We start from the raw sequence: 170,884 nt of genomic DNA on the forward strand, positions 1-170,884 counted from the left end.
CTTTGCTGCCTTCGGTCTTGTAGCGCTCGACCCACCGCGCCACGATCTTGGGCGACACGCCATAAATCCGCGCTGCATGGGCTTTGGAAAAGACGCCTTCTATCACCGACAACGCCATCTCCTCTCGACGCAGCGGCGTGAGACGGGCATTCTTGTGGATGTTCATTCGGACCCTCCGGTGAGTGCTGAAGCGTGGTAACTCCAGTCTCCTCGGTTCGGTCCGAATGGACAACCTCCTGAAAGCCCACAGCTAGTTGAGCCCCGCCTATCGATATGGCCCGTTGAACCTGTCACATCAGCTTAACAATTCGCGGGTAATTGTTAGGAGCCTACTAACTCCTCGAGCCCCGCCAGCTTCGTCCCAAGAAGGCGGGGCAGTTTTTTGTTCAAGACGCCGCGTCCGAATCCAGCTTTGACCGTATGGTATTGATGGCTTTCACGATGGCGACCAGATGAATTATCGGACACGTACAATCGAGGCTCAGGCGGCGCGGCCGAACTCGTTCTGGACGATGTCGAGAAGCAGGCCGTCATTGTCCCAGCCGACAGGCTCTTTCAGTCGCCAATCGCACCCCGAGCGGTCGAAGACGATGGGCGCCGAATAGAGCTGGGCGAAGCCAAGCACCAGCCGTTCGGCGTCAGCGTACGACAGGTCGCCGTGGCGGTCGGCCAGTTGAGCGGCCAGGACCGGAACGTTGACGATTCCAAACTCGTAGATTGTCTTGACAAGCGTGTGATTCAGGTCGTCGCGCAGTTCGATGGGGTAGTTCTGCATGGCAAACTCCTGTCCAGGGGACTGGGTTTTCCCTCACTTTCACCATGCGCCAGGCGATTCGTTAAAGCAAGACAAAATCTCAACAAAACATTAATAAAATCAATTAGTTAGTATGTTTAGCCGGTGACGCAACAGAGGCACTTTGAGTAGCTGATGCAACAAATGTATTTGGCTACCTCGGAACCAAATAGGCCATTGGCAGATTGTGAGGCACATAAGTCACTTACTCATTCGGCTCACCGGCTGGATTGCCTTGAGAAGGAGGCCATGATGACCGACAACCTTGAACGCCCCGAACGGCTGCAGGTGATGCTGAACGCAGAGGAATTCGCGGCGCTCGACACATGGCGCTTCGACAAGCGCATGCCGAGCCGTGCGGCTGCCGTGCGTGAGTTGCTTCGCCGCGGCCTGGCCGCCGAGGGCTTTCTGCATGCCAACAGCGGCACCCGTTCGGCCGACTTCGGCCTTCTGAGCGGCCAACCGGGCGCCGGCAAGACCAAGCGCGCGGATGGGTGAGGATAACAGCCTACCGCGCCGACGGCGGCGCGATGGCGTCCGCCGGGGCTTCGAAGTTTAAAACCTCAACCAGCATTTCGACAGGCGCGGCCAGCCCCTCGAGGCTAGCGCGTGTGCCCAGTGTCACCTCAACAAGGTGATCCTCAGCCTTGCCGTTGTCGTTCGCCGACCTGGCGGCTGGCGGCTTCACTTGGACGATCCAGTCGATGAAGCCGCTATCGACGTGAAGACTGCCGGTGAGGTCGTGCATCATCGCCCTGGAGTGCTCGATCCATTTTGCTTCCGGCAGTTGCAACTCGGCGATCGATGCCTTGAAGGCGTTCCGCAAGATATGGGAATCGTGAGCGGAAATCAGGCGGTCCGGGTTGTGATCGTCTTCCATCTCATGTCTCCCGGCAGGGCGGGAGTACACGACACTCTCAAGCACCAGCGCCCGTTTCGTGGCCGGTGACACCTGGATTCCTACGACGATCGTGGGCGCGCGCAACAACAAATGATGTCGTTTTCGTACTGAACAACTCAGCCATGCGGCTGAATGGTTTTGCATGAGGATGTCAGTCAATCTGGTATCTTGGCATGTTGCCGCGTCACCAGGTGACAAGGTTTTCGAACTCGATCGCTGCAAATGGGATTAAAACACATGTGCAATGATTACGAACAGCATGTAGCCTGGGCTGAATATTGCCGGATGATGGAGTCCCTGGCGCTTCGAATACCCAGCCATCAGACCGAACTCGACCTGCCTCAGGCCGATGATATCAGGATCAACGATCCGGCGCCCATAATGCGCGCCGCCGCCGGCAGCGACACTATCGAGCTGGCGTCGATGACGTTCGGGTTTCCGCCGGCCGGTCCCAAAGGCGGGCCTGTCTTCAACTTCCGCTCCGAAGGCCGGCAATTCGCAAACAGCAAACGTTGTCTTGTGCCGGCATCTGGATTCTTCGAATTCACCGGCGCGAAATATCCGAAGGCGAAACATCGCTTCACGCTCAACGGCTCGCCGTTCCTGGCCATCGCCGGGCTTTGGCGTGAAGCGGTCGGCAACAAGCCACCGACTTTCACCATGCTGACGACGGATCCCGGACCTGACATCGCGCCCTATCACAACCGTCAGGTCGTGGTCCTTATGCCTGAGAACTGGGCTGCCTGGATTGGTCTGACCAAGCCCGAGACCGAACTGTTGCGTCCGCTTCCGGCGGGGTCGCTCCTGGTGGAAACCGTGCGCCCCGAAAGCGGATGACTGCACAGACTATTAGCCGGGCGACTGCCGGGCCAGTGTGGCTATGTTGCCCGTTGCGAACGAAATAACGCTCTTCGTCCTGATAGGCACTTGACGGGAGAGGAATATTTTCCTCATTTCAGCCATGCCTGAGCAACCAGACAAGTGGCCGAAGGGGATGCCGTGGACCCTTATGCATGCCCATGACGCCGGGCAGGTCGCGCGCATCCGCTGTGGCCATTGCAACATCAAGCGTTTCTACAAGCCGAAGGAACTGCGCGAGGTCATCGGCAATGTGAGCATCGAAGAGGTCAGGGCCAAGGTCCGCTGCGAAAAATGCGGACGCAAGGAATCAATGAACGCGGAACTGTTCCACCCCGTGGGGCAAGAGGCGGTCACCATCCGGTTCAGGCGTCTGGTCGAAATCAGATGGGAAAAGCGCGTCATCTGGAGAGACGAATGAGCCGTTAGCCGGCGCGCAAACAACAAGGGTGATGTCGCTTTCGTACGCCGGCCCAGCTGGTGGAACATTTTCTTTCGGTCCGCATTTTCAGTGCCACCGAAGCAAAGGAGGATACCGTGGCCCGACTGCCCCAGGACAAGGACCGGATTGAACGCGCCACCCGCGAGTCCCAAACGATCATTGATCTGGAACGTCAGGCGCGTGAAGCCAAAACCGCTCGGCTGCGCGAGCAGCGGCTTTCGGCGAAAGCGCCTGCCTCAGCCAAGACCGCGAAACACAAGCCCATCGGCCGCAAAACGACGGGCAAAACTAGCGACGTGCGGTGAGCTCGTGCTCGACGCTGTATTCGAACACGCTGCCCTCGCCTTCGTCGACCACCCGGAACCAGTGGTTCTGCAAGGCACGGGTCGAAATAGCCTTGCCCGTGATCTTGCGCAGCGCATCGAGAGCGTTTGTACCGCTGGCGACATGCGAAGCCGAAAGCTCATCTCCATCCATCTCGTCGATCTGGTATATCGGCATGGCTGGCCTCCTTCTCCTTGTGCACAACTTCGGGAGGTCGCCTAAGTTCCTGGAACAAAACCCCCTTCGCGAACTTGCAGGCATCACGGACGCTGGTGAACATCAGGAGCGCTGGTGAGTAGCATGAACAAAATCCTTTTCGTCGCCGCTGACTTCCTGTCCCGCCCGCCGGGTTTCTACGTCATGATCGTCGCCATGGTGGTGTGTACCGCTTTGGTCCCTTTCGGCCTGACGAACGCCGTCACCTATGCCCTTTCGGTCGCGGCCATCGTCATCACCGGCGTCGTCCTTATCCAGGGTTACCGCGACACCGCCGCCATCCACGCCAAGCTCGATGAGATCATCGTTGCGCTGAAAGACACCAGAAACGATGTGGTCGGTCTGGAACATGCCGACCCGAAGGAGATCAAGGCCAAGCTTGGAAAGCTCGAGGAAGAGGCGGCGCAAAGCGGCATGGGGCAGGCATAGCCAGGCAAAGCCAACATGCTCACGACCCCGTCGAGAATGTGTCCGGATCGATCTCGTCAAGTTTGGTCGATCCCCGCGCCAGCACCCGGACGTGCACCCGTCACTCTCGTTCGGCCATGCAAGTCAATAAGCGGTCATCGATTCGCGCCATCTCAAGGCGATGATCGAGATCGATACGCTCATGCAGGTCGCACAGGCGGAAGCGGACAAAAGGATTGCGAGCCTGGAGCGGGCCGCTGGTTTGTCCAGGCCATAGACCGCAAGCCGTGGCGCGGCTTTTCAGGCATGCTTTCGGAGAATCCCCGGGGCCTAAACCGATCGAACACACACAGCCTTCAGATCATTTAGCCGGCGGATTTTCACCGCCATCCTGCAAGGCTGGCCTTGGCGCGAAATGTCGGTTTCGTACCAATGGTGAATTGGTACGCTTCCGACACTAACCTTCAGGTCGATCTTTTCGTATGCGAACGGCAGTGGGGGACGCCGTGCATCGAATTTCAGACCGTATTCCTAGGTTTCTTCGTTCAAAGCCCCTATATCCAGGCGATCGTCGGCACGTTGATACGGGCGCGGACGGCTGGGAGATCGGATGGCTCTTGCCCTGCATTGGGCCGCGCCATGACTGAATCCGATCTCGACAAAAACCATCAATACCGAAACCAGCTGCTGCTGCACATGAGCGCGGATGATCTGGCATTGCTGGAGCCGCACATGCAGCGTTGCGAATTGCCGCTGCGCATGATGCTCGTCACGCCCCATGTCCCGATCGAGGCTGTCTATTTTCTCGAACAGGGCATTGGCTCGGTTGTCGCCAGGACGGCGAGCGGCCACGAGGCGGAGGTCGGCTTCATCGGCTTCGAAGGCATGACCGGAACCGCCCTGGTGATGGGCGACGACCGTTCGGCGCATGCATGCTTCGTACAGCTCGAAGGCGAAGCCATCCGCATCGATGCCAGGCCTTTCAATGCAGCCCTGGCGGCAAGCCCGACCTTGCGCCTGTTCCTGCTGCGCTTCGTCAACGCGCTGCACACCCAGGCCGGCTGTACGGCGCTGGTCAACGCAAGGCTGAAGCTCGAGGAACGGCTGGCGCGCTGGCTGCTGATGTGTGACGACCGGGTGCCCGGTGAACGCCTTGCCATCACCCACGAATTCCTGTCCATCATGCTTGGCGTGCGGCGGCCCGGCGTCACCGTCGCCCTGCAATTGCTGGAAGGCCGCGCGCTGATCCGCTCGCGCCGCGGCGAGATCGTCATTCGCGACCGCGCCGGGCTACTGGAACTCGCCAATGGCGGTTACGGCGAACCCGAAGCCGAATATATCAGGCTGATCGGAACGATCATGCCAGGCTGATCGCTGAGATCATGCCAGGCTGATCGGCGAGCCCGTCTCCAGCTGACATATCAGGCGTCGGCGTTCCCGCCGGACGTCCCCGCATCCGACGCCACGGCACTCGCGCCGCGCCCGATCTCGTCGCTTGCCTCCATCACCACCAGCCGCGCTGGTGGCGAATACGGAGGCATGCTGATCTGGTGCCACAATCCGTCGAACTCTTCCGCCGTGCCCGGATGCTCGAAGAATGGCACGCGCGGATCGAGCGGCGTCACGTCGAAGCGCTGACCGGTCCGGGGGTTCTCGACGATGACATGCTTGTCGAGAATGTCGCCTGGAGACATCAGCCAGCCGCGCACCACCCGCCAGTCCGGATGTTCAGCGACAAAATCATGGCTGTTCTCATGCGCGTCGTAGCCGTGCATGGGAGACGAACCCAACCTGACATATCTGTAAGGAACCAGGACCGCCGCGCGGCTGCCGGCGCGAAGTCTGGCGAAAAGGCTCAAGGCAGGCGCCGCACGCGCATCGCTGCCTTGCCCACGTCCGGCTTTGCCGCCCTTGCCTGGAAGCGGGCAGCAGCGCCGCTTGCGCCGGCGGGCGCATCCCTGCCGGCCGGCCCATCGCCGCCAACTGGCCCATCCCTGCCAACCGGCCCATCCCTGCCAACAGGCATGCCTGCATGCTCCAGGCCGGCGAGCTTGCACTTCGTCTGCTCGGCCGCCGCCCCGATCAGGCAATCGATGGTGAACATGGCGCCGGCGTGATTGCTTGCCGCGACCGCCTCGCGGATCTTGCTCAATTGAGCGTGAGTATAGTCGAGAAGATCGATCAGCTCTGCATGGTCCAAAGCACTCTCCATCATTCGATGTCGAGAGGCCGATCCAGGTCGCTCTTCGTGCTAAATTACGCCCATTCACATGACTTGCATAGGCAATATGTAAGAAACGTACAGTTCCCCGCCTCGGAACCGGCCGGCGGCGCTGACGACAGTATCCGATCGGGCCAATATCGGGATTGACCAAGAATCCCATGCGCATTGGCCAAAGGTCCCATTCGCGGCGGCGCGATGTTGTGCGAGATTGCCTCAATATAAGCAATTGCTGAACAACGGTCCGAACGGCTGTCGAGGGGCGTATCGTGCCAATCCGCAAGAATCTCGCCGCGAATCTGCGACGGCTGGTCTCCGGCCATGCGTCGGTGGCCGCCGTATGCCGCGGGCTCGACATGAACCGCACGCAGTTCGAGCGCTATCTGCAAGGCAAGAGCGTGCCCAACCGGGCGACGGCGCAGCTGATCTGCGCCTATTTCCGCATCGACGAGGATGAATTGTACCGCGCGCCGGAACCCGCCGCGCCCGAGCACCCGTTGCCGTCACCGCTCCACCAGACGCTCTACGAGAACATGGTGCGCGGCCCGGCTCCCGCCATCGCCGGCGGGACCTACTTCACCTATTTCGCGGTTCCCGATCGTCCCGACCTTCTGATGCGGTCGGTCACCTTCGTGCGGCGCGAGGCCGAGCTGGTGACCTTCCGGCGCGTGACCCGCTGGGCCGAAGGCCTCCGCCGGGGCGGCGCGCGGGCGCCGGGCTGGCATTATGGCGTGGCGATCTCGCAGCTGAACTGGATCTATTTCGCCGGCATCAACCGCCGGCAGACCGGCGAGCCATCGATCGTTGCCGTCCAGTGGGCGCCGTTCTCGGAGCCGGTCCTGGTCGGCAGCGCCTTCGTCCTGACCGGAACGAGGCCGGTCTGCGTAAAGGTCATCATGCGCCAGCAGGTCGGCAGGATCAGCCTGAGGCAGGCGCTGCAGATGTCCGGCATCGTCAGCCTCGACGACCCGCGCCTGGACCAGCTCGTGGCCAGCCTTGTGCGCGAAGGCCAGGCAATTCCAGAGACAGTGTGAACCGGTTAGAGTGGCATCCCAGGTCAACAAAGATTAGCCTTGGCCAACAAGAGGTTGGCCAGGACCGATAAGGCCAGCCAGGGAATACAAGGGTTCGCGATGCTCAACAGCTTCGACTATGGTGGCAAGGAAGCCGACACGGTGCACGCACTCGAGGAGGACATCATCTTCGGCCGGCTGGCGCCCGGCACGCGCCTGGTCGAGGATGTGCTGCTCGCCCGCTTCCCGGTTTCACGCCACATCATCCGCCAGGCTCTCTACCAGCTGGAAAAACTCGGCATCGTCACGCGCGAGCGCAACAAGGGCGCCATGGTGCGCCGGCTCTCGCCCGACGAGGTGCGGCAGATTTACGAGGTGCGCGAAATGCTGCAGCGCCAGGCGGCGCTGATGATCCCCCTGCCGGTCAGCGACGAACTGATCGCGCAATTGACCGACATCCACCGCACCTACAGCAGCCACGTCGACAACGGCTATCTCAGGGGCATCCACGAGGCCAATGACCGTTTCCATCTCACAATGTTCTCGGCCTGCGGCAACGCCTATCTCGTCTCCTCGATCGAGCATTACATGCGGCTCAGCCTGCCGGTGCGGGCCAATTCACTGGCCGACAGGGAAAAGCTCGACGTCTCGCGCCAGCACCACGCGATGATGATCGAGGCGCTGAAACGCCGGGATAATTGGGTTCTGGCGCAGCTCTGCGTCGACCATTTGCAGCCGAGCAAAGTGTTTTATCTCCAGGAGATCGAGACGGTGGCGGCGGGCTGAAGCAACGGTCTTCCGCCGAACACTCTCCCTATCTGACCTTGATGACGACCTTGCCCTTGGCACGCCCCGCTTCGACATAGGCCAATGCCTCGTTCGTCTTCTCGAACGGAAAAGTCCGATCGATGACGGGGCGTATGATACCGGATTCGATGAGCGAGGTGATCTTGCCCAGCTGCTCGCCCTGCGCCCACATGAACAGGAAAGAATATCCGACACCGGCGCGTCTGGCCTTGCTGCGTATGCCGCGGCTCAGCAGGCGCAGGATCAGCTTCAGCACCACGTTCAGCCCCTGCTTGCTGGCAAATGCGGGATCCGGCGGACCGGAGATGGAGATGAGTTTCCCGCCCGGCTTCAGCACATGCAGCGATTTTTCGAGCGTTTTGGCGTCCTGGCTGTTCAGGACGACGTCGTAGCCATGCAGGATTTTCTCGAAATCGTCTTTCTTGTAGTCGATGACGATACCGGCTCCGAGACCTTTCACCAGATCGGCATTCGCCGCGCCGGCTGTCGTCGCGACGGTCGCGCCGAGATGCTTCGCCAGCTGGATAGCGAAGGTCCCCACTCCGCCCGAGCCGGCCTGGATAAACACCTTCTGACCTTTCTTCAGCCCGGCTGTTTCGACCAGCACCTGCCAGGCGGTCAGGCCCACCAGCGGAATCGAGGCGGCTTCTTCCATGCTGAGGTTTTTGGGCTTCAGCGCCACATCGGCTTCATCCATGGCGATAGATTGGGCGAACGTGCCGATCCGGCCGTCGCGCGGCCGCGCATAGACCTCGTCACCGGGCTTGAATTTGCGGACTTTCGAACCGGTCCGAACGACGATCCCCGCCACGTCATGGCCCAGGATAAAGGGCGGGCGATAGGGCACTATCAGCTTGAACTCCCCGTCCCGAAGCTTGGAATCGATAAGGTTCACCCCGGCGGCGTGAATTTCGACCAGGACATCATTGTCCCGCAACTCGGGCTCCGGCATTTCGGCGAGCCGCAGGGCGCCCTTCTTTTGATACTTGTCGACAACAAAGGCTTTCATCATGGTCGCTTTCTAAAAATGATCTCGGTGGCCGGCATGAACGGCGAAGGCGCAAGGCGTCGTCGGTCCCACTCGGGGATGTGCCGGACAAGACCGGCGATGTTGCTGTTATATCCGCGGCTTCGTTCAGACGGGCAGGCGAAATTGCTTGCGCAAGATTTTGTCGAACATGGCTGCCGGCGCGAACCGGCGCAGCATGCTTACCTGCCGCGCTGCCTTGCCGGCGGTGTAGCGCCGCCGCGGATGCCCGTCGGTCGCGGCCCGCAGAACCACCTTCGCCACCACTTCCGGCAAGTCGGCCTTGGGCATCACCTCGCGAAGCAGTGCCTCGACTGCGGCTCGCGCCTGATCATATTCCTTTATGCGGGAATCGGGCTCGAATCCGTTCTGGTCGAATACCGTGCGCACATATGCCGGTTCGATGACCGAAACGCGGATGTTGAAGGCGCGAACCTCGTGGTCGAGCGATTCCGAATAGCCCTCAAGCGCGTGCTTGACGGCCGAATAGTGGGCTGAGTACGGCGCCGGGACCACCCCCAGGATCGAGCCGATATTGACGATACGCCCCTCGCCCAGCCGCCGCATCGACGGCAACACCGCGTGGGTCATCCGCATGACGCCGAACAGGTTGACGTCGAACAGGGCCTGCGACTGCGAGACGGATGACTCTTCCGCGCCGCCCAGCAGCCCGATACCGGCATTGTTGACCAACAGGTCTATCCGGCCGGTCTTGCCGAGGACAGTCGAGACAAGGGACGCGACAGACGTGTCGTCGGTCACGTCGCAAGCCAGCATCGATACACCGTTCGAGCTCTGGTTGGATGCCTTGCGGCTGGTGCCGAAGACAGTGAAGCCGGCGCGCGCCAGAATCTCGGCGGTGGCCCGGCCAATGCCAGAGGAGGCGCCGGTCACAACAGCGGTCTTTCCCGAATTCCGGTTCATTCTGAAGGCTCCAGATGTAAGAGGTCTTGCCTGCGATCGGCGATTGAATTATGATCGTAATATCACATTATGCTCATAATGCAATAGGGAAACGAGAAGGAGCCATCATGCGCTATGACAAGGGCCGGAAGGACGCATCCCGCAGCCGGATCATGGAGGTCGCTTCGCACCGCTTCCGAGGTGACGGCATCGCCGCGTCCGGACTGGCCAGCATCATGAGCGACGCCGGGATGACGAATGGCGCCTTCTATCCGCACTTCCAGTCCAAAGCCGACCTCGTGCGCGAAAGCATGGCATCGGCACTGGAGACCCAGTCGCAGCAATTGCAGCAGGCACTGGCCTCAGGCGGCCTGGAACTGGCGATGGCGATGTATCTATCGCCCGAGCACCGGGATCATCCGGAGATCGGCTGTGCTTCCGCCGCGCTGTTGCCGGAAATCGCGCGTCAACCGCCCGAGACGCGCGCGCTCTACACCGAAAAGCTGCTGACCCTGGTGCGCCAGTTGGCCAAGGACCTGCCGCCGCACACCCACGATCCCGAAGGCGTGGCGTTGGGCGTCTTCGCCGCGCTTATCGGCGCCCTTCAAATGGCCCGCGCGGTGGAAGGAACGGAATTGTCGGACCGCATCCTGGCGGCGGGCGCGGATGCGGCGCGCGCGCTGACCCGGAAGCCGCACAAGGACGAAGCCTTCTAAAGCGCGTCGCGTTTGCGCGGATTCAAGCAACGCGCTTTAGATCTTTGTTTTCATGCGTGTCGTTCTCCCAAAGCCGGGGCCACCTTTGGGCGACATGCATTAGAATTGCTGGCGAACAGCCATCGCCCTGAAGCCTCGGCGATGGATATCAAGGTCAAAACCGGCCGGCGGCAAAAGGCGCAAGTCTTTCGCTGTTGGGCCGCCGGTCGGCGATGAGATCGCCAACCAGTCGCGCGGTGACGGCCGAGAGCGTCAAGCCGAGATGGCCATGGCCGAAGGCGTAGATAATGTTCGAATTGCCGGGCGACGGGCCGATGACCGGCCTCGAATCCGGCAGCGACGGCCGAAAGCCCAGCCATTTTGACGAGGGCTGGCCGAGTGCGGGGAAGAACTGGCGCACGCCGCGATCGAGCAGCGCCAGCCGGCGCGGATTGGGCGGCGCGGCCTGGCGGCCGAGTTCCACCGTGCCGGCAACGCGCAGCCGGCCGGCCATCGGCGTCATGTAGAAGCCGAGATCGACCGGACACACCGGCCGCGTCAGCACCGGCGCCGGCGTGGCGAATTCGAGGTGATAGCCACGCTCGGTTTCGAGCGGGATGCGGTCGCCGGCCTGTGCCGCCAGCGGCCGCGAGAAGGCGCCGGCGGCGATCACCACCTTGCCGGCGCGCAGGCTGAGGCCGGGACCGCTGAGGTCGACGCCACCGGCATCGGCACGCAGCCCTGTCACCTCGCCCCGCAGCAAGACAGCACCCCGCTCCGTCGCCGCCTTGAACAGCCGCGCCATCATGGCCTGGGGATCGGTCAGGTTCATCGACTGCGGAAAAAACAACCCGCCGCCCTGCACCGCCGGCAGGTTCGGTTCCAGCGCTGCCACCTCCTGAGGGTTCAGCACCGCCTGGTCGACGCCGAATTCGGCGCGCAACGCCCGGCTCGACGCGCCGCCGGCAAGATCATTCGGGCGACGATAGAGATAGAGGCAGCCATTGCGGCGCAGCAGATCTCCGGCATCGGCCTGCGCCGCCATCTCCTCCCAGGCCGGCAGGGAATCGGCAAGCAGGCCGGCCATCGCCACGGCGTTGGCATGGGTGGCGGCCGGCAGCGACTGGCGCACGAACCGCAGCAGCCACGGCGCCAGGTGCAGCAGCGCTGTCCAGCGCAGCGAAAACGGACTGTCGGCGTCGAGAAGCAGCTTTGGCAGCGCGCGCAGCACCGCGGGATTGCCGACCGGCATGCAGGCATATTCGGCCAGCGTGCCGGCATTGCCAAACGAGGCGCCCGAGCCCGGCTCGTTGGGATCGATGAGCACGACTTCGCGGCCGTCGCTGGCCAGGCGCAGCGCCGTCGCCAGCCCGACCACGCCCGCGCCGATGACGGCGATCTCGACAGTTCTGGCAGCGGTCACGCGAAATCCCTCAGGCAAATCGTTGGGGCATCAGACAAAACCCGGCAATTGCAGATGCCCGGCCGACAGCAACTCCGCCATGGTGGTCAGCGCGGTGCGCAGATCGTCCTGCGAACGCGCCGCACCAACATTGATGCGCACGCCGTGCTGGACCGGCTCGCGGCCGACGGCGAAGGCATCGCCCGGTAACAACGCGACGCCGCGCTCCAGGCAGGTGCGGGCAAAGCCGGCGCCGCGCCATGGCTCGGGCAGGCGCAGCCAGGCATGGGTGGCGCTCGGCTGGCTCTGGACATCGTAGCGGCCGAGGATTTCGCTCAGGATCGCCTGGCGCTGGCGCAGTTCGTGTTTCTGCACCTCGATGATGCGCGCCGCCGACCCGTCCTCGATCATGCGTGCGCCAATCAGCGCCGTCAGCGGGCTGATGCTCCAGCAATTGATGCGCAGCGCCGCCGCGACCTGGCCGGCAATGGCGCGCGGCGCGATGACGAAGCCGAGCCTGAGGCCCGGCGCCAAGCATTTCGACAGCGCGCCGATATGCACCGTCAGCTCCGGCTCCAGGCTGGCGAAGGATGGCAAGGCCTCGTCCGCCAGCGGCCGGTAGACGTCATCCTCGATGATCAGCACGTTGTGGCGGCGCGCGACGGCCGCAAGCTCATGGCGGCGCGCTTCGCTGAGCGTAATCGTCGTCGGGTTGTGCAGCGTCGGCACCAAAAATACCGCGCGGGGGCGCAGCTGCGCGCAGGCGGCGTCGAAGGCGTCCGGCCGCATGCCGCCGCGATCCATGGCGACGCCCCTGAGATCGAGCCCATGCACGCGGCAGAGCGCGTTGATGCCCTGATAGGTCACCTCGTCGGCAAGCACCACCTCGCCCTGCCGTGTCACCGCGCCAAGCAGGCAGTCGAGCCCGTGCTGGGCGCCAGCCGCCAGCACCACGCGGCCGGGGTCGCCATCGCCGGCAACGGCCTTCAGCCAGTCGGCGACGGCCGCGCGCGCCCACAGCGGCCCTTCCGGCGGATGGTAGTCCTGCAGCGAGGCATAGTGCGGATCCCTGGGCAGGCGCGGCAACAGCGCCGCCAGCGCGTCGAGATAGGCCGAGGTGGCCGGCCGGTTGACCGAGAGGTCGATGATGCCGCTCTCGTCGCTCGGCGCCGAGACGAACCCCGGCCGCTCGGCCGCCTGCCTGGCCGCCACTGTCGTGCCCCTCCCCGGCCGTGCCTCCAGCAAGCCGCGCTGCTGCAGCGTCGCCAGCGCCCGCGTCACCGTGGTGACGTTGATGCCGAGCGCGCGCGCAATGTCACGCTGCGGCGGCAGCCGGTCGCCGACCGCGAGCGTGCCCGCGGCAATGCGCTCGGCGATCGCGTCGGCAAGACGGCGATAGACCGGACTTTCATCCTCGGTAAGGCGGAGATCATTGAGCATGCTGGATGGATTCGGGGCTTCGGTGTTGTCGTGGGCTTAGCATAAGACAATTCCCCGGACAATAGCGCTTGTGTGACATCAATTCGGCCTTTCCACTCGAAAATATCACACAATCGCGGCAAATAACGGCTTGACGGCAAAAGTTGTATGCATCTATGCTCGATTTCAGATAGATTGTGTGAGCATACAAGTTTGGACGACCCGCCGAGATGCGGGCTTCCAATGGGACGGAACCATGCATCACAGGCCGTATAGTGTTTCAGACTGCCAAATGAACGGCATGCTTCGGGGCGACGTCCGATGAGCGCCGCTCACGCCACCCTGGCAGCGGCGCCTGCCGCCGGCCCGGCTTTCGTCGATTTCGTCGATGTCGAGAAATCCTATGACGGCCGTGCCTTCGCGGTGACGCGGCTGAACCTCGGCGTGGCGCGTGGCGAATTCCTGACGCTGCTCGGCCCGTCCGGTTCGGGCAAGACGACGACGCTCAACATGCTGGCCGGTTTCGAACGGCCGACCAGCGGCACCATCACGCTGGAAGGCAAGCCGGTCGACCGACTGCCGCCCTACCAGCGCAACATCGGCATGGTGTTCCAGAACTACGCGCTGTTTCCGCATATGAGCGTCGAGGAGAACGTCGCCTTCCCGCTCTCCGTGCGCCAGGTCAGCAAGGCCGACATTGCCGGCCGCGTCGGCCGCGCGTTGGACATGGTGCGGCTGAAGCAGTTCGGCGACCGCAAGCCGGCGCAGCTCTCCGGCGGCCAGCAGCAGCGCGTGGCGCTGGCCCGCGCGTTGGTGTTCGAACCGAGTCTGGTGCTGATGGACGAGCCGCTCGGCGCGCTCGACAAGAAATTGCGCGAGCACATGCAGCTCGAGATCAAGCAGATCCATACCATGCTCGGCGTCACCATCGTCTACGTCACCCACGACCAGAGCGAGGCGCTGACCATGTCGGACCGCGTCGCCGTGTTCAACAATGGCGCCATCGCCCAGCTCGGCTCGCCCGACGACCTCTACAACGCCCCGCAAAGCTCCTTCGTGGCGAGCTTCATCGGCGAGAACAACACGCTGGAAGGCGTCGTCGACCGCGTCTCCGGCCAGGAATGCCGCGTGCGGTTGAATGGCGGCGGCGAACTCACCGCGCTCGCCATCGGCGTGGCGCAAGGTGCTGCCTGCCACGTCGCCATCCGCCCCGAGCGGCTGAGCCTGACGCCGGCCGGCGGCAACGCCCTGCCCGCGACGGTCGACGGCCGCATCTATCTCGGCGATCATCTGCGCCTGCTGGCCAGGCTCGGCAACGACCAGGTGCTAACCGTCAAGGTCGGCCCCGAGGCAACCATGGCCAATGGCGAGACCGTCACGGTCTCCTGCGCACCGGGTGACTGCCGCGCCTTTCCCGCCGATGCCGCGGCGGGCGTCGCCAAGACAGGTCCATCCTGAACCAAGCAAAACAGATCCATCTCAAAAACAGGGGAAGAAAAATGAAAATCGCAAAGACCCGGATGCTCGTATTCACGGCAGCCACCGCACTCTTCAGCATCGGCCACGCCGCCTTCGCCGACGAACTGTCGATCATGGCCAGCGGCGGCGCCTGGCAGGACGCCCAGCGCAAGGCTTGGTTCGAGCCGTTCAGCAAGGAGACCGGCGCAAAAATCCTCGAGCAGGAATATCTCGGCGATCTCGGCAAGGTAAAAGCCATGGTCGACACCGGCAACGTGCCGATCGACCTGGTGACGGTCGAAACCGCGACCGTGTTGCAGGGCTGCGACGCCGGCATTCTGGAACGCCTCGACTATGCCAAGATCGGCCCGCGCGACAAATTCATCGAAGGCTCCGCGCTCGATTGCGGTGTCGGTCTCGATGCTTACGGCGACATCCTCGCCTATGACCCGACCCTGCTGAAGGAAGCGCCGACCTCCGTGCTCGACCTCTTCGATACCAAGAAATTCCCCGGAAAACGCGCCATGCGCAAATTCCCGGCGCAGAACCTCGAATGGGCGCTGATGGCCGATGGCGTCGCCCCCGCCGACGTCTACAAGGTGCTGGCGACGCCGGAAGGCGTCGACCGCGCCTTCAAGAAGCTCGACACCATCAAGAAGGACATCGTCTGGTGGGATGCCGGCGCGCAGCCGGCGCAATTGCTCGCCTCGCAGGAAGTGGTGATGACCACCGCCTGGAATGGCCGCATCCAGAACGCCATCGACACCGACAAGAAGCCGTTCAAGATCGTCTGGAACAACCAGATCCTCGAATATGACATGATCGCCATCCCGAAGGGCGCCAAGAACCCGGAGCTCGCCTACAAATACCTGGCCTATATCAGCAAGCCGGAAAACAACGCCAAGCTCGCCAGCTACATCACCTACGGGCCGGTGCGCACGGATGCCGCGTCCTTCGTCGCGGCCGATGCCTTGCCGAAACTGCCCAATGCGCCCGACCACCTCGCCGGCGCCTATCTCGTCGCGGACACCGAGTTCTGGGGCGACTATGGGGAGGACCTGGTCAAGCGCTTCAACGCCTGGCTGGCGCAGTAGGCATGTCGGCGCTGCAGCCCAGCGAACTCGACCGGCCCGCGCTGGCCCGCGGCCGGTCAGCCGCCGACGCCGACCAGAAGTCGGTGTCGGCGGCGCTGCGGCGCGCCGAATTCGGCGACCGGCTGCGCACGCTGGCGCTGGCAGCACCCCTGCTGCTGCTTCTGGCGCTGAGCTTCGGCATCCCGATCGTGCTTTTGCTGTCGCGCGCCGTCTACGACCCGACTATCGCCGACGCACTACCGCGCACCAGTGTTGCCCTGTCCGACTGGAACGGCCAGGGCCTGCCCGGCGATGCCGCCTTCACCGCGCTCGCCGCCGACCTCAGCGAAAACCAGGCCAAGGGCACCGCCTACGAACTGGCCAAGGCGCTCAACGCCCGCCTGCCCGGCGCCCGCAGCCAGGTGCTGAAGACCGTGCGCCAGCTGGAAGGCGCCGGCGGCAAGCCGCCGCTCGACATCATGAAATCCGTGCCCTTCTGGTCGGCGCCCGGCACCTGGCCGGTGATCGCCAACGGCACCCACGCCATCACCTCGTTCTATCTCTTGAGCGCGCTCGACCTGCGCTGGAACGCTGATGGCGGCATCGAGCGCGTGCCGCCCGAACAGGCGATCTTCCTGCAAGTGTTCGCGCGCACCTTCTTCGTCGCCGCCGCGGTGACGCTTGCCACCTTGCTGCTCGGTTTTCCCCTCGCCTATCTGATCGCAAGCGTGCCGAAGGGGCTGGCGGCGATCCTGATCGTGGCGGTGCTGTTGCCGTTCTGGACCTCGATCCTGGTGCGCACCGCCGCCTGGACGGTGCTGTTGCAGAAATTCGGGCTGGTCAACGATACGCTGCTTTGGCTCGGCTTCGCCTCCGAGCGGCTCGACCTGATGTACAGCCGCATCGGCCTGATCATCGCCATGACGCACATCCAGCTGCCCTTCACGCTGCTGCCGATCTACTCCGTCATGCGCACCATCGCGCCCTCGCAGATGAAGGCCGCCTATTCGCTCGGCGCAAAACCCTTCACCGCCTTCCGGCGTGTCTACCTGCCGCAGGTCTTCCCCGGCGTCATGGCCGGCTGCCTGCTCACCTTCATCCTGTGCCTCGGCTACTACATCACGCCGGCGCTGATCGGCGGTGCCAGCGACCAACTGATCAGCAATTTCATCGCCAATTACGTCAATGTCGAACTGAACTGGGAGATGGCGGCGGCGCTCAGCTTCATCCTGCTCGTCTTCACCCTGGCCCTGTTCGGCATCTTCGCCCGGATCCTCGGCCTCGACCGCCTGAAGATGGTGTAGCCATGCTGTTGTCGCCCTATCCGACCCCAGGTGAACGCATCCGCGTCGCGCTGCTCTGGCTGTGGTGCGGACTGGTCATCCTGTTCCTGGTCGTGCCGATCCTCATCCCGGTGCCGCTCTCCTTCAACAGCGGCGCTTTCTTCATCTTCCCGCTCGAAGGCCTGTCGACGCGCTGGTACGAGGTGGTGCTAGGCACGCAGCGCTGGCAGTCGGCGATCGGCAACAGCCTGATCGTCGCTTTCGGCACGACGCTGATCGCCACCACGCTCGGCACGCTGACGGCCATCGCGCTGTCCAACGAAAAGTTTCCCGGCCGCCGCATCGTCATGCCGCTGCTGCTGTCGCCGCTGATCGTGCCGGTGGTGATCACCGCCGTTGGCTCGTATCTGTTCTACGCCCGCATTGGCCTCGCCAGCACCTATGCCGGCATCATCCTGGCGCATACAGCACTGGCCAGCCCCTTCGTCGTCGTCACCGTCGGCGCCAGCCTGACCGGCTTCGACCGCAATCTGATGCGCGCCGCCGCCATCTCCGGGGCGAAACCGCTGACCGCCTTCTTCCGCGTCATGCTGCCGCTGATCCTGCCCGGCGTGCTCTCGGGTGCTGCCTTCGCCTTCGTCACCTCCTTCGACGAGGTTGTGGTGGTGCAGTTCCTGGCCAGCGCCGGCCAGCGCACCATGCCGCTCGAAATGTTCATCGGCCTGCGCGAAAAACTCTCGCCCGCCATCACCGCCGCGGCGACGCTGATGATGGCGCTGTCGATCGTGCTGCTGGTGGTGGCGAACCTGCTTGCCCGGCGCGGCCAGGGCCGTCGAGCAGCAGCCGGCTGAGGCCGGCATTGGCGACTGCCGGCGTACGGAACGGTGAAACTTTTCGCACGCCGTTCTCGTTGCTTTTGGGATCGCCTTCCAGGCGATCGCAGACCTCCGATCAATGCCCCGCCGGCCCTGCCGGTGGGGCCTTTTTTTTGACGCGGCCGGCGCGAAACAATCAGGGAGCCGGGAGTTTTCAAATCGGCCGGACCCTGGCACCTCTGGTCAACTCCCGGTAGTGTCTCGGTTGAATTTGGCGTGGTCGCTACCCTTGCTTCATCCACCAGATCGAAGCCCAAAATCCTAAGCCGAGCACAATCAACGTAACAGGCCAATAGGCGATCGCCCAGGTGATGCCGATGATCGCCGACAGGAAGCCCTCGCCATGGCCTCCTTCCAGGAAAATTCCGAGGATAAACAACCCCGCTAACAACAGGCCGAGCCATCCAAAAATGAGAACTGTAATCTTAAACGCCGCCAATTGAGCATCCGATCACGCGGGGCGCTTCTGGCCTTTGGGTCCGGTCGGCATTAGCGCGGGTACTCCAAAACGATGACGTAGCCAGACGGCGACGTTATCGGACCAATTTCCGTCGGAATATCCCGCGTCGGCTGCCAGATCACGTTGATGATCCGGCTACCCTCTTCGCCTAGGCTGTGGAGAAGCGTCTGTTGTGGCCCATCCAACAATTGCGCGTCGAGGCATCCTCGTCGCTTCCGGCCGCTTCCTTTTTCTGGCCATGTTGCACTGCGAAAAGCTTGTTGCACTGCGGTAGCGGCCTGCCAGGCCGACTGTGGCAAGAGTCGGGCTTGAGGGGGCTTGCACCAAGGAGGCCTCATGGCGGCATCGTTCCGGCCTGACATACAGGGATTGCGCGCGCTGGCGGTCGGCGGCGTCGTTGCCTATCATTTCGGCCTCACGGCGCTGCCCGGCGGCTTTGCCGGCGTCGACATCTTCTTCGTCATTTCCGGCTGGTTGATCACCACGCATTTGATGCGCGAGATCACCGAGACCGGCCGGCTCGACCTCTGGCGCTTCTATATCAGGCGCGCCCGGCGGCTTTTGCCGGCAGCTTTGTTCGTCATCCTGGCGACGCTTGCATCAGGCTACTTCATCCTGTCGCCGCAGGAGCAGGCGCTTTATTCGCGCGGCGCCATGTTCGCCTCGGCCTATGCCATCAATCTGTGGCTGCTGCGCTGGTCGTTCGACTATTTTGCCTCGGATGCCGCCAGCAATCCCTTCATCCACTTCTGGTCGCTGTCGGTGGAGGAGCAGTTTTACCTCGCCTGGCCGGCGCTGCTGCTGTTCGCCGCGTGGCTGCAGCCGGGCAAGCGCATGGCGGTGATCGTGATCGGCGTCGCCGGCCTCGCCTCCTTCGCTGCCTGCCTGTGGCTGACCAGCCTCTCGCCGGCCTGGGCCTTCTACTTCTCGCCGCTGCGCGCCTGGGAGTTCGCCGCCGGCGGCCTGGCGACGCTGGCGCCCGCGACTTTGCCGCGCCGCGCATGGCTGCGGGCGGCACAAGGCTGGCTCGGCCTGGTGCTGATCGCCGTCGCCTATCTCTGCTTGAGCGAAGACCTGCCCTTCCCCGGCTGGTATGCGCTGTTGCCGGTCGCCGGCACGGTGCTGGTGCTGCTGGCGGGCGAAGAGCACGACGCAGAGAGCCCGACCGGCTGGCAGGCTCTCACGCCCGCCGCCGCACTGTCGCTGCCGCCGCTGCAATGGATCGGCGCGCTCTCCTATTCGCTCTATCTCTGGCACTGGCCGGTCATCGTCTATGCGCAAATGCTGGTGCCGGATCTCGGCGTGGCGCAACGCTTAGGCTGCGGCGCGCTGGCGCTGGCGTTGGCATTCCTCACCTATCATCTGATCGAGAACCCGGCGCGGCGCGGCAGCTGGCTGACGGTCGGCGCTCGAGCGCTGGTTCCGGCGCTTGCGCTGACTGGTGTGGGCGTGGCGGTGGCCTACGCCAATGCGCATCTCGCCACGCGCAATATCGACCCGGCCCAGCGCGGCATCGAACAGGCGGCCGAGCAGCCCTCCACCGCCCGCGCCACCGACGAAAACTGCCTGCTCGACTTCCACACGGTAACGCCGAAACCCTGCACATTCGGCGCCGCCGACGCCGCCCACACCATCGTGCTGTTTGGCGATTCGCACGCCGACCACTGGTCGACGCCGCTGGTCGAGGCGGCCAAGCGCAACGACACCAAGGTGGTCACCTATCTCAAATCCTCGTGCCGCGCCTCGCGGCTGCCGACCTTCAACGCGGTGCTGAAGCGCGACTACACCGAATGCGACGCCTGGCGCGAACAGGCGATCGCCGACATCATCCGCCGCAAGCCGCGCCTGGTGGTGATTTCGGAATTCTCGATCGGCAATCTGACGCGCGACATGCCCGCCGCCGGCCGCAAGGCCGAGACCGCGCGCTGGCAGGCCGGCCTGCGCTCCACACTGCAAGCCTTCAGCCAGGCCGGCGTCGAGACCGCCGTCATCCGCGACACGCCGATCGGCGACAGCTTTGCCGATTCCTGCGTGGCACGAGCGCTCTGGTGGCGCGAAGCCCCCTCGCGCTGCGACACGCCGAGAGCGCAGGCCGCCAATGACAGCGCCGCAGCGCAAGAGCGCGCCGTGGTCAAAAGCGTGCCCGACACGCGCTATGTCGACCTCACCGACCGCTTCTGCGGCCCGACCGAGTGCCACGTCTTCATCGGCGGAAAACTGGCGTTTCGTGACAGGCACCATCTGGCGACGGCGTTTGCCGAGACGCTGGAGGGGCCGATTGAGAAGGCGCTGTTTTGAGAGACTTAGCTCCCCTTCTCCCCGTTCACGGGGAGAAGGTGCCGGCAGGCGGATGAGGGGCAGCGCCTACCCTGCAAGTCAATGCACTCCAGCGAACTGCTCTCGATGATAAGCGAGAAACCCCGGATGTGGCATCAATCGCAAATCCTTCGGCCAGTGCAAACCTTGTGAATCAGGGCGGAAGAGATTCCTCAACTCGCTCGGCACCCGGTTGTGCGCGACCAGAAGCCGATGGTTCTCATCTATCGAAATCAGGTGCCGGTCGAACAGCCAATGGACGGTCGCCGACAATGCGATGCCGTTCTGCACAACATCGGGACCACCAGCCGCGACCGGCTTGATATGAGCGGCCTGAACTTCGGCTCGACCCCCGCCATTGATGATGCGCAGACCAGTGACCGCGCACGTATCCTCATAGGCACGGCAAACCTCCAGCCTGAAGGTTGCATCACGGACCTTGCTGTTCAGCAAGATTTGCTCGACCCGACGATCGACCATCTCAGCGAAACCGGGTTGTCCGGCAAAACCAGGCTGCGTGGGGAAAGGGACATCGAGCGGCAGCATGTCTGGGCTAAGCCGTCTGGCATTGGCTGGATCAAGCGGCTCGCGCAAGCCAGCCAGAACGATCTCGTCGAAATCCTCGCTCAGGATTGGACGCATCGATTTGCCCTGCACCGCCTGACCAACCCGGCTGGGATCCAGAACCTCGCGCAACAGCGCCTCCGCGTAGCGGCCGTCCCTGATGAAAGGCACCGGCGTCGGAAATTCGAGATAGTCGGCCACGTTTGCATAGTAATGATCGGAACGGTCAGGGTCCGGCACGACATCAGTTACACACGCGGTGGCGATATAAGCACGTCGGCCACCATTGCGCTGGGGCTCGCGAAACAGCACCCAGTCGCCGATGGCGTTTCGGGCTGCCGCCAAATAGTTACTGCGGGCGGGAAAATGATAGCGGCGGGTGATGTCGTCGTCATAGCCTGACCCCGGCTTCACATCGAAAACGGCTTTCACAATTCCCCCAAGCGCTCCATGGAGTCAGGTCCGCCCCATGACCGGCGCATCTTCAGGCTGTTTTGGCGAGACCGCAAGGATATGGCGGTGGTATCCGCCCGGTTCGTCACATCTTGCGAATGCATGGAACGAGACCGCGTCCCGCGAATTATATTAGACTAACCTTGAAAAGGAGGTAGCCATGAAGAAGCTCCTGCTTGCCTCGGTTATCGCCATTGCTTCGGCGGCGGCGATGATCGCGCCGGCCAACGCCCGCAGTCACGTCTTTATCGGCATCGGCGGCGGCTATAACGACTATTACGGCAACGACTATTACGACGGTTACGGGGATGGCGGCCGCTACGTCTATAGCCCCTACGACGCCTATGACGATGGCTACAGGCCGCGCTATTTCCACCGGCACCACCACCGTTGCCACATCGAAGTGATCAATCACTGGCGTCATCACCACAGGATCGTCGAGGAAGTCCGCGTCTGCGGATGACCTGATCGGGTGAAAATGATCCGGCCGGCATGCGCCGGTCGGATCCTGCGGCCGCTCTCTCAGCCCGCCTGTCTGACCATCATCATCCCATAGTGCACCGCCAGCAGGTCCAGCCCGACCTTCAGCAGCTTCGTCACCACATCCCGCCCCTCGCCGGCCTGCTCAGCCACAGCTTTGATTGACTCTCCCGCGCAGCAGACTTTTTGCGCCACCGCCGCCACCTCCCAGTGGCCCAGCGCCCTTGTGGCGGCGGCATGCGCGCGGCCGGCATCGAGGACGCTGTCGGCGATGCCGCCGCCGTGGCGGCCGCCGTCGACGCGTTCGCTCCAGCGCATCGGTTTGACGCTGGCCTGGTGGCTGCACTGGAAATCCTCGCGGTAGCGCTGGCCGGCCTCGCGCTGCTGGCGTGACAGCGAGGTGATGCCGACAAGCGGATCGACAGTGCGCACCCGCACGATGCCGCCGGTGGAGGTGTAGCCGTCATTCGACACCTCGTAGACGCGCCGGGACTCTGCCGTGCCGGCGGCCAGCCGCTTGCGGCCGAAGGCGTCGTCGCTGAGCGCGAAATCATGGCCGACCTCGCGGCGGATGCGCACCTGCTCGGCCTCGCCCTTCGGCAGTTTGGGGGCCTGGGGTTTGGCGGGTTTGGCTTTTTTGGGCATGGGTGGCTCCTTGGGTTCTTGGGGATTGGGGTGTGGCGTTTTTGATTGGAGAGGGGGCGCTGGCCCGCCGACCTGTCGATCACCCCGCCACCTGCTTGACGGGCGCTGGCGCCACCCGCCGCGCCATCAGCTCGCGCATCACCCGCCGCTCCCGCACCTCGATGCAGAGCTGCGCGCTCGACGGGCAGAACTGGGCGTTGCCGCTTTTCACCTCGCCGCGCACGAAGCGCTGGATGGCGGCCTGCAGATCGGCAAGTTCGGCGTCGCGCACCGCGCCGAGATAACCGCGCATCTGCATCTCGACGTCAGTCAGGGCGGATTGCGGGAAGCATGAGAACATCGCCGCCAGCGCCTTCGTCGCCTGCTGCAGTTCGGCTGCGGTCATGGCTGCGGATCTCCTCGATAATGGCGTTGGCGGCGTCGGCATGGGTTTTCGGCCGCTGCCAGCCGGGTTTTTTCCCCGAAAAGACGCGAGCCGTTTTGTTTTTACCCGCGGTGAACAAAGGCTCCGCCTTTTCCCGGGAAAAGGCGTCGGCCTTTTCACTCTGGTTTCTGGAGTCTGGAGAATGCCGCGGCAAAGTGCTGGCATTTGCCGCCCCATGCCCCTTTGTTTTCAAGGCCGTAGCCAGGCCGCCGCGCGCCCCAGCGGCGGCCCTCGCCTCGCTTTTGACCTGCGCCTTGTGCAGCTCTTTGGTCAGCCTCTTGTGGCCGATCTCGCCCGCCTCGCGCTCGAAGAAGGTCAACAGATCGGCGCTGATGGCGCGCCACTTCTTGAGTGACAGCCGCGCCACCCTTGCGAGCTTGGCATCGTCGTCGGGCAGGCTGCCGCCGGCGTTCCACATCGCCATCAGGATGAGCATGTAGGCGCCGATCTGCTCGGTGGAGAGCTGCAACGTGTCGCCGACGAAATCGGAGACGTAGAGCTGCATGAAAGGCCGCTCGCTCATGCTGCGCTCCACGCCATGCTTGCACGCAAGCTAATGGAACCAGCCGCCGGCCCGCACGTTATGCAGCGACCAATCCATGGGGAGGTTTGCCGATGACGGCTTTCATGCCGATTACGCTGCGCTTTTGCGACAACAAGACCATGCTGGTCGGCTCGGTCGCCGATGCCGAGACGGCGCTGCGCCAGCAATGGCCCGACAAGACCGCGCCCAGCTATATCGATGCCGCAAGGCTGGTCAGGCTCGCCATCGAGGGCACTTGCTGCCCGCGCACCGCCTTTGAGGCCTTCAGCAAGGCCGCCAGGCAGCAGAGCATATTGGTGGCCAGGCCGAGAAGCCGTGCGCATGACTGGCTCGATGCCGCCGCCAACCCGTGATACCATCGCGACGGCGATGCAACCGCGTGGCGGCCTCGCGCGTTTATGAGCGCGGGCTTTAAAGCCGCGCCGAGATTGAAGGTGAACGCCGTGGGTACGATGAAAACCGGAGTGCCACTCAAAGTCAGCATGGACGGGCATGTCGAGGAGATCGACAGCGTCTGCGATGCCGCCGATTTCCTGCAGCGCTGGCCGGTCGAGCGGCGCGGCCATGTCTACCGCAGCGCGCTCAACGCCTGCAGTGCGGCGATCGCAGCGCAGATTTCGGAATCCGACGCCATAAAAGTGTTCACCGGCTTTGCCCGCGTCGCCGGGGTTCTGGTTGCCGAGGGCGGCCCGGCCATGAAGCTGGAGGCACGCAGCGTGCAGAGCCGCATGCCCAAGCAGGGTCGGCAGATACCGAAATAGGGTGAAGGGGACGCTGCCCGCTATGCACACATCTTCTCTTACTGGCATGACTGATCGGCCCGAGGCTTGATTGCCACGTGGTTCCCCCAATCCGTCGCTGCTTCGCAGCGCCACCATGCCGGGGCGAGCCACGGGTCTCGCCCGTCCTTCGGACCCCCTCTCCGGAGGGAAAGGAAGGGAGCGTTGCTGGACGAGCGTTGATGGCAAAAAGCCTGGCGCCTTTCCTCTACCCCGTCGATCGGGGGGTCCGAAGGACGGGCGAGACCCGTGGCTCGCCCCGGCAGGTGGCTCGGCGAAGCCGAGACGGAGTGGGGGTCGACCGGCGCAGCATAAGACAATGCATGCACCAAGCTCCTATGCACGCTATCGCCAAAGACCAGCTGCTTGGAAATGTGTGCATGCCGTAGCCGTAAACGGGGAGAAGGAAAATTCACGCGCAGACCCGCCTCTGAAACCGCGCCTGGTGGTAGCTGCAGTAGCTTTTCAGCGCCCTTGTGCGCATGCCGCAGCACAGCATGTCGGCGCCGGGCCGGCCGCCCGGGGCATCGTTTTCGGCATCCTCTTCCAGCGTCAAATCCATCGGCGCGCGGCAGCGGGAAAACAGGCAGTCGACGAAGCGCATCGCCACGCCTTGCGGCTGGCGGCCGATCGGTCCGCGCGGCGGCGCCGGCACCTTGAAACGATAGGCCTCGCCATCGGCGATCAGCACCCCCACTTCGCGCACGAACAGGCGCGGCGGCAGCCAGGCCGGCGAGGAGTCGTGCCTGGGTCGGACTTTGTTCTTGCGTACGGCGGTGCCCTCGGCGGCAGTCACGCCAGCGCGCTTTTCCACAGCCGCTTTGCCAATAACCTTGCCCTTTGCCCGCCTTGCGGCCGCCGGCTTGCGTACTGCCGGCTCCCCGGCGGCTTGCCTGGCGACCGGCGGCATCCCCCGGCCATTGGCAAAGCCGATCGCACCCAGCATGGCGTTGCGGTGGACAATGCCGATGATGGCGTTGCGCGAGACCGGGCTGCCGCGCAGCGCGCTGAACGCCGCCGCAATCCTCGAGGCCGAAAGCCCCTCCCTCAGCCAGCGGGCGATCTCTTGCAATTCGGCGTAGCTGTAGCTTGCCATGTCCAGGTTCCATCCAAGGGTGCGCCTTCGGCAGCGCTTGCAAGCGCGCCGTCGGCCAGGCGTCAGGGTTCGGGCCCGGTTGGGGCCACGGTCAGGGTGTTCGGTTCGAAAGCAGGCTCGCGGGCCGGATCAGCCGGAGCGGATCGAATGCCCGGCGCAAAGGCGCGCCAGCCGCGCCTCGGCGGTCTTCCTGTCGGGGGCGGAAACCGCCCTGCCCGTCATCGCCTCGAACAGGATGACGGTGCCGTCCTGCGTGCGGATGCAGGAGCGGGCAAACGGACCGGCAAATAAAGCGGCCCGTTCTAATTGGGGGCCGGAGCCGCGGGGAGCGGCGGCTCCGGCCGTTCCGGCCGCCGGTGACGGGCGTGCCGGACCCGAGGCATCAAAGCGCTCGGGCTTCGCCCCGGCCGGGGAGGAGGACGGCCGGGACGGAAGGGAATGCGTGGCAACTTCGGTCGCCGGATGGGCCTCGCGCGAGGCCGGCGCTTCGGCGCCATGAAAGCTGGACAGGTTCTGCATGGCCAGATATAAGCATAACTCAAAAATAGATGCAAGCCATTCTTTCATAGACGAGAGCCGCTTTCATCGCTCACATGGGCGCCATGGCCAAAACGGAACTGTCGATCAAGGTCGGGGCGGCGATCCGCCAGGCGCGCAAGCAGCGCGGTCTGGTCATGCGCCACATTGCCGAGCACAACGACACCGATGTCGCCGCCGTCGGCAACTGGGAAACCGGCCGCAACCTCCCCAAGACCGAGAACCTGTTGAAGACCGCCGCCTTCCTGCGCGTCGACCCGGTCGCACTGGGCCAAGGGCAGGTCGTCTTCCTCGACGATGCCGGCCCGGTGGCCGACGCCGAGATCGTCACTGATGCCGGCCCGTTGCCCGGCGGATCAATGGATATCGAGGTGCTGGGCGCCGCGGTCGGCGGCGACGACGGCGACTTCACCTTCAACGGCGAGCCCGCCGGTTACGTCCAGCGCCCGCCGGGCGTGCGCAACCTGCCAAAGGTGTTCGCGCTGCATGTGCTCTCGGATTCCATGGTGCCGCGCTACGAGCCCGGCGACCTCATCTATTGCGGCGGCCGCGACGCCGTGCCCGGCGACCATGTGGTGATCGAGACCTTTCCGGAAGAAAACGAAAAGAACGGCAAGGCCTTCGTCAAGAAGCTGGTCAAGCGCACCGCGGGCGAGCTGGTGGTCGAGCAGTACAATCCGCCGAAGACCCTGACCTTCAACCGCTATGCGATCAAGCATGTCTGGCGGGTTATACCGCTGAAGGAATTGCTGGGGTATTGAGGGTTCATCACCCCCAGAGGCCATCACTCGACCGGCGGCAGCTTGTGTAAAAGTGTATGATTAAATCATACGCTTCACATTTGCCTAAGGAATGACAATGCGCAGCACCCAGCCACTGACCATCACCTTGCCGCTTGAGATGGCGCAGATGGTAAAGGACAAGGTTTCATCCGGCGAGTACGCGACCGAGAGCGAAGTCATCCGCGATGGCTTGAGAACTCTTGCCGCACGCGACGCAGCGGTCGATCGCTGGCTGCGGGAAGAGGTGGCGCCAACAATGGATGCGCTGCAGAAGGATCCTTCGCTCGTCTCGCCACTCGAGGAAGTGCGCAAGCGACTTCACAACCGCATTGACGCACTGGCGGGCAAGCGTTCACGCCAAGCATGACGCACAGGGTCGTCTTCAGTAAGGCCGCAGAGCAAGACCTGCTGGATTTGCTGACCTATCTGGTTCCACAGGCTGGCGAACGGAAGCCTATGTCGATCGCCTGATCGATTACTGTTCGGACTTTAATACGTTTCCCGAGCGCGGGACTCGCCATGATGATGTTAAGCAAGGCCTCCGCACCGTGGGCTATCGCAGGCGGGCGACGATCGCATTCACCATCAAAGACAAGACAGTGACGATCATCCGAATCTTTCACGGCGGACGAGACGTCATCCTCTCCGTTGAAGATGACTTCTGACACCCCATCAAGCCTTTCTCGACCCCTCCACCAACACCTCCCGCTCGCTCAGCATCTGCGCTTCGCTGCGCACACGCTGGCGCTCGTCTATGAACGCCGCCTGGATCGATACCGCCGTGCCCGGCAGCCCGTCGGCGCGGCAGGCCGAGCAGACGATGCGCCCCGACAATGCCGCCAGCGGCGTGCTGCCATTCACCCCGAACCGCTTCAGCTGGTCGGGCCGCCACCACCTGTTGCGGCCGCAATCGGCGCATTCGACGGAAATCGAGGCGACCTGCGCGATTACTGCTTCCCTGCCCGGCAATACCATCGCCCCTCTTCGCCTTTTGTTCGTGATTTGTTCTTATATTCCTGCGTTTCGAGCCAGGAGTCGAGTCGCCGTTTTAACACTTTCCCAAAAGTTTCTCTTCTACACATATTTGAGTTATGCTTATATAAACTCGCAAATATGAGTCGGCAGGGAATTCGCCGCATCAGACCCGGGAGCAGTGATGGATGCCGCCGATTTCGCCCGCGCCTGCGGTTACACCGGCGACAGCCCTGCTTTGCTCGAAGCCTTCGAGGCGATCCGCCGCAACGGCATCGCGCACGCCCGCCACGACCATTTCCGGCGCAAGGCCGTCATCGACGCGTTGAAGCAGTCGGAGCTGCTGTTCCTGGCCGCGATCGGCCCGGCGCTGTCGGCGCAAGAAGCCATCGAGGACACCGCCCGCTTCATTGCCTGCTGGCGCAACATGCCGCGCTGGCGCCAAGAGAGGCGCCTGCCCGACCTCGTCAGGGCCAGGCAGCAGCGTCTCGTCGCGCGCTTCTTCCGCCGCTACGGCCACCGCCTGTGGGCGCGCGAAGCGGCCTGAGGCGAGCAGGCCTGGACCAGCCTTTTGCGGGTTCCAATGACCAAATTTTCTTTCTAGATTGCTGGGGGGCTGTTCGTTCGACGTGCATGATTTGGAATGTTTAGCACTGCCCGCTCAAGAATTCAGACCTGGATAACGGCCGGCGCGGGGACCATCGCCGCGCTGTTCGTCGCCGGCCTGATGGGTGCCTTCGGCGCCCTGCCCGCTCATGCTCCGCCACAGCTGCCGCTCGACACCGCCATAGACGCCGGGCGCTGGCGCGTGCAGCCGGTGCGCGCCTATGTCAGCCACGGCAAGACCTACGGCGTGCTGTTGAAGCCAGGCCAGAAGGCGCTGGTGCTGGAAGCCGACATGACCAACCGCACCGCGCAATCCGGCAAGGCCTATTTCGATGTCTTCAAGCCGGACGGCATCGCCCTGCCCGACCCCATGCCGATGATCGCGCTCACCCGTGACGCGACGCTGACGCCGGAACTGCATCCGGGGATGACCGAGCGCATGGCCTATGTCTGGCCGCTCGCCGCCGACACCGCCTTGCCGGCCAGCGTGAGCTTCGGCGTCACCGCCGAGATCTTCAAGCCGCGCGACAATCTCTACGGCATGCCCGGCTGGTTCAATCCCTACAGGCTCGGCACCGTCACCTTGCCGGTCGCCGATGTACCGGCCCCGGGAACCGGCTCATGAGAATCCGCGTCCTCGGCAATCTCGCAATTCTTTGCGCCACCGTGGCGCTGAGCTACGGCATGCAGGTGTCGAAGCCGCATTATGCCGACCTCACCGCGCCGATCCCGGTCGATGGTGGCATGCGCGACACGGTGCACGCGCGCAGCTTCGATGTCAGGCTGGACAAGGTGGTCTTTGCCCGCCAGCTCAAGACCAAGCAGTTCGGCCAGGAAAAGCTGGTGACCACCAGCGGCATGTGGGCGGTGGTAACCACCAATCTCACCGCCACCGCCGTCTCCACCACGGTCGCCGACGGCACCTGGCAAGGCCCGACCGGGCTGCGCTACCACCAGACGGAGCGGCTCGGCTACCGCTCGGACATGCCGCCGCATGGTGTCGATCCAGGCTTGGAGAGAAGCGGCTTGTTCGTGTTCGAGATACCGCCCGACCAGATCAGCGGCGCCAGGCTGCTGATATCAGCACGCCAGTTCGGCCCACTCGACGCCCAGGCCCGCATCAGCCTCGACGGACTCCCGATTGGCGCTGATGGCCAGCCGACGGATGTGCTGCCCGAGTATGATTTGGACGCTTCGCAGGGCAAATCATGACCGCCGTTTCGACCGACCTTGGACCGGCAGCCGGCAACGACCCACAGGCCGAGAAAAAATGGCGCCGGCGCAGCCTTATCGCACTCGCCATCTTGCTGCCGCTGACGCTCGCCGAGACCAGCTATGACAGCGCCAGCGAATGGCTGCATGGCGAGGACCTTATCGCCCGGGATGTCGACTTCGGCCAGTCCGTGCCGTTCGGCGGCAGCGACTGGAAACTGGCCGATTTGCGCGGTGGCAAAGCAGGCCGCCTGCCCGACCACGCCCTCGCCGTCATCGCCACCTTCTCCGTAACCGTCGGCGAGCCCGACCTGCAAAAGCAGTGGCTGGGCTGCAAGCTGATGCTGACCGATGCCACAGGCCGCCGCTGGCTGCCCGATTTCATCTCCGGCGTCAGCCTGCCGGATGGGGTGATGAACTGCAGCTCGGCGATCTTCTCCGGCGCCAAGAAGGGCGACATCATCACCATCGGCGATACTTTCATCGTGCCCGAGGATGCGGTGAAAGCCATTCGCCCGGCCGTGGGGCTGGGCAGCGAACGGCCGTGGTTCTTGCGGTTCCAAAGGCCGCCGAAGTGAGCGTCCTTCTCCCCGTTCACGGGGAGAAGATGGCGGCAGCCAGATGAGGGGCAGCGCCAACGCTTCGGTAAGTGGCTACTGAGCACGACGACAGCTGACACAAATCCAAGCGCATCATTCCGGCATGTCAGCGCCGCCCCTCATCCGCCTGCCGGCACCTTCTCCCCGTGAACGGGGCGAAGCTCAGCGAAAACGCCGTCTCCAACACCGCGGCCAGAAAACATATCCTGATCGGCTCGATCAAAATGCCGGTAGAGGAATCCTGGAACGGGCTGCCGAACAGCAACGTCACGCCATGCGAGAAAATCTGCCAGACATCGAGTTCGTGCGGACCGATGAGCCGCGTCGTGCCGAGCCACAGCCAGGCGGCACCCCAGTCGAGCAGGCGGTAACCGACAACAAGCGTGCACAGAAGCAGCAGGCTGGAACTCACCGTCAGCCGCACGCCGTTTGCGATCGGCAGATAGCGCGAGCGGTAGCCGGCGATGAAATGCTCGACGAAATCGCGCAGGAATTTCGGCAGCCCGGCATAGCGCTGGCCAAACCGCTCCACCTGGCTGTGCACGCGCCTCAAGGCAGCATCGTCGCGCACGTCATAGCCATAGATCAGCGCCGCCATCACCAGCCAGATCAGCGGCAAGAGCATGTAGAAGAACAGGTTGATGGCGATCGTCGAGGGCGCGATCGAGGTGATTTCGACGGGCACCATGGGGGCGGCCGTCGCCACCGGCACCGGGGTCGCCAACCCGTCGGCGGTGGCCTGCAGCACCGACCAGAAGGTGCGGCTCATCAGCCATTGCAGCACGCTGTCCTTCCAGCGGCTGATCACATAGAGGCCGACGAAGATCCAGTTGGTCTCGCAGATCACCACGACGATCTGCCAGAACGAGGCGGTTTTCGTCGTCTGCATGAACTTGGCCAGGCGGCGGATCAGCCAGGACACCACCACCGAGATCAGCAGCCAGCGTGAATCCAGGACGTCGAGCACATTGGCGCTCTGGCCGAAATCGGCCTGGTCGAGCGTTTCGCGCGAATATTGCCGCACGATGTCGCCGAGAAAGCCCCAGGCAGCGTAATAGGCGAAGAAGGGCAAGAGCGCGATGGTGATCATCCGCACCAGCCGTGAGCCGCGCCGGTCGGCTGCCGGCTCGTCTGCGATTGAGGCCTTGTCCGCGCCACGCTGGGCAGCGAGCAAATGCGGCAGGCCGGGGCGCAGCACATGGAACATCGCTACCGTCACCACCAGTTGCGCCAATGCCACCAGCGTCAGCATGGCGAGCCCGGCGAAGTGATTGGCGAGCGCCACTCTGGCCGCCAGCTGCATCAGCAGATCACCCGCCAGCACCCCGGCTAGCACCAATGCAACAAGCTGCGGCCAGAACCGCCGCAGCAGCGAAAAACTCAAGCTGATCGGCCTGATGATATCGGCAAACATGAGGTCTCTCACGATGCCACCCGCCCCAGGCCTTTCTAGCAAAGGGCGGCCGTTTTGCAACCGGGACGGGAATGGCCATCCATCCCCGCGCGGATGCCAAGGCATGCGCCGGCCCTGATTCCGTCGGATTGCTGCGCTGATTGGTGCCTCGAAACCGCCGGAAGGACCCGCCATGAAACGCCTTGTTCTCGTAGCCCTGTGGGTGATGGCGCTCGCTTTGTCCGCCCATGCCGCCGGCGACAGCACGACCGGGCTTGCCGACACCACGGTGCTGATCGTGCGCCATGGCGAAAAGCCCGACAGCGGTCCCGGCCTGTCGCCCGAGGGCGAAGCCCGCGCGCAGGCCTATGTCGCCTATTTCCAGCCCTTCATGCTCGACGGCTCGCCCATCCGGCCCGATATGCTGGTGGCCAGCGCCGATTCCAAGAACAGCGCGCGCGAACGGCTGACGCTGACGCCGCTAAGCCAGGCGCTGAAATTGCCCATCGACCAGCGCTTCGCCGACCACGAAGTCCAGAACCTCGTCGCCGCGCTGTCGACCGAAAGCCACGGCAAATCGATCCTGATCGCCTGGCATCACGGCCAGTTGGGAAAACTCATCAAGGCCTTCGGCGCCGACCCCAAGACGCTACTGCCGAACGGCAAATGGCCTGACGATGTGTTCAACTGGGTGGTGGTGCTGCGCTTCGACCATACCGGGCAGCTGGAGCCGGATTCGGTGCGGGTGATTGAGGAGAAGTTGGCGGGTTGAAATGATGTCCGTTGGGCGCAGACCTCTCCTCACCGTCTCACCCTTGACTTCAGCCACCGATCAAACGCCACCGCCAGGATCAGGATCAGCCCAATGACGATGCTCTGGGTGTAGGACGAGACATTGTTGAACTGCAGCCCGTTCTGCAGCACGCCGATCAGCGCCGCGCCCACCACAGTGCCGCCGACCGAGCCGATGCCGCCGAACAGCGAGGTGCCGCCGATGACGACAGCGGAGATGACCGTCAGCTCGTAGCCGATGCCGGCGACCGCTTCGGAAGAATTCAGCCGGGCCGACAGCACGAAGGCGGCCAGCCCGGCGAAGAAGCCGACGATGACATAGACCGAGACCAGGATGCGGTCGACGCGCAGGCCCGACAGCCGTGCCGCCTCGGCATTGCCGCCGACGGCATAGACGGCGCGGCCATAGCGCGTGTAGCGCAGCACGATGTGGCACAGGATCGCGGCAATGGCGAAGATGATCGCCGGCACCGGCACCGGGCCGATCAGGCCGGTGCCGAACCAGCGCATCGAAGCGTCGAAGCCGGAGATCGGGCCGCCATTGGAGATGGTCAGCGTTAGCCCGCGAAACACCGTCAGCCCGCCCAGCGTGACGACGAAGGGCGGCACTTTCAGGCGGGTGATGGCAAGCCCCTGTACGCCACCGGCGGCGGCGCCGACAATGACGGCGGCAAGCAGTGCGGCGAACCAGCCATAACCCTGCGTTCCGCTCGTCGACAGCGACAGCGTGTTGGCGGTGCCGCCCTTGGCAACCACGGCGGCGACCATGCCGCAGAAGGCCAGCAGCGAGCCGACCGACAGATCGATGCCGGCGGTGAGGATGACGAAGGTCATGCCGAGCGCGATCAGCCCGGTGATCGAGATCTGCCGTGTGATGTTGAACAGATTGATCGGGTCCATGAAGCTCGGCTTCAGCACGGTGAAGACGACGATCAGCGCCGCCAGGAACAGCAGCGGCCCGAAACTCACCAACAGCCGCGCGAAATTGATGCCACCGCGCTCACTCTGTTCCGTCACGCTCATCGTGCCCGCCCTTCGTCCTGAGACTGCCCCTCGTCCTGTGGCTTCCTGTCGAGCGCCATCAGTTCCATCAATCGTTCCTCGTTCGCCTCGACGCCCGGCATTTCGCCGGTGATGCGGCCCCGGCGCATGGTGACGATACGGTCCGACACCGCCAGCACTTCGGGCAGCTCGGACGAGATCATCATCACCGCGATGCCGCGCGCCGCAAGCTGCACCAGAATCTGATGCACCTCAGCCTTGGCACCGACATCGACGCCGCGCGTCGGCTCGTCGACGATCAGCACTTTTGGATCGCGTGCGAGCCAGCGCGCCAGGATCACCTTTTGCTGGTTGCCGCCCGACAGGCCCTCGATTGCCTGCTCGGCCGAGGCCATGCGGATCGACAGCATCTTGCGGAAATCGGACAGCGCGTCGCGCTCGCGTCGCTCGGCCATGAAGCCGAAACCGTTGCTGAAACGGCCAAGCGAGGCGACCGAGAAATTTGGCAGGATGCCAAGTGCTGCAAAGATCGCCTGGTGCTTGCGGTCCTCCGGCACCAGGCCGATGCCGAGCGCGATCGCATCCGCCGGCGAGGCCGGCGCGATCTGCTTGCCATCGAGCGTGATGGTGCCCGCCGCGGTCCGGTCGGCGCCGAAAATGGCGCGCGCCAGCTCGGTGCGGCCCGAGCCGACGAGGCCGGCGACGCCGAGGATTTCGCCGGCCTTGAGGTCGATGTCGACACCGTCGAGCACGATGGCATGCGGCGCCTCGGGATCACGCACGGTGCGCAAGCCGCGCACGGACAGCACGACAGCGCCGGCGACCGCGCGCTGCGCCGGCCTCGCGTAGAGTTCGGAGGCCGCGCGGCCGACCATCTTCTCGATGATCCGCGGCAACTGGATCGGCCCGCCCTGGCAGTCGAGATGGCCGGCCAGCCGGCCGTCGCGCAGCACGGTCATGCGGTCGCAGATGGCGGACGCCTCCTCCAGCCGGTGGGTGACGAACATGATAGCGACCTTGTCCTGGCGCAGCCGGCCCATGATCGACAAAAGCCGCTGCACCTCGGTCTCGGTCAGCGCCGAAGTCGGCTCGTCCATGATGATCAGCCGGCTCTTCAGCGATAGCGCGCGGGCGATCTCGACCAGCTGCTGCTCGGCCACCGACAGCGCAGACACCGGCGTCATCGGATCGATGGAGAGGCCGACGCGGGCGATGATGTCGCGGGAGTCCCGCTCCATGCGTTTCCAGCTCACCAGCCCGAGCGGCCCGACCGGCGCGCGGCCGATGAAAATATTCTCCGCCACCGTCAGCGTCGGGATCAGGCTGAGCTCCTGGTAGATGGTGACGATGCCGAGCCGCTTGGCATCTTGCGGGCTGGATGGCGCGTAGTCGGCGCCGTCGAATAGGATGCGCCCGCTGGAGGGTGGCATGACGCCGGACAGGATCTTGAGCAGCGTCGATTTGCCGGCACCGTTTTCGCCGAGCAGGCCGAGGATTTCGCCGGAGCGGATGTCGAGCGAGACATCGCTCAGCGCGGTGACGCCGGAAAAATGCTTGGTGACGCCCTCGACGGCGAGCAGGACGGGCGCGGCTTCAGCTGGCAAGGGTTGCTCCCGGATTGTGGCAAGTCGCGGGACAGCGCCCCCCTCTGTCCTGCCGGACATCTCCCCCACGAGGGGGGAGATTGGACGTCACGCCGGCTTTCGCCAATCTCAAACGTTGCAAGAAAGGCGCGGTCGAAGAAGCAGCCGATCTCCCCCCTTGTGGGGGGTGAGACGTGGTCCGCGAAGCGGACGGAAAGCCAATTGCTTGGCTTTCCGAACGACGAACGCCCGGAGTGACAGCGAAGGGCTGCGTCCGGCAGGGCAGAGGGGGGCGCTGTCCCGCCGGCCTCACCCAATCAGCCCCTACTTCGTCTCGCTCAACCTCTCGGCCTTATCCAGATTGTCCTTGCCGATGACGATGGGCGTCAACAGCACCAGCTTCTCCTTCGGCTCGGTCTTGTTCTTGGCATAGGCGACCGCGATCTGCACGGCGGTGCGCGACTGCTGGCCGGGGAACTGTTCGACCGTGCCGGCGAGCTTGCCGTCGCGCACGGCAACCAGCGCTTCCGGCAGCGCGTCGAAACCGTAGATCTTGACGTCGGTGAAGTTGCGCGCGGCACACGCTTCGAGCGCGCCGAGCGCCATGTCGTCATTGGCGCAGATGATGGCGTCCGGCTTGCCGTTGGCGGCGAGCCCCGCCTCGGTCACCGACAGCGCTTCGGCCCGCGCAAAATTGGCAGTCTGCTCGAAGATGATCTGGTACTTGTCCTTCAGGGGATCGAGCACATTGTGCACGCCCTTGTTGCGGTCGATCGCAGGTCCCGCGCCCGGCTGGCCCTGCAGATGGAACAGCTTGGCGCCATTGGGGAACGCCGCCACCATGGCGCTGGCCTCCGCTTCGCCACCCTTGACATTGTCGGCACCGACATGGGCCAGGATGCCCTCGACACCGTCGACGCGACGGTCGATCGTCACCACCGGAACGCCGGCCTTGACGGCCTCCTCGATGGCGGGCGCCAGCGCGTTGACGTCGAGCGGCGAGATGACGATGGCGTTGACCTTCTGCACCAGCGCCGCCTCGATGTCGGCGGTCTGCTTGGTGGCCGAGTTCTGGCCGTCGCTTTCGGTCAAATTGACGCCTTGCGCGGCGGCTTCCGCCTTGATCTCGTTCAGCATGTGCACGAAGAACGGAAAGCCGAGATTGGGCACCGAGCCCAGTATGGTGAGCTTGTCCTCGGCGAACGCCGAAGGCGCGGCCAGCATCATCGCGCCCGCCGCCACGGACGTCATCAGGAATTCGCGTCTGTTCATGGTTGATCCTCCTCCACAGAGACGCATAATCCCCAAGACCGGGATCGGTCTTGGGAAGGGATCATGCGTCGGTTCAAAGTGTTGGAGCATCCTCCTTGCGCGGGATAGCGCATGCCGCTCCAGCTGATTGCCGTTGCAAAAAACTGCCTCCCATCGGCATCAGCAAATGGATGCTAACCCAGGGTCAACCATTTGTGCAACATCGATATAACAGTGTTTGGCGGCCAATTATCGGAATTATCGGAATTTTGGATGTTGGGCGCTCTGCCCCGGCATAATAGACGCGGCGCTCCCCGGAACTGGCCGGCTTATTGGCTTTGGCTGACTTTCACATTTTGGTTGAAAGGCTGCTTGTCAGTGTGTATAAATACACATGAATAGCACAGACATTATCCGCCTGTTGCAAGCTGACGGTTGGTTCGAGGTTGCCCGCAAGGGCAGCCATGCACAGTTCAAGCACCGCGATAAGCCAGGGCGGGTCACGGTTCCTCATCCCAAGCGCGATATCCCAATAGGCACTCTACGCAGCATCGAAAAGCAATCTGGACTGAAACTGAGGTGACGGACGTGAAGCAGTATATCGGACTTATCCATAAGGATGCCGGCAGCGACTTCGGTGTGTCTTTCCCTGATTTCCCGGGCGTTATCACCGCTGGACAGGATCTGGATGACGCCCGGTCCATGGCTGAAGAGGCCCTCGCCCTCCACATCGAAGGGCTGGTCGAGGATGGCGAGGCTATTCCGGAGCCTTCCAGTTTAGAGGCTGTGATGGCAGACGCCGATAATCGTGACGGTGTTGCAATCCTGGTCGCGGCCAAGACCGAGGCCAGGAAGGCGGTGCGTATCAACGTGACACTGCCGGACGACGTTCTTCGGCGGATCGATGCCTTTGCCGAAGCTCATGGCTATACGCGATCGGGGTTTCTCGCGAAGGCGGCTGAGAAAGCGATGGAACTTGAATCGGCCTGATGCGTGTCGCCCCTAAAGTAACCTCCGGAGAATTGCATGAAGCCGCGCATCATCTGCCATATGCTCGCCTCGCTCGACGGCAGCCTTCACCCGAGCCGCTACACCACGAGCCCGGACGGGACCCGGGCTGAGTGGTCAGGCCTCTATGAACAGATCCACGGCGATCTCGAAGGTGACGCCTGGATCGTCGGCCGCGTCACCATGGCCGAGATGAGCAAGGCTGGTGCGCACCCGCCGGCGCAAATCGGCAAGGTCGATCGGCCGCACCATTTCGCCCAACGCGATGCCGGCAGCTTTGCCGTGGCGCTCGATGCCTCTGGCAAGCTGCACTTTGCCAAGCCCGATGTCGGCGGCGATCATGTCGTGGTGCTGCTCGGGCGTGATGTCGAAGACAGCCATCTGGCCGAGCTCGCCGCCGACGGCGTGTCCTATATCGTCTCGGAAGCGGCCGAAATCGATCTCGCCGCGGTGCTCGACGTGCTTGGGCACGAACTCGGCATAAGCCGGCTGCTGCTCGAGGGCGGCGCCGGCATCAACGGCTCCTTCTTCGCGGCCGGGCTTGTCGACGAGCTCAGCCTGCTCGTCGCGCCCGCGCTCGATGCGCGGGCGGCAAATCAGGGTTTTGTCGAATTCGGCGAAAGCGGCCTCGCCGGCAAGATGCAGTTGTCGCTGACAAGCTGCGAAACCCTCGCGCATGGGCTCATCCACTTGCGCTACGCTGTTACGTCCGGCTGACGCGGCTCCCTCGTGATGTGGACAAAAGACCCTTTCTTCGGGTGTCACGCCTGCCAATTCGCGACGGAGAACACGGTCCGGCTTCCATAGACGCAGTACGTTCTTCAGACGGTGTTCAACGCGGTTGCACCCGCGCGAGCAGCGCCTCTACCATAGGGAGCATGTTTCTGGCGATGATCGCGTCACCCGCTGCATTTGGGTGGTCGTTGTCGGCTTGCAGCAAGTCCGGATGCCCAGTCACACCCTCCTTGAAGTCGGCGTAGAGCAAGTCTCCATGCTTGGTCGCCAGTTCGGAGAACATCTTTGAAAACAACCCGGCATAGTCAGCCGTGTGCCCAGCAGAGAGGTTAGACGAACAATAGCCATAGGCCGCGGTTCCTACCACAAGCACTGGGACGTGCTTCTGGGCGAGGATACTCAGAATCTGGTCGAGGTTCGCTCGCGTGTGATCCAGGTCAATACGAGCGCAATCGTTCTGACCCAGTTCAACGATGACAACGTGGTTTGCAGGGTTCGCCTGCAGGTCCAGGCCGTCCTTGGATTCCGCTAGCCAGGCGAGACCCCGTTTGCTGGTCCCCGTGTACCCCACCTCGACAATTGTCACTGGGTGCCCGGCAGCGTTCAGCCCGGACTTTAGCCTGGTCGCAAAGGTCTCAGTGGCAGCTACTCCATGGCTGTTGATGTAGCTGTCGCCGAGGGTGACGATTGTCGGAGGCGCATCCTCGGCATCCAAATTGCCGGCTAACCCCAACATTGCGGAAAGTGCGGCAAGGGACACAAACGAAACGTCACGCAGCGTTGTCATGGTCTACCTCCCAGCGGGACCATTCGGGGCTATCCTGATCTAAGCCTCAGAGCCCGCGATGGATCGCTACAGCACATTCTCACGACCGCATCGGCGAAGGAAGGTGGCCGCGCCGTGCTGAACGGACGGCCACCACCCCGGCTATCCCGGATTGGTGGCCTGGCTTAGCACCGACGGCGTTTCAGCCGGCGTATCGCATAGCGTCGAGATCGGCGATCAGCGTCGGGCCGGTCGGATGCCAGCCGAGCCTTGCCTGGGTCAGCGCGCTCGAAGCCGGCAGGTCCATCGGCGCGAACATCGCCATCCAGCCGAAATGCTCCGCCGCATTTTCCGGCGCGATGGAAACGACCGGCAATTTCAGCCCCCGGCCGAGCGCCTCGGCGATGGCACGCGTTTCGACACCTTCCTCGCCGACGGCGTTATAGCGCGCGCCCGGCTGCCCCTTCTCCACGGCAAGCCGGTAAAGCCGCGCCGCGTCGAGAAGATGCCCCGCCGAAAAACGGTTGCGGCCTTCGCCGACATAGGCCGAGACGCCTTTCTGGCGCGCGATCTCGATGAGCGGCGTGATGAGCCCCTGCTTGACCGGATTGTGCACCTGCGGCAGGCGCATCACCGACACATTGACGCCGGCCTCCAGCAAGGCATTGCCGGCGAGTTCCGAGGCAATGCGCGGATTGGGATGGCTGGCGTTGAAGACGTCCTCGACCGCCGGCTGGCCATGTCCGGGGCTGCCCATGCCGACGCCCGATGTGATCACCAGCGGGCGGTCGGATCCGGCCAACGCCTGACCGAGCGCGGCGATGACGCGCCTGTCCTTTTCGCAGTTCTCGGCAAAGCGCGAGAAATCATGGTCGAAGCCGGTATGGATCACGGCGTCCGCCTTGGCCGCGCCGGCGCGCAGACCCTCGGGCTCTTCAAGCGTCCCGCGGTGCACCTCGGCGCCCGCGGCGGTGAGCGCCCCGGCGCCGGCGTCGGAGCGGGTGACGCCCACAACCTGGTGGCCGGCCTGGATGAGTTCGGGAACGATGGCCGAACCGATGAAACCGGTCGCGCCGGTGAGAAAGATACGCATGCAAAATCTCCTGACAGTTGCCTGCGTAATATCGACGGTCTATTATTCCATTAAAGTAGTGATCTTATCATGGTATAATCTTTAACAGGATGGCTAACAGGATGCCCACCAGTTCCCCCGGCACGCTCGCTGCCTTCCTGAAGGACCGGCGCACCCGGCTCGATCCCGCCTCGTTCGGCTTTTCCGGCCGCCGGCGCACGCCGGGGCTGCGCCGCGAAGAGGTCGCCCAGCGCGCCAACATCAGCCCGACCTGGTACACATGGCTGGAACAGGGCCGTGGCGGCGCGCCTTCGGCCGACGTGCTGAACCGCATCGCGAAGGGGCTGATGCTGACCGAGGCGGAACGCGAACATCTCTTCATGCTCGGGCTCGGGCGCCCGCCCGAGGTCCGTTACCGGGGCGACGAGGGCGTCAGCCCGCGGTTGCAGCGCCTCATCGACACGCTCGATGCCAGTCCCGCTTTGATCAAGACCGCGACCTGGGACGTCGTTGCCTGGAACCGCGCCGCCGAGATCGTGCTGACCGACTATGGCAGCATCCCCGCCGGCCGGCGCAATGTCCTGCGCTTCATGTTCCTCACGCCTCACATCCGCGCCAAACAGCACGATTGGGAAAACCTTGCCCGTTTCGTGGTCGGCGCTTTCCGGGCCGATGCGGCGCGTGCCGGCGCGGTCTCCGAGGTCACCCAGCTGGTCGATGAACTGTGCAGCGGCAGCGCCGAATTCGCAGAGTTGTGGCAGGAGAACGATGTGCTCGCCCATGGCGACGGCACAAAGCGCCTGAAGCACCCGGAACTGGGTGACATCGAACTGGAATACTCGTCCTTCGCGGTCGACGGCAGGCCGGATCTGAACCTGACCGTCTACAACCCGATCGACAGCAAGGTCGCCGACCGTATTCGCGCCCTGGCCAAGCGCCCCAGGGGGTAAAGGCTGGGGGCGGCTGCTACAGCGCCCGCCCCCCTCAACTTCGCTCGCACACCGCCTTCAGGATCTGCAAGGTCGGCCCCCAGTAGAGATCGGCATGCGGGCGGATCGCCGGTTCGGCGAAATCGCTGAGCGTCAGCGTCAGCAGCGTCCCTCCATCCGCCGGCGCCAGGGCGAAGCTGACCAGCGTGTGGTTTTCCGGCGCGTCCGCCAGGCGCGAGGCCGATAGCGTGCTCCAGTAGCTGTAGGTAAAACTCTTGTCCGGCTCGAACGCCCGGACAATGCCGTGGTTCTCGAACGGCATGCCATGCAGCAGCCCGCGTATCACGATAGCGCCGCCGGCATGGCCCTCAAGGCTGACGGTCAGCTCCTCGTCGGACATCCATTGCGGGATCATCGCGGGTATCGTCAGCACGCGCCAGACCTTGGCCGGTTCGGCGCCAATGGCAACGGTCTTGACGATCGGCACGGAGGGATCGGTCATGGCGCGCTTTGGCCTGATGGCTCGGGCGCCAGCACCAACCCGATCTCCTGCGCCGCCTGTGCGGCGTGGCGGCGCACGGTGGCAAGGTCGAGCATGCTGTAGCTGGTCGCCACATAGGGCACGGTGAGCGCCGCGACCGAGTGGCCGAACGGCCCGATAACCGGGAAGGCAAGATCGATGACGCCCGGCTGCAACCCGTCCGCCACCTCCTCGTGACCGGCGGCGCGGATGCGGGCAAGCGCATCGCGTACGTCAGCCTTTTCATCAGGGATACCAGCGGCTTGCAGCCATTGATTGACTCTGTCCTGTGGCTGGAACGCCATCAGCGCTCGGCCCGTCGCAGTGGCAAACAGCGGAAACTCGGCGCCGACACGGACGCGAAAGCCGAACGCCGCCGGACTTTCCACCTGCGCCAGGATCAGCACTCGTCCGGCATTGTGGACGCCGAGATTACAGGATTGCTGGATCGCGTCCGACAGCCGCCGCATCGACGGCAGCGCAGCCTGGACGAGGCCGCGCAACGGCTCGTGCCGGTGCGCCAGTTCGAACAGGCGCGGCGACAGGAAATAGAGGCCGGCCGGGCGATCGCGAAAGATATAGCCGCGCCGCTCCAGCGCCTGCAGCACGCGGTAGATCTGGTGGATCGAGCGGCCGACCGCCTCGGAAATCTGGCCCTGGTTCAGCCCGTCCTTCTGCTCGGCCAAGAGCTCGATGATGTCGAACGCCTTTTCCAGGGCCGGTACCGAATAGTCCGGCGCGTCAGCAATTTTGCCAGCCATGCAAAGTTTCCAGGACCAGAATCAGGAATTGCAGGGAAGTATAGTCAGCGTGCCGCCCCCATCGTAGCCATCATCAGCCGGGCGATGCGCCGGTTGATGTCGTCGGGCACCGGCTGCGCGCCTGCTGACAGGTTTTCGCCCTTCACCACCCGCTCCAGCGACAACGCCTGCAGCATGAAGCCGATATCCATGGATTCGATCGAATTGCCCTTTGGCTCGACGCCGGCAAGGTTGAACATCCGCCCCTCGGCGACGAGGATGACATGCCTTCCATTGGTAAGGTCGAGACGCCGCAAGGTACCGTCGAGATCGGTGGTGGCGGTGGTCATGGCGGCGAGGCCTTCGGTGTCGATCTCCCACGGAAAATGCCCGGAATTGGCCAGCACCGCGCCATCCTGCATGGCGGCGATCGTCTCGGCCGGCAGCACCCCGGCCCGGCCGGTGGCGGTGATGAACATTTGCGCCCACGGTGCCAGTTCCACCAGCGGCGCCACCCGGTAGCCGTCGAGTGCAGCCTCCAGCGCCTTGATCTCGTCGACCTCGACGATCGCCACGCGGCCGCCCAGCGCCCGCAGATACTGCGCGATGCCGCGCCCGCACCAGCCATAGCCGACAACGCAGAAGCGGCGGCCGGGGATCATCAGATTGGTGATGCGCATGAAGCTTTCCACCACCGACTGGCCGACCGCGTGCTTGTTCTCGCCGATCGCCTTCAGCGGGCTGTCATTGATGACGATGGAGGGAAACGGCACCTTGCCGGCCAACTCACCGCGCAGCCGGTCGCCGCCCGAGGTCGTCTCCTCGGTGCCGCCCAGGATGGACGCCGCCCTGCCGCGTTCGACAATGCCGGCGGCAAGGTCGGCGCCATTGTCGAGCAGCATGTCGGGCTGCGCGTCCAGCACGCGTGCCAGGTTGGCGTGATGGTCGGCGAGCGTATCGGCGCGGCGGCCGAACACGCCGATGCCCTGGCTCTGCAGGAAGGCGACGACATCGTCCTGCGTCGAACCGTGGTTGCCGGTGCCGACGATCTCGGCGCCGCCTTCGGCCAGCACCTCGAGCAGCACCGCCGTCTTCGGCTCGATATGCAGCGACATGCCGATGCGCTTGCCGGCGAAGCGGCGGCTGGCGCGGAACTCCTCACGCAGCGTGGCCAGCATCGCCATGCGCGACCGGATCCAGGCGACACGGCCGCGGCCGCGTTCGACCAGCTCGGGGGTCGCTGGATTGGCCTGGGCTTGGGTCATTCGACAGCTCCATTCGCTATTAAACACATACAAAAAAGTTTTTTGCATATGATGGGGCACATGAAAGCGCGTCAAGTCCCTGGCCAGCACACAAAGGGCTTCAATCGTGCAAATCGCGCGTGCCCGGCCGAATTACCGCGACCGCCGGAGCGAGGCCGTCATCCTTGGCCAGTGACTTCTTTTCACGGGAAACAGCCATGGCAAAATTCTTTCCGCCCGGTGGGGCAGTTGCTTTTCGGAATTCGCTGAGTGCGGAATTTGACTGTTCTCTGACTCGATCGTATAGAAAAATCTTCTCTGACAAATGCTGGTAAATTTTCCATCTGAAGCGGGTGCCGCAAAGTAGAGACGATTTTATTGGGGGGGGGGGACGATAGTGAAGTGCTTGGTGATTAATCTTGATCGCTCAGTCGATCGGCTTACCGCCGTAACAGCGGAATTTTCTCACATTGGTGTTGCTTTTGAACGCGTTGCCGGTGTCGATGCGATCACCGGCGTTCCGTTTGTCGCGCCTCCGCTCACCGATGCGGAAATCTGTTGCTTTCTCAGTCATCGTCGTTGCTGGCAAATCATCGCAGATGGCCCCGACCGGTATGGCGTCGTGTTCGAGGACGACGTTGTTTTCAGCCACGACGCAGGGTCCGTGCTGGCCGATGACAGTTGGGTCCCGAGAGACGCCGACGTTGTCAAACTGGAAACATTCTTTGGCGGGGTGCGGATCGGTAACCGGCACATCCGCGTAAAGAATGGATACGCGGCAACGCGGCTTTTCGGACAGCATTTGGGTTCGTGTGGGTACGTGCTTGCCAAAGCGGCCGCCGGAAAACTACTCACGAACACGAGGCATCTTAAGGTGCCGGTCGATCTCGCGCTCTTCAGCCCCAATCAGATGACCGCCGCGCGCAATACGACCTACCAGTTGACGCCGGCTCTTTGCGCTCAGGCGCATTTCGTTTCTGGGGATAGACCAGCGAGCTTGATCCAACTCGTTCCAAGGGTCCACATGACGAAGCGGCTAATCAACAGGATAAGTGTCGAGGCGACACGCACGTTCGGGCTTCTTCGAAACAGAGCGTTTTTCGCAACCGAGAAGGTCGACGCCGTGCCGCTACGCCTTCCACTGGCCCGATCATAATTGGTCACCGGCTCGTCACTGCAACTGATATATGAGTGGGGTCACCTGAAGTGAGGGCCGGCCCGATGGAAAGAGAGACCTCGCAGTTGCACTGGAACGCAACATATGAATCGAAACGGGAGGACGGCGTCAGTTGGTTCCAAGACAGTCCAGAGCCGTCTCTTTCGTTGATCAAAGAGATTGCCCATCCTGGGTCGGCCATCATTGATGTAGGCGGCGGCGCCTCGCGACTGGTGGATAATCTCCAAGAACAACTCTTTGAGGATGTCACCGTCCTCGATCTGTCCTCGGCTGCGATCACGGCTGCCCGCAGTCGACTGGCCGAGACTGGCGGGCGAGTGGATTGGATCGTGGCTGACATTCGCACCTGGTCGCCGACACGGCTTTACGATGTTTGGCATGACCGGGCTGCCTTTCATTTCATGGTCGAAAAGGCGGATCGCGACGCTTACCTCGCCAAACTTGGGCAGGCACTCGCACCAAATGGCTACGCGATTATCGCTACTTTCGCGCTCGACGGCCCGGAAAAGTGCAGCGGCTTGCCCGTCCAACGCTACGATGCAAGCAAGCTCGCTCAAGTCCTTGGATCCGGCTTTGCTCTCGTTCGCACACTCGACCATCTGCATCTGACGCCGTGGGGCTCCTCTCAGTCCTTTCAGTTCAGCGTTTTCAGACGAGCCCCTGACACGTAATCTGGAGATGCGGCAAAATTCGCGTTGCGACGGACCGCATCGGCCGTGCCGCTCTCCTCACCCTTGCGCGATTGCCGGCTGATCAGCGCGACGGCGGCGAAGGCCGCGATACCGAACAGGCCGACCACGACATTGAGCCACAAGGCAGGGAAGACGCCGAGGCCTGATATCATCAAGGTGAGGCCGAACGGGGCGAAGGCGGAACTGAACTGGCGCGCCGCCGTGATCCAGCCGACATAGGAACCGTAGCGCTCCTGGCCGAACAATTCGAGCGGCAGCGTGCCGCCGACGATGCTCATCAGGCCCGAGCCGAAGCCGAAAAGCACGGCAAACAGCATGGCGCCGGGAACGGAAGGGGCGACCAGCAGCAGCACCGCAAGGCCGCCGGCCAGTGCGGCGGTCGCGCCAAGCGCCAGCGATGTCTGTGTCAGGCCCCGGCCAAACAGCATGTTGACGAGCCGGCTCGCCACTTGCGACGGGCCAAACAGGCTTGCGACCAGCACCGAGGCTCCGCCGAGACCGACCAAGGTGAGCAGCGGCACCATCTGCACGAGAACCGCCGAAAGCATGAAGCCTTCTATGGCAAATCCGGTCAGCACCAGGACGAACAGCGGCGACCATCGCCGGTTGGGCGCCGGGCCTGACAGGCCTGATGTTGCCGGGATGATCCTCTCCCTCGCCTTGCCGGTGCGGCTGGAAAGCCCGGCCAGCCACCAATGGATCGGCAGGCAGACAAAGGCGTTGAGCGCGGCAAAGAGGATGAGCACCTCGCGCCAGCCGAGATGCTGGTGCAGCAGCGTCGTCAAGGGCCAGAACAGCGTCGAGGCGAAGCCGGCGATCAAGGTGAGATGGGTGATGCCGCGACGCGCGCCGCCGAGTTGAACGATGGCGACGAAGGCCGTGCTGTAGAGCACGAAGCAGGAGGCGAGTTCCATCGCCAGCACGCCGACGGCAAAGCCGGCACGCCCGGGCGCCAGCGCACACAGCAGCAACGCGCCCGCCGCCGCCAGCGATCCCGGCACCATCAACCGCCCTGCCCCGACCCGGTCCGCGAGGCTGCCCGCGAACGGCGCCAGGATGGCACTTGCAAGCAGCGACACCGACAGCACGGCGAACACCCATTGCTGCGACCAGGCGAGTTCCACTGCTACCGCCGGCGCCAGGATGCTGTAGCTGTAATAGAGCGTGCCATAGCCGGTGATCTGGGTGGCACCCAGCGCCCAGATGGCGGAAGCGGGGATCCTGGCGTCGCTCACTCGGCCGCTTCCATCTTGCTTGCACAGCCGCAACCGCCTTTGCCGGTCGCCTTGGCGTCGGCGTCCGCCACGCAGCAGGCATCGACCTCAACCGGCGCCGGTCCTCCGCAACAGCCTTGCGAGACGCGGCCTGCCGGCACCGTGCAGACGCCGGTTTCGGGCAGCACCAATTGCACCGCGTCGGCCGCCGCCATGTCGCCGGCGATCGCCGCCGCGACCGAGCGGACCTGCTCGTAGCCGGTCAACAGCAGGAAGGTTGGCGCACGGCCATAGCTCTTGATGCCGACCGTGTAGAAACCGGGCTCCGGATGGCCGAGCTCGCGGTGGCCGTGCGGCGGCACGTCGCCGCAGGAATGCTCGTTGGGATCGATGAGCGGACCGAGCGCCTTGACGCTTTCCAGCCACGGATCGAGATCGAGCCTGAGCTCCCGGGTCAGCGACAAGTCCGGACGCTGCCCCGTGGCGGCGATGATGCGGTCGACGGGGCCGAGTTGAGCCAAGCCCTCCTCGCTTTGCCCCTCGACGATCAGCCGGCCGTCGCGCTCGTGTATGGCAAGCGTCGCAAAGCCGGTGACCAGCCTGACGCGGCCGCTTTCGGCGAGCTCGCGCACATCGGCGCCGAGTTCGCCGCGCGCCGGCAACTGGTCGGCGTCGCCGCCGCCATAGATGCGCACGAGGTCGGTTCCGCGCACTGCCCAGATGAAAGTCGTGCCGGGCGCGGCATCCGCCAGCCTGGCAAGGTCGAGCAAGGCGTTGGCCGCCGAGTGGCCCGAACCAGCAACCAGCGTCGTGCGGCCGGCATAGAGCGCGCGGTCTCGGCCGAGAACATCCGGGATGCCGTAGGCGATGCGGTCGGCCAATTCCGCCTCGCCCTCCGCCGCGATGCCGCCGGCACCAAGCGGATTGGGCGTGCGCCATGTCCCCGAGGCGTCGATGACCGCGCGGGCGCTGTCACGCCTGGTGCCATCGGCGGTCTCGACCACGAGCATGAACGGCCGCGTCCCGCGCTCACTGCCGCGCACCTTGTCGGCGCCCCAGCGCGATATGGCGACGACACGCGCATTGGTTTCGATTGCCGATGAAAGTTCCGGCAGGCTGGCGAGCGGCTCGAGATAGTGCGCGACGAGTTCATCGGCGGTCGGAAACGCTTCCGCGTCCGGCATCCGCCATCCCTGGCTTTCGAGCAGCCTGCCGGCCGCCTGGTCGACGCAATAGCGCCAGGGCGTGAACACCCGGACATGGCCCCAATCACGCAAATTGGCCGCGACACCGCTGCCGGCTTCATAGAGCTTCACCGGCAGGCCCCGGGCCATGAGATGAACGGCGGCCGCGAGGCCAACCGGGCCGGCGCCGATGACGGCAATGGGCAGATCGTTTTGCATGGCCATAGCTTCTATCCTTCCGGTATTATCGAAATAACAGGCAAAAATTTATGCGGCCGCGTCACCCGCTGCCGGATTGCAAGCCGCATCGGCGCAGCATTCGTCGGCCAGGAAGCCGATGAGATCGTTCATCACGGGATAGTTGGCGCGGCAGATCAGCGTCGTTGCCTGCCGCTCCTGGCTGACCAGCCCAGTCAGGATCAGCCGGTGCAGATGGTGCGACAGCGTCGAGGCGGCGATGCCGAGGCACTCCTGCAGGAAGCCGACCGGCCGGCCCGCCTCGCCGGCCCTCACCAGGATACGATAGAGGTTCAGTCGCGTCGGATTGCCGAGCGCTTCCAACTGCTTCGCTGCTTGTTCGAGTTTCATGGAAATAGCATGCAGCCAGCGACGGAAACCGTCAAGTCCTATTTCGATATTTTTCGAAATAGCTTCAGACGACCCGCTTGCCACTCGCATCGACGACGACCTCACCATCCTCCTTGGTGAACGGGCCGATATCCGGGTTGGGAAGGATATCGAGCACCGCTTCGGACGGCCGGGCCAGCACGACGCCGAGCGGGCTCACCACGATCGGCCGGTTGATCAGGATCGGATGCGCCAGCATGAAATCGATAATCTCGTCGTCGCTCCATTTGGGATCGCCAAGGCCGAGCTCGGCATAGGGCGTGCCCTTCTCGCGCAGCAGCGCGCGCGGCGTCATCGCCATCGCCTCGAGCAATTCGACGAGCCTGTCGCGTGACGGCGGCGTTTTCAGATATTCGATCACCTCCGGCTCCTCGCCGGACTGGCGGATGATCGCCAGCGTGTTGCGCGACGTGCCACAGGCAGGGTTGTGATAGATGATGATGGTCATGGCGCGGCTTTCATTTCAGTGAGGGTCTTGTCAGTGAGGGTCTTGGGTTCAGCCAGCAGCCAGCCGGCGAGCGCCAGCGCCAGCAGCGCGCCCGCCAGTTCCGCGGCTATAAAGGCCGGCACATCGGAGGGCCGGATCCCGGCGAACGTGTTCGAGAAGGCGCGGGCAATGGCCACCGCCGGATTGGCAAACGAGGTCGAGGCGGTGAACCAGTAGGCTGATGTGATGTAGAGCCCGACCAGCCAGGGGATGGCATCGCTCCGGAAGCGCAGGCCGGCAAGAATGGTGAAGACCAGGCCGAAACTCGCGACCAGTTCGGCCAGCCACTGGCCCTGCCCGCTCCGCACCGTTGCCGTCACCTCCAGCAAGGGCAGCTCGAACATGGCATGCGCCACCAGCGTGCCCGCGAGGCCGCCAAGAATCTGGACAGTGATGTAGCCCAGCGCGGCCAGCCAGCCGATGTCGCGCCGTAGCCCGAAAACCAGTGTGACGGCCGGATTTAAATGGGCGCCGGAGACCGGCCCCAGCGTGGCGATCAGCACCACCAGCATGGCGCCGGTTGGAATGGTGTTGCCAAGCAGCGAAAGTGCGGCATCCCCGGTCAGCCGGCTGGCCATGATGCCCGAGCCGACCACCGTTGCGACCAGCATGGCGGTGCCCAAAGCTTCGGCCGCGAGACGGCGCCGAATGTCGGTCATAGCGCCGACCTCAACATTTGCAGGTCACCGCCTGGAGGATCGGCTGGCAAAGCTCCGGCGCGCCGTTGCAGCAATCCTCCATCAGATAGGCCAGCAGATCGCGAAATCCGGTCATGTCGGCCGTGTAGCGGATGCTGCGCCCGTCGCGTTCGGCATGCACCAGCCCGGCCTGGCCGAGGATCTTCAAATGCGCCGACATGGTATTCTGCACGGCGTCCAGCCGCGTGGCGATCTCGCCGGCCGGCACACCTTCGGCCCCGGCCCGAACCAGCAGCCGGAACACCTCCAGCCTGGTTTCCTGACCGAGTGCGGCGAGCGCCAGCAATGCTGTTGTCTTGTCCATCAATCCATCTATCCAGATTTATGGATTAATGGCAGCCGACCATGACAGTGCTGTGACGGCCAGGGCTCACGCTTTGCGCCGGGAACCTGTCGAGCGCGGCTCGCTGAGATGCGGGCGCCAGCCATGCACGCGGTCTCGTCCCGCGGCCTTGGCGCCGTAGAGCGCTTCATCGGCGCGCCGCAGCAGATCGGCGATCTCGATCGTCGCGCTGCCGTCGAAGGTGCCGACCCCGATGCTGACGGTGACGATGCCCTTTTCGCTGCCGGCATGCGCAAGCCTGAGGTCGCGCACCTTGCCCCGCAGCGTTTCGGCGATGACGAAGGCGCCCCGCGCATCGGTTTCCGGCAGGACGACGGCGAATTCCTCGCCGCCATAGCGGGCCGCCGCGTCGGCCGGCCGCCTCGCCGTCGCCTCGATGCAGCGGCTGACGGCGCGCAGGCATTCGTCGCCCGCCGGATGGCCGTACTGGTCGTTGAAGCGCTTGAACCAGTCGACATCGATGATGAGCAGGCTGAGCGGCGTCGCGCTGCGCCGGCCGCGGGCGAATTCGCGCGCCAACGCGTCGTCGAAGGCGCGGCGCGTCAACAGTTCGGTCAGCCCGTCGCGATGCGCCAGCAGGTTCAGCTTCTCGTTGGCGGCCAGCAGTTCGGCCTCGATCTGCTTGGCCTCGGTGATGTCGGAAAACACGCTGAGGCTGCCGCCATCGCCGGTCGGCCGGGTCCGCACATCGAGCCAGCGCCCATCGGCGAGGCGGATCTGACGGTGGCTGGCAAGCCTCTGCAGGTCCATGATTTCGGCGATCCAGGCCTCGACCGCATCGGGCGGCGTGACGCTTTCGCCGCGCGCGACCGACGCGCGCAGGATGTCGCGGTGGTCGGCACCCGGCACCCTGATATCGGCCGTCTTCGGAAACATGGCGCGATACTGAGCGTTGCAGAGCACCAGCCTGTCCTGGGGGTCGAACATCACCAGGCCGTCGGCCATATGCGTCAGCGCGTCTCCGAGCCTCGCCTGGCTTTCCGCCAATTCGGTCTCCAGCTGCTTGCGCTGGGTGATGTCGCGATTGTGCGTGATCAGGCCGATGACGGCCCCGGTCCTGTCGCGAAACGGCGCCTTCAGCGTCGCCAGCCAGGCATCGGTGCCGTCCTCATGGTGCAGGCGCTGCTCGATGGTGGAGGAGACGCCGGACGCCAGGGCGGCCAACTCGTCCTCGCGAAAAGCCTGCGCCGTTTCGCTGGGATAAAAGTCGAAATCCGTCTTGCCGATCAGCGCCTTGGCGTTTGCCGCCTGCATCAGCGCGGCCGTTGCCGGATTGGCGGCGATGAACCGCCCGTCGAGGTCCTTGACGTTGAGGCAATCGGGCAGCGTCTCGAACACGGCCTTGAAGATGCGCCTCGACTGCAACGCTTCCAGGCGACGCCGCTCCTGGTAGATCGCCAGCCCCGACATCGCCACGGAGACGAAGATAAGCAGGCTGGAGGGGAACACCACCTTCGGCAGCACCGTCTCGATAATGGACCGCGGCAGGACACTAAGGCCAAGCAGCGATCCGCATGCGGCGGCCGCACCCAGGATCATGATATCGCGCATGCCGGGCGAGCGGCCCCTCAGCGCAAGATTGCCGGCAATGCCGATCAGCATGGTGGCCGCGATCCCGACCGCGCCGGCGAAGGCGCCGATGCCGCCCTCGAAGACCCGGAAGGCACCGGCCATCACGCCTGCGACGAGACCGGCGACGGGACCGCCGAAGAAGCCGGCAACGGCAATCATCGTTGCCCTCAGATCGACAAAGACGCCTGGCTGGAGTTGCATCGGCGTCAGCATCAGGATGATGGCGCCGGCGCCCATCAGCAGTCCGAAGGCCGCGGCCTTAACAGCGGCCGGCCTGCGGTCCAGCCACACATGCGTGTGGATCCAGACCGAAACGAACATCGCAACGACCGCGAGATTGGCCAGCAATTCAGACCAGGGCGAACCCATTTTCTTGCGCGTCCCCCTTCCTTCATGCGTCGAGGGTGCGTCGGCCATTCACGACGCCTGCCCTCGTGAGTACGCCGGGCAGGAAAACAAACCGTTACGGACCGGGTTTGGATTGTTCGGATGTACAGACGGAAGGGGCGTCTCGAAGGCGCATGGTTTCAGCACCGACACGGCTTCTGCATTCTGCAACGACATGCATTCATGCATGAAAACAGACACTTAAGAACGCCTGATGAATCTGTTTCGACCCGGCGCGCTTGACCCTCGCAGCCGGGATTACCCGTCGATCGCCAGCGAGCTTGAAAGCGCGCGATAGGCTTCGATCTGTTGCCGCAATGTCGCAATCTTCTGCTCAGCCGTGGCGATGGCATCGGCGCCGGCCAGGAAGCGCCGGGGAAGCGCGGCCTCCTTGTCCAGTGTGATCAAGGCCTGCGCCAGTTTTGCGGGGTCGCCGCCCTGTGTGCCGTTCGCACTGGTCCAGAAGGCCTCCTGCTGCGCACGGCGCGCGCTGTAATCCGCGATGGCGAGGTCGGCATATCTGGTCGATTCCTCGGTGAGAAGTTCGGTGCGGAAGAAGCCCGGATTGACGATCATGGTCTCGATACCGAAGGGCGAGACCTCGACCTGCAGCGCTTCCATCCAACCGTCGAGACCGAATTTGGACGCCGAATAGGCGGTGCAGAATTCGTAGCCAACGAGGCCTGCCGTCGACGAGATCGAGATGATCCTGCCCGATCCCTGCCTGCGCATCGCCGGCAGAAAAGCGCGGGTGACATTCATCGGGCCGACAAGGCTGGTGGCCAGTTGCAGGTCCATCTGCCGGGGCGACAGTTCCTCGAAATAGCCTGCGTAGAAGCTGGCCGCATTGTTGACCAGGACGTCGATGCGGCCAAAGCGCTCGATGGTGGCCTTGGCGGCCGTTTCGGCGTCGGCGCTGCTGGTGACGTCCAGCTTGACGACCAGAAGCCTGTCGGATTTGCCGACAGCTTTCGCCACCTTGTCCGTATTGCGCCCGGTGGCGACCACTTGATGGCCGGCGGCGAGAGCAGCCTTGGCGATATGCAGGCCCATGCCTCGCCCGGCGCCGGTAATGAACCAAACCTTGCTCATGTTCCAAAATCCCTTCGTTGATGGGGCATAGGTAGCCCCTGCCGAGAAACGGGATTAGATGGTATTATCGGCATGAACTTAGAAATGGGATTGATGAATGCGAAGGCAGAATGTGAACGACCTTCTGGCCTTTATCGCGGTCGCCCGTGAGCAGAGCTTCACCAGGGCAGCCGCCAGGCTCGGCGTATCGCAGTCTGCCTTGAGCTATACCATCCGCACCCTGGAGGAGCGGCTTGGCCTTCGGGTCCTGACCCGAACGACCCGCAGCGTCGCCCTGACGCAGGCTGGGGAGAGGCTTCTGGGCAGCATCGGGCCAAGGTTCGATGAGATCGAACGCGACATCCAGGCATTGGGGGAGATGCGCGACAAGCCGGCCGGCACGGTCAGGATCAATTCCGTCGAGCACGCCGCTGAAACCATCCTCTGGCCGGCCATGGCGCGGTTGCTGCCGCAATACCCTGACGTGAACGTCGAGATCATTTCGGACTATGGTCTGATCGACATCGTGGCGCAGCGCTACGACGCCGGCGTGCGACTTGGTGAGCAGGTAGACAAGGACATGATCGCGATGCGCATCGGTCCTGATTTCCAACAGGCGGTGGTCGGGGCGCCGGCTTACTTCGAAGGCCGGACGTTCCCGGACACACCGCAGGAACTCACCGAGCACCAGTGCATCAATCTCCGCCTGCCGACGCATGGCGGTTTCTATGTCTGGGAGTTTCGCAACAATGGCCGCGAGCTGAATGCCCGTGTCCAAGGTCGTGCCGTATTCAATTCCATAAGCTTGATGCGGCAAGCAGCACTCGACGGATTGGGACTTGCCTACCTGCCATTGGACGTCGTCGAGGCGGACATCAGCACCGGTCGGCTGCTGCGCGTACTGGACGACTGGTGCATACCACGCCCAGGCTATCATCTTTACTATCCCAGCCGACGCCAGCCTTCACCGGCCTTCGCTCTCGTTCTCGAGGCGCTCCGCTACCGTTCACCCACCCTTCACCCCCAGCGCATCCCACCGACAAAATCGATAAAGGCACGCAGCGGCGCCGGCGTCAGGCGGCGGCCGGGATAGTAGAGGAACGGGCCGGAAAATTCCTGCCACCAGGGCTCCAGCACCGGCTCCAGCCGGCCATCGTCGAAATAGGGGCGCAGCCAGTCCTCGAACAGCGAGACGATGCCGCCGCCGGCGATCGACACCTCGAGCGCCAGCGCCATTGCCGTGCCGGTGCTGACCAAAAGCGGGCCGGTCGGCTCGACGCTCACCACCTCGCCGTCGCGTTCGAACTCCCAGGCCGGCGTCAGGCCGCTGGCGAAGCGGCCGCGCAGGCACGCGTGATGCAAGAGGTCGCGCGGATGGTCGGGCCGGCCATGCCGGTCGAGATAGGCCGGTGACGCCGCTGTTGCGAAGCGCTGCCGGCGCGGGCCGATCGGCACCGCGATCATGTCCTGCTCCAGCCGCTCGTCATAGCGGATGCCGGCGTCGCAGCCGCTCGCCAATATGTCGACGAAACTGTCCTCCGCTGTCACTTCCATGCGGATATCTGGATAGGCGGCGAGGAAGGGCGGCAACAAGCGCGGCAGCACCAGCTTGGCCGCGACGACCGGCACGTTGAGCCGCAGCGTACCGGCCGGGCGGCCGCGAAAGCCGTTGACCACGTCGAGCGCCGCCTCGACCTCGCCGAGCGCCGGGCCGAGCCGCTCCAGCAGCCGCGCGCCGGCCTCGGTGGGCGCCACACTGCGCGTCGTGCGGTTGAAGAGCCGCACGCCGAGGCCGGTCTCGAGCCGCCGCACCGTCTCCGAGAGGCTGGAAGCGCTGACGCTGCCCGTCCTGGCCGCTTCGCGAAAGCCGCCGGCGCGGGCCACCGCCATGAATGCCTGGAGGTCGCCGAGATCCGTTGCCATTGTTCGCCTTTCCGCACAGGTTGTGCCGATTGCACCATATTATCGTGCAGGCGCGCTTTGTCTACATTGGGCTGATCCAAAGGAGATGAGACCATGACCGACATCAGCAAAGCCGGAACTTTCAAACTCGGTGACCGCACCGTGAAGCGCCTCGGCTACGGCGCCATGCAACTGGCCGGACCCGGCGTATTCGGGCCGCCGAAGGACCGCGACGCAGCCCTTGCGGTGCTGCGCGAGGCGATCGCCAGCGGCGTCGACCACATCGACACCAGCGATTTCTATGGCCCGCACGTTACCAACCTGATCATCCGCGAGGCGCTGCACCCCTACCCCGCCGATCTCACCATCGTCACCAAGATCGGTGCCCGGCGCGACGACAAGGGCGGATGGCTTCCGGCCATGGCGCCCGACGAGCTCAAGCAGGCCGTGCACGACAATTTGCGCAATCTCGGCCTCGATGCGCTCGACGTGGTGAACTTCCGCCGCACCGACGGCCTGCATGGACCGTCCGAAGGCTCGATCGCGAAAGAAGTCTCGGTTCTGGCCGAGCTTCGGCAGCAGGGCCTGGTCAAGCATATCGGGCTGAGCAACGTCACGCTCACCCAGGTCGAGGAGGCGCGCCGCATCGTCCCCATCGTGTGCGTGCAGAACCTCTACAACATCGCCCACCGCAACGACGATGCGCTCATCGACACGCTGGGTGCTGCCGGCACCGCCTATGTGCCGTTCTTCCCGCTTGGCGGCTTCACGCCGCTGCAGTCGGACACGCTGGCCAGCGTCGCCAGGAAACTTGGCGCGACGCCGATGCAGGTGGCGCTCGCCTGGCTGCTGCGCCGCGCGCCCAACATCCTGCTCATCCCCGGCACCTCCTCGGTCGGTCATCTCCGTGAGAACCTGGCGGCGGCCGAACTCGACCTGCCGCGCGAGGCGATCGATGTGCTGAACGGGATTGCCGGCGAGAAGGCAGCCGCCTGAGACATTGAACACCGCCTGCCGGGCGAATCCGCCCCGGCAGGCGCCCTCGCCTTCTCACCGCCTCACGCTCCAAAGCCGGTTGACCTATTCAGCCAATCCCGTTATAGAACCATTTAGTTCCAGAACTAAATGGTTCCACAATGGCTCCTCAGATCTCCCTCGACGACACATTCGCCGCTCTCGCCGACCCCACACGCCGGGCGATCCTCGCCCGGCTGCTTGACGGCGAAGCTTCCGTTGCCGAACTGGCGCAGCCTTTCGCGCTCACTGTGCGTGCTGTCTCCAAGCATGTCGGCGTGCTGGAACAGGCTGGCCTCGTTACCCGCAGCCGGGCGGCGCAAAAGCACCTCAGCCGCATCGAACTCAAGCCTCTGCGCGACATCGACCGCTGGCTGGATGACTACCGAAAACTCTGGGAAGACCGTTTCGATCGCATGGAAGACCTCTTGCGGCGCGGCGCGGACAGGCCGAAATGAGCGCGCCCGCAACCGCCGATCGCAGCTTTGCCATCGAGCGGATTTTCAACGCTCCGGTCGAGCGCGTCTTCAAGCTGTGGACCGATCCGCTTCTGGTGGCGCAATGGTGGGGCATCAAGGACTGCACCATTCCCCATTGCGTGCTCGATGTGCGCGTCGGCGGCCGCTGGCGCATCGACATGCTGACCGCCAGTGGCGCGCTTTACCGCAACCAGGGCAGCTATCTCGAGATCGTCGAAAACCTCAGGCTGAGCTACCGCGACGAACCGGACCCTGAAATCCGAGAATGGGCCGGCAAGCCGCCCGGCCAGAGCCGCCATACGATCACCTTCACCCCTGACGGCGCCCGCACCCATGTCCATTTTGAAGTCACCTTGGCCAGCACCGCCGACCGCGAACGCCTGCTTGCGCTCGGCATGCGCGGCGGCTGGATCCAGAGCTTCGACCGGCTGCAACAGCTGATCAACAGGGGAGCCGACCATGCTGGCTGAAAGCGCGAAGCCGACCACGCAAGCCGATTTGTCGGGGGCCGTGTTGTCGCGGGATGGAACGCCGATCGCCTGCGAGCGCCGGGGCAAGGGCCATCCGCTCATCCTCGTCGACGGCGCGCTCTGCTCCCGCACCATGGGTCCGAGCCTTCAGCTCGCCAAGGCGCTGCAAGGCGATTTCACCGTATTTCGCTATGACCGCCGTGGCCGCGGCGACAGCGGCGACACCTTGCCTTACGCGGTCGAGCACGAGGTCGACGACATCGCGGCCGTGCTGCGGGCGGCCGGCGGTGAAGCCTATGTCTGGGGCATGTCATCAGGCGCCATGCTGGCGCTGATGGCGGCAGCCCGCCTGCCCGGCATCCGGAAACTCGCACTCTACGAGGCGCCACTGATCGTCGACGACAGCCGCGCGACCACGCAAGGCGACTGGGCAACGATCCGGCAAGCCATAGTGGACGGCCGGCGTGGCGACGCCGTGAGCGCCTTCCTCAAATCGGTCGGCATGCCCGGCCTGCTGATCGCGGTCATGAAGCTGACGCCGATCTGGCGCAAGCTCAAGGCGGTGGCGCATACGCTGCCTTATGACGGCGCCATCGTCGCCGGCGATCAGCTCGGCAAGCCGCTGGACCCCGCCCGCTGGACCGCGCTCAGCTTGCCGACGCTGGTGACCGATGGCGGCAAGAGCCCGCCATGGATGCGCCATGGCAACAAGGCGTTGGCGCAGGCTCTGCCCAATGCTCGCTACCGAACGTTAGCCGGCCAGAACCACATGCTGAAGGCAGCCGCGCACGCGCCTGTGCTGACGCAGTTCTTCAATGCGCGGGATTAGGCGCGGGCGATAACCTCATGCAGCCACAAGGAAATTCTCCCATGCAACTTCGCCATATCCTCATCAAGGTCGATGACCAGGACAAGGCGCTGGCCTTCTACACCTCGGTCCTCGGTTTCGTGAAAAAGCATGATTACGACGGCGGCCGGCCCCGCTGGCTGACGGTGGTGTCTCCGGATCAAGCCGACGGCGCTGAACTGGTGCTCGAGCCCAACCACGATGCGCCAGCGCGTGCCGCGCAGAAGGCGCTCCATGACGCCCACTTCCCGGCGGCCTTGATCACGACGTCCAGGCCGACTACGACCGCCTCGCCGGACGCGGCGTGAAATTTCTCGGACCGCCCCAGCGCATGGGTCCGGTCAGCGCCGCCTTCTTCGACGATACCTGCGGCAACTTCATCGTGATGGCTCAGCAGGCCGGTTGACGCGCCATCGCTGTTATGGTGGCGCCCGTACCGCAACCAGCAGGGTGCTGTGCGTGAACGGGAACAGCGCGACCTGATTCTGACCTGGATCAACTTCAGCTTCCTGAAAAGCGGCTAGAAACGCCAGAACGGCGCCTGCCAGGCGGGCGGCGAAGCAGGTGGCACCATGTTCGAATACAGCGTTGAAGCCAGACGGACCGATGCACGAGGCAGCGTGGCCACGACCAAAAACGCCGCGCTTGTTCTCGACACCTGTCTCGATGGCCGGGCCGATGCCTTCAATCCAGCCGAACTGCTTCTGGCGGCGATCGCCGCCTGCATGATCAAGGGCATCGAGCGCGTCACGCCGATGCTCGGTTTCAAGCTGCGCGGCGTCAAGGTCGCGTTGCATGCCGTTCGGCGCGACACCCCGCCGGGCATTGCCTCGATCGACTACGATCTTGTCGTCGACACCGATGAAACCGACCAGCGGCTGGAGCTGCTGCACAAGAACGTCCGCAAGTATGGCACGATTTCCAATACAGTCGCCGCCGCCACGAAACTCGAAGGCACGATCCGGAGAAAAGCATGAGCCGCCTGCATATCGAAAACCACCTGGTGTCGCGCATCGGCTGGCTGCGCGCCGCCGTGCTGGGGGCCAATGACGGGATCGTCTCGACCGCGAGCCTGATCGTCGGCGTGGCGTCGGCCGCGGCGCCGACTTCGCAGGTTCTGGTCGCCGGCATAGCCGGGCTGGTCGCCGGCGCCATGTCGATGGCGGCCGGCGAGTATGTCTCGGTCAGCTCCCAATCGGACACCGAGAATGCCGACCTCGCCCGCGAGCGCGAGGAACTCAGGACGCAGCCCGAATTCGAGCGCGAGGAACTGGCGCAGATCTACGTCAAGCGCGGGTTGGATACGGGCCTGGCGCGCCAGGTCGCCGATCAGCTGATGGCCAAGGATGCTTTGGCCGCGCATGCCCATGACGAACTCGGCATTTCGGAAATGACCACGGCGCGACCGATCCAGGCGGCGCTGACCTCGGCGGCGACCTTCAGCGTGGGCGCGGCCATGCCACTGCTCATGGTGCTGGTGTCGCCTGCCTCCATGCTGGTGCTGGCGGTCTCGGTGGCGTCCCTGCTTTTCCTTGGCTTTCTGGGCGCGATCGGCGCCAGGGCGGGCGGCGCCAACATCCTTCGCGCGACGCTGCGCGTCACCTTCTGGGGTGCCTTCGCCATGGCGCTCACCGCCGGCATCGGCGCTCTGGTCGGCACTGCGGTGTAAGCGGCCGGCCAACGGCCCGGCCGCTTGTGACCATTACCCGCCGACCGCGACCTTGGCGACATTGACGCCGAGATCGTAGACCAAGATGCCGCCATAATAGGCGGTGACCGTGACCAACACGGAGCCGGCGATTTCGATCACCGGGACGGCAACGGCCATCGAGCCGATGCCGCGATTGCGCAGCCAGAGGACCAGCCTGACGGCGCCCCAGATGAAGAACGCCAGCACGGTGGCGCCGCCCAGTCCCTCATGCGTTTCCGCCACCGGACTGCTGAAGCCGCCCGATTCGGCAAAATCGAGCGCCAGCCCGCCAAGATACCAGGTTGCGACGGCGACGCCCGGCAGCAACGGCCAGGCCGGTCGAGCGTGTGCCGGCACCGCTGCGCACCGTCATGTCATGAACCGACCCCAGACAGAATGCCAGCACGACCGACCCACACCCAAGCCACTCGGTGTCGGCCTTAACCGCGTCCTATCGAAGCTCCCGGCCGGCCAATTATCGGCGTCCTTCACCCTCTGCCGAACAGCCGCGCCAGCCGCTTCTTCAGCGGCCGCAGCGACAGGCGCCGCCGCCGGGAAAATCCCGCGATGCGCTGCCGCACCGCGTGCATGGCATCGGCGTGGATGGCATCGACGCTCATCGAGCCGTCGCCGAGCAAGAGGTCGGGGCCGGACGGCCGCCGCATGATGCCGCGCAAGGCGCGCTCATGCATCTCGGCGTAGCGGCTGTAATCCACACCCGGATCCCAGCCAGGCGGCCGCGCCAGAACCGTTGGATTGTTGTTGATCTCGAAGGTCTGCACCCGGCCATCGACGATGCCGTAGTCGATGCGGCCGTAATCGATGCCTGCCAGCGCAAAGACACGCTCGATCTGCGTGGCATGCGGATTGTCGGCGACATAGGCGCGGCTTTCGGCTCTGTCGGCTTCGGTGAAACGGGTGCTGGGAAACTTGATGTACCAGTTCTCATTGATGAAGCAGTGCTGCGGATAAATCGTCGACCCGACCTTGTAGGCCGAGTATTTGCGAAACCTGCCGTCGGCCGAAGGGGCCGCGCCATATTCCACAATCATCAGGTCAGGGTCCTGGCGAACATGGCCCGGCAGGCTGGCAATCGCCGCCTCCAGCGCTTCGGCGCAGTCGATCAGCCAGGTCAGCGGCGGCTCGTGCTGGCTCTCCCAGCGCACGAAAACCGGAAACCGGCGAACAGACTTGCGCTCCCCCAGACGATACACATCGAAATGATTCAGGCCGGCGCCCTTGAGCCGCCTCAGCAAGTCGAAGCGCCGCGGTACGATTGCCGGGTCGTTGAGGCGCAACAGACCTGGATTGAACAAGGCGATGCGCGCATGCAATGCAATCGCGGCCTCCAACTGCGCCGGCGCCAGCCGTTCGAAATCGGTGAAGATGAAGGTGCCGGGAGCCACTGGGCCGAGCCTTCCCGCCAACTCATAGGGAATGATCCGGACCAGATCGCCAAGCCCGTGGCGGAAATAGCCAAGCAGCACGCCCATCGTGTAAGCGTGTTGGCGCGTGCAGAAATAATAGATTGGTCCCTGATCGCTGGTCATGGCCGGGCGTCAATATTCAGGCGTGCGTGGCGCACACCTGTACGCGGTGACAAGGTAGGGTTTTTCGAAAGTCGATGCATAGCGAGCCTTCTTCCAGTCCTGCATTCGAAGCCACGCGGCACCCATGGCAAGGCATTCGTGCCGGCGCCTTCGAAGGTGCCGCGGACACCTACGCGATCCATGATGAAATGCGACGGCGCGCTCCTGTCTGGCGAGCGCCGTGGGGCGATGTCTACCTCACCGGCTACGATCTCGTTTCGAGCAGTCTCGCCAATCGCAAGCTGTCGCATGTGCCGCCGGGCGGCGGAACGGCCGAGCCGTCTTCCGCGATCCGTGACTGGCTGATCTATCAGGAGGGCAGCGCCCACGCCGCCTTGCGCCAGGCCCTGCAGCAACCCTTTGTCGGTAAGGGCATGGCAGCATTGCGTCCCGTCGTGGACGAAGCGGTCGAGGACCTTATCGGCGATGCCGGCCAGTCCGGCACGATCGATGTCGTGGCCGCCTTCACGCGCGCCGTACCCGAACGGGTCATCTGCCGCCTGCTTGGCGTGCCGGACGAGGATATGCCATTGATCCGGGCATGGTCGGGCTCGATCCGTACCATTCTCGATACCGGCTTCGACGAAGCGTTTGGCGGCCATGGCAATCCGGCCGATGAAATGTCCGACTATTTCGTCGAGCATCTGCGTCGTCTGCTTGCCGCCGGGCAGGTACCGTCGCTGCTGACTGGGCTTGCCACTCTTGTCGAGGCGCTGGGGCTGACGGCCGCCGGTCGCAACATCGCCTTCCTGGCCTTTGCCGGCCACGAGACCACGGTGCACCTTATCGGCAACATGCTGTTCCATCTTGCTCACCAGCCTCTCCAGTGGTCCGCCTTGCGCAGAGACCGCCGGCTTGCCGCCAATGCCGTTGCCGAAACGCTGCGGCTGGAAAGCCCTGTGCAGAAGATCTGCCGCTGGCCGCTCGAACCCGTCGTGCTTGACGGCCAGGAAATCGAGAAGGACGAGCTGTTGGTGCTCCTGGTCGGGGCCGCCAACCGCGATCCGGCCCAGTTTGCTGATGCGTCGCGTTTCGACCTTGGCCGGACCGGCAAGCAGAATTTGGCCTTCGGCCGGGGGGCGCATGTGTGCATCGGCAGGGCGCTAGCGGAAATGGAAGGTACCGCGGTGCTGGAAGCCGCACTCGCCCGTTGGAACACCATCGAACCGGTTGGCGCTTGTTGGATGGACAATTCCTCCATCCGCGGCCTGGACGCGTTGACCTTGCGCCTGACGGCCTGACCCGTCCGCCTCCGGTCTTCGCGACCTTGCCCGGCATCCCGAATTTTCGATTCCATGCCAAGCAGATGCGGCATCGTCCTAAATCTCCCCCTGATCCGCTTCGAGCGCTGCGAGAAGCGCCGCGTCCGATCGCCCGAGCAGAATCGGCGCCTTCATCCCGGCAATACTGGTGCCGCCCGCCATGCGGTGGCGCTTCAGCCTGCCATAGAGGTCATCGACGTGTTTGGCCCGCAACGGCTCGAGCTGGCCGATGCGGCGGGCATATTCATATTGCGGATTGGCCTTGAGCGCGTGGTCGAGACTTTCATCAAACCCGTCGACGGTGCGCCCTGGACCAGCCTCGACGAAAAGCCGGTAGTGCGGGTGTGGCGCCGCGACCGCCACCAGCAGCGCATAGGTTCGATGATCGAGCCCGATCTCGGCCAGACAGCGCGCGACGAAAGCTTCCGTGAGCTTCTCGCCACAGAGATCGGACACCATGCCGGCACGGCCACGGAAGCGCAGGCGCGGCGTATCCCCGGTATATCCAGTGACCTCGATCATGTCCTGCGTGTCGTAGCGGTAGAGGCCGGAGCCCGTGGTAACGATCAGCCTGTAGATCCGACCGGCCTCCAACTGCCAGGCGAAAAGGCAGGCACCGCTTTCATCGACAAACTCGAAGAACCCGCTTTGCGATGCCAGGATACAGCCGGGGCCATCGCCGTAGGGGAATGAAACGGCGGCTTCGGTGGACATCAGCCCCTTGGACTGGATGGACACGTGCGGGAATTGCGCCTGCAACGCGGCGGCAAAGCCGCTGCTCGAGGCGTCGGTCCAGCAGCTGATCGTGTCGAGGCGAGGCCAGATCTCCGACAGTTGCGAATTCCCAAGCGCGCGTTCCAGCACGGCAATGCGACTGCGCACCGCATCCGCCGGCTGCGTGGCGCTCAGCTTCTCAGCCAGTTCCGCCAACAGGCTCTCGGCATCGCGTTGCATCGCGCGCAGGATTTCGGTCAGATAGGTCGGGCTCCAGACCCAGATCAGGGCGAGATCCTCAGCGGCCAAAAGATGCAGGCAGGTCTGCCTCTGCCAGTTGGCGAAATCGGCGAGCAACCGCAGGTCCATCGGCACGGCGGAAAGTTCGATCAGGCTGTCGCGCAAGGCGCCGAAATAGGCGAAAGGCACTGGACTGCCCAACCTGAGCGCGCCGACGCGCTCGTTCGCGCCGCGGCCCACTGGGCTCAGCGCAAAATAGCTGCGTCCACGCCTGATGCCCGGGCGGCGCCGGATCAGGTTCGCCAGCCAGGGATAGAGGCAATCGGTGAAGGCCTGCAGGCCCGTATCCGTATAAGGAATAAATTTCGAGCCGCCGGAACTGCCGCCGGTCTGTTCCAGGAACCGGACCGGTTCGGCGGTCAGCACGTTCTCAGCCCCGCTGACCACCCGCTCGATATAGGGCGACAACCGTTCGTAATCGCCGATCGGCACCAGATCGCGAAAGGTTTCCGCCGAAGTGACGCCGGCGAAGCCGTGCTCAGTTCCGAACGCTGTCGCGGCATTGGCGTTGACAAGCCGCTGCAAGACAGCGCGCTGCGTGGCCTCGACACCATCGAGCCGCGACCGGAAACTCGCGTCGCAAGCCGCGGTCGCGTCGGCGATCCGTGCCCAGGCCTCAGCCGCCATCGTTCAGCCCCTCGGCAAAGCTCGCGGCTCCATAGCGCTTCAGATTGCCAAGCTCGAACTCCGCCAGGCAGGCGAGTTCGACACCCCGAAGATAGGACGGGTTGGCCCTCAGGAAGAACGCGGCGAACCGGTTGCGGACAGCTGTTTCCTCGACATCTGCCCATTCCCGCCGCAAATGGCCCTGCGACGGCCCGAAATCGATCAGGCCGGTCGAGGGATCGAAGTAGCTGCCGTAGCGGGCAGCCGCGATCTTGTCGCGGATTGCCTGAAGGCCGGCCGGGTTCGCGCCGTCGATGGCGGGAACGAACTCGTGAAAGAAATTGGGCAGGATACGGAATGTCCTATGCCCGCCGATGATCGAGAACCAGAACAGCCGGCCTCCGACACTTGCCTTGGCGGTGCCCGCCGCGTGGAAGAAACCACGCAGCAGCACAGGGTCGCCCCAGCGCGCGGAGTGGAGAATCGTGTCGCCCGAGAAGAGATAGTGGATTGTTTCCCCGCCGATCGTCTGTGGCCGGACGAGATAGGTCGAGAAGCCGATGATCTTCCGCTTATGGCGGATAGTCACGACAGCATCCTTTTCGGCGAGATCGCGCTCGAAACCCTTGCGGTCGACGGCCTCGTAGTAGGTCTCGTACAAGGCAAACATCTGGTCGCGGTCGGCGGGCGCCAAATCCGGGACCGGTGTGTTTACCGAGTGGATGGAATCGATTTCATCTGCAGTACATCGCACGCAATCTTGCCGCCCCTGTCAAACCCAATGGATCGAATATGAGACAGAGCTTGAGAAGTTCAACCCGCTCTTTTCGGAATCCTTGTCAAACCGGTTATGCCAGTGCGCCCGCCGCCGGAGCTTGCGAACTCGCCCCCGCCCGTGCCATCAGTCGGCCCAACCGACACCAGAGCTACGGCCATGACACCACGGCGGACACACGATGCCGACAGGCCGGCGATCACCAGGCCACACATGGCCAAGTCGCCCGGCGTCAGCCTGAACCGCGCGCTGTCAAAACTCGGCCTTTGCTCGCGCACGCAGGCTGAGGTGCTGATCGCGGAAGGTCGCGTGCGCGTCGGCGGCAAGGTGGTGCGCGATGCCGCATTGCGCGTCGACCTGAACCGCGACCGCATCGTCGTCGATGGCGAGCAAGTCGTTGCCGAGTACAAGGTCTATGTCATGCTCAACAAGCCGCGCGGGCTGGTCACCACCCGCGACGACCCGCAACAGCGCGACACCGTCTATGCCTGCCTGGAAGGGCTCGATTTGCCCTTCGTCTCGCCGGTCGGCCGCCTCGACAAGGCGAGCGAGGGCCTGCTGCTAATGACCAACGACACACGCTTCGCCAACCGGTTGATGGACCCGGCCTCGCATCTGCCCAAGACCTATCACGTCCAGATCGGCGCGGTGCCGGACGAAGCGATGCTCAAGACGCTGCGGGCGGGCGTCACCGTCGACGGCGAGACCCTGACCGCCAATTCGATCGCGCTTTTGCGCAGCGGCGGCCGCACCGCCTGGCTGGAGATCGTGCTCGACGAGGGCCGCAGCCGCCACATCCGCCGCCTGCTCGCCGCGCACGGCATCGAGGTCAAGCGCCTCATCCGCATCGCCATCGGCGAGCTGCCTCTAGGCGACCTCGCCAAGGGCACGGCGCGGTATTTGACGGCGGAGGAGCTGGCGCTAGTAAGTGGGTGAGCGCTACGTTGTCATTTAACGGTAATATTTATGACAACCGTGTAAGCTTCTCCCGTAATTGTATGGATCGAAAACGTTATCTGATCCTGCCCTTTAAATCCAGGATTTGACCTGTAAAGACCACTTACTCCGTCAACTTTTCGATAGTCACATTTATAGCGGTCACTCCCCTTAGAATAGACAGGATAAATCTTTCCAAATACGATCTTGATCGTTCCGTGACTCGGCCCAGCGATTGCCCTTACATCTTGTCTACCCTCAGTTGAACAGTCTGGGTTCAGACTCGAGCCCTTGATGACAGAAACCTCTTTTCCAGAGGGTGCTGTCTTCTCTTGGCTTGACCAACGCGCCATCGCTGCCGCGGGACAGACAGCGAGCCCTAGGAGGGCAAGCATCGCTATGATACCAGTCGCGCGGCAGATCATCTTGGCTTTCCCATACTTGCTGATTCTATCAGAATAGACTTTTGATAATGTGCCGATGAATTTTGACCTCTACAATAAATCCTCTCCGGGTTGCTGGCCGGCTGAGCTGTGAGGATTAGCCCGCAAAGCTCTATTCGACGTCAATGCTCACGACCGCCTTATAGGCATTTCCCGTATAGGTATGGGTCGAAAAAGTCACCTCGTCGTGTCCCTTGAATCCAGGATTCGACCGGTAAAGCCCCTTGATACCATTGACCTTGTGCGTATTGCATTTCGAGCGCTCATTCGCTTTGGCGAAACCGGTGTAGAGCTTTGCGTGCACAAGCCTGACCTTGCCATGGCTCGGGCCCGCGATGATCCTGACATCGTCCGCGCCCGCGCTCGAACAGTCCACATTCAGGCTCACATCCCTGAAGATATAAATCTCCTGTCCGGATAGCGCTGTCTTTCGATAGCTTGTTGACCCTGCGGCCGCGGGCCAGGCCGCCAATCCCAAAGCCATCAATGCCGCTACGAAACCTGCGGTTCTATACACCATTTTTCAGCGATCCCCTGGCTGCATGACGTCTCCCTTCGGCCGAGATGCGGGCGGGCAATTGCTTTACCGCCCACCGTATTCCGGCTGAGATCCGCTACTCGACCTTGATGTTGGTGACATATTTGAAGGCATTGCCCTCATAGGTGTGAACCGAAAATGTCACCTGGTCCCAACCCTTGAAACCGTCTTTCGACCGGTAAAGTGCCCTGATGCCATTCACCATGCGGGAATTGCATTTTGAACGCTCGTTCGATTTGGGATAAGTCGCATGCACCTTGCCCCGAACGGGTCTTACATTTCCGTGGCTTGGGCCGGAGATCACTCTCACGTCATCCCTGCCTGCGCTGGAACAGTCCACGTTCAGGCTCGCACCGCCGAAAACATAGATCTCGTGGCCGGAAAGCGCTGTCTTCTGGTGGGTGTCCGCAGCAGCCGGACAGGCCGAAAACACCAGAAGCGCAAGCCCCGTTATCACACTTGTTGTGCGGAAAATCATGTCACCCCCCTCTGCCCGGTGAATTCTCCCCGGTCAATTCTCCAAGTGACGACGCTATGACGACACCAAGCAAACGGCCAATCACGGAAGGAGTACGTCCAATCAATTCTTGGTTATCAGAATAGAGTTCGGATACGCCGCTGATGCATCTTGGTTTTTACAATAAATCCGCCCCAGTGCCGCTGGCCAGTTGAGCCAAACGTCCCGCCCGCCGGGCAGGAAGCGGCCCTGGCCATTCATTGCAGCACGGTCAGCCAGAATTAGAGCCGTCGATCAGGCCTTATTGGTGATCCACATGCTTGGCGCGCCGACGACGCCGGCGTTCCCCATCGCCTCTTTCAATTTTGGGTTTTTGATGAAGGCCTGAGCTTCGGCGACACTGGCGAAATCATGCGTCACGGTAACGTCGTTGGGGTTGTCCGCCGCCTGATAGACGGTCTCAGCCTTCACGCCGCCGGCCTTTTGGACCGGGGCGAACCCGTCATAGACTTTGCGCCAGGCCTTGTAGTCGGACACGGTATGTCGCACGAACAGCGCCGTCATCGTCCATTCCTCCCAGGGTGCGCCCAAGAGGTCGGCGATGGGCCGTCTAGTTTATCGCCTCGATCAGGTCTTTGGCAAAGCGGGGCGAAGGGGTATTGGGTCGGCTTGATCGGCGTCAACCGAGTGTCGCACAACGCGCCGAACTTCTTTATGCTTAGCGGAGAGCATTGGAGATAGGCGATGGCGCCCAAGCGCGCGAGGTTAATGATGACTGATGCAGATCAAAAAAGTGTCGGCGAGTGGAACCGTTGCGACGAGTGCAAAAGTAGTTATGTGGCCTCATCATCCAAAATGGCCTCTCTTTGCCCGGAATGCTCGCACCACATCTACGGCTACGAAAACTGCCCTCACGACTTCGAAGCCACTCGCTGCAAGCTATGCGGCTGGAATGGCCGACGATCCCGATACATTCGGTCTCTAGTCGCTGGCGACTGATCGCACCGAAGTTCGAAATTTCAAACTAAGACACGACCGACGAACGGGCACAGCCCCGACAGACCGCCCGACAAAGTTTTTTGATCTCCACCGATGATTTCCGCTCACCCGCGCTGTCTTCACCTACAGGCGCCGGAATCCTCCGGGCCGGAAGAAGCGAGGTGATCCATGCAATCGTTGAAAGGTCAAAATGTCGTCGTGGTCGGGGGCAGCCGGGGTGTCGGCCGCTCGATCGTGGAAGCTGCATTCAGCGAGGGGGCGACGGTGCTTGCCGTCGCCCGCGGCGCGGAAGCTTTGAAAGAACTCGCCTGGGAAGCGTCAGGTGTGAAGACGCTTGCCGCCGACGCCACGCAGGACACCGCGCCCGACGCGGTGTTTGCCGCCATGCGGCCGGATGTGCTGGTGATCTGCGCCGGCGCCTTCGCTCCGTCGGCCTCCATCCAGGACCAGAGCTGGGATGATTTCTCGGCGAATTGGGAGACGGACGTCAAGGCATCGTTCCTGTTCTGCAAGGCCGCCCTGCGAGGCGGGCTGAAACCTGGCAGCCGCGTGGTGCTGATCTCCAGCGGCGCGGCATTCAGCGGCGGTCCGCCGAACTCCGGCGGCTATTCCGGCGCCAAGCGCATGCAGATGTTCCTGGCCGCCCACAGCCAGAAGGAAGCCGACCGGCTGGGTCTTGGCCTGCGCTTCATGGCGCTGGCGCCGATGCGCATCATGACCGGCACCGGCGTCGGCCAGCGCGGCATTTCGAGCATATCAGCCTATCTCGGCATCAGCCCGGCGGATTTCCTGGCCAGCTTGAGCGATGTGCAGACACCCGCCGATGTCGGACGCGCCGTGGTCGCGCTTGCCGGCGGCAAGGCGCAGGGAACCGCCTTCACGGTGAGCGGCAGCGGCCTTGCAGCGGCAGCATGAGGCGCGCAGGATGAGAGATAAACTTCGCTTGGCAGGCTCGACATGACAGACGCTCCCGGCCCGTTTGAGCCGCTGAGCCCGACAGGCAGGCCGATCCTCGATCGGCCTGCCTTCGAGCGCCTGACGACGACCCACCGCCGCGCGCTGAAGCTGCATTGCTACCGGATGATGGGCTCGCTGCATGAGGCCGACGATCTCGTCCAGGAGACGTTGCTGAAGGCCTGGCGCGGTCGCTCGCAATTCGACGGCCGCGGCTCGCCGCGCGGCTGGCTCTACACCATCGCCACCAACGCCTGCCTCAACGCCATCAAGGCGCGGGGCACAGCGCATCGCATTCTCGGAGAGAACGCGCGGCCGCCGAGCGAAGGGCGTGCTGCCGCCGGACCCGCCGCCGAGCTTGCCTGGCTGGAGCCCTATCCCGACGCCGAGCTGCCGGACCTTGTCGACGGCGAGCCCGGCCCGGACGCACGCTACGAGACAAGCGAAGCCGTGCGGCTGGCCTTCGTCGCCGCCATCCAGTTGCTGCCGCCCCGGCAGCGCGCAGCCCTTTTGCTGTGCGACGTGCTTGGCTGGTCGGCGCTGGAGACCGCGCAGTTGCTGGGCGGCTCGACCGCCTCGGTCAACAGCGCCCTGCAGCGGGCGCGCGCGACGCTTGGTGAGCGCTATCCGCAGGGACGCCCCTTGCAGCGATCGCAGCCCAACCCGGAGGAAAATGTGCTCCTGGAGCGCTATATCAGGGCCTGGCAGGCCGCCAATCTCGACGGCTTCATCGCTCTGCTGCGCGAGGACGCCACCTACCACATGCCGCCATGGCTGGACTGGTACCAGGGACGCCCCGCGATCCACGATTTCTTCAAAACCGTGTGGAGCAATTTCGCCGGCTACCGCGCGGTGGCGACACGGGCCAACGGCCAGCCGGCGGTTGCGATCTACGCACAGCGCCATCAGGAGCCGGAATGGCGCGCGCAGTCGCTGCATGTCATCGAGCCGGCCGCCGGCGACATCGCCTCGCTGACGGTCTATGTCGGCCCGCTCGCGGCAGGGCTGATCGCGGCGTTCGGCCTGCCGCCAATGGTGCAGGAGAGTTGGTCCGAACCGAAAGCTTAGCCCTCTCTCCTGACAGAAAGCTGGCAGGAGGCCTGGCCTATAGATCGCTTGGGAGCCGGGTCGCGGCTTCAGCGATCAAGGAGCTCTGCGATGAATTTCGTTTCTGTCCGCATCATCACCTCGGATGTTCAGCGCCTCGTGCGCTTCTACGGCGAGATCACCGGCATGCCGGTGACGGTCTACACGGAAGACTTCGCGGAACTCGCGACGCCTGCCTGCACGCTGGCGATCGGCAGCACGCGCACCTTGATGCTGTTCGGCGGCGACATCGCCCGCCCCGCCGACAACCACACCGCCATCCTCGAATTCCGCGTCGGTGATGTCGATGCCGAATTCGCCAGGCTGTCGGACACGATCAGGAACGTGACCGTGCAGCAGCCGACCACCATGCCCTGGGGCAACCGCTCGCTTTTGTTTCGCGACCCCGACGGCAATCTGGTGAATTTCTTCACGCCGGTGAGCGCTGAAGCGATCCGGAAGTTCGATAAATAGAGACAAGGCGCACGGTTTCAAATTCGTGCAGCGCCAGACGTCCGGACTCAGCCGAAGCCTCCCTCGCATTCGTCATCCACGGGCGGAGCAAGGAGCGCAGCGACGCAGCGCAGACCCGAGGATGACGAAAGAGAGGGGGCTTCCGCGCCGAGTGCCGTTGCCTGCCGCTACTTCTGGTTCCACTTGCGCACGACCGGTTCGGTCAGGTCATGCTCATAGCCGAGCACGCTGATGCTGGCCGTATCGAGCACGAACAGCGCGCCGCCCTCGGGCGGCAGGCCGAGCCAGCGGGCGGTCAGCACGCGCAGGAAATGCGCGCTGGAAAAGATCAGGATCGAGCCGCCAGCGTCGCGAAGCTGTCTGATGATCCTGTCGGCGCGGGCGCCGACATCGGCCGCCGTCTCGCCTTGCGGGCAGCCGTCGCGAAACACGTTCCAGCCCGGCCGCTCGGCCAGGATTTCCTTGGTGGTGCGCCCCTCATAGGCGCCGTAGTCCCACTCCTGCAGATCGTCGTTTCTGACGCTTGTCGCGCCAAAGCCGGCCAGCACGCTGGTGTTGTAGGCGCGCTGCGAGGGGCTCGACCACACCGCCGAAAACGACAGGCCCTTGAGCCGATCCGCCACGCCCCGCGCGGCCGCTTCGCCTGCCGGCGTCAGCGGCATGTCGGTGCGGCCGGTATGCTGCCCCGAAAGGCTCCACGCCGTCTCGCCATGCCGGACCAGATGGATTTGCGGATATGCGTTGCTCATGGGATGCCTTTCGATGATGTCAGGCCAAGCTGTAGCGGTCGGCACAACACAGCGAAAGACCCCGGCTGCCATCGCAGCACTTCAGCGCCATCATCGCTGGCTTACCAATCCGTAAGGTCCCTGCCACCGCGTTTTCATGAACCTGTCATGTCCGCTCGCCTACCTTGATCCATCGCGAGGTTGCGAGACGAGGGACACTTCAATGAAAACACTATCTCTGGCGCTGGCGGCGGGTACGCTGACGGCGGCGTTGGCTGGCGCGCTGTCTGCTTCCAGCGCTGTCGCCGCACCCTACAAGCACGTGCTGCTCATCAGCGTCGACGGGCTTCATGCCCTCGATCTGGCAAACTATGTCGCTACAAATCCGGCAAGCTCGTTCGCCGCGCTCGCCCATACGGGGATTTTCTATCCCAACGCGCTGACCAGCGCCCCGTCCGACTCGTTCCCTGGCCTTGTGGCACAAGTAACCGGCGGCACGCCCAAATCGACGGGCGTGTTCTACGACGACAGCTACGACCGCACCTATTTCGCGCCGGCTTCGGATTGCAAGGGCGAGCCGGGCGCCGAGGTCGCCTTCGCCGAGAACATCGACGTCGATTCGACGCGCCTTGATGGTGGCGGCAAGCCAGGCGATTACCGCAGCCAGATCGACCCGGCAAAGCTGCCGATGACGCAGATCAACGACAAATGCTCGGTGGTCTATCCGCATGATTTCGTGCGGGTCAACAACGTCTTCGAAATCGTGAAAGCGCATGGCGGCCGCACGGCCTGGTCCGACAAGCACCCGGCCTACGAATGGCTGAATGGACCTTCAGGCAAAGGCGTCGACGACCTCTACGCCCTTGAACAGGACAGCTTGATTCCGGGCACGAAGATCAAGACGACCGGCAGCTTCAAGGCCGAGCGCGACTTTGATGAAGCGCGGGTCCAGGCGGTGATCAACGAAATCAAGGGCCTCGACAGTACCGGCGCGCATCATGCAGCGGTTCCCACGCTTTTCGGCATGAATTTCCAGGCGGTGAGCGTTGGGCAGAAGCTTCCCAAGGCCGGCCCTGGCGACGAAGCCGGTCTGGTCGGGGGCTATCTGGATGCCAGCGGCGCGCCGAGCAATGGTCTTGCCGGGCAACTCGCCTATGTCGACGGCGCCCTCGGCAAGCTGATGGCCGCACTCAAGGACAATCATCTCGCCGATTCGACGCTGATCATCCTTGCCTCGAAGCATGGCCAGTCGCCCATCGACCCCGCGACGTTCCAGCCACTGGACGATGATCCGTACACCAAGACACCGGGCTATGCCTTCCACATCGCCGACGACGCCGCGCTGATCTGGCTCAAGCCGCAAGACAGGGTCAAGAACCTCGCGGCGGCGCAGGATTATCTCGAGAAATCGAGCAAGGCTGAAGGCATCGCCCAGATCCAGCCGCCGAATGCCCTTGCTCTCGCCTATCAGGATCCGGCCACCGACAGCCGTACGCCGGACTTCATAGCCACGGTCAATCCGGGTGTGGTCTACACATCTGGTTCGAAGATTGCCGAGCACGGTGGCGCCAATGCGAACGATCGCAATGTCGCGCTTCTCATCAGCAGTCCTTCGCTCAAGCCGAGGTCGGTGCCAACCCTGGTGCAGACGACACAGGTAGCTCCCACCATCCTGCGGGCTCTTGGCTACAACGCGAACGAACTCCAGGCCGTGAAACTCGAAGGCACCCAGGAACTGCCGGCGACACCGTTCTAACTCTTTGTTTTGACGCAATTCCCAAGGGAAAACCGTTTCACACTTTTCCTGGAATTGCCTGGGATCATACCGTTTCACAATTGGCCGCCGGGCATGCTCGGCGGCCAATTGTTTGTGATCGGCAATGTTTGCGGACGGGTGATCGCATCGCTGATGGCAGGCGGCGACGGGCCTGGCGTTGATTTGAGTGCCCAACCCCTCGTCTGGCCTTGATCCGCATCAAGGTGGCCCTGTGACGAAGCCGATAGCGAACTTATATCAGGATAAGCCGCTCCAAGGCTCCCGCCACTCCAAGGGCACCGGCCCTTGCACAACAGGTCAGATCATCATGTACAAACATCTGCTCATCGCCACCGACGGATCGGAACTGGCCGACAAGGGCGTTGCCCATGGCCTCACATTGGCAAAAGGCATCGGCGCCACCGTCACCTTCGTCACCGTCTCGGAACCGTACCCCATCTTCGCCTGGGGCGGCGCCATGGCCGGCTATGCGGCGGGCGATGAACTGGCCGTCTACCAGGAAGAATCGCGCAAATATGGCAAGGAGGTTCTGGCCAAGTGCAAGGCTTCTGCCGACGCGGCCGGCGTGTCCGCCGAGGTGATCCATGTCGAGGACAAACGGCCCGCCGAAGCCATCCTGGAACTATCGCAGGCGCAAGGCTGCGACCTGATCGTGATGGCCTCGCATGGCCGCCGCGGCCTGGGCAAACTGCTTCTGGGCAGCCAGACGGCAGAAGTGCTGTCCTACACCGAAATCCCGGTGCTGGTGGTTCGGTAACACGGTGACCGGCGCGCTCTTCATGCCCTTGAGGTTAATGCGGCAGGATTTATATTGTACGGATTCAATCCGTACTGTATTATCGTGAGCAAAGGAGACTCCTATGCCCCGCAACGTCAGCGACAATGGTCGAATTGATTTCCGGATTTCGCCCGAAGCGAAGGCCGTGATCGCTCGTGCGGCGGCCTTGTCGAATGTCGGCCTGACCGAGTTCGTTACGCGCTCCGCACTGCGTGACGCCCAGGCTGCGATCGAGCGCGCAGAACATCTTGCCCTGTCGGAACGGGACAGCCTGCGCATCCTCGACCTGCTTGAAAACCCGCCCTCTCCGACCGACCGCCTTATCCGCGCCGCCAAGGCTGGTCAGACCCTCGCGTGAACTCCATCACGTGGCAAGAAGTCCCGATCGGTAAACAGCATGACCGTGCCGCCTTCGACTGCGGCGACGCGGACCTCAACACCTATTTGCAGCGCTTCGCCCGTCAAAACCATGAGAGCGGTGGCGCGAAAACTTTCGTTGCCGTGACGGCGCAAGATCCTTCGCACATCCTCGGGTTCTATTCCCTCAGCCCGGCTTCGATCGACTTTGCCCGGACACCGGCAATCGCCAGACGCGGCCTTGGCCGCTATGACGTGCCGGTCTACCGTCTGGGTCGGCTCGCAGTGGATCTTACGATACAAAGCCGCTGCCTCGGCGGCGGCTTGCTGCTCGCCGCCGGCAAGCGCTGTATGGCAGTCGCGGCGGAAGTCGGCGGCGTTGCCTTGCTTATCGATGCCAAAGGGGATCAGGCGGCACGCTGGTATGAGGGTTACGGTGCGGTCCGTCTCGATGACGCGCCATTGTCCCTGGTCCTGCCTTTCGCCGTGATCGCCAAGGCGATAGCTGCGTTCTGAACTGCGGCGGTGCTGGCGATTCGCTAAGCCCTGGCCCTCAGAGGCTGAATCCGGCATGTGTCTGACATTCGTTCGACCGCGCCCGGAGGAAAACAACGAATGGCGCATGAGGATCGCACCCGGATAATCCCTAGCAGAACGCCGGAATCGGCGGCCATGCTGGCGGACGTCAAACAGGCGATGGCGATTACCGCCCGTCTCAACCGTTTGACGATCAACGACGCGGACGAGGTCCGCGCCCTGTTCAGCGAACTCATCGGCAGGACAGTGGATGACAGCTTCCTGCTGATCCCGCCCTTCTACACGACCGGCGGCGCCGAGATCCGCGTCGGCCGCAATGTCTTCATCAATCAGAGCTGCACGTTTTATGATCTTGGTGGGCTCGACATTGCCGATGATGTGCTGATCGGGCCGAATGTCAGCCTCATCACCTCAGGCCATCCGCTCGAGCCGTCACGGCGGCGCGCCTTCACCACCGCAAAGCCGATCGTCATCGAACGCAACGTCTGGATCGCCGCCGGCGCGACGGTCATCGGCGGCGTGACAGTAGGCGAAAACGCAGTCGTCGCGGCGGGCTCGGTGGTGACCAGGGACGTTCCCGCGAACACGCTTGTCGGCGGCAACCCGGCGAGGGTTTCCGGTCGATTGCCGAGTGAGGAAACTCACCACAGCGCCTCCAACACCAGATACGCCCCCAGCGCCAGCAACCCCACGAAGAACACCTTGCGAAACGTCTCGACGCTCATCGTCTGGCGCAGCGCCTGGCCGATGAACATGCCGGCCAGCGCCGGCACCAGCGCCAGGATCGACCCCGAAAGCTGCGCCGCCGGCGACGCCAAAGCACCAGTTCGGAACAGGCCGATGGCAAGGGCCGCCGTCGAGACGGTGAAGGACAGGCCGAGCGCCTGGATGAGGTCTTCCCTGCCCAGCCGTAGCGATTGCAGATAGGGCACCGCCGGAATGACGAAGACACCGGTGGCGCCGGTGACCAGTCCGGTCGCCAAGCCGACCATTGGGGACATCAAGACCTCGTGGCGCGCCGGCGTGGTCAAGCCAAGCTTGAGCAGGCCGAGAACGGCATAAAGCACGAGCGCCGCGCCAAGCCCCGCCGAGGCCGCGCCCGCATGTGCGCCGGTGAGCACCCCAGCGCCGGTGACGGTGCCCAGCATGATGCCGGCCATCATCGTCCAAAGCCGCTTGCACAGGCCGGCGAAGGAGGGGCCGGTGAACAATTGGCAGAGATTGGTGACCAGCGACGGGATCAGCAACAGGGCGGCCGCCTGCGCCGGCGGCATCGTCACTGCCAGCAATCCCATCGCGACCGTCGGCAGCCCCATGCCGACGACGCCCTTGACGAAACCGGCAGCAAGGAAGACGGCGCCGATCCAGGCGATGATGCCGGCACTCAGCATGGCCGCACCTTCACCGTGGGATCAGTCATGCAGCAGCATGTCCGTCGCGTCGGCATCCCTGGATTTCGCTGGCGCGGCATCGGGACTGATTGAAGCCGCCCTTGTCGTACATCCCCGCAACCCGGGCTGCGCCTGCGCCATGGCAAGCGAAGCCACGGCAACCGCCAGCACGATGGCCAAGGTTTCAAGAAGGCCGGGCCGGCCTGTCGCTTTTTCGCTCATCGAAAATCTCCATCGCAAAAGATTTGACTGACATGTGGCCCGCGCACAATGTGGAAGTTGCGCCGTCAGCCTTCGTCCTGGGCGAAGGCTGACGCTGGCGCGGCACGGCTGTGCAGGAGCAAAAAATGCGCTTCGATCTCACCGATCTCCGGCTGTTCCTGCTGGTCGCCGAGCGCGGCAGCATCACCCATGGCGCCGAGCTTGCCGGGTTGGCTCTGGCCTCGGCAAGCGCCCGCATCAAGGGCATGGAGGAGCGGCTCGGCGCGCCGCTGCTGGAACGCCTCCGCCGTGGCGTGGTGCCGACGGCCGCCGGCCAGGCGCTGCTGCACCATGCACGCGCCGTGCAGAACCAGATCGAGGCGATGGCCGGCGACCTCGGCGCCTATGCCGGCGGCCTGCGGGCGCGTGTACGACTGATGGCCAACACCGCCGCCACGGCCGAGCTGCTGCGCGACATCCTGCCCGCCTTTCTGGTGGCGCATCCCGGCATCGACATCGATCTGGACGAACGCCCCAGCCACGAGATCGCCGAGGCGGTGGCCAGCGGTGCGGCCGATCTCGGCATTGCCGCCACCTGGGCCGGTCTTTCGCATCTCGAACAGAAACCGTTCTTCGTCGATCGGCTGGTGGTGATCACCGCGCGGAACAGGCCTGGCCTCGACGGCCATGCCGTCAGCCTCGCCGACATCTTGAGCGAATCCTTTGTCGGCCTCAGCCTCGGCCACGCGCTGCAGGAACACATCACCCGCCAGGCCGCCCGGCTCGGCGGCCATCTGCACATCCGCATCCGCGTGCCCGGCCTCGACAATGTCTGCCGGCTGGTCGCGCAAGGTGCCGGCATCGCCATCGTGCCGGAAAGTGCCGCGCGCCGCTCCGCGCGGACATTGCGCAGCCTACGACTGACCGACGACTGGGCAACGCGCCAGCTCAACCTCTGCGCCCGCAGCTTCGACGGGCTGACGCCGCAGGCAAAACTGCTGGCCGCGGTCCTGGTGTGAACCGAGGCGGTGGCCTGCCGGGTCTCACCAGGGCAACGGACCCTCATCGTAGAAATAGCCGCCGGTCGGACCGTTCTCGTCCAGGGTCGCCAGGCGAACGATGATCTCAGCCGCCTGCTCCACGGTACGGTAGCCACTGTGTCCGTTGAAGTCCGTCGCGGTATAGCCGGGGTCGGCCGAATTCACCTTGATGCCGGCCGCGGCAAGCTCCTTCGAGAAGGCAACGGTGGCGGCGTTGAGCGCCGTCTTGGAGCTGTTGTAGCCAAGGATATTGATCGCATAAAATTCATTGGCCGGATCGGTCAAGCCGCCGAGTGACCCCAGCCCGCTGGAAACCATCACCACATTGGCGCGCGGGGCTGCCTTGAGCAGCGGCAGGAAGGCCTGAGTGGTGCGGATCGGGCCGAACACATTGACCTCGTAGACATCCTTGATGATGGTTATGGGCTCTTCGCTGGGAGCGAGCATTGAGCCGAGGACGCCGGCATTGTTGACCAGCACATCGAGACGTCCGTCCTCCTGCAAAACGCGCGTGGCGGCCGCCTCGACGCTGGCGTCGCTGGCGACGTCGATCTCCAGCACGCGCACGTCATGGCCCTTCTGCCTGAGCTCGGCTGCCGCCGCTTCGCCGCGTTCAATGTCGCGGCTGCCCATCCAAACCCTGTAGCCAGCTTCGCCCAGCCGGCGCGCGGTTTCGTAGCCGATGCTCTTGTTGGCACCTGTCACCAATGCGGTCTTGTCGGTCATTTCCATCTCCAGTTTGATCCATGGTTGGTCTACGGCAGAGATGGGGCGGACCGCTGGCCGCCGCGTGCCGAAAACTGGTGAGTTCTTGCCTATTCCTGCCGGGAGCTTGATTGCCGGCCGCGCCGATGCGATCTACAGGCTGTGATGAAATCGCTCGACGACCTCAAAGCGCTGGTGATGCGCCATGCGCGCGGCCGGCTGACCGAAACCGGCATTCCCCGTGTCGCCATCATGAAGGGCGAGGCGACGACCGGGCCGTTGCTGGGGCTCTACGACCCAAGGTTTTGCCTGGTCCTGCAGGGCGCCAAATCCGTCATGATCGGCGATCAGCTGCTGCATTACGACGCCGGCCGTTACTTCATCGCCGCGGTCGAGGTGCCGGCCGTCGGCAAGGTTGTGCAGGCCAGCCTGCAGCATCCCTACCTCTCCGTCAGCATGGCCTTCGACACCACGCTCATCGCCTCGCTGCTGCTTGACATGCCGCCCGTTGCCGAGGCGCCGATCGGCCATGGCTTTGCCGTCAGCCGAGCCGACGAGGCGCTGGTCGACGCATGGCTGCGCATGATTGGGCTCATCGATCATCCGGCCGAAATCCCTGTGCTGGCGCCGTTGCTCGAACGCGAAATCCTGTTTCGGCTGCTGCAGGGACCGCAAGGTACCATGCTGCGCCAGATCGCCGGCGCCGACAGCCGCCTGTCACAGATTCGCCGCGCGCTGGCTTGGATCCGCGACCACTATGCCGAGCCGTTCCGCGTCGAGGATCTCGCCCGTATGGCCGGCATGAGCGCCTCGGTGTTCCACCGCCACTTCAGGGCGGTCACGGCGATGACGCCGATCCAGTACCAGAAGCGCATCCGCCTCAATGAAGCGCGCCGGCGCCTGCTCGCCACGTCAGGCGATGCGGCCGGCGTCGCCTTCTCCGTCGGCTATGAAAGCGCTTCCCAGTTCAGCCGCGAATATGCCCGCCTGTTCGGTGCGCCGCCCCTGCGCGATATCGGCCGCCTGCGCGCCGCGCCAGAGCCCACCGAGCTCGCCTGACCCCTTGAAGATGCAAGAGTAAAGCGGGAAGACCACGCCTTCCTAGCCCGCGCGCCGCGCGCCCTCTAGAGCAGTTCACCGTTTCACGGAAACGGCAAACCGCTCTAACTCTTTGTTTCAACGCAATTCCGGACGGAAAACCGTTTCACACTTTTCCTGGAATTGCTCTTGGCCGGCCCGTGCGGCGGCTTCGATACCAAGCGCTTTATCCTGCCTGCATGCAGGATAAGGAGATGGTCGCGGCCTGGAAGCGATACAGGCCTTGCTGTTATTAAAAATTTCTCATAATGTATTTTCACATATGAAAGAAAAAACCTCCAATTTCTCTCATTTATGAAAGACAGGGCTTTTGCGGGAACATCTCGATCTGACCGATCGGCGGCTGGTCAAACAGCTGTCGCAGGACGCCCAGCCGGGTATCAACCGCCTCGCCGAGATGTTGGCGATTTCGGTGCCGACGGTGCGCTCGCGGCTGCGCAATCTGCTCGACCGCAATCTGCTCAAGATCGTCGGCCTGTTGAACCTGACCGAGCGGCCCGAACTGATCTCGGCCATTGTCGGTATCAATGCCCAGGGGCGCGGCCGGGCTCGCGAACTGGCGCAGCGCATTTCCGAACTGCCCTTCGTCAACTCGGCTTCGGTGGTCACCGGGCGTTTCGACATCATCGTCGACGTGACGGTGGCCGGCGACGTCGCCGATCTCTACCGCGTCACCAGCGAGCTGATCCCGGGCGCCGGCGAGCCGGGCGAAGTCGTGCGCAGCGAGACCTTCGTCGTCATGGCGTCCTGCAACAAATGGGTCAGCCTGCCCGAAGGCTGCTGGTCTGACGACCGCAAGGAGACGGCATGAAGATCGCGGTTCTCGGCGGCCTCGGCCTGCAAGGCCGGGCGGCGATCGCCGATCTCGTTGCCAGCGGTGTCAACGAGGTGATCTGCGTCGATACCGCACCCGACGGTGCGGCCCGGCTGGCTGATCTGACCGACCTTTCCCGCGTGCGTTTCGTCGTGCCTGAGGGCGCGATTGGTCCGGCTCTCGCCAGCGTGCTGGCCGATGCCGACGCCGTCATCGATCTGTTGCCGCAGCCGCTGATGCGCGAGGCGGTGCAAGCTGCGATCGCAACCCGCACGCCGCTGGTCACCACCAATTACGGCAAGGCCATTGCCGACCTGGCGCCGGCCGCCGAACAGGCCGGTGTGTCTGTTATGACCGAATGCGGGCTCGACCCCGGCATCGACCTCGTGCTCTACGCCCGCGCCGCAAAGCAGTTCGACACCATCACATCAATCGAATCCTATTGCGGCGGCATTCCCGAACCGAAGGCGATGGCCAAGCCGCTCTGCTACAAGGTGAGCTGGAACTTCGACATGGTTCTGGTCAGCCAGAACCGCGACAGCGTGATGATCGAGGACGGCGAGCGCGTCGCCGTGCCGGCCGCCCGCCAGCACGACAGCCCTTTCATCCATGAGATCGAGGTCGCCGGCTTGGGTAAGCTGGAAGCCTTCCCCAATGGCGACGCGCTGCACTATGTCGAGATGCTGCCCGCGGCAAAAGCGCTGCGTCGCTCCGGCCGCTACACGCTGCGCTGGCCGGGATGGTCGGCATTCTGGGCGCCGTTGAAGGAGCTTGGTTTTCTGTCCGAGGACAAGGTGCCCGGCACCTCCAACAGCCCGCGCGAATTCCTCGGCCGGCTGCTCGGCCCGCAACTGCAATATGGCCCCGGCGAAAAGGACCTTTGCGTCATGCGCAATGTCTTTTCCGGCCTCGAAGGCGGACGCGCCAAGACGGTGACATCGGATTTGATCATCGAGCGCGACCTAGCCTCCGGCCTGTTCGGCATGAGCCTCGGCGTCGGCTATCCCGCCAGCATCGTGGCGCAAATGCTGGCGCGGCGCGAGATCACCACACCAGGTCTTTTGAACCCGCTGCTGCATGTGCCCGACGGACCCTTCTTCGAGGAACTGGCCAAACGCGGCATCAAGGTTGCCGAGACGGTGGCCTGGGACTGAGGATTTTCGAATGGTGGTTGCCGCCGGCAAACGGCGCCGCCGTTCAAAAAAGAGCCCAAGGGAATCCGCGGGCAAACAACAACAGGGAGGAATACCAAAATGACGATTGCCAGACTTTTCATCGCCGGACTTGCCCTTGCCGGGCTCGCCACGGCAGCCAGCGCCGGAACGCTCGACGAGATCACCAAGCGCGGCGAACTGCGTGTCGCGGTGCAGACCCAAGGACCGCCCTTCTCGCTGGTCGGCGCCAATGGCGAACGCACCGGCAGTTCGGTCGAACTCGCCGAACTGATGGCCAAGGAAATGGGTGTGAAAATCACCTTCCTTGATTTCGACTGGGACGGCCTGATCCCGGCGCTTCTGTCGGGCAAGGCTGACCTGCTGGTCGCCGACATGACGCCGACGCTGGCGCGCGGCATGAAGGTCGCCTTCACCACGCCCTACATGTACACGGGCAGCACTGTCTTCACCAAGGCCGACAGCAAGTTCAAGACCACCGAGGACTGCAAGGCCAAGGGCACCAAGATCGCCGTGCTGCTCGGCGCCACCGGCGAGAAGGAAGCCAAGACCGCCTTCCCCGATGCCGACATCAAGAGCTACAAGGGCGGCGGTCCGCTGCTGCTCGACGCCGTCAACAACGGCCAGGCTGATTGCGGCGTCAACGACATCTCGGCGGTCAAGGGCCAGCAGACGGCCTATCCCGCCGGCAGCTTCACCATCATGCCGGACCTCTTGTCGAAGGAGCCGCTTGCCTTCGCCACCCGCTATGACGAGCCCGACCTGCTGGTCTGGATGAACCTGTTCCTCAACCAGGTCACCATCGACGGCCGCCTGCAGAAGAACCTCGACTACTGGGTGAATTCCGACGCCTGGAAGAAGGATCACTGAGGAAATAGGAACTAGTGAGTAGGCAGTAGGGAATGGTGAATGGTGAATGGCCATTCGATACACTTCCTTACTGCTTACTGCCTACTGCCTACTGCCTACTGCCTACTCACACCACCGTGCCCCCATGCTCGAAAATTTCAGCTTCCGCACCATCGTCGAATACCTGCCTTTGTTCGGGCAGGGCCTGGTCACGACCGTCTGGCTGTCGGCGCTGTCCTTTGTCGGCGCGCTGATCGTCGGCATCGTGCTGTGCGCCATGAATTTGCAGCGCGGCTGGCTGTTTCGTGCGCCGGCCAAGGCCTATATCGACGCCGTGCGCGCCACGCCCTTGCTGGCGCAGCTCTATTTCCTCTATTTCGGCCTGCCCCGGCTCGGCTTCGTCCTGCCCGAACTCGTCGTCGGCATCCTGGCGCTGTCGCTCAACAGCGGCGCCTACATCGCCGAGATCATTCGCGCCGGCATCCTGTCGATCCCGCGCGGCCAGGTCGAAGCCAGCGTCGCCTCGGGCATGACCTATGTCCAGCGCATGCGCCTGGTCGTGCTGCCGCAAGCCTTCAAGGTGACGATCCCGCCGCTGCTCGGCCAGGCGATCGTGCTGGTCAAGGATTCCGCCCTGCTGTCGCTGATCTCTGTTGCCGAACTGACGCGCGCCGGCCAGCTGCTCGCCTCCGATCGCTTCATGCCAGCCGAAGGCTTTCTCACCATCGCCGCCTTCTATCTGCTGCTCTACTACTGCTTGAAGGGACTGGCTGTTCTGTCCAGTCGCTGGCTCGGCACGGCGGGGGCGCGCGCATGATCTGGCAGCAGTTCCTCAGCCTCGCTGGCTCGTATCCCCTCGCCTTGCGCGGCCTCGGCATGACGGTGGTGCTGTCGCTGATCAGCCTGGTGCTCGGCACGCTGCTCGGCTTTGGCCTCGGCATCTTGCGCACCGGCGGCAACCGGCTGATCTCGAGCGTCATCGGCGCCTGGGTCGACCTGATCCGGGGCACGCCGTTCCTGGTGCAGATCTTCCTGATCTTCTTCATCCTGCCGGAGTTCGGCATCGAGCTCGATGCCTTCACCGCCGGCATCATCGCGCTGACCAATCTCGCCGCCTGCTTCATCTGCGAGATCGTCGCCGCAGGCATCCGCTCGGTGCCGACCGGCCAGGTGGAGGCGGCGCTAGCATCCGGCCTGTCGCGCTGGCAGCGCATGCGCCAGGTGGTGCTGCCGCAGGCGATGCGCATCGTGCTGCCGCCGCTGGTCGGGCAATATGTGCTGCTGATCAAGGATTCCTCGGTCGTCTCGGCCATCGGGCTGACCGACCTCACCCGGGTCGGCTGGCTGGTGGTGCAGCGTGTGCCCAACGGCCTGCTGGTCTTCTTCCTGGTCGGCGTCGGCTACTTCATCGTCTGCTATCCCTTGATCATGCTGGCCCGCCGGCTCGAACGCCGCATGGGCGCGGCCCATGGCGAGGTGCAGCTGTGACATCGAACCCTGGAGGTGCGGCCAACATGACCAAACCAAACCTGACCAAACCAAGCCTCGCCAAAACCGGCATGATCGACTTTCGCGGCGTCAACAAATGGTTCGGCACGCTCAACGTGCTGAAGGACATCACGCTCAGCGTCGAGCCGCGCGAAGTCGTCGTCGTCTGCGGCCCGAGCGGCTCCGGCAAGAGCACTCTGATCCGTTGCATCAACGGCCTGGAGACGATCAAGGATGGCGATCTCATCGTCGACGGCCAGCGCATCAGTGACCCCGCCACCAACATGACGCAGCTGCGCACCGAGATCGGCTTCGTCTTCCAGTCGTTCAACCTCTACCCGCACAAGACGGCACTCGAAAACGTCACGCTCGCCCCCATCCATGTCCGCAAGATCTCGCGCGCTGAAGCTGAAAAGGCCGGCCGCGAACTGCTGGCCAAGGTTGGCCTGGCCGACAAGGTCAACGCCTATCCGGCACAGCTTTCCGGCGGCCAGCAGCAGCGCGTGGCGATCGCTCGCTGCCTCGGCATGCGGCCGAAAATCATGCTGTTCGACGAGCCGACCTCCGCCCTCGACCCCGAGATGATTTCCGAAGTGCTCGACGTCATGGTGGCGGTCGCCGAGGAAGGCATGACCATGATGGTGGTGACGCATGAGATGGGCTTTGCCCGCAAGGTCGCCCAGCGCGTCGTGTTCATGGACGCCGGCGCCATCGTCGAAAGCGGCACGCCCGACGAGTTCTTCTCGCACCCCAGAACCGACCGCAGTCGGGCGTTTCTGAGCAAGATTCTCAGACATTGAAGCCAGCAAAAATGCCTTGATTATAGCGATACGCCCAGTTCGTGCAGTGCAGCCTTGGCCGCTTGGTATTCGTTGAAGTCTTTGGGGCAGCCGCTGATGGCGGCCCGGTAGAGCTGCAACGCTTCATCGTTTTGGCCCTGTAAGCGGCTGAGTTCGGCCGTATAGAAATTGGCCTCGCAGACCTGCCCGGTTTTCGTGGTCGCATCCGGATCGTCAGCGGCCTTGAGTGTATCGGCCGGTGTCTGCTGGCCAAGCAACATCCGAACCACCGGCGCCGGCCATTTCGTCATGTCGACCTTGCCGATCCAGCCCTGCAAGTGGCTCCCCATGCCACTGCGCCGGTTGGCCAAATCCAGCCAGATCGCGGAATAGGCAAAGTCGGGCTTGAGCGTGGCCGCCTGTTCGAAATCGGCCCGCGCCTTGGCCAGCGCGCCGGAGTAGAACGAGACAATCCCCCGGTCAAAATAGGCGTCGGCGTTTTTCGGATCGAGGGAAATCCCTTTGTCGAAGTCGGCTAGTGCTCGCGCATTGTCGCCCTTGTCAGCCCATGCCGTCCCTCGACCGGCGTATGCCGCGGCAAATTTGGCGTTTTCTGGATCGAGGCTGATTGCTTCGTTGTAATCTGCGACCGCACGATCATTGTCGCCTTTCCTGCCCCATGCGAGGCCTCGGTTGTAATAAGAGAGGGCATGTTTCGGGTCGAGGCTGAGCGCCTGATTGTAGTCTGATATGCCGCGGTCATAGTCGCCCTTGGCGACAAACAGCAGGCCTCGATTGTTGTAGGCATCGGTTATTTTCGGATCGAGGCTGATCGCCTGGCTGTAGTCGGCGACCGCACGGTCATTGTCGCCCTTCTTTCCCCATGCAACGCCTCGGTTGAAATAAGAGGGCGGATCTTTCGGATTGAGGCTGATCGCCTTGTCGAAGTCGGCAATGGCACAGTCATTGTCGCCCTTCCTCACCCATGCGATGCCTCGATTGGAATAAGGAAGAGCACGTTTCGGGTCGAGGCTGAGCGCCTGGCTGTAGTCTGATATGCCGCGGTCATAGTCACCCTTGGTAACCCACAGCAGGCCTCGATTGTTGTAGGCATCGGCCTCTTTCGGATCGAGGCTGATTGCTTCGTTATAGTCGGCGATGGCACGGTCATTATTGCCTTCGTTCGCCCATGCAACGCCACGGTTGGAATAAAACACGGCGCGTTTGGGATTGAGGTCGATCGCCCGATCGTAGTCTGATATAGCGCGGTCGTTGTCACCTTTGGCAACCCACAGCAGGCCTCGATTGTTGTTGGCATCGGCGCTTTTCGGATCGAGGCTGAGTGCCTGGCTGTAGTCCGCGATCGCGCGGTCATTGTCGCCCTTGTGGGCCCATGCCATGCCTCGGTTGAAATAGGAGAGCGTATTTTTCGGATCGAGGCTGATCGCATGGTCGAAGTCGGCAATGGCACGGTCATTGTCGCCCTTCCTCACCCATGCGATGCCTCGATTGGAATAAGCGACGGCATGTTTGGTATCAAGGCGGATGGCTTGCTCATAGTCGGCGATGGCGCGGTCGTAATCGCCCTTGGCAGCCCACAGCAGACCGCGATTGTTATAGGCATTGATGATCTTGGGATCGAGGTTGATCGCCTTGTCGTAGTCGGCAATGGCGGCGTCATCGTCGCCCTTGCGGGCCCATGCCATGCCTCGGTTGGTATAAAAGTCGGCATGCTTGGGATCGAGGCTGATCGACTGGGTATAGTCGGGGATGGCGCGATCGTCGTTGCCCCTGGTGGCCCAGATCAGACCTCGATTGTTATAGGCCGCGGCGAATTTCGGGGCGAGACTGATCGCCTGATCGTAGTCGGCAATGGCATGGTCATAGTCGTTCTTGTTCGCCCATGCGATACCCCGGTTGAAATAGGAAATCGCATGCTTCGGGTCGAGGCCGAGCGCCTGGTCGTACTCGGCGATGGCGCGATCATTGTCTCCTCTGGCAACCCACACCAGACCTCGATTGTTGTAGGCATCGACATTTTTGGGATCGAGGCCGACCGCCTGGTCGTAGTCGGCCATGGCGCGATCATTGTCGCCCTTGTGCTGCCATGCCATGCCTCGGTCGTAGAACGCCCTGCCGTTTTCTGGATCGAGCTTGATCGCCTGGTCATAGTCGGCAATGGCCTGGCCGTAGTTTCTCTTTGATTCCCAGACATTGCCGCGCATGACGTAAGCGACGCTGCGCCTGCTGGCGCCGGCGTATTCGATGACTTGCGTACAGGCCGCGATTTGTCGGGCTGTGTCGACGCTTTGGCCGATGCAATCGGTATAGTTCGGGTCAGTCTGCAAAAAACGCGCGAATACCATCCCGACAACAACGATCACCAGTGTGATAAGCCAGTACCACTTGCGGACCAGCGCGATCAACTCGCCCTTGATCATCGAGACCCCTCATTCGATTTCGGCCAGGTGCTTCGACCTGTCGCTGCCGCCTTGAGCTTTTTAGCCAAGGCCGAGCATTGCTTCCAACCACTTCCAGGTGATCTCAGGATTTTCACGATCCGCGGCTCTTACAGGCGGCAAAACCACCCAAGGCTCGCATAATTCTTGCGCGGGCCCTTGACCCGCCACGCCTCGGCCCATTCGTCCGGCCCGCGAAAGAAGAAACGCCCGACATAGAGATCGGCGCCGCAGAGATGGCGGACGGTCTGCACCGCCTTCGGAGCAAGCTCGATGAACTCGCTTCCATCGGCATGAAGGATCCGCATCGAACGCTCGCCTGGCTCAAGCCGGTAGCGCCTGCTTGCCGGCATTTCGCGGGAATCGATCCGCATGATGCCATGCTCGGTGAAGCCATCAGCCGTGACCACGGCGTCGCCGGCGAAGCGGTAGGTCTCGCTGGCCAGGAAATCGATCATGGTGCGGCGGACTTTCCAGTCGCCGACAAGGCTGCCTGTCATTGTCACACTGGCCTGGCCATCGGGACTAGGCGTGTTTCCTCGGCCAGATTCCACAGCGCGGCGCGTGTCCATGATGCGATGAACCGCCCTCACGGCGCCTTGCCCATGATACGCAGCGCGTTGGTGGCGGCGGTGTACTCGATGAAATCATGGGGACAGCCGCCAAGCGCAAGCCGGTAGAGCCGCAAGGCTTCCTCGTCGCGATGCTGCAGCCGCAGGAACTCCGCCGTGTAGAAATTCGCCGCGCAGATCTGCTCGTCTGTCGTCGTTGCATCGGGATCGTTGGCTGCCGCCAAAGCCGCTTCGGGCGGCTGGTCGCCCAGCATCATGCGCACCAGCGGCGCTGGCCATTTCGTCATGTCGAGCTTTGCGTCGCGCAACACACTCGGTTGCCCATTGTGGCGGCGGCGTCGAGGCTGATCGCCCGGCTGTAGTCCGCTATGGCGCGTTCCGGATTGCCCTTGGAGGTCCAGGCCAGCCCGAGGTTGAAATACTGATCGGGATTCTCGGAATCGAGAAAGACCGCCTGGCTGTAGCTGGTGATGGCGCTGTCATAGTCGCCCTTGCGCAGATACGCATTGCCGAGAAGATTATAGACATCGCTGGTTTGCGGTTCGAGACTGATCGCCTTGCTGAAATCGGCGATCGCGCGGTCTTCGTCGCGCTTCTGGGCGTGCCAGATCAGGCCCCGGTTGGCATAGGCAAGGGAAAATTGCGGATTGAGCTCTATCGCCCTGCTGTAGTCGGCGAGCGCCCGGTCATAGTCCTTTTCGTGGGTCCAGGTCAGGCCACGATTGTTGAAGGCATCGGCGTCCTTGGGATCGAGCTCGATCGCCTTGTCGTAATCCGACAGAGCGCGATCATATTCGCCGGCCGCGTCCAACGCGTTGCCGCGATCGAAATAGGCAATTTCCCGATCGCTTGCCGAGGTCGCCTTGTCCTCAATCACATTGGTGCAGGCAACGATCCGGTTGGGCGAGGTAAGCTTGTCGTTGGCGCAGACATCCATACGGCTGTCGGCGGCCATGGCGGGAGCGCCGAGCGCCAGCAGAATGGCGAGGCAGATTGGAGGGCGTCTCACGGCGTAACCCCTGTGGCACGAAGCGCCGCTTTGGCCGCGCTGTACTCGACGAAGTTCTTGGGGCAGTCGCTAATGGCAAGGCGATAAAGGCGTAAGGCCTCATCACCATGCTTCTGCAGCCGGTCGAACTCCGCCGCGAAGAAATTTGCCTCGCAGATCTGTCCGGCCTTCTTGACCGCATCCGGATCGTCGGCGGCTGCAAGCGCCACCGTGGGTGTCAGTTCGCCAAGCAGCATCCGCACCACCGGCGCCGGCCATCTGTTCATGTCGAGCTTGCCTTCCGCCGCGCGCAAACTGCCCGCCGAGCCATCATGCCGCTCAGCGAGATCGGCCCAGATGGCGAAATAGGCGCTGTCCGGCACCAGCCTGGCAGCCTGTTCCAGGTCGGCCCGCGCATCGGCTATCGGGCCCGCATAGAAGCGCAAGATGCCCCGGTCCTGAAACAGTCGAACGTTTGTCGAGTCGAGCAAGATCGCCTGACTGAAGTCGGCGATCGCCTTGCCGTCGGCCCCCTTGTTACGCCAAGCCCGCCCTCGGCCTTCAAATGCTTCCGCATCCTTAGGGTCCAACAAAATAGCCTGGTCTAAGTCGGCGATGGCGCGGTCGTCATCGCCCTTGTGCTGCCAGGCGTATCCCCGGCTGCTGTAGGCGAAAGAAAGCTTTGGATCCAGGCTGATGGCTTGATCGAAGTCGGAGATGGCGCGGTCATAGTCTTTTTTGAAAAGCCAGGCCGTACCCCGGCTGGCGTAGCTTATGCCGTTCCTGGGATCCAGGGAGATGGCTTTGTCGCTGTCGGCGATGGCGTGGCTATAGTCGCCTTTTGCCGCCCAGGCCAACCCTCGGCTGCAATACACCAATGCCCGCTTCGGATCGGCCTTGATCACCTCGTCATAGTCGGCAATGGCGCTGTCATAGTTCCTCTTCTTGAGCCACGCATTGCCTCTGCGGAGGTAAGCATCCTCCCGATTGGAGGAAGCATCGGCAAAACTGGGATCGATTTCTATCGCCTGGTCGTAGTCGGCGATGGCCTGATCGAAGTCGCCCTTGCGTGCCCAGGCCACACCGCGATTGGTATAGGTAGCGGCCTTCGGATCGAGGCTTATCGATCTGCTATAGTCGGCGATGGCACGGTCATAATCCTTCTTGTGGCTCCACGCCAATCCCCGGTCGTTGTACGCAGTAGCGTCTTCAGGACTGAGGACTATGAGCTGATCGTAGTCGGCGATCGCACGATCATAGTCGCCACTGTCGGCCAGTGCGCTTGCGCGCATGGCGTAGGCAATGACATGGTCACGATATGCCTCGCTCTCGTCCGCGATGACGCGCGAACAGGCAGCGATCCGCAAGGACGCATCGGCCTTTTCATTGTTGCAATCATGAAAATCGCTGTCCGTCGCCATGGCCGGAGCGCCGAGCACCAGCAGGATGGCGAGACCGGCGAGAGGCCGCCGCGCCTTTACAATCGATCGCAAAAATCCATGAAGCATCATGTCAGCAGAATCTGGAACACAATTATGGGTTGCTGGCCTTGTACCGACTTGATCAGCCAAATTCATGATCTTCGCAAGTCACCACCGCAAAGAAATCAAGACGGCTTCGCTTCCAGCTCCGCCACGCAGGCGACGTGTTTGGCCGAACGGATCAACCGGATCGGTACGCCGTAGGCGCGCGACAGCACCGCTTCGGTCAGGATTTCGCCGGTCGACGCAGGCGACATGGCTGCTGGTCCGGTCGCGGATCGGCGTGATGGCCAGCCGGCTCCCCATGGGAGCCGACTGCCTTGTGGGCAGGCTGACTGGGAGAGCGGCTCAAGCCGCCGTCGGATAATCCGTATAACCCTTGGCGTCGCCGCCATAGAACGTCGCCTTGTCCGGATCGTTCAGTCCGGCGTTGCGCTTCAGCCGGCTGACGAGGTCGGGATTGGCGATGAACAGCTTGCCGAACGCGACAAGGTCGGCATAGCCGTCCCCGACGGCCTTTTCGGCCAGTTCCTTGTCGTAGCCATTGTTCACCAGCCAGGCGCCAGTGCCGCCGGCCTTGCGATAGGTGGCCTTGAGTTCTTCGTAGTCGAACGGCTTGTCGCCCTGGCTGAAGTCACGCGCGCCGCCGGTCGCGCCTTCGACGATATGGATATAGGCGAGGCCACGGCTGCCGAGGCCCGCCACCACATGGTTGAAAAGCGGCTGCGGATCGGCATCCGAAGTGTCGTTGGCGGGCGTCACCGGCGACAGCCTGATCCCGGTCCTGCCGGCACCGACGGCGCCCGTGACCGCGTCGACCACCTCGAACAGGAAGCGCGTCCGGTTCTCGATGGAGCCGCCATAGTCATCGGTGCGATGATTGGTGCCCGAGCGCAGGAACTGGTCGATGAGATAGCCATTGGCGCCATGGATCTCGACACCGTCGAAACCCGCAACCTCGATCGCCGCCTTGGCGGCGCGGCGGAAATCATCGACGATACCGGGAAGTTCGGAGGCGTCGAGCGCGCGCGGTTCGGAGGTCTCGGCGAACTCGCCGCTGCCATCCGGCTTGACCAGGAAAGTCTTGGAGTTTGCCCTGATCGCCGACGGCGCCACCGGCTTGCCGCCGCCGGGCTGCAACGAATTGTGCGAGATGCGTCCAACATGCCAGAGCTGGACCACGATCTTGCCGCCGGCCTTGTGAACGGCGTCGGTAACGCGCTTCCAGCCGGCAAGCTGATCCGAGCCATAGAGGCCGGGCACGTTGGCATAGCCCTGGCCCTGATGGCTGATGGCTGTGGCTTCGGTCACGATCAGACCAGCCGTGGCGCGCTGGCCGTAGTAGGTCACAGAGAGGTCACCGGGCACCGCATTGGGCGAGCGGTTGCGCGTCAGCGGCGCCATGACGATGCGGTTGGCCAGCGTCAGGTCGCCGGCCCGCAGGGGATCAAAGAGGGTAGTCATGAGAAATGCCTTTCATGCATTTTGGGGAACGGGGGGAGGATCGTCAGAGATCGGACAAGGCAGCCTGGAAGGCGGCGATGGTTTCTTCGTTGCGCTTGTAGAACACCCATTGGCCGACCCGACGCGTGGTCACGAGGTCGGCCGACGCCAGTGTCGCCAGATGTGCCGAGACGCTGGACTGCGCCAGGCCGCGATGGTCGAACTGGCTGGCGCAAACACCCATCTCGAGCGGATGCGCCTGCGCGGCGAAGTGCCGTTCAGGCTCCTTCAGCCACGCCAGCACATCGCGTCGGAACGGATGCGCCAGTGCCTTCAATATGATGTCGTTGTCCATCTTCATCCCGCATCGATCTCGACCGATATATAGATCGGGTAGAGCCGATATGGCAGGAAATCCATTCCATTCTTAGGGGCGATGGGAGAAAGCGTTTCCCGCACGGCACGCACGCCGTTCACCGGGACAGGCAAGCCGGAACCGTTGCGCAGGCCACTTTCGGGATGGTGGTCACGGCGCATCACGCGGGAGCTTCGTCTGGTTTACCGCGCAGGCGAAGACAGGCTGTTCATCGCGCAATGTCGCTATCACTACTGAGAGAGCTGACCAGCCTTCCGGAGCGCCGGTTGTGGTCTATCCCCGCCCGACAACCAGCTGTGGAGAGCCCAAAGCCAGTCATCAGCTGACCGCCAGCACCTTGCCCGTATCATGCTGGCGCACGAAATCCACGCGCTTGCCGTCCCAGTGGTAGGAGTAGTGCCGGCCCTGGACCGGGACGGGGATGACGTCGGGCCAGAAGATGCCAATGCATTGGCCCTCAGGCATGCGCACGCTGTTCCACACCAGCCCGTCGCTGCCGGCGGCACGTAGTGCCCGCCCTTCCGCCTGCGAGGCGGTGTAGTCGTCGGGGTCGAGCACGCCGGGCACCGCGTTGACGTCATCGAGGTCGCGGTCGACGCTGCCGATCAGCACGCGAAAATCAGCCGTCCAGCCCGGATCCTCATTGGTGGCGCGCATGAAATTCTGGTGGTGGTGGATGGTTTCGGCCAGAGCCACATCCTCGCTGTCGCCGGCATAATAGAGGCCGTAGCTGCCATCGGAGAAGCGGCCGGGCCGCAGCGTCGAACAATGCACGAAGGGCGCCATGACGAAGCTGGCGCCAGGCCCGGACACCCGCCTTGCCGCCGTAACTTTGCCGAGGTCGCCGATCTCGAGCCGGATGCGCGGATTGGTCTTCTCCTCGACCGAGGCCAGCGCCTCCCAGTCGCGCGGATCGGCAATGTCCTCGAACAGGTCGATCGGCGGATGGATGGAGCGGATGATGCGAAACGTCTGGTGCCAGTGGACGCGGCGCCGCACGCCAAGCCCACTCACCATGCACCACGCTCCGCATCGAGCCATTCGCGCATGGCGGCGAGGTCGGAGATTTCGCCGCGCAGCATCAGGTCGAGCGCCGACTGGCCGCCGAAAGTGGCGTTCGGCTTGCGGATCCAGGCATAGCCGCGCGCCGGTTCGGTGAAGAGATAGCGCAGGCCTTTATGGATGCCCATCAAATGCGCCATGCGGGTGCGCAGGTCACGGTCGATGCGGCCGATGCCGCCTTCCTTCCAGCGCGCCCACGTCCGTGCCGACACGCCGCCGAGCAGGATGCAGGCCTCGAGATCGGTGAGGCCCCAGGCCTTGAACAGATTGACCGTTGTGCGCGCAAGCGCCCCGGCCTCTTCCTCTGAAATGGCTGACCCGACCGTGGCCGGCGTGGAGATGATGGACTGAAGCTGCATGTTTGCTGACCTCTGCTATTGGCAGAGATATAGCATGTATTTGCCAATTGGCAAGGAGAAGCCAAAATCAGGCTCCTGGAATGGCAGAGTCGCGAGGCAAGAGCCCGCACCGCTCTTTTGCATAATCCCAAGCGGAAAAAGGCGTATCGACCCGTCGCCCAGGCGGTGTCTTTATGAACGGATCCAGGCCAAAAAGACTGTATGTCTCAAACCGCTTTTCGGGGGTTGCTCCCGGTTTGAAAGCATCGTCCAGTTCGCCGTCGACTATGGCGCGGCAATGCGCCACCGCCTCTTCGTAAGTTGCGAACTGTCCGTCCAAATATCGATGACTTTCGTCACGATAATGGAAATTATCGTCGACGAAGACTTGGTAGAGACTCTCGTCGGGCTCTGACTTTTCCAGCTTCGGCTCATCCGCGATTCGTGCAGGAAACACCCAAGAATTTCCGCAACACCAGCATAAATGCTCGGTGGCTGGAGGCAACCAAAGCTCGATAAGGCGCCACGTCAATTCCTAGGCGTGGCGGCCTCGGATGCCAAACAGATGAAGCACTTTGGGCCGGCATTGTTGCCGGCCCAAAACCGCGTCGTGCCTACTCAGCCGCCTCATATCCCGCGATGCCCTTGATCTCGAGGAAATCCTCGAGCCCGTATTCGGCATATTCGCGGCCATTGCCCGACTGCTTGTAGCCGCCGAAGGGCAGGCCGGCGTCCCAGGTCGGGTAGTTGATATAGACATTGCCGGAGCGCATGCGCGCCGCCACGTCGCGCGCCTTCTGGATGTCCTTGGCCTGGATGTAGGAGGCAAGGCCGTAGACGGTGTCGTTGGCCTGCTCGACCGCCTGTTCGACCGTGTCGTAGGGCAGGATCGCCAGCACCGGCCCGAAGATTTCTTCGCGCGCGATGCGCATGTCGTGGGTGACGTCGGCGAACACGGTCGGCCTGATATAGTAGCCGCGGTTGAGTTCGGCCGGACGGCCGGGGCCGCCGGCGACCAGCGTCGCGCCTTCGTCTATGCCGGCCTGTATCAGGTCCTGGATCTTGTCGAACTGGACCTGGCTGACGACAGGGCCAAGCTTGGTGTTGGCGCCGTCGGCCGGGCCGACCACGAACTTTTCCGCTGCTGCCTTGGCATAACCCGCCGCTTCATCATGGCGGTCGCGCGGCACGAACATGCGGGTCGGCGCATTGCAGGACTGGCCGCTATTGCCGAAGCAGCCGGCGACGCCCTTGGTGACGGCGGTGGCGAGGTCGACATCCGGGAATAGGATGTTGGCCGACTTGCCGCCAAGCTCCTGATGCACGCGCTTGACCGTGTCGGCGGCCGCCTTGGCCACCAATATGCCGGCCCGGGTCGAGCCGGTGAACGACATCATGTCGACGTCGGGATGGCTGGACAGCGCCTGGCCGACGCCGGGGCCGTCGCCATTGACGAGGTTGAACACGCCCTTCGGCACGCCGGCCTCGTCGATGATCTCGGCAAAGATGATGGCGTCGAGCGGCGCGATCTCCGACGGCTTCAGCACCATGGTGCAGCCGGCGGCAAGTGCGGGACCCACCTTGCAGGTGATCTGGTTCAGCGGCCAGTTCCACGGCGTGATCAGGCCGACGACACCGATCGGCTCCTTGACGATCAGCGAGGACCCTTTGACATCGCGGAACTGGAACGCCTTCAGGGTCTCCGCCATCTTCTCCAGATGCGCCTGGCCGACGCCGACCTGGCTGTCGAGCGCCATCTGGCGCGGCGCGCCCATTTCGCGCGACACGGCGAGCGCCAGATCCTTGGAGCGCTTCTTGTAGACCGCGATGACGCGGTTGAGGATATCGAGGCGCTCTTCCACCGAGGTGAAACCGAACGAGTTGAAGGCGCGCTTGGCGGCGGCCACCGCCTTGTCGACATCGGCCTTGGAGCCGAGCGAGATCTGCGCGAAGGCATCCTCGTTCGAGGGATCGATGACATCGAGCGTGTTGGGCACAACAGGATCGACCCACGCGCCATCGATATAGAATTGCAGATTGTGTGACATGGTTTTCTCCTTGGGGGCGCCGCAGGGCCGTTCCGGCGTGATATCTGGCTAGAAATAACGATGCGCAAACCGCGCTGTCAAACGCAACCCCCGAAGTGGTTGAGCCAGCGCTCCCAGTGATTGAGCCAGAGGCGTTGGGCCAGCAGAGCGATCAGTTCGGCTTTGAACCGATATCGCCTGGAGCCTCGAAACCCGCATTGGCAAGCCGCTGGCGAAAGCGGCGAACCCAATCGTTGCCTTCATCCCGAAGCATGTCCCACAGCGGCCATTCGGGAGTCGCTTCGACAGCATGTAAAATGGACCAGTTGAGCCCGTAGGCTGTGTCGCCGTCGGCAGGCAGCAACGATATCAGGGCGCTGACGTCATCGGCGGACAATGGACGAACCAAGGATTCGATGCACGTTTGCGCCGCGGTAATTTGCTCGAGACTGAGATTTTCCGCCAACTTCAGAGCAATCCTGCAGAGATCGCGGACAGCTTCCTGCATCACGCCAGCCTCCTTATTTCCTCAGGTAAGCGTGTGTCCCGCCTCGACCAGATGCCGTCTCGCCGCTTCCTGATCCGCCATTTTCACCAGCAGATGATCGCCGTCAAAGGTGGACACCAGGAAGATGCCCAGCCCGTTTTCCGACAGCGGCTGGATGACCGACAACACGATGCCGGTTTCGTCGAAAGCAAAAGGCCCCTGCAATTTGAAGGCGATCCAGTCGCCATCGTGCTTGACCGTGCCTGGAACGCGATCCTGCAGACACGTGATCGAAAGCTCGTCGTCGGTCCTGGTGATGCTGACGAAGCCCGGCCCGTCCGCCCAGCCGGGAATGCTGTCGCCCGCCCCGAGCCGCGAAATCGCATACGACCCGGGAAGTTGCTTCAATTTGACCCTGGCAGCCATCGTCGTATTCGTGCCTCCGATTTGCCCGCTATCGCGTCAATCTCTTGCCCATATAGACCGTCATGCCGCCCATGAACGGCTCCTCCCGGTCGATCGTATAACCATGCCTTTTGTACAACAACACATTGGCCTCGAAAGCGCCGTTGGTCAGCAGGCGCAGCTCGGGGCGACCGGCTTCGAGCGCCTTGCGTTCAGCCCGCTCCAGCAACAGCCGGCCGATGCCCCTGCCCTGCGCCTGTGGCGCGACGCAGACATTTTCGATCCAGAGATGGTCGTCGGCCAGCATGGTTTCGATCACCCCGACGATGCGGCCGTCCGCAATGGCGAGCTCGAACGGATGCTCGGCAACGGCCTTCTCGTAATCGGCACGCATCGGCAGCGGCTCGCGGCCGATCACCGGCACCCATTTGCCATAGGCTGCACGCACAATATCCCTGATCTCGGCGGCGTCGGTTGGTTCGGCCGGCCGAAACCGGATGGAAGACTTGATGGTCATGACAGTGCTCCAGACATGGAAAACCCCGCCGGCGTTGTCGCGGGCGGGGCTGGAAACGAACGAACCGGGTTTCATCCTGCCGGCCTTCGTCGTCGCGCAATCAGCTTGCCGCTCCGCACTGGGCAGGAACGGCGTCGGTTGGTGTTTGTGGGCGCGAGGGCGAACATGGCGCCAAGCTGGAACAAGAGGCGCGGCGCTGTCAAGGTTTGGAAATTTGCGGCGCCCCCAACGCTTCGTCATCCACGGGCGGAGCAAGGAGCGCAGCAACGCGGCGTAGGCCCGAGGATCCATGCCGGGACTCTGAAGCGTCACTACGGTCCAGAATTCTGCGCCGCTGCACTCTACGGCTGAGGTCGCGGCATGGATCCTCGGGTCTCCGCGACGCCGCTGCGCGGCTGCTCCGCCCGTGGATGACGAAGCGTTGGGGCTTCCGCCAATCGCCTAGCCATCCCTCGACGTGAGCATCCCTCGACGTGAGCAGCCCTCAAACGTCCACGCCGAAGCCTCAATACTCCTGCGCGGTCGGCCTAAACAGGATCTCGTTGATGTCGACCTCGTCGGGCTCATGGCGAACACCACGGTCCTGGCGAAGGAATCCGCCGGGATCGCCAACCCGGTCATAGAGCGCGCGTACGCCCTCGGCGACATCGGGCTCCGTCCGCCTCAGCGATCGATCCGTGCCGCCTGTGCCGGGGAGTAGCGCTCTCCCTGCACGGCAATCGCCGAGACCGCGTTCCCGATGTCGGCAAGATCGTCCGTGGTCAGCGCAACGGTGGCCGACCCGATGTTCTCCTCGAGGCGGTTGAGCTTCGTCGTGCCGGGGATCGGAACGATCCACGGCTTTTGCGCCAGCAGCCAGGCGAGCGCCACCTGCGCCGGGGTCACCTTCTTTTGCGCCGCGATCGCGACGATCGCATCGACCAGCGCCTGGTTCGCCTTGCGCGCCTCTTCCGCGAAACGCGGCACGGTGTTGCGGAAGTCGCTGCTGTCGAACGTCGTGCTGGCGTTGATGGCGCCGGTCAGGAAACCCTTGCCCAGCGGGCTGAAGGGCACGAAGCCGATCCCCAGTTCCTCAAGCACCGGCAGGATCGCCTCTTCCGGCTCCCGCCACCACAGCGAATATTCGCTTTGCAGGGCGGCTACCGGCTGCACTGCATGGGCGCGGCGGATGGTGCGCACACCTGCCTCGGAGAGGCCGAAATGCTTCACCTTGCCTTGGCTGATCAACTCCTTCACCGCGCCCGCCACCTCTTCGATCGGCACCACCGGATCGACGCGATGTTGGTAGAGGAGATCGATGCGGTCGGTCCTCAGCCGCTTGAGCGAGGCCTCGACGACGTCGCGAATATGCTGCGGCCGGCTGTCCATGCCCTCATGTCCGGCATTACCGGCTATGTCGATGCCGAATTTGGTGGCGATCACCACCTGGTCGCGGATCGGCTGCAGCGCCTCGCCGACGACATCCTCGTTCTTGAACGGTCCATAGACCTCCGCGGTGTCGAAGAAGGTGATGCCGCGTTCGAACGCCGCACGGATCAGGCGCACGGCATCCGCCGTCTCCATCGGTGCCCCGTAGGACTGGCTGATCCCCATGCAGCCAAGGCCGATGGCCGAGACTTCGAGACCGCTTGTTCCAAGTGTGCGCTTTTGCATTGTCGTGCTCCCTTGATCAGGCCTGATACTGCGCGTCGCTGACATGCTCCATCCAGTCGACCGCCTTGCCGTCGAGCGCTTCCTGGATGGCGATATGGGTCATGGCGGTGGTGGGTGCGGCGCCATGCCAGTGTTTTTCACCGGGCTCGAAACGGACCACGTCGCCCGGCCGGATTTCTTCTATCGGCCCGCCTTCGCGCTGCACCCGGCCGCAGCCGGCCGTGACGATCAGCAATTGCCCAAGCGGATGGGTGTGCCACGCCGTGCGCGCGCCGGGCTCGAAGGTGACGGCATTGCCAGCCGCGCGAGCCGGTGCAATGGCCGCAAACAGCGGGTCGATCCGCACCGTGCCGGTGAACCAGTCGCCCGGGCCCCTGCCGGAGGCTTGCGAGCCGCTCCGCTTGATATCCATGGTTTTTCCCTTCTCGACGCCGGGCAGGACACTGCCACGGCTTCCAGGGCCGCCGATTTCGGGCAGCTACCTTTGATAGCTTCTATTTAGCGCCTGCGATTGGCCTGGATTAGGTGCTATATCCAGCATGTACTTATGAGAAGGGCTCATCAATGCCGCGAGACAATCTGAACGAGCTGACCGCCTTCCTCGCCGTCGCGCGCGAAAAAAGCTTCACCAGGGCGGCGGCACAGCTCGGCGTTTCGCAATCGGCGCTTAGCCACACGGTGCGCGCGCTGGAGGAGCGGCTGGGCGTGCGGCTGCTCACCCGCACCACGCGCAGCGTGGCGCCCACGGAGGCCGGCGAGCGGCTGGTGCGCTCCGTCGGGCCAAGGCTCGACGAGATCGAGGCCGAGCTCACTGCGCTCAGCGCCTTGCGTGAAAAGCCCGCCGGCACCATCCGCATCACCGCCGGCGAGCACGCCGCCGACGCGGTGCTGTGGCCGGCGATCGCGCAGCTCTTGCCGGACTATCCCGACATCAAGGTCGAGATCATCGTCGACTACGGCCTGACCGATATCGTCGCCGAGCGCTATGACGCCGGCGTGCGGCTTGGCGAACAGGTGGCGCACGACATGATCGCGGTGCGCATCGGTCCCGACATGCGCATGGCAGTGGTCGGCGCGCCGGCCTATTTCGCCGGGCGGCCGAAGCCGCGCACGCCGCGGGACCTGACCACCCACAATTGCATCAACCTGCGCCTGCCGACTTATGGCGGGCTCTACGCCTGGGAATTCGAAAAGGCCGGGCGCGAACTGAAGGTGCGCGTCGAGGGCCAGCTGATCTTCAACACGGCGGCTCTGCGCATGAATGGCGTGCTGGCAGGCCTCGGCTTGGCCTATCTGCCCGAGGACCAGGTGAAGGCGCATCTGGCCGACGGCCGGCTGGTGCGGGTGCTGGCCGACTGGTGCGGGCCCTTCCCCGGCTACCACCTCTATTACCCTAGCCGCCGCCAGGCGACGCCAGCCTTCTCGCTGCTGGTCGATGCGCTGCGCTACAGGGAGTAGGCGCAGTCCATCTGGACTGTATCCGCGGTCGTTCTATCTTCCTGCCGGAACGTGACCTGACACCCCCGGAGCCATCGCCGTGACCGAAACCGACCTCTATCGAGGCTATATCGACTGCCTCAACAACCAGGATTGGGCGCGGCTGCATCGCTTCGTCCATGACGAGGTGCACTACAACAGTCAGCGGGTCGGGCTGTCAGGCTACCGCGCCATGCTGGAGCGGGATTTTCGCGAAATTCCGGACCTCTATTTCGACGTCCAGTTGCTGATCTCCGATCCGCCTTTCATAGCCAGCCGCATCCAGTTCAATTGCACGCCCAAGGGAACTTTCTTCGGCCTCCCGATCAACGGCCGGAAAGTCTCCTTCAGCGAGAACGTCTTCTATGAATTTCTGAACGACCGGATCAGGAACGTCTGGTCGGTGATCGACAAGGCTGCGATCGAAGCGCAGCTTTGACGGCATGTCGCAGCGCATGAGATAGGTCGTCCTTGCGGCTGGTGGTAAACTTGCCTACCTTGTGTATGCAGGAGAAGACACAGATGGCGAATGTCGAGAAAGTGAGCGTTGCCCTCACCCCTGAGATGGCAACCATGATGCGCGAAGTCGTCGCGGCGGGCGAATACGCCTCGGCGAGTGAAGTCATGCGTGAGGCGCTGCGCGAATGGAAGTTTCGCCGGATGCAGCGTGATCAGGCTGTCGACGAATTGGGCCGGCTTTGGGATGAAGGCATGGCAAGCGGCAACGCCGTCGACGGTGGCGAAGCCTTCGCCCGGATCAAAAGCAAGCTCGATGCCAGGATTGCCGAGCGCACGTCGCAATGACGCTGCGCCTACGGCCGGAAGCCGAAGCGGATATCGAAGCCATCGCGCTCTATATCGCCGAGGATAGTCCCTCGGCGGCACTGCGCTGGTATGACGAAATCCATGCCCATTGCCAGCGGATCGCCGACATGCCGGGAATGGGTGTTGCCCGGCCGGACGTGCGGGTGGGCTTGCGCACGTTCCCTGCAGGAAACTACCTGATCCTCTATCGTCAGATCGACGACGGCGCTGAGATCGTGCGCGTGGTTCATGGCGCGCGTCGGTGGCAGGAATTGTTGTAGCCGAACTGATCGTTCAATCGTTCGTAAAAATCGATCATTCCAACCACAACAATTCGTTGGAATGATCGGTTAAGGAATGGCATTCTCCTGGGGTACTTTCCTGGAGAATTGCATTGTCTTCCGCCAGCCACATCGCGAACGACATTCCGAAAAGCCTGATTCGGACCGACCTGGCCGCCGGCCGCAAGCGGTTCGATTCGGTGTGGAACGGCGTCATTCCGGGCATCGTGCTGGTGGCGATGATCACCGCTGTCGCCTTCTCGGCGCACAATGTCTCCGGCTTCGCGCTGTTCAGCCCGATGATCCTGGCCGTCGTCGCCGGCATGGTCTATTCCAACGTGCTCGGCACCCCGGCGCATGCCAAGGCCGGCATCGCCTTCTCGCAAAAGCGCCTGCTGCGCTTCGCCATCGTGCTGCTCGGCTTCCAGCTGACGCTCGGCCAGGTCGTCTCGATCGGCGCCGGCGGCGTCGGCATCGTGGCGGCGACGCTTGGCACCACCTTCGTCTTCACCATCGCGCTTGGTCGGCTGATCGGCGTCGACCGTAAGCTGGCGCAGCTGATCGCCGCCGGCACCTCGATCTGCGGCGCCTCGGCCATCGTCGCCACCAACATCGTCACCGATGCGCGCGACGAGGACGTCACCTATGCCGTCGCCTCGATCACGCTGTTCGGCACCGTCGCCATGCTCGGCTTCCCGCTGCTGGCGCCCGTGCTCGGCCTCGACCAGCACGCTTTCGGCCTGTGGGCGGGCGCCTCGATCCATGAGGTGGCGCAGGTCATCGGCGCCGGTTTCCAGAACGGCACCCAGTCCGGCGAGATCGCCACCGTGGCCAAGCTGACGCGCGTTGCCATGCTGGCGCCGATGGTCATCGCGCTCGGCCTGATGGCTCGCCGTAAGATGAGCAGCGACCCGTCAAGCGATCAATCTGGCGCACGCCCGCCGATGCCGTGGTTCGTCGCCGCTTTCATCGCCGTGGTGGCGCTGAACAGCCTGGTCACCGTGCCGGCCGAAGTGAAGTCGGCGATGGCGCTCGCCACCACCATCATGTTGACCATGGGGCTCGCCGCCATGGGCCTGCAGGCCGACATTTCACAGCTGCGCTCGCGCGGCCTGCGCCCGCTGGCGCTCGCCTTCTGCGCCTTCCTGTTCATCGGCGGCTTCAGCCTGATGCTGGTGAAACTGGCCTAAGGCTCGAAGGCAGCGCTCCGCGACAACGCCGTTCTGCGCCGAGCGGTCCTCAATCGCGATCAAGCACGTCCTCGATCGTGATTGAGGTCGCGGGTCCCGGTCCGATGCACTGATATCTCCGCGTCAAGACAGCAACCGAACTGCCAGCCAATCCAAACGCTGAAGCCTGCGGGCTCACCAGGGCTGGGCGTTCGGCAACGGAGATATCAATGAAGTTCTGGACCATGCTTTGCACCATTCTTGTTTCGACAATGCTGATGCAACACCCGGCCAACGCCGGCGACGACGTTGGCGTTCGTCACTTTCCCGCTCCTTCAACCGAGCGCGGTACCGACCTTGACGTGACGGTCTGGTATCCGGCGCAGCCGGGCGGAGAGCCGGTCACCCTTGGCGACAGCAAGTTGTTCGTCGGCACCTCAGCCATGCGCGATGCGCCGATGTCAGGTGGAAAATTTCCGCTGATCCTGCTGTCGCATGGCGCCGGCCTGGCGGGAAATCCGCAGGCGCTGAGCTGGATTGCCACGCCTCTGGCCAGGCAGGGTTTCATCGTCGCCGCTCCGACGCATCCGGGCAATACCGGCCCCAACAAATCCGCCGCCGAGACGATGAAACTCTGGCTGCGCCCCGCCGATCTCGCGGCAACGCTGGACGCGATCGGCAAGGACGCCTTCTTCGCCGATCACCTCGAGCAAGGCAAAGTCGGCGTTCTCGGCCTTTCCATGGGCGGCAACACGGCACTGGCGATAGCCGGCGCCCGCGTCGACCCGAAACTGCTGGCGGCCTATTGCGACACGGACCGGCTCAACGCCTCGCTTTGCCAGTGGATCAGGCAAAGCGGTGTTGACCTCCACGCCATGGATCTGCAGCCCGCCGGCCGCGACAACAGCGACGAGCGCATCCGCTTCGCCATGGCGATCGATCCCGCGCCGGTCGATGTTTTCGACGCCAAAAGCTTCGCCAGCATCAAGATTCCGGTCGCCATCGTCAATCTCGGCCGGCCGGGAAAAATCCCGGCAACCACCGACGCCTCCGGCATCGCAAAAGCGATTGCAAAGGCGAGCTACGCGACGATCGAGGATGCCAGCCACTACAGCATGTTCGGTGGGTGCAAGCCTGGTGCATTGGCCATCACCGCGTCCGAAGAGATCGGTGATCCGCTGTGCGATGATGGGGGTGGGCGATCACGCGGTGAGATTCATGCGCAGCTGATTGATATGGCGACCGCCGCTTTCACGCGCGCGCTGAAGCCTGGGCAGTAGGCCTGCAAGGCAGAACTCGACGCCGACGCGTTATCTCAACTGCGACCGCTCAATCCTCGAACGAACTCGACGCGGCGTAGATCGCCGCCAGCGTCTCGATGCCCGCCTGGTCGGCCTTGTCGAAGCGGCCGGGCAGCGGGCTGTCGAGATCGAGCACGCCGAACACGCCTTCATCGTCTTCGAGCAGAACGACGAGTTCCGAGCGCGAATCGGCGTCGCAGGCGATGTGGCCGGGGAAATCGTGCACGTCCTTGATCAGCATCGAAGTGCCGAGTTCGACCGCCGTTCCACACACGCCCTTGCCGACCGCGATGCGCACGCAGGCCGGCTTGCCCTGGAAGGGTCCGAGCACCAGTTCCTCGTCCGAGGCCAGGAAATAGAAGCCGGCCCAGTTGAGGTCGGGCACCATCTGGAAGATCAGCGCCGCCGTGTTGGCGGCATTGGCGATCGAGTCGCCCTCGCCGTCGAGCAGCGCCTTCAACTGAGTGGCGAGGTCGCGGTAGAACGCGGCCTTGTCCGAGGTGTCGATGGCCTTTGCCGCAAACATGGCTTGTCTCCGTGTTCAGAATCGCGGTTGCGTTTCAGCAAGCTCTCTGCACAAACGACCACCGGACGATACTAGCTTGAATTCCAGTCGCCGCGAAAGTCGGAAGAAGATGCCCTGTCCGACACGCGGCAGCACGGCGCGTCCATCGAACCGTGCTGCCTTGATCAAGAAGGCAAGTCCATCAGCCGGCGGGTTTGTACGCGCCGGCAGCCTTGTTGGCAGCCGCGAGCACGGCCTTCATGTCGAGTTCTTCCAGTACAACCATCTCGGTCAGCGAGCCGCTCGCTCGCACCGCAAGGGACATGCCAATCCCCGCTGACTGGTCCGGCACCTCGCCATTGACAACGACGTCATAGATGCCGCGTGTGAACATCACGCTGTTCATCTTGCCGCCAACGCTTTCAAAAAGCGCCTTGACCGCAGCCTGCCTGTCCGAGCCTTGCATCAATCCTTTGGCGGCATGAGGCGCATAGTTTGCCAAGATAGTCACTTTCATGGGTATTTCCTCCAAATGTCATTGTCTCGTGCTGCTCCATAATTCGAGCGGCACGGACTGATTTATTTTTCGGAACAATAGCAGGCGCCCTGGGACGCGTTGGCGGCCAAGGGCGCGCTGCGGGATAAATATGCGCTGAAGCTAATATAATGACAATACCGGACACGCCGATACTGCCGACAGGAAGGTGTCTGGCCGGATCCCACCTCGGCCCAAGACATCGAACTCGCGCCGCTGACGCGCGATCTGGTGCTGGGCTGAGCAGGACATAGCGACAGGCCGCTATTGCCGGCGCTATTTCAGGGGCAGAAAGAGCTCAACGACCACTTCGTGCAGCGGCCCTTCCGCGACGAGGGACAGGTGTCGTTGGCAATAGACCGGAAAGTCGCGCACTTCCTCGCCGCTGGCCGGAAGCCATTCACGATAAAGGTAAAGTGCCGCGGGCTCGAGATTGTTGGTGTTGCCGGGGTAGCGCAGCACCGCGCAGCGTCCGCCGGGGATCACCCCAGCCTTCATCTGTCCGTCATTCGCGTCGATCGGCTGGTCGGTGCCAACACAAATGTCCATGCTGTAATCGGCCGCGACCGCGGGCTCCCGTTCGGAACGGAAGATGTTGAAGGTCGGGCTTGTCTGCGGCGACAGGCCGTGGGCTTTGCGCCAGGCGATGAACCGCTGGATGGTGTCCTGAAGCGTCGCCCGGTCGCCGCGATGCTCCATAACAGCCACCGGCGTTGGCGGCACATCGCGGATCATCACGTCGTTATGGTCAAAGATTATCTGCATGAGCGTGTTCCTTGCTTTGTCGAAAGGCCCGAAGGCCATGAGCCACGCCCCCCAGTCGGGAGATTTCCGGAACGACGAAGGCGATTGTCCGAACCGTTGCCGAAAGGCGCGGGCAAAGGCATCCGGTGCGTCGTAACCGGCATCCATCGCTATATCGGTGACGCTTTCGGCGTCGCTTCCGGCAAGCCTGTACGAAGCGCGCTTCAAGCGGGCGAGTTGGACATAGCGATGCACGGACACCCCGAAGGTTGACGTGAACTGCCGGTGGAAATGGTATTTCGAGAACGCCGCGACGCCGCTCAATGCTTCCAGATCCAGATCGTCATCCAGATGCTGGTCTATATGATCCAGCACCCGCTGCATCCGGGCATGGTAGTTTTCAAGTGCCGCCTTCAACGTCCCGTCCTCCGTAGCGACCCCAGTTAGGCGCTCCCATAGATGACACGCTCGACCGATCTTGCGGTTTGACGTGGGATCCCCGCCAGCGGCCTCCTGCAGGTGCCGGATGTCCGTGATCCTACCGGCTTGCCGCGACATCGCGCAGCGGTGGCCGACCATAGAGCCGGCTGTACTCGCGGCTGAACTGCGACGGGCTCTGGTAGCCGACGCTGTAGCCGGCCGAGCCGACATCCAGCCGCTCAGCCAGCATCAGCCGCCGCGCCTCGTGCAGACGCAGCTGCTTCTGGTACTGCATCGGCGTCATCGCCGTGACCGCCTTGAAATGATGATGCAGCGACGACACGCTCATGCCGGCATGTCCGGCCAGCTCTTCGATGCGCAGCGGCCGCGTGAAGTTCTGCCGCAGCCAGGCGACCGCCTGGGCGATCCTGTTGCTCGGCGTCTCGACCATGGCGATCTGCAATAGGCTGGGACCGAACGGACCGGTGGCCACACGGTAGAGGATCTCCTGCTCGATCAACGGCGCCATGGCGGGAATATCCCGTGGTCGGTCCAGCAGGCGCAGCAGCCGCATGACAGCATCGAGCAAGTCGGGTGGCGCCTTGTTGACCGCCACCGCCCGCATGTCGTGCGGGGCGGCCGGCGCCGTACCGATGCGGCCGAACAGTTCCTTCAGCCGCTCCGGCTCGATCCTGAGACCAAGCCCAAGGTTCGGCACCTGCGGGCTCGCCTCCGTCACGCGCGATACGACCGGCAGGTCAAGCGACACGACCAGATAATCGCCAACGCCATAGGTATGGAGTTCCGGCCCGAGCGTCAGGCTTTTCGCGCCCTGCACCACCAGCGCGAAGCACGGCCATTGCGCGGTGTAGACGCTTTTGTCGGTCGAGGAACGCCGGCTGAAGAACAAGGTGTCGATCGCCGTCGCGCACTCTTCGTCCTCCCCCGTGAAGCGGGCGATGATCGACGCCATCTCGCCATAAGGGTCGTGTGCAGTCGTCAAACGGCACCTGAAGTCTTCGAAATCATCATGACGCGATCATATCCGATCCTGCAATCCCGGCCAGCCGCGACAGCCGATCTTTGCAGGATCATGCATGAATCTTGCAGGATCGCGATAACGCCCGGCGGTCGCCACGTCGCATAACGCCGCCATCGGGAGCTTTGCCTCCCAACCAACAGGCGGAGCCTTTCATGACAAGTTCACCCGGCAAGGTCGTACTGATCACCGGCGCCTCAAGCGGCATCGGCGAGGCCACGGCCCGCCATCTCGCAGCAAGCGGCCACAGCATCGTGCTCGGCGCCCGGCGCACCGAGCGGATTGCTGATATCGCGCGAGACATCGAACTGGCCGGTGGCCAGGCATTTTCCCGGGAACTCGATGTCACCGAGCTCGACAGCATGAAAAACTTCGTCGCCGCCGCTCATGAGCGCCATGGCCGGATCGACGTGCTAGTCAACAATGCCGGCGTGATGCCGCTGTCGTTCATGGCCGAGTTGCGCGTCGACGACTGGAACCGCATGATCGATGTCAATCTGCGTGGCGTGCTCAACGGCATCGCCGCCGTGCTGCCGGTCATGACCGAACAGAAATCCGGGCACATCATCAACGTCGCCTCGGTCTCCGGGCATCGGGTCGACCCGACGGCCGCCGTCTACAGCGCCACCAAATTCGCGGTCAGGGCGCTGTCTGAAGGGCTGCGCCAGGAAAGCCGGAACCTGCGCGTGACGGTGGTCAGCCCCGGCCTCACCCGCACTGAGCTGTTCGACGGCATCGCCAACCCACAGGTCGAGGCCGGCGCCCGCGCCATGCTGGATGATGCCTCCATCCCGCCCGGTGCAATTGCCGAAGCGATCGGCTTTGCCATCGGCCAGCCGGATGGCGTCGACGTCAACGAACTGGTCGTGCGCCCGACGGCGCAAGGCTGAGCACCAACGGAGAGATGACATGACCGAAGCGATCGAAGTGACGACCTTCAGGCTGAACGGCCAGTCCTGCGCCGAATTCATCGCCGCCAATGCCGATATCGACGCCTGGCTGAAGCGCCAGCCGGGCTTCCGGTCGCGCCGCATCGCCGAGCGCGACGACGGCACCATCGTCGACGTGCTGATCTGGGGTTCAGTCGAGGCCGGCCACAAGGCGGCAGGCGGCATCATGACCGAGATGGGGCATTCGCCGGTACATGCGATGATCGACCAGCGCACGGTGGACTGGACCGTGGCGCCGGTTCGCCACACTATCGGGTGACGGAGGACCGAGATGGACATTCACGCACATCACCGCTGCGGCTGGGCCGAAGGCGACCCGCTGATGCGCGCCTATCACGACGAGGAATGGGGCGTGCCGCAGCATGATCCCCGCATGCTGTGGGAAATGCTGATGCTGGAAGGCTTTCAGGCCGGTCTCGCCTGGATCATCGTGCTCAGGAAGCGCGAAGCCTTCCGCGCCGCCTTCGCCGGTTTCGATCCACAGAAAGTCGCGCGCTTCGGCCCGGCCGATATCGAGCGGGTGATGGCCGATCCCGGCATCGTGCACGCCCGCGCCAAGATCGAAGCGACGATCCGCGGCGCGCAGATCTTCTGCGAGATGGCGGAGCGCGGCGAGAGCTTTGCCGACTTCTGCTGGTCGTTCACCGATGGCAAGGTGATCAAGAGCGACGGCCATGGCTTCATCGCCACATCGCCGCTGTCCGAACGGATTTCCAAGGAGATGAAGCGCCGCGGCTTCAAATTCGTCGGCCCGACCATCGTCTATGCCTGGATGCAGGCCGTCGGCATCGTCAACGACCACGCCTCCGGCTGCTTCCGGCGATCGCAAGTCGCGCTTTGATCGCGGCGGCGTCAGTCGCCTACATCGGGCGTTTGGGCTCGCTCTTGGGCGGCGTTGCCGTGTCTGAATCGGATTTCTTGTGCTTGTCGGCGGCAATCCTGCGGATGCGGTCGAAGCGGCTTTCCTCGGTTTTTTCGGTCGTGACGACCGTCTCTGGCTTCCGCACGAACGTGATCATGGATCCGTCTCCTGGGCTAGAGGCCTGTGCGCCGGGAGAAATCCCCCGGCGGTAATCATTTCAACTCCTGTGAAGAGCTGGCCTGGTCGGATTCAAGTCAGATCCGAAAGATGGCTCCTGAGAAGCCACCTTCGCAGACCGGCTGAATTTTAGTAGCCGCCCATACCACCGCCACCACCACCCGCAGGTGCCGCATCCTTGGCCGGGATATCGGTGATCATCGCTTCGGCGGTGATCAGAAGTGCTGCGATCGAGCCGGCGTCCTGCAGTGCGGTGCGCACGACCTTTGCCGGGTCGACGATGCCGGCCTTGATCATGTCGACATAGGTCTCGTTCTGGGCATCAAAGCCCTGATTGTGATCCTTGCTGTCGGTGAGCTTGCCGACGACGATCGAGCCTTCGACGCCGGAATTCTCGGCGATCTGGCGGATCGGCGCTTCGAGCGCGCGCAGCACAATCGAAATGCCTGCCGTCACATCGTCATTGGCGCCGGTCAGGCCGGCAAGCGCCGAACGGGCACGCAGCAGGGCGACGCCGCCGCCGGGCACAATGCCTTCCTCGACCGCCGCGCGCGTCGCATTCAGCGCGTCGTCGATGCGGTCCTTCTTTTCCTTGACTTCCGACTCGGTGACGCCGCCGACGCGGATGACGGCAACGCCGCCCGACAACTTGGCCAGCCGCTCCTGCAGCTTTTCCTTGTCGTAGTCGGAGGTGGTCTCCTCGATCTGGCCCTTGATCTGGGCGACACGCGCCTGGATGGTCGCCTTGGTGCCGGCGCCGTCGATGATCGTGGTGGTGTCCTTCTCGATCAGCACGCGCTTGGCGCGGCCGAGCATCTCGATGGTGACGTTTTCGAGCTTGATGCCGAGATCCTCGGAAATCATCTGGCCCGCGGTCAGCACCGCGATGTCTTCCAGCATCGCCTTGCGGCGATCACCGAAGCCCGGCGCCTTGACGGCCGCGACCTTGAGGCCGCCGCGCAATTTGTTGACGACCAGCGTGGCAAGCGCCTCGCCTTCGACGTCTTCCGAGATGATCAGCAGCGGCCTGCCGCTCTGCACCACCGCTTCGAGGATTGGCAGCATCGCCTGCAGATTGCCGAGCTTCTTCTCGTGGATGAGGACGTAGGGCTCTTCCAGTTCGACGCGCATCTTGTCGGCATTGGTGACGAAATACGGTGAGAGATAGCCGCGGTCGAACTGCATGCCCTCGACGACGTCGAGTTCGGTTTCGGCGGTCTTGGCTTCCTCGACGGTGATGACACCGTCATTGCCGACCTTGTCCATCGCCTTGGCGATCATCTCGCCGACGGTCGCGTCGCCATTGGCGGCGATGGTGCCGACCTGGGCGATCTCGGCCGACGACTTGACCTTCTTGGCCTTCGACTTGATTTCCCCGACGACGGCGGCAACCGCCTGGTCGATGCCGCGCTTCAAGTCCATCGGGTTCATGCCGGCGGCAACCAGCTTGGCGCCTTCGCGCAGGATCGAGGCAGCCAGCACCGTGGCGGTGGTGGTGCCGTCACCGGCGAGGTCGTTGGTCTTCGAGGCCACTTCGCGCACCATCTGCGCGCCCATGTTCTCGAACTTGTCGGCAAGCTCGATTTCCTTGGCGACGGTGACGCCGTCCTTGGTGATGCGCGGCGCGCCATAGGCCTTGTCGATGATGACGTTGCGGCCCTTGGGGCCGAGCGTGACCTTCACCGCATTGGTGAGGATCTCGACGCCGCGCAGCATGCGGTCACGCGCGTCGGTGGCGAATTTGATTTCCTTGGCAGACATGATTTTCATCCAGTTCGGTTGATGAAGGCAGAGCCTCCATGATCAATCTCTGAGCGGCCTTGCGCGTCCCGAAGGACACGCGGGCGCGCTGATCAGGCAGCCTTCTTGGCGGCCACGGTCTTGGCGGCAACAGTCTTGGCGGCCACGGTCTTCTCGGGCGCTGCCTCGCTCTTGTCGATGACGCCCATGATGTCGGCTTCCTTCATGATCAGAAGGTCCTCGCCGTCGATCTTGACCTCGGTGCCCGACCATTTGCCGAACAGGATCAGGTCGCCCGCCTTGACGTCGAGCGGAACAAGCGCGCCGTTTTCGTCGCGTGCGCCGGGGCCGACGGCGATGACTTCGCCTTGCTGCGGCTTTTCCTTGGCATTGTCGGGAATGATGATGCCGCCCTTGGATTTGATATCGCCTTCGGCGCGCCGGATGACGACGCGGTCGTGGAGTGGCCGAAACTTCATGAAAACTTCTTTCTGGGGCCAGCTTAGGCGGCCGCTTCCCCCATATAGGCGCTTTGGCACTCGATAGATAGGAGTGCCAAAAATTATTCGCGGGGCCAATGAAATATTGAAAAGTATTATTTCGGTCGGCGATTCCGTGATATCGCGAATGGCATAAATAATTCGAAAAATTGAATTTTGCCGGTCGAGTGCCTATTTATCGGACAAGTTCACTTTCACGATTTCAAACGCAAGGGAGATTTGTTCGATGGCCGAAGGCAATCAGACGATCATGGAAAAAGCTGAAGCCCGCTTTGTCGACAAGCAGAAGAAGACGGCCGAGCGCAACAAGGCAACCGCCGAGTACATGTCCGAGGCCAAGGCCAGGGAGATCAAGACGGCGAAGCTCAGGATTTTGCGGCTGGCCAAGGAAGAGGCCGACCGGGTCGCCGAAGCCCTGAACCCGACGCCGAAGAAGAAGCGGGCGACCAAGAAGGCCGCCACAATGGAGGTCAAGACATGAGTCTCACTTTCCCCAACCGCAGCCGCAGCTACGACGAAGCCGGCAAGCGCATCCGTTTCGTCGGCCATGACGGCATGTTCCAGATTTCCTTCTCGGTCGCCGCCGACGCGATGACCCGGATGCAACCGGCAACCGCGGCCAACGAGGCAGGCTACCTCGCCACGTTCGACACGCAGAGCAGTGCCATCCGCGACGTGGCGTCGAAGGCTTACGACCGCACCCGCAAGAGCATGTATGTGCTGACGGCCGCCGACTTCGGCTGATCAGCCCAATGCATGTCGCTCAAAAGTGGCCCCGGTTTTGAGACAACGACATGCATAGAAACGACATGCATAGAAACAAAGACTAAACCTCCATGCCTTCGATCATCGTGCGTATCTTCGAGGCCTTTTCGAAATGATCGAGGCGGTGGGTTCTGATCCACCATTCCGCTGCTTCCATCAGTAGTTCGGGGTCGTCATTCCTGTTGGCGAAAAACGCGTAGAACGACACGCCGACGGCAGGCCCTTTCTCGGAGATTTTGCGGTCGCAGACCGCCAGTATCTTTTGCCTCAGGCTCGCTCTCACGGGAATCCTCTGGTTTTGGTTCGGCTGGGTCTTGGCCCGGCCTTCGAGCCGGCAACCGGAACGTTCAATCCTTGCGCTCCGCCCTCTCCCGGCGCCTGACGTCGCGCACATTCATCTGCACGACCATGTCCTCGGCCTCGCGCGGGCTCATGCCGACCATCACTTTTTGCCTGACCACGGCTGGCTGGCCGGTGAAGACGTCGACTATGGTCCAGCTCTGGGGAAGCTCCATGCGCAGTGTGTAGCGATTGGCCATACTGGCTTACCTCAGCCATGCATCATGAAAAACACGGCTCCGAGGACCAGCACCGTCCAGACGATCACCGACAGCTTCAGCACCATGCCGCCATGCGCGGCCAGAAACTCCCGCAAGCGCGGCACGATGCCTGCCGAAGAGGCCGGTGCCGCCAGAACAGCCACACGTGCCTTGACACCAAGTTTTCCAAAGACCGGCAGCAGTGACGGTTCACGCACGAAATAACCTCGAATGTCGGGGAAATCGGAGCGAGCATGCTCGCGCCCTTGCATAGCACTCTTTTCGCGAGTGCCCTGCACGCCAAATGCAAATAGGCGGTATTAACGTCGGCCCTACGCCTTCATGGCCTGAACCGCGCAAATCGGCTGCGATAGGAGATCCGGCGCAGGTTTACCGCTATATGATTTTTGGAGGCCTCGCCTCGGGATCGAACCGAGGCTTCAGAGATTTGCCGTCTCCAGCGTAGCCGCTCCGCCACGAGGCCATTGCCGTTGACCTAACGGGGAAATGCTTGCGGAAAAGTTAAGCCCGAAGGCCGTTCTGTCGACACTTTGCGAAATGCCCGCTTGGCGCTTGCCACGACGACGCTATGCGCTTTTCCCATAGCCGTTCAGGCATTTCCTGAAAGAGCTCAGGCCGCGGCACTCCGGCCTTTCGCACCGGCTTCCGCCTTGAAGATGCGGAACGTGTTGCGCCCTGCCGCCTTGGCGGCATAGAGCGCGGTGTCGGCCTGCGCGAACAGCTCGCAAGGCGAGCCTGCCCCGGCAAAGGCAATACCGACCGAGGCGCCGAGCCTCAGCGACTGGCCGCGGACCGCCACCGGCTTGCCCATCCTCTCGATGATGCCGCGCGCCACGCCGGAGACAGCGCCCCGGTCGAGATGCGACCCGAGCAGGACCGCGAATTCGTCGCCGCCGACGCGCGCCACCAGTTCCGCCTCGCCGCAGCCGCCGGCAAGGCGCTCGGCCGCCGCCTTCAGGCACTCGTCACCGACGACATGGCCGAACGTGTCGTTGACCGCCTTGAAGCCGTCGAGGTCGACCAGCAACAGCGCGCCGAGCGGGCGGCTGGCATCCACCTGCGCCAGCCGCGCCTGGAACCGGGTGCGGTTGGCAAGCCCGGTCATGGCGTCGAATTCGGCGAGATAGCGCATCCGGTCCGAGAGGATCTTTTCCTCGGTGATGTCCTGCTTCATGCCGAAGATACGCACCGGCACACCCTCCTCGCACTCGACGGTCGCGGTGATGCGGATCCAGCGGCTGTGTCCGGCGAAAGTGGTGATCTCGGCGTCGAGGGAAAAGCCGCTGCGCTCGGCGATCGCCCGGCTGCGCAAACTGTCCAGCGCCTTGCGCGACTCCGTCGGATAGCACTTGACGATTTCCGAGCGATCGAGGACCGAGCCGCGTGGCAGGTCGAACAGATCATAGACCACATCGGTCCAGTGCAGCTGTTCGCCGGGCAGGCTGCACTCCCACACGCCGATCCGCGCGGCGACCGAGGCGCGGTCGAATATCTTGCGGCTGTGCGCCAGCGAAACCTCTTGCCTGGCGATCAGCGCGGCCTGTGCCGCGACTTGCCGCTTGAGTTGGGCGTCGGCGGCGGCATCGCGACGGCGCTCGTCGGCGCTGTCGTGCCCCGCCCGCTTGCCGGGCTGCGAGGCCGGGCCTTTCGGAGCGTATGATGGATCGGGCATGGCGGAATTCCTGGCGGGGACCCACCATGGCGCAACAGCGATTAAAACTTCGCTGACAATCCGAGGGTTCCTCGCCCCACGGGAGTGGCTACGGCATGCACACATCTCCAAGCAGCTGGTCTTTGGCGATAGCGTGACTGATCAGCCCGAGGCTTGATTGCCACGTGGTTCCCCCAATCCGTCGCTGCTCCGCAGCGCCACCTTTCGCCCCTCCGGAGGGAAAGGAAGGGAGCGTTGCTGGACGAGCGTTGACGGCAAAAAGCCTGGCGCCTTTCCTCTACCCCGTCGATCGGGGGGTCCGAAGGACGGGCGAGACCCGTGGCTCGCCCCGACAGGTGGCTCGGCGAAGCCGAGACGGAGTGGGGGTCGACCAGCGCAGCACAAGACAATGCATGCGCCAAGCTGCCATGCACGCCAATCACAGAAAGATGTGTGCACAGCATAGAGTGGGGGGCGAGGAACCCAAGTCTTAGCCTCAGCCCTTGCTCTTCCCACCGAGTGACCTTCGCCACTTTTCCGCTTGAACGCTCCCCCAATCTGGCCTAGCCTGACCTGAGAAAAGGTTTTTCCAAACAGTTTCGAGCGGGCTCGGCCATTGGCCGGGCCTTATTCCGGCCTGTAAGAGAAAACCTTTTCCCAACTAAGGATTTCCGTGCGCGATGGCATCGGACGATCAGCCAGTTCCGGTCTTTCCCAAGCCCGTCACCTTGCGTGACGTGGCGGCGCAGGCCGGCGTCAGTGTCGCCACCGCTTCGAAGGCGCTCAACGACCAGGGGCGCATGACCGCCGAGACGCGCGAGCGTATCCGCGAGACGGCGCGCAGCCTCGGCTTCCGCCCCAACAGCCTGGCGCAGAGCCTGCTCCGGCGCCGCTCTTTCACCGTCGGCCTGCTCACCAACGATACCTATGGCCGCTTCTCGCTGCCGCTGATGTCGGGCATTTCGGACGCGCTGGTCGACAATGGCGTCTCGGTGTTCCTGTGCAATGTCGAGGAGGATCCGCGCCTCGGCCAGCTGCATGTCGACGCCATGCTCGACAAGCGCGTCGACGGCATCATCGCCACCGGCAAGCGCATCGACCGCCATCTGCCTGTCGATCTCAGCAATTTGCGCGTGCCGGTGATCTATGCCTTCACCCAGCCCGATCCCGACGCCGTCGCCTTTGTCTCCGACGATGCCGGCGGCGCGCGGCTGGCGGTCGAGCATTTCTGCCGGCTCGGCCGCAGGCGCATCGCCCATGTCAGCGGGCCGGCGAGCTTTGCCGTGGTCCATGCCCGCGCCCAGGCCTATCGCGACGTGCTCGCAGAAAACGGGCTGCCGGTCACCGATCCGCTGCTTGGCTCCTGGTCGGAAGCCTGGGGGCATGAGGCTGTGGCGCGGCTGTTCGACAGCGTGGGAGAAAAACCGGACGCCGTCTTCTGCGGCAACGACCAGATCGCGCGCGGCGTCATCGATGCTCTGCGCGAACGCGGCCTCGCCGTTCCCAGTGACGTCGGCGTCATCGGCTTCGACAATTGGGAGATTGTCGCCGAAGCGACGCGCCCGCCGCTGACTTCGGTCGACATGAACCTGACGGCGCTCGGCCGCGAAGCCGGGCTGACCCTGCTTTCGCTGGTCGGCGGCACATCAGCCGCGCCGGGTATTCGAAAACTGCCGTGCCGGTTGGTGGTGCGGCATTCCTGCGGCCGCCCGATGGACGGCTGAAAACGAAGCGCCGCGCGAGCGGCGCCAAGCCGCGGACAGCGGCCAAACCTGGAGGAGGAGAAGATGAGGAACCTGATTGCCAAACTGGCCCTGACCGCTGCCGTGCTGGGCAGCGGCCTCGGCGCTGCCGCCGCCGACACCGCCAACATCTGGGTGCGTGCCGACGGCTCGAACTTCATGCCGAAGATCGTCGACGCCTACAACAAGGCGCACAAGGACCAGATCAAGCTCGACATCATCCCCAATGCCGAGATCATCCCGAAATATGGCGCCGCCGCCGCCGGCGGAACGGCGCCCGACGCGCTGTCGCTCGACCTGATCTACACACCGTCCTTCGCCGCCTCCGGCCAGTTGGAGGACATCACCGACTGGGCGAAGTCCCTGCCCTATTTCGCCAGCCTGTCGCCGGCGCATGTCAAGACCGGTACCTACAAGGACCATATCTATGGCCTGCCCTTCTCGGCCGACGCCTCGGTGCTGATCTGGAACAAGAAGCTGTTCAAGCAGGCCGGCCTCGACCCTGAAAAAGGTCCGACCAACTGGGCCGAGATCGCCGCCGATGCCGAGAAGGTCAACGCACTTGGCGGCAACAACAAGGGCTTCTACTTCTCCGGCAATTGCGGCGGCTGCAACATCTTCACCTTCACGCCGCTGATCTGGGCTTCGGGCGGCGATATCCTCTCGGAAGACGGCTCGAAAGCGACGCTGGACAGCCCGCAATTGCGTGGCGCCATCGACCTCTACCGCTCGATGGTCAAGAAGGATCTGGTGCCGGCAGGCGCGCAGACCGACACCGGCGCCAACTTCTTTGCCGCCTTTGCCGCCGGCAATATCGGCATCTCGCCCTCCGGCGCCTTCGCCATCGGCGCCCTCAACACCCAGTACCCCAATGTCGACTATGGCGTCACCTTCCTGCCCGGCAAGGATGGCGGCTGGTCGTCCTTTGCCGGCGGCGACAATTTCGTCGTCACCAAGGGCACCAAGAAGCTCGCCGTGGTGAAGGAGTTTTTGGACTTCGCTTATTCGCTGGAAGGCCAGACCATCCTCGCCAAATATGGCAGCCTGCCGGTACGCGGCGACATCGCCAAGGATGCGCTGAAAGATCTCGACCCGCGCTACCAGATCGCCGCCGAGGCTATGGCCAAGGGCAAGACGCCCTATTCGGTGGTGTTCAACGATCTGATCAACTCCGCCAACGGCCCGTGGACGCAGATGATCAACGAGGTCTTCTTCGGCGACGATGTCGACGGCGCCATCGCCAACGCGCAGGAGACCATGCAGTCGATCATCGACCAGGCGCCGCAGAAGTAAGCGGCCGCCCCCACCTCCCCCTCGAGGGGAGGTCGGACCGCAGGTCCGGGTGGGGTCGTCTCGGCAGTGCTCGACGTTCCTTTTTTCGTCGGCGCGCTCCGGAGAGAACCCCACCCCCGGCCTACGGCCGGACCCTCCCCTCGAGGGGGAGGGGGACGTAGCGCCAAGGGAACAGCCATGACCTCCATCACAACCACCACCGCCCCGCCTCGCGCCAGAAAGCTGATCGGCGCAGGGCGGCGGCAGTGGATCGGCCTGCTCTATGTCGCGCCGGCGGTGGCACTGGTCATGCTGTTCTTCGTCATCCCGCTCGGCATGACGGCATGGATGTCGCTGCACAATTGGCCGCTGATGGGCGAGCATTCCTTCATCGGCCTCGACAATTACTGGGCGATCCTGCGCGACACCCGATTCTGGAACGCGCTCAGATTCACCGGCTACTACACGGTGATCGTCACCATCGCGATCTTCGCCATTGCCTTTCCCCTGGCGATCTTCATCGAAAAACCGCGACCGCTGACCAACCTCTACCGTACCGCCTTCTTCATGCCCGCGGTGGTCGGCTTTGCCTCGGCGAGCCTGCTGTGGTCATGGCTCCTGAATGTCGATTCCGGCCTGTTCAGCCCAGCCGCCTATGAGCTCGGCCTGATCGACAAGAAGTACAACCTGCTCGCCACCTTCCAGCCGGCCTTCTGGTCGATCGTCGCCATGGTGGTGTGGAAGGTCGCCGGCTTCACCATGATCATCCTGATGACCGGCCTGCAATCGATCCCGCAGGATTTGCAGGAGGCCGCCGTCATCGACGGCGCCGGGCCGTTCGCAAGGTTCAGGGCGATCACGCTGCCGCTGATGCGCCGCACGCTGGCGCTGGCGCTGATCCTGTCGGTCGCCGGCTCGATCCTCGCCTTCGACCAGTTCTACATCATCCTGCGTGGCGGCCCGCGCAACCAGACGCTGACGGCGGTCTACTGGATCTTCAACCAGTCCTTCGTCTCGTTCAAGCTCGGCTATGGCGCCGCACTTTCGATGGTGCTGCTGGTGATCCTGGTGGCGCTCAGCCTCGTCCAGCTCTGGCTGCTGCGCAAGCCCGAGGGGCTCGACTGATGGCGCAGGCGATATCAGCCCGAGGCAAGCTCGCCGCCCGCTTCGCCAGGCATTCCACCGGCATCATCGCCTCGGTGCTGTTCGTGGCGCCGATCGTGTGGACGGTGCTGTCGGCCTTCAAGCCGGCGGCCGAAGCGCGCCTGCCGCCGCTGCCGCCATGGCCGACCACGGGCTTCTCGCTCGAAAACTACGCCACGCTCAACTCCTTCGGCGACGGGCTGTGGGCCTCGGCGCAAAACAGCATCTACGTCTCTGTGATGACCGTCATTTTGTCGGTCATCGTCAGTGTGCTCGCCGGCTACGGCTTCTCGCGCTTCCGCTTTCCGTTCAAGGACCTGTTCTTCGTCCTCATCCTGTCGACGATCATGATCCCCTTCCAGTCGATCCTGACGCCGATCTTCCTGGTGCTGACCAAGCTTGGCCTGCACAACACGCTGACCGGCCTGGTCGGCGTCTATGTGACGCTGCAGCTGCCGTTCTCGATCTTCATGATGCGCAACGCCTTCGACGCGGTGCCGCGCGAGATCGAGGAGGCCGCGCGCATGGACGGCGCCAACAACGTCACCATGCTCTTGAAGGTGATGCTGCCGCTGGTCTGGCCGGGCGTCGTCACCATCGCGCTGTTTGCCTTTCTCGGCGCCTGGAACGAATTCCTCGCCGCCCTGGTGCTGATGACCGACCAGTCCAAATTCACCCTGCCGGTGATGATGACCGCACTGCAGTCGGGCCGCTTCGGCGCCATCGACTGGGGTGCCGTGCAGGCGGGCGTCACCGTGATGATGGTGCCCTGCCTCATCCTGTTTCTCGCGCTGCAGCGCTTCTACATCCGCGGCCTGATGGCCGGGGCCGTCAAGTAATCGACAAATGGAGTAAGTTCATGACCGCATCGCCATCCCCCCGCCCCGCCACAAAGGGAAAGCCGAAGCTCGCCTTCCGCCCGCTGCCGGTGCCGCAGGTCGACGTGCACGGTTTCTGGGGCGACCGCGCCGACGCGGTGGCGACCCGCACCGCCGACATCCTCTACGAGCGCTGTGTCGAGGCGCGCATGCTGGAGCAGATCGATCCGGACCGCCCCTCGCCCGGAATCGTCATTCCCTTCCACTCGCCCTCGCCCGATGAAGCCAACCGCCAGGGCGCGGAATTCACCGGCTCGACGGTGACGACGCAGATGTTCTGGGATTCCGATCTCGGCAAGACGATCGAGACCGCGGCCTATTCGCTCTACCGGCGCAAGAACCCGCAACTGGAAAAGAAGATCGACGCCGTCATCGACATGTACGGCAAATTGCAGCAGGAGGACGGCTATCTCTCCAGCTGGTACCAGCGGATCCAGCCCGGCAAGCGTTGGACCAATTTGCGCGACTGCCACGAGCTCTATTGCGCCGGCCACCTGATCGAAGGCGCGGTCGCCTACTACCAGGCGACGGGCAAGCGCAAGCTACTGGATATCATGTGCCGCTATGCCGACCACATCGCCTCGGTGCTGGGACCGGAGCCCGGCAAGAAAAAGGGCTATTGCGGCCATGAGGAGATCGAGCTGGCGCTGGTCAAGCTCTCGCGAGTGACCGGCGAGCAGAAATACATGGAGCTGGCGAAGTACTTCATCGACCAGCGCGGCCAGCAGCCGCATTACTTCGACGAGGAAGCCCGCGCCCGTGGCGCCGACCCGAAGGCCTATCATTTCAAGACCTACGAATACAATCAGTCGCACAGGCCGGTGCGCGAGCAGGACAAAGTCGTCGGCCATGCGGTGCGGGCCATGTATCTCTATTCGGGCATGGCCGACATCGCCACCGAATATGGCGACGATAGCCTTCGCGTGGCGCTTGACCGGCTGTGGGACGATCTCACCACGAAAAACCTCTACATCACCGGCGGGCTCGGGCCGTCGGCGCACAATGAGGGTTTTACCAGCGACTACGATCTGCCCAATGAGAGCGCCTATGCCGAGACCTGCGCGGCCGTCGGCCTGGTGTTCTGGGCGAGCCGCATGCTCGGCATGGGGCCGAACGCCCGCTATGCCGACATGATGGAGCGCGCGCTCTACAATGGCTCGATCTCGGGCCTGTCGCTCGACGGCTCGCTGTTCTTCTACGAAAACCCGCTGGAAAGCCGGGGCCGGCACAACAGATGGAAATGGCACCGCTGCCCCTGCTGCCCGCCCAATGTCGGGCGCATGGTCGCCTCGATCGGCAGCTACTTTTACAGCCTGGCCGACGACGCGCTCGCCGTGCATCTCTATGGCGACTCGACCGCCCGCTTCGACATTGGCGACACTTCCGTCAGCCTTTCCCAAGCGAGCCACTATCCCTGGGATGGCGCCGTCGAGATCACCGTTGAACCGCAAGCGCCGGTGGAATTCACGCTGCATCTGCGCATCCCGGCATGGAGCAGCAGCGCGACGCTTCAGATCAATGGCGAGGCGGTCGACCTCGATGACATGACCAGCGACGGCTACGCCGCCATCCGGCGCGTCTGGCAAAAGGGCGATCGCGTCCGGCTCGATCTCGAAATGCCGATCGAGCGGCTCTACGCCAACCCCGAGGTCCGGCAGGATGCCGGCCGCGTCGCGCTGTCGCGCGGGCCGCTGATCTACTGCGTCGAGGCGACGGACAATGACAGCCGGCTGCATCGCCTGACCCTGCCGCGCACGGCAGGCATAGAGGCGCATGAGGCACCTGAACTGCTGGGCGGCGTGGTGACGCTTTCAGCCACGGCGCGGGCCGATGCCGGCGATGGCTGGCAGGACGGGCTCTACCGCTCCGAACCGCCGGCCAGCGTCGAGGCGCGGCTGACCGCCATCCCCTACTTCGCCTGGGACAACCGCGAGCCCGGCGAGATGCTGGTGTGGCTGCGGGACGGCTGAGGTCCTTGTTATGACGCAATTCCGGACGGAAAACCGCTTCACACTTTTCCTGGAATTGCTCAGGCTCGACTATGTCCGGCTTGATTGGGCGGCGGCAGCGGGCAGCGTCGTTTTCGGTGCCGCTTGCGGCGCGCTGTTGTCGATATGCGCCCAGGCCGGCCGTTCGAACAGGAACATGCCGAAGCCCACGCGTTGGATGATGAGGTAGAGCACCACCGGGCTGATGATCGAGACGAGCAGTACAGCCAGGCTGAGCATGCCGGTGTCGGTCAGCAGGCCGCTTGCCAGTGCGGCGCCACGGAAAAGCGACATCGGGATGGTGAAGGCGACATAGACGACCAGCGAATGTTCGCCGAGCCAGCGCAGCCATTCCATGACGGGGAATGTGCAGAGGAAGCCGCCAAGCACGCAAAGCGCCACGGCTCCTGCGACGGCCAAGGTGAGATGCAGCGGCGGCCATGCCGCCAGGCCCATCTGCATGCCGACCGACTGCATGGCATAGCCCGGCGAATAGACGAGCAGGCCGTTGATAACCGCCCACAAAGCCAGGCCGGCGACGGCCAGCATAGGGCGGGCTTGCGTCCATTCGACGAGCCGGAAAATCAGCGGCGCCAGCACGAAGCCGAGATAGAAGAACACGAAATAGGCCGCGAATTGTTCAAGCGCGTAGCTGTCGGGATGCGGCGCCCACATCTGCAGCGCGGCAGCAGGCGCAATGACGATCCAGGCGGGTACGCGATACTGCCGCAAAAGCTTGGCGATAAGGCCGAACACCGCCAGCATATAGATGAACCACAGCACGCCATAGGGCTGGACGACAGCCATTGCGAGATCGTGCAGCATGCCGCCCGGGTCCCGGCTGAAGATGCCGATCTTCAGCCCGATCGAGATGATCGCCCACAGCACGTAGAAATAGAGATAGTGGACGACGCGCCGGTCGATATAACGCCGCCACGGCCGGTCGATCACCTGCGACAGGAATAGCCCTGAGATCAGGAAGAATTCCGGCATGCGGAACGGTGTCGCGAAGCCGATGACATAGTGGAGAAAGCCGACGCCGCCCGTGTACTCGCCGGTGTTGTAGGCCGAGTACATCATGACCACGAGGATGATCGAGAGACCTTTGGCCGTGTCCACCCACGGCATGCGCATCGGGCTGTTCATGGCGAATCCATCCGGGGCCGGCCACCCGGCCGGCCATCATCCGGCGATATCTAGCACCATCAAGCTTCCCAGATCGTAAACACGGCTGGTCTTCGTGATGAGGCTGGCGGCGCCTAGCGCTTGGCCTTCGATGTGTTCAAGGCGATGGCGGCGCGCACCAGCGCCTTCAGTGCCGCCTCGTCGATATCAGCATCTTCCTGAAAATCGATCGCACGCCGCGTGTTGCCTTCGAGGCTGGAGTTGAACAGGCGTGCGGGGTCAGGCAGCGCCGCGCCTTTGGCGAAGGTCAGCTTGACGACGCTCTTGTAGGTCTCGCCGGTGCAGATCATTCCGTCATGCTCCCACACCGGCACGCCGCGCCATTTCCAGGTCTCGACCACATTCGGATCGGCTTGATGAATGAGCGCGCGCAGCCGGGCCAGCATCTCGCCGCGCCAGTCGCCGAGTTCCTTGATCCTGCCGTCGATCAGCTCGGAGGGAGATTTGCTCTCTGGCGATCCGGTCATGCTGTTTCCTCCTCAAAATATGAACAATAGAGCGCTCACATGCGCTCGCCAGGCAATTGGCTGGCCTGCGTCACCCAGGCGCTGAATTGCGCCTCGTCGAACGGGTCGTCCTCATGGATGTTGAGATAGCGCGTGTCCTGGCTCCTGGATTCGCCCGGCGGCACCGGCTTCAGCGACGTGCCGCGAAAGAAGGCCACCTTGATGTATTTGGTGAAGCAATGGATGCCGAGGAACCAGCCCTCGCCCTCGACGCCATAGAGCGGCGAGTTCCATTTGACCGCCTTGTGCACACCAGGCACGGCGCGCTCTATGAGCGCGTCGAGCCGCCCGCCCATCTCGCGCTTCCAGCCCGGCATCGCCGCGATATAGGCCTGCACGGGCGCGTCGCCATAGCCCTTGGCGATCTGCGGGTTGCCGCCGGAAAGCAACTTCGGCTCAGCCTTGGCGCCGGTCGACTTGGCCATACCCTTCCCCTCCTATCCCGCGTCCTTTCCCGACATAGGGCAGCACGAACATATAGAGGCCGCTGAACAGCAAAAGGAAGAGCGGCGGCAGCGGCGAATAGACCACCCAGGCCGGCGGCTGCCCGAAGGCCATGGTGGCGAAATTGGCGACGACGGTTGCCGTGAAGATGATCGACAGCCAGCGATGCGTTTGCCTGATCCCTTTGCTCCAGTCCAAGATTACCTCCCTTTGAAATTCGCGTGAAACCGCGCGTACTACCAGCGCGCCAGCTGGGTGATCTGGATGAGATTGCCGCAGCCGTCATTCAGCTTGGCGATGGTCGAGCCGGTCACCTCGGTCGGCGCCATGCTGAACGTTCCGCCGTTCGCCGTGATGCGCTGATGGTCGCCCTTGATGTCATCGGTGAAGAACATCACCGCCGGCTGGCCCTGCTCGAACATAGCCTGCTGGTAGGCCTTGGCGGCCGGATTGTCGTTGAGCGCCAGCTGCAGCTCGGTGCCCTCGGGCTCGTCCGGCGAGGCCACCGTCAGCCAGCGGAACGGGCCGTTGCTGAAATCGGCCTTCTTGGCCAGGCCGAGCACACCGGTGTAAAAGGCAAGCGCCTTGTCCTGGTCGTCGACATGGATGCTCGTCAGTTTGATCTTCATCGTCTTTCTCCATAGGTTTTGCGGGCGGCGGACCGCTCGGGTGAATTCAGCTTTGGTTTTTCAAATCGGCCGGCGGAGCAGCGCAATTCCAGGAAAAGTGTGAAACGGTTTTCCGTCCGGAATTGCGTCAAAACAACGAGTCTAATCCGTCCGGTCGAGAAGCTGCTCCAGCTTCTCGAAGAATTGCGGCCAACCCATCTTGGCGCCGCCATAAGCCCGCCGCTGATCGGGCCGGAAGCCCGATTGCTCCATGCGCAAATGCGTTCCGGTCGATGTCGGGGTCAGCGTGAAAGTCACCACGCTCCTGAGGTCAAAGGTCGGATCCGGGTGCGCGAGGTTCCAGGTGTAGGACAGCGTCTTGTTCGGCTCGACAGCCAGCACCTCGCAGTCGAGCACGCCGCCCCAATCGGCGCTGATGTTGAAGCGGTGGCCGACATCAGGCTTGAAATCGTTCTTCATCAGCCACTCCTCGATCAGATGCGGTTGCGTCAGCGCGCGCCAGAGTTTTTTGGGCGGATGGGAAATCTGCCGCTCGACGACGACAGTGCGGTTTTCGGTGGCACTATCGTTCACTGGTCCATCCTTTTGAGCAAATCCTCGAGATCATCGAACCGAGCCTCCCAAAACCCGGCCATCTCACGTGTCCAGTCCATCAGCGGCGCCAGCGCGCCAAGCTGCGCGCTGTAATGCGTCTGGCGCCCCTCATGGCGGTCGCGCACCAGCCCGGCCTGCTTGAGCAGGCCGAGATGCTTCGACACCGCCGGTTGCGAGACGCCGGACTGGCTCGTCAGCGCGCCTACCGTCTGTTCCCCCTGACGGCACAGCCGTTCGAAGATCGCCCGCCTTGTCGGGTCGGCGAGCGTCCTGAAGAGCAGGTCATGAGCGTCAGGCATTGCAATCGATAACCCGCTGGCTATTGGTTGACGTATAACCACAGGGATATATGTTCGTCAAGCGGGGATTTGGTGGGCGGAAGATTTTGAACGGACGGAAGATTGGGCGACAGCAATGATCCTCGTCACCGGAGCCACCGGCCATGTCGGCAACGCGGTCGTCTCGAGGCTGGCATCGATAGGCCATGAGGTGGCAGCACTTGTCCGCAACACCGAGGCCGCGCAAAGGCGCCTGCCCCGCGCAGTAGCACTGCGCGTCGGCGACTACGAGGATGCCCTTGCCCTGAAGACAGCCTTCACCGGCATCGACCAACTGGTGCTGATTTCAAGCGACGGCCATGCGGATGCGGTCATGCGCCACCACGCCAACGCCATCGCGGCAGCAAGCGCGGCCGGTGTCCGCCACATCACCTTCACCAGCATCGTCGACATCGGCGAGGCGTCGCCCTTCTACTACGCGCCTGTTTACCGCGACGCAGAGCGCCGCCTGGCCGCCTGCGGCGTGCCCTCGACCATCTTACGCTGCGGCCTCTACAGCGATTTCATCCGCGACGCCTGGCTCGTGCCCGCCTCCGGGGAACTCGCGCTGCCTGCCGGACAAGGCCTGGTCGCACCGGTCTCGCGCGACGACGTTGCGGAGGCCATAACAGCGGTGACGGCCAGACCGGGCGCCGCGCGCGCCCTTTACACGATCACCGGAGACCAGACGCTGGACTTTGACGAGATCGCCGCCTGTTATTCCGACGCGACGGTACGGCCCTTGCGCTATCGTCCCTGCTCCCTCGACGACTATCTGGTCTCGGCGTCGGCACGCCTCCGCGCGCCCTGGCCACAGGCCTTCGCCACCCTGTGCGCCTCGATCGCCGAGGGTCGCTACGCCACGACCTCCAGCGATTTCACCACGCTTACGGGTAAGCCGCAGGAGAGCTTTCGGGATTTCCTGGTTCGCACGGCCCCCGCAAGTCCCGCGGGCGGCTAGAGAGCCGCATGGACGCGCCCGATCTCCTGCGCCACCAGTTCCTGCAACTGCCACAGATTGCGGTCGCGGATGCCGCAGGCGTCGAGATGGCGGATCGTCTCGAACAGATATTCCGCGCCCGAGCCCCAATGGCCAACGGCTCTGGCCAAGGTCGCCGCGACTGCAGACTTGTCGAGCTTGCCGGCATAGCGCGGATTGGCGGGATCGACGACGAAGCCGAGCGCCCGGCCCTCCCCGCTTTCGGTCGTGACCTGCAGCCAGCGCGGCACATTGACGGCGGGCAGGATGGTCATCTCGCGGCGCAGAAGCGCTTCGAGATTTTCGGCAACCGGCTCAGCGATCTCGAACACCATGCCCTGGCATTGGCCGCCACGGTCGAGCGCCATCATCAGGCCGGGCTGATCAAGCGTGCCGCGAAAGCGCTGGACCGTGAAGCAGAACGACCGGTGCCAGCCTCGCGCCACCGCCCGTTCGCCACCCCGCACCTCGCCGGCCGGCTTCCACAGCAGCGAGCCATAAGCGAACAGCTTCAGCGGCCGGGCCGGCGCGCTGGCCAGGATCTCGTCGCGAAACCCCGCATAGTCGGCGTCGGTCATATAGACCATGCCCGGCGTCGGCCCGGCATCCTCGACCACCCGCATCGTTCGCGCCACCAGCGCCTCGGTCAGCGCCATCGGTGTTTTGCGCGGCGTAGACTTACGCGGTGCGGAAATCGGCTTGTTCATGTTCGCGCCTCGGCCATCGCCGCCATGTTGCCGAAGGCTGGGGGATTCTCAAGAGGGCCATGCGACCGGCGCGAAATCCGCCTGTCAATGCCGGGCGAGCGCGGTACGCCCGCCCGGTCGGTCTGTTCTAGTGCTTGGTGCTCTTGCCGCCGATAGGGATGCGCTTAGCCTTGCTCTGCGCCTTCTCGGACTTCGGCAAGCTCACGGACAAGACGCCGTTGCGGAAATCGGCCGCGACCTTGTCCTCCGCAACTTCGAAGCCGATCGGGATGCGACGTTCGAAGCGGCCATAGAACCGCTCGGAGAACTGGCGCTCCTTGTCTTCGGTTTCGGAGTGTTTTTCGCCGCGCAACGTCAGGACGCCGTCATCGAGCAACACCTCGATGTCCTTCTCCTCCATGCCGGGTATCTCGGCTGTCACGCGGATATCCTTGTCCGTTTCGGAGATTTCCACGCTGGGCCAACCGGTGCCGGCCAAAGAGAACCGGCCCATGGACGGAAGCCGCGACTCGAAGCCGCGGAACATGTCGTCGACCAGGCGGCTCATCTCGCGATGCAGGCCCATGAACGGGTCCCTGTCGCCTTCGCGAAAGAGGGTCGGAGACTGGCTGGTGTCGCGGCTCCACGGCATGAGATCACGAATGGTCATTGCACTTTCTCCTTTCTTGATCCTGTTTCTGGTACGTTTGTATGCACTGCCTGCCATGCTCCGGAGGACAATGCGCCGTCTGACGCTGGCATCGCTGCCAGCCCCATCTGTGCTTGCTGTTTTCGCTCTGCTTCTGGTCCGATCCGCTCAACCTTTGGGAACGCCCTCGCCCGGTCGCGGGTCTCCCGCAACGTCATCGCCTCCGGCACTGATGCCCGAGTTCGACGGTCACAAGACCATCGCCCAGCGTGGCGCCCATGAAGCTGGCGCCCGCGCCTGCACCGGCCCATCAGGCGCCGGCATGATCGATTTGGGGTTCGTTGCGGAGGGGTCAAGACCTGGTAATGCAATGTGATCATGGAATGTAAAGCCTGCCTAACGCCTGATGTACCCGGCAATATCCTCATAGGCCTGGTCAGCATTCGAAAACATGGGCTTGAACGACTGGCTGCACGACGTGCGCGAGCAAAGCCGTTGCGTTCGGCGATCGTTGCAACCGCCTGATTGGATTCAGGAATGCCGCGACGCTGGCTAAGGGCTTTGGGCCTGGGTTGAATCATTCTGCCGTATCGATTCCACCGTCCATCCGAGCTGATCCATGAAGCGCATAAACGTCGGCACGACAGCATCGGGCGCCGTCTCCCTGTGCCATTGTCTTTGTGCGATTGCCGTGTCGACATACCGGAATTCGACCCGTCCGGAATGCAGCGGGCTCACCCTCAGATAAGGTCCGGAATAAGGTTCGACATCGACCTGCTGGATGCACAGGTCGAACACGGACATCCAGCCGAAGAGAACTGAATTCAAAGGGCCGTTTGCTATGAACGAGGCAAGCGTCTCCACGCCGCCGAACGCCGAAGTGAATGGATCGGCGGGGTTTAAGCGCCTGTCTCGAATGGAGGCAACAATGTCTGGCCAGGAGTTCTGCATCGGCTGACGGTGTTGGGCGCGAAGTGGCTGTCAACATTATGAGCAAAAGCGCGTGGCACTGCGATCGTTATTCCTTCTCCATGAAGGACGACGCCGCTTCGTTGACCCAGAGGCGTCCTTGGGTGCCTAGCACTTGTTGCTGTCCGATGCCTCGACCGGCTGGCCCCAATCCACTTTGCGACTGGTAGAAGGCGTATTGGATATGGCTCGAATCCCAAGGCGCGCCAGCGGGATGCCCGCCATGGAAATATCGCCAGATCGTCCCCCAGGCAGGTTGCCATATGTCGATGGCTTCCCGGAACACATCCAGGAGAACAGCAACTGCAAGCCCTTTTTTGTTCGGAAAGCTGAGATTGAGCAAGGCATTGTTCTGGCTATCTTCGGACAGATATTGCGAATAGGCACCACAATGCACCGAGGTCGATGCTTCCAGATTCCCATGGCGCTGGTTCCAAAGTGACAGCTGTATCCAAGTTCCGGAATAGGCTGGCGCGGCGGCATGTCAGTCTTGTTCTGGCCTTTTAACAGAAAGCGGCGCAAAATCTCCGGCGACGATGTATCGACAGGCTCGGATAGCGTCGCCTGCTTGAGCGATCGGCCCATGGGCGCCCAACGGGAGAGCCCTTCGTTGGCTTCCCCCAGCACGTGAAAGTAGGCTGTGGCTTGCGATACCAACTCGGTGAGAGGTCGTTGCCTGGGACCCCAATAAACGCAAATGCTGACCGACACGACACCCTCCCCCGAAGTGTTCACCCTATTGAGGTGCCTTTCTCTCGACAACGGAGAACTGACCACTGACTTACGACACCAGCGGCATCGGCACCTTCAGCCCGTCGATCAGCGTGTCGCGAAACAACGCGATCGGCCGGGCAAGCCGTCCGGCCGGCGGGCGGTGCAGCAGCCAGGCGCGGACCTGCGGTTTGAAGTCGGGGCAATCGATCACCTCCACCCTGTCGCGCCAGCGGCTGTCGGCGAAGGCGCCCGGCGTGACGATGCCGATGCCGTGGCCGCGCGCCACCAGCGACATTCTGAGGTCGACGCTGAGCGCTTCCACGCCGACCTGGAACGGCAGCCTGGCGGCCTCGAAACTCTGGCGGATGAAGGCGCGGAAACCGCAGCCGTTTTCATTCATCACCCAGGCGAAGCGCGACAGTGAGGCAAGGTCGGCTTTCTTCGGCACGCCGAGGCCGGGCGACGCCACCAGCAGCACCGATTGCGCGCCGAGATCGTCGCAGACCAGTTCATCCGGCGGCGCCAGGCCCTCGGCGAGGCACACCGCCACCGCGTCGAGTTCGCTGCGCGCCACCTGCTCCACCAGCCTTGGCGACCAGCCCGAGGTGACGCGCAAAGTCAGTTCCGGAAAAGTGGCGCGCAGACTGTCGAGCGGCAGCGCAAGTGCCGCGTCGGAGAGATAGGGCATGATGCCCAGGCGGAACTCGCCCTTGACCTCGGCTTGCGGCGACACGCCGGCCTTCAGATCCTCCAGCGAGCGCAGCACGCGCCTTCCATGCTCATAGGCCTCGCGCCCGGAAGCCGTCGGCTTCAGCGGCTTCGACTGACGGTCGAGAAGCGCGGTCGCCAGCCCGTCCTCGAGGTTCTGGATGCGGCGCGTGACGCCGGGCTGGGTGAGGTTGAGCCTCGCCGAGGCACCGACGATCGAACCGGTTTCCACCACGGCGATGAAGGCTTCGAGGTCATGGATGTTCATGCGCATCTCGCATAATCATTATCGAATTGATTGAATTGTAGCATGATAAGGCTTCGGCATAAAGTCCCGACACGATATGCGACTTATTGAGGACCCTATGCCCGACACCAATGACGGCCAGCTGTGCGAGCGGCTGCCCGCTGGCACCATCACCGGCCCGCAGACGCTGCTTTTTGCCGCCTCTACCGGCATCATCGTCACCAATCTGTTCGCGCCGCAGACCCTGGTCGGCCTGATCGGCCCATCGCTTGGCGCCAGCGCGGCCGGCGTCGGCCTCGTCGCCATGGCGACGCTGCTCGGCTATGCCGCCGGCCTGTTCTTCCTGGTACCGATGGCAGACCTTGCCGAGAACCGGACCCTGATCCTGCGCATGCTCCTGACGGCCGCCCTTGCGGCTGGCGTCGCCGCCTTGGCGCCCACCATCGCCTCGCTGCTGATCGTCCTGTTCATCTTGGGTGCCGCCTGCTCGGCGATCCAGATCCTGGTGCCGATCGCCGCCTCGATGGCGCCGCCCGGCGAGGCCGGCCGCGTCATCGGCGATGTCATGAGCGGGCTGATGATAGGCATCCTGCTGGCGCGGCCGCTGGCCAGCCTCATCGCCGATGCCTGGGGCTGGCGTGCCTTCTACGGCCTCAGCGCCGCCGCACTCGTCCTGCTCGCCTGCGTGCTCGCTTTCACCTTGCCGCCGCGGCGCCCGCAGGCGAAAGCGTCCTATGGCGCGCTGATCGCCTCACTGTTCGGTCTGCTGCGCGACGAGCCGGTGCTGCGGCGCCGGGCGCTGACGGCAGCGCTGGTGATGGCGGCGTTCAGCCTGTTCTGGACGGCGGTGGCCTTGCGCCTCGCGGAACCGCCTTTCGGCCTTGGCCAGCGCGGCATTGCGCTCTTCGCACTCGTCGGCGCCGGCGGTGCCGTGGTCACGCCGCTGTTCGGCCGCGCCGGCGACCATGGCTGGACGCGCTCCGCCACCATTTTCTGCCATCTCGTGCTGGTCGGCGCGATGGCGCTCGCCGCCTGGGCCGGTTCCTTCCTGTCCGGAGCGACTTGGCAACCGCTGGTGCTGATGGGCGCCAGCGCCGTGCTGCTCGACATCGGCGTCACCGGCGACCAGACGCTCGGCCGCCGTGCCGTCAACTTGCTTAGGCCCGAGGCGCGCGGCCGCCTCAACGGCCTGTTCGTCGGTATCTTCTTCATCGGCGGCGCCATCGGCTCATTGCTGGCCGGTGTTGCCTGGACCTGGGGCGGCTGGCCTTGTGTCTGCGCCATCGGCGGCGGCTTTGGCCTCGGCGCCCTTCTGGTAGACTGGATCGGCGGGCCTGAGTGACCGGCGAGCCGGCTCAGGGGAACACGTTCACCCTGCTCACTGTTATCTTTGCGGATCCTCTATTATTGATTTCAATCCCGTGTTCGTCCGTTTTCTGATAGTAGATGTTAGTCAAGCTCGGCAGAGCAAGAACGGCATCGTTGACATAGATGTAAAGTTCACCAGACGTCTTGGGCTTAATTTCTGCCCTCAGTTTATCATTCATACAGGTGCTGGTGGCTGCAGGGTCGACTGAGTTGAGAACATACTCATCATTGCCGTATCTGCCGATTCGCGCGATGGGCTTGAAATACGGCTCGGCCCACCAGCGCTTTTGCAGGGTGGCAAAATAGTGAGCTACACTGCCATCCCTCACACCGAGCGTGTCCGCGCATAACGTTCTGTCAAACCATTTGTCGTCTTTGTTGATTGAAATCTCGACTTCATAGCGGACCCCTTCCTGAAGCCAGTTTCCAGTGTCGCTGCACATCTCGTTCGTCTTGAAATCGGAGGCTGCTCCCGTCACCCGTTCAGCGCCAGTCCGGTTGGCCAAGGCGGGATCCTTACAGAAGGTGCCCATGGAATCGGCCACTTCGAACACAGCCTTGTCGGCTACATTCCAGACAAGATAGGCCGACAGAGCCAGAAAGGCCGCCGGAAGCCATTTCTCCCTGAGCACGGTGTAAAGCTGCTGGGCGCCGTGGTTGGTGCGAATGGTGCGGGCGAAAACCAGGGAAACAGGTGTCGACGCCGCACGTGGCCCCCGCGCGCTCAAGAAGAGGTATGCGGCCAGGCAGCCAAGCGATGCAACGCCAAGAAACAAGCCTACCCAGGCTATCCAGTCTGTGCCCGCAATGCTCTTCCAACCAAATTGGAAGATGTGCTCCCAAGGTCGTCCTGTTGCCAGCGCACAGAAGCCAAGGAAGACCGCCCCGATCAACGCACTGCGCCTGTGCGCATCGTTTCTGTCCGACAGCGGCACCCCTGCACTTTGCCCCCTGTCAACATTCCAGGCCGATCGCGCCCGGTCGTTGATACATATGCGCAGAACACCATTGATCCAAAGCAGAACTGCAAGCAGTACGGCAAGAATAGTCGCTGTAATATATTCTTTTTCCACAGCATCTACCCACGGAGAAGCTATACCTGGCAGGAAACCGCGAGCAACCCCAATAATAGAATTAATAATGAGTTGGATGAGCGATCCAGATGGATAGTTTATGTCGTAAGTATCTGCGTATCCATCAAACAATTGAGAAATATGTCCAGCAAATAATGGAAAAGACAGAAATATAACTGCTATTGACAACAGAGCGTAGTAAATAACACGACGCCACCAAACCGTATCCAGCATCAGCTGCATGCGCTGTGCGCGGCTGCCAATATGCAGCACGCTGGCGGCAATATTGTTCTTCTGAAGCAGGCCGAGCGCATTGTGGAATTTTTGGTCCATCGCCACCAGATCGCGCTTGCGGTCATCGGGCAGCGGCAATTTGTCGACGATATTGGGGCCAATCGGCACTGCTGCGCTCGCAGGTTCGCCGCTGAAGGCAATGCGAGCGCCAAGCGGTGTCAACACGTCGATATGCTCTAGCAGCGAAACCGGCGCATAGTCATCTGCGCCCTTGGCCATGCGGGTGATGACGCTGGCATCGACCAGCGGCTTCACATTGTCTCCCATAAGTAGGTTAACTGGACGAGGATGATAGCGGTAGAGAACGTTGAAGCCGGAACGGGAGTCATAGATGCGTCCGGCTTCCGAGGCATAATCCCAGTAGTCGGCGACAACCTCTTTCTTGAAATTCAGGCCCTGTTCGGCTGCCTCGCCGATCATCCAGCACAGCGGAACGTGAGCAAGCCTGTCATCGGCATAGCCGCCGCCGACATTGGAATGGGTGCCGGCGAACCAGACCTGCTTCACACGGGGATCGCGGACTTTTTTATCTCCAGCGGTCGATGCCTCGTCACCGGCTTCAGCATCAGCTTTCTTTGCCGGGATCATCTCTTCCCAAGGGATCGGGAAAAACGTGCGCCGTTCGTCGTCGATGCTGAAGGCCTGCCTTGCGCATTGAACGGGTTCAAGCAGGATCGGCCTCTCGAAGGTGATCGGCCAGACCCATTTGTCGACCGCTCTCGTCAATTCATCGACCGGCAAACCGTAGGCGGCGACGGTATCCCAGACGCCGACAAACGCTATCTGGATGTGCCTGGGTGCGCGCGGGTCGTCGCCTTTCGGTTTCACCTGATCGTAGGTGATCTGGTTCCAAAAGTCGAACCATTGCGCGGCGATGTAGCGGGCGAACACCACCCAGGGCTGCCGATGCGCTGGAAAGGCCTTCGGCCTGTAGGCCCGATAGGCAGCGCGAGCATTGCGGTCGAGTTCCTCCTCTGAATTCGACAGGACCAGCCCTTCCCTGGCGATCATGCCGACCAGCACGCGGATGGTGAAGGCGCCGCGGCTGAAGCCGAAGGCAAAGATCCTGTCGCCATCCTGATGGTTGAGGCAAAGGAACTTGTAGAGCGCCAGCACGCGGCGCTTGACGCCGAAGCCGAGCGCCAGGCCGATGATCTCGAAAGGCTTGAACTGCGAGGTGCCGACACCGTCGCTGAACACCGCGAGCTGGTCGCCGCCGGTCAGGTCCAGTGCCTGGTAGAGGCGCCAGACATTGGTCTTGAACGCCTTGGCCGCGCTGTTGCCGGTGCCGTCCGCAAAGACAACGATGTTCCTGCCCATGTCCCCCTCCTCTCAACAGCCTTTTCGCCGTGTACCACTCCTGCCTTTTTCACCACGGCGCGCTGCCCAGCGCCGCTTCTGCTTACCGCATCATTGAATACCCAGCCGGCGCAGCGCCGGCTGGCACAATTCATCCTTGATACCGTCCTGCGAAGGGCAATAGACATCCTGCGCGCGCGTGCTGCCCGGCCATTGAATGCGCATGGACAGTGAAATTCAGCGCCGCCGTTGCGAGGCAAGCGACAATGGTTCCAGCAGTCAGGGCCAGCAGGCTCCTGACAATCCGCCTGATTTTCACTCGAACCCCCCAGTTCGTTGGTGTCACTATCCAACAACCAGAGGCAGCGCGCAAGTTGATATAGTAAAATCGCCGCTTTGACTTGCACGGCGGAAAATTCCACTGGAATAGAACCCGACGGGAATCTTGCTGAATTGCCTTGCGGCCCGTATTGCCAGTTTCCCGCCAAGCAAACGACGCCTTCAGAGGTGATGCCCCGGCGCCGTTCAGAATCGCGTCGAGAAACTCGCCTTGAAGGCGTTTTCCATGGCGCCCGAAGCGAACTGGCCGTCATAGGTGAAGCCGAGCCGGCTTGCCTGGCCGATGGCCAGATCGACGCCGGCCTGCAGCGCCAGCGCATCCCTTGCGATCGGCACGCCGGTCACCGTGAAGGCGAGGACAAATCTGGACATCGAGACATCCACTGGCCCGCAATCGCGACCGTGGTGCTGGCGCCGGGACAGGATTGCTCCCCCGGAGCGCACCATCCATCTGTTCGCGCCAACTGCCGCAAGGGAACGATTTTGCCGGCAAACCGTTATAATCCTTGCCGGAGGACGTCATGAACGATGCGTCGGCAAAACCCGTAGGTCCCGCTCTTTCATCGACTGAGCGCGTGAACACGCTGTCGCATTTCCACCGCGCCGAGATCGCGCGTATGGCCGGATGGCGCGATCGGCTCGACCGGACGACCAACTGGGCGATCACAGTGGTCGCGGCGCTGCTTTCGGTATCGCTGTCGACGGCAAGTGCCCATCACGGTGTGCTGCTGTTCGCCATGCTCTTGATCCTGCTGCTTCTGTGGATCGAGGCGCGCCGCTATCGGTTCTTCGATTTCTACCGGGCCCGCGTGCGCCAGTTTGAGCGCCACTATTTCGCACAGATCTTCTCCCCGCAGCCCGACTTCGCCTCGGATTGGCTGCTCATCGTCGGCGAAGGCCTGCGTGCGCCAAAGTTCCTGCTGTCGCAACGGGCCGCATTGGCGCGCCGCCTGCGGCGGAATTACATCTATCTGTTCATGATCCTGCTGCTGGCCTGGGTGGTCAAAATATCGACCCCCAGCCTTCAGGCCGGGGAGGTCAGGACAGGCTTCGCCGGCTCGCTTCGCGATGCCGTCGACAGCGCCGCGCTTGGCCCCATTCCCGGTTTGGCGATCGTGGTCGTTGTGGCGGTATTCTATGCCGGCCTGCTCGCCATTGTCCTTTTCGCATCCGGCGGCGATGGCGAGCTGTCCTTCGGCGACGTTCACGTCTGACGACAGGATGACTGCGCAAACGGCAACCCTCGCGTTGTGATGGTTAGTCAGTCCGCTGCGGCGGTTGAGGTCACGTGCTGCTGGCCAGGAACGCGTCAAGCGGGCCGAAGCCAGCGCCGAGGAGGCGGCAGCCGAAATCACTGCGTGATATATGCGGCCAGGGTATCGGAACCCTATATGCCGAAGAACTGCCTGCCGATCATGTAGCCCAGCGCCGCCACGACGAGTGGAAACAGCGCCGGCGCGGCCTTGCTGATCAAGGAAGCCTTTGTGTCCTTGGGCGGCATATAGCGTGCATTGCCGAGATTCTTGGTCATTGCGTACCCCGCGCCAAACCAGTCAGTTTTGCGCATGCCGTTATTCCAAAACCGCTGCGCAGTTTCGGTCGACATGCATTAGAAACCACTTATTAACAGCATGGCCGAATTAACGGCTTGCAAAGAAATTCGATCGAATAGCCGGCTTTCCCTCCTCAATCCGACAACCCTGCCGCAGGAAAACCGGCAGGCATCGGGAACCGAATGGCTTGTCCCGGGTTGAAGCGTTCAGGGGAGCAATGCCTATTCACCGTCTCGTCAAAAGCGTTCAACACGGCGAACTGACATGGCGCACAGCCATGGCCGCGCCGCGACGTCCGGCGGTCCGCACAATCGCGCACGATCCACAGAATCCGACATGTTAGCCCGCACCAATCGACTCTCGACCAAACGCCGACCGATTCACGAGACGTCATGCCGCAAACCAGCACAACGACCATAGGCACTCGTCACCTTGCTTTCCTGTCGGGCGGCGGAGAGCTCGGCTGCCTGATCGCGACGTTCGACTGGGCATCAACCTCGATCGGACCGATCGAGATCTGGCCGCAGAGCCTGAAGACGGCGGTGTCGCTGATCCTGCGCTCGAATGTGCCGATCGTCATGCTGTGGGGTGAGGACGGCGTCATGATCTACAATGACGGCTATTCAGAATTTGCCGGCGGCCGCCATCCGCAATTGCTCGGCTCGAAAGTGCGTGAAGGCTGGCCCGAGGTGGCCGACTTCAACGACAACATCATGAAGGTCTGCCTGGGCGGCGGCACGCTTGCCTATCGCGAGCAGGTGCTGACACTGAACCGCACCGGCAAGCCCGAACAGGTCTGGCTCGATCTCGACTATTCACCGGTGCTCGACGAAAGCGGCGAACCGGCCGGCGTCATCGCCATCGTCATCGAGACCACCGCCAAGGTTGCCGCCGAGCGATGGCGCGCCAGCGAACGCGACCGCCAGCGCCAGATGTTCGAACAGGCGCCGGGCTTCATGGCCATGATGTCTGGCCCGCAGCATGTGTTCGAGCTGACCAATGCCGCCTACATGCAGCTGGTCGGCCACCGCGATGTGATCGGATTGCCCGTCCGCCAGGCCTTGCCCGAGGTCGAAGGCCAGGGCTTCTTCGAACTGCTCGACCAGGTGTTCACCTCCGGTGAGGCGTTCATCGGCTACGCGCTGAAGGCGGAGTTGCAGCGAACGCCCGGCGCACCGACGGAAGAGCGTTTCATCGACCTCGTCTATCAGCCGGTGCGCAATCCTGCGGGCGACGTATTCGGCATCTTCGTCCAGGGTGTCGATGTCACCGACCGCCTGCTGGCCGAACAGGCGCTGCGCCAGAGCGAGATGCAGTTCCGCACCTTCGCCGAGGCGATGCCCAACCACGTCTGGACGGCGGCGCCGGACGGGCTGCTCGACTGGTTCAACCCGCGCGTCTACGATTATTCCGGCGCCAAGCCGGGCACGCTTGACGGTCAAGGCTGGGCCGACATCGTGCATCCCGACGACATCGTCGCGGCCGCGGAAAAGTGGCAACAGACAGCGGTCGCCGGCACATTCTACGAGACCGAGTTCCGGCTGCGCCGGCATGACGGCATCTACCGCTGGTTCATCGCGCGCGCCGTGCCGATCCGCGATGCCGACGGCGTGATCCTGCGCTGGATCGGCACCAACACCGATATCGACGACCAGAAGCAGGCGGCGCAGGCCCTGCTACAGAGCGAGCGGCGTTTGCAGCTGTCGCAGAATGCAGCCGGCATCGCGGCCCTCGAACTCGACATCGCCAGCGGAACCGTGGTCGGCTCCGAGGGTTTTTGGGGTCTCTGGGGACTGTCGCCGCGCGACAGCGTGCACATCAGTGTGCTGGAAAACATCGTCATTCCCAACGACAAGGACATCCGCTCCAACCCGCAGACGCGTGAAAATGGCACCGCCGTGCCTGCCGTGGAATACCGCATCCGGCGGCCCGACACCGGCGAATTGCGCTGGCTGTCGCGCCACATCGATTTCGTCCACGACGAGACCGGCAAGCCGGTCAAGATGTTCGGCGTCATGCAGGATGTCACCGACCGCCGCGAGGCGCAGGCGCGACAGGAACTGCTCACCCACGAGCTCGAGCACCGCATCAAGAACATCCTGGCGATGGTCGCGGCCATCGCTTCGCAAACGCTGCGCAACACCGACATCGCCACCGCGAGCGCCACCTTCAACGAGCGTCTGCGGGCGCTCGCCAACGCGCATGACATCCTGAACAAGACCCGCTGGACCAGCGCCTCGATCCGCGAGGTGGTCGACAACACCATCGCCACCTTCCCGCTCGAACAGATTTCGATTTCCGGCCCGGCGCTGCCGATCAACCCGAAGATGGCGCTGACGCTGGCGCTTGCCGTCAACGAACTGGCCACCAACGCGCTGAAATATGGCGCCCTGTCGACACCGGAAGGCAAGGTGTCGATCGAATGGTCGCTGCAGCCATCCGCCGAGGCATCAGGCGAAAAGCGGCTGCTCTGGCGCTGGCGCGAAAGCGACGGCCCGCCGGTGACGCCGCCCAGCCAGCGCGGCTTCGGCCGCTTCCTGATCGAGCGCGTGCTGGGCACTGACTTTGGCGGCTCGGTGCGGATCGACTACCACCCCGACGGCGTCGAATGCGTGTTGAACGCACCGGCACCGCAGTTGCCGACAGCACCTTACTGACACCATAGGGCGTGCCATGACCACTCCGAGCCTCGCCACCGTCCTTGTCGTCGAAGACGAAGCCTTTCTGCTGTTCGCCATCGCCGACGAGCTGCGCGAGGCGGGATACCACGTGCTGGAGGCCAGCAATGCCGACCAGGCGATCCGTATACTGGAGAGCCGGCAGGACATCAGCATCCTGTTCACCGACATCGACATGCCGGGTTCGATGGATGGCCTGCGCCTGTCGGCCGCCGTGCGCGACCGCTGGCCGCCGATCAAGATCATCATCACCTCGGGCAAGCGCCAGCCGGCGGCGGACGCAATGCCGAGCGGCGGCGTCTTCCTGCCCAAGCCCTATGCCCCGGCGGCCGTGGCGGCGACCATCGAGGGTCTGCTCGGCTAGAGCATTTCCAGGAAAAGTGTGAAACGGTTTTCCGTCCGGAATTGCGTCAAAACAAAGAGTTAGAGCGGTTCGCCGTTTCCGTGAAACGGTGAACTGCTCTAAGTTCTCACTTGTCGCCGTTCTCAAACGCCCCGATGCCTTGCGCAATGAGATTGGTGGCCATCACCAGCGAGATGATCGCGGCCGAATTGAACACCACCACCCACCATTTACCGCCGGTCAGGAAGCCATAGCCGTCGGCGATCGCCAGTCCCCAATCGGCCGATGGCGGCTGGATGCCGAGGCCGAGGAAGCTCAGCGTCGCGATCGAGAAGAAGGCATAGCCGAGCCGGGTGATGAGCTCGATCAGGATGGTTTCCCGGACATTGGGCAGGATTTCGAGGAACATGATCGCCAGCCGTCCTTCACCGGCAAGCCGGGCGGCGCTGACATAGTCGCGCTCGCGCTGTTCGCGCGTGGCGGTGCGCACGGTGCGCGCCACCAGCGGCGCATAGGCAAGGCCGATCACCAGGATGACGGTGAGGTTGGACGGCCCGATCGCCACCAGCGCCATCGTCACCAGAACGATGAAGGGCAGCGACATGACGGCATCGAGCAGCCGTGCGCCGACGGCATCGACCAGGCCGCCAAAGGTGCCGAGCACCAGGCCGATGACGCTGCCGGCTGTGACGCCGGCCAGTGTCGCCAGCGGCGCCACCAAAAGGATGTCGCGCGAGCCGACGACGATGCGCGAAAGCACGTCACGCCCTAGCTGATCTGTGCCGAACCAGTGCACCGCGTCGGGCGGCGTCATCATCGACAGGAAATCCTCGGCGTAGGGATCGAACGGCACGAATTGCGAACCGAACACCGCACAGGCGACCCAGAACAGCAGCACCGCCGAGCCGATCACGGTCGACGGCGCCACATCAGGCAGAAGACCACGCAGCCGGCCGATCCAGGAGAGCCTGATGTCGCTGCGCATCGGAGACTGGGCGAGATCGGTCATGGCGTGTTCCGGCGACGCTGGCGCGGATCGAGCAGTGCCTGCAGGAGATCGCCGATTGCCGCCGTCGAGACGAAGATCGCCGCCATCACCAGCACGCCGGCCTCGAGCATCGGGAAGTCGCGTGCCTTGGCGGCACTCAGCACCAGATTGCCGAGACCCTGAATGCCGAACAGCGCCTCGATCACCACCAGACCGCCGAGCAGGAAGCCGCTCTGGGTGGCGATGACCGCCACCGTCGGCACCAGCGCGTTGCGCAGGACATGCTTGAACAGCACTTGCGAGGGGCTGAGGCCCTTGAGGATGGCGGTGCGCGTATAGTCCGCGCCGCGCGCCTCGATCACCCCTGCCCTTGTCATGCGCGCGACATAGCCGATCAGGTTCAGCACCAGCGGCAGCGCCGGCAGGATGAGGTAGTAACTGCTCGTCCAGACGCCGGCCCCATCCGACGCTGCGCCGGTGATCGGAAACCAGGCCAGCCACAGGCCGAAGACCATCAGCAGCAGCAGGCCGGAGACGAAGTCCGGCACGATCGAGAGCGAGACGCCGGTCAGCACGATCAGCCTGTCGGCGAGGCTCCCCGAGCGCAGACCCGCGACGACGCCGGCGCCGATGCCGATCGGCACCAGGAACAGCAGCACGACGCCGGCCAATGCGGCGGAATTCTTGATGCTCGACAGGACGAACGGCGCCACCGGCGCCCGCATCGACAGCGAGTCGCCGAAGTCGCCCGTGACCGCCCGGCTGAACCAGTGCCAATACTGGGCGAGGATCGGCTGGTCGGTGCCGAGCTTGCGGTTGAGTTCGGCGACCGCCTGCGCATCGGCGAACGGGCCGAGCATGACGCGGCCGACATCGCCGGGCAGCACCTGCCCGGCGAGGAAGACCAGCGCACTGACCAGCCACAGCGTCAAGAGCAGCGAGCCTGCGCGTGTCGCCAGCGGCCGGACGATCGCCCTCGAGGCGATCACACGAACGACACCTTGTCGAGCAGCAGGTGCGAGATGGCGGTGAAGCGCACGCCTTCGACCTTCGAGGAGACGATGCGGCTGTATTGCGAGAAATAGCTGATGATCAGCGGCGTCTCGTCGAGCAGCAGCGTCTGGATCTTGCCGGCGGCAAGCCGTTGCGCCTGCAGGTCGCGCGCCTTGCCGTAGTCGAGCAGCAGCGCGTCATAGTCCGGGTTGTTGAAATGCGCCGCGTTCCAGGCGCCCGAACTCTTCAGCGTCGCGTTGAGGAAGATGTCGGGCGTGCCGCGATGGCCGAAATCGGTGATGCCGAGATTGGAGTCCAGCCATGGCGAGCTGCCAAACGTCGCCGAGCCGTAATAGGCATCCTGCGGCAGCACGTTGAGCTTGATGTCGATGCCGGCCTTCTTGGCGAAGTTCTGGATGATCACGGCATAGTCGGGAATGTCATAGGCGCGTTCGGTGGTCAGCGTCACCTCGAAGCCGTTGGGCACGCCGGCCTCGCCGAGCAGGCGCTTGGCCTCAGTGATGTCCTGCTTGCGCTGCGGTACCGCCGGATCGGCCGAGGGGAAGATCGGCGCGAACGGCGTGTCGTTGCCGACAACGGCGCGGCCCTTCAGCAGACCCTTGACCACGGCCTCGCGGTCGATGGTGAGCGCCAAAGCGCGGCGAACGCGCTTGTCGGTGAACGGCGCCTGGTCGGTCCTGAGATGCGCCGGATCATGCGAGCTGGCCTGCACGCTGAGCAGCTTGAAGTTCGGATTGCCTTCGATCGCCAGTTCCAGCCGCGTGGTGCTGGGGATGACGTCGAGCTGGCCGGCCTGCAGCGCCAGCACCTGCGCCTGCTCGTCGTCGAAGAACTTGATCTCGACGCGGTCGGGCAGCGCCTTGTCGCCCCAATAGTCCGGGTTGCGCACGAAGCTGGCGCCTTGCTTGGGGCGGAAGGATTCCAGCTTGAATGGCCCGGTGCCGTTGAAAGTCTTCTCGAAATCGCCGGCATAGTCAGCCGGCACGATGACGGCATTGTAGACGTCGGAGGAAACGTAGAACGGGAAATTGCTGTTCGACTGGTCGAGATCGAAGGCGACCGTCTCGTCATCGACGACCTTGGCGCCGCCCTTGGAGAGAATACCCTTGTAGGCCGACAGCGCCGACGAGCCGCTGGCCGGATCGACCAGCCGTTCGAAGCTCGCCACCACATCCTTGGCCGTGACGGTGCGGCCATCGTGGAACTTCACGCCCGGCCGCAGTTTGAAGGTCCAGCGCTTGGCCGTCTCGTCGGCCTCCCAGGACACGGCAAGCTTCGGCTGCAACCCGTCCTTCGGATCGTCGAGGATCAGATATTCACCGACCTGGCTGATCACGCCGATACTGGCCGGATCGGTGATGGTGACGGGATCGATCGCCTTGGTCGGCTGGCCAAGACCGACACGGACCGTGCCGCCGGTGGTCGCCGCGCGTGCGCCTGATGTGAACAGACCCTGCGAGGCGGCAAAGCCGGTGAGGCCGAGAAGTGCGGCGTATTTCAAGAGGTCGCGGCGCTTGAGGAAGCCCTGCGCATATTCATCTACGGCGACATTCCAGACGTCGCCGGATTGGTTGCGCAGCAAATCTATGTCGAAACGTTTGGTCATTGTTTTTCTCTCGTAAGATGCGTGAATGGGAAACTGGAAGAAAGCCGTCAGGCCGGCTGGCCGTCGAGATGGATGCGGTCGACCGCTTGCGGATAGAAGGCGATCAGCCCTTTGATCCTAGGCATTTCATCGATCGGGTCGCGATAGCTCCAGGCAATGTCGGGGCGAACCGAACCGTCCTTCAGCAGGCCCGACCAGTAGGAGGCGATGCCCTTGTAGGGACATCGTGTCGTCGAATTGGACGCCGTCAGCCGCTCCAGCCGGACATCTTCCGGAGGCAGATAGAAACGCGTCGGCAGATGGGTCTCGAACAACAGCACCGGGCGCTTGCTGTCGGCGATGATCTCGCCATCGAACCAGACCTGCACATGGCTGGAACTGTGCAGCACATCGATGCGCGCATAGGGATCGCGGGCATGGACGAAGACTTCCTCTTCCTCCTCGAACCATTGGTCGACCGCCTTCCAGGTGAAGGCGATGCGGCCGGCGAGCGGCGCCAGATTCTCATCCGGGGGTGCTGTGAACGACCAAGCCGCGTTGGCGGCGCGCTTGTCGCCGCTGTCGATGTCCCAATAGGCGGTCTCGCCGCCGACCGCGTGCGGCTCGCGGTGCAGGGAGGGTTTCAGCACCGAGGGATCGACCGCGGACGGCGGGAAGAAATAGATCGGCAGGAAATGGTTGGAGCGCAGCACCAGCACATTGCGGCTGTCGGCGATGGTGCGGCCGCCGAATTTGACGCGCACACGCTTGGGGCTGTGAAGCACATTGACGAGACGCGGAGCGGTGGCTTCGCGGGGCTGAAGGTTTGGCGCGGCGGTCATGATTACCTCCTCAGGACACGGCGCGCGCATTGGCGCGTTGCTCGGCGAAGCGGTTGGCCGGGCGGGCAAGGCCAAAACGGTCGCGCAACGTGCCCGGCGCATATTCGGTCGGGACCAGGCCGCGGCGCTGCAGTTCCGGCACCACCTGCTCGGCGAAATTCACCCAATCCTCGGGCAGCAGCGGGAACATCAGGTTGAAGCCGTCGGCGGCGCCCGCGACGAACCAGTCTTCGAGCTGATCGGCGATCTGCTTCGGCGTGCCGGCGACCGTCGGCACCGAGCCGCTGTTGGCGAGCTTGCGGGCGATATCGCGCAGGCTGAGGTTCTGCTTCGACCATTGCTTGACGCGGTTGAGCGAGGTGCGCCCGCCATTGAAGGTGCTCTCGTCCGGCAACGGCGGCAGCGGCCCGTCGGGCGGATAGGCGGAAAGATCGATGCCGCTCCAGCTCGACAGAAGGTCGATGCCGACCTGGTCGGGAAGCAGGCTCTGCAGATACTCCTGCTTGTCGCGCCCTTCGGCTTCGGAGGCGGCGACGATCGGCAGGATGCCGGGCAGGATCTTGAAGCTTTCCGGCCGCCGGCCGTGACGGGCCAGTCGCTCATTGATGTCCTGGCGGTATTTGATGCCGTCTTCCCTGGTGCTGTAGATGGCGAAATGCGCATCGGCCTGGGCGGTGGCGAAATTCTTGCCATCCTCCGACGAGCCGGCCTGGACGATCAGCGGATGGCCCTGCGGCGGCCGCGACACGTTGAGCGGCCCGCGCACCTTGAAGTGCTTGCCCTTGTGGTCGATCGGATGGACCTTGTCGGGGTCGGCGAAGTAGCCCGTCTCCTTGTTGATGAGCAGCGACTCGTCTTCCCAGCTGTCCCACAGCGCCTTGACGATATCGAGGAATTCGCCGGCCCGCTCATAGCGGAAGGCGTGTTCGATGTTGCCGTCGCGGCCGAAATTGCGCGCCTCCTCGTCCATCGCCGAGGTGACGACGTTCCATGACGCCCTGCCCTTGCTGATATGGTCGAGCGAAGCAAACATGCGCGCGACATTGTAGGGCTCGCTGTAGGAGCTCGATGCCGTGGTGATCAGGCCGATATGCTTGGTCACACCGGCCAGCGCCGACAGCAGCGTCAGCGGCTCCAGGCGGGCATTGGCATAATGCGCGACGCCGCTCTTGACCGAATCCCAGATCGACACGTGGTCGGCGACGAAGATGGTGTCGATCCTGGCCCGTTCGGCGGCCTGAACCAGCTCGCGATAATAGTCGAAATCGAGCACCTCACGGCCCGGAGCGCGGGGATGGCGCCATGACATGCGATGGTCGCCCTGCGGGTTGAAGAAGAACGCGCTGAGGATCATGTGCGACATGCCGGTATCCTTCCCTTCGGATGCGGAAAATCGGCGGCGCAGCAGCCTGTTGCCGTGCCCCCGAAAATCTTCCAGTCAGCGAAAGTTAGATTGCGCTGAAACTTAATTCGAGTAATTTTATAGAGATTGTTCCCTACCAAAGCGGAAGCGATTGCCCCTGATCGCCGCGCGCGCAGAAAGTGGTTTCCGGTACTCCATGTCTTCGGTTCTAAACGTCGAGCACCTCTCCGTTTCCTATCGCGGAGCCAGGCACATCCACCGCGCGGTCGATGACATATCGCTTCGCATCGGCCAGGGCGAAGCGCTCGGACTGGTGGGCGAATCCGGCTCGGGAAAGAGCTCGGTGGCACTGGCGGTGCTGCGCTATCTGCCCAAGCACGCCCGCGTCGAAGCCGCGCAACTCGCCTTCGAAAATCGCGAGATCCGCGACCTCTCGACCAACGAACTGCGACGGCTGCGCGGCGACCGCATCGCCGCCGTCTACCAGCATCCGGGTTCGGCACTGAACCCGAGTATGACCATTGGCGGCCAGATCACCGAGACGATCCTGCGCCATCGCCCGATGCACCACGACGAAGCATTCGGGCGCGCGGCCCAGTTGCTCGGACGCGTCCGCGTCGCCAACCCCGAACGGGTGTTACAGCTTTATCCGCATGAACTGTCAGGCGGCATGCAGCAGCGCGCCAACATCGCCATTGCCATCGCGCTCGACCCGTCGCTGCTGGTGATGGACGAGCCGACGACGGCGCTCGACGCCAGCGTCCAGTCCGAGATCATCGCCATCCTCGACGATCTGCGCCGCGAGCACCGCACCTCGATCCTGCTGATCAGCCACGACATCAATCTGATCCGGCGCTCCTGCGACCGGGTCTCGGTGATGCAGTCCGGCTCGATTGTCGAGACCGGTGCCGCAGCGGAAGTGTTCGACAACCCGCGCCATGCCTACACAAAGGCGCTGGTTGCGGCCATTCCGACACTCAACCGCACCAAGCGCGACGGCAGGCTGGCGGAGGATGCGAGCCCCGTCGACCTCGCTTCGGACGTGCCCGCCGGAGAAAGCGAGGACAATGCCCTGCCCGCATCGCAGCGCGAAATCGCCGTCTCTTGCCGGGGCATCAAACAATCCTTCGGCGGCCAGCCGGTGCTGCATGGCATCGACCTCGACATCGCCAGCGGCGAGACCTTTGGGCTGATCGGCGAGTCCGGTTCCGGCAAGTCGACTTTGGCCCGCATCGTCACCGGCCTGCAGCCGCCGACGGCTGGCTCTGTCGAACTGTTCGGCAAGACCGTGGCGCCGCTGGTCGAGCGGCGCCAACCAAGCGAGCGGCGTGACGTACAGATGGTGTTCCAGTCACCCGACCGCACGCTCAACCCGCGCCAGCGCATCAGCCGCATCCTTGGCCGGCCGCTGCGCCGGCTGGCTGGCCTGCCGCGCCGCGCGGTGCCGCAGCGCGTCGGCGATCTGCTGGCCTCGGTCCGCCTCGCCCGCTCGACGGCCGAGCAGAAGCCCGGCACGCTGTCCGGCGGCCAGCGCCAGCGCACGGCCATTGCCCGCGCCTTCGCCGGCCTGCCGCGGCTGGTCGTGCTCGACGAGCCGACCTCGGCGCTGGATGTCTCGGTGCAGGCGACCGTGCTCAACCTGCTCAACGATTTGCAGAAGAGAAAGGACACCGCCTACCTCTTCATCAGCCATGATCTGCGGGTCGTGCGCTATATGGCTGACCGCATCGGCGTGCTCTATCGCGGCCGCCTGGTCGAGACCGGTTCCTCCGACCAGATCTTCGCCGGCCCCAACCATCCCTATACGCAGATGCTGCTGGCGGCCTCTTCGAACGATGGGCAGGCGACGACCATGGCCGAAGCCCAAGCCGCCGTCGAAGCTACTCCTGGCGGCTGCGCCTTCGCCGGCCGCTGCCCCTTGGCTGACGCCGGCTGCCTCAAGGCCGAACCTGTGGCCACGGAGGTTGAAGCTGGCCATTTCATCGCCTGCTGGAAACGCGCCGGCTGAGCAAGCCGTCCCGCCGGCACGACATTCCAGCCTATCCGCACTGCCCTGTCCGGTCGGGTGCTTCTCTGCCGTTGCGGCAGAGATAATTATCATGTTAAGTTGTTGATCGTTGCATCGGCCCGCGCCACAATCCTGCAAAAGACGGGAAGGCTGTTTCAGGAGGAAACTAGAATGCACGCCCATCACGTCAGCATCGCCGATGGCGAGGCTTTCCTGTCGACATCACGCCTTCTGTTCGGCCCGATCACGCAGCGCTTCCCGCGCGGCACGGTGCCGTCGATCCCGCAGCTCGTGTCGGTCAATCTCGGCGCCTGCCGGCTGTCCGAGATCAAGGCCAATTCGCATCTGGTGCTCAACGACCGGCTGTTCTGGCGCAGCTTCGACCCCGACGCGATCAAAATCCTGATGCAGCTTTCGGGCCGCAGCCGCTTCGAGCAGCAGCAGGTCGCCGTCGACCTCGGCCCGCAATCGGCGATCATTTATGACCCGGTGCGCAGCTACTCCTTGCAGAACCTCAGTGATGTCGACCAGTTGATCCTGCAGGTGCCGCGCTCGACCTTCGGCGACGACACGCTCGCCCGCCTCTCGGCACCCCTGCCGCTGCCCGGCAACGGTGACAGCCTGACCCACATCGTCTCCGGCCTGATGCAGATGGCGATCGGCGAGGCGCACAAGCTCGACGAGGCCGGCAGCCGGCGCGTCGGCGACAGCCTGGTCCAGTTGGTCAACGGCCTGATCCAGGCCAAGCCGATGGCGCCCGAATTCCGCCGCTCGCCGCTGGAGGCGCTGCGCGAGCGCATCGTCGCCTATATCGACGCCAATCTGGCGCGCAGCAGCCTGTCGGCGGAAGACATTGCCCGCCACATGGGCTGCTCGCGCCGCTATCTGCACCGCGCCTTCGAGGGCGAAGGCGCCACGCTGGAACGCTTCGTCTGGGACCGCCGCCTGGAGCGCAGCAAGGAAGAATTGCTGTCGCCCGCCCGCGCCTCGGCCTCGATCTCCGAAATCGCCTTCGCCTGCGGCTTCAATTCCAGCGCGCATTTCTCCCGCGCCTTCAAGAGCCGGTATGATGTCGCGCCGCGGGAACTGCGCGAGCGGCTGCGGGCGGTGGTGCATTAGGGCAGTTACGCCGGCAGCGACGGTTCGGTGTTGACCTCCAGCGCCTCTTCCGCCTCGTGATCGTCCGGAAGCGTGTCGCCATGCACCCCCAGCGGCCGGCCGATCCAGACCGGGTCGACCAGATGGTCGCGCTTGGGGTTGGTGGTGTTCGGGTGGATGAGGATGCTCAAGCCGCCATGGTTCAGCATCAGCCACGGAACGAGCGTGCCGAAAAGCTCGTTGGCGAAGGAGACCTGGTACATGGGCTGGTCATGCGGGCCAACTTGCCGGTCGTGCCAATTGCCCAGGCGCACGCGGAAACGCTCGCCGATGCGAAGCCGCAGCCATTCGGCATGCTGCCGCTCGGTTTGCCCGTCGAAGTAGATATGGGCGTGATAGCTGGCGATCTCCGCCAGCGGCCGTGGTCTGTCTTCGCTCATCTCGATGCCCTCCCTCGCAGCGTGGCGAATGGCTGCGTCCCGCCATTCAGCCCAAGAACGCGGTTTTAGGCAAGGTCACCCGGCCGTGCGGAGGTCGCGCAGCGGCCGGGAGGACCCGCAACGGCCGGCACCACCATAGCTCGCGATAATGTGTATGGCTGGCATTTGAGACTTCCCTTATTAACGACAGAGCTTTTGCATGGCTCCCGGACAGCCCCGTCCGAGAAGAAATATTTGACGCGTCAACTGGGAGGGAAGTCGACAGGCACCGCCATTGATCCGCCGGGAAGCGGGCCATTCGTGCCTGAGGACGAGAGCGTGCGGCGCCAAAGGCGTGCTGAACGGGCGGCGTCCGTCATCTCTGCAATCAACGCGGACCACTGAACGGGGCTGGTCGAATGTCGTTTGTTGTCTTTGCACTGATCTTCGCATTCATTCTCTGGAAGCAGCTGGGCAAGAGCCGGCGCCCGGAAAAAGCCGTTCCATCCGAAGCCGGCGCTTCGCCGCTGGCCGCCTTCGCCGACGACGACAAAGTCGAAGACATCGCTGTCGATGTCGCCGGGCTGGTCTCGAGCTTCCTCGGCCAGAACGGCAAGGACCTGATCGAGCAGGCCGTGGGCCGGGCGCTCCAGGACACCAAGATCGGGACCGCGGCCGGCCGCAGGCTCGCCGTGGCGATAGAGCCGATCGAGAAGGCAATCCAGGCAAAGCGTTCGCAGCCGCGCGAAAAGCAGCGGGCAAAATACCTGCTCGACGGCGATGGCGGCTACCGCCAGCGCACCGACCGCACCGCCCGGCTGCAGCAACAATTCACGGGCAAGGGCCTCTGTTCGCCAAGGCATTCAGAGCCGGCAAAGACGCGACAGACAAATCGCTGAGCCGGAGCCAGCCAGCTCCGCCCGGCCGCAAGTCGACAGGCATCAGGCACGCGCTGGGCGTGCCGGTACATCAGGAGGGGAATTCAAAATGGCAATCACCAGACAGGTCATCACCTCGCTGCAGCGCGACGGCACGGACGCGCTCGGCACCAGGACCGTGGCGATGAAGATCGTCGACGAGAGCATCGTCTCGGGCTCGCTGCTGACGGTGGAGAGCAACCATTTCTGCATCCTGAAGTCGCGCGGCGCGGTGCTCAACGTCTACGAGACCGGCCAATATGCGCTGCAGACGCCGGACAAGCCGCTGGTCGGCTCGATCGTGCAAGGCTTCTTCGGCGGCTCCTCGCCCTGGGTCTACGAGGTCATCTACATCAACCGTTCCAAGCTTCTGGTGCGCAACGAGGGCATTGCCACCTCAGCCGAGATGGCGGAGATGTCCTATGTCGTCGACTACTACATCCACATCGACAGCAAGGAAGAGGCGCTCGATCTCATCACCCACATGCCGTTCGCGGGTGCCGTGATCGACACCAAGGAAATCGCCGACTATGCCGGACCGGCCATCGAGCAGGCGATCAACCAGATCATCCAGGTCACCAAGATGGAGAACATCAACGAGCGCATCAGCGATGTGCGTGAGGCGGTGAAGCTGCATCTCACCGATTTCCTCAAGGTCTACGGCATCATGCTGAACGACCTCAAGGTGCTGATCACGCCGCGCGACGAGCGCATGCGCGAACTGATCTCGCTGCAGGCGATTGGCCTGAGCCCGATCGAGGCGGTGCGCTATTACCTGGCGCTGCGCATGGCCGACAAGGGCCTGGTTTCGGCCCCCAACGCAGCCGCCGGCCTGCCCTTCAACATCGGCGGCCAGCCGACGGGCTTCTATCCGCTGGGCGATGAGGTGGGCGTGACAAGATGAGCCGCTTCTACGAGGCCGGGCCGCTCGCCAGGGTCGGGATCAACCTGTTCTACGGCTACGGCTACAACTTCTACCGCCAGGAAAATCAGCTGCGCGCCGACGACCAGCGCGTGCGCGAGATGGCCTGCTCGCTGCTCGGCCGCGCCCGGGCCGCCGTCGACGAGGCCGAGACCCGCTACCGCCGCGACAACATCCAGCCGCCGACGCGGGCCAACCCGTTCCCCGACGCGACGATCGTCGCCAACGCCCAGGCGCTCGAGCGCCTGGGCCGCGAGGTCGGCGCCCTGGAAGGCCTGATCCGCCACCAGCCGGTGCCCGAAAACGACCGCATGGCCCAGCGCTACCGTCAGGAAGCGGGCACGCTGGCCGCCCTGGCGGAGAAGGACGCGGTGCTGGTCGGCCAGGCGGAGCTGCTGCGGTCGATGCTGGAAGGTGTTGCGGGGGATGCGATGCTGGCCGGCAGACGCGAGATCGAGGTGGGGATTGGCGCGATCACGGCGACGTTAAGGGAGAGGCAGACGTTTTTGCTGTGAGGTTGGGGGGCGGCGACCTTCGCCTATCCTGAATGGCTGCTTAGCGCCTGATCTCGGCTCTCGAACGACTCGGGTCGATCCTATGCGGACCATCCGACCAATGGCTCGGGGCTATCTTCCCTGTGCTTAACGGCTGTATGTTGAGAAGGACGGCACTGATCTGGCTGCAGTAGGCTGGATAGAGGGGGCACGACTTGAGTGAGACCCGGAAAATAGCAGCGATCCTGGTCTCGGATGTGGTCGGCTACAGTCGGCTCGCCGGCGCGGACGAGGATCGCATCCTGGCGCGGCTGCGGGCGCTGCGCAGCGATCTGATCGATCCAACGATCGCCGTGCATCATGGTCGCGTGGTCAAGCGCACCGGGGATGGAGCCCTCGTCGAGTTCCGCAGCGTCGTGGACGCCGTGCGTTGCGCGATCGAGGTACAGAATGGCATGGTCGAGCGCAATGCCGGGCTCCCGCCCGACCGCCGCATCGACTTTCGCATCGGCATCCATCTGGGCGATGTCGTGGAGGAGCGCGACGGCGATCTGATGGGCGACGGCGTCAATATCGCGGCGCGGCTCGAAGGCATTTGCGAGCCCGGCAGCATCTGTCTCTCCGAGCAAGCGTACTGGCAGGTTAAGGCAAGGCTCGATCTCGCAATCAACGATCGCGGCGCGGTGCAACTCAAGAACATCGCCGATCCGGTCCGAGTTTATTCGCTGCAAGTCGGAGTCCCCGCTCAGGCAAAGCCCGCGGCACCCGCGGAGCCCGCTGTGTCGGAGAAGCCTTCGCCACAGCTCGCGCTGTCCGACAAGCCTTCGATCGCCGTGTTGGCGTTCCAGAACATGAGCGGCGATCCTGAGCAGGAATATTTCGCCGACGGGATAACCGAGGATGTGATCACCGACCTCTCTAAGGTCAGCGGCCTGCTGGTGATCGCGCGCAATTCGAGCTTCACCTATAAGGGCAAGGCTGTCGACGTGCGGCAGGTGGCCCGTGAACTCGGTGTCCGCTCGGTGCTCGAAGGGAGCATCCGCCGCGCCGGCAACCGTGTAAGAATTACCGCTCAGCTGATCGATGCCGAGACCGGCGGACACCTTTGGGCCGACCGTTTCGATCGCGAACTGAGCGACGTCTTCGCGGTCCAGGATGAGGTCACCCGGCGGATCGTTGACGCGCTGATGATCAAACTGAGCCCGAGCGAAGCCGCGATGCTTGGTGCTGTCAAAACGACCAGCAGCAGGGCACACGACTTTTTCCTGCTCGGGCGCGAGGCGCTGTGGGGGACCATCAGGAACCGTGACGTGTTCGAGCGCTCGACCGACCTGTTCGCGCAAGCGATCGCCCAGGATTCAAGCTATGGCGAACCCTATGCCGGCCTCGCAATGGCCGAGGTGCTCAACTGGCAATTCCATTGGACGGACGGCTGGAGTGAGTCACTTGAAAAGGCCGAGCGCCATGTCGGCTTGGCGTTGCAGAAGAGTCCGCAGGTTGCCTTCGTTCACTACGTCGCCTCGGTCTTCTACTTGTGGAAAAAGGATCTCGCCAGATCCGCGGCTGAAGCGGACGCGGCGCTGAATCTCAATCCGAACTACGCTCAGGCGCACAACTCGCGCGGCATCGTCAACATCTATGGCGGCCAGCCCCTCGCGGCTATTCCCCATATCGAACAAGCCATCCGGCTCGATCCCGCGTTGAAGCAGCTATACATCCACTTTCTCGGCTCTGCCTATCTTGTGGCCGGCAAATTCGAAGCTGCCTCGGCGCTGTTCAGGGAGCGTATACAGCTCGCCCCGAAGACCGACCTCTCCCGCGCCTTTCTTGCTATCGCGCTCGGCCATTTGGGCGAGGTCGACGAAGCCGGCCGGGTCTGGCGCGAACTGATGGAGATCAATCCGAAATACTCCTTTGCCGAGCATGTTGGACGGCTCCCCTTCCGCGATCAGGCCGACATAGACCATCTGTTCGAGGGCCTCAGCAAGGTTGGCCTCCCGGCTTAAATGCAAATGAGCATCGAGCTGTCTGTCTTGCCAGCGCGGGGTTGCCCTCGGCCGCTTTCCATTCGAAGCCCGGATTACGGCAAACGTGATCGGCTAGATGTTGGGTTCCTTGGTTTTATGGGGTGGGCCGAGCTTGAATCGTTCGAGGCTCGTTTCTCGCCGGCATCGCCAAGGCTTCGGCCCGCACATCGTGTAGTCTGACGGTCTCCTAGGGAACATGACAAGATGAACACCCAGTCCCCGGCCGCCGAGACCTTGCCCTATCTGTCGTCGGCGGTTCTCGATCGCCTGGCGATCTCCACGCCCGACATAGTCGACGAGATCGAACGCCAGATCGTCGGCCAGCGGCGGGGCGAAGTCTGGTGCGCGCCGAAGGCCGCCGTGTGGCCGGGCGACGACCGCTACCTCATGGCCACGCTCGGCGTCGCCTCAGTGCCATCCGTGCTGGCCACCAAGTCGCTGGTGGTGAACCCCCGCAACGCCCAGCGCGGACTGGCCACGATCAATTCGCTGATCACGCTGCTCGACGCCGAGACGGGCCTGCCGCTGGCCCTGGTCGACGGCAACTGGGTGACGGCCAAGCGCACGGCGGGCCTCAGCGCCGTCGCCGCCTGGCGCATGGCGCGCGACGATGCGTCCTCCGTCGCCTTCATCGGCTGCGGGGTGCAAGCGCGTGGCCATTTAGAGGCATTCGCCGACCTCTTTCCCCTGCGCGAAATCCGCGCCTTCGGGCGCGGCAAGAGCAATCGCGACGCGCTCTGCGAGATGGCACGGTCGCGGGGCCTCGAAGCAATCCCCAGCGACACGGCAAGGGCCGCCGTGGAAGGCGCCGACATCGTGGTGACGACCGTGACCCTGGTGCCCGAACCCGAACCGTTCCTCGACGCCAACTGGCTGAAACCGGGAAGCTTCACCGCCATCACCGACCTCGCACTGCCCTGGCTGCCCGCAACCATGCGCCGCTTCGACCGCATCGTCGTCGACGATCTGGCGCAGGAGAAGCAGATGCCCAAACCCATGGTCGACCCCGCGCTGGTCGCCGGCGACCTGACGGGCCTTGTCTGCGGTGACTTTGCCGGGCGGCAGAGCCCAAGCGAGGCCACGGCATTCGTGTTCCGGGGCATGGCCGTGGGGGATCTGGCGGTGGCGGCGCTGGCGTATGTGCGGGCGCAGGCGGCGGGTGTGGTGTAGGGATAGGTCGGCGCTGGAAGGCCTGATCCGCCACCGGCCGGAAAACGACCGCATGGCCCAGCGCCAAGAAGCGGGCACGCTCGCCGCCCTGGCGGAGAAGGACGCGGTACTGGTCGGCCAGGCGGAGCTGCTGCGGTCGATGCTGGAAAGTGTGGCGGGGGGATGCGATGTTGACGGGCAGGCGCGAGATCGAGGTGGGGATTGCAGCGATCACGGCGACGTTGCGGGAGAGGCAGACGTTTTTGCTGTGAGGTGATCAGGACCGGCGGGCGCCCCCCCGGCACTGGGGCCGCCTGATGATGGCAGGCAGGCGCTCCATCGCGGCGCTCAGCAGCCGGCCTAGAGCACGGCAAAGAACAATTGCGATCCCCTGCCGGTCGCGATCGAAATCAGCTTCGCTTTCGCCTCCAACTTAAGTGCCCGTTTTTGTCGCGGCTTCAAGGGTATAACGTCGCACCGCGTGAGTTGCCGGAGAGGCTGAGGATGCTGCATTTGGGAAAACCGGTTCTGAATGACGGAGCTTGAACCTGAAGTCGAACTTCCCAGACTCAGCGAGTGGACGTTTGGTCTCAAAAAATCGGGCGACCGCCGGTTGGCTCTTTCACGGCAGTCGTTAGAGGCCAAGGCCCCGCTATCACAATCGGACCGAGCCTAGAACGCGTTAGCCTACTCGACGAACTTGGACATGATCACTCATGCCATCTACATGCAAAACGGTGCCCTCGATCCCGTCGACCACCAAAGCGTGGGGATTGTAGGCATAATGATAAATGTATTTGTATTCGGCCTGCTCCCAGACGTGCCCATTGTCAAAATGGAATCGCGACTGGCCGTCAAAACCGTTGAAATCGGACATAATCGTACCGTCCTCCACAATCGACGCTCGCACTACTTCGATTGGTTCGCTCATGCAATCGAACTCAGCGTAGTACTTGTTGCCATCACGGACTATTCGCACACTTGGCCTGTATTTATATTTGTATTTATATTTGTATTTTTTCTGCTGCCATAATTGTCCATTTGATAAATGAAAAATAGCTCCCGAGTGATACCCGTTGAACTCGCCATATAGCTTTCCGGAATAAATTTCTTGCATTTCGTTCCCCGCGTGATTCTAACAATCGATCTGCCTGTCCTGATCACAATTCCTCGCTCCACAACTTTCAGTAGATTTCCTCCACAATGTGGCCTGTCAAGACCCACTCCGCATCAAAACCGGAAAACATATACATCCAGATTCTGCACTTCACTCAAGCATGGACATCAATGCGCGTGATTTTCACCGATTAAAAAACTAGAAAGTATACAAATCAATTCCGCCGGTCCCTCATTCTGCGTAGAATGGGGTCGCGCAGGGGGATGAGGTAATGCAGCTTAGCAGAATAGTTGTTCGGGGGTTCCGCTCGTTGGGTTTTCTTGATGCTAAAGTATCAGAGAAAGCTACGTGTGTAATCGGGGAGAACAACACCGGAAAATCGAACTTGGTTCAGGCAATACGCGTTTGCCTCGATGTCGAATTATCATCAAGCTACCGGTCATTGGTGCGAGAAGATGTTCATAGCGAGATTGACCAGTCAAAGCCCTTCCAGGTTTTGATCGGTGTGGAATTCACCGGCTTCGAGGAAAACGACACGGAAGTAGCGATGCTTCACGGCACTCAACTCGGCGATGGACGTGCTCGGATTTTCTATCGATTTCGACCTAAGCGAGCCGTTAGGGAAGCCCTCGCCGCTGAAGAAAGCGATCCCTCCAGCCTTACGCTCGCCGACTATAGCTGGGAGCTAGTTGGCGGCGGCAATCCGAAGGTCGATCTTAGCCAGATCGAGTGGGATACCGAGAACGAAGACATCGGAGCGAGCTCCGTCGGTTTTCAGTATCTTCAGTCATATCGAATAGTTTATCTGCACGCACTGCGCGACGTAGAATTAGACCTTGCACAGGTGCGGCGCTCACCGTTGGCGCGCTTGATTGATGCCAGCAACATCGACAAGGCAGAACGCGACACTTTAATTGCGGCGATAAAAGTCGCCAACGATAAGGTCGAGGCTTCACCCACGATCAAGGCGCTGGCCCAGGCGATTGACAAGGCGTTTGAGGAAGTCACCGGCCCGGCATTTGACCTTGGTATTGATCTTGGTCTGTCGGCCCCGTCCTTTCAATCCATCGTACGCAACGTCAACGTGCTGTTGAGTAGCGCAGCTGTCAGTAAATTTGAGCCGCGCCGCAATGGCCTCGGCCTAAACAACATTCTATATGTAGCAATTCTTATCGAACAGTTCCGCCGTCGGGCTGCGTCAGGAAAGTCAGCAGGGGAGCTTATCCTGATTGAGGAACCTGAAGCCCACCTTCATCCGCAACTTCAATTGACGCTCATCGAGGCGCTGCGCCAACTTCCATTTCAGTCAATACTAACAACACACAGCACCCAGGTGACCGCCAAAGCGCCGCTCAAGTCGTTTGTGTTTCTTACCAATACGGGCCACCCGGCTCCCTATGTGTCGACCATCGCAGAAACGAAAGGCCTAAAGCAAGGAGACATCGAAGACCTTGAGCGCTATCTCGACTCCACCAAATCGAACTTGCTTTTTGCCCGCAGGGTGATGCTCGTCGAGGGGGCTGCCGAGGTATTCCTGATTCCGGGCATGGTTAAGCAAGCGATGGGCATTGATCTCGATCGCGAAGGCATATCCGTCGTAGCAATTCACGGCGTTCACTTCGGCCCATTCGCCCGGCTTTTCACCGAAAACGGACTTCCCAAGCGTTGCGCCATCGTAGCTGACGCGGACCTTAGGCCGTCGGACTCGACCGAGATGAACCAACAAGATGACGACGGCGATGACGATGCCGAACCGGGCAAACCCGACCTTGCCGCGCTCGAAGGCAAGTACGTGAAGGTCTTTCTTGGAGCGACAACCTTCGAGCGGGAAATCACCCTTGAGGGTAATCTTGGTATGCTTGCGGCTGCCGCTCGGAAGGTTGGCGCACCAAGGGTCGCAGCGAATTTGGAAGTCGCGGAGATGTTTGGCGGCGAGCCGAAAGACGCTCTCAAGAATAGTGTACTGGCGACCGCCAAGCGTTTTGGGAAAGCGCGCTTTGCGCAGGTCGCCGCTCAGAAAATCGACGGGGGGGTCACCCTACCCATCTACATCAGCAATGCGGTCAGCTGGCTTCTTGACCAATGAAACTCACGCAGCAACAGCGCCAAGCAGTCGAATGGCCAGGTAACCTCTTACTCAAGGCATGCCCAGGCAGCGGGAAGACACGCACGATTGTCGCGAAGCTTATCTTAGAGCTCGAAAGGGTGCGCGACACACCGTTTATGGTGGCGTGCATCACATACACTAACGCAGCCATCCAGGAGATTGATGAGCGTGCAGTTGCCTTCCTAATGCCGGGCGATGAGAAGAATTTTGTGGTTTCGACGATTCATTCTTTTTGCCTGCACCATATCCTTCGACCATTTGCATCGCGCGTTCCCGGCTTCTCGGGAAAAATGCAAGTTCTGAACCGAGATCGACCAGAGTTCGAGGCCATCGCAAGCTATGCGGCCGAGCAGGTTGGACGATATGATTTGACCTACAATGACTACGAGGCCTTCGCGGGTTTAGGGCTGGACGCGAACGGCAAACTCTCCGGAACGGCTCTCGAAAACGAAATGATTCGATTGGCCGCGCCGCACTTTTGGGCCCGAGCGCAGAAGCTCGGATTCCTCGACTTTGCGAACATCATCTATAAGGCCCTCCGTCTGCTACGCGACGATCCCGAGATCGCTAAATCCCTTGCAACCAGGTTTCAATCATTTCTCATCGACGAATTTCAGGACACCACAGATGTTCAGGTAGAAATCTTCAAGGCGATCCATTCACAGGGTAAGAGTCGTTTTTTTCTGGTTGGGGACCCGGCGCAATCGATTTTTGGTTTCGCCGGTGCAAGACCGGAGTTGATCGATCCGTTCGCGGATCATATCGGTGCAAATCGCAACATGTCGTTGTCCGCGAACTTCCGATCATGCCCTGCCATAGTCGATCATGCCGAGCGGTTGTTTCCTCGAAATCCGGCCATGACGAGCGAGGGCAAGACCAAGTCTGTCACGGAGATTCCTCGATTTGTCTGGACCAGCAACACGATCGACGCGCTTTTCGATGAGTTCTTACCTGCGATTGAGCGATTGAAACTACCGCTCGGCCGATGCGCCGTTCTCGCGAAAGCGTGGCATCATTTGTATCCAATCTCTCGCATACTAAGGGAATTTGGAGTCCCGATTGTCGGTCCGGGAGCGCGTCCTTATAGGCGGTCGCGGCTCTTCGCTCACTTGGCTGAACAGTTGGGCGGTGCCGTCATCGATGGGCATCTCTTTAGAATGCGGAATCTTGAGCGGGCAATTTTTCATGCGGTCCAGGACGTAACTGGCGAAACAAGATCGGAGATATTTGGATACGAGGGACGTTTGTCAACTGTTCGACTGATGCGCATCGCTCAACAGTTGGCGGACGAGAATGACGGCGTGGCCTGGCTCGAAAAAATGTCGTCAGCCGCAGGAAGAGTCTTGGCAGAAGGCGGCTGGATTACGCCTGACGATGCGCCGCTGTTTCGGTCGTCCGTAGAAGAAATGAAGGCAGACATGCGTCACGAAAAAATCGATCTCGACAACCTCTCGATCAACGATTTGGGAATGTTTGCAAGTCCCGACCGCGCCTTGCGTCTCTCTACTATCCACAATGCGAAGGGCCATGAATATGCAGGTGTAGCAATTATTGGAGTCAAGGAAGGTACGATTCCGTTTTATCGTGCGCGCACCCCAACCGAAATCGCTGCCGAAAAACGTCTGTTTTACGTCGGCGTCACACGCGCTGAACAGGTACTGTTGTACATCGCCGACAGGGACAGATTCGGTAATCTACCGAGCAGATTTCTTGGACCGGATGGTGTCAATATATGGACACCTTAGATTGTCGTCTGCGAAGAATTCGATAACAGTGAACTCGCATACGCAGATTTCACAGCTCGCCCCTCACCCCCCAGCCAGCCGCGGGAGCAGAAAAATCTCCGCCCCCGGCGGCAGCGCCTTGCTCCACGTATCCCGATAAATCACCCCGTCGATCGCCACGGCAATGCCGCGATCGATCCACGGCTCGAAGCCGGGATACTGTTCAGCCAGTTTTCTGAACAGCTCCCTGATGTCCTTGGCTTCGACCTCGACCTTGCTCTTGCCGCCGGCGAGCTGGCCGAGGGCGCCCCAAAGGGTGACTTCGACCATTTGCCTGAGCTCTCCCTGCCCTAGCCCCGTTCCGCCTCGATCGCCGCCAGGATGCGTGGCGGCGACATCGGGATGTGGGTCATGCGCACGCCGGCGGCGTTCGACACCGCGTTGGCGATCGCCGCCAGCGGCGGCACGATCGAGGTTTCGCCGACGCCGCGCACGCCATAGGGGTGGTTGGGGTTGGGGATTTCCAGGATCTGCGTGTCGATCATCGGCAGGTCGGAGCAGACCGGGATGCGGTAGTCGAGGAAGCCGGCGTTCTGCAGCCTTCCGTCCTTGCCGTAAATATACTCCTCGTTGAGCGCCCAGCCGATGCCTTGCGCGGCACCGCCCTGGTACTGGCCCTCGACATAGGTCGGGTGCACCGCCTTGCCGGCATCCTGCACCACCGTGTAGCGGATGACCCTGGTCGAGCCGGTCTCGGGGTCGACCTCGATGTCGCATATATGGGTGGCGAAGGAGACGCCGGCGCCGTCGGCGACGAGCTCGCTGTGGCCGGCGATCGGCCCGCCGGTCTTGCCGGACTGCGCCGCGATGTCCTTCAGCGACAGCTTGCCGAGATTGCCGTGCTTGTCGCCCTTGGCGACCGCGTGGCCCTGTTCCCAGACGACGTCGTCGACAGAAATATCCCACATCTGCGCGGCGCGCTCGCGCAGGATCTTGATCGCGTTGCGGGCGGCCGAGATGGTCGCCATGGAGGAGGAGAAGGTGCCGCGGCTGCCGTCGGTCATGTCGTTGTAGCCGAGGGAAGACGTGTCGGCGACGACCGCCTTGAGCTGTGCATAGTCGATGCCGAGCTCCTCCGCCGCCACCAGCGACAGCGAGGCGCGGGAACCGCCGACGTCCACCGTGCCGACGGCGAGCGACACCGAGCCGTCCATGCCGATGTTGAGGTCCACGCAGGTCTGGCCGCCGAAGTTGAACCAGAAGCCGCAGGCCATGCCCCTGCCCTGGTTCTTGCCGAGCGGCGCCTTCATGTGCGCATGGTTCTTCACCGCTTCCAGCGTCGGGCCGATGCCGATCGGTCCATAGACCGGGCCGTAGGACGAGCGCGTGCCTTCCTGCGCCGCGTTCTTGATGCGGAAGTCGACCGGATCCATGCCGATCTCCTTGGCGAGTTCATCGACGGCACTTTCCACCGCGAATGCCGCCATCGGTGCCGACGGCGCGCGATAGGCTGCCGTCTTCGGCCGGTTGACCAGCACTTCGTAGCCCACCGTCTTGACGTTATCGAGCTTGTAGCAGGCGAACGCCGTCATGGCGCCAATCTCGGCCCAGGAGCCGGCATAGGGGCCGGCGGAATAGCGCAGCGTCGCTTCGGCGGCGGTGATGGTGCCATCCTTGCGGGCGCCGATCTTGACGTCGATCGAGGTGGCGCTGGTCGGGCCCGAGGCGCGGAACACCTCGTCGCGGGTCATCACCAGCTTAACCGGCCGTCCGGCCTTGCGTGACAGGGCAAGCGCCACCGGCTCGGCCCAGACATGGGTCTTGCCGCCGAAACCGCCGCCGATCTCCGACGAGGTGACGCGCAGCTTCGAGGCTTCCATGCCGAGCAGCTGGGCGCAGTGCTGGCGGTAGACGAAATGGCCCTGCGTGCAGACCCAGAGATCGGCGGTGCCGTCGGACGAGACGCTCGCCACGCAGGCATGCGGCTCGATATAGCCCTGATGCGTCTGCTCGGTCTTGAACGAGCGTTCGACGATGAAATCGGCGTGCCCAAAGCCCTGATGGACATCGCCATGACCGAACTGGCTGCGCTTGGTGACGTTGGAGGGTTTGACCGGCTTTTCCTCGAGGCCCTCGGTGAAGATCGTATCGTTGATCAACGGAGCGTGGTGCTGCATCGCCTCGTCGACATCGGTGACATGCGGCAACAGCTCGTAGTCGACCTCGATCAGCTTCAGCGCCTGCCTGGCGGTGCGGGCATCGACGGCGGCGACAGCGGCCACCGCATGGCCGTCATAGAGCGCCTTGGTGCGCGCCATGCAATTGTCGAGGACGTCATACATGGCGGCATCGCCATCGGTGAGGTCAGGCAGATCGGCGGCGGTGATCACCGCCTTCACGCCGGGCAGCTTTTCGGCCTTCGAGGTGTCGATCTTGCGGATGATGGCGTGCGCATGCGGGCTGCGCAGCACACGGCCGACCAGCTGGCCGGCCATGTTGAAGTCGGCGCCATAGCGGGCCCGGCCCGTCACCTTGTCGACGCCGTCGGGGCGGATGGGGCGTGTGCCGACGGATGTGAATTTACGCCCGGAAAAACGCGGATCGAAATTCATCTTCAGGCTCCCTTCATCACATGTGCGGCGTCCTGGACGGCGCGCACGATCTTGTCATAGCCGGTGCAGCGGCAGAGGTTGCCGGCGAGGCCAAAGCGGATTTCCTCCTCGGTCGGGTCGGGGTTTTTTGCCAGCAGATCCTTGGCCGCGATCAGGAACCCCGGCGTGCAGATGCCGCATTGCAGCGCTGCATGCTCGAGGAATTTCTGCTGCAGCGTATGCAGCTGGTCGCCCTGCGCCATGCCTTCGACGGTCTCGATGCGGCGGCCTTCCGCTTCGGCGCCGAGCACCAGGCACGAACAGACCAGCCGGTCGTCGAGGATGATCGAGCAGGCGCCGCAGTCGCCGGTGCCGCAGCCTTCCTTGGCGCCGGTCAGCCCGAGCCGGTCGCGCAGCACGTCGAGCAGCGTCTCGTCAGGCTGGCAGAGATACTCGATGTTGTCGCCGTTGATTGTCGTCGAGACTGCTATACCAGCCATCATTTGCCTCCTGCACGTGCGTAGGCGGTCGTTGCGGCTCTCGTGGCCAGCACACCCGCAACCTTGCGTCTGAAATCGATGGTACCGCGCTTGTCGTCGATGGGACGGCAGGCGCCGGCGCAGACTTTTGCCAGCCGCTCGAGCGCTGCTTCATCCAGCTTCCTGCCGATCAGGGCCTCGGCGGCCTCTTCGACCAGCAGCACCGTTGGTGCCGCGGCGCCCAGCGCCACGCGGGCCGCCGTGACGACGCCGGCTCCATCGATCGTCAGGTTCACGCCGGCGCTGACCACGGCAATGTCCATTTCGGTGCGCGGAATGAACCTGAGATAGGCGTCGCCCGAACGCGGCGAGCGCTTGTCGAGCAGGATCGCCTCGATGATCTCGCCCTTGGCGAGCGACGTCTTGCCCGGCCCGACCGGCACGGCCTCAACGGCAATGGTGCGCTTGCCCGACGGTCCGGCGATCAATGCCCTGGCACCAGCCGCCACCAATGCCGGCACGCTGTCGGCGGCCGGCGAGGCGTTGCACAGATTACCGGTTATCGTACAACGGCCCTGCACCTGCTTCGAGCCGATCAGCTTCGCCGCCTCGACGACACCAGGCCATGCCTTCTTCAGCGCCGCATTCTCGCCCAGCACGGCGCAGGGGACAGTGGCACCGATGCTGAAGCCCTCAGCCGTTTCGCGGATTTCGTTCAAACCGGCGATCGACTTGATATCGATGATCAGGTCGGGTTCGACAAAACCGCCCTTCATCCTCACCAGCAGGTCACTGCCTCCGGCCAGAATGGCTGATATGCCAGCCGATCCGGCCAATTGGCCAACGGCATCTTCGATTGAAAGCGGACGTATGTAGCGCATCGTCTCCCCTTTTAGGTCATAGCGATTTCGCCGACCGTTATAAACAATCACCCCATAAAGACCATCCGGTTCGTCGCCCGCGACGATTGGGCCAGCGCCACAAAATCGAGTCCCAAAATGGCCTGAGCTGAGGTAGGTCATGGCCTGCGCCAGTCGAGCGGGTTGCGGCCGTGCCCTAAAAAAAATCTGGGCGCCCATGTCGGATTGGTCAAGCCCGGTTCGTCCTTGGGACATCGAACAGGCATTATGAGAGGATACAGAATATGCCCGGTACCGTACGTCTGCACCGTGTTCTCACCACCAGCCCGGAAAAGGTCTATCGCGCCTTCGTCGAAGCCGATGCGCTGGCCAAGTGGCTGCCGCCGAACGGTTTCACCTGCACGGTCGATCACCTCGAAGCCAAGGTCGGCGGCACGTTCAAGATGTCGTTCCGCAACTTCACCACCGGTGGCAGCCATGCCTTCGGCGGCGAATATCTCGAACTCGTTCCCGGCGAGCGCCTGCGCTACACCGACAGGTTCGACGACCCCAATCTGCCCGGCGAGATCCAGGTGACCGTGATCCTGAAAAAGGTCTCGGTCGGCACCGAAATCGACATCACCCAGGCCGGTATCCCGGACGTCATCCCGGTCGAGGCCTGCTATCTCGGCTGGCAGGAGTCGCTCCGGAACCTGGCTAAGCTGGTCGAGCCCGAGATCAACCAATAGGCATTCCGGGCACAGTGCTGCGTTTCTGGCCCGCCGAAGTCAGGGAATTTGGACTGTGGCGGGTGGAACCGTTTATCGCTAGCAATTCCATATCGGTTTCCTCATGCGATCGGGCAACCGGGCGTGTGGCGAGGAATCCAGTGGAGGCGCAAAGCATGACCCTGACCAACCGGGATATCATCGAGATCACCGAGTGGCGGCGCAAGCTGCACCGGCAGCCGGAAATCTCCAATGAAGAGGAGAAGACGGCAAGGGAGGTCGTCTCCTTCCTTGCCGACACGGCGCCGGACAGAGTACTGACCGGTCTGGGCGGCCACGGCGTAGCGGCCATCTATGACAGCGGCAAGGCCGGACCGACCGTGCTGTTCCGTTCCGAGCTCGACGCGCTGCCGATCGAGGAACTGTCAGGCGTGCCGCATGCCTCGCAAGTGCCAGGCAAGTCGCATATGTGCGGCCATGACGGGCACACCGCGATCCTGGCCGCGCTTGGCCGCCAGCTCGGGCGCGAGCGGCCGGCCAGCGGCCGCGTCGTACTGATGTTCCAGCCGGCGGAAGAAACCGGCAATGGTGCCGCCGGCGTCGTTGCCGATCCGCGCTACGGCGAGATCGCGCCCGATTTCGCCTTCTCGCTGCACAATCTGCCCGGCGTGCCGTTCGGCGAGGTCAGGCTGAAACCCGGCGTGGTCAATTGCGCCTCGCGCGGCATGCGCATCGTGCTGGAGGGCAAGACCGCGCATTCTTCCATGCCCGAGACCGGCATCTCGCCGATGCCGGCGATCTCAGAGCTGATGCCGGCGCTGCCTGCGCTCGGCCGCGCCACCTTCGCCGATGACGACTTCTCCATGGTCACCGTCACCCATGCCGAGATGGGCGAAGCCGTGTTCGGCATCGCGCCCGCGCATGCGCAGGTGTGGGCGACGCTGCGCACCCGCCGCGACGAGCGCATGGCGGACCTCTGCACTGCGGCCGAAGCCCTGGTCAAGGAGATCGCTGCCCGGCATCGCCTTTCCGCACGCTGGGATTACCACGAGATCTTCGTCGCCAGCGTCAACGCTCCGGACGCGGTGGAGCATCTGCAACGCGCGCTCGACGAAGAAGGCGTCGTGCATGGGCAGGAAGCCCTGCCGATGCGCGCCTCGGAGGATTTCGGCCTGTTCGGACACAGTGCGAAGTCGGCGATGTTTTTCCTCGGCGCCGGCGAACGGCACCCTTCCCTGCACAATCCGGACTATGATTTTCCCGACGACCTGATCCCGATCGGCTCGAAGATCTTCATGCGCACGGCGCGCAATCTGCTGGGGTGAGTTCGCCCGTGCCGGTCTCGAAAACCGGGCAGCCCGCGCTTACGCGGATTTGAGGAATGGGCGTTTCTGCATGCCCCGCTTGGCCTGGTAATTCGCGGCGGGAACCGGACGGCCAACGCGAAAACCCTGGATCTTGTCGATGCCGAACTCGCGCATGAGCGCGATCTGCTCGTCGGTTTCCACACCTTCGACCAGGATCTTGTGGCCGCGGTTGCGCACCAGGGCGATGATGTCCTGCAACATGGCCATGCCCTTCGGCGTCCCGCAGTCGTGCAGGAACGAGCGGTCGATCTTGACCGTGTCGAAATCGATCAGGCGCAGCCACGACAGGCCGGCGAAACCGGTGCCGAAATCATCGAGCCAGATCTTGATGCCGAGCAGCTTCAGGTCGCTGATGCAGCGCAGAATGTCCGAGTGCATCTCCATCTCGAGACCTTCGGTGATTTCGAAGGCCAGCCTGTTGCCGGTCACGCCGGTCTCGCCCAGGATGGTGGCGACCGACGCGGCGAAGCCGGGCGTCTTGAGCTGGATCGGCGAGACGTTGACGCTGACGACACGCACGTGATCGTCCGCCAGCAGCTCGGTACAGACCGTCCTTATCGCCCAGCGGCCGAGTTCCAGGATCGCCCCGGTGCGTTCCGCGACGGGAATGAACAAGCTCGGCGGAACCAGGGTGCCATCCAGCATCTTGAGACGCATCAGCGCCTCCACGGCCTCGACCCGGCCCGAAACGACATCCTGAATGGGCTGATAGACGAGTGAAACGAGGCCCTGCGCGATCGCGATCTTCAGCAGGGCCGCAAGGTTTTCGCTTTCGTCGCTGCTCTGCGGATCGGTCGGGTCGAACAGCCGGACACAATTGCGGCCGCCGGCCTTGGCCAGATAGAGCGCGCGATCGGCCTCGTGGATGATCTTCTCCAGCTTGGCGCCGGCCTGCGTCCTGGTGAACGCAGCGCCAACGCTCGCCGTCACGATCGAGACCCCGTCGCGCCTGAGCTCATGGGTGATCGCCAAATTCTCCACCGTGCGGCAAATGGCTTCCGCCAGCTCCGTGACCTGTTCCTTCTTGTCCATGCGGGCGAGTACGATGAACTCTTCGCCGCCATAGCGCCCGATCGAGCCATTGTAGTTCTTGATCAGATCGCTGAGCGCATTGGCGACATGGATCAGGCAACGGTCGCCTTCCTGGTGGCCGTAGCAGTCGTTGAACTTCTTGAAGAAGTCGACGTCGATGAGGATCGCCGCGAACTTGCTGCCAAGCTTTTGCCAGTCGCTCCAATAGTCCCGCAGCTTCTCGTCGATGGCGCGCCGGTTTTCCAGGCCCGTCAGCGGATCGGTCCGCGACAGTCTCAGCAGGGCCTTGCCGCGCTCAGTGGCCTCCTTGTGCTGGATCTTGGCTTCCAGCGCGTTCAGGAAGACGTTGTAGCGCTCTTCGTTCAGCTTCCAGTTCACATAGGAGGTGAAGGTGAAGCATGAAACGTAGAACGTCCCGAACACCATTTTGTACGTCAGCGTGGCAGGCAAGAAATAATTAACCACATACAAGATGAATAAGATTATCGTCGACGTTATAATTGAAACTTTGAAGCTGAAAGTGAAGAAAAGATTGGCGCTCATCATGAAAATGGTGCCAAATACCATATAATAGGCGACACTTTCCTTGTTTTCGCCCATGAATGCTGGACAAAGCCAGCCGATATAGCCAAAGATAATGGCTGCAGCGCAGGTCATGTCAAGCCAATCGGTGGCGATTCCCCGACGAAGCTGTGCTTCCAGGACCAGCAGCGCGGTCAGTCCGACCGCAAAGCGCGCCGTGATCGTATAGGCCGCGACGTCAGGGATCAGCAGCAGATCCGATACCGAAAACAAGACATAGATGACGACGGCCATCCACAGCCCTGGCCTGGCGTCCGCTCTTCGCTTCGCCTGGGATTCCCTGCGGTAAAGGATGCGCAACTCGGCCGCGCCGAGCTCCTGGCGCGGATCGTACGGTTCGACATCCACCGTATCGGCCAATCTGGATGACGCGCGCTCGTTCACAAAGCCCTGCGAAAGGGGATTTTGCGCTCCGAACTCTTTTCCAAATTCTGCCCCCACGCAGGCCGACTCCCTGGGACGACACCATTGCCGCGACGTAAAATGCAATGGCTCAACACAAGTTTGCGTTAACTCGAACCCAGAATCCGCCCGACAACTTATCTAATGAGTTGAGATGGTTAGCGGGAAATTAATCATACCGATAAAATGCCCCGAAGCGCCGTTGGCAAATGGAGTATTCTACGCAATAAGTTAACTGACTGTTAACTACGGAATGGAGCAATTCGGTGCAAACTGTCTTTGATGGCGAAAGCCTGATTACCGCAGAGATGATCGCCGGCAGTCTGCGTAAAGGCACGCTTGAACATCATGGCGAGGCGTTCGAGACCGCCCGCGCCGAACTGGCGCTCATCCTCCATGCGACACAGCAGCAGATCGAGCAGCAGAAATTTCCCGCCGAGATCGTTCGCCGCTTGCTGTCGATGCTGAGCGCGCTGCGGGCCAAGGTGCATCCCGACGTCTGGCAGGCCCTGATACCGGTGGCGCAGAACCACCCGATCCTGGCGTATTTTCTCCAGGATCCGCTGACGCACTGGTCCTTCACCAAGCCCAGGGGCTATTCCGGCGACGCGCAGCTGCTCGACTTCATCTATTGCGACCCGCACGTGGCCGAGAGCGTGGCGAGCGCCTCGGAGATCGGCAAGGCGCTTTACAGCCATACCCAGAACGTTCCGTCATGCGTCGCGGCTCGCGAACGGCGCGATCTCCTGACCCGCTATGTCGATGAGACCGCCGCCAAAAACGGACCCGAAACCGAGATCCTGGCGATCGCCGCCGGCCATCTGCGCGAAGCCAACCGCTCCGTCGCGCTGGCCGAGGGCGGCCTCAAGCGCTGGGTCGCGCTCGACCAGGACCCGCAAAGCGTCGGGCTGATCGCACGCGACTTCCAGGGCACCGCGGTCGAGGCCATAGACGGCTCGGTGCGGACCGTGCTGACCAGAGGCCACAAGCTCGGCAAGTTCGACCTCATCTACGCCTCCGGCCTCTACGACTACCTCCAGCACAACGTCGCCGTGAAGCTGACCAAGACCTGCCTGCAGATGCTGAAGCCGAACGGGAAATTCCTGTTCGCCAACTACGCCGAAGGCACCCCCGACGCCGGCTACCGCGAAACCTTCATGGACTGGGTCTTGCTGCTGCGCTCGGAAGTCGACATGTGGAACATCGTCAACGCCAGCGTCGACCGCAACGCCGTCGAGGCAAAGGTGTATTTCGGCGAGAACCGCAACGTGCTGTATGCGGTGATCGAGAAGCGGGGGTAGCGGGCGGCGCCGACATCTGGCGAGCGACCTGCGGGAATTGTCGCAGCGGATCGTAGACGGCGGATAGTGATTGGATGGCCGATTCAGGAACCGGCCATCCGCCCCTTGATGTCCCTTGCCAGCACCAGCCCGGCATCATCGGCGACATAGCCGACATAGCGATAGTCGCGGATGAAGCTGATCCGCCCGTCCCGCCACTCCAGCCACATGAAATGGATTGGCTTCGGGTCGGTCCGGTGTTCGAACACCGCGATCACCTCGCGGCCCTCGACCCAGGCCGGCCTGAGCCACAGGCCTTCGCTCTTGGCATAGATCGTGAAGAACATGCCGACATCGGCGGCACCCGAGCGCGGCGGGTGCATGGACTGCTGAAGTCGGACATCATCGGCAAGCAGCGCGCGCAGACCGTCCCAATCGCGCTGGTTGAACAGCCTGACGTAGCGGATGACGGTGGCCGACGCGATGCGCGCGTCGGCCAGCGGCATGGCCTGTGCATTGATCTGCCGAAGCCGGGCGCGGCCGCGCGCCAGATGCGCCTTCACCGCATCGACCGAAATGCCAAGCAAAGCGGCAATGTCGGCCAGCGGCTCGTCGAGCACATCTTTCAGGATGATGACGCTGCGCTGGTTGACCGGAAGCTCCGCGAAGCGCGACACCGCGGTTTCCATCGCTTCCCTGCGCATCAGCGTCTCCACCGGGCTGGCCTTGGTGTCGTCGGCGATTTCAAGTGCCGACTCGATGGGCTCGGCAGCGCGGATCGCGCGGCTGCGCAACAGGTCCAGCGCGCGGTTGTGGGCGATGCGGAACAGCCAGGGCCTGAGCTGCGGCACCTCGCACAGATCGTCGAGCGCGACGAAGGCCCGCGCGAATGTGTCCTGCACGACATCCTTGCCGTCGATGACCGAGCCCATCAGGCGCGCGCAATAGCGGTGCAGCTCCGGCCGCAGCGCGGCGGCCAGCGCAAGCAACCCTTCGCGTCGGTCGCGGTCCACGTCAGGCTTTCCGTCACTCAAGCCGCAGCGCCCTCCATCACGGTTACGCCGGCGTCGCCGCTGAGGCCGAAGACGACGCCCTCGGCATATTGCGGGTCTTCCAGCACGGAAACCACTCTGTCGCCGAACGCCCGGGGCGGCATCGGCGCGCCGAAGCGGGTGACGAATTGTTCCGGCGTGATGCCCATGGAGCCGGCATAGGCGCCGGCGGCAACATCCCCGATTCCCGTGCCGAGGATCATCTGCCGCGGCAATATCGCCTGGAAGCGGATGCCGAGCTTCTTCTCCTGCGCCACGCCATTGGCATATTTGGCCATGAACCACAGCATGCGCTTGGAACCGCCATAACCGCCCGACATCTGCGATCCGGTGACGGCAGCACCACTCGACCCGACCAGCACCCGGCTGCCCGGCTTCAGCGGCAGGTTCAGCGCCGCCTGCAGCCAATAGAACCCGGCCTTGACGTCGGTTTCCCAGGCAACGGAAAAATCCTCCCACTTCAGCTGATCCAGCCGCCCCATCCGGGGCGTCGCACCAGCATTCAGCACCACTATGTCGGGGCTGATCTCGCCGAGGATGCGATAGGCCGCGTCCTCGTCCGTAACGTCGGCTGAGATGGTGGCGACCCCAAGCCGCGCCCCAACCGCCTCCAGCGCCTCCACGCCACGCGCAACGACGGTCACGTTGGCCCCTTGTTCGACCAGCGCTTCGACCAATCCAAGGCCAAGCCCCCGGCTGCCGCCGGTGGCGACGATTTTCTTGTCTTTGAGGCTCATTTGACCCTGCTCCATTGCTTCACTGAAGCTAAGACGTTTGAGGACAGGGTAAAGAGTCAGGGCGGTGTTGAGATTCGCAGGTGGCGGCGCGGGGCCTAGCGTAAGCGCATCAAGACGCGGATGCCACCCGGATGGATTGCCGCTCGAAAACCCGGGCGTTGCGCACTGACGCTCCCATCGGTATCGCGGAGCCGCGAATCTATGCTAAGCCGCCGCCAGGGACATGCCGGATTTCGAGCATCGGGACGCCGAATTCCATCACCGAGTATTCGCGTGCTGCCGCAACGACTTCCTTAAAGAGATCCACAACCTCATGCGCGCCATTCGCAACCAGTCACCCTGGTTCGAAATGAAGAAGCGCTCGTTCTCGGAGGAACGCCGCCTGGGGTATTGCGACGAGCACCAGGCAATCCTGGATTGTCTGGTTCGCCGCGATCCGGAAGGTGCGAAAAATGCGATGCTGGTGCAACTGAGAACCGTCGAACGAAATCTACTGGGGTGGCAAGCCCGCGCATCGCCGCAGAGCTGCAACAAGAGGCCGCTGAGCCCGCAACGCGGACGCCGCTCGGTTCGCGCCGGTAGCAGGGCCGCTGGACGACCGCCCCCGCCCCTCCGGGTTCATCGGCAGGCAGGAGCGGTGCCGATTTTGGGGGCCTATCAGGCAACGGCCGCCAACTCGCGTAATCCTGCGCCTAGCCCCACTACCGAAGCTGCGCCTTACCTTCCGATTTGCGACGCTGCCGACATCAGCTCCTGAGTGTTCGGGGCGCCGAATAGGCCGCCATCGAGTACCTCGTTGGAAGTCCAGCGAACGACGCCATCGCGGTCCAGCAAGAACTGGCCGACGAGCTGCGCAATGCCGGTGGCCATCATCTGTTGATCCGCTTCCGTGATATCGTAGCTGTCCTTCTTGTTCAGATATTCGAGCGCCGCAAACGGGTCCATCGGCTCCGGCATCTCGCCCGGCAAGTCGACCCGCATCGACTTCACATCGCTCATTGAAACCTTTTGTGGCCATGCGCTCTCGTCTTCGGTGATCTGCATATTCGGCAATCCAAAGGCGCGGTGTGAAGTCCGCTCCGGATCGGATGCCGCGAGCAGGCCGAGCATTGGATGATACCGCAGGTATAGGCGTGCCCGCTCGATGGGCGTGTTGACCACTGTCAGGCTTTCGATGCCTTTCTCGTTGAGGGCTGGGGTGAGTTTCGAAAGCATGGCGATTTGGCGCCTGCAAAAAGGACAATGGAGACCTCGATACAGCCCAACCAGCACTGGTTTCTCGCCTCGGAAATCGTCGATGGCGATCTTGCCTTCGCGGGTAATCGCGTCGAGCACGACATTGGGCGCCGTTTCGCCAAGTTGCAGCGGGCCTATGTTGAGACGTTCTGACATGCTGATCCCTCCTCGCGGGTTCAATCCACAACGGATGTGCGGGCGGGTGGCTTGAGCCCATGTGCTGCACATACGTCCTTGGGCATGCTAAAATGGCGGTCGGCCTTAGGACGCGTCGAGGTCGGCGTCGATAATCAAATTTATAGCACGGAGAGGGCGGACGCTAGTTCTTAGGGTGCGGTGGACGGCTCTCCTCCCTTCCTGCGGTATGATCGCGGGATTAGAGCTGGAGGAGCGCTATGATGAGCAACGTTGCGACAATCGGTCTGGATATTGCGAAGTCCGTGTTTCAAGTCCACGGCGTGGATGCGGCTGGTGAGGTTGCAGTTCGCAGGAAGTTGACGCGTGGGCGCGTGCTGCCGTTCTTTGAGAGCCTGCCGCGTTGCCTGGTCGGAATCGAAGCCTGCAGTTCGTCGCATTAT

At 63.2% G+C, this 170,884-nt stretch carries 197 protein-coding genes and 3 pseudogenes; 94 read left to right on the top strand and 106 right to left on the bottom strand.

What is annotated here, in order from left to right:
- Both AC1D05_RS27925 and AC1D05_RS27930 read right to left on the bottom strand, forming a co-directional pair.
- A partial coding sequence (locus AC1D05_RS27925) for a helix-turn-helix domain-containing protein (RefSeq protein WP_477444006.1) occupies positions 1 to 166 on the bottom strand: 166 nt, incomplete at its 3' end.
- A 315-nt stretch (positions 167 to 481) separates the two neighbouring features.
- Positions 482 to 775: a hypothetical protein gene (locus tag AC1D05_RS27930; RefSeq protein ID WP_477444974.1), complete on the bottom strand. Its 294-nt coding sequence runs from the start codon at positions 773 to 775 to the stop codon at positions 482 to 484.
- A 270-nt stretch (positions 776 to 1,045) separates the two neighbouring features.
- Between AC1D05_RS27930 and AC1D05_RS27935 the strand changes: the two genes are divergently transcribed.
- Positions 1,046 to 1,291, top strand: coding sequence for a hypothetical protein (locus AC1D05_RS27935; protein ID WP_477445334.1), 246 nt, complete (start codon positions 1,046 to 1,048; stop codon positions 1,289 to 1,291).
- Positions 1,292 to 1,301: 10 nt separating this feature from the next.
- Here the strand turns inward: AC1D05_RS27935 and AC1D05_RS27940 are convergent, their stop codons facing one another.
- Entirely contained in the window at positions 1,302 to 1,673 is a 372-nt protein-coding gene (locus AC1D05_RS27940) for a hypothetical protein (protein WP_477444976.1), read from the bottom strand.
- A gap of 258 nt (positions 1,674 to 1,931) precedes the next feature.
- On the opposite strand from AC1D05_RS27940, the gene AC1D05_RS27945 reads away from it, so the two are divergent.
- From AC1D05_RS27945 to AC1D05_RS27955, 3 genes are all read left to right on the top strand, one after another.
- The gene (locus tag AC1D05_RS27945) at positions 1,932 to 2,531 is read left to right on the top strand and encodes an SOS response-associated peptidase (protein WP_477445336.1); all 600 of its coding nucleotides are present in this window, start codon (positions 1,932 to 1,934) and stop codon (positions 2,529 to 2,531) included.
- 157 nt (positions 2,532 to 2,688) lie between these two features.
- Entirely contained in the window at positions 2,689 to 2,973 is a 285-nt protein-coding gene (locus AC1D05_RS27950) for a hypothetical protein (protein ID WP_477444978.1), read from the top strand.
- A 59-nt stretch (positions 2,974 to 3,032) separates the two neighbouring features.
- Positions 3,033 to 3,299, top strand: coding sequence for a hypothetical protein (locus AC1D05_RS27955; RefSeq protein ID WP_477444980.1), 267 nt, complete (start codon positions 3,033 to 3,035; stop codon positions 3,297 to 3,299).
- Here the strand turns inward: AC1D05_RS27955 and AC1D05_RS27960 are convergent.
- Complete coding sequence (locus AC1D05_RS27960; RefSeq protein WP_477444982.1) at positions 3,283 to 3,495, bottom strand: hypothetical protein; 213 nt, start codon at positions 3,493 to 3,495, stop codon at positions 3,283 to 3,285. The two genes, AC1D05_RS27955 and AC1D05_RS27960, sit on opposite strands and share 17 nt — an antisense overlap.
- A 123-nt stretch (positions 3,496 to 3,618) precedes the next feature.
- Between AC1D05_RS27960 and AC1D05_RS27965 the strand changes: the two genes are divergently transcribed.
- Positions 3,619 to 3,963 (top strand): low affinity iron permease family protein, encoded by a 345-nt coding sequence (locus AC1D05_RS27965; protein ID WP_477444984.1) that lies wholly within the window; start codon positions 3,619 to 3,621, stop codon positions 3,961 to 3,963.
- A 618-nt stretch (positions 3,964 to 4,581) separates the two neighbouring features.
- Positions 4,582 to 5,313, top strand: coding sequence for a Crp/Fnr family transcriptional regulator (locus tag AC1D05_RS27970; protein WP_477444986.1), 732 nt, complete (start codon positions 4,582 to 4,584; stop codon positions 5,311 to 5,313).
- Positions 5,314 to 5,363: 50 nt separating this feature from the next.
- Here AC1D05_RS27970 and AC1D05_RS27975 read toward each other — a convergent pair whose 3' ends face one another.
- Positions 5,364 to 5,717, bottom strand: coding sequence for a hypothetical protein (locus tag AC1D05_RS27975; protein WP_477444988.1), 354 nt, complete (start codon positions 5,715 to 5,717; stop codon positions 5,364 to 5,366).
- Between the two features lie 80 nt (positions 5,718 to 5,797).
- The gene (locus AC1D05_RS27980) at positions 5,798 to 6,142 is read right to left on the bottom strand and encodes a hypothetical protein (protein ID WP_477444990.1); all 345 of its coding nucleotides are present in this window, start codon (positions 6,140 to 6,142) and stop codon (positions 5,798 to 5,800) included.
- Between the two features lie 290 nt (positions 6,143 to 6,432).
- Here AC1D05_RS27980 and AC1D05_RS27985 point away from each other — a divergent pair, with 290 nt between their 5' ends.
- Both AC1D05_RS27985 and AC1D05_RS27990 read left to right on the top strand, forming a co-directional pair.
- A complete protein-coding gene (locus AC1D05_RS27985; RefSeq protein ID WP_477444992.1) occupies positions 6,433 to 7,197 on the top strand; it encodes a helix-turn-helix domain-containing protein in 765 nt (254 codons plus the stop codon).
- A gap of 99 nt (positions 7,198 to 7,296) precedes the next feature.
- Positions 7,297 to 7,962 carry a GntR family transcriptional regulator gene (locus tag AC1D05_RS27990; RefSeq protein WP_477444994.1) on the top strand — a complete coding sequence of 222 codons (666 nt, stop codon included), beginning with the start codon at positions 7,297 to 7,299 and terminating at the stop codon, positions 7,960 to 7,962.
- 28 nt (positions 7,963 to 7,990) lie between these two features.
- Here the strand turns inward: AC1D05_RS27990 and AC1D05_RS27995 are convergent, their stop codons facing one another.
- Together AC1D05_RS27995 and AC1D05_RS28000 are read right to left on the bottom strand one after the other, a co-directional pair.
- On the bottom strand, positions 7,991 to 8,992 hold the full coding sequence (locus tag AC1D05_RS27995) for an NADP-dependent oxidoreductase (protein WP_477445338.1): 1,002 nt from the start codon (positions 8,990 to 8,992) through the stop codon (positions 7,991 to 7,993).
- Between the two features lie 126 nt (positions 8,993 to 9,118).
- Positions 9,119 to 9,934 (bottom strand): oxidoreductase, encoded by an 816-nt coding sequence (locus AC1D05_RS28000; protein WP_477444996.1) that lies wholly within the window; start codon positions 9,932 to 9,934, stop codon positions 9,119 to 9,121.
- A 107-nt stretch (positions 9,935 to 10,041) separates the two neighbouring features.
- On the opposite strand from AC1D05_RS28000, the gene AC1D05_RS28005 reads away from it, so the two are divergent.
- Complete coding sequence (locus tag AC1D05_RS28005; protein ID WP_477444998.1) at positions 10,042 to 10,629, top strand: TetR/AcrR family transcriptional regulator; 588 nt, start codon at positions 10,042 to 10,044, stop codon at positions 10,627 to 10,629.
- A 154-nt stretch (positions 10,630 to 10,783) separates the two neighbouring features.
- Here AC1D05_RS28005 and AC1D05_RS28010 read toward each other — a convergent pair whose 3' ends face one another.
- Both AC1D05_RS28010 and AC1D05_RS28015 read right to left on the bottom strand, forming a co-directional pair.
- Positions 10,784 to 12,031 (bottom strand): NAD(P)/FAD-dependent oxidoreductase, encoded by a 1,248-nt coding sequence (locus tag AC1D05_RS28010; protein ID WP_477445000.1) that lies wholly within the window; start codon positions 12,029 to 12,031, stop codon positions 10,784 to 10,786.
- Between the two features lie 30 nt (positions 12,032 to 12,061).
- Entirely contained in the window at positions 12,062 to 13,450 is a 1,389-nt protein-coding gene (locus AC1D05_RS28015) for an aminotransferase-like domain-containing protein (RefSeq protein ID WP_477445002.1), read from the bottom strand.
- 300 nt (positions 13,451 to 13,750) lie between these two features.
- Between AC1D05_RS28015 and AC1D05_RS28020 the strand changes: the two genes are divergently transcribed.
- From AC1D05_RS28020 to AC1D05_RS28035, 4 genes are read left to right on the top strand one after another with little or no spacing between them, the layout of a single operon-like run.
- Positions 13,751 to 14,887 (top strand): ABC transporter ATP-binding protein, encoded by a 1,137-nt coding sequence (locus tag AC1D05_RS28020; protein ID WP_477445004.1) that lies wholly within the window; start codon positions 13,751 to 13,753, stop codon positions 14,885 to 14,887.
- 41 nt (positions 14,888 to 14,928) lie between these two features.
- A complete protein-coding gene (locus tag AC1D05_RS28025) occupies positions 14,929 to 15,981 on the top strand; it encodes an ABC transporter substrate-binding protein (RefSeq protein WP_477445006.1) in 1,053 nt (350 codons plus the stop codon).
- A 2-nt stretch (positions 15,982 to 15,983) separates the two neighbouring features.
- Entirely contained in the window at positions 15,984 to 17,264 is a 1,281-nt protein-coding gene (locus AC1D05_RS28030) for an ABC transporter permease (protein ID WP_477445008.1), read from the top strand.
- Between the two features lie 2 nt (positions 17,265 to 17,266).
- Positions 17,267 to 18,094, top strand: a complete 828-nt coding sequence (locus AC1D05_RS28035; protein WP_477445010.1) for an ABC transporter permease — start codon at positions 17,267 to 17,269, stop codon at positions 18,092 to 18,094.
- Between the two features lie 247 nt (positions 18,095 to 18,341).
- On the opposite strand, the gene AC1D05_RS28040 is transcribed toward AC1D05_RS28035, so the two are convergent.
- Positions 18,342 to 18,557, bottom strand: coding sequence for a hypothetical protein (locus AC1D05_RS28040; RefSeq protein WP_477445012.1), 216 nt, complete (start codon positions 18,555 to 18,557; stop codon positions 18,342 to 18,344).
- Between the two features lie 357 nt (positions 18,558 to 18,914).
- Here AC1D05_RS28040 and AC1D05_RS28045 point away from each other — a divergent pair, with 357 nt between their 5' ends.
- A complete protein-coding gene (locus tag AC1D05_RS28045; RefSeq protein WP_477445014.1) occupies positions 18,915 to 20,876 on the top strand; it encodes an acyltransferase family protein in 1,962 nt (653 codons plus the stop codon).
- Positions 20,877 to 20,954: 78 nt separating this feature from the next.
- Here the strand turns inward: AC1D05_RS28045 and AC1D05_RS28050 are convergent, their stop codons facing one another.
- On the bottom strand, positions 20,955 to 21,890 hold the full coding sequence (locus AC1D05_RS28050; RefSeq protein ID WP_477445016.1) for an HNH endonuclease: 936 nt from the start codon (positions 21,888 to 21,890) through the stop codon (positions 20,955 to 20,957).
- Between the two features lie 181 nt (positions 21,891 to 22,071).
- Between AC1D05_RS28050 and AC1D05_RS28055 the strand changes: the two genes are divergently transcribed.
- Positions 22,072 to 22,374, top strand: coding sequence for a hypothetical protein (locus tag AC1D05_RS28055; protein WP_477445018.1), 303 nt, complete (start codon positions 22,072 to 22,074; stop codon positions 22,372 to 22,374).
- Positions 22,375 to 22,433: 59 nt separating this feature from the next.
- Here AC1D05_RS28055 and AC1D05_RS28060 read toward each other — a convergent pair whose 3' ends face one another.
- The 3 genes from AC1D05_RS28060 to AC1D05_RS28070 all read right to left on the bottom strand — a co-directional run bounded on the left by AC1D05_RS28060 (position 22,434) and on the right by AC1D05_RS28070 (position 23,965).
- Positions 22,434 to 23,036, bottom strand: coding sequence for a DUF6456 domain-containing protein (locus AC1D05_RS28060; RefSeq protein ID WP_477445020.1), 603 nt, complete (start codon positions 23,034 to 23,036; stop codon positions 22,434 to 22,436).
- Positions 23,037 to 23,115: 79 nt separating this feature from the next.
- Positions 23,116 to 23,421, bottom strand: coding sequence for a hypothetical protein (locus tag AC1D05_RS28065; protein ID WP_477445022.1), 306 nt, complete (start codon positions 23,419 to 23,421; stop codon positions 23,116 to 23,118).
- On the bottom strand, positions 23,342 to 23,965 hold the full coding sequence (locus AC1D05_RS28070; RefSeq protein WP_477445024.1) for a YdaU family protein: 624 nt from the start codon (positions 23,963 to 23,965) through the stop codon (positions 23,342 to 23,344). The genes AC1D05_RS28065 and AC1D05_RS28070 overlap by 80 nt, the downstream gene beginning before the upstream one ends.
- A 110-nt stretch (positions 23,966 to 24,075) precedes the next feature.
- Here AC1D05_RS28070 and AC1D05_RS28075 point away from each other — a divergent pair, with 110 nt between their 5' ends.
- Both AC1D05_RS28075 and AC1D05_RS28080 read left to right on the top strand, forming a co-directional pair.
- Positions 24,076 to 24,357: a DUF982 domain-containing protein gene (locus tag AC1D05_RS28075; RefSeq protein WP_477445026.1), complete on the top strand. Its 282-nt coding sequence runs from the start codon at positions 24,076 to 24,078 to the stop codon at positions 24,355 to 24,357.
- 99 nt (positions 24,358 to 24,456) lie between these two features.
- Positions 24,457 to 24,765 carry a DUF982 domain-containing protein gene (locus AC1D05_RS28080; protein WP_477445340.1) on the top strand — a complete coding sequence of 103 codons (309 nt, stop codon included), beginning with the start codon at positions 24,457 to 24,459 and terminating at the stop codon, positions 24,763 to 24,765.
- 430 nt (positions 24,766 to 25,195) lie between these two features.
- Here the strand turns inward: AC1D05_RS28080 and AC1D05_RS28085 are convergent, their stop codons facing one another.
- Together AC1D05_RS28085 and AC1D05_RS28090 are read right to left on the bottom strand one after the other, a co-directional pair.
- Positions 25,196 to 25,879 (bottom strand): GcrA cell cycle regulator, encoded by a 684-nt coding sequence (locus tag AC1D05_RS28085; protein WP_477445028.1) that lies wholly within the window; start codon positions 25,877 to 25,879, stop codon positions 25,196 to 25,198.
- Positions 25,880 to 26,008: 129 nt separating this feature from the next.
- The gene (locus AC1D05_RS28090) at positions 26,009 to 26,446 is read right to left on the bottom strand and encodes a hypothetical protein (protein ID WP_477445030.1); all 438 of its coding nucleotides are present in this window, start codon (positions 26,444 to 26,446) and stop codon (positions 26,009 to 26,011) included.
- Between the two features lie 26 nt (positions 26,447 to 26,472).
- Here AC1D05_RS28090 and AC1D05_RS28095 point away from each other — a divergent pair, with 26 nt between their 5' ends.
- Positions 26,473 to 27,177 carry an XRE family transcriptional regulator gene (locus AC1D05_RS28095; protein ID WP_477445032.1) on the top strand — a complete coding sequence of 235 codons (705 nt, stop codon included), beginning with the start codon at positions 26,473 to 26,475 and terminating at the stop codon, positions 27,175 to 27,177.
- A 97-nt stretch (positions 27,178 to 27,274) separates the two neighbouring features.
- Positions 27,275 to 27,565 carry a ribbon-helix-helix domain-containing protein gene (locus AC1D05_RS28100; RefSeq protein ID WP_172226328.1) on the top strand — a complete coding sequence of 97 codons (291 nt, stop codon included), beginning with the start codon at positions 27,275 to 27,277 and terminating at the stop codon, positions 27,563 to 27,565.
- Positions 27,566 to 27,870: 305 nt separating this feature from the next.
- Here AC1D05_RS28100 and AC1D05_RS28105 read toward each other — a convergent pair whose 3' ends face one another.
- A complete protein-coding gene (locus AC1D05_RS28105) occupies positions 27,871 to 28,173 on the bottom strand; it encodes a hypothetical protein (protein ID WP_477445034.1) in 303 nt (100 codons plus the stop codon).
- Between the two features lie 181 nt (positions 28,174 to 28,354).
- Between AC1D05_RS28105 and AC1D05_RS28110 the strand changes: the two genes are divergently transcribed.
- From AC1D05_RS28110 to AC1D05_RS28125, 4 genes are all read left to right on the top strand, one after another.
- Entirely contained in the window at positions 28,355 to 28,717 is a 363-nt protein-coding gene (locus AC1D05_RS28110) for a hypothetical protein (RefSeq protein WP_477445036.1), read from the top strand.
- Between the two features lie 96 nt (positions 28,718 to 28,813).
- Positions 28,814 to 29,401: a hypothetical protein gene (locus AC1D05_RS28115; protein ID WP_477445038.1), complete on the top strand. Its 588-nt coding sequence runs from the start codon at positions 28,814 to 28,816 to the stop codon at positions 29,399 to 29,401.
- A complete protein-coding gene (locus AC1D05_RS28120; RefSeq protein ID WP_477445040.1) occupies positions 29,398 to 29,988 on the top strand; it encodes a hypothetical protein in 591 nt (196 codons plus the stop codon). The genes AC1D05_RS28115 and AC1D05_RS28120 overlap by 4 nt, the downstream gene beginning before the upstream one ends.
- Positions 29,985 to 30,566, top strand: coding sequence for a hypothetical protein (locus AC1D05_RS28125; protein ID WP_477445042.1), 582 nt, complete (start codon positions 29,985 to 29,987; stop codon positions 30,564 to 30,566). Before AC1D05_RS28120 ends, AC1D05_RS28125 begins: the two co-directional genes overlap by 4 nt.
- A gap of 127 nt (positions 30,567 to 30,693) precedes the next feature.
- Here AC1D05_RS28125 and AC1D05_RS28130 read toward each other — a convergent pair whose 3' ends face one another.
- A complete protein-coding gene (locus AC1D05_RS28130; protein ID WP_477445044.1) occupies positions 30,694 to 32,001 on the bottom strand; it encodes a hypothetical protein in 1,308 nt (435 codons plus the stop codon).
- A 172-nt stretch (positions 32,002 to 32,173) separates the two neighbouring features.
- On the opposite strand from AC1D05_RS28130, the gene AC1D05_RS28135 reads away from it, so the two are divergent.
- On the top strand, positions 32,174 to 32,752 hold the full coding sequence (locus AC1D05_RS28135) for a flagellar basal body-associated protein FliL (RefSeq protein WP_477445046.1): 579 nt from the start codon (positions 32,174 to 32,176) through the stop codon (positions 32,750 to 32,752).
- Between the two features lie 29 nt (positions 32,753 to 32,781).
- Here the strand turns inward: AC1D05_RS28135 and AC1D05_RS28140 are convergent, their stop codons facing one another.
- The 3 genes from AC1D05_RS28140 to AC1D05_RS28150 form a co-directional block, all read right to left on the bottom strand.
- A complete protein-coding gene (locus AC1D05_RS28140) occupies positions 32,782 to 33,795 on the bottom strand; it encodes an ABC transporter permease (RefSeq protein ID WP_477445048.1) in 1,014 nt (337 codons plus the stop codon).
- Positions 33,792 to 35,378 carry a sugar ABC transporter ATP-binding protein gene (locus AC1D05_RS28145; protein WP_477445050.1) on the bottom strand — a complete coding sequence of 529 codons (1,587 nt, stop codon included), beginning with the start codon at positions 35,376 to 35,378 and terminating at the stop codon, positions 33,792 to 33,794. The genes AC1D05_RS28140 and AC1D05_RS28145 overlap by 4 nt, the downstream gene beginning before the upstream one ends.
- A 303-nt stretch (positions 35,379 to 35,681) precedes the next feature.
- Complete coding sequence (locus AC1D05_RS28150) at positions 35,682 to 36,629, bottom strand: substrate-binding domain-containing protein (RefSeq protein WP_027044289.1); 948 nt, start codon at positions 36,627 to 36,629, stop codon at positions 35,682 to 35,684.
- A gap of 373 nt (positions 36,630 to 37,002) precedes the next feature.
- Between AC1D05_RS28150 and AC1D05_RS28155 the strand changes: the two genes are divergently transcribed.
- The 3 genes from AC1D05_RS28155 to AC1D05_RS28165 are packed head-to-tail and all read left to right on the top strand — an operon-like array spanning position 37,003 to position 38,333.
- Positions 37,003 to 37,191 carry a type II toxin-antitoxin system HicA family toxin gene (locus tag AC1D05_RS28155; RefSeq protein WP_477445052.1) on the top strand — a complete coding sequence of 63 codons (189 nt, stop codon included), beginning with the start codon at positions 37,003 to 37,005 and terminating at the stop codon, positions 37,189 to 37,191.
- A 5-nt stretch (positions 37,192 to 37,196) separates the two neighbouring features.
- Positions 37,197 to 37,598 carry a type II toxin-antitoxin system HicB family antitoxin gene (locus AC1D05_RS28160; protein WP_477445054.1) on the top strand — a complete coding sequence of 134 codons (402 nt, stop codon included), beginning with the start codon at positions 37,197 to 37,199 and terminating at the stop codon, positions 37,596 to 37,598.
- 36 nt (positions 37,599 to 37,634) lie between these two features.
- On the top strand, positions 37,635 to 38,333 hold the full coding sequence (locus AC1D05_RS28165) for a RibD family protein (protein WP_477445056.1): 699 nt from the start codon (positions 37,635 to 37,637) through the stop codon (positions 38,331 to 38,333).
- Between the two features lie 115 nt (positions 38,334 to 38,448).
- On the opposite strand, the gene AC1D05_RS28170 is transcribed toward AC1D05_RS28165, so the two are convergent.
- Entirely contained in the window at positions 38,449 to 39,138 is a 690-nt protein-coding gene (locus AC1D05_RS28170) for a GDSL-type esterase/lipase family protein (protein ID WP_477445058.1), read from the bottom strand.
- Positions 39,139 to 39,319: 181 nt separating this feature from the next.
- A complete protein-coding gene (locus tag AC1D05_RS28175) occupies positions 39,320 to 40,210 on the bottom strand; it encodes an SDR family oxidoreductase (RefSeq protein WP_477445060.1) in 891 nt (296 codons plus the stop codon).
- Positions 40,211 to 40,311: 101 nt separating this feature from the next.
- Here AC1D05_RS28175 and AC1D05_RS28180 point away from each other — a divergent pair, with 101 nt between their 5' ends.
- Positions 40,312 to 41,139, top strand: coding sequence for a helix-turn-helix transcriptional regulator (locus AC1D05_RS28180; protein ID WP_477445062.1), 828 nt, complete (start codon positions 40,312 to 40,314; stop codon positions 41,137 to 41,139).
- A gap of 34 nt (positions 41,140 to 41,173) precedes the next feature.
- Here AC1D05_RS28180 and AC1D05_RS28185 read toward each other — a convergent pair whose 3' ends face one another.
- Genes AC1D05_RS28185 through AC1D05_RS28195 form a run of 3 tightly spaced genes read right to left on the bottom strand, consistent with a single transcriptional unit; the run spans position 41,174 to position 43,643 of the window.
- Positions 41,174 to 41,620: an SRPBCC family protein gene (locus tag AC1D05_RS28185; protein ID WP_477445064.1), complete on the bottom strand. Its 447-nt coding sequence runs from the start codon at positions 41,618 to 41,620 to the stop codon at positions 41,174 to 41,176.
- Entirely contained in the window at positions 41,617 to 42,399 is a 783-nt protein-coding gene (locus AC1D05_RS28190; protein ID WP_477445066.1) for an IclR family transcriptional regulator, read from the bottom strand. The genes AC1D05_RS28185 and AC1D05_RS28190 overlap by 4 nt, the downstream gene beginning before the upstream one ends.
- A 44-nt stretch (positions 42,400 to 42,443) precedes the next feature.
- Positions 42,444 to 43,643, bottom strand: a complete 1,200-nt coding sequence (locus tag AC1D05_RS28195) for an adenosylhomocysteinase (protein ID WP_477445068.1) — start codon at positions 43,641 to 43,643, stop codon at positions 42,444 to 42,446.
- Positions 43,644 to 44,031: 388 nt separating this feature from the next.
- Here AC1D05_RS28195 and AC1D05_RS28200 point away from each other — a divergent pair, with 388 nt between their 5' ends.
- Both AC1D05_RS28200 and AC1D05_RS28205 read left to right on the top strand, forming a co-directional pair.
- A complete protein-coding gene (locus AC1D05_RS28200) occupies positions 44,032 to 44,778 on the top strand; it encodes a glycosyltransferase family 25 protein (protein WP_477445070.1) in 747 nt (248 codons plus the stop codon).
- A gap of 65 nt (positions 44,779 to 44,843) precedes the next feature.
- The gene (locus tag AC1D05_RS28205) at positions 44,844 to 45,470 is read left to right on the top strand and encodes a class I SAM-dependent methyltransferase (RefSeq protein ID WP_477445072.1); all 627 of its coding nucleotides are present in this window, start codon (positions 44,844 to 44,846) and stop codon (positions 45,468 to 45,470) included.
- On the opposite strand, the gene arsK is transcribed toward AC1D05_RS28205, so the two are convergent.
- From arsK to AC1D05_RS28245, 8 genes are all read right to left on the bottom strand, one after another.
- The gene (gene arsK / locus AC1D05_RS28210; protein WP_477445074.1) at positions 45,434 to 46,726 is read right to left on the bottom strand and encodes an arsenite efflux MFS transporter ArsK; all 1,293 of its coding nucleotides are present in this window, start codon (positions 46,724 to 46,726) and stop codon (positions 45,434 to 45,436) included. The genes AC1D05_RS28205 and arsK overlap by 37 nt on opposite strands.
- Positions 46,723 to 48,114 carry an NAD(P)-binding protein gene (locus tag AC1D05_RS28215; protein WP_477445076.1) on the bottom strand — a complete coding sequence of 464 codons (1,392 nt, stop codon included), beginning with the start codon at positions 48,112 to 48,114 and terminating at the stop codon, positions 46,723 to 46,725. The genes arsK and AC1D05_RS28215 overlap by 4 nt, the downstream gene beginning before the upstream one ends.
- A 42-nt stretch (positions 48,115 to 48,156) precedes the next feature.
- The gene (locus AC1D05_RS28220; protein WP_477445078.1) at positions 48,157 to 48,477 is read right to left on the bottom strand and encodes an ArsR/SmtB family transcription factor; all 321 of its coding nucleotides are present in this window, start codon (positions 48,475 to 48,477) and stop codon (positions 48,157 to 48,159) included.
- 64 nt (positions 48,478 to 48,541) lie between these two features.
- Positions 48,542 to 48,964, bottom strand: a complete 423-nt coding sequence (gene arsC, locus AC1D05_RS28225) for an arsenate reductase (glutaredoxin) (RefSeq protein WP_477445080.1) — start codon at positions 48,962 to 48,964, stop codon at positions 48,542 to 48,544.
- Positions 48,961 to 49,662, bottom strand: coding sequence for an aquaporin (locus tag AC1D05_RS28230; RefSeq protein ID WP_477445082.1), 702 nt, complete (start codon positions 49,660 to 49,662; stop codon positions 48,961 to 48,963). Before AC1D05_RS28230 ends, arsC begins: the two co-directional genes overlap by 4 nt.
- A 10-nt stretch (positions 49,663 to 49,672) precedes the next feature.
- Positions 49,673 to 50,005: an ArsR/SmtB family transcription factor gene (locus AC1D05_RS28235; RefSeq protein ID WP_477445084.1), complete on the bottom strand. Its 333-nt coding sequence runs from the start codon at positions 50,003 to 50,005 to the stop codon at positions 49,673 to 49,675.
- A 66-nt stretch (positions 50,006 to 50,071) separates the two neighbouring features.
- On the bottom strand, positions 50,072 to 52,033 hold the full coding sequence (locus AC1D05_RS28240; protein ID WP_477445086.1) for a diguanylate cyclase: 1,962 nt from the start codon (positions 52,031 to 52,033) through the stop codon (positions 50,072 to 50,074).
- A gap of 228 nt (positions 52,034 to 52,261) precedes the next feature.
- Positions 52,262 to 53,095, bottom strand: coding sequence for an SDR family oxidoreductase (locus AC1D05_RS28245; RefSeq protein WP_477445088.1), 834 nt, complete (start codon positions 53,093 to 53,095; stop codon positions 52,262 to 52,264).
- Between the two features lie 97 nt (positions 53,096 to 53,192).
- Between AC1D05_RS28245 and AC1D05_RS28250 the strand changes: the two are divergent.
- A pseudogene (locus AC1D05_RS28250) lies at positions 53,193 to 54,080 on the top strand (LysR family transcriptional regulator); the annotation flags it as partial.
- A gap of 11 nt (positions 54,081 to 54,091) precedes the next feature.
- Here the strand turns inward: AC1D05_RS28250 and AC1D05_RS28255 are convergent.
- Positions 54,092 to 54,997, bottom strand: coding sequence for a LysR family transcriptional regulator (locus AC1D05_RS28255; protein ID WP_477445090.1), 906 nt, complete (start codon positions 54,995 to 54,997; stop codon positions 54,092 to 54,094).
- A gap of 93 nt (positions 54,998 to 55,090) precedes the next feature.
- Here AC1D05_RS28255 and AC1D05_RS28260 point away from each other — a divergent pair, with 93 nt between their 5' ends.
- From AC1D05_RS28260 to AC1D05_RS28295, 8 genes are all read left to right on the top strand, one after another.
- Entirely contained in the window at positions 55,091 to 55,972 is an 882-nt protein-coding gene (locus AC1D05_RS28260) for an aldo/keto reductase family oxidoreductase (RefSeq protein WP_477445092.1), read from the top strand.
- Positions 55,973 to 56,112: 140 nt separating this feature from the next.
- On the top strand, positions 56,113 to 56,448 hold the full coding sequence (locus AC1D05_RS28265; protein WP_477445094.1) for an ArsR/SmtB family transcription factor: 336 nt from the start codon (positions 56,113 to 56,115) through the stop codon (positions 56,446 to 56,448).
- The gene (locus AC1D05_RS28270; protein ID WP_477445096.1) at positions 56,445 to 56,939 is read left to right on the top strand and encodes an SRPBCC family protein; all 495 of its coding nucleotides are present in this window, start codon (positions 56,445 to 56,447) and stop codon (positions 56,937 to 56,939) included. Before AC1D05_RS28265 ends, AC1D05_RS28270 begins: the two co-directional genes overlap by 4 nt.
- Entirely contained in the window at positions 56,929 to 57,768 is an 840-nt protein-coding gene (locus AC1D05_RS28275) for an alpha/beta fold hydrolase (protein ID WP_477445098.1), read from the top strand. Before AC1D05_RS28270 ends, AC1D05_RS28275 begins: the two co-directional genes overlap by 11 nt.
- A gap of 41 nt (positions 57,769 to 57,809) precedes the next feature.
- A complete protein-coding gene (locus tag AC1D05_RS28280) occupies positions 57,810 to 58,094 on the top strand; it encodes a VOC family protein (RefSeq protein WP_477445100.1) in 285 nt (94 codons plus the stop codon).
- A complete protein-coding gene (locus tag AC1D05_RS28285) occupies positions 58,091 to 58,192 on the top strand; it encodes a hypothetical protein (protein WP_477445102.1) in 102 nt (33 codons plus the stop codon). Before AC1D05_RS28280 ends, AC1D05_RS28285 begins: the two co-directional genes overlap by 4 nt.
- A 166-nt stretch (positions 58,193 to 58,358) precedes the next feature.
- A complete protein-coding gene (locus AC1D05_RS28290) occupies positions 58,359 to 58,763 on the top strand; it encodes an OsmC family protein (protein WP_477445103.1) in 405 nt (134 codons plus the stop codon).
- Complete coding sequence (locus AC1D05_RS28295) at positions 58,760 to 59,455, top strand: VIT1/CCC1 transporter family protein (protein WP_477445105.1); 696 nt, start codon at positions 58,760 to 58,762, stop codon at positions 59,453 to 59,455. The genes AC1D05_RS28290 and AC1D05_RS28295 overlap by 4 nt, the downstream gene beginning before the upstream one ends.
- Positions 59,456 to 59,488: 33 nt before the next feature.
- Here AC1D05_RS28295 and AC1D05_RS28300 read toward each other — a convergent pair whose 3' ends face one another.
- Both AC1D05_RS28300 and AC1D05_RS28305 read right to left on the bottom strand, forming a co-directional pair.
- Positions 59,489 to 59,833, bottom strand: a complete 345-nt coding sequence (locus AC1D05_RS28300; RefSeq protein WP_477445107.1) for a DUF2231 domain-containing protein — start codon at positions 59,831 to 59,833, stop codon at positions 59,489 to 59,491.
- Between the two features lie 131 nt (positions 59,834 to 59,964).
- Positions 59,965 to 61,026, bottom strand: a complete 1,062-nt coding sequence (locus AC1D05_RS28305) for a hypothetical protein (protein ID WP_477445109.1) — start codon at positions 61,024 to 61,026, stop codon at positions 59,965 to 59,967.
- A 74-nt stretch (positions 61,027 to 61,100) separates the two neighbouring features.
- Here AC1D05_RS28305 and AC1D05_RS28310 point away from each other — a divergent pair, with 74 nt between their 5' ends.
- Positions 61,101 to 62,306, top strand: coding sequence for a cytochrome P450 (locus tag AC1D05_RS28310; protein ID WP_477445111.1), 1,206 nt, complete (start codon positions 61,101 to 61,103; stop codon positions 62,304 to 62,306).
- 78 nt (positions 62,307 to 62,384) lie between these two features.
- Here the strand turns inward: AC1D05_RS28310 and AC1D05_RS28315 are convergent, their stop codons facing one another.
- A complete protein-coding gene (locus AC1D05_RS28315; protein ID WP_477445114.1) occupies positions 62,385 to 63,968 on the bottom strand; it encodes a GH3 family acyl-acid amido synthetase in 1,584 nt (527 codons plus the stop codon).
- Complete coding sequence (locus AC1D05_RS28320; RefSeq protein ID WP_477445116.1) at positions 63,958 to 64,641, bottom strand: hypothetical protein; 684 nt, start codon at positions 64,639 to 64,641, stop codon at positions 63,958 to 63,960. Before AC1D05_RS28320 ends, AC1D05_RS28315 begins: the two co-directional genes overlap by 11 nt.
- A 240-nt stretch (positions 64,642 to 64,881) precedes the next feature.
- Here AC1D05_RS28320 and AC1D05_RS28325 point away from each other — a divergent pair, with 240 nt between their 5' ends.
- A complete protein-coding gene (locus tag AC1D05_RS28325; RefSeq protein WP_477445118.1) occupies positions 64,882 to 65,658 on the top strand; it encodes a pseudouridine synthase in 777 nt (258 codons plus the stop codon).
- A gap of 555 nt (positions 65,659 to 66,213) precedes the next feature.
- Here the strand turns inward: AC1D05_RS28325 and AC1D05_RS28330 are convergent.
- From AC1D05_RS28330 to AC1D05_RS28340, 3 genes are all read right to left on the bottom strand, one after another.
- Positions 66,214 to 66,621, bottom strand: a complete 408-nt coding sequence (locus AC1D05_RS28330) for a hypothetical protein (RefSeq protein WP_477445120.1) — start codon at positions 66,619 to 66,621, stop codon at positions 66,214 to 66,216.
- Positions 66,622 to 66,715: 94 nt separating this feature from the next.
- Positions 66,716 to 67,117 carry a hypothetical protein gene (locus tag AC1D05_RS28335; protein ID WP_477445122.1) on the bottom strand — a complete coding sequence of 134 codons (402 nt, stop codon included), beginning with the start codon at positions 67,115 to 67,117 and terminating at the stop codon, positions 66,716 to 66,718.
- A 273-nt stretch (positions 67,118 to 67,390) separates the two neighbouring features.
- Entirely contained in the window at positions 67,391 to 67,660 is a 270-nt protein-coding gene (locus AC1D05_RS28340; protein ID WP_477445124.1) for a cyclase, read from the bottom strand.
- A gap of 603 nt (positions 67,661 to 68,263) precedes the next feature.
- On the opposite strand from AC1D05_RS28340, the gene AC1D05_RS28345 reads away from it, so the two are divergent.
- The 3 genes from AC1D05_RS28345 to AC1D05_RS28355 all read left to right on the top strand — a co-directional run bounded on the left by AC1D05_RS28345 (position 68,264) and on the right by AC1D05_RS28355 (position 70,609).
- Positions 68,264 to 69,010 (top strand): SDR family NAD(P)-dependent oxidoreductase, encoded by a 747-nt coding sequence (locus tag AC1D05_RS28345; RefSeq protein WP_477445126.1) that lies wholly within the window; start codon positions 68,264 to 68,266, stop codon positions 69,008 to 69,010.
- A gap of 42 nt (positions 69,011 to 69,052) precedes the next feature.
- On the top strand, positions 69,053 to 70,117 hold the full coding sequence (locus AC1D05_RS28350; protein WP_477445128.1) for a sigma-70 family RNA polymerase sigma factor: 1,065 nt from the start codon (positions 69,053 to 69,055) through the stop codon (positions 70,115 to 70,117).
- 90 nt (positions 70,118 to 70,207) lie between these two features.
- A complete protein-coding gene (locus tag AC1D05_RS28355; protein WP_477445130.1) occupies positions 70,208 to 70,609 on the top strand; it encodes a VOC family protein in 402 nt (133 codons plus the stop codon).
- A gap of 167 nt (positions 70,610 to 70,776) precedes the next feature.
- Here the strand turns inward: AC1D05_RS28355 and AC1D05_RS28360 are convergent, their stop codons facing one another.
- On the bottom strand, positions 70,777 to 71,358 hold the full coding sequence (locus AC1D05_RS28360) for a histidine phosphatase family protein (RefSeq protein WP_477445132.1): 582 nt from the start codon (positions 71,356 to 71,358) through the stop codon (positions 70,777 to 70,779).
- Between the two features lie 202 nt (positions 71,359 to 71,560).
- On the opposite strand from AC1D05_RS28360, the gene AC1D05_RS28365 reads away from it, so the two are divergent.
- The 5 genes and pseudogenes from AC1D05_RS28365 to AC1D05_RS28385 form a co-directional block, all read left to right on the top strand.
- Positions 71,561 to 73,093: an alkaline phosphatase family protein gene (locus AC1D05_RS28365; protein WP_477445134.1), complete on the top strand. Its 1,533-nt coding sequence runs from the start codon at positions 71,561 to 71,563 to the stop codon at positions 73,091 to 73,093.
- Between the two features lie 328 nt (positions 73,094 to 73,421).
- A complete protein-coding gene (locus AC1D05_RS28370) occupies positions 73,422 to 73,871 on the top strand; it encodes a universal stress protein (protein ID WP_477445136.1) in 450 nt (149 codons plus the stop codon).
- Positions 73,872 to 73,974: 103 nt separating this feature from the next.
- A complete protein-coding gene (locus AC1D05_RS28375; RefSeq protein WP_027044316.1) occupies positions 73,975 to 74,250 on the top strand; it encodes a type II toxin-antitoxin system TacA family antitoxin in 276 nt (91 codons plus the stop codon).
- The gene (locus tag AC1D05_RS28380) at positions 74,247 to 74,765 is read left to right on the top strand and encodes a GNAT family N-acetyltransferase (protein ID WP_477445139.1); all 519 of its coding nucleotides are present in this window, start codon (positions 74,247 to 74,249) and stop codon (positions 74,763 to 74,765) included. The genes AC1D05_RS28375 and AC1D05_RS28380 overlap by 4 nt, the downstream gene beginning before the upstream one ends.
- 180 nt (positions 74,766 to 74,945) lie before the next feature.
- Positions 74,946 to 75,308, top strand: a pseudogene (locus tag AC1D05_RS28385) (LbetaH domain-containing protein); the annotation flags it as partial.
- 119 nt (positions 75,309 to 75,427) lie between these two features.
- Here the strand turns inward: AC1D05_RS28385 and AC1D05_RS28390 are convergent.
- Together AC1D05_RS28390 and AC1D05_RS28395 are read right to left on the bottom strand one after the other, a co-directional pair.
- A complete protein-coding gene (locus AC1D05_RS28390; protein WP_477445141.1) occupies positions 75,428 to 76,177 on the bottom strand; it encodes a sulfite exporter TauE/SafE family protein in 750 nt (249 codons plus the stop codon).
- A 21-nt stretch (positions 76,178 to 76,198) separates the two neighbouring features.
- Positions 76,199 to 76,399, bottom strand: coding sequence for a hypothetical protein (locus tag AC1D05_RS28395; protein WP_477445143.1), 201 nt, complete (start codon positions 76,397 to 76,399; stop codon positions 76,199 to 76,201).
- A gap of 125 nt (positions 76,400 to 76,524) precedes the next feature.
- On the opposite strand from AC1D05_RS28395, the gene AC1D05_RS28400 reads away from it, so the two are divergent.
- The gene (locus AC1D05_RS28400) at positions 76,525 to 77,397 is read left to right on the top strand and encodes a LysR substrate-binding domain-containing protein (RefSeq protein WP_477445145.1); all 873 of its coding nucleotides are present in this window, start codon (positions 76,525 to 76,527) and stop codon (positions 77,395 to 77,397) included.
- A gap of 24 nt (positions 77,398 to 77,421) precedes the next feature.
- Here AC1D05_RS28400 and AC1D05_RS28405 read toward each other — a convergent pair whose 3' ends face one another.
- Positions 77,422 to 78,150: an SDR family oxidoreductase gene (locus AC1D05_RS28405; RefSeq protein WP_477445147.1), complete on the bottom strand. Its 729-nt coding sequence runs from the start codon at positions 78,148 to 78,150 to the stop codon at positions 77,422 to 77,424.
- A gap of 135 nt (positions 78,151 to 78,285) precedes the next feature.
- Here AC1D05_RS28405 and AC1D05_RS28410 point away from each other — a divergent pair, with 135 nt between their 5' ends.
- The 7 genes from AC1D05_RS28410 (at position 78,286) to AC1D05_RS28440 (ending at position 84,344) form a co-directional block, all read left to right on the top strand.
- Complete coding sequence (locus AC1D05_RS28410) at positions 78,286 to 79,182, top strand: AraC family transcriptional regulator (protein ID WP_477445149.1); 897 nt, start codon at positions 78,286 to 78,288, stop codon at positions 79,180 to 79,182.
- A gap of 349 nt (positions 79,183 to 79,531) precedes the next feature.
- Complete coding sequence (locus tag AC1D05_RS28415; RefSeq protein ID WP_477445151.1) at positions 79,532 to 80,032, top strand: Lrp/AsnC family transcriptional regulator; 501 nt, start codon at positions 79,532 to 79,534, stop codon at positions 80,030 to 80,032.
- A complete protein-coding gene (locus AC1D05_RS28420; RefSeq protein WP_477445153.1) occupies positions 80,029 to 81,189 on the top strand; it encodes a saccharopine dehydrogenase family protein in 1,161 nt (386 codons plus the stop codon). The genes AC1D05_RS28415 and AC1D05_RS28420 overlap by 4 nt, the downstream gene beginning before the upstream one ends.
- Positions 81,190 to 81,288: 99 nt before the next feature.
- Positions 81,289 to 82,077 carry an ABC transporter substrate-binding protein gene (locus tag AC1D05_RS28425; protein WP_477445155.1) on the top strand — a complete coding sequence of 263 codons (789 nt, stop codon included), beginning with the start codon at positions 81,289 to 81,291 and terminating at the stop codon, positions 82,075 to 82,077.
- Positions 82,078 to 82,201: 124 nt separating this feature from the next.
- Entirely contained in the window at positions 82,202 to 82,873 is a 672-nt protein-coding gene (locus AC1D05_RS28430; RefSeq protein ID WP_477445157.1) for an amino acid ABC transporter permease, read from the top strand.
- The gene (locus AC1D05_RS28435) at positions 82,870 to 83,544 is read left to right on the top strand and encodes an amino acid ABC transporter permease (protein ID WP_019859628.1); all 675 of its coding nucleotides are present in this window, start codon (positions 82,870 to 82,872) and stop codon (positions 83,542 to 83,544) included. The genes AC1D05_RS28430 and AC1D05_RS28435 overlap by 4 nt, the downstream gene beginning before the upstream one ends.
- A gap of 71 nt (positions 83,545 to 83,615) precedes the next feature.
- Complete coding sequence (locus AC1D05_RS28440) at positions 83,616 to 84,344, top strand: amino acid ABC transporter ATP-binding protein (protein WP_477445342.1); 729 nt, start codon at positions 83,616 to 83,618, stop codon at positions 84,342 to 84,344.
- Between the two features lie 20 nt (positions 84,345 to 84,364).
- Here AC1D05_RS28440 and AC1D05_RS28445 read toward each other — a convergent pair whose 3' ends face one another.
- The 9 genes from AC1D05_RS28445 to AC1D05_RS28485 form a co-directional block, all read right to left on the bottom strand.
- Entirely contained in the window at positions 84,365 to 86,764 is a 2,400-nt protein-coding gene (locus tag AC1D05_RS28445; RefSeq protein WP_477445159.1) for a tetratricopeptide repeat protein, read from the bottom strand.
- A 128-nt stretch (positions 86,765 to 86,892) separates the two neighbouring features.
- The gene (locus tag AC1D05_RS28450) at positions 86,893 to 87,282 is read right to left on the bottom strand and encodes a DUF6314 family protein (RefSeq protein ID WP_477445161.1); all 390 of its coding nucleotides are present in this window, start codon (positions 87,280 to 87,282) and stop codon (positions 86,893 to 86,895) included.
- 89 nt (positions 87,283 to 87,371) lie between these two features.
- The gene (locus AC1D05_RS28455) at positions 87,372 to 87,641 is read right to left on the bottom strand and encodes a hypothetical protein (RefSeq protein WP_477445163.1); all 270 of its coding nucleotides are present in this window, start codon (positions 87,639 to 87,641) and stop codon (positions 87,372 to 87,374) included.
- Positions 87,638 to 88,363: a tetratricopeptide repeat protein gene (locus AC1D05_RS28460; RefSeq protein ID WP_477445165.1), complete on the bottom strand. Its 726-nt coding sequence runs from the start codon at positions 88,361 to 88,363 to the stop codon at positions 87,638 to 87,640. Before AC1D05_RS28460 ends, AC1D05_RS28455 begins: the two co-directional genes overlap by 4 nt.
- Positions 88,360 to 89,853, bottom strand: a complete 1,494-nt coding sequence (locus tag AC1D05_RS28465) for a tetratricopeptide repeat protein (RefSeq protein ID WP_477445167.1) — start codon at positions 89,851 to 89,853, stop codon at positions 88,360 to 88,362. Before AC1D05_RS28465 ends, AC1D05_RS28460 begins: the two co-directional genes overlap by 4 nt.
- Before the next feature lie 95 nt (positions 89,854 to 89,948).
- Positions 89,949 to 90,080 (bottom strand): hypothetical protein, encoded by a 132-nt coding sequence (locus AC1D05_RS28470; RefSeq protein ID WP_477445169.1) that lies wholly within the window; start codon positions 90,078 to 90,080, stop codon positions 89,949 to 89,951.
- Between the two features lie 91 nt (positions 90,081 to 90,171).
- A complete protein-coding gene (locus AC1D05_RS28475) occupies positions 90,172 to 91,287 on the bottom strand; it encodes an alkene reductase (protein WP_477445171.1) in 1,116 nt (371 codons plus the stop codon).
- Between the two features lie 43 nt (positions 91,288 to 91,330).
- Positions 91,331 to 91,621, bottom strand: coding sequence for an ArsR/SmtB family transcription factor (locus AC1D05_RS28480; RefSeq protein ID WP_477445173.1), 291 nt, complete (start codon positions 91,619 to 91,621; stop codon positions 91,331 to 91,333).
- A gap of 2 nt (positions 91,622 to 91,623) precedes the next feature.
- Positions 91,624 to 91,806, bottom strand: a complete 183-nt coding sequence (locus tag AC1D05_RS28485; RefSeq protein WP_477445348.1) for a hypothetical protein — start codon at positions 91,804 to 91,806, stop codon at positions 91,624 to 91,626.
- On the opposite strand from AC1D05_RS28485, the gene AC1D05_RS28490 reads away from it, so the two are divergent.
- A complete protein-coding gene (locus AC1D05_RS28490) occupies positions 91,766 to 91,879 on the top strand; it encodes a type II toxin-antitoxin system YoeB family toxin (protein ID WP_477445344.1) in 114 nt (37 codons plus the stop codon). The genes AC1D05_RS28485 and AC1D05_RS28490 overlap by 41 nt on opposite strands.
- Before the next feature lie 81 nt (positions 91,880 to 91,960).
- Here AC1D05_RS28490 and AC1D05_RS28495 read toward each other — a convergent pair whose 3' ends face one another.
- The 9 genes from AC1D05_RS28495 to AC1D05_RS28535 form a co-directional block, all read right to left on the bottom strand.
- Positions 91,961 to 92,659 carry an RES family NAD+ phosphorylase gene (locus tag AC1D05_RS28495; protein ID WP_477445175.1) on the bottom strand — a complete coding sequence of 233 codons (699 nt, stop codon included), beginning with the start codon at positions 92,657 to 92,659 and terminating at the stop codon, positions 91,961 to 91,963.
- On the bottom strand, positions 92,653 to 93,063 hold the full coding sequence (locus AC1D05_RS28500) for an antitoxin Xre-like helix-turn-helix domain-containing protein (protein ID WP_477445177.1): 411 nt from the start codon (positions 93,061 to 93,063) through the stop codon (positions 92,653 to 92,655). The genes AC1D05_RS28495 and AC1D05_RS28500 overlap by 7 nt, the downstream gene beginning before the upstream one ends.
- Before the next feature lie 67 nt (positions 93,064 to 93,130).
- Positions 93,131 to 93,499 (bottom strand): hypothetical protein, encoded by a 369-nt coding sequence (locus AC1D05_RS28505; RefSeq protein ID WP_477445179.1) that lies wholly within the window; start codon positions 93,497 to 93,499, stop codon positions 93,131 to 93,133.
- A gap of 157 nt (positions 93,500 to 93,656) precedes the next feature.
- Positions 93,657 to 95,090, bottom strand: coding sequence for an aldehyde dehydrogenase family protein (locus tag AC1D05_RS28510; RefSeq protein ID WP_477445181.1), 1,434 nt, complete (start codon positions 95,088 to 95,090; stop codon positions 93,657 to 93,659).
- A gap of 151 nt (positions 95,091 to 95,241) precedes the next feature.
- On the bottom strand, positions 95,242 to 95,577 hold the full coding sequence (locus tag AC1D05_RS28515; protein WP_477445183.1) for a hypothetical protein: 336 nt from the start codon (positions 95,575 to 95,577) through the stop codon (positions 95,242 to 95,244).
- 21 nt (positions 95,578 to 95,598) lie between these two features.
- Positions 95,599 to 95,982: an ACT domain-containing protein gene (locus AC1D05_RS28520; RefSeq protein WP_477445185.1), complete on the bottom strand. Its 384-nt coding sequence runs from the start codon at positions 95,980 to 95,982 to the stop codon at positions 95,599 to 95,601.
- Positions 95,983 to 96,010: 28 nt separating this feature from the next.
- A complete protein-coding gene (locus AC1D05_RS28525; protein ID WP_477445187.1) occupies positions 96,011 to 96,478 on the bottom strand; it encodes a GNAT family N-acetyltransferase in 468 nt (155 codons plus the stop codon).
- A gap of 663 nt (positions 96,479 to 97,141) precedes the next feature.
- Complete coding sequence (locus AC1D05_RS28530; RefSeq protein ID WP_477445189.1) at positions 97,142 to 98,131, bottom strand: aldo/keto reductase; 990 nt, start codon at positions 98,129 to 98,131, stop codon at positions 97,142 to 97,144.
- Between the two features lie 16 nt (positions 98,132 to 98,147).
- Positions 98,148 to 98,543 carry a (R)-mandelonitrile lyase gene (locus tag AC1D05_RS28535; protein ID WP_477445191.1) on the bottom strand — a complete coding sequence of 132 codons (396 nt, stop codon included), beginning with the start codon at positions 98,541 to 98,543 and terminating at the stop codon, positions 98,148 to 98,150.
- 152 nt (positions 98,544 to 98,695) lie between these two features.
- Here AC1D05_RS28535 and AC1D05_RS28540 point away from each other — a divergent pair, with 152 nt between their 5' ends.
- The 6 genes from AC1D05_RS28540 to AC1D05_RS28565 all read left to right on the top strand — a co-directional run bounded on the left by AC1D05_RS28540 (position 98,696) and on the right by AC1D05_RS28565 (position 103,141).
- A complete protein-coding gene (locus AC1D05_RS28540) occupies positions 98,696 to 99,589 on the top strand; it encodes a LysR family transcriptional regulator (RefSeq protein WP_477445193.1) in 894 nt (297 codons plus the stop codon).
- 79 nt (positions 99,590 to 99,668) lie between these two features.
- Positions 99,669 to 100,046 carry an ester cyclase gene (locus AC1D05_RS28545; RefSeq protein WP_477445195.1) on the top strand — a complete coding sequence of 126 codons (378 nt, stop codon included), beginning with the start codon at positions 99,669 to 99,671 and terminating at the stop codon, positions 100,044 to 100,046.
- 83 nt (positions 100,047 to 100,129) lie between these two features.
- The gene (locus AC1D05_RS28550; RefSeq protein ID WP_477445197.1) at positions 100,130 to 100,411 is read left to right on the top strand and encodes a type II toxin-antitoxin system ParD family antitoxin; all 282 of its coding nucleotides are present in this window, start codon (positions 100,130 to 100,132) and stop codon (positions 100,409 to 100,411) included.
- The gene (locus AC1D05_RS28555) at positions 100,408 to 100,692 is read left to right on the top strand and encodes a type II toxin-antitoxin system RelE/ParE family toxin (RefSeq protein WP_477445199.1); all 285 of its coding nucleotides are present in this window, start codon (positions 100,408 to 100,410) and stop codon (positions 100,690 to 100,692) included. Before AC1D05_RS28550 ends, AC1D05_RS28555 begins: the two co-directional genes overlap by 4 nt.
- Positions 100,693 to 100,805: 113 nt before the next feature.
- The gene (locus AC1D05_RS28560) at positions 100,806 to 101,882 is read left to right on the top strand and encodes a YeiH family protein (RefSeq protein ID WP_477445201.1); all 1,077 of its coding nucleotides are present in this window, start codon (positions 100,806 to 100,808) and stop codon (positions 101,880 to 101,882) included.
- Positions 101,883 to 102,091: 209 nt separating this feature from the next.
- A complete protein-coding gene (locus tag AC1D05_RS28565; RefSeq protein WP_477445203.1) occupies positions 102,092 to 103,141 on the top strand; it encodes an alpha/beta hydrolase family protein in 1,050 nt (349 codons plus the stop codon).
- A 49-nt stretch (positions 103,142 to 103,190) separates the two neighbouring features.
- Here the strand turns inward: AC1D05_RS28565 and AC1D05_RS28570 are convergent, their stop codons facing one another.
- From AC1D05_RS28570 to AC1D05_RS28585, 4 genes are all read right to left on the bottom strand, one after another.
- The gene (locus AC1D05_RS28570; protein ID WP_477445205.1) at positions 103,191 to 103,688 is read right to left on the bottom strand and encodes a GAF domain-containing protein; all 498 of its coding nucleotides are present in this window, start codon (positions 103,686 to 103,688) and stop codon (positions 103,191 to 103,193) included.
- A gap of 181 nt (positions 103,689 to 103,869) precedes the next feature.
- Complete coding sequence (locus AC1D05_RS28575; protein WP_477445207.1) at positions 103,870 to 104,199, bottom strand: GYD domain-containing protein; 330 nt, start codon at positions 104,197 to 104,199, stop codon at positions 103,870 to 103,872.
- A 279-nt stretch (positions 104,200 to 104,478) separates the two neighbouring features.
- Positions 104,479 to 105,363 (bottom strand): AraC family transcriptional regulator, encoded by an 885-nt coding sequence (locus tag AC1D05_RS28580; protein ID WP_477445209.1) that lies wholly within the window; start codon positions 105,361 to 105,363, stop codon positions 104,479 to 104,481.
- A gap of 121 nt (positions 105,364 to 105,484) precedes the next feature.
- Positions 105,485 to 106,369: an AraC family transcriptional regulator gene (locus AC1D05_RS28585; protein ID WP_477445211.1), complete on the bottom strand. Its 885-nt coding sequence runs from the start codon at positions 106,367 to 106,369 to the stop codon at positions 105,485 to 105,487.
- Between the two features lie 191 nt (positions 106,370 to 106,560).
- Here AC1D05_RS28585 and AC1D05_RS28590 point away from each other — a divergent pair, with 191 nt between their 5' ends.
- Genes AC1D05_RS28590 through AC1D05_RS28600 form a run of 3 tightly spaced genes read left to right on the top strand, consistent with a single transcriptional unit; the run spans position 106,561 to position 108,196 of the window.
- Positions 106,561 to 107,295, top strand: a complete 735-nt coding sequence (locus AC1D05_RS28590) for an SDR family oxidoreductase (RefSeq protein ID WP_477445213.1) — start codon at positions 106,561 to 106,563, stop codon at positions 107,293 to 107,295.
- A 19-nt stretch (positions 107,296 to 107,314) separates the two neighbouring features.
- Entirely contained in the window at positions 107,315 to 107,614 is a 300-nt protein-coding gene (locus tag AC1D05_RS28595; RefSeq protein WP_477445215.1) for a hypothetical protein, read from the top strand.
- Between the two features lie 12 nt (positions 107,615 to 107,626).
- The gene (locus tag AC1D05_RS28600; RefSeq protein WP_477445217.1) at positions 107,627 to 108,196 is read left to right on the top strand and encodes a DNA-3-methyladenine glycosylase I; all 570 of its coding nucleotides are present in this window, start codon (positions 107,627 to 107,629) and stop codon (positions 108,194 to 108,196) included.
- A 19-nt stretch (positions 108,197 to 108,215) separates the two neighbouring features.
- Here the strand turns inward: AC1D05_RS28600 and AC1D05_RS28605 are convergent, their stop codons facing one another.
- From AC1D05_RS28605 to AC1D05_RS28615, 3 genes are all read right to left on the bottom strand, one after another.
- Complete coding sequence (locus tag AC1D05_RS28605) at positions 108,216 to 108,374, bottom strand: hypothetical protein (RefSeq protein WP_172226088.1); 159 nt, start codon at positions 108,372 to 108,374, stop codon at positions 108,216 to 108,218.
- 149 nt (positions 108,375 to 108,523) lie between these two features.
- Complete coding sequence (groL, locus tag AC1D05_RS28610; protein ID WP_477445219.1) at positions 108,524 to 110,155, bottom strand: chaperonin GroEL; 1,632 nt, start codon at positions 110,153 to 110,155, stop codon at positions 108,524 to 108,526.
- A 92-nt stretch (positions 110,156 to 110,247) separates the two neighbouring features.
- The gene (locus tag AC1D05_RS28615; RefSeq protein WP_477445221.1) at positions 110,248 to 110,613 is read right to left on the bottom strand and encodes a co-chaperone GroES; all 366 of its coding nucleotides are present in this window, start codon (positions 110,611 to 110,613) and stop codon (positions 110,248 to 110,250) included.
- A 247-nt stretch (positions 110,614 to 110,860) separates the two neighbouring features.
- Here AC1D05_RS28615 and AC1D05_RS28620 point away from each other — a divergent pair, with 247 nt between their 5' ends.
- Positions 110,861 to 111,115, top strand: a complete 255-nt coding sequence (locus AC1D05_RS28620) for a hypothetical protein (protein ID WP_477445223.1) — start codon at positions 110,861 to 110,863, stop codon at positions 111,113 to 111,115.
- Positions 111,112 to 111,378, top strand: a complete 267-nt coding sequence (locus tag AC1D05_RS28625; protein WP_027059776.1) for a DUF1488 family protein — start codon at positions 111,112 to 111,114, stop codon at positions 111,376 to 111,378. The genes AC1D05_RS28620 and AC1D05_RS28625 overlap by 4 nt, the downstream gene beginning before the upstream one ends.
- 82 nt (positions 111,379 to 111,460) lie before the next feature.
- On the opposite strand, the gene AC1D05_RS28630 is transcribed toward AC1D05_RS28625, so the two are convergent.
- The 4 genes from AC1D05_RS28630 to AC1D05_RS28645 all read right to left on the bottom strand — a co-directional run bounded on the left by AC1D05_RS28630 (position 111,461) and on the right by AC1D05_RS28645 (position 113,631).
- Positions 111,461 to 111,682 carry a DUF6500 family protein gene (locus AC1D05_RS28630; protein WP_477445225.1) on the bottom strand — a complete coding sequence of 74 codons (222 nt, stop codon included), beginning with the start codon at positions 111,680 to 111,682 and terminating at the stop codon, positions 111,461 to 111,463.
- 64 nt (positions 111,683 to 111,746) lie between these two features.
- Positions 111,747 to 111,938: a hypothetical protein gene (locus tag AC1D05_RS28635; protein WP_091584990.1), complete on the bottom strand. Its 192-nt coding sequence runs from the start codon at positions 111,936 to 111,938 to the stop codon at positions 111,747 to 111,749.
- A gap of 11 nt (positions 111,939 to 111,949) precedes the next feature.
- Positions 111,950 to 112,156: a hypothetical protein gene (locus tag AC1D05_RS28640; RefSeq protein ID WP_477445227.1), complete on the bottom strand. Its 207-nt coding sequence runs from the start codon at positions 112,154 to 112,156 to the stop codon at positions 111,950 to 111,952.
- Positions 112,157 to 112,569: 413 nt separating this feature from the next.
- Positions 112,570 to 113,631, bottom strand: a complete 1,062-nt coding sequence (locus tag AC1D05_RS28645; RefSeq protein ID WP_477445229.1) for a diguanylate cyclase domain-containing protein — start codon at positions 113,629 to 113,631, stop codon at positions 112,570 to 112,572.
- A 659-nt stretch (positions 113,632 to 114,290) separates the two neighbouring features.
- Here AC1D05_RS28645 and AC1D05_RS28650 point away from each other — a divergent pair.
- The 5 genes from AC1D05_RS28650 (at position 114,291) to AC1D05_RS28670 (ending at position 120,615) form a co-directional block, all read left to right on the top strand.
- The gene (locus AC1D05_RS28650; protein WP_477445231.1) at positions 114,291 to 115,334 is read left to right on the top strand and encodes a LacI family DNA-binding transcriptional regulator; all 1,044 of its coding nucleotides are present in this window, start codon (positions 114,291 to 114,293) and stop codon (positions 115,332 to 115,334) included.
- Between the two features lie 63 nt (positions 115,335 to 115,397).
- Positions 115,398 to 116,645, top strand: a complete 1,248-nt coding sequence (locus tag AC1D05_RS28655) for an ABC transporter substrate-binding protein (RefSeq protein WP_477445233.1) — start codon at positions 115,398 to 115,400, stop codon at positions 116,643 to 116,645.
- Positions 116,646 to 116,822: 177 nt separating this feature from the next.
- Positions 116,823 to 117,749 carry a carbohydrate ABC transporter permease gene (locus AC1D05_RS28660; protein ID WP_477445235.1) on the top strand — a complete coding sequence of 309 codons (927 nt, stop codon included), beginning with the start codon at positions 116,823 to 116,825 and terminating at the stop codon, positions 117,747 to 117,749.
- On the top strand, positions 117,749 to 118,606 hold the full coding sequence (locus AC1D05_RS28665; protein WP_477445237.1) for a carbohydrate ABC transporter permease: 858 nt from the start codon (positions 117,749 to 117,751) through the stop codon (positions 118,604 to 118,606). The genes AC1D05_RS28660 and AC1D05_RS28665 overlap by 1 nt, the downstream gene beginning before the upstream one ends.
- A gap of 20 nt (positions 118,607 to 118,626) precedes the next feature.
- Positions 118,627 to 120,615 (top strand): glycoside hydrolase family 127 protein, encoded by a 1,989-nt coding sequence (locus tag AC1D05_RS28670; RefSeq protein ID WP_477445239.1) that lies wholly within the window; start codon positions 118,627 to 118,629, stop codon positions 120,613 to 120,615.
- 69 nt (positions 120,616 to 120,684) lie between these two features.
- Here AC1D05_RS28670 and AC1D05_RS28675 read toward each other — a convergent pair whose 3' ends face one another.
- From AC1D05_RS28675 to AC1D05_RS28705, 7 genes are all read right to left on the bottom strand, one after another.
- Positions 120,685 to 121,779, bottom strand: coding sequence for an acyltransferase family protein (locus AC1D05_RS28675; RefSeq protein ID WP_477445241.1), 1,095 nt, complete (start codon positions 121,777 to 121,779; stop codon positions 120,685 to 120,687).
- 113 nt (positions 121,780 to 121,892) lie between these two features.
- Positions 121,893 to 122,285 carry a DUF1801 domain-containing protein gene (locus AC1D05_RS28680; protein ID WP_477445243.1) on the bottom strand — a complete coding sequence of 131 codons (393 nt, stop codon included), beginning with the start codon at positions 122,283 to 122,285 and terminating at the stop codon, positions 121,893 to 121,895.
- A 35-nt stretch (positions 122,286 to 122,320) separates the two neighbouring features.
- A complete protein-coding gene (locus tag AC1D05_RS28685) occupies positions 122,321 to 122,749 on the bottom strand; it encodes a DUF1801 domain-containing protein (RefSeq protein ID WP_477445245.1) in 429 nt (142 codons plus the stop codon).
- On the bottom strand, positions 122,721 to 122,966 hold the full coding sequence (locus AC1D05_RS28690; protein ID WP_477445247.1) for a hypothetical protein: 246 nt from the start codon (positions 122,964 to 122,966) through the stop codon (positions 122,721 to 122,723). Before AC1D05_RS28690 ends, AC1D05_RS28685 begins: the two co-directional genes overlap by 29 nt.
- A gap of 38 nt (positions 122,967 to 123,004) precedes the next feature.
- Positions 123,005 to 123,397 (bottom strand): VOC family protein, encoded by a 393-nt coding sequence (locus AC1D05_RS28695; RefSeq protein WP_477445249.1) that lies wholly within the window; start codon positions 123,395 to 123,397, stop codon positions 123,005 to 123,007.
- A 141-nt stretch (positions 123,398 to 123,538) separates the two neighbouring features.
- A complete protein-coding gene (locus AC1D05_RS28700; RefSeq protein ID WP_477445251.1) occupies positions 123,539 to 123,970 on the bottom strand; it encodes an SRPBCC family protein in 432 nt (143 codons plus the stop codon).
- A complete protein-coding gene (locus AC1D05_RS28705; RefSeq protein ID WP_477445253.1) occupies positions 123,967 to 124,290 on the bottom strand; it encodes an ArsR/SmtB family transcription factor in 324 nt (107 codons plus the stop codon). Before AC1D05_RS28705 ends, AC1D05_RS28700 begins: the two co-directional genes overlap by 4 nt.
- 115 nt (positions 124,291 to 124,405) lie before the next feature.
- Between AC1D05_RS28705 and AC1D05_RS28710 the strand changes: the two genes are divergently transcribed.
- Entirely contained in the window at positions 124,406 to 125,269 is an 864-nt protein-coding gene (locus AC1D05_RS28710) for an NAD(P)H-binding protein (RefSeq protein WP_477445255.1), read from the top strand.
- Here AC1D05_RS28710 and AC1D05_RS28715 read toward each other — a convergent pair.
- The 5 genes from AC1D05_RS28715 to AC1D05_RS28735 all read right to left on the bottom strand — a co-directional run bounded on the left by AC1D05_RS28715 (position 125,266) and on the right by AC1D05_RS28735 (position 129,281).
- The gene (locus AC1D05_RS28715) at positions 125,266 to 125,994 is read right to left on the bottom strand and encodes a gamma-glutamylcyclotransferase (protein WP_477445257.1); all 729 of its coding nucleotides are present in this window, start codon (positions 125,992 to 125,994) and stop codon (positions 125,266 to 125,268) included. The genes AC1D05_RS28710 and AC1D05_RS28715 overlap by 4 nt on opposite strands.
- 127 nt (positions 125,995 to 126,121) lie before the next feature.
- Complete coding sequence (locus AC1D05_RS28720; RefSeq protein WP_477445259.1) at positions 126,122 to 126,643, bottom strand: Hsp20/alpha crystallin family protein; 522 nt, start codon at positions 126,641 to 126,643, stop codon at positions 126,122 to 126,124.
- A 531-nt stretch (positions 126,644 to 127,174) separates the two neighbouring features.
- Positions 127,175 to 127,573 carry a hypothetical protein gene (locus tag AC1D05_RS28725; RefSeq protein ID WP_477445261.1) on the bottom strand — a complete coding sequence of 133 codons (399 nt, stop codon included), beginning with the start codon at positions 127,571 to 127,573 and terminating at the stop codon, positions 127,175 to 127,177.
- A 67-nt stretch (positions 127,574 to 127,640) separates the two neighbouring features.
- Positions 127,641 to 127,988: a hypothetical protein gene (locus AC1D05_RS28730; protein ID WP_477445263.1), complete on the bottom strand. Its 348-nt coding sequence runs from the start codon at positions 127,986 to 127,988 to the stop codon at positions 127,641 to 127,643.
- A gap of 384 nt (positions 127,989 to 128,372) precedes the next feature.
- Positions 128,373 to 129,281 (bottom strand): LysR family transcriptional regulator, encoded by a 909-nt coding sequence (locus tag AC1D05_RS28735; RefSeq protein WP_477445265.1) that lies wholly within the window; start codon positions 129,279 to 129,281, stop codon positions 128,373 to 128,375.
- Positions 129,282 to 129,378: 97 nt separating this feature from the next.
- Here AC1D05_RS28735 and AC1D05_RS28740 point away from each other — a divergent pair, with 97 nt between their 5' ends.
- Entirely contained in the window at positions 129,379 to 130,602 is a 1,224-nt protein-coding gene (locus AC1D05_RS28740; RefSeq protein ID WP_477445267.1) for an MFS transporter, read from the top strand.
- A gap of 13 nt (positions 130,603 to 130,615) precedes the next feature.
- Here AC1D05_RS28740 and AC1D05_RS28745 read toward each other — a convergent pair whose 3' ends face one another.
- Together AC1D05_RS28745 and AC1D05_RS28750 are read right to left on the bottom strand one after the other, a co-directional pair.
- Complete coding sequence (locus tag AC1D05_RS28745) at positions 130,616 to 133,315, bottom strand: DUF2235 domain-containing protein (RefSeq protein WP_477445269.1); 2,700 nt, start codon at positions 133,313 to 133,315, stop codon at positions 130,616 to 130,618.
- A gap of 504 nt (positions 133,316 to 133,819) precedes the next feature.
- A complete protein-coding gene (locus AC1D05_RS28750; RefSeq protein ID WP_477445271.1) occupies positions 133,820 to 134,005 on the bottom strand; it encodes a hypothetical protein in 186 nt (61 codons plus the stop codon).
- 149 nt (positions 134,006 to 134,154) lie between these two features.
- Between AC1D05_RS28750 and AC1D05_RS28755 the strand changes: the two genes are divergently transcribed.
- Positions 134,155 to 134,847 (top strand): DUF2270 domain-containing protein, encoded by a 693-nt coding sequence (locus tag AC1D05_RS28755; RefSeq protein ID WP_477445273.1) that lies wholly within the window; start codon positions 134,155 to 134,157, stop codon positions 134,845 to 134,847.
- Between the two features lie 173 nt (positions 134,848 to 135,020).
- Here AC1D05_RS28755 and AC1D05_RS28760 read toward each other — a convergent pair whose 3' ends face one another.
- Positions 135,021 to 135,164, bottom strand: coding sequence for a hypothetical protein (locus tag AC1D05_RS28760; RefSeq protein WP_477445275.1), 144 nt, complete (start codon positions 135,162 to 135,164; stop codon positions 135,021 to 135,023).
- A gap of 414 nt (positions 135,165 to 135,578) precedes the next feature.
- Here AC1D05_RS28760 and AC1D05_RS28765 point away from each other — a divergent pair, with 414 nt between their 5' ends.
- Together AC1D05_RS28765 and AC1D05_RS28770 are read left to right on the top strand one after the other, a co-directional pair.
- Entirely contained in the window at positions 135,579 to 137,843 is a 2,265-nt protein-coding gene (locus AC1D05_RS28765) for a PAS domain S-box protein (RefSeq protein WP_477445276.1), read from the top strand.
- A 16-nt stretch (positions 137,844 to 137,859) separates the two neighbouring features.
- Entirely contained in the window at positions 137,860 to 138,228 is a 369-nt protein-coding gene (locus tag AC1D05_RS28770; RefSeq protein ID WP_477445278.1) for a response regulator, read from the top strand.
- Positions 138,229 to 138,334: 106 nt separating this feature from the next.
- Here AC1D05_RS28770 and AC1D05_RS28775 read toward each other — a convergent pair whose 3' ends face one another.
- Genes AC1D05_RS28775 through AC1D05_RS28795 form a run of 5 tightly spaced genes read right to left on the bottom strand, consistent with a single transcriptional unit; the run spans position 138,335 to position 143,999 of the window.
- Positions 138,335 to 139,216, bottom strand: coding sequence for an ABC transporter permease (locus tag AC1D05_RS28775; RefSeq protein ID WP_477445280.1), 882 nt, complete (start codon positions 139,214 to 139,216; stop codon positions 138,335 to 138,337).
- Positions 139,213 to 140,166, bottom strand: coding sequence for an ABC transporter permease (locus tag AC1D05_RS28780; protein WP_477445346.1), 954 nt, complete (start codon positions 140,164 to 140,166; stop codon positions 139,213 to 139,215). Before AC1D05_RS28780 ends, AC1D05_RS28775 begins: the two co-directional genes overlap by 4 nt.
- Positions 140,167 to 140,180: 14 nt before the next feature.
- On the bottom strand, positions 140,181 to 141,815 hold the full coding sequence (locus tag AC1D05_RS28785) for an ABC transporter substrate-binding protein (protein WP_477445282.1): 1,635 nt from the start codon (positions 141,813 to 141,815) through the stop codon (positions 140,181 to 140,183).
- 47 nt (positions 141,816 to 141,862) lie between these two features.
- Positions 141,863 to 142,636 carry a DUF427 domain-containing protein gene (locus AC1D05_RS28790; RefSeq protein ID WP_477445284.1) on the bottom strand — a complete coding sequence of 258 codons (774 nt, stop codon included), beginning with the start codon at positions 142,634 to 142,636 and terminating at the stop codon, positions 141,863 to 141,865.
- Positions 142,637 to 142,646: 10 nt separating this feature from the next.
- Positions 142,647 to 143,999 (bottom strand): LLM class flavin-dependent oxidoreductase, encoded by a 1,353-nt coding sequence (locus AC1D05_RS28795; RefSeq protein ID WP_477445286.1) that lies wholly within the window; start codon positions 143,997 to 143,999, stop codon positions 142,647 to 142,649.
- A 196-nt stretch (positions 144,000 to 144,195) separates the two neighbouring features.
- On the opposite strand from AC1D05_RS28795, the gene AC1D05_RS28800 reads away from it, so the two are divergent.
- A complete protein-coding gene (locus AC1D05_RS28800; RefSeq protein ID WP_477445288.1) occupies positions 144,196 to 146,007 on the top strand; it encodes a dipeptide ABC transporter ATP-binding protein in 1,812 nt (603 codons plus the stop codon).
- A 171-nt stretch (positions 146,008 to 146,178) separates the two neighbouring features.
- The gene (locus AC1D05_RS28805) at positions 146,179 to 147,126 is read left to right on the top strand and encodes a helix-turn-helix domain-containing protein (RefSeq protein WP_477445290.1); all 948 of its coding nucleotides are present in this window, start codon (positions 146,179 to 146,181) and stop codon (positions 147,124 to 147,126) included.
- Positions 147,127 to 147,131: 5 nt separating this feature from the next.
- Here AC1D05_RS28805 and AC1D05_RS28810 read toward each other — a convergent pair whose 3' ends face one another.
- The gene (locus AC1D05_RS28810; protein ID WP_477445292.1) at positions 147,132 to 147,545 is read right to left on the bottom strand and encodes a DOPA 4,5-dioxygenase family protein; all 414 of its coding nucleotides are present in this window, start codon (positions 147,543 to 147,545) and stop codon (positions 147,132 to 147,134) included.
- Positions 147,546 to 147,943: 398 nt separating this feature from the next.
- Here AC1D05_RS28810 and AC1D05_RS28815 point away from each other — a divergent pair, with 398 nt between their 5' ends.
- From AC1D05_RS28815 to AC1D05_RS28840, 6 genes are all read left to right on the top strand, one after another.
- Positions 147,944 to 148,423: a hypothetical protein gene (locus AC1D05_RS28815; RefSeq protein ID WP_477445294.1), complete on the top strand. Its 480-nt coding sequence runs from the start codon at positions 147,944 to 147,946 to the stop codon at positions 148,421 to 148,423.
- An 88-nt stretch (positions 148,424 to 148,511) separates the two neighbouring features.
- Entirely contained in the window at positions 148,512 to 149,345 is an 834-nt protein-coding gene (locus AC1D05_RS28820; RefSeq protein WP_477445296.1) for an SPFH domain-containing protein, read from the top strand.
- On the top strand, positions 149,342 to 149,878 hold the full coding sequence (locus tag AC1D05_RS28825; protein ID WP_477445298.1) for a hypothetical protein: 537 nt from the start codon (positions 149,342 to 149,344) through the stop codon (positions 149,876 to 149,878). The genes AC1D05_RS28820 and AC1D05_RS28825 overlap by 4 nt, the downstream gene beginning before the upstream one ends.
- 194 nt (positions 149,879 to 150,072) lie before the next feature.
- Positions 150,073 to 151,863 carry an adenylate/guanylate cyclase domain-containing protein gene (locus AC1D05_RS28830; RefSeq protein ID WP_477445300.1) on the top strand — a complete coding sequence of 597 codons (1,791 nt, stop codon included), beginning with the start codon at positions 150,073 to 150,075 and terminating at the stop codon, positions 151,861 to 151,863.
- Positions 151,864 to 152,088: 225 nt separating this feature from the next.
- Entirely contained in the window at positions 152,089 to 153,054 is a 966-nt protein-coding gene (locus tag AC1D05_RS28835; RefSeq protein WP_477445302.1) for an ornithine cyclodeaminase family protein, read from the top strand.
- Positions 153,055 to 153,106: 52 nt separating this feature from the next.
- Positions 153,107 to 153,310, top strand: coding sequence for a hypothetical protein (locus AC1D05_RS28840; RefSeq protein ID WP_477445304.1), 204 nt, complete (start codon positions 153,107 to 153,109; stop codon positions 153,308 to 153,310).
- 405 nt (positions 153,311 to 153,715) lie between these two features.
- Here the strand turns inward: AC1D05_RS28840 and AC1D05_RS28845 are convergent, their stop codons facing one another.
- Positions 153,716 to 154,150: a hypothetical protein gene (locus tag AC1D05_RS28845; RefSeq protein WP_477445306.1), complete on the bottom strand. Its 435-nt coding sequence runs from the start codon at positions 154,148 to 154,150 to the stop codon at positions 153,716 to 153,718.
- A gap of 271 nt (positions 154,151 to 154,421) precedes the next feature.
- Here AC1D05_RS28845 and AC1D05_RS28850 point away from each other — a divergent pair, with 271 nt between their 5' ends.
- Together AC1D05_RS28850 and AC1D05_RS28855 are read left to right on the top strand one after the other, a co-directional pair.
- On the top strand, positions 154,422 to 156,236 hold the full coding sequence (locus tag AC1D05_RS28850; RefSeq protein ID WP_477445308.1) for an ATP-dependent nuclease: 1,815 nt from the start codon (positions 154,422 to 154,424) through the stop codon (positions 156,234 to 156,236).
- Positions 156,233 to 158,002: a UvrD-helicase domain-containing protein gene (locus AC1D05_RS28855; RefSeq protein WP_477445310.1), complete on the top strand. Its 1,770-nt coding sequence runs from the start codon at positions 156,233 to 156,235 to the stop codon at positions 158,000 to 158,002. Before AC1D05_RS28850 ends, AC1D05_RS28855 begins: the two co-directional genes overlap by 4 nt.
- 63 nt (positions 158,003 to 158,065) lie before the next feature.
- Here the strand turns inward: AC1D05_RS28855 and AC1D05_RS28860 are convergent, their stop codons facing one another.
- The 4 genes from AC1D05_RS28860 to AC1D05_RS28875 are packed head-to-tail and all read right to left on the bottom strand — an operon-like array spanning position 158,066 to position 161,932.
- A complete protein-coding gene (locus AC1D05_RS28860) occupies positions 158,066 to 158,311 on the bottom strand; it encodes a MoaD/ThiS family protein (RefSeq protein ID WP_477445312.1) in 246 nt (81 codons plus the stop codon).
- Between the two features lie 20 nt (positions 158,312 to 158,331).
- Positions 158,332 to 160,593 carry a xanthine dehydrogenase family protein molybdopterin-binding subunit gene (locus tag AC1D05_RS28865; protein WP_477445314.1) on the bottom strand — a complete coding sequence of 754 codons (2,262 nt, stop codon included), beginning with the start codon at positions 160,591 to 160,593 and terminating at the stop codon, positions 158,332 to 158,334.
- A 2-nt stretch (positions 160,594 to 160,595) separates the two neighbouring features.
- Positions 160,596 to 161,072, bottom strand: coding sequence for a (2Fe-2S)-binding protein (locus AC1D05_RS28870; protein ID WP_477445316.1), 477 nt, complete (start codon positions 161,070 to 161,072; stop codon positions 160,596 to 160,598).
- A complete protein-coding gene (locus tag AC1D05_RS28875; protein WP_477445318.1) occupies positions 161,072 to 161,932 on the bottom strand; it encodes an FAD binding domain-containing protein in 861 nt (286 codons plus the stop codon). The genes AC1D05_RS28870 and AC1D05_RS28875 overlap by 1 nt, the downstream gene beginning before the upstream one ends.
- Before the next feature lie 263 nt (positions 161,933 to 162,195).
- Between AC1D05_RS28875 and AC1D05_RS28880 the strand changes: the two genes are divergently transcribed.
- Together AC1D05_RS28880 and AC1D05_RS28885 are read left to right on the top strand one after the other, a co-directional pair.
- On the top strand, positions 162,196 to 162,639 hold the full coding sequence (locus AC1D05_RS28880) for an SRPBCC family protein (RefSeq protein WP_027044406.1): 444 nt from the start codon (positions 162,196 to 162,198) through the stop codon (positions 162,637 to 162,639).
- A gap of 155 nt (positions 162,640 to 162,794) precedes the next feature.
- The gene (locus AC1D05_RS28885; protein WP_477445320.1) at positions 162,795 to 163,943 is read left to right on the top strand and encodes an amidohydrolase; all 1,149 of its coding nucleotides are present in this window, start codon (positions 162,795 to 162,797) and stop codon (positions 163,941 to 163,943) included.
- Between the two features lie 39 nt (positions 163,944 to 163,982).
- Here AC1D05_RS28885 and AC1D05_RS28890 read toward each other — a convergent pair whose 3' ends face one another.
- Positions 163,983 to 165,983, bottom strand: a complete 2,001-nt coding sequence (locus AC1D05_RS28890; protein WP_477445322.1) for a putative bifunctional diguanylate cyclase/phosphodiesterase — start codon at positions 165,981 to 165,983, stop codon at positions 163,983 to 163,985.
- A 284-nt stretch (positions 165,984 to 166,267) separates the two neighbouring features.
- Between AC1D05_RS28890 and AC1D05_RS28895 the strand changes: the two genes are divergently transcribed.
- On the top strand, positions 166,268 to 167,302 hold the full coding sequence (locus tag AC1D05_RS28895) for a class I SAM-dependent methyltransferase (protein WP_477445324.1): 1,035 nt from the start codon (positions 166,268 to 166,270) through the stop codon (positions 167,300 to 167,302).
- Between the two features lie 83 nt (positions 167,303 to 167,385).
- On the opposite strand, the gene AC1D05_RS28900 is transcribed toward AC1D05_RS28895, so the two are convergent.
- Together AC1D05_RS28900 and AC1D05_RS28905 are read right to left on the bottom strand one after the other, a co-directional pair.
- Entirely contained in the window at positions 167,386 to 168,315 is a 930-nt protein-coding gene (locus tag AC1D05_RS28900) for a sigma-70 family RNA polymerase sigma factor (RefSeq protein WP_477445326.1), read from the bottom strand.
- Positions 168,312 to 169,070, bottom strand: a complete 759-nt coding sequence (locus AC1D05_RS28905; RefSeq protein ID WP_477445328.1) for an SDR family NAD(P)-dependent oxidoreductase — start codon at positions 169,068 to 169,070, stop codon at positions 168,312 to 168,314. The genes AC1D05_RS28900 and AC1D05_RS28905 overlap by 4 nt, the downstream gene beginning before the upstream one ends.
- Before the next feature lie 223 nt (positions 169,071 to 169,293).
- Here AC1D05_RS28905 and AC1D05_RS28910 point away from each other — a divergent pair, with 223 nt between their 5' ends.
- Positions 169,294 to 169,827: a FadR/GntR family transcriptional regulator gene (locus AC1D05_RS28910; protein WP_477445330.1), complete on the top strand. Its 534-nt coding sequence runs from the start codon at positions 169,294 to 169,296 to the stop codon at positions 169,825 to 169,827.
- Here AC1D05_RS28910 and AC1D05_RS28915 read toward each other — a convergent pair.
- Entirely contained in the window at positions 169,788 to 170,462 is a 675-nt protein-coding gene (locus AC1D05_RS28915) for a peroxiredoxin-like family protein (RefSeq protein ID WP_477445332.1), read from the bottom strand. The genes AC1D05_RS28910 and AC1D05_RS28915 overlap by 40 nt on opposite strands.
- 242 nt (positions 170,463 to 170,704) lie before the next feature.
- Here AC1D05_RS28915 and AC1D05_RS28920 point away from each other — a divergent pair.
- Positions 170,705 to 170,884, top strand: a pseudogene (locus AC1D05_RS28920) (IS110 family transposase); the annotation flags it as partial.

Source organism: Mesorhizobium sp. P2_E9 (assembly GCF_056403815.1).

Bases quoted from the DNA above. Each gene is read 5' to 3' on its own strand.
- AC1D05_RS28270 (WP_477445096.1), top strand. From the start codon at position 56,445: ATGAGCGCGCCCGCAACCGCCGATCGCAGCTTTGCCATCGAGCGGATT.
- AC1D05_RS28255 (WP_477445090.1), bottom strand. From the start codon at position 54,997: ATGGCAACGGATCTCGGCGACCTCCAGGCATTCATGGCGGTGGCCCGC.
- AC1D05_RS28820 (WP_477445296.1), top strand. From the start codon at position 148,512: ATGGCAATCACCAGACAGGTCATCACCTCGCTGCAGCGCGACGGCACG.
- AC1D05_RS28570 (WP_477445205.1), bottom strand. From the start codon at position 103,688: ATGTTTGCGGCAAAGGCCATCGACACCTCGGACAAGGCCGCGTTCTAC.
- AC1D05_RS28810 (WP_477445292.1), bottom strand. From the start codon at position 147,545: ATGAGCGAAGACAGACCACGGCCGCTGGCGGAGATCGCCAGCTATCAC.
- AC1D05_RS28095 (WP_477445032.1), top strand. From the start codon at position 26,473: ATGGGCGCCATGGCCAAAACGGAACTGTCGATCAAGGTCGGGGCGGCG.
- AC1D05_RS28150 (WP_027044289.1), bottom strand. From the start codon at position 36,629: ATGAACAGACGCGAATTCCTGATGACGTCCGTGGCGGCGGGCGCGATG.
- AC1D05_RS28205 (WP_477445072.1), top strand. From the start codon at position 44,844: ATGGAAAGAGAGACCTCGCAGTTGCACTGGAACGCAACATATGAATCG.
- AC1D05_RS28340 (WP_477445124.1), bottom strand. From the start codon at position 67,660: ATGACGGCGCTGTTCGTGCGACATACCGTGTCCGACTACAAGGCCTGG.
- AC1D05_RS28315 (WP_477445114.1), bottom strand. From the start codon at position 63,968: ATGGCGGCTGAGGCCTGGGCACGGATCGCCGACGCGACCGCGGCTTGC.
- AC1D05_RS28860 (WP_477445312.1), bottom strand. From the start codon at position 158,311: ATGGTCGAAGTCACCCTTTGGGGCGCCCTCGGCCAGCTCGCCGGCGGC.
- AC1D05_RS28215 (WP_477445076.1), bottom strand. From the start codon at position 48,114: ATGGCCATGCAAAACGATCTGCCCATTGCCGTCATCGGCGCCGGCCCG.
- AC1D05_RS28395 (WP_477445143.1), bottom strand. From the start codon at position 76,399: ATGAGCGAAAAAGCGACAGGCCGGCCCGGCCTTCTTGAAACCTTGGCC.
- AC1D05_RS28910 (WP_477445330.1), top strand. From the start codon at position 169,294: ATGCCGGATTTCGAGCATCGGGACGCCGAATTCCATCACCGAGTATTC.
- AC1D05_RS28045 (WP_477445014.1), top strand. From the start codon at position 18,915: ATGGCGGCATCGTTCCGGCCTGACATACAGGGATTGCGCGCGCTGGCG.
- AC1D05_RS28870 (WP_477445316.1), bottom strand. From the start codon at position 161,072: ATGGCTGGTATAGCAGTCTCGACGACAATCAACGGCGACAACATCGAG.
- AC1D05_RS28265 (WP_477445094.1), top strand. From the start codon at position 56,113: ATGGCTCCTCAGATCTCCCTCGACGACACATTCGCCGCTCTCGCCGAC.
- AC1D05_RS28495 (WP_477445175.1), bottom strand. From the start codon at position 92,659: ATGGTGAGTGGGCTTGGCGTGCGGCGCCGCGTCCACTGGCACCAGACG.
- AC1D05_RS28245 (WP_477445088.1), bottom strand. From the start codon at position 53,095: ATGAGCAAGGTTTGGTTCATTACCGGCGCCGGGCGAGGCATGGGCCTG.
- AC1D05_RS28740 (WP_477445267.1), top strand. From the start codon at position 129,379: ATGCCCGACACCAATGACGGCCAGCTGTGCGAGCGGCTGCCCGCTGGC.
- AC1D05_RS28845 (WP_477445306.1), bottom strand. From the start codon at position 154,150: ATGCAAGAAATTTATTCCGGAAAGCTATATGGCGAGTTCAACGGGTAT.
- AC1D05_RS28015 (WP_477445002.1), bottom strand. From the start codon at position 13,450: ATGCTCAATGATCTCCGCCTTACCGAGGATGAAAGTCCGGTCTATCGC.
- AC1D05_RS28800 (WP_477445288.1), top strand. From the start codon at position 144,196: ATGTCTTCGGTTCTAAACGTCGAGCACCTCTCCGTTTCCTATCGCGGA.
- AC1D05_RS28525 (WP_477445187.1), bottom strand. From the start codon at position 96,478: ATGACCATCAAGTCTTCCATCCGGTTTCGGCCGGCCGAACCAACCGAC.
- AC1D05_RS28715 (WP_477445257.1), bottom strand. From the start codon at position 125,994: ATGAACAAGCCGATTTCCGCACCGCGTAAGTCTACGCCGCGCAAAACA.
- AC1D05_RS28840 (WP_477445304.1), top strand. From the start codon at position 153,107: ATGGCCCAGCGCCAAGAAGCGGGCACGCTCGCCGCCCTGGCGGAGAAG.
- AC1D05_RS27945 (WP_477445336.1), top strand. From the start codon at position 1,932: ATGTGCAATGATTACGAACAGCATGTAGCCTGGGCTGAATATTGCCGG.
- AC1D05_RS28645 (WP_477445229.1), bottom strand. From the start codon at position 113,631: ATGCCCGATCCATCATACGCTCCGAAAGGCCCGGCCTCGCAGCCCGGC.
- AC1D05_RS28165 (WP_477445056.1), top strand. From the start codon at position 37,635: ATGAAGCCGCGCATCATCTGCCATATGCTCGCCTCGCTCGACGGCAGC.
- AC1D05_RS27940 (WP_477444976.1), bottom strand. From the start codon at position 1,673: ATGGAAGACGATCACAACCCGGACCGCCTGATTTCCGCTCACGATTCC.
- AC1D05_RS28155 (WP_477445052.1), top strand. From the start codon at position 37,003: ATGAATAGCACAGACATTATCCGCCTGTTGCAAGCTGACGGTTGGTTC.
- AC1D05_RS28105 (WP_477445034.1), bottom strand. From the start codon at position 28,173: ATGGTATTGCCGGGCAGGGAAGCAGTAATCGCGCAGGTCGCCTCGATT.
- AC1D05_RS27975 (WP_477444988.1), bottom strand. From the start codon at position 5,717: ATGCACGGCTACGACGCGCATGAGAACAGCCATGATTTTGTCGCTGAA.
- AC1D05_RS28390 (WP_477445141.1), bottom strand. From the start codon at position 76,177: ATGCTGAGTGCCGGCATCATCGCCTGGATCGGCGCCGTCTTCCTTGCT.
- AC1D05_RS28335 (WP_477445122.1), bottom strand. From the start codon at position 67,117: ATGATTTTCCGCACAACAAGTGTGATAACGGGGCTTGCGCTTCTGGTG.
- AC1D05_RS28135 (WP_477445046.1), top strand. From the start codon at position 32,174: ATGAAACGCCTTGTTCTCGTAGCCCTGTGGGTGATGGCGCTCGCTTTG.
- AC1D05_RS28310 (WP_477445111.1), top strand. From the start codon at position 61,101: ATGCATAGCGAGCCTTCTTCCAGTCCTGCATTCGAAGCCACGCGGCAC.
- AC1D05_RS28510 (WP_477445181.1), bottom strand. From the start codon at position 95,090: ATGTCACACAATCTGCAATTCTATATCGATGGCGCGTGGGTCGATCCT.
- AC1D05_RS28855 (WP_477445310.1), top strand. From the start codon at position 156,233: ATGAAACTCACGCAGCAACAGCGCCAAGCAGTCGAATGGCCAGGTAAC.
- AC1D05_RS28565 (WP_477445203.1), top strand. From the start codon at position 102,092: ATGAAGTTCTGGACCATGCTTTGCACCATTCTTGTTTCGACAATGCTG.
- AC1D05_RS27965 (WP_477444984.1), top strand. From the start codon at position 3,619: ATGAACAAAATCCTTTTCGTCGCCGCTGACTTCCTGTCCCGCCCGCCG.
- AC1D05_RS28280 (WP_477445100.1), top strand. From the start codon at position 57,810: ATGCAACTTCGCCATATCCTCATCAAGGTCGATGACCAGGACAAGGCG.
- AC1D05_RS28540 (WP_477445193.1), top strand. From the start codon at position 98,696: ATGCCGCGAGACAATCTGAACGAGCTGACCGCCTTCCTCGCCGTCGCG.
- AC1D05_RS28515 (WP_477445183.1), bottom strand. From the start codon at position 95,577: ATGCAGGAAGCTGTCCGCGATCTCTGCAGGATTGCTCTGAAGTTGGCG.
- AC1D05_RS28000 (WP_477444996.1), bottom strand. From the start codon at position 9,934: ATGAACCGGAATTCGGGAAAGACCGCTGTTGTGACCGGCGCCTCCTCT.
- AC1D05_RS28170 (WP_477445058.1), bottom strand. From the start codon at position 39,138: ATGACAACGCTGCGTGACGTTTCGTTTGTGTCCCTTGCCGCACTTTCC.
- AC1D05_RS27930 (WP_477444974.1), bottom strand. From the start codon at position 775: ATGCAGAACTACCCCATCGAACTGCGCGACGACCTGAATCACACGCTT.
- AC1D05_RS28455 (WP_477445163.1), bottom strand. From the start codon at position 87,641: ATGACGAAATGGCCAGCGCCGCTGGTGCGCATGATGCTGGGCGACCAG.
- AC1D05_RS28695 (WP_477445249.1), bottom strand. From the start codon at position 123,397: ATGAAGATCAAACTGACGAGCATCCATGTCGACGACCAGGACAAGGCG.
- AC1D05_RS28615 (WP_477445221.1), bottom strand. From the start codon at position 110,613: ATGAAGTTTCGGCCACTCCACGACCGCGTCGTCATCCGGCGCGCCGAA.
- AC1D05_RS28325 (WP_477445118.1), top strand. From the start codon at position 64,882: ATGACACCACGGCGGACACACGATGCCGACAGGCCGGCGATCACCAGG.
- AC1D05_RS28850 (WP_477445308.1), top strand. From the start codon at position 154,422: ATGCAGCTTAGCAGAATAGTTGTTCGGGGGTTCCGCTCGTTGGGTTTT.
- AC1D05_RS28555 (WP_477445199.1), top strand. From the start codon at position 100,408: ATGACGCTGCGCCTACGGCCGGAAGCCGAAGCGGATATCGAAGCCATC.
- AC1D05_RS28185 (WP_477445064.1), bottom strand. From the start codon at position 41,620: ATGACCGATCCCTCCGTGCCGATCGTCAAGACCGTTGCCATTGGCGCC.
- AC1D05_RS28735 (WP_477445265.1), bottom strand. From the start codon at position 129,281: ATGAACATCCATGACCTCGAAGCCTTCATCGCCGTGGTGGAAACCGGT.
- AC1D05_RS28060 (WP_477445020.1), bottom strand. From the start codon at position 23,036: ATGCCCAAAAAAGCCAAACCCGCCAAACCCCAGGCCCCCAAACTGCCG.
- AC1D05_RS28750 (WP_477445271.1), bottom strand. From the start codon at position 134,005: ATGTCCAGATTTGTCCTCGCCTTCACGGTGACCGGCGTGCCGATCGCA.
- AC1D05_RS28430 (WP_477445157.1), top strand. From the start codon at position 82,202: ATGCTCGAAAATTTCAGCTTCCGCACCATCGTCGAATACCTGCCTTTG.
- AC1D05_RS28080 (WP_477445340.1), top strand. From the start codon at position 24,457: ATGAAAACCGGAGTGCCACTCAAAGTCAGCATGGACGGGCATGTCGAG.
- AC1D05_RS28130 (WP_477445044.1), bottom strand. From the start codon at position 32,001: ATGTTTGCCGATATCATCAGGCCGATCAGCTTGAGTTTTTCGCTGCTG.
- AC1D05_RS28785 (WP_477445282.1), bottom strand. From the start codon at position 141,815: ATGACCAAACGTTTCGACATAGATTTGCTGCGCAACCAATCCGGCGAC.
- AC1D05_RS28435 (WP_019859628.1), top strand. From the start codon at position 82,870: ATGATCTGGCAGCAGTTCCTCAGCCTCGCTGGCTCGTATCCCCTCGCC.
- AC1D05_RS27960 (WP_477444982.1), bottom strand. From the start codon at position 3,495: ATGCCGATATACCAGATCGACGAGATGGATGGAGATGAGCTTTCGGCT.
- AC1D05_RS28680 (WP_477445243.1), bottom strand. From the start codon at position 122,285: ATGACCGGATCGCCAGAGAGCAAATCTCCCTCCGAGCTGATCGACGGC.
- AC1D05_RS28305 (WP_477445109.1), bottom strand. From the start codon at position 61,026: ATGACCAGCGATCAGGGACCAATCTATTATTTCTGCACGCGCCAACAC.
- AC1D05_RS28655 (WP_477445233.1), top strand. From the start codon at position 115,398: ATGAGGAACCTGATTGCCAAACTGGCCCTGACCGCTGCCGTGCTGGGC.
- AC1D05_RS28725 (WP_477445261.1), bottom strand. From the start codon at position 127,573: ATGCAGAACTCCTGGCCAGACATTGTTGCCTCCATTCGAGACAGGCGC.
- AC1D05_RS28350 (WP_477445128.1), top strand. From the start codon at position 69,053: ATGACAGACGCTCCCGGCCCGTTTGAGCCGCTGAGCCCGACAGGCAGG.
- AC1D05_RS28755 (WP_477445273.1), top strand. From the start codon at position 134,155: ATGAACGATGCGTCGGCAAAACCCGTAGGTCCCGCTCTTTCATCGACT.
- AC1D05_RS28085 (WP_477445028.1), bottom strand. From the start codon at position 25,879: ATGGCAAGCTACAGCTACGCCGAATTGCAAGAGATCGCCCGCTGGCTG.
- AC1D05_RS28065 (WP_477445022.1), bottom strand. From the start codon at position 23,421: ATGACCGCAGCCGAACTGCAGCAGGCGACGAAGGCGCTGGCGGCGATG.
- AC1D05_RS28405 (WP_477445147.1), bottom strand. From the start codon at position 78,150: ATGGAAATGACCGACAAGACCGCATTGGTGACAGGTGCCAACAAGAGC.
- AC1D05_RS28005 (WP_477444998.1), top strand. From the start codon at position 10,042: ATGCGCTATGACAAGGGCCGGAAGGACGCATCCCGCAGCCGGATCATG.
- AC1D05_RS28775 (WP_477445280.1), bottom strand. From the start codon at position 139,216: ATGACCGATCTCGCCCAGTCTCCGATGCGCAGCGACATCAGGCTCTCC.
- AC1D05_RS28865 (WP_477445314.1), bottom strand. From the start codon at position 160,593: ATGAATTTCGATCCGCGTTTTTCCGGGCGTAAATTCACATCCGTCGGC.
- AC1D05_RS28075 (WP_477445026.1), top strand. From the start codon at position 24,076: ATGACGGCTTTCATGCCGATTACGCTGCGCTTTTGCGACAACAAGACC.
- AC1D05_RS28600 (WP_477445217.1), top strand. From the start codon at position 107,627: ATGGACATTCACGCACATCACCGCTGCGGCTGGGCCGAAGGCGACCCG.
- AC1D05_RS28535 (WP_477445191.1), bottom strand. From the start codon at position 98,543: ATGGATATCAAGCGGAGCGGCTCGCAAGCCTCCGGCAGGGGCCCGGGC.
- AC1D05_RS28120 (WP_477445040.1), top strand. From the start codon at position 29,398: ATGAGAATCCGCGTCCTCGGCAATCTCGCAATTCTTTGCGCCACCGTG.
- AC1D05_RS28275 (WP_477445098.1), top strand. From the start codon at position 56,929: ATGCTGGCTGAAAGCGCGAAGCCGACCACGCAAGCCGATTTGTCGGGG.
- AC1D05_RS28180 (WP_477445062.1), top strand. From the start codon at position 40,312: ATGCCCACCAGTTCCCCCGGCACGCTCGCTGCCTTCCTGAAGGACCGG.
- AC1D05_RS28220 (WP_477445078.1), bottom strand. From the start codon at position 48,477: ATGAAACTCGAACAAGCAGCGAAGCAGTTGGAAGCGCTCGGCAATCCG.
- AC1D05_RS28420 (WP_477445153.1), top strand. From the start codon at position 80,029: ATGAAGATCGCGGTTCTCGGCGGCCTCGGCCTGCAAGGCCGGGCGGCG.
- AC1D05_RS28875 (WP_477445318.1), bottom strand. From the start codon at position 161,932: ATGCGCTACATACGTCCGCTTTCAATCGAAGATGCCGTTGGCCAATTG.
- AC1D05_RS28665 (WP_477445237.1), top strand. From the start codon at position 117,749: ATGGCGCAGGCGATATCAGCCCGAGGCAAGCTCGCCGCCCGCTTCGCC.
- AC1D05_RS28710 (WP_477445255.1), top strand. From the start codon at position 124,406: ATGATCCTCGTCACCGGAGCCACCGGCCATGTCGGCAACGCGGTCGTC.
- AC1D05_RS28685 (WP_477445245.1), bottom strand. From the start codon at position 122,749: ATGGCCAAGTCGACCGGCGCCAAGGCTGAGCCGAAGTTGCTTTCCGGC.
- AC1D05_RS28090 (WP_477445030.1), bottom strand. From the start codon at position 26,446: ATGAAAGAATGGCTTGCATCTATTTTTGAGTTATGCTTATATCTGGCC.
- AC1D05_RS28370 (WP_477445136.1), top strand. From the start codon at position 73,422: ATGTACAAACATCTGCTCATCGCCACCGACGGATCGGAACTGGCCGAC.
- AC1D05_RS28660 (WP_477445235.1), top strand. From the start codon at position 116,823: ATGACCTCCATCACAACCACCACCGCCCCGCCTCGCGCCAGAAAGCTG.
- AC1D05_RS28020 (WP_477445004.1), top strand. From the start codon at position 13,751: ATGAGCGCCGCTCACGCCACCCTGGCAGCGGCGCCTGCCGCCGGCCCG.
- AC1D05_RS28915 (WP_477445332.1), bottom strand. From the start codon at position 170,462: ATGTCAGAACGTCTCAACATAGGCCCGCTGCAACTTGGCGAAACGGCG.
- AC1D05_RS28790 (WP_477445284.1), bottom strand. From the start codon at position 142,636: ATGACCGCCGCGCCAAACCTTCAGCCCCGCGAAGCCACCGCTCCGCGT.
- AC1D05_RS28030 (WP_477445008.1), top strand. From the start codon at position 15,984: ATGTCGGCGCTGCAGCCCAGCGAACTCGACCGGCCCGCGCTGGCCCGC.
- AC1D05_RS28605 (WP_172226088.1), bottom strand. From the start codon at position 108,374: ATGATCACGTTCGTGCGGAAGCCAGAGACGGTCGTCACGACCGAAAAA.
- AC1D05_RS28745 (WP_477445269.1), bottom strand. From the start codon at position 133,315: ATGGGCAGGAACATCGTTGTCTTTGCGGACGGCACCGGCAACAGCGCG.
- AC1D05_RS28235 (WP_477445084.1), bottom strand. From the start codon at position 50,005: ATGGACAAGACAACAGCATTGCTGGCGCTCGCCGCACTCGGTCAGGAA.
- AC1D05_RS28880 (WP_027044406.1), top strand. From the start codon at position 162,196: ATGCCCGGTACCGTACGTCTGCACCGTGTTCTCACCACCAGCCCGGAA.
- AC1D05_RS28465 (WP_477445167.1), bottom strand. From the start codon at position 89,853: ATGATGCTTCATGGATTTTTGCGATCGATTGTAAAGGCGCGGCGGCCT.
- AC1D05_RS27990 (WP_477444994.1), top strand. From the start codon at position 7,297: ATGCTCAACAGCTTCGACTATGGTGGCAAGGAAGCCGACACGGTGCAC.
- AC1D05_RS28070 (WP_477445024.1), bottom strand. From the start codon at position 23,965: ATGCAGCTCTACGTCTCCGATTTCGTCGGCGACACGTTGCAGCTCTCC.
- AC1D05_RS28530 (WP_477445189.1), bottom strand. From the start codon at position 98,131: ATGCAAAAGCGCACACTTGGAACAAGCGGTCTCGAAGTCTCGGCCATC.
- AC1D05_RS28330 (WP_477445120.1), bottom strand. From the start codon at position 66,621: ATGGTGTATAGAACCGCAGGTTTCGTAGCGGCATTGATGGCTTTGGGA.
- AC1D05_RS28375 (WP_027044316.1), top strand. From the start codon at position 73,975: ATGCCCCGCAACGTCAGCGACAATGGTCGAATTGATTTCCGGATTTCG.
- AC1D05_RS28675 (WP_477445241.1), bottom strand. From the start codon at position 121,779: ATGAACAGCCCGATGCGCATGCCGTGGGTGGACACGGCCAAAGGTCTC.
- AC1D05_RS27995 (WP_477445338.1), bottom strand. From the start codon at position 8,992: ATGAAAGCCTTTGTTGTCGACAAGTATCAAAAGAAGGGCGCCCTGCGG.
- AC1D05_RS27970 (WP_477444986.1), top strand. From the start codon at position 4,582: ATGACTGAATCCGATCTCGACAAAAACCATCAATACCGAAACCAGCTG.
- groL (WP_477445219.1), bottom strand. From the start codon at position 110,155: ATGTCTGCCAAGGAAATCAAATTCGCCACCGACGCGCGTGACCGCATG.
- AC1D05_RS28140 (WP_477445048.1), bottom strand. From the start codon at position 33,795: ATGAGCGTGACGGAACAGAGTGAGCGCGGTGGCATCAATTTCGCGCGG.
- AC1D05_RS28795 (WP_477445286.1), bottom strand. From the start codon at position 143,999: ATGTCGCACATGATCCTCAGCGCGTTCTTCTTCAACCCGCAGGGCGAC.
- AC1D05_RS28720 (WP_477445259.1), bottom strand. From the start codon at position 126,643: ATGACCATTCGTGATCTCATGCCGTGGAGCCGCGACACCAGCCAGTCT.
- AC1D05_RS28520 (WP_477445185.1), bottom strand. From the start codon at position 95,982: ATGGCTGCCAGGGTCAAATTGAAGCAACTTCCCGGGTCGTATGCGATT.
- AC1D05_RS28100 (WP_172226328.1), top strand. From the start codon at position 27,275: ATGCGCAGCACCCAGCCACTGACCATCACCTTGCCGCTTGAGATGGCG.
- AC1D05_RS28425 (WP_477445155.1), top strand. From the start codon at position 81,289: ATGACGATTGCCAGACTTTTCATCGCCGGACTTGCCCTTGCCGGGCTC.
- AC1D05_RS28480 (WP_477445173.1), bottom strand. From the start codon at position 91,621: ATGGACAACGACATCATATTGAAGGCACTGGCGCATCCGTTCCGACGC.
- AC1D05_RS28590 (WP_477445213.1), top strand. From the start codon at position 106,561: ATGACAAGTTCACCCGGCAAGGTCGTACTGATCACCGGCGCCTCAAGC.
- AC1D05_RS28295 (WP_477445105.1), top strand. From the start codon at position 58,760: ATGAGCCGCCTGCATATCGAAAACCACCTGGTGTCGCGCATCGGCTGG.
- AC1D05_RS28055 (WP_477445018.1), top strand. From the start codon at position 22,072: ATGAAGAAGCTCCTGCTTGCCTCGGTTATCGCCATTGCTTCGGCGGCG.
- AC1D05_RS28705 (WP_477445253.1), bottom strand. From the start codon at position 124,290: ATGCCTGACGCTCATGACCTGCTCTTCAGGACGCTCGCCGACCCGACA.
- AC1D05_RS28620 (WP_477445223.1), top strand. From the start codon at position 110,861: ATGGCCGAAGGCAATCAGACGATCATGGAAAAAGCTGAAGCCCGCTTT.
- AC1D05_RS28670 (WP_477445239.1), top strand. From the start codon at position 118,627: ATGACCGCATCGCCATCCCCCCGCCCCGCCACAAAGGGAAAGCCGAAG.
- AC1D05_RS28365 (WP_477445134.1), top strand. From the start codon at position 71,561: ATGAAAACACTATCTCTGGCGCTGGCGGCGGGTACGCTGACGGCGGCG.
- AC1D05_RS28025 (WP_477445006.1), top strand. From the start codon at position 14,929: ATGAAAATCGCAAAGACCCGGATGCTCGTATTCACGGCAGCCACCGCA.
- AC1D05_RS28550 (WP_477445197.1), top strand. From the start codon at position 100,130: ATGGCGAATGTCGAGAAAGTGAGCGTTGCCCTCACCCCTGAGATGGCA.
- AC1D05_RS28345 (WP_477445126.1), top strand. From the start codon at position 68,264: ATGCAATCGTTGAAAGGTCAAAATGTCGTCGTGGTCGGGGGCAGCCGG.
- AC1D05_RS28355 (WP_477445130.1), top strand. From the start codon at position 70,208: ATGAATTTCGTTTCTGTCCGCATCATCACCTCGGATGTTCAGCGCCTC.
- AC1D05_RS28290 (WP_477445103.1), top strand. From the start codon at position 58,359: ATGTTCGAATACAGCGTTGAAGCCAGACGGACCGATGCACGAGGCAGC.
- AC1D05_RS28825 (WP_477445298.1), top strand. From the start codon at position 149,342: ATGAGCCGCTTCTACGAGGCCGGGCCGCTCGCCAGGGTCGGGATCAAC.
- AC1D05_RS28260 (WP_477445092.1), top strand. From the start codon at position 55,091: ATGACCGACATCAGCAAAGCCGGAACTTTCAAACTCGGTGACCGCACC.
- AC1D05_RS28450 (WP_477445161.1), bottom strand. From the start codon at position 87,282: ATGACAGGCAGCCTTGTCGGCGACTGGAAAGTCCGCCGCACCATGATC.
- AC1D05_RS28110 (WP_477445036.1), top strand. From the start codon at position 28,355: ATGGATGCCGCCGATTTCGCCCGCGCCTGCGGTTACACCGGCGACAGC.
- AC1D05_RS28230 (WP_477445082.1), bottom strand. From the start codon at position 49,662: ATGACCGACATTCGGCGCCGTCTCGCGGCCGAAGCTTTGGGCACCGCC.
- AC1D05_RS28835 (WP_477445302.1), top strand. From the start codon at position 152,089: ATGAACACCCAGTCCCCGGCCGCCGAGACCTTGCCCTATCTGTCGTCG.
- AC1D05_RS28175 (WP_477445060.1), bottom strand. From the start codon at position 40,210: ATGCGTATCTTTCTCACCGGCGCGACCGGTTTCATCGGTTCGGCCATC.
- AC1D05_RS28470 (WP_477445169.1), bottom strand. From the start codon at position 90,080: ATGTCGCCTGCGTCGACCGGCGAAATCCTGACCGAAGCGGTGCTGTCG.
- AC1D05_RS28035 (WP_477445010.1), top strand. From the start codon at position 17,267: ATGCTGTTGTCGCCCTATCCGACCCCAGGTGAACGCATCCGCGTCGCG.
- AC1D05_RS28805 (WP_477445290.1), top strand. From the start codon at position 146,179: ATGCACGCCCATCACGTCAGCATCGCCGATGGCGAGGCTTTCCTGTCG.
- AC1D05_RS28400 (WP_477445145.1), top strand. From the start codon at position 76,525: ATGCGCTTCGATCTCACCGATCTCCGGCTGTTCCTGCTGGTCGCCGAG.
- AC1D05_RS28500 (WP_477445177.1), bottom strand. From the start codon at position 93,063: ATGCAGCTTCAGTCCATCATCTCCACGCCGGCCACGGTCGGGTCAGCC.
- AC1D05_RS28650 (WP_477445231.1), top strand. From the start codon at position 114,291: ATGGCATCGGACGATCAGCCAGTTCCGGTCTTTCCCAAGCCCGTCACC.
- AC1D05_RS28635 (WP_091584990.1), bottom strand. From the start codon at position 111,938: ATGGCCAATCGCTACACACTGCGCATGGAGCTTCCCCAGAGCTGGACC.
- AC1D05_RS28885 (WP_477445320.1), top strand. From the start codon at position 162,795: ATGACCCTGACCAACCGGGATATCATCGAGATCACCGAGTGGCGGCGC.
- AC1D05_RS28905 (WP_477445328.1), bottom strand. From the start codon at position 169,070: ATGAGCCTCAAAGACAAGAAAATCGTCGCCACCGGCGGCAGCCGGGGG.
- AC1D05_RS28770 (WP_477445278.1), top strand. From the start codon at position 137,860: ATGACCACTCCGAGCCTCGCCACCGTCCTTGTCGTCGAAGACGAAGCC.
- AC1D05_RS28195 (WP_477445068.1), bottom strand. From the start codon at position 43,643: ATGACCCAAGCCCAGGCCAATCCAGCGACCCCCGAGCTGGTCGAACGC.
- AC1D05_RS28765 (WP_477445276.1), top strand. From the start codon at position 135,579: ATGCCGCAAACCAGCACAACGACCATAGGCACTCGTCACCTTGCTTTC.
- AC1D05_RS27935 (WP_477445334.1), top strand. From the start codon at position 1,046: ATGACCGACAACCTTGAACGCCCCGAACGGCTGCAGGTGATGCTGAAC.
- AC1D05_RS27950 (WP_477444978.1), top strand. From the start codon at position 2,689: ATGCCGTGGACCCTTATGCATGCCCATGACGCCGGGCAGGTCGCGCGC.
- arsC (WP_477445080.1), bottom strand. From the start codon at position 48,964: ATGACCATCATCATCTATCACAACCCTGCCTGTGGCACGTCGCGCAAC.
- AC1D05_RS28360 (WP_477445132.1), bottom strand. From the start codon at position 71,358: ATGAGCAACGCATATCCGCAAATCCATCTGGTCCGGCATGGCGAGACG.
- AC1D05_RS28445 (WP_477445159.1), bottom strand. From the start codon at position 86,764: ATGATCAAGGGCGAGTTGATCGCGCTGGTCCGCAAGTGGTACTGGCTT.
- AC1D05_RS28440 (WP_477445342.1), top strand. From the start codon at position 83,616: ATGATCGACTTTCGCGGCGTCAACAAATGGTTCGGCACGCTCAACGTG.
- AC1D05_RS28115 (WP_477445038.1), top strand. From the start codon at position 28,814: ATGTTTAGCACTGCCCGCTCAAGAATTCAGACCTGGATAACGGCCGGC.
- AC1D05_RS28240 (WP_477445086.1), bottom strand. From the start codon at position 52,033: ATGGCCGACGCACCCTCGACGCATGAAGGAAGGGGGACGCGCAAGAAA.
- AC1D05_RS28190 (WP_477445066.1), bottom strand. From the start codon at position 42,399: ATGGCTGGCAAAATTGCTGACGCGCCGGACTATTCGGTACCGGCCCTG.
- AC1D05_RS28625 (WP_027059776.1), top strand. From the start codon at position 111,112: ATGAGTCTCACTTTCCCCAACCGCAGCCGCAGCTACGACGAAGCCGGC.
- AC1D05_RS28815 (WP_477445294.1), top strand. From the start codon at position 147,944: ATGTCGTTTGTTGTCTTTGCACTGATCTTCGCATTCATTCTCTGGAAG.
- AC1D05_RS28760 (WP_477445275.1), bottom strand. From the start codon at position 135,164: ATGACCAAGAATCTCGGCAATGCACGCTATATGCCGCCCAAGGACACA.
- AC1D05_RS28125 (WP_477445042.1), top strand. From the start codon at position 29,985: ATGACCGCCGTTTCGACCGACCTTGGACCGGCAGCCGGCAACGACCCA.
- AC1D05_RS28595 (WP_477445215.1), top strand. From the start codon at position 107,315: ATGACCGAAGCGATCGAAGTGACGACCTTCAGGCTGAACGGCCAGTCC.
- AC1D05_RS28475 (WP_477445171.1), bottom strand. From the start codon at position 91,287: ATGACTACCCTCTTTGATCCCCTGCGGGCCGGCGACCTGACGCTGGCC.